Genomic DNA, 230,686 nt, shown 5'->3' with positions numbered 1-230,686 from the left:
CTTCGGAGACCTGGCCGACGTCAGTATAACCATCGCTAGGTTGCGAGTGTTTTACCTCGCCAGTTGACCTGCTTTCGCGTCGATGCAGTCGCAGCGATCCGACCTGACTCTGCAACTCCTGCACATCATCAAGCGAGATTACCCGCAAGATCGCCTCAGGCTCTTTCCCCGAAGCCGTCTCGATTCTCACTTCGGCTACTTTAAAGATGCGATGTAGCACATTCTGCTTTAGATCGATATTCTGAATTCGCTGAACGGGAATTGTACGGTGCTTTCGAAATAGTATCCCTTCATCAACGATCAGGTCCTCACCTTGCAGGTGATACCGAATTGAAACAAATCTCAAAACTGAAAAAAAGATGTTGATCAAAACGATAAATGATGCAATCACAACGCCAAGCTTCATGCCTTGGAACGCTGCGTAGCCGCCAAAAAGCAAGGGTACAAGCACTGCTCGAAGATGTGCAAGCGAATCAAACAAAATCGACAGCGGATGCAGCCAACGTGGCGATGTGATCGGATCGGCTCGGTTCATCGGCACCGGCAGCGTCGATTGGTCGTTGATATTAGGATCAAACGGCATCGTTGAACTCCCGATCTTCAACTAGGGCGTCGCGAAGTCGTTCTGCGACAGCGCGGTTCAGTCCGCTCAGTTCCACCGATGCGTTCTCCGTTCCGGCAGTATGAATAATCAGATTTGCGACTTCAAAATTTCGCATCAGCGGGCCTTGGTGAACGTCCGCATGTTGCACTCGTGAACGAGGAATCGTAATTGCCTTGCGCCAAAACACACCCGATCGAACAGTCAATCCCTTGTCTGTCAGCAGCCAACCGGCTGCTTCATATTGCCAGCGTGGGAAGACATGTGCCAACCACGCGAGGCAGACCGATAGCACAATGATTACACCAAGAAGTATTCCCAACCCTAGCGGGACCAACGAACTTGCGTAGGCGATCAACCAAGCGACAACCCCGATCCCCGTAAGTACTAACCACACGATCCAACCGGTGATACGCTCAAGCTTGATAGAGTTCGGATCGCGCTTTTGATAGCCGTTCAAAACGCTTTCTGCGATTGAGCTGACTTTCGAAGCACTGCGGCTGGCGGGATCCGAATTCGATGTTGTTCCGTCGTTTGGTTCGTCATCACGCATCGCAGCTTGCGAAATTTCACTGGAAGTGGAACGATTTGGAAGGGAGTGTGGCGTGTGTTCTTCCATTGGATTCTCGATGATTGTCATGCCCCATGTTCGTTCTGTTCCAGTTAATCTTGGTGATTGTAACTGATAACATCAAGTGAATACGTAGCTTGCAAATTTCTTAACGCAGAGTGTGCTTTACTGCAGGATATTGACCAAGCGATACAAAAAATCCCACAATGTTGTATCATTGCGGCTCGTGATTGCGTTGTCTTGACGGAACCAATGGTCCCAACTGTATGAGTCTTTCTGAGCAGAAGCCTGTAAGAATTCGCGTCCACTTCGGCGGCCAACTGTGTGCTGACGTCGCAGTGAACCGACAGCTGCAAATCGGACGGCAGCGTGCTGGCGAGGCCTTGCCGTTCAACCACAGTGCTGATGAAGAGCGTTTGATTCTAGCGCCATTGGACAAGCTTACGATCTCGCGTGAGCACCTATTGATCACTTGTAACGAAACCGAGTCGGGCCCTAACGCGCGCGTGCGAATCAAAAATTTGAGTCGCTCGCAGATGGTGCACATATCAAACCAGCCATCGCTTCCACCGCTCAGCTCCATCGAAATCGACCTTCCGGCAAGCGTTCAGGTCGATGAGTACACGATCCAGCTGTCGGATGCGGACGACCAATCTGAACCGACCTCCCGTGAACTGCAGCAAGGTTTTAGTGCGAAGGACTTGCGACAAACATCGTTGTTGCAGTTTTCTTCCCTGCCGCAGCTCTCGTCAGATCAACTGCTCCATTGGCTGAACGAAACGATGCAAGTCTTGCGAAGTGCCGCTGGTAGAAGCGATTACTGGGAACAAGCCGTTGAAGCTGTCGGGCAGATCATTGGACTTGATACGATTGTTGCCTTACGCAGGCGTGGTTCCGAGTGGATTGTGGAAGCGGTGAACGAACGCGCAAGTCGTTTTCTGTCGACCGGTCAGAAGCAACCTAGCAAGCGTATCCTAGATCGCATGCTTCAGTCGAAAGAAACGATCCGTGAATTGCCAGAATCTACTGATTTGCGAGGAAGCTTGATCGGGATTGAAACCATCGTGGCCTCTCCAATTTTCGATTCCGACAATGAGATCATTGGCGCGATCGTGGGCACGCGTGAATCGCAACCGACGAAATCGGGGCCGCAAATCTCCGACCTGGAGGCGGCTATGGTGGAAGTCATCGCGGGAAGTACTGCGACGGGAATCGCTCGCGAACACGAGGCACGCAAGGCAATCGAAACGCGAATTCAATTCGAACAATTTTTTACACCGGAGCTTGTCCGGGAGCTTGAACGTAACCCATCAATGTTGGAGGGACAGCAAGCGGAGATTACGGTTCTATTTTGTGATGTTGTCCGCTTTAGTTCTATAAGCTCAGCCCTGGGCTCCCGAACAGGACTGCGATGGATCAGCGAAGTAATGGACTATCTGAGCGAGACGGTATTTCAACAACAAGGTGTTGTAGTCGACTACGTCGGTGACGAGATGATGGCTATGTGGGGCGCCCCGCAAACGCAAGTCGATCACGCGGCTCGCGCATGCCAGACTGCCGTCGATATCTTTGCTGTGCGCGCCGAAATCGATCAAAAATGGCTCGATATCACAGGCGAACCGATCGACTTTTGCATCGGAATTTGCTCCGGGTCGGCAACCGTCGGAAATACTGGTTCGCGTCGAAAGTTCAAATACGGCCCGCTTGGCAATACCGTAAACATAGCGAGCCGCCTTCAAGGTCTTGCTAAACACTTAAGTGTTTCTGTAGTGATCAGTGAAGCAACTGCGAATGCTATTAAGGGGACAGACCGACTCACACGTCCACTTGGTCGAGCCAAACTAGTCAATATCAATGATGCAGTTGGAACGTTCGAACTTTTTACGAACCCGGACGAAGCTCAGATCGAGTTGGCCCGCAATTTCGAGTCCGTCGTCGAATGCTTGAAAGGTCAGAAGATTGAGGAAGCATCAAGCTTATTGAGCGAACTTGCGGTCAAATACCCTGACGATGGGCCGGTGGGTAAAATGTTGGCTCAACTGCAGGCATTCGAGCCCAATCGGGATCACTTGTGGGGATTTGCTGCGAAAACGCCTGAGATATGAGCGTCAAAGATCGGGAACTCCAGACGCATTTCAAACACTTAGACCGGAGCGGGCAGGTCGCGTCTCGAGAAGGCGAAGATTGCTAAGGCATAGCAAACTAGTCCCAGCGTTAAAAGGATGGCGCTGAAACCCGCAGGACCGGGTATGAAGCCTAACCAATCTTTAGACTTGATGAAGAAAGCCGAGGGTTCAATATCTAAATGCGTCGTCGCATGCACGATCCAATCTGGTTGATACGCACTGAGGAAACTGAAGGGGATCAAAAACCGAGTCTTCAAAGTCGATTTTCCTAACACGAACAGCAGTGCTTGTAAAATATAGATACCAATGACAATCCCAATCGTCCTCCATCGATATTGGTCGATTGAACTTACTAGCACCGACAAAGCGAGCACAAAGAAGCCTAGCGCGAACAGGTTGAGCGTGGGGGCAATAAAATCTGCAACGTTAACAAGCTCCGTGAGTGGTGCCATTCTACGCACTGGTTCTGTTCCCCACAAACCAGATACGTCGATGCCGAAGATCTCGGTCGAATTGGGTTGCTCAACTACAACAGTCGAATTTGTGTGGATGCCAGCAAAAATGCCTAGGAACGCAGCCATGCACAAGATTGCGAGCCCCAGGACGCTAACAATTCCATGCGCCAAAATAAGGTTGCGGCGCTTAATCGGTTGCGACAGTAACATTTCTAACGAACCACGATTAAGTTCACCACTCACAACATCAGACCCGCGACTGATGGACCACGTTAAGATGCATAACATCAAAATCGGCTCGGCGAAAGAAAGTCCGATGACTCCCTCGTAAGTCAAAAATTGTTCGAGCGGCACGGGTGAAAATTTTTCGAAGATCCGAATCTGATCCAGTAGTGGCTGAAAGCCACTCAATTCAAACTGCGCGACGGTCCAAATCCTGACCCATGTAAACATGAGCAAAATGATCGACGAACAGAGCAGCAGCAACCAAGAGTCGCCGGCATATTTTCTTAACAGGATGTTGAACACGATGCGTAAACCGCTTGAAGTCCCAATGGGGCAATGTTAGAAAGTCGAAACTGGTACTGCTGAAGCAATCGAATCGCTGAATCTAGATCCAACTGATCGACATCTAACTCGAATTGATGCACACCGTTAGAGCTGGCTTGCATGGCTAGCCCTGCTGGCAGTGTGTAGTTCAGCGTGGCGGGTTCACCAGGATGGCTCGCACGGATTTGATAGACTTGGCCAAGCTTCTTTAAGTCGACTTCACGACGGACCTTGCCGCTGCGGACGATCGCGGCATGATCGCAGATCTGTTCGATCTCGTCCAAGATGTGCGACGAAAGCACGACGGTTGCACCTCGCTGATGCGACTCCTGAATCAACGTGAGAACTTCGCCGCGAACATTCGGATCAAGGTTCGCTGTCGGCTCATCTAACACAATCAACCGCGCGTCCGTCGAAAGCACACTCGCGATCGCCAGCTTTTGCCGCATACCGGTCGACATGAACGCCACGTAACGGCTCAGATCCAGGTCGAGGCGTTTTGCGATTTGATGAGCGCGTTGCAAGTTCCCATGTGGATGAACGCGGCAAAAGAAATCGAGCACCGCTTTGCCTCTCATCATGCGAAACAGTTTAGCTTCCGCAGGAAGATAGGTCGTCATGGCACGAATTGGCAGTGAATCGAGCTGAACGTCTTTGCCAAATATCGAAGCCTTGCCGCTTGATGCACGGATGTACCCGAGCAACGTCCGCAGTAACGTCGTCTTTCCGGCACCATTGGGACCAAGCAGTCCGAACACGATCCCAGCCGGCACTTTCAGTGAAAGTGCATCCAAAGCACAGTAACCTTTGTATCGCTTGGTAAGTTCACAAGCTTCAATAGCGATGTCGACGGTCAAGATCTGCTGGCCTAAGTCGTTGTATGAAGTACCGCATTTTAAACGGCGTCGGCTTGCACATTCTCGCAAGCACTACCGCCCTAAAGGCGGGACTACGAACAAAATGCAAATGTTTGTAGCACTATACCAACAAGACCAGTTTCACAATATTCCATTGACGCCCGTGACCCTTGCGGATAGCTCTGAAAACGCTCGAATAGAGGGAACTAACTTTTGAATTCAATTTTGCTGGCGATACGAGATGACGATTGAAAACTCTACTTTTGCAGAACATTTTGAAGAGATCGCGGACTGGTTGGAGATCCAAGGTGAAAATGCCTTCCGCATCCGAGCTTACCGCAACGCCGCACAAGCTATACGCGAACTGCCGTCGTCGCTAGCATCGATGATCAAAAAAGGAGAGGACGTCTCTGAGATCAAGGGCATCGGTTCCGCTGTCTCGGAGAAATCGAAAGAGTTGCTCGAAACAGGGAAGATCAAAGCTCTTGAAGAATTGCGGGCGAAATATCCCGCGACGCTGTTGCCGCTGCTGTCGGTTCCAAGTCTTGGTGCGAAGAAAGTGGGCATTTTATTCGAGCAACTAAAAATCGTCGACTTGGCGTCACTGAAGGCAGCGGCGGAAGCTGGCAAGCTGCAAGGGCTGAAGGGTTTTGGCGCCAAGACGGAACAAACGATCCTGCATGGTATTTCGATTGCCGAAGCCGCGGCCGAACGAATGCGAATCGACAAAGCGACAGAGCTAGTAAACGCTCTCCGCGACTATCTTTTGCAATGCAACGCGATTCAGAAGCTTGAGTTCGCGGGAAGTTTCCGCCGCGGACGCGAAACAGTCGGCGACATCGATATCTTGGCAGTTAGCGAGAACACGACGGACGCGATGGACTATCTGGCTGCCTTCAAAGACTTGACGGAAGTCTTGCAGCGGGGAGACACGAAGATGAGCGTACGGCTCAAGTCTTCTTTCCAAGCGGACTTGCGGATTGTGCCAGCCGAATCATGGGGAGCCGCTCTACAGTACTTTACGGGTTCCCAAAAACATAACATTCGCGTTCGCCAGATAGCGAAGGGCAAGGGCTACAAGCTGAATGAGTATGGACTGTTTCCTACCGAGATGCCTGACCAATCGGCACCCTGCGAAACAGAAGAAGCGATCTATCGTACACTTGGATTGCCATATATTGCTCCGGAGTTTCGCGAGGGCAGATTCGAATTCGACAGTGAGTTTGAAGATCGCTCGCAGCAAACAATCAAACTTGAGGATATCCGCTGCGACTTGCATATGCATACGACAGCGACTGATGGTACGGAGTCAATCGAGAGCATGGTGGCAGCGTCCAAGCGAAAAGGTTACACGCATATCGCCATAACCGATCATAGTAAACGCGTGTCGATGGCCAACGGCCTAACGGCGGAACGTGCGATTGCACAATGGAAGGAAATCGATGCGATCAACGCTGCCGATGACTCGGGATTTCGGATCTTCAAAGGGATCGAATGCGACATCTTGGAGGATGGAACGATGGATCTTCCGGATGATGTTCTGGCGCAAGCTGACTGGGTGTTGGCGAGTGTTCATTACGGGCAGAAGCAGAGCCGCGAAAAGATTACTGAACGCATTTTAAACGCCATTCAGAATCCTTACGTAAAGGCCATCGCACATCCGACTGGAAGATTGATTGGACGTCGCGATCCTTATGAAGTCGACTTGGATGCGGTGATTCAGGCGGCTGCGGAACATCGCAAAATCCTTGAGATCAACTCGAACCCCTATCGGCTGGACCTTTCCGACGTACATTCGATGTCCGCCAATGCGGCTGGCGTTCTGTTCACGATAAACACCGACGCGCACTCAATCGACAATTTGGAATTGATGCATTTCGGTATCCAACAAGCTCGGCGAGCAGGAATCGCCGCCAAGAGCGTAATCAATACCTGGTCGCTCGAAGAATTCGCGAAGTATATTCGGGTGTCGCTCTAGAGCTTCGAATCGTAAGGGCGGGATCGAGGTTTTCGTGATGGACGGACTGAAGGTCCATCTTACTTGTATTGTGGACGGACTACAAAGTCTTTTTATCACCAAATCTTTACTTAACCCCACGAGCTCGTCTCATGGGTGAATAAGGCTGGTAAGTTAGACACCGAAGCCCTGCCCATCCACCGAGTTTAACTTGTTCTCGCCGCTTGAAATGGCGAGCACTAGTTGAACTCGGGAGATTGAAGGCAGAAGAATAAATCGCTGCCTTCATTCTCCTGCCTTCATTCTCCTGCCTTCATTCTCCTGCCTTCATTCTCCTGCCTTCATTCTCCTGCCATCTTTCTTTTGCTTTCATTCTTCGCTGCATCTCGCGCTACGAAGTAGCGGCATTCTCTAGCCTGGGGTGGAGCTGGGGCACGAAGCGGAACCCCAACACGTCTTGGAATTGGCAGAAGAATGGGGGGCAGAAGAATGAATCGCTGTTTTCATTCTTTTGCCTTCATTCTTTTGCCATCTTTCTTTTGCCATCTTTCTTCGCTGCAACTCGAGCTACGAAGTAGCGGCATTCACCAGCCTGGGGTGGAGCTGAGGCACGAAGCGGAACCCCAGGTTACCAGACACCGGAACTCTTGAGCTGCGAAGCTGCGCCATTTATTAATGCAAATTAAAAAGCGAAACAGGTAAGTTCGTTCTGGTTCGCGTTTAACGTACCACGTTACTGATCGTAAGCGCAAACTAACTGCCCGCAAAGCAACTAGCGGCGGCTCTTTGGCCGCGAGACCATGCACGACCACTTCGTTCGGCTTCGTTACGCATACTCGCTGGCCGGCCAGCACTCTTGCCAAAGTACTTTTTGAAATTCCACACCAGATCGCACCACATCGATGACTCAATACCAAGCCGCTGCAAGATAGGCTTGAGCCCATCAGGAACCGAACCTCGCTTATCGGGCCGCCCCTGACGCCCTGTCCAGTCAAGCAGCGATAAGTAATCCGCCAGGGACATCGGCAAGAAGCCTTTGTCACTCGCCCTCACTCCAGACTTGTTTGCATAGATTCCCGACGCCTTACGTTCATCGACACTAAAGACCGCCAACCATGCATCACGCAGAATACGCCCCCCATTCTTTTTCCTAAGCGGTCTTGGTTCGAGAAACGAAACCAACCACGAGCGATGGACCGATTGAGTGGCTGTTGCTGACCAGCTTGCCCATCTCGACGCGAGAGGAAGTCGAACTAGTCATTGAGTACTACCTACAACGTTGGATGATCGAATTGTTTTTCAAAGTGCTCAAGAGTGGCTGCAAGATTGAGTCACGACGTTTTGAGCACATGGATCGGTTCTTACCAGCGTTAGCGTTGTACTTGATCGTGGCATGGCGCAGTCTTTATGTGTGTCGGATGAGCCGCACGCATGCCGAGAAGCCTTGTTCGCATTTGTATACCGAAGCGGAATGGAAGAGCGTTTGGCAAGTGGTCAAACGGAAGCCACTCCCGAAGAAGCCACCGTCGTTACTTGAGATGACGCAGTTGGTCGCGCAGCTTGGCGGATATGTAAATCGCAAGAACGCCGGTCCGCCTGGTCCACAGACAGTATGGCTTGGCCTTCAAGCGATGTACCTAATCGCCAATTGCTGGCAAACCTTCGGCCCCGGAGCTACTGAAACTTGTGTGTAACAACGAGGGCCGCGGCGGACGATTCCCCATTGTCAAGCCGCTCGGCTCCGCGGCTCCGTGTGCAACGCTTGGTTCTGCCACGTCTTTCTACATTGTATCAGTTTTTATGGATCGCCGTTCTTATCCGATGACGCCCCCAATTCGCCCTCATACGGCACCATGCGTATTGTTTTCTCCGCAGCAGCAGCGAGCATGCCACCAAACGAAGATCCGGCGATGGCAAAACCAATCTCTCGATGAAATATGGCGATCAGCAAGCCAACGCCTACGGCGATCAGAGCCAAACAGCCGTCAGCGAGGTTTAGATTAGGTTGGCCACAAATGGTGCCAAGGATTGCGAAGGGAATCCCCATAAGCGCCCAAAGCGACCAAGTAAAGGCGAGCCCAACGATCACCGTGATCGCGATGATCGGAGCAACGACCGCCGGTTTGATCAAGTAGGCTTGCGTCACAAAGTTGGAACCTTCATTGGCAGAACGTCGGCGTTCACCGAGTGGCACAGTGAACGCTAACAAGTTGAAAAAGTTAATGGGTGCCACTTCGGTGCAACGCTTTGTTCGTCAGTCAGATCTATTTATTGGCGTGGTGTGTTCTTGGACTCGATTCGGTCTTCGAAATGTTGCGGCATGCCTGTTACAATATTCACCCCATTCCAAGCACCGCTAGTACTACAGAAAAAGTAAATTGTTTCTTTCGTCTTCACCTCAGCCATGTCATCGATAATCAGAACCGATTCTGGAGTTTCAGAGTCTGGCAATTCAAGTTTGTGCCACTTGGCAGTAGATGCATTAAAGACTAACACCTCTTTCGAAGTTTTACACAACACAAGATTCCTCGAAGTATAGACATTGATTGAGTTCTGCTCATGAGGTTGCAGCTCGGTTTTTTTACCATAACCGACAACTCTGCTAAACGCGTAGATTCTTTTTTCGGACTCAGGAACGACAACTAGCACGTTGTCACCCACAATTCTTTGAACTCCATTGGAATCTTGAGCGCAAAGAAAACTGCAACTTAAAAGTAAACTTGCGAGGGCAAACGATTGTAGAAACTTGAACATTTAAAACTCCATTCTATTACTGACGAACTATCGCGATCAGCCCGTCGCGGCGAAAGATTTTCCATTGTCAAAACGCTCGGCTCCGCGACTGGGGTGCATCGCATGGTTCGTTGCGAGCATCGACTAACAACCAAACTTCTGTATAAACTCTCGCTTGCCGATGCGATTGAACTCAAGAAGTGTTTCTGTCTTCTGTGTATGCAATCGAAACCACACGTCACGTAGCTTCCCAACCGGACAAACAATAACTTTGCTTTCTTTCAATGTTGCGTGATCAGGCATGCCGACAGCGTGGATGCGAAGGACGGCAACCTCAGTTTCCTCGCCGGTTAGTGATCCCACAAGTTTATCCGACTCCTTAAGCGAACGTATCTCGGTAACCGTTGCTACAAATGCGACTCGAAACCACACTGAATCATTAGTTTCAACAAATGATGCCTGAACTCGCCGCATATGGGCACGAACACTTGATGAGTCCTTGTCGTCTGTAGGTAACTCATGGGTTTGCTCCGGCGTTCGCATCGTCTCCTGCGATAACGAAATGTTCGCAAAGCAGAACATGATGAGAAGCAAGCCTGCTTGTTTAGCGTAATGCACCAAGAGTAGATCTCCTACTTTCGCAACGAACGCTGGCGATCACCCAGTCGCCTCCAAAAAACTATGACTCAAATTCGCGGCCGACCGGCGACTTGGGTGGATCGCTTTGTTCTGTGCCGGGTGCTGCGAGAACGGCGTCCAAGGCGACAGTCAGTGGGACATTGTATCTATCGGTGATCACTGCCGAACGTGATGATGATCTGGGTTTAATTGTAATCAATTTGTCGCAAACATCAATTGATCCACAGAGTGGATACACATCATTCGCGGACAGTAGTTTCGTGAGCATAGTACGCCCGCGTTGTCCGACTCGTTTGTCAGTGTAGGACACAAATGCAATGGACTGTTCTTGCATTGGTCGAATTTGGAACGACACGTCGACCCGATATGATGAAGTCTCCTTTGTTTTCACGATGATTTCTAGTCTGGAGCGGCATCGCTTTAGGTCTGCAGCGACATTCTCCAGCGTATCGGTGTTGCCGTCAAAAACACGTATCGCGGAAGACGTCAGATCGACAATCAGGTCATGTTTTGAATCGTCGTCGAATGAGCCCCAATCGTCCAGCGATAATCCAACATCAACGTATCGAATTCGTGCGTCGATGTTCAGTGTTGACGGTTCGGCATTCCCGGTTGGCAAAGTTGGTGTAAGTATCACGTAGAGGTGATCGAAGCCAGGGAGGGTGAATTCACGTTCGCGAAGTTTGCAAGCAAAACGATCGCCAATTGCGCCAAACGATCGGAATGGAATCGGGTACAAATTGCCGAGCGAATCATGGCGGACGTTGCCGTATTCGGTACGCCCCGGATTCTCGTAGTACCGGATGTCAGCAATCAGTTTCGGTTTTGCGTTCATACGAGAAAGTTGAGGCACAGAACGCCCGCGTTCACCGAGACGCGGAAGTAAACCTAAATTTTCAAAACCGGCTATTTACGCGTCTTCGGGGCAACGCTTTGTTATCACTTGTCAGTGTTCACCCAGTAATCGGGATTGTAAATAGTCTCCATGGCCAAGTCCTCCGCAATATGTGGAAGATCTGGCAAGTCATGCGATCGAAACAATCCCGTGAATTTAACTGGACCATGGCGAGCAGGAAGGGCCCGACCATCAAAGAACACGTAGCGTTCACCCAACTTTATTGAGGTTTGTATAGGAGCGACTAATTCTATCCAGTCATTGGGCGTTGCGAGGACAACGTTTTCCGCGATGCTACCGTCTTGTGCAATGACTTTTTGTGTGCGCGGCGTTCCTCGTTTCGCGATTCTAGCAATTGATCCCCGTATTTTGGTGGCGATTGCAAACTTGAACGCTCGAGAACAATATGCGCAAGTCCATAACCATCCTGTTCCGCCAACTGGATGTGTTGTTAGGTTATGCCATGGTGCATCGACAACTCCGATTCGGCAGTGGCAATACCACGATTGATCAGGATCGCCAGCAACTAGCCAAAGGTATCTAGAAAAGAGTGCCAAATTCCACTCCATCTGAGTGATAACGACAGCGGTAACGGGGCCGCCGCAAAAAAACTATGATTTCAAATCCCGCGTCACCGGCGGCTCCCGTTCACCGCATTGTTCTGCCCCGATTGGTGCATCACGCATCCACGCGCATGGCAATTGTATCTGGATTCTCGTCCAGGGTGAAGAACCACCAGTGGTGTTCAGGCGGTTCTGGCAGTGTGTTATTTAGTAGTTCGATGAACGCCTCGCCAAGTCGTGCGACAGGCTCGCATGGAACAATATCATGGCCTCGCGTAAATATCCGTTGATCGTCAAGAATCTGCCAGGATTCAATTTCACGGGCGGGGATATCGCCGCCAGAGCGAATCGCGTTGACGGCAGTTCGGCACAATCCAATCACAGTATCACTCTGAGATTGTGACCAGTCGTCGTCCGCGTAATGCGACAGATCAGAGATGGCAGCACTCACACGCCAGTTCTGGATCGCGTCGGAGAGCCATGGGTCGGTTCCCGACGCCAATCGCTCGGTTGCAGCATCGATCAGGAACTTGAGGAACACCGATGATGGAACGTCGTACGCCCAAAAGCCGCTATCGCGAAAGTTGATGTATAGCGATCTCGACATGGTGAGTTAGGGGCAGAACGGCAGCGTTCACCGAGTGGCACGAGGGAACGCCTATAAGTTCAAAAACGCAACGAGTGCCACTGCGGTGCAACGCATTGTTATACTATTACAAATTTAATCGGAAGGTTGACTTAAGTACAGGCTACACCGTTGGCAATTTGAGTCTTCGATCAAGTGTCCACCATACCCGGTTCTGTATTCGTAGATTGGCGGTCGGCAATCATCTGAGTACTGTGTGCCATTCCGCATTAACACTACGGATGAAAGTTTGCGGAAGTGCATTGACGTGATGTGATCTTCAAACGCATCATGGTCAAAGGACGCTTCAAAAAGTAAGAGCTCAGACGAATCTTTTTCGTGTTCCGCAAGCTCGTACTTGGCGATAGGCACAACAAACGAAGAAGCCTCGTCGAAAGCAAATCTTACAGCATCGACGTTTGATGAGTTACCGATCCAATCAACGCCAATTTCGAAGGAGTCATCCCGTTGGTAAATTGTGACTGATGCAATTCTAGGAGTTTGTAGTGTAAACCAACCTGCCTCAGATATATACGCTCGCATTCGAGCTAGCATCTCTTGGTCTGCACTAGAGCCACCGCCCCAGGACAACACCGAGATAGTCTGTGACTTCAAGCGACTTAAGCGAAACTGGGAGTACGCAAATGTTGCGGCAGTCAAAAAACATATCGCAACGCCAACTACCCAAACTGTCAACCGGAAGAATCTCGTCATTCAAAACTGTATGATTGAAAAGGATTACGGTACGGATCACCGAGTCGGCGCGATGAACTCTCCATTGGCAAAACGCACCGCTCGCCGCCTTCGGTGCATCCTGGTGTTATCCGCCATTGTCTGGCAGTTCGTCGAGTGACTTCCGCGGCCAATCGAGTTCTTTCGCCCATTGTTCCGCATCGTCAAACGATTCGAATCGTGGATATGCATGTTCGATGAGATATGCAACAAACGCATAATCCTCGACGGAATCGTCATTCATTTCGATCATTATACCGCAGTATGGATTCCACCAGCAACCATCGTAGCCAAGCGGATGAGACTCGGATCTCACCAAGAATGGAAACCGTTCTGGGGTTGCACGCTTTAGCACTGCCATGTCGACGCCATCGTATTGTTCTGCCAACCGACCAAGTTGGCGGGCGGAGAAGTCTTCATGGGCGTACGAAGTGAAGCGGCGTTCTGCCATAGGCACTCTTAAGCGGATAACGGCGGCGATCACCCAGTCGCCGCCAAAACACTATGATTCAAATTCACGGCCGACCGGCGACTTGGGTGCATCGCTTGGTTCGGTGCCGTCATGACGTTGCGTACCAGGCATCGATGATACGCTGTGCGAGTTCGGAGAGTTGGTTTTTCGATTCTTTGGGCGATTGATTGAAGTCTACCAGAATGCAAGGTTCTGGAAAATGTTCATTGTAGAACCCACGGCCGTATCGAGGATTCTGCATGTCGGCACGATGACGAAGTTGTGCCGCCGAAAACGACTTGGCGTCAAGCGCGATCCAAAGGGTAATTTGAGCCGCAGGAATTTGTGTTAGCGCCGGAATGTCATCAGTTGGTTCTGTGTCCAGCGAAGCCAAATAGGCTGCACCGATTCCCGGCGCGCGGAGTCGAAAATGTTTTTTGGCGCGACGAACTATGTCGGCAGTTGAGCCGATGAGAGCAACGAATATTGGCTGAGGCATGCTCATCGGAATGTTACCGAACGGCAGGGTTCAGCGAGCCCGAGCGATTGACTCGGGCGCAAGTCAAAACAGCTGATCGAGGGCTGCGTCTGCAACCCTTTGTTATGCATCTTTGTCTGGTAAGGCGTCTCGCAAGGAGTGTACGGATTTGTTTGAGCGCAAGCACGCTACGACACTTGGAAGGGGATCTGCGAATATTGTGGTCAACGTTTCTTCCCCAGGCAACCGTGTATCGAACGCCAATGTGACATTGGGTGGGTCAAAGCCTGTCCTTATTCCGTCTCGATTACCGCGTGGATCAATGGCGTACCAGCCATAGGTATTCAAGTGCACAAAATTGAATCCATGTAAGCAGAATCGAATCCCCGCATCGTCAAGTAAAATTCGTTGATATCCGAAGCCAGCCGGGATTCCATTGGCACGAAGCATCGCCGCTAACAAATGTGACTTTGCGTAACATATACCTGTGCGACTTTTCAGAGTTTCGGAAGCAGTACAAGAAACGCATCGAGCGTTTATGTCAAAACTGTGCTGAATCTCATCTCGCACCCAATAAAAACATCGAGATGCAGTTTCAAGCGGGGCTTGCGGATTCGCCAGCGATTTTGCAACGGCCTGAATCTGCAGATCGCTCCAGTCTATTAGGTCTGAACTTTGGAGGTACTCGTGCATCAATTTTCCAATGCATAACGCCACCGATCACCCAGTTCGCGGAGTGAACTCTTCCACTGAAAAAACACCCATTCGCGAACTTGGGGGCATCGGATTGTTCTGCGCTATTTCGGCCGGATTACATCGCTTCAGGTGCGTTTGATCGACCTCGGTACGACGAGTTCTTTGACGTTTACTTGGCTTCCGACGATCGAGGTATTGTACTCCTGCATTAGCTTCCATTGAAGGTACAACGTCTCCAGGAATTCAAGATAGTGCAGTTTGACGCCTCTTATGATTGGAATGTTGGTTTCATAGTCCTCGTTTTCGGAGAACAAGAAATGCGTCAAGTAAAGGGTGTCATTATGAGGTACGAGATACGATGAAATATCGTCCGTTGTCGGCCCCCAGTCAAAACATCTCCTTGAGCGATCATTATTGAAAAAGTAGAGGTGGGCTTCAACCAAATTCATTCCATCGATTTCGGGAACGGGTTGAAGCCAGTGAGTCGATTCGGCGTAACGGTTAACGGCGTACTCCATCGCACAGGTAAATTCGGGTACATAGACGATATTGTCGCGCGTTGTAAGCGTTCGATCGCCGGCAATGATGTCGACGGTCAGCGCCGACGACGTTGGATGATCCTCGTACGTCCTAGTCACGAAGGCGAGTCGCGTTTTGTCTCCGATTGTATGCATGAATCTTGAATAGCAGAACGCTGGCCGTCACCGGGCCGCCGGAGAAACGCTCTCCATTGGCAAACCGCGCCGTCGGCGGCTCCGCGTGCACGGCATTGTTAGTTGGCGTTTTCGTTGGGTTCAGCTACGTAGTGCTTGATCCCACGATCGTTGGCCCAAGGTTCCCAACGGGCGTCATCCGAGATTTCACCGTAGCATTCAGTCTTTGTATTGTACCCGAAACAATAGCCCTGGAAGTCGTCTCCAAGCAGCAAGATTCCACTGTGTTCATCACGATGACCGTATATTTCGCCAGGGTCAATTGGGCCTGAGTAGATGTTTGGCCCAGCGTCGGTTTCGCCCCATCCGACAGCCGATAAGTATTCGAAGTAATCATCGCGCAATCGAGGGTACTGACGTCGGAGTTCCGTAATCGCATCGAAAGTCAGTGGTGTGGGTATTTGTGGTCGATGAGAAAGGAGACACTGCGAGTTCTGAGCCAAATAACGACCGCCGTCACAGGGCGGCGAGAGTAAAACTAACCATCAGGAAACGCCCTGACGCCGCTCCGGTGCACGGCATAGTTATCACGTGATTCATTTTCCGTTGACGTTGCGATGTATTCGTCGATTGTACATCCATCGGATGAAGTGGGTCAAACAAAATGACTCCACAATGGGCACAGCGATGAATCCAATTAAGTCGTCATATTGTCCGAGCAATGGAATCTTGTCGATTACCTCGCGACAGAAGAAGTAGGGTGCGAGCAGAACAGTCGCAACGCGTCCAGCAAACCGCCAGAACGGTGATGGTTGCGTTCCCTCCCAGCCTGCATTTGCGAAGCCGATAATAAACAAGACTACGTTTACGAAAGCAAGCAGTCCAAGAAGAATAAAGAACGTTTTTAGAAACGGAAATTGTGAGGCAACAGATTCGCTTTCCGAGATGGCAGGTTTCCGAAATGGATTTGGTTTTGTCATACAGCAAGCGTGATAACGCCACGATTCACCGATATCGCGGCAAGTAAACTCACCACCAGGAAACGGCCGACCCGCGACTTCGGTGCAATCGCTTGTTCGTCCGTATTTGCATTGCCTGCCCGCGTCACCCGGATTCTTTACTTTCGAGTGTTTCAACTTCATCGCGCCAGTTTAAGTTTAGTCTGACGCTACGATCTTATCACGATTGGGAGGAGTCAGCAATTCAACAATGTGACCATCGAGATCTTTGACAACGGCTCGGCGTCCCCATTCGCTGTCAGCGACAGACGAGACCAATTCAGCACCGATCCCTAGAAGCATCGGGACAATGGCATCGACATCATTCACGGAAAAGCCAATCCTTGTTCCAATTGTAGGCGGGTGTTTTCCAAGTGGGTAAATCTCGAAGACGAAACCGTTTACACAGGACGCGTAATGTTCCGGTCCAGTTCCGTGGCGGTGTTTTGTAAACAGCAGTCCCAGCGCCGAATAAAAGTTGGACGCCCGATCGATGTCCGGAGATCGCAAGACGGTCAAGTTTAGATGTGGTGGTGCTGCAAACATGTTTAAGGACGAACGACAGCGATAACCGAGTGCGAGCGAAAGACTCTGCCATCAGAAAGCGGCCTTTCGAGCACTGCAGGGCAGCGCATTGTTATGCGGTCTTGGTTTTCGAGGCCACTGGAATGTCAGGTGCGGACGCCACGCCAAGCGATGAAAAAATGCCGGTCGTAATCGTCGCACAGCCAGCAAGGAAGCATGCCCATGAATATCCTATTCCTGCATCTCGATGAACTGGCGGTTCACCATGATATAGGTAAGACAATACCAGTGGCCCAAGAACCATGACGGCTCCGACAATGATCAAGCACAAGGCAACAGATGATCTCATTCCAATATCCTGCAAGGGATTTCACTTAAACACGGATTCGACAGCATTCGTCTGCTACTCGTCCTCGGTCGCGTAGCGATCTCTGATCGTCAATGTGTCGCCAACAGCGACATTCTCAAGTAATGACGTGGCAACTTGAATTGCATCTTCTGGAGAGATAGTCAATATCTCGGCGTGAACTTCACAGCGCTTCTGTCTATTGTCCGGGTCTTCCGAATACCGGATGAACGGCCAACATGCCAGAACTCGTGAGCTCTCAAAACCCTCCTGCGCAAACCGTGACTCGAAATTGGCTGCTGCCTTTTCGGGGTCGGAAGGGACAAGGCAGTAGAGTTCGAGGACTCTCGTCAACCGAAGGAATTCGTCTATGGTCATGTTCGTCACAGTCTTTACCGCATAACGGCGGCGTTCACCGAGCACGACCCGGTAACGCTACCTAGTTCAAAAACACACCGTGTCGTGCTTCGGTGCAACGCATTGATACTCATCATGGCCTCCTTGGGTGAGGCAGTTTTTCCATTACAGTCGGAGCTGTAAAACGTTCGTCAATGGAGCTTACACTCCAAAGCGAAATCTATCGCTGGCTAAAACTGTTTCACCCTCAACCCAAGAAGACACGCACGATGAAATTCTATCAAAATCAGCATCAATTCTACTGCGGAATCGACCTACACGCCAACAGTATGTACGCCTGCGTCGTCGATTCCCAAGGAGAAAAACGACTCCACGCCAACTTCCATACCCGCGATACCGCCACCTTCCTCGAAAAACTACTGCCCTTTCGCTCCAACCTCGTCATCGGATGCGAATCGACCTTCAACTGGTACTGGCTCTGCGACCTGTGCGAAGCTCAACGCATCCATTTTGTACTGGGCCACGCCCTCTATCTACGCGCTATCCATGCCGGCAAAGTCAAAAACGATGCGATCGATTCCGAAAAACTCGCCTACCTGCTTCGCGGTGGAAACTTTGCCGTCGCCTACGCTTATCCCGCCGCCTGGCGCAGCACTCGTGATCTGCTGCGGCGACGCATGCATCTGGTACGCCGCCGAGGCGAAACGCTCACGCACTTAACCCACCTGCATCATCAAGCCAACTTGCCACCGACCAAAAAGCTCCAGTATGCAAGTAACCGCGCCGGAGTCTCCGATGCCTTCACCGATCCCTCACTGCACTTCTCCGTCGAAACCGACCTAGGACTGCTTCACGACTACGATCAACACATCAAACGCCTGGAAGTCTTCCTCGAGCGGTCTGCCAAAGTTCACGACCCTAACAACTTCTTCTTGCTACAAACGATCCCCGGCGTTGGACGCATTATCGCGATGACGATCCTCTACGAGATCCACAACATCCGACGCTTTGGTGAAGTCGGAAAGTTCCTCTCCTATGCTCGGCTGGTTCGCGGTCAGCATACTTCAGCAGGCAAGAACTACGGTTCGCCCGGTCGCAAGATTGGCAACGCATATCTCAAATGGGCGTTCAGCGAAATCGTACCACTGATCAAACGCCAGTCGCCAGAAGTGAAAGCCTTCTGCCAGCGAATCGAACGCAAGCACGGAGTGGCTCGAGCCAACTCGATCTTGGCCGTCAAGCTTGGTCGGGCCGTCTACTTTATGCTTAGACGTCGTCAAGTCTTCGACCTCAACCGCTTACTCAGCTAAAAATCAACGAAGCAGCTTTGTTTTACACACCACCTTAATTATAGGAACCTAACACACAAGAGAACTCGCTTCGCCAAGCTAGCCAGGCCGGCGAACTAAGCCACTAGGAAACAGAGCCGTTTTAAGAGAGCTGCGAAAGAACCCGTCGTTGTAGGCAGAGGCTCCCTGAGGAGCCGCCTGACCTGAAAGGCTTTCCTCGGACGCATGTTTCGAGCTTACGCGCATTGATTGGAGGCTTGGCGAAGCGTTTTGCTTACAGAAAAGAACCAACCAGTAGAACCATCCAGAAGACCAGGAGTACTCCACCGAACTGAGGCAAATGTTGCACCTGAGCGACTAGCTGAACCCGAACTGGAACCGCGTCTGCATGACTCGTAAAGAGCGCGCGTGGCCGGAAAGCCAACCCTATTGAATAGCAGCGAGCAGGTCAGAATGAGTTTCTATGCGGTCGGTCAATTGAAATGTGGTAAGCTCCTCGGAGCAGCCGCAGACCGACACCGAGCAATGCTTCATGGCGTTGTTTGGCAGAGCACCGGTAGATGTTTGAACGCAACCGCCTTGCTGGGAAGCACGTGGTCCGACTCGCACCGGCGAGCGGGGCAGTTCAGCGACAAGGAAACGCGCAAGACAACCGCTAGCATCAGCTCGGTCCGCGAGTGGCCTCCCCCCAGGAAAAGCCAAGCCAGTACCGTAGCCAAAGGAGTCGGGTGAGAGAGTGCAAGCTCCGAGCTCGACAAAAGGGAACAAGAACAACCGTTTCGATCTGAGTGATAGAAAATTCGGAATTGATTCGAGTTGGTCCGTTCCCTTCCGCCTTCGCCCTTCACCAACGCAACTGTGAGTGAAGGGCGAAGGCGAAAGGGAACTCACGAAACCAAGCTACAAAAAAATGGCAAACTTTTACCGTGTCTACCCGTACGTACTACTTGACTTCAAAGGCCATGTAGATGTTCGTCGGGTTTGTGGCGGCGAATACGTCTCCACCGCCATTGACTCGTTGTTCGACCAGCGTCACGAACCGCGTCCGGGTTCTTCAGTTTCAGCGTTTGCAGATGCTTGGATTGCCTGAACACGTTTCCAAACGTTGTCATTCATCATATGTTTCCACACGCCAATCATCATCTTCTTGAATCTCGGATCTGATGCGGACATTTCTTCGACGCGGTCGATGTAGTCTTCCCCGTGTTTGCCCAGAATGTGTTCGATTGGTCCAGCGGCAATGTGTCCAAGTTCGTCGTCGGTTTTCGCGTGGCGGATCGCAGCCGTGATGAACGACCATTGATGTTGGGCGGTGGAAGTGAAATTCATCATCACGACACGCTGCCCCATGTCGGAGTCGTCGTTTGCTTCGCCACGAAGTTCAGCGAGCCACGCGCAAGCGAAGGCATCCCAATCAGCAGCGGTCAAAGTGTTCCATCGTTGATCAATTGGCATAGCGTCTCTTGATAGCTCTTCCCGACGAACGGCGGCCATCACCCGGCACGCGCTTTGTTGTTACACACAAGTTTATAAGCTATATTTTGTTCTATTCGGCTTGGCGAGGTCAAGCTGATTCTTTTGGGATGTTTTTAAACAGGGATGGGAATGTGACGCTAATTGACAGGGAGGTCAATGATCATGAGGAGTCAGTGGGTCATGGACGAAATTCAAGACGTCGAACTATTCGATAAACGACTCGAACAACGCTTCCAAAAACTGCTCGATAGCCTCTCGCAAGCTTCTACTGCAAGCATTCCTGCGGCTTGCAACGACCGCGCCGAAATGGTCGCCGCCTATCGCTTCTTCGATAATGACAAAGTCACTTTTGAAAGTGTCATCGCACCGCACATCGAAAGCACCTACCGCCGAGTCAAACTCCAAAAAGTCGCTTTGCTCATCCAAGACACGACCGAACTGGACCTGACGCGCCCCCACTCGGAAGTCGAAGGGGCCGGCCCACTGCAAAACGGAAATCGTTGCGGAGCGTTGTTGCACTTGCTGCATGCCTTCACAACCGACGGCACACCGCTAGGAACCGTATCGGCCGAAGCTTGGTCGCGCGAACCCAGAGCAGACCAACCGGCCAAGCGTGGCTCAAGCGAAAAACGAATCCAGATCAAGAATAAACCCTTCGAAGAGAAAGAGACTTACCGCTGGCTCACCACAGCCAAACATTGCGCCGAAGTCAAATCGCACTTACCCCAAACACAACTCGTCATGCTGGCTGATCGCGAGAGCGACATTACCGAAGTCATCGATTTGTGCCGATCACAAAGTGACTTTGAGTGGGTGATCCGCAGCGATGGCGACCGCATTTTGAACAAGGAAAACAAATCGAATCCATCGATTCCTGTGCGTGAAGCATTGCGTCAAAGCAAACCATTGTTTACTCGTGAGCTTGACATCCGCGCCCGGGAATCTTGGGGCAGTGCAACCCTCAAGCACCATCCAAGTCGGGCCGACCGGCGTGATCGAAGTGTTTTGGTAAGTGTGCACAGCGGTGAGATCACACTGAACGATCCACGTGTAGGCAAACGCGAAGGTGTTTCAGTCCGAGCGGTCTTGGTTCGAGAAACGAAACCAACCACGAGCGATGAACCGATTGAGTGGCTGTTGCTGACCAGCTTGCCAATCTCGACGCGAGAGGAAGTCGAACTAGTCATTGAGTACTACCTACAACGTTGGATGATCGAATTGTTTTTCAAAGTGCTCAAGAGTGGCTGCAAGATTGAGTCACGACGTTTTGAGCACATGGATCGGTTCTTACCAGCGTTAGCGTTGTACTTGATCGTGGCATGGCGCAGTCTTTATGTGTGTCGGATGAGCCGCACGCATGCCGAGAAGCCATGTTCGCATTTGTATACCGAAGCGGAATGGAAGAGCGTTTGGCAAGTGGTCAAACGGAAGCCACTCCCGAAGAAGCCACCGTCGTTACTTGAGATGACGCAGTTGGTCGCGCAGCTTGGCGGATATGTAAATCGCAAGAACGCCGGTCCGCCTGGTCCACAGACAGTATGGCTTGGCCTTCAAGCGATGTACCTCATCGCCACTTGCTGGCAAACCTTCGGCCCCGGAGCTACTGAAACTTGTGTGTAACAACGAGGGCACGCGCGAGTAAGGCCACCATGTCAAAAACGGCCGATCGCGTGCTCGGCGTGCATGGCTTTGTTATTTGGCTGGATCGGCTCACCATTCCCGCCATTGTTCAGTCACATCATCGTCCGATTCCAATCCAGCATCCTTTGCCGCAGTTAGAATCAGTGCGCATAAATCCTCGCGCTGATCAGTCTCGATCAGACATCCGTCACAGGATTCATTTAGTGTATTCAATTGCTCAACGGTGTACTGTATCAATCGAAGGATTTCGGATTGGTCGCCATTCGAGATCCCACTTACCGTTCTCAAATACGCATCGACGATTTCGGCGCATCTATCAACATCCGACCGAGTGTAACCGCAATCATGATTGGATTCAGGCTCGTCTTCATCGGGTTCCATGAAGTCAATCATGCCAGCCAGCAAGCGGCTTCGTATCTCAAGAAGTGTTTTGTCCGACATGTCTTTGCCAAATAACGTTTCACATCACCCAGTTGGCCAAAGTAAACGTGACGTTGAAAAGGCACCCGATGGACAACTTGGGTGCATGGGTTTGTTCGTCGATTGTGTTCTAGTCGACCTCGCAATTGTAGTCAACGCAGGTACAGTATGAACAGTTCCCCAAACACTTCGACATACGGTTGATTCTGTTCTCGGAGAAGGGTACGCGCGCCACGAAACTCGATTACCTTCGCGACTGTCAATTCAACCATACCCTCTTTAATCGGCGGCGAAAAAACTACGCTGTCCTCTTTGATTTGCCATTTACCTTGGTGGCGAGAAACTGGGCCCGCGCAACCATGGTGTGTCGCAATGAAGTCTCCGCTTTCGTCCAAATACAAATCTAAGTTGTCCCCCATTCCATCACCTTCATAGTAATGCTTAGCCAAGTCTGGCATCGAATACCGGCTATGTTCTTTTTCCTCACTCGCGTTTATTTGTGCGGCAACATTATTTGTCTTGGCGGAAGGGCTGCATCCCATGGCAAATGCAATACACAGGCAAAACATTGACTTTCGCATCGTCACGATCCTTCTTTCGGCGAACGTCAGACATCACGGGGCACGGAGAGTTGACTATCCATTGCGGAAAACGCCGCAAGCCGTGCTCCCGTGCATGTCATTGTTACCCGCCGCTTGCTGCGTCAACGAGTTCTAAGTCATTGTCGTCTATGACGCCATCGCCGTTGATGTCTTCGCTAGCAATCCTATACCCAGGACGAATCGCATGTTGCCGGTCGATCGTGCCATCGTCCAGTTGCACGCCGTACAGCAGCCATGTCCCGTTCGGGACACTTGATTGAATCAGTTTGTGTTCCGCCTCGGTGAGCGTGCGGCGGCTTCGCAGTTGCACGAGGTTAGGAAAGTGACGAAGTAGGCGAAGATGTTCGTCGTTGAATCCGGAAATTGGAAGAGAAATATAGTGAACGTCAGCTGGCACTCGCACAGGGAGCAGTGCACCGCAGAGTCCAGTCCCAGCAAACGGATCGCGTCCCTGGGTTTCTATTCTCGCGTCCTCAAAACGTTGGAGTACATTTCGGGTATCAATCAGGAAAGGAGGTGATCCAAGAATGATCACCATCATGAGAGTGACGTTTGACATTGAGCATTCCTTTGCAGTGATTCAGTCGGGTAACGACTAAATTCAGCGGGCGACGGCCAATAGACTTTGCCTATCGAAAAACCTTTGCCCGTCGCTCCGTTGCAATTTTTGGTTATTCGCCGCGATTGACATCAGAAGTTAGTCGAGCCAAAACGAAATACCACCAACACGAAGATGCAATGTATGCAAGCCAGTATAGCGGAACCGACGATGCATTGGCGTGTGCCAATTCGATAGAGCAAGCCAACAAGCGCACCAGCTAACGGGTATTGAACTACTGCGGTCACCAGCGCGAGAATCGAAATTGAATCGGTCATTAGCGTAGATAGCATCTGGATCGGAAAAAGTATTTTCGCAAGAGCATAGTTGCCGTGCCCCGCGCCAGCCGAGATCATCGCAAGCCACAGGGCAAACGGCGCACACACGACGCCGCCAACGGAACCTAACAGCGGTCCAATTCTGCGAGTTCGCGAGCCAGTCTTCGCTTCATTGAGAGTTGGCGTCGCGTAGGGATTCATGCATCGGCTCTTCAATCGAATAACGACCCGCATCACGGGGTGGCGGGAGTTGACATTGATTTCAAAAATCCGCTAGCCACCGCCACTCCCGTGCATTCGATGGTTCGTCGGACTTGACGTTCAGTAGATGCAAGACCCAGCCATTTCGATTCTCCCGTCGTGACAAAGTGGGCAACACGAATCCGGCGTCAGTGCTTGTTCGATCTTCCCATCAGCATCGCAATTTGGGCATGTCAACATGTCGTAATCGAGGAGCGAGACGCCATCCCATTCTTCTTGCGCCGGCGGCCTACGATTTCGAACGCTGGACTTCATTCCTGTTGGCTCGCTTCGTTCGCCATCGACCGTCATCAGTTCAAGTACTTCGCCGTCCTTCGCGCCCCAGTTGGAGCATCCGCCGCCCAAAACGTACAGAGCACCACAGTCAGTGCAAACAACGAATTGTCCACCCGCATGATGTGACCATCCCGAGTGAAATTCAAAATCGCAGATCGAGCATTGGTATTGCTTGCCTAGCATCTAGTTCCATTGGAATTCAGAGTGCGGTGTCTGTCCGACGAACGACACCGTTCACCTAGCCGCCGGTGAAAAGCATCCATTTCAAAAACGCACGTTCGGCGGCTTAGGTGCAACGGTTGGTTCTGCGTCTCTCGAGTGTTGTTCCGCAAGACGCCACATTTTTTCATTTGACTCTAGGAATCCAACGTTGTCGATCGCGGCGTAGTCACTGTATTTCAAGCGTACGTATTCAGGTTGTTCGCCATCCGTGGCAAAATAAATCTGCACAACGTTATCTTCTATTTCAACGCGACGACCAGCGACAACGCAATCAAAGATGCGGTCTTCTCCAACGCTACGGGTATCGAGCCAACGAAGCACATGTGCTCCTAGCGGGTAAGTTTCATCGTCATCATACTCCTGCGATGTTACGCGATGAAGTACGACGACTTTTACTCCTCCGTCGAAAAAGCCAATTGCGTTAATGACTGGGTAGCCATGTGACCGCCCTCCAAGTCGAATCCTGCTGCTGATGTCACGTTTTGCCGTGAGTCTCCATGCCGTTGAGCGAACGACTGCAAATGCTATCGCCGCCACGAGCATAAAACCAAGCAGTGCTTTGAGACTATAGTTCATTGAATCGCAGAACGGTTGCCATCACCGGGCACGGAGAGTGATGTATCCATTTGTGAAAACTCGCAAGCCGTGCTCCGTGTGAATGGCTTGGTTATCCGCCGTATTGTGTCGGTGCCGCAATCTAATTCTCCTGTTGGCCTGTTGGAATACGAACACATTCACGTAGGTATTGTGAAGTGTTGTCGGAAATCCAAATACGACCGTGTTCAATCCATGCAGAGCAATGCGAGGTCGCGGCGATCCAGCTCCTAAATGCAGGATACATGGCGCCCCATTGATGATCGGGAATCATTACTTGCTTAAAAGTGCGGCCGTCTTGCGTGCGGTACTCGCAGTCGCCCTCATGCAACCCCGGTGACGTAATTCCACAATCCTTGTAGCAGAACAGCAGAAACTCGTTGGCAAGGAGTTTCCATCCGTCGGGCGGTTGATGTTGAATAAGGACCGAGTGTGCCATGCTTTTGTCGGATAACGCTACCGATCAGCCGGCGGCGACGACGGTTGATCATCCACTTCAAAACGCCCAACTTCGCCGCTCGGTTGCATCGGATTGTTACCCGTCCGCTCCGAGTTGTTTGCATGGTAAGCGATGAATGATCTTACCATTTCATTGGGCTCTGCGCCGACCCAAACCGTCCGAAAACTGCCGCCGTCGGCTCGAGTGACAGGGGAACTGGTTGTTCCAGGGACAGGATCAAACGACCAGTCAAACTTGATCATTGATCGCAGTTTATCAATGTACTCCCTGTTCGATATGGGATTGCCATCGCTATCTGAGCGTGAAAAGAGCATAGGTTGCCCATCATCGATTACCGTAGCAAGATCGTCCCAATCTGATGGCCATCTGCCATCGTTTTTATCCATGTAGGTCGTCAAAAGCGTACCCGTGTCCCATGCTGCGTAGGCTTCAGGAATTTCGCGGATTGTTCTCATGAGCGAAATGGTAAACCAACCAATCGCAACGATAAGCGTGAAACCGAATATTTGGACGAGCCTACGTTTAGTGACGGCTTTCACGTACATGCTTCGATCGGGTAACGGTTCGATTCAGCCAGCCCGAGCAGTTGACTCAACGCAAGTCAAAACGGCTGATCGAGGGCTTGGTTGCAATCGTTTGTTCGTCGATTTTTCTCGCTAGTTCTCTTGGACGTCATTTGACTCAACGTCGCGAGCTGCTTCAAGTATGGTTGATTCTGGGTTGGCAAGAAAGCGTACAGCCCGAGTGTTACGGAAGTCTGCGATTACGCATTCTAGTATGGGACGCATTAATCGCGCCGATTCTGCAGAACCAAGCATGTAGTTCTCGTCTTCTGCAAGGCGAACGAATTCAGCAAGCAGATCTAGCGGCATTTCAACAGAAGAAAATCGAAACTCAATGTTTTTCACATAGGAGCGTGAATCATCTAAATGCCAGATTCTTAAATCGGAGTTCCATGTATCGATCGAAGAAACGTATTCCTCGCATGGCCCCCACGAGCGATCTAATGGCAACAATGCTCGAAGCCTAGTCAAGGCTGCCGTTGACGGCTGTTGTAACCAAACATCAGCCTCGGAATGCTCGGACCTTCGATGATCTAGAAGCTTCGCGTACGCATCCTCAGCGATTGCTGGCAGTAGTTCAAGTTTGTAGTGAAAGACAGCCATAATTTTTCGACGAACGTCAGACATCACCGAGGACGCGCGAAAGTCTCACCTTTGCCAAACCGCGCGGCTCGCGTCCTTCGGTGCATGGCATTGTTCTGCATTACTCGTCGTGTCGTCAAGTCGCAAGTGCGACAGTTCAAGATATGCGTCAAGCGGACTGTTTACGAGACAGCTATCGAGTGATGTCGGAGGTACAAGCATTTCCTCGGTGCAGCCCCAACTCGCGAGTTGGCTGATCGCCGATGAAACATTGTTAACGAACAGACGCTGGAGACGAGTAGTTTGGTCCTGCATGGCATAGTCGTAGTCGTAACCAAACGACTCCTCGGTATAGCGTTCGCGGTGCGTGATCAAACGAAGTTCGTAGCCATCGGTATGTGGTATGACATGTGCATAGCGGCGCATGGCAGCGTTCGCAAATGGGATAGATGCTGCCAATTCAATACCGTTGGCAAGTTTTTCCTGTGGTGTCGGCTCAGGTGCAGGATTTTCCATGCGCCATAACCCGACCGCACGTTCTACATCGAATCTTGCTGACGTCAAAAAGGCATGCGCCTCATCGCGACAGATTCCTGTTCGCGTGGCTACATCTTCAGTAAGTGAGCGGACAACAATGTCATGGGCCCTGCGAATGTCGCCATCCGATGCGGCGATCGCATCTCGACACAACGATACCGGTGCAGGCAACTTCTGTCGGAGCTTGGAAACAAGTTGTGTCAATGAATCGGTCAACGTTGTCCTTACTGCAGAACGACCGGGTTCAGCGAGCCCGAGCAGTTGACTCAACACAAGTCAAAACGGCTGATCGAGGGCTTCGTCTGCAACCCATTGTTCTGCCATATTTTAGGTGTGTATGCAAGTCATTAGGTTACATCCCAACGTTCGTGATATGCCTGTGCGAGCGACGGATTGATCATCCATTTGGGCAAAATAAATACAGGCTGCATTGATTGGCGTGATGATTCCAGAGTGATCTTGGTCGCAACTCCACATTTGGAGAGATGTTGAGCAACCCATTCAAGTTCCCGCCGCACACCAGAAAATAGACAATGCGGTAATGCCGGTACCATAGTGAGTGCTTGTTTGCTCGTGATAGCAAATGCATTCTTGAGCTTGGCCAATGTGTGCTTGTGTTCTTGATCGGAGGTCAACCAAAGGCACCAACAGCCATCGCGCGCGGTTAGTTCCATTTCATAGTCGTAAACTTCTCTATCAAGATCACAGCCAGATCCAAATTCTCGGATTTCACCAGAATCACGATTGAAGAATATTGGCCCTTGTCCAACCCATTGATCTTTAAAGTCCCTCGTTCGTTGAAATCGTTCGTTGTTGTAGAAAAATATCCATCCCCAAGGCTTTTCGATGGTTGCTTCATCGAAGATTGCGGGCGTTTCCTCCGGAGAAAGTCCTGCCTTTCGATGCAGTAAGCTCTCGTAGATCAGTGCCTTTGCGTCGTTTTGTGAAATGGCCATGTTTCTTTGAGCGTTGGTAGCTCTTTGGCAGAACGCCCGCGTTCACCGAGACGCGGAGATACGCCTAAATTCTCAAAATCAGCAAATTACGCGTCTTCGGTGCAACGCGTTGTTATCCCGGTCACTGGTTCAGCGATTGTCAAGAAGTCCGGATTGATAATTCTTCTTGTTTACTTCTCTGATCGCTTTTCTAAAGATAATCGCAACCATCTATTCGCGGAATTCGCTATTCATTCGATTTTGGTAATGGTTTTTGCAAAATTCGCATTGCGATCAATGGCGACGCGAAAAAGAGAAGTAGCGAAAAGAACATCAAGTATTGACCATTCGGAGAAAGCGACTTCGGCTCAGATGCAAAGTTCGTTGCGACGCAAAGGTTTATGCAGCTAGTTACTATAACCAGCAATAATCGCCATCCTTTGGAAACTGCAATTCTTGCGCTGTCCTTCCAGTTTCGGAGAGCGAATATGATCCAATTGACTCGAAACACGCCAAATACACGGAATTTTCGGTAGTCATATGCGATCCACAAGAGCATTGCAATCGTGACCGTTATACTCGCAATGACCGCATTCATTTTCTTCACGGGATAACGACGCCGTTCACCCAGCCCGCGCGATGAACGTATCCAATTCAAAAGCACCCGATCGCGGGCTTGGGTGCAACGGTTTGTTATTTTGCGGTTACTGAGTTGCCGTCAGTGATTGTGATAGCAACGGAATTGGAGATTTGGGTACCGCGCCATATTGGCGTAATTCCTGCAAATCGGGATCGTTTCGCGAGAAAGTCATACCAGTCAGTCTCGCGATCAACATGATATTCGAATTTGACAGAATAGTCACCGCTCGGCAACAAAATGTTCCATAATGCCTCGGCGGACGGTTCAGGATTAATCGAAGCGTAGAGATCGAATGCAATTCTAAATTTTGGTGCAAGTACGAAATCATCCAGCGGTGCAGATACGAGGAAGCGCGTTCCCCATTCGGCAGCGAGGTTGCCTGCAAGATCGAAGAAGCGCAGTCCACAAACGTGCGGATACTGGAGTAGGTGCCGAGCGTCAGCGCCATAGTATGCGACGCGAAAGACAGCCGGGCGCGAAATCGCGTCGATTAGCTCTAAGTCGATCTGCACAGCGAGTTCACAGTGTTGAGCAAAATAACGCCAGGGTTCAGCGAGCCCGAGCAGTTGACTCAATGTTGGTCAAAACGGCTGATCGAGGGCTTCGTCTGCAACCCATTGTTATCGCTGGGATTTGGAACGATTTCAGGTAGGTAAACGGCGGCAACCACCGCCAACGCCGTTGCGGAAAGCCAGAGCACTCCTCCAACCCAAGCAGCAGTAGCGATTGAAGAAGTGTAAGCGCATGCCACGAACACGGCAAGCAAGATCACGTAAGGGCACGTAAACGCGAGCGTTCGAGCAAAGGTCGATCTCCACCGAATCTCCAGCAAAGCAAGCGGCGGGCCACAAAGCGTGAGCCCGATAAACATTGCAATCCCGCCCAAACCCCAATTGAAATAGTCGAACCGATAGGCAACGTGTCCATTCTTATCGATGTAGAGTTCGTCCTTCAACTCGCGATTGTGGAAGTCAATAAATGCGTCGCGGTGCTTCCAGTTGTCAATGCAGGACTGGTGGCATGCATTATCGTCAAGATGCGCAAATCGAAGGTCCTCAATTCCCCACATCGTCATCGCGAAAATGTTCTGGGATGCGTCATCGATAGGCTTCCCGCAAAGTGAGCATGGCATGCCGTCGTAGGTTAGTGCCATAGCGTTGCCTCAAAGCGATAACGTTTGCCATCAGCGGGCACGGAGGGTTGAGTTTCCATCGCCAAAAACCTCGCAAGCCGTGCTCCGTTGCATGGCTTGGTTACCCGCCGCTTTCAGTTTTCGCAGCGACCTCGGATACTGTTTTACCGAATGAGTGTAGCCGCTTCTGCAGTTCGAGGGCAATGCATCCCGCTCCTTTTCCGTATCCAGGATTGGCTGAAGCAGTGTCTTGCCCACCCGTTGCATCGTCCCATTGATGCACGTCTACGACATGTTCGCCAGACGGGTCACAATCAATGTCAAATTCCATGAATCGACCAGTGTGAGTGAGTATGCATCCAGCAATCGGATTGGTCCCTTGCTCTGCCGTTGTTGCGTGCAACATTACGGAGCGCTGAGGGTCGACGCCCTTGGTATCGAGTAGTCCGTATAGTGCAGACGGAAAAAAAGAGTCGCGATCGCGAAACTTGATCGTTAGTTCCACCATCGCATCCGCGACGCGATCGTTTTGAGACGTGACTTCGTTGTTGGGTTTCATTTCAGTCGGGTAACGGCAGCGTTGACCGGGCCGCCGCCAATCAACATTGACTTCAGGAACGACGCGATCGGCGGCTCCGCGTCCAACGCTTTGTTAGCATCAATTCCGTGTCGGTCGGTTTACTTTTCGATCCAGCAACTTCTCTACGTTTATCGTGTCAAATGCATCGAATGGCAAAATCGCATCGTCCCATTTCACGATAGAAGCCTCACCGTCCTTTGCACGTTTTGCCGATAAAAGTAGGTTGTTTAGGCCCCGCTTTGCATAGTTTCCATTGATAGTCACCCCTACAAGCTTCTCGCAGAGATCTTCGCATTCCGTGTAGTGCCCTGATTCATACGCATACATCGCCGCAGTATATCCTCTATGCTCGGAGTTGCCACCATGCCCCCATTCGGTATTGGCATCGAACGCTATGGCATCCTTGACCGCCTTCGCCGCCCTTACTGGTTCGTCTGTCAATTGATAGAAATATGCTAGATCGAGAAAGTGGAAATAACTCGGGTTTTTGTTCACCCAGTCAACAATAAACTGGTCAGCATTCGTCACTTGACCAAGGGAATCGTCAAGCAACGCATTGACGAGCACCGCCCACCAATCATCCGGCAGTTGTACCAACATCGTACGGCACGCCCTTCGCGCAGCTTCGATTTGATCGAAGCGAAGATACATTTGAATCTTTTCTTGGTGGGCCGCAGGGTTTTCAGGCGTGGCGGAGATTTGGCGGTCATATCCTTCGGCGACCATCCTCATGAGTTCGTCCGCCCCGAGACGTCTTGTTGTGGATAATGAAACCGTCGTCAGGTCCCTTTCTCGAGACCCTTCGCTGTAGAATTGGAGTTTCCAAACGTTTAACGTTGCCTCTGATGCGGATTCATCTAGCGAAAGACTATACCCGAAGTGGTGAAAGCCGCCGCCCATTTCAATATGCGCTGATGTTGCGTTAACAGAACCTCTCCCGCGCCCTATTGCATTCAATTCGTTTGGAAACCAAGCACTCGTCAGGTGGTCGGGAAACAGTTTTTGATCTGATTGGCAGTACAATGCAAGACGTTCAGCAACGGGCTCGTAAACACTCGGCTGTCGCATCGCTGATTCCATCCGCTTGATTTGGACAACGCCGAGAATGACGTGACCGATTGGAGACAGAAGCACGATGGTTACGAACGCGGCAAGCCCGAGAGCAACCGCGATATGTTTGACGGCTTTCTTCATGATGCTAACGACGCCGTTCACCCAGCCCGCGCGATGAAGGTATCCATTTCAAAAGCACCCGATCGCGGGCTTGGGTGCAACGGTTGGTTCGTCCACATTTTAGCAGCTGGGCGATTGTCAGTGCAAGAATTCCTTTTTTACGACTGTAGCACTACTAAGGCTTGTCTCGTTTGGAAAGTAGTGGTTTACCAACAGCACTAAGTCTTCCCGACGATGGTCGAAAAAGGCTCGAACGCGGTCCTTATCCAGCACGAAAGTAGCATTGTTGCAACGAAAATCGAGCAAAACGATAAGTCCCGTCGGCAGGAATCGAATTCTAGTCACATCAAGTGGAGCGCAACGTTTGAAGCCAAACCAGTACGTGCTTGGATCGAGGAATAGGCCTTGAACGTGCAAGTAGTCCGTTTGGTTCAGAGTGAATTCGTCCGAAACAATCTCATCACCTGTAGCCTTCTCATATCGGACTAGTTGAAAAGTCGCCTCTGTTGCCGAAGTGAGTGCTTCGACAATCGGGTTTTCGAGAATGTCAACAATGGACTCATCCATGTCACTGGCGATCAGGTGGACGAACGATGGCGATGACCGCGGTCGCCGGGAGCGATCATGTGTTGGGAAAACGGCGGGGCGGCGACTCCGGACAATCGCGTGGTTCTTCAATTACGTTGAATTCTCGCGAAGCCACAAGTGTATCGCATCGCCAGCACGCGTTCAAACTCATTTTCCAAGTTGCGACACAGCAGACTCCGCACCGCGTTTCCTCATCGTTCCATCGTCAATGGATTTTGTAGTCAGCGATGCCACTGCAGCCGCAAACCCGCCGTCAGCCTCTTCGCGAAATGTAACGCGCACCAATGGCAACACACTTTGTGAAGAATCATCGAAGTGTTACGCTTGCAAGCAATCTCTTCTTCAACGTTCAAATGTCAAGCGAGCTCGAATGGCTACGTTGGTCCATTGAACACATTCAATCGAAGCACTCACCGAAGCTTCTTTTCTCATCGAAGGCGTTGGCGTTCATCCCACAGCCATCGAAGAATTTACATTTAGATGAAGAAATCCATTGCCGCGAAGAACGTCCCCGATGACCGAGCGGGGGCAAGTAAGTTTTCCATCAGGAAGCGGCCGATCCCCCGCTTCGGTCCATCGGATTGATACTCATCATGGCCTCCTTGGGTGAGGCAGTTTTTCCATTACAGTCGGAGCTGTAAAACATTCGTCAATGGAGCTTACACTCCAAAGCGAAATCTATCGCTGGCTAAAACTGTTTCACCCTCAACCCAAGAAGACACGCACGATGAAATTCTATCAAAATCAGCATCAATTCTACTGCGGAATCGACCTACACGCCAACAGTATGTACGCCTGCGTCGTCGATTCCCAAGGAGAAAAACGACTCCACGCCAACTTCCATACCCGCGATACCGCCACCTTCCTCGAAAAACTACTGCCCTTTCGCTCCAACCTCGTCATCGGATGCGAATCGACCTTCAACTGGTACTGGCTCTGCGACCTGTGCGAAGCTCAACGCATCCATTTTGTACTGGGCCACGCCCTCTATCTACGCGCTATCCATGCCGGCAAAGTCAAAAACGATGCGATCGATTCCGAAAAACTCGCCTACCTGCTTCGCGGTGGAAACTTTGCCGTCGCCTACGCTTATCCCGCCGCCTGGCGCAGCACTCGCGATCTGCTGCGGCGACGCATGCATCTGGTACGCCGCCGAGGCGAAACGCTCACGCACTTAACCCACCTGCATCATCAAGCCAACTTGCCACCGACCAAAAAGCTCCAGTATGCAAGTAACCGCGCCGGAGTCGCCGATGCCTTCACCGATCCCTCACTGCACTTCTCCGTCGAAACCGACCTAGGACTGCTTCACGACTACGATCAACACATCAAACGCCTGGAAGTCTTCCTCGAGCGGTCTGCCAAAGTTCACGACCCTAACAACTTCTTCTTGCTACAAACAATCCCCGGCGTTGGACGCATTATCGCCATGACGATCCTCTACGAGATCCACAACATCCGACGCTTTGGTGAAGTCGGTCAATTCCTCTCCTATGCTCGACTGGTTCGCGGTCAGCATACTTCGGCAGGCAAGAACTACGGTTCGCCCGGTCGCAAGATTGGCAACGCGTATCTCAAATGGGCGTTCAGCGAAATTGTACCGCTGATCAAACGCCAGTCGCCAGAAGTGAAAGCTTTCTGCCAGCGAATCGAACGCAAGCACGGAGTGGCTCGAGCCAACTCGATCTTGGCCGTCAAGCTTGGTCGGGCCGTCTACTTTATGCTTAGACGTCGTCAAGTCTTCGACCTCAACCGCTTACTCAGCTAAAAATCAACGAAGCAGCTTTGTTTTACACACCACCTTAATTATAGGAACCTAACACACAAGAGAACTCGCTTCGCCAAGCTAGCCAGGCCGGCGAACTAAGCCACTAGGAAACAGAGCCGTTTTAAGAGAGCTGCGAAAGAACCCGTCGTTGTAGGCAGAGGCTCCCTGAGGAGCCGCCTGACCTGAAAGGCTTTCCTCGGACGCATGTTTCGAGCTTACGCGCATTGATTGGAGGCTTGGCGAAGCGTTTTGCTTACAGAAGAGAACCAACCAGTAGAACCATCCAGAAGACTAGGAGTACTCCACCGAACTGAGGCAAACGTTGCACCTGAGCGACTAGCTGAACCCGAACTGGAACCGCGTCTGCATGATCTTCGCGATTGTGCAGCCGGAAAGCCAACCCTATTGAATAGCAGCGAGCAGGTCAGAATGAGTTTCTATGCGGTCGGTCAATTGAAATGTGGTAAGCTCCTCGGAGCAGCCGCAGACCGACACCGAGCAATGCTTCACGGCGTTGTTTGGCAGAGCACCGGTAGATGTTTGAACGCAACCGCCTTGCTGGGAAGCACGTGGTCCGACTCGCTCCGGCGAGCGGGGCAATTCAGCGACAAGGAAACGCGCAAGACAACCGCTAGCATCAGCTCGGCCCGCGAGCGGACTCCCCCCAGGAAAAGCCAAGCCAGTACCGTAGCCAAAGGAGTCGGGTGAGAGAGTGCAAGCTCCGAGCTCGACAAAAGGGAACAAGAACAACCGTTTCGATCTGAGTGATAGAAAATTCGGAATTGATTCGAGTTGGTCCGTTCCCTTTCGCCTTCGCCCTTCACCAACGCAACTGTGAGTGAAGGGCGAAGGCGAAAGGGAACTCACGAAACCAAGCTACAAAAAAATGGCAAACTTTTACCGTGTCTACCCGTACGTACTACTTGACTTCAAAGGCCATGTAGATGTTCGTCCACATTTCATGACAGCGAGTGCATGTTTTTCCAGTCAAGCATCCAGCCGGAGCCCGTGAAACGCATTTGCACCCACCACCAAAACCCCATTTGAGCATACCGACCATTCTCGGTCCACAGTTCGAAAAAGGCGAGCTTCCCGTCGTTTGACCATGCAGGCGTCGAGAATGTAAAGATTTCGGAATAACGTGGATTTTCTCGAAGCGGTTTGAAAGATTGGTAATCAACGAAGGCGTCATCGAGACAATCTATCCACGGTGCAACGTCGGTAATGCCCGTAAGCCGTGATGGTTCGTGCTGTTGATGAGCGTCGAAATAAGCATGTAGCAACGATTCATCGACGTCGTGACCTTCTGATCTTAGATATCGAATCGCCGAGTCAGGTTCAAACTCGTCGTCATGTCGCGTTTCATTCCAAGTCGCATACGACAACGGGCGTGAATCTGGTGTGCCACCAACATTATCGACTGCAGCAGCGATCAACATTTCGACGACAGGCCGATTCACTCGCGCAAATGCCTTCTGTGGACGAACGACCCCGTTCACCGGGCCGCGGCAAACGTCGTTGATGTGAGAATCCGCTCGGCCCGCGGCTCCGGTGCAACGGATGGTTATGTCTGAATTCCAGCAGTTGCCAAGTATCTGCGAACCACGTCATCCAATTCCGCCCCGTGCTTCCGGCTTTCCATTCCGTAGTAGCCGGAGTCATTTGTCCCATCATCATTGTCCTCAAGTATGCGGCATTCAATGGGCTCCGGAAATCCGATCTGCTTTCTGAGATCGTCGAAGCGATGCAGCAACTCCGCTGCTTGACGATGTCCACGTCGGTATTCCTCAATCATTGCTTCTTGCTTCAGACTGGGAATTTGCATCGAGATATTTTCGCTCAGACCAATATCCTTACACATGCGCGCAAACACAGTATCGACACGCTGCCAGTGCATGTCTGGATTGCCCACAGCTTCGATGATCGCGTCAGACTCAATCCCAAGGTTCAACAGGGCCTCAGCCCAAGCTGCCAAGTCTGCACCATCCAGATATCGACGATGCGCAGCTTCAAGGACATCGCCAGTCAGCTTTTCCGGCGTAATGGGAATCGTTCTCATGGTGAGGCATAACGACCGCGATAACCGAGTCGCGGCGATTGATTTTCCATTGTCAAAAACGGCGACTCCGCGACTTTGGTTCATCGCATGGTTCGCCGTCCTGTTTACGCAGCATAGCACGTTCGTTCCGGGAAGTCTCCAGTTTGCGAGTGACGCTGGAACACGCGCCGAATGCGGGATAGGTAGAAATCTTTCTTCGGTTCGTATTCAACGTCTATGTGTATCAGCTCAACTTCACCAGTCGGTTTCGTAACGGCGACACTGCCGACGATGCATTCGGACGGCCCAAACTCGTAAATGCTCAATGTTGCATCATCGTCCGTCCGTTGGAGTTGTATGTAGATTGCCATCGGAATCAGAACCAGTGCTTCTGCATGTTACGGAGAAGGTTAGCATCAATCGAAAATCCAGATGCACAGCCAACGACGGAGTCGATCCCGCAGTAGGGGCGGTTCTTGTTGAATCTGAGTCGCCGTCGTCAACCCACTCAGCGATCTGAGAAGGCGGAAAAATACGGCAACAGTAGAAACAGCCACAAAGATTGCTCCGCATGATTTCGTCGCGGTGCCGTATCGAGTGACGATGGGCGTCTATGTGAGCGGTATCACTCATGGGTTCTTTGGTCGGCGAACGTCCGCGATGACCGAGGCCGCGTAAGTTGACTCAACGCAAGTCATTAACGGCCGCTCGCGGCCTTCGCGTCCATCGCTTTGTTCGTCGATTGTACAAGTTCAGGTCAAACGCTTGTTGCTTCAGGTTGCTTTTTCTTTGGACTGTATCCAAAAATTGCTGCCCCTAATCCAGCCAAAATCCACCCACCGATTGTAATGCCGTATCCAACGAGGACAGGACGGTCAGGGATATTGCCAGAAGCCAATGATATCAGAATTAGATAAAGACCGCTCAGAAAAAGTAGCGTTCCTAACAGCTTCGTGATTGCAAGTATTGCTAGACGTAGCATTTGTTAATTGCGATGGCTTGGAGGTTGAATGGGCGCTGCTATTCGAAAGCTGTTGATCGTAAGTGGGGCCAATGGAGGTTGTCGCTTCATCTTCTTCCCGACGAACGACCGCGTTGACCGGGCCGCGGCAGGAAAAGTTTCCATTTCAAAGCCGCCCGATCCGCGGCTCCGTGTCCAACGCTTTGTTCGTCGGCTCTTATTTGTGCTCTAACTATAGCGCGTTAGGTCTACTCCCGTTTAATTGATGTTCGTCGAGCGCATCGGACCAAATGATCGAAGCATTTTCAGCGAAGTAACGGCGCAATATATCAAGAATTGACTTGTTGTTCACGTCATTTTCGCGAATCGCATTGATCAAAGTCATCGCGTCGCTTGAAGACAATGCCGAACATCTGCCTTCTGTTTCGCAACAACCATACCCATCGAAAGAGATACGCCGCAGAGTAACACATTCGTCGGCTAGTTCATCGAAATCCGCAAACACAGTGCCACGCGGGGTTTCCAGGTTGAGGCTGAAGTCACATGGCCGCGTATTGGTCTCCCATTTATGCAGTGCGATCTCAATCGGCATTGGTTAGGTGCCCTTTCGAAGCGCTCACTGTGGCTGACGAACGTTACGCATCACCGGGTACGGAGCGAGACGTGTTGTGTTTACAGAAAAACCGGCATCCGTACTCCGGTGCATGCGATGGTTATTTGTTGCCTGAACCATTCGTCGGACAAGCGGCCGGCAAGCCGTCAGCATAACGGGTATGGAATCGGCCGGCAAGTTTTCGGTTGTCGCGTCAGCCTGTGATCGAAGGAACCAGGTTACGAACACCCTTTCCGACCGTGGCGACAGCGCCAGGTGAGCCAATGAAAACAAACCGTCCGTGTTCGAGCGTTGGAAGACCGTGGAAGCAACTTGGAGATCGGGACGTTCCAGTCAATCGCAAATCGACAAATCGAGCGGTTTAATTGACGAGCATTGAATGGTTGTGAACGACGAACCAATTCGAGCGCAAGTACAAATAACGGCACGATTCACCGATGTCGCGGCAAGTAAACTCACCATCAGGAAACGGCCGATCCGCGACTTCGGTGGAATCGATTGTTCTGCTGCTTCTTGGCATCGCAATGAAGTTTTTCCGGATACTTCGGGGCATGATTGACCCCAAGCCTATGAGCATTCTAACCGAAAATCAAGGTGGAGAATCGATTGGAAAAGTATGAAACACCAATACCTCTTTGTCGATCAGTGCTTGCACGCAGTATTTGCGACTGTCGTGGTCGTCCTCATACGTCGAATCGTCGACCTCACTGGTTTCCTCGACGCGGATAGCGTTCCATCCACTCTCAGCAATTAACGAGCGCGCAACCTTTTCGGCAAGTGCAAGATCGCCGCGATCAATCCAGCAGGACACATACGCACCGCCATATTTTCCATGATCGGTATGTTGCGGTAACGTCGTTGCGAGGATTGTAAGTAGGTGCATTTTGTTTTCGCAACAGAACGTTGCGGATCACCCGGTCGGCGCGAGAAATCTTTCATTGTCAAAACGCCCGACTCGCCGACTCGGGTGCATCCGATGGTTCGCCGCTTTAGTCTGGTGGTGGATGATTCGTTGCGTCAACACGGACATTCGGCAAAAGTTCCCTTAATTTAGCAAGCCGTTCGGCGCTGATATTGGTGTAGTCGAGATGTAGATGGCGTAGCTTGGGGAGTTCAGCCAAAGGTGAAAAGTCAAGTTGATCGTCGATTTCGATGATAATATTGAGTCCCCGAAGGTCGCGTAAGTCCGTTATGGGAGACAAGTCCTTCACCTCCATATTGTCGAGTGTCACAGTTTTGACTGTGTCAAAAAAGTCGATACCCAGAGCGTCGACAATCCATTGAGGAGCGGGAAGGGAATCGCTGTCAGCCCATTGACGAGTGACCTGATTGTAGTAACTCGAGACGCTCATAGTCACATGGCCGTTCTGGGAAGCTACCCAATCGCGTCCGCGTTTCTGCTCGATTGCACGCCGAATTGGAAGAGCCATGAGCAATGCAATCACAGCCGTCGCGATCAAAAGCGTTCGTAACGAGAAGCGTTTCATTGTCGAGTGAGGTTCCTTTTGTCCATCAGTCGGCGAACGGCCAGCCATCACCGAGCACGAGTAGGAAAGCAACCACTGCCAAACCGCATTTTCGAGTGCTTCGTGTGCATGGCTTTGTTACCCGATTGCTTCACTTTGCCGTTGGGGGACATCTGCATACAACAGCGCTTCGCGAACCATTTTAGCAACTGCTTCGGCATCCGTGGTCTTGCGGACGATCCATTTCGAAGTCGGCCTATCGCGGTCAATCTCACGCGTTTCGACCCGAAAAGTGTATTCACCAGAAGTCTCATTTGCGACTACGACGTCTACAAACGCGAAAGGCTGTGTTCGGTCCATATAGGACACAGCATCATGCGTTCCGAAGTTCATCGTACTATGCGAGGTTCCAACATAAACGGTTGACTCGGTAGACCCGTGAAGCGTGGCAAGCAATTCGCGAATCATTCGATACTTTCCTAAAAGGCTTCCTGGAGCGTCATCGTCCGGGAGTGCTGCAAAACGATCGAACAAAGCGTCGTAAGTCTCCCATTGGTTGGTCAGACCTTGAATCGGCATTTGTTTTCTCGGGTAACGACCGCGTTGACCGGGCCGCGGCAATTAAAGTTTCCATTGCAAAACCGCCCGATCCGCGGCTCCGTGTCCAACGCTTTGTTCTGCATCTTTTTGTTGCGGCTACATTCGTCGCAGTAGTTTGCGGTACCCTTCGAACTCGTTTTTCCAATCAGCGTAGCATCCAAGCAAGTTACACTTCGGGCATCGGCAACCAATATAGAGCCACCGGACGTCATCCGAAAGTGAATCATCAGAGTTTCTGTATCGATGAACGCCAACAACAAGTTGAAATTTGTCTTCACGCATTTGCATTCGTGTTGGTCAGGTTCGGCTTCAGCGACGTAGTCCGCACTGTCGCCCATCAAATGTTCGTTTTTGCATTGCGTGCAAATGCGAACCGCGACGCCTTGATCCTCGTCGGTATACAGCTCGAAAACGTCAGAGCCGCATTTGCATTTGACGTTAGTAAAGTTGTCGATCGGGTATTCGTTCTCTGCGCTGTACCGAGCCAGTTCCTCGCGAAGGGCAGCGTGATCGTCCCCATACCAGTTGCTACGACGTTTCGTGAGAGCCATAGATTCTCTGATGCAGAACGTAGAAATTCAGCGGGCGACGGCCACTAGACTTTGCCTATCGGAAAACCGTTGCCCGTCGCTCCGTTGCAATTTTTTGTTATCCGTCTAGTCGCGCGATAAAGTCATCGGCGGCGTCACCGATATCAGGACCGTGCGGACTTGCAAAGTAGATTTCGTCCATAGCTACGAACGGCTCGACAAGGGGTTTCCGAGTAACAAGATGCCACTTGTTCAGAATTGCATTCGTGTCTGCATCATACTCGGTAACCAACTTCGGGTCGCCACCGGGAAATTCAAGTTCCTCCAAAATTCGATGTCGTTCCCAATAGGCTCTTGGATACGGCAAGCCAAAAAGTGACATCGCGTCGCGAAGTGCTTTGGCGCAATCAGGGAAACCAAGCAATTCGAGGCCGTCGACTGCTTCGGGTGCGAGATTGCCGGTTGAGTTGCGGAAAAATTGCCGAAACCTACCGTTGCAAACTTGCCCATCGCATTGCAATGCAGCAAGAACCAGCAGTTCCTCGCGCGGCACCGTATGGATAAAAGACTCGTAATCATCGACCGTCTCGAAGCCTTGAATCGAATCATAAAGTGGGGCGAGTCTTTCAAGCGCCTTCGAGCCAGGATATGTTTTCATTCGCGAGTGGTCGAGTTTGAGGCTGTCGATTGGGAACGGCGACACTTCAGTCGGATAACGATTGCATTGACCGAAGGGCGAGAGGTAATCTCAACACAAGTCAGGGCCGGATGATCGAGCCCTTCGTGTCCAATGCTTGGTTCTCAAATTGTTTGAGGGTTTACAGTGATCGACATTCGATCCCTGTCTTGATTCTGTATCGTCATTCTACGACCTCTGATGTCACGCTGCAATCATTGCAAGCGCTCCTGGTATGTAATGTTTATGCAGTCTATCGCAAGGCTTGCATCAGATCCGTTTCAGCATGTCGTCATCGATCACTGGAGACCGCATGGTTTACGGTTTTATGTTCGGATCTGCAGGCCGTCTGCATGCTGGATTTGAATTTGAGAACGGCGGCGTTGACCGGGCCGCCGCCAATCAACATTGACTTCAAAATCGACGCGATCGGCGGCTCCGCGTCCAACGCTTGGTTATCCCCATTTTATTTCGTGAAACGCCATCGTCCCAAACGTATTGAAATCCATCGCGTAGCTCCACATGGCAAAGCGCATCATGTCGCTGCGGCGGTAGGTTTTTCCAAATCCGTTATCGAGTATTTCATCCCATGTACGACCGTCAGCGTGCTGAGCAAACAACATCGCATTACGTTCAGCAACCAACTTATCGTCTTCGAGCGGCGTTTGGTAAATGATTTCGTGGAGAGTGCCCGCCCAGTCAGTGAGGATGATGTTTCCTTCGGGAATCTCGTATTGACGCTGGACAACGCCTTCGGCCTTTTCGTGTGGACGTTCCCAAACGAGCGTTCCGAACGAAGTTAAATTCGCTATTGGAGTTTCAAGTTGCAGTCGTGGAATCGCCATTGAATCGAAAGTGCGGCTGTGGGTGAATCTGTGGGATAACGGTGGCGATTACCCAGCGGCGGGAGTGATGTTACCATTTCAAAAAACCGAGCCACCGCCGCTTGGGTGCATCGCTTGGTTCTGTCGATTCTTCCGGGATGCCCCAGTACTTGGGCTGAGTATCACGCGGAATTCTATCTCCATCGACCGTGAAGTACCACTCATTGAAAAGCGTACTGCACATTCCTATTGGCAGAATCCAAGCGACGATTCTCCCATCGATTTCTACGCGACCATCATCATCGCATGGAAAATGAATATCGGTGCTTCCACAGATTATACATTTCGATAGAGCAGTTCGTAGCTTTCGCCACCTGATGCGTTCTTTGGCCTTTTCAATTGCGCTCTCCCTGAATCCGATCCGTTTGAATGGACGGCCCGGAATCTGACCAATCTCCTCACTGTTCTCGTGAAACTGGTAACGCCACGAGGTTGGTTCGTGCAATTCGCTTAGTTCGCTATCCAATTCCTGTAGTGTTTCGACCCACTCGCCATCAGTTACAGCGTTGCAACCGCCACACCAGCAAGGACGCGACAATAAATCGACGTGCGACCCGTCGGGTAGCTCGTAGTAGTTGCCGCGCGTACCAGCGTATTTCGTGTCTGGCATATCGCCAGGGTATTTGACTTCGAAAAAACCAGGCATTGAGTTAGCAAACGATTCTTCGACAGAACGGTTGAAATCACGGGGCGACGGCCAAAAGACTCTGCTTCAAGAAAGACACGGCCCGTCGCTCCCGTGCATTTCTTGGTTCGTCGCTCGTGTTGCGGAAAAAAACCTGCGCCACAAACGTTCCACGGCCCATGCTACAACGCCTGAAAGAATTATCGTCGGCATTATGATGTAAGGTTGCGAAATGATTATGGCATATAAACGGGCAATTGCATCGAGTGGCGTTCCTTCCAAAGGTATAAGGAGGCCAGAAAGGCATCGAAAGAACGAGTAGGTCTGGGAGGTCACAAGTGACGTGCCAAATGCGATGCCGCCAATCGTACGGCTGATAGTAGCGGAACGCTTTGAGATGTTGGAGTCAAGCCAAAAAGATCCAAGCCACGCGGCGAAACCTGAAACGGCAAGGAGTAGGCATGCTTCGACCACCAATCCGATTGGGGATCTTGAATACTGGGAAAAAGCTTTCGATGGTCCTCCGAGATTGAAAACCACCACGCTTGCGTATACCAAGTACGCAGTAATCGCAAAGTAAGCGAGATTCGTTCTAACTCGAGGCTGCTGGATTACCGTTGAAACGGCATACGGATTCATTGTGGGCGTGCCCTTGTCGACGAACGCCAATGTTGACCGAGCCCCCGCCATCACGGCTTCCATTTTGAAACGGACCGTCGGGGGCTTCGGTCCAACATTTTGTTATTTGGCTCGCTCCAGTTGGTTACCAAAACAGAACGAATTTCCCATCCATTCCATCGTGATGCTTTTTGGTTCGCCCACACGTTGTCAGCATTGGTGCCATCGTACCGTATTCAACGTCGTCGGAATACCATTGGTCGCACAAAGGGCACTTCCAGCAAACATGACAAGTTGCACCTTCTTCTCCACCCTCGTCCCGCATTGTTGCGGCAATAAACTGAACGTCAAATTGTCCCTCATTGCTAAGCGGTTTCCAACCGATAGATCTCGCATCGACGATGATTCGACGCACTAGTTTTGGCGTAATGGAGCGGACGTCATATTCGTTAGACGAGTTCGCGAGGTTTAGATACGGGTCGCAACAGGGGATCTCGACGGCAAGCCGCGATCCATTGTCGTCTGGTTGCACTACAAGCGTCACACGTTCGGTCTTGTGCTGCGACCGTGACGAGACTGTCCAGCGAAACGACGTACCGTCAACGACGATTGCATTACTATTACGACTCGACAGTGTCATTGATGAGTGTTGACCTTTGCCAAATAACGGTAGCAATCAGCGGGCCGCAACATTCACAGTTTGAATAAGGACAGTTTCATGGAATCACAAGAAAAGGTTGATGCGGCTCCGTCTGCATTGCGTTGTTCTATCGCTCCTCACGTCCCAAATTTGCCACCGGAGGCAATCGAGTTTGCCGAAGCGGTTGGGCAGTTGTGCGAGAAGTACAACATTGCGAAGGTCGATATGAAGGTCGAAGTTGACCGATTCACGCGAGAACACGAATACCGCGAAGACATTGTTAGTGACATGACCATCAATGTGTCAACGATTGATCGACGTGGGCGACCGCGAAAGAAGATTTACGTTCAAGCTCAGTTGTATGTAACGGTTCCGATCACATGGGAACCGGACAGTACGAATTGAGTCGATAGAACGACCAAATTCACGCGGTTGCGGCCGAGTGACTTACCATCAGGCAACGCGCGACCCGCAACTCGCGTGCAATTTTTTGTTATCGGACATTTGGCACTATGTATCGACGTTCATACGTTCGTCGAAGTACGGTTCGCCGCATGATACGCCAAAGTCAATCCAGATTCCAGCGCCGGAGTGAAATAACCGGTTGTCATAGTCAGTCAAGGAAGCAGGTTCATCGAGCATCAGATGATAGAACGCATTCGCAATTTCAGCACGCAATTCGAGCGACGGTTCGTCATCGCTGCTGAACATCAACGAAGTGCGTCCATAGTGGTCAGAGCAGTCAAAGGGAACGGCAATATTGTTAGCGTTGTGGACAACGGCGATGAACGAAACATCAAAGCATGACTTCTCCATTCGTTCATCTTCAGCGACGTTTGCGGTATTGAAGATATACATTAGACGGCCAAGAAACCAAGCAGCGTTCTCATCGTCACGAACAAGCGCAGGCAGTTTGAGATTTTGATCGCGGGCCCAATCAAGCAAGTTGAATTGAGCGGAAAAGCTCGTGCCAGCTAGTTTTGTTAGAGCAGGGACGAAAGATACATTGTTGAAGCGCACGGGTGATCCAAGGACGTCAATCAATTCGCCGTGTCGAATATCAAGCGGATGTGATGTCATGCAGCTTCGGTCCGATAACGTCAGCCGTAACCGAGCGGCGACGAAAGAGTTTCCACTTAAATACCGCCCGACTTCGCCGCTTCGGTTCACGGCTTTGTTATCGCAATATTCAGTTAGTTTTGTTCTGCGTATGCGTCACAGGCGTCATCAATTTCATTGCCAGGTGTATTCATTAGGTCCGGTAATACGCGGATTGGACAGAAAGCTCTATTCAACGACTGTCCGAATTCCACATGCAAAGCTCTCCAATCAGATATTCGCTCGACTGCGACGGCGATTGTATCGCTTCCGTTGGTCGCAGTAACAAATCTGATCTCGTGATCCGGCAGCAAATCGTCAATCGCATTGATGGTTGCATGACGTGAATCAAATTCATTCGATGGATCAATCTCGATTGCCTTTTCGCCCAAACAAACTCGCACCAAGTAACCATGGTCGTTGTCCGCATCCTCGGTAGTCGCGTTAAGCTCTGCAACGCCAATGTGATCACGAATGGCGTCAACAATTGCATCTTCTTCATCGCCCCAGTCGATCCAGACAACGTTGTCTTGGTCGTCAAAGATCTGAGATGGGTCACCAGTGAGTATCTGTAAATAAAACGAGTGATTCATTTTTTGCGTGCGATAACGGCGGCGATCACGAAGTCGCCGCGAAAAAACAATGATTTTAACTCACGGCCGACCGGCGACTTGCGTGCATCGCTTTGTTATCCGATGTCCTGTTGCGGTCAATTCGTGAGTAAGTGGGAGTATACATCTATTTGTGAACCAAAGCCATCGAGGTCGAACTTGGAATGGTCAAATCGATCTCGCATGAATGACAAGAGCACATTTCCATCTGAGCGCTCCTGATCCAGAATGCTTCGTATTTCCGCGACTGAAACTCCACACGCGGTCGCGAGGTATTCCATAAACGAGTGCGCGAGCAGCGTATAGGGCGAGTCCGAATCCATTGGCGAAACATGAATGACAGGCGAGTCATCGCGAACAATTCCGTCACGTTTAAGGATGGCATAGTGGACACCATCCACTCCCATAGCGCCGAATACAACCGCGGATTTTGGTGTCGAGGAATACCCAAAATCTTCCGAAGGAGGAAAGACCGGATTCTCATCTCCCATAGCCGTAAGCCGATCACGGTCGCTGGCACGCTCCAAAGCGTTCACGAAGGTTTGAAAATCGGTCATCAGTATGGACGCATTCTGAGTCGGATAACGGTACGGATCACGCGGCCGCGGCTTTGTTGTTACACACAAGTTTAAAGGCTATATTTTGTTCTATTCGGCTTGGCGAGGTCAAGCTGATTATTTTGGGATGTTTTCAAACAGGGATGGGAATGTGACGCTAATTGACAGGGAGGTCAATGATCATGAGAAGTCAGTGGGTCATGGACGAAATACAAGACGTCGAACTATTCGATAAACGACTCGAACAACGCTTCCAAAAACTGCTCGATAGCCTTTCGCAAGCTTCTACTGCAAGCATTCCTGCGGCTTGCAACGACCGCGCCGAAATGGTCGCCGCCTATCGCTTCTTCGATAATGACAAAGTCACTTTTGAAAGTGTCATCGCACCGCACATCGAAAGCACCTACCGCCGAGTCAAACTCCAAAAAGTCGCTTTGCTCATCCAAGACACGACCGAACTGGACCTGACGCGCCCCCACTCGGAAGTCGAAGGGGCCGGCCCACTGCAAAACGGAAATCGTTGCGGAGCGTTGCTGCACTTGCTGCATGCCTTCACAACCGACGGCACACCGCTAGGAACCGTATCGGCCGAAGCTTGGTCGCGCGAACCCCGAGCAGACCAACCGGCCAAGCGTGGCTCAAGCGAAAAACGAATCCAGATCAAGAATAAACCCTTCGAAGAGAAAGAAACCTACCGCTGGCTCACCACAGCCAAACATTGCGCCGAAGTCAAATCGCACTTACCCAAAACACAACTCGTCATGCTGGCTGATCGCGAGAGCGACATTACCGAAGTCATCGATTTGTGCCGATCACAAAGCGACTTTGAGTGGGTGATCCGCAGCGATGGCGACCGCATTTTGAACAAGGAAAACAAATCGAATCCATCGATTCCTGTGCGTGAAGCATTGCGTCAAAGCAAACCATTGTTTACTCGTGAGCTTGACATCCGCGCCCGGGAATCTTGGGGCAGTGCAACCCTCAAGCACCATCCAAGTCGGGCCGACCGGCGTGATCGAAGTGTTTTGGTAAGTGTGCACAGCGGTGAGATCACACTGAACGATCCACGTGTAGGCAAACGCGAAGGTGTTTCAGTCCGAGCGGTCTTGGTTCGAGAAACGAAACCAACCACGAGCGATGAACCGATTGAGTGGCTGTTGCTGACCAGCTTGCCCATCTCGACGCGAGAGGAGGTCGAACTAGTCATTGAGTACTACCTACAACGTTGGATGATCGAATTGTTTTTCAAAGTGCTCAAGAGTGGCTGCAAGATTGAGTCACGACGTTTTGAGCACATGGATCGGTTCTTACCAGCGTTAGCGTTGTACTTGATCGTGGCATGGCGCAGTCTTTATGTGTGTCGGATGAGCCGCACGCATGCCGAGAAGCCTTGTTCGCATTTGTATACCGAAGCGGAATGGAAGAGCGTTTGGCAAGTGGTCAAACGGAAGCCACTCCCGAAGAAGCCACCGTCGTTACTTGAGATGACGCAGTTGGTCGCGCAGCTTGGCGGATATGTAAATCGCAAGAACGCCGGTCCGCCTGGTCCACAGACAGTATGGCTTGGCCTTCAAGCGATGTACCTAATCGCCACTTGCTGGCAAACCTTCGGCCCCGGAGCTACTGAAACTTGTGTGTAACAACGAGGGCCGCGGCGAGCGATCAACCACTTCAAAAATCACGACTCCGCGGCTCGTCGTGCATCCGATGGTTACCCCCTAACATGCGTTTTCTCTCCATCCGTGCTACGTAGAAATTGCAGCGTAGACTACGAAAAGACAGATGGCAATTCCCGGAAACTGCATTGCGAGCAGGATTTGACCGACTCTTCGATCCAACGAATGCCATATAGTAGTGATTGTTCCCAGGAGTGTTGACACGGCCAAGACCGAAAAGTATCTCGACCACACGAATGCGATGACAATCAAGGGAAGTGCGCCGCCCTCTTTGACTGTAATCGGCTGAGTAAAGGCAAATATGATTGCCGCAACGATCAACGAATATGAAATTGCCGTGCAGTAAAGTGCAACAAGTAAAGCACGAGTATCCACTTGCGATGACAGCAGCAAATGCATGACGATGAACGCTGCGAGGACGAGCGTTCCCGCCAAGATTGATTCGCCCGTGGATCCGAACAACAGGCAAAGCGCCAGGACTGCAGCCACGATCGAGGTCCATACCAGCAATGTCCGGAGCGTGAACCTAGGCGTCAATGTCCACCTTGTGTAACGTTGTATTCAGTGGGGTAACGGCACCGTTCACCGGGCCGCGGCGAACGAGATTGATTTCGATACCCGCGCGGCCCGCGGCTCCGTGTGCAACGGTTTGTTCTGCGACATCTCCGCGCGGTTAGCAGAGCATGCCATCGTTTCCGGGTCGCCAGATTCTACCTTCTGTGTCACTGACATCATACACGGCGATGCCATGTTTCTCAGCGAGTGACATCACCGCATTGTAAGCTGATTCAGCAATAGACCATGCGAAGCACGCGTAGATGTTTGTCCTGTTGATTCCGTAATCAGTCAAATGCGGATCATCGACGTCTTGGTCGGCGTTCGAATACGGACCGTTCATCGCAGGAAACGTTTTCAGCATTTCTTCGAGCCACGATCGCAGTTTTGGCGTGGAAAACTCAGACCGAGTTGGATCGAAGAGTTCATTTTCCTCGTTGTGCGAATCGTACCACGCGAGAAACGCCTCACGATCCGTTGGCGCTGCGGCTGGATCAAACACCATGAGATCGTAACTCAACGTTCAAGTCTCCATTCGATACTGTCGCATAACGGCTGCGGTAACCGGGCCGCCGCCAAAAAACTATGATTTCAAATCCCGCGTGATCGGCGGCTCCGGTTCACCGCTTTGTTCCGCATGCATTCGCGATAATCCGACGGCTAAAGCAAACTCATGAAACGTCGGATGAGTTTCAACCCATTCATGGCGAATGTCATGGCCGTTTCCGATCCAACGCAAGTACATCACCCGCGGCGGTTCATCGTCATTGTAGTAAAGGACGATTGGCGAATCTGAGCCCATTCCGAAGTCCGCAATGATCAATGCCTTGTCGTAGTCGATCTGTTTCGGATTGGTCACTCCCGTTTCCCAGAAACGATTTCCGCCACGCACCTCGTCTCCAATTGTGTGAAATGGCGGCGGCATCAGCACGATCAGATCATCTCGGGAAGACAGTTTCTGTGCGGCTTCTTTGCCGAGTATCGGTTTAAATTCCTGCAGGTTTGGGTTGCCGGTTGGCCACGCGCCCGAATTGACCATCTCGGTCAGGAGCGTGGGAAGCGGCAATGTTCGAGTGTCAGTCATTGTCATGCAGAACGTCACCGATCACGGGGCGGCGACGAAAGATTGTCCATTGTAAATCCGCCCGACTTCGCCGCTCCCGTGCATCGGATTGTTCGTCGCGTTTTTGTCGGTTGGCTGTAGTTCATTCAATCACCGTTCGTCACGATCTGTCATTCATCGAGTGTATCGCAACGTTCCCATGTGCCATCATTGTACACGATCAGTGAATGTTCTTCCTCTTGACCATCGGGACCAATTATTGAAACATCGTACCAGACGCATCCGTATTCATCGATACGCGAAATACTGACGACTGGCGATTGTTCGATAATCCGTTCAATGCTGTCAGCCGTCCATCCCGCCATCTCCGTAGTCTCTGCGAGTTCTCGTTCGCGTTGTTGCAGGTCATTTTGCGGAACACTTAGGATCCGAATGCGGTCACCGATTCTGAGCGTCTTTGGATCGGGCATGTGCGATGTCAGAATTCTGATTTGAGCGACGAACGTCCGCGATAACCGAGTCGCGGGAGTTGATTGTCAATTCCGAAACCGCGCGGCTCCGCGACTTCGGTTGATCGCATTGTTATGTCGCGTCATTTGCGCGAACCGATCATCAATCTCAAATGTCGTATAATTCTAACGGAGGTATGCCAATGGACCAAGAATTAATTAAGCAATTTGGCGGTGAGGCGATTCAAGGACTCGCCAAAAATGCGAACGTGCGATGGTTTGTAGATGCGAACGTGTTGATTCGAGGGATAGTATCCGATTTGTTTGACAATCCATCAAATGTATATGTTCACGAGAAAGTTTGCAGAGAAGTGCGAAAGCGCCCGGAAGCGAAACGTGGCAACAATTTCGTCAATGAGGTCGAGGAGATCGGGAATCTAGTCAAGACTGATTGGTTCACCGGTGAAATTTCCGGAAGCGTGCGATTCCTGAACAAATGCGCAATGGAGTTAGCACCATCAATTCGCGCCAATGTGCAGTATTTTATCGACAAAGAAGGTCTCGATAGCGATTCAGCCGAAACCAGAGCAATTGAAGATGCTGCACTGAAAGGATGGTTCTTTGAATGCAGTATGAAGGAGAGCGCGGTTGAAGCAGGGCTAATTTCCGATGAAGACGCGAAGATTGATAAGCGAACTCGCAAGTCCTGGTTTGAATACCCCAGAAAACGCAGAAAAAAGATAGCCGCAGGCGACTACAAATACACCGACGAGCATTTGATTGCCACGTCAATTGCATACAGTGTGCTAATGAAGGAAAAAGTTTGCGTTCTATCAGTTGATAAGGATCTGGCTGCGATCATGAAGCAAACGGCAGATAATTGGTTGTGGTCTGCATCAGCGATGGATTGTGAATTATCTCGCGGCGAGTTGGTTTTTGAAGAAGTGGTGGCGGTTTGGGAGCAAAGATGCCAAGATTTGGACAGGCATCGTCAATCATGTCACGCGAAGACAGCAATGCGAATATTGGAGGACGGTGTTGAGGACCCGGCTGTATTGTACGAGCCAATTGAGAATGAAGTGATTTTGTGTCGTCCGGACGATGGTCATTTGGGGAATTTCGCGTTCAGCCAAAAGATGGTCGACTACGCGAGTGACATTGACGTTCTGTTGTCGCGCTGCAAGTTGATTCGCAATGGATTTTGGGTCCCTCGATTCACCTAGCGACATAACGTCCGCCGTCACCGGGCGGCGAGAGTAAAACTAACCATCAGAAAATGCGCCGACGCCGCTCCGGTGCACGGCAAGGTTATCCGCCGTCACAGGTTAATGTCTGAAGGACGCAGATTCCGGGGGTCCGGCAGTGTAAGGGTGTCACCAGATCCGGTATAGTCCGAAACCTCAACACCAGCCAGCACACCACCCCGTGTGAATACAAAAATCCCCATTTCGTTTCCGTCGGCATCATCCCACATGAAGTCGGCCACGATGGAGATCCCAGGTTCGGCGGATCGCGGGTAGCCATCAACGTGCAAGTCAAATGATGCACATCCGCATGGGCAAACGCTTGAAACAACCGCGTTTGAGAGTTGTTCGATCAACGCGTTGGTGCCATATTGACCGTTCTCAAGCAGCCAGGCAGTAAGTTCACGTTCGTGTGCGGTAAGTGGGCGAGGGACCGTCAAGTTTGTAGAGGGTGTTTATAGCGAGTGATTTTAGTCGGATAACGACTGGGTTCAGCGAGCCCGAGCAGTTGACTCAACGCAAGTCAAAACGGCTGATCGAGGGCTTCGTCTGCAACCCATTGTTATCGCAAATCAGGCATCCTTATCATCGCCTGCGTTCGCTAGATGCTGACAGAACTCTGCTACTAACGGTGGCTCCATATCGGGAAACATCACCCCATCAATTTCGCTGAGCTCTGACACAAATTTGACGAACGGTGAAAAATCACGTTTACGATCTAGGATATGACCGGTGGAAACGAGTATCTGTGGTTGAATAAACGGCACTCGCGTCTCCCACTCTCGTTTGACCGACTGCACCCGTCCAATAGTCGCCCTGCAATCAAAGCGTGAGTCTCCTTCAACCGAGAGTATCACATCTGTGCCCTCTTGCAATGACGCAAGATCCCAAGAGTTGAGATCATCAGTTTCACGGATCTCAAAAATGAGTCCAAAGCCCGATGGCAAATGATTCCAATACTCACCAGGAAAGATCGATGCCCACTTTGCACCTGCTTGCACCAAAGCCGATAGATCTTTGCGTGCCGGTACGTAGCTCAAACCAAAATCCATTCTGAAGTTGGTAAGATCGCTGGCGACGAATCGTGAGAAAGATGGTGGTGGCGTCAATGCAATGAAGTCAAAAGGCCATTCATCGTCAAAAGTCATTTCAATGGCATAGCCATTTTTGGCAGCCGAAAACGCTCGACCATCAGGCGAGTTAAACGACTGACACGAAAAAGCAACGATCAATTTGGGCACTCCGATTCAAATGCGATAACGACGGCGGTAACCGAGCCGCCGCCAATAAACTATGATTTCAAAACCCGCGTTTTCGGCGGCTTCGGTTCACCGATTTGCTATCTGGCGATTGTGCGCTGTTCGCGACGCCTGCTCGATCATACACGAGGTAGTTTTTGTCGTCATCCCATATGCTGATAACGTTTTCGACGCTGTATTCCATGTTGACCGGTTGAATTGGGGTAATTGACGTCCAGTACACTCCTGCCGTTTTAAGAATGCCATCGCGATATGCCTGAATTCTTTTTTGGGAGTCGTTCATGCAGTCATCGAACGCAGTCACCAGGGGTTCGGCTGCACGCGATCCGTCTCGGTCGATACTGAAGCACAGGTCAACATCGTTCAGTGCGTAACTGTCATCGTCGTCGAACGTCAAAACCATTCTGGCGTTCCGAGCTTTCGCTTGAAGCAAGTAGTCGTACAGCTGGGATGAATCCATAGGCAAGTGAAATAAAGCGGCGAAATGATTAGCCAGATAACGACCGCGATCACCCCGTCGCGGCGAAAGATTTTCAATTGTCAAAACGCTCGGCTCCGCGACTGGGGTGCATCGCTTGGTTCGTCGGTCATTCTTGGTGTGGTAACCATATTTAGTGTACCACAATGCAGCGTCTACAATCAAATCGGAAAGTCTATTGTGTCGATGCGACGGCAGCAGAACGTTTAATCTTGCGAAGCTTGAGTGTCGCCCATATCCATACTGCGCATGCCACTATCGCTACCGGAATTGATATTGATCCAATGGAAAGAGATGTCGAAATGTCGCCCCCCAATTGACTCGGATCTACGTTTTCCGACTTCGCTAACGCGTCAAAGGAACGCATTATTCCAATCACTGTCAGTACCACTCCGCTGACGATCGCTAGCGGTGCGATCAAGCCACTCGCGAATCGGATCCGACGTAGCAATAAGCCACGATCCAAGTCGTGATGAGCGTTAGCGGTTGGTGAAGAGTATGGATTCGAGTGCATCGTTTCAGCCCGACGAACGGTACCCGTCACCGGGGACGGCGAGTTGATTAACCATTTGTAACGATGATTTGCCGTCCTCCGGTGCACGGGATGGTTATCGGCGTCCGGTTGTCGGGAGCGGCGAACGATTCGCCAACCCGAGAACGGTGAACCCAGATTGTAGCACGCCGGAGACAGACCGAGCAAGAATCGACCGCGTGAAATTCGCCAGCTTGGGTGACCGAGCACGGATTCGACCGCACAAGCTCAGCCCGGGATTCGTCGGAGTCAGAATCGGCGGCAGAGTAGACGTCACATCAAATCGACTGCGATCACGTTGACGCCGCGAGCAGCGTATGCATGTCATCGTTGGTATCGACCGCGCAAATGTTGACGTCGCGATCGTTGTCGAGCACTCAGGAAAACTGCCATTCGACCGCGCACCTGACAGCGTCGCTATCGACCGCGCAAGTGCTTTAGACCCGATAACGGCCAGCCATCACCGAGCACGAGTAGGAAAGCAACCACTGCCAAACCGCATTTTCGAGTGCTTCGTGTGCATGGCTTTGTTACCCGATTGCTTCACTTTGCCGTTGGGGGACATCTGCATACAACAGCGCTTCGCGAACCATTTTAGCAACTGCTTCGGCATCCGTGGTCTTGCGGACGATCCATTTCGAAGTCGGCCTATCGCGGTCAATCTCACGCGTTTCGACCCGAAAAGTGTATTCACCAGAAGTCTCATTTGCGACTACGACGTCTACAAACGCGAAAGGCTGTGTTCGGTCCATATAGGACACAGCATCATGCGTTCCGAAGTTCATCGTACTATGCGAGGTTCCAACATAAACGGTTGACTCGGTAGACCCGTGAAGCGTGGCAAGCAATTCGCGAATCATTCGATACTTTCCTAAAAGGCTTCCTGGAGCGTCATCGTCCGGGAGTGCTGCAAAACGATCGAACAAAGCGTCGTAAGTCTCCCATTGGTTGGTCAGACCTTGAATCGGCATTTGTTTTCTCGGGTAACGACCGCGTTGACCGGGCCGCGGCAAGTAAAGTTGCCATTTCAAAGCCGCCCGATCCGCGGCTCCGTGTCCAACGCTTTGTTATGCCACCTGCGTAATCATGCTCGCGACTCACTTGCCGCCTGATTAGCGTTCCAGTGAACGAACCAATATGAGACACAATCGCAGCCCGATGGTTCGAATGTGGGGTTGGGTGTCGAGTCCGTAAAATCGACAAACCATTGTTGCCCGCACCGTGGGCAAGACCAATGAAGTTTCAGCGTAAATGAATGTCCGCCATGTTTCGACCAATCCCACACTTCACCATGTACGGTACCCACTGTTTCTGCAACAACGCGGACCTCCGCGTCTGATCTTCCCCGAAGTGAAGGGGCGATGCAATAAAGCTCGTTTTCGGTGAGACCGTAGGCGATCAGCTTACCTTTGCGGCTGAGGTATCGCACGTCGACTGTATTCGTTTCGAGTTCAGACATTTGGCATAACGCCACCGATAACCCAGCGGCGGCAAAAAAAGTTGATGTTCAGGAAACGCCTTATCCGCCGCTTGGGTTCATCGGATTGTTCGTCGATTTTAGGTCTTCTGTGTCCGGAAGTCACCAAGGAATCGGCGTGGCCTCGTTAATCGTAGGGCATTCGTTCAAACAACCAGAATGTGCCCACACAGCGTACATGATTATTGCACGTTCTCCAAATCGCGGTCCGAGATGAATGGTGGGATGGATTGAGGCCGCCACCCGTTCTGACGCCGACGTATCAAAGCCGCATAAAGGGCAACGCGTAACGGGACGATGACACTTATCTGCAAATTCTCTAGGATCTTCGGAAATCGTAATTCGAACGATGGGCAGCTTCTGATCATTCGCGATAATCGCGTCAATAGTTGCGGCGTGCCAAGTAAGCATCTCCCGATGTGGCATGGACGACCAAGCTCGATCCCACTCCGAGCGATTCTCTTGCATTTCTTCCATCATTCGCAGTGGCGTCGCGTCATTGGATGCGTCGACGAACGTTACGGATCACGGGGACCGAGAGGTTGCCCCCGACTTCAGGACTGACTGCGCCGAGGTCTCCCGTGCATCCGATGGTTCGCCGGTTCTGTGCATCATCCCTAGACCTAGCGGAACAAAAAGGGAAAGACTAACGCCCATGCCGACCATGAATAGGTGCATCCCAAGTTCGGATGCGAATGCTTCCGAGCGGAAAAAGGCTAGCGACAGCACGAGCGAAAAAGGAATGAGCATCGCGGGCAAGAATCTGCGAATGTTACGAGGCGAAATCGATTTCGACCCATGTGAATTGCATATGGCCACAGTCGCTGATTTGTAAACAGGTAGTCCGAAGACCGCCAATCCGACCAAGTAAGCGGCAAGGAAAACGAGCGTCCAATAGCCGCCGTTGGTTGCGGTGAGAACGCCACCACCGACAAGGAAGATGACGGTAAAAAACACGCCGAGGCCGAGGAACAGCATTCCGCGGTTTTTGTCAGTAATCATCATGCGATTGTCCAGTCAGCTGGAAACGGAATGTAACGCGACATCTGTGGTACACAGGCGAACGCTGGCGATCACGCAGTCGCCGCCAAAAAACTATGACTCAAATTCGCGGCCGACCGGCGACTTGCGTGCATCGCTTTGTTCGGCAACGGTGTTCATTATTGACTGGAGTCGAAGCAGGACGGAACGTTGGAGCAGCACCGGGTAGAGATGAACTATCACGCCCGGCAGCAGGATCCAAAGTGCGCCCCATGGTTGTCCGACGATAATTGCTAAGACGCCCAACATCATGTGGATGGCAAAGCAGACACCGTGTGCTCCAGCCCGCCGCGCGCTGCCAGTACCCGGAGCGGTAAGCGGTTCCGTGTAATGGCGGATCCCCACGAGGGGTAGACGTGGCGACGATTCCACCCTGACCGCTCGAGTAGCCACGCGAAGATACCGACGCCGAGAAGACGATGGATTACGCGTTCATCCACGGATACGCGAAAACAGCTATGACGCAGGTGTCGCAGAACGGGCAAGGCCACCCCAGGCGTGAGTGCGAACGTCCAAATGGTCACTATCAGTGCAAAGACCGGATGGCTCGGACCGATGTCACCGTCGAACCAGAACACCGTCAGCACCCCGGCCCCGATCGACATCCCGATCCAGTACGCCACGCGCACATCCCGGTCGTGCTGCAGGACGTTGACCAGGTCTATAGATCTTGTTTTCTTAGACGGGTCAGTGCTCACCCGATGCTCCTGTAGCCGAACAAGAAGTATAAAGTCCCCTGCATATAATTTCGCAGGAGTCTGTATATCGTGCACGCATCGGCTCGCAAAGTCAACTAGTCGCTGCATTTCTGCAACCTAATGAGGAAATCTCCCAGAATATGCAGCCCCCTTGAAAAGTGATATGCTGCCACGATATGCAGGGCACTGTGTTTTCCAGAATATGCAGGGCACTGCCTTTGCCGGAATATACAGAATGATGAGCCCGCCAATGCACTCTAAAAGTCCAATTTGCTATGACTGACAAACAACCGCACTCCGCGTCCTCTTACGTCCCATTCAACGAACTCTCCAAGACGCCGCCGCTGGTTGCCGAGGGTGTCAAATCCAATCTGCTCGAACAGTCCAAAGCGAAAATGCGAGTGCTGCATATCGCCAAACGCACCGAACAAGCTTACCTGAATTGGATCTACCGCTATCTCGTCTTCGCCAAAGATAAGTACGGTTCTTGGACTCATCCATCACTGCTTGGAAACGATGACATCAATGAATTCTTGACCAATCTGGCCGTCGAACGCAATGTTGCCGCCAGTACGCAAAATCAAGCCTTTTCCGCAATCCTTTTCTTGTACACAAAAGTTCTCAAAATGGACGTCAAGATCGATGCGGTTCGTGCAAAACGGCCGAGCAAACTGCCAGTTGTCTTGTCGATTCAAGAAGTCCAAGCCATCTTAAACGAGATGCTTCCCGGCCCATTTCACTTGATGGCCTGCCTCATGTACGGTTCTGGCTTGCGGGTCATGGAAGCCTGTCGACTGCGAATGAAGGACATCGATTTTGATCGCAGCCAAATTGTGGTGCGCGAAGGAAAAGGTGCAAAGGATCGTTACGTGCCGATGCCAGAACGGCTGCGCGATCCGCTGCAACGGCAAATGCGGCGAGTTCAGTCGCAACACGAAATCGACGTGCAATCGGGTGCAGGTTGGGCATGGCTTCCCTATGCATTGGCAGTAAAACACCCGAGTCTTGGTCGAACGCTCGGATGGCAGTATTTGTTCCCATCACCGAAGTTGAGCCGTGATACTTACCCACGCGAAGTGCTTGAAGATAAAGATGGAGGCAGAAAAGTCGAGGGCGATTTAACACAGATCCGCCGTCATCACATCCACGAATCGTCAGTCCAACAAGCGGTAATGCAGGCGGTGCGTCGACTGGGGATGAAGAAAAAGGTAACTTGCCACGCATTGCGCCATAGCTTTGCGACGCATTTATTGGAATCAGGTAAGGATATTCGTACGATCCAAGAGTTGCTGGGGCACGTGGATGTTTCTACAACGATGATCTACACGCACGTGAGTAATGTCGGAGCTAGCGGGGTTCAAAGTCCGCTAGATCGCTTGAATTGAACACGTCACGTTGCGGTCAGTCTGGACTTCGTTCCCCTGGGTGACGTCCTAATTATATTGGGCTGGAAGTTTGAGTCGCAATCAGTGGTAATGGATTTTTCTAAAAGTTTGGCAAAATCGAGAGTGGATTTTGGTTAGGGTGAGGCTGAGTCAAGCTTTTTGGAGGGGAGGCTTGGAGGGGTTGTCCTGCCTGGTGAGTTTTTGAGGAGACGCGATCAGGTGCAACCGTGTTCTAGGCGAACGCAGCTACTGGGGGCGGGGGCTCGAGTGCAAACGAATTCTAGCTGGCTTCGACTGGAAAACGGGGAGGTGTTGGGAAGTTTTGCTGTTACGCCACGAGCACTGCTGGACAAGCCAGCAGTGGCACCCGTTTTCAGGAAGCTGCCTGTTAAAGAAAACGCACCGAGGTTCACCCGCGTTCTAGGCGAACGCAGCTACGGGGGAGGTGTTGGGTAGCTTTGCTGTTTCGCTACGAGCACTGCTGGACGAGCCAGCAGTGGCACCCGGTTTCAGGATGCTGCCTGTTAAAGAAAACGCACCGAGGTTCACCCGCGTTCTAGGCGAACGCAGCTACGGGGAAGGTGTTGGGAAGCTTTGCTGTTACGCCACGAGCACTGCTGGGCAAGCCAGCAGTGGCACCCGTTTTCAGGATGCTGCCTGTTAAAGAAAACGCACCGAGGTTCACCCGCGTTCTAGGCGAACGCAGCTACGGAAGATCAGCAAACGAGCCAGCGACAAGGGATTCTTGCCGATGAGTGTAGCGGCTTATGCCGAAGTGTTGGACTGAACCACTCGGCTGATTCGCGAGGACAAACGCGGAGCGACACCCGAGAGTGCTGCACCAATTTTCAAACGATCGGGAATCAGCCAAAAAGTGTGGGTGGAGCTGGTGCGGGATATTGGAAAGATGTTTTGCACAGTCGCAGGTCAACCGCACGTGATCGATACAACGCAAAGCCGTCACGGCCGCCAGTGTTACAAAACTCGAGCTCGCACGCGAGCGTTGCTGCCGAGCTGAAGCAGTTCGTTGCAGTACTTGAGGATTTATAGGGGATTAAAAAGGCTGGAAGTCAAACCTGCCTTGGCAATGAGTTACTCTGGCGTAGCAATGGAGGCGAGCGACATGACGCGAGTTTCAACGGGGCTTTGGCCTTTGCCCAGCGGTTTGGCGTTGAAAATCGCATGGAGAACAAGCTCGATCGCTTGATGGATCACAGGCAAAGGCTCTCGGTTTCCTAATGCGATCAACGCGGTTATGGCAGCGGCCAGGACACAACCTGCGCCGTGCGTGTGTACCGTGTCAAAGCGATTTACATTGATGGCGACGTTCTTGCTCTGATCGCCAAAGATGTGCTGCGATGTCCCTTGATGCTCTCCCATCTTCACGAGAACATATCGAGCGCCCATGAGGTGCAAATCATGGATCGCTTGAGCAACGGCACTTTCGTCAACGAGTTCAATCCCGGTCAACTGCGTTAGCTCGTAGCGATTTGGGGTGACCATGTACGCGTACTTTAACAGACCCTTGTACGCTTCAACGGCATCGTCTTCAACAAGCAACTGGCCATGCTTGCTGACCATGACAGGGTCGACAATTAAGGGAAATTCGAAAGTAGCGGCTCGCTGGGCGACGGCATTGATGATGGCAGCGTTCCCTAACGCGCCGGTTTTTGCAACGACAACCGGCAAGTCTTCAACGATCGCGTTAATTTGATCGATCACCAGTTGCGGATCGAGCATCTCGATTCGCTGTACTTGTTGCGTATTCTGGATCGTAAGTAGCGTAACAGCACTAGCACCGTACACACCTAGTTGTTGGAAAGTCTTCAAGTCAGCTTGGAGACCAGCACCACCGCTTGGATCCGAGCCTGCGATGGTCATCGCGATGGCGTTTGGCTGGAATACAAACGCAGAATCTCGACTAACGACGTTCATAAAGTAATTTCTAATATAGCGAGAAACTTTGCTCGAGCATCGCTCAAGCAAGAAATCTCCACGACCGCGAAAATTGTATACATAGCAAAGGGGCACCGCGTTCGTCAACTACATCCGAAAGAGACGTGAGAATCGACTCGCTGTGGTGTGCGGAATTGACGCCTTTCTAACACATGAAAGACTCTAAGAAGCGACTTTCGTTATCACCGATTACTATAAAAGACGTCGCGGAACACCGCAGATTCGTTCCGTTGTAAAATTCTAACTCGACCGAGCATGATCGCTCTAATTGAAAAGGTAGCTCGAGTTCGCGCTTGCGATTACCGTCAACGATGAGCACGCCAACCTGAATGCGCCCGATCCAGTTCCGATCAACTTCAGAAATTTCTGCACCGTGCATTACCACTGTTAGTCCAAGAGCGTAACCCGAGGATTTCTCAGTTAATAACCGGACATTTGCGGCGGAAAAATCGATTTCTAGCCGCTGGTTCGTCAGTGTGACCTTTCCGACTTCTGAATCATAAAATTGGAAAGCAAAAGTCATTTTAAGTAGGCCAGTAAGTCTTTGGCGAGATCGTTTCAGACTAGCGGTAGAGGGGGACCGAGTTGGCACTGCCGACGCCTTGAAACGGCTGCGGAAGTGCACTCGAATAATTTACGCCAGCAGACTCCTGGTTTTGAACATCTGACGCGTCTGCGACCACCGCAGCACCAGCATCGGCTGCACTCGTACCGCCTTCAAGCTGACGATGATACCATGAACCCGCCCCTTCGTTGCTCGCAGTTCGCACTGGTGCAGCGGATTGTTGTGGGCGGCCGATCGAGAGGCTGACCGGATCAGGTCGAGAGGCACTCGGTACGGTTCGGACATTCGACGCTTGTGTCATCGCTGCACTTTGAAGATCCGCGTTTCCGACTGCAAATCGCCCTTGCGGGACATTCGCGGAAGCTTGACGCACTCCAGCGTCGTTGCTGACAAGTGCGACTGATGCACCGTTGTTGCCAGTACCGTTGGCTGCAATCGCTTCTCGGGTCATGCCAAGTCGTTCGGCAGAGTAAGCGACCACGTCGCCGCCACCGTCACCGACCCAGCGATTCCAAGCGGTTTGAAGCTTTCCAACTTTCGAATAACCGTAATGCCGTTCGACAGCTCCCACCCAGTCATCGTTCTGCATACCGCTCTCAAGGAACTTGATGAACGTCTTCGGCCCGCCTTGAGCAATCAAGAACGCTGAAACGCTGTAGCCCTGAGCGTACAACGGCATAATGTCGGCTGGATATTCCTTCAGAGTGAACATCGTAGCGAAAGGAAGCCCTCTTCCTTGCGACAGAAACTGAATGAGAAAATGGTCATGCTTGGTACGCTCTTCCATATGCTCCACGGTGGTACTCGCACCTTCATCAGCCCATCGCGGCACAGGTTTGCCGAACTGTGAAAGATGTGAGGCTAGGACGGTGTGGGTTACTTCGTGCGGAATAACACTGTCAAGAATCCGAGTCATGCTGCCTTGCACGTTCATATGAAGGCCTTGAATCGAGTTCGACGTGAGAGTGAACGTGGTTGCTCCACCCGCGCCTAAGTTTTCGCCAGCAGTGACGACGATCGGACATTTTTCGGGCCAATTGTTCAGCGGCTGGCCTAACCAATGGTTGGCTAGATCATATCGGCACGCTTCTGCAACTTCTGCAACCTTGTTCGCTGACGCTTGATCGCTGGCATATACGAGGAAGTTTTGCGTCGAGGCTACGGCGCGTGCCGAACCAAGCATTCGCCCCCGAGGCGTTTGAGCTTCGACTGAGGTCGCTGGCAAAAGCAACATCGCTACTAACAGCAGCAGTCCGGACCGAGCTTCCATGCTGATCATTCCGCGTTTCAAAGTTTGGTATTTCTGCCAATCGCGTTCTTGCGATTCGCAGAGGCAAGTTCGCTTGAGCGTTCCCTGTTTTGGGAGCGTTAAGCTTCGCACGCGGCATCCTGTCCAGCGGCGAGGTGGGGAGTCTAGGTGAGAGCGCGGACACTGACCTAGATCAATCTTTAATCATTCTTGGCAAGTTTTCAGGGTTTTCTCCGCATTGATAGCTAACGAAAAAATGGAAGTCGTTTCCCTGCAAGACTTTAACGAGCATAGGCGTTATGATGCCATTTCATCCTTGACCCGTGTCGCTCAACTTCAGTTTTCGCCCAACTTCCAAAAGGGGTAATCCATGTCACTACGAAATGGAATCGGCTGTCTCCTCGCTCTATATATTGCAACGCACACCGCGCAGCCTCTGGATGCTCAAGACCTTATGAAACAAGCACAAAAAGTAATTGCAGAGTACGAAAGTGAAGTTGTTCCGATCGAAAAGCAAGCAAACCTCGCTTGGTGGACGGCGAACACGACCGGAACCGATGAAGCTTTCGCTGCCAAAGAAGCGATCCAGAACCAGTTGGATCGAATGCTATCAAACAAAGACCGCTTTAAAATCTTGAAGGAACTAGATGACGCGAAGCTTTCAGATCCCCTGATTGCTCGACAGATTCGTCTGATGTATTTGATCCACCTCGAGAAGCAAGTCGATTCCGAATTGCTGACGAAGATGGTTGGCAAAGCGAACGCGATCGAAAAGTCGTTCAATGTTTATCGGGCTACTGTCGACGGAACCGCATTGAGCGACAGTGAAGTGCGGAAGATCTTGTCGGAGAGCAAAGACAGTGATTACCGTCGCCGCGTTTGGTTAGCCAGCAAAGCTGTAGGGGGAGTGGTTGCAACTGATCTTCGTGAATTGGTGCTGCTGCGGAACGAGGCAGCTCGAAAGCTGGGCTTCGCAAACTATCAAGCGATGATGTTGTACATCAATGAGCAAACGCCTGAACAAATTCTGAAGATCTTTGACGAGCTGGATGAGCTAACGGCCGAGCCGTATGCGGCTGTAAAGTCGGAAATCGACGAAGCCTTGAGCAAGAACTACTCAGTTCCAACCGCCGAGCTATTTCCATGGCATTACCAGGATCCGTTCTTCCAAGAGCCGCCGTCGATCTACGAAATTAGTCTGGATGCACCGTTTGTTAAGGCCGACATCCAGAAAGTTTGTCGTGACTTTTATCGAGGAATTGGTTTGCCGATCGATGATGTGCTAGCGCGTAGCGATCTTTACGAAAAGAATGGCAAGAGTCCGCATGCGTTCTGCACTGACATTGACCGCAAAGGCGATGTCCGAGTGCTGGCCAATATTGTGCCGAACGAATACTGGATGAGCACGATGTTACATGAGCTGGGCCATGCGGTTTACAGCAGCAAGAACATTCCGGCGGAGCTGCCTTATCTGGTCCGTACCGATGCTCACATCTTGACGACCGAAGGCGTTGCGATGATGTTCGAACGTTTCGCTGGCAGCAGCCAATGGTTGGCGGCGATGGGCATTGAAGTCGCCAATCCGGCCGAATTCGATCGTGTTGCTCAGATGACACGTCGCAACAAGCTTTTGATCTTCTCGCGCTGGTGCCAAGTCATGTTCCGATTCGAGAAATCGATGTACGAGAATCCTGATCAGGATTTGAACCAACTGTGGTGGGACTTGGTCAGCAAATACCAAGGGCTGAAGCAACCTCAAGACCGATCCGCGCCCGACTATGCCAGCAAGATCCACGTTGTATCGGCGCCAGTTTACTACCACAACTACTTGTTAGGCGAACTCTTTGCTTGTCAATTACACGCAAAGATTGCTAAAGACGTGCTCGACAGCGATAAGCCCTCGACGGCAGTTTACTGGGAGAACGAAAAGGTTGGCGAGTATATGCGTCAGAAGGTCTTTTCGCTCGGCAGAACTTTACCGTGGTCCGAGATGGTGGAAAAGTCGACCGGTGCACCGCTAGGCAGCGAAGCCTTCGCAGCCGAGTTTACTGGGACACCGGCGAGCGACTATTGAACTTGCATGGCAGGGAACATGTCACGCATCATTTGGATCGCAGCAGGTCCGACCAGTACGACGAACACGCCGGGGAAAATAAATAGCACCAGTGGGAAAATCAGTTTCACCGCCGTTTTGGCTGCTTTTTCCTCGGCAATTTGCTGACGACGAATACGCATCGAATCGCTTTGCACGCGGAGAGCCTGACCAACGCTTGAACCAAACTTGTCCGCTTGAATCAGCAGCGACGCCAGGCTGCGCAAGTCATCCACACCCGTCCTTATGCCGAGGTCTTGCAAGACAACGGCGCGCTGGCGGCCCATTTGAAGCTGCATGTTGCTGATTGCAAATTCATCGGCAATGATTCGATAGGAACCGCGAAGTTCGTCGGCGACTTTACGCATCGCTTGGTCAAGACCAAGTCCAGATTCAACGCAGACCACCATCAAGTCCAAGGCGTCTGGCAAACCATAGAAGATCGCTTTCTTACGTACTGATCGCAAATAGTTGAGCACGAGCTCCGGCAGGTAAAATCCAATACCACCGCCCAGGATCGCTTTGAAAGCTGCACCGGTTGACATTCCATTTAGGAACAACCCAATACCACCGCTAATCACAAGGAAGAACAGCGCCGAAAGTAACTTAATCGACAAGAATACGTTGAGAGTCGATTCGGAACGGAAGCCAGCTTCTGCCAAACGTTGCTTTAGTTTGTTAGTCTCCAGCTCCGACTTTGGCGTAAGAGCCTTTGAAAGCTGCGGAGCTGCTTTATTCAGAGCTTTCGAGATTGCTTCCGAAGCGTTGCTTTCCTGTTTAAGGCCACCGCTGGAGCCTTTTTTCTGCATGTCTGACAACAGGTCTAACCGGCCTTCGGTCTTGGATCGTTTATCTTGACGTGTGTCTAAAAGTAACCACGCCACAGCGAAAACGCCCGCCGCGATCGAGATGGCAAATAGAATGACGAAGTTGATTTCTGCTAGGAAGTACATGGATAATTGCCTAAACCTTGATATCAACAATCTTACGAATGACGTACGCACCAATCAGCTGCATCACGATCGCACCGGCGACCATTTTCTTGCCGATATCTTCGCTGAAAAGACTCATGACGTACTCTCGATTCAAGAAGTATGTCGATACAAAAAGTCCCGGCGGAAGCATGAACAACACGATCCCGGACAGTCGGCCTTCACCAGTCAACGCATTGATTTGTCCAGCGAGTTTGAACCGTTCGCGAATCAGCTTGGAAATCTTTTCGAGAATTTCCACCAAGTCACCACCGGTTTGACGCTGAAGAACGATCGAGGTAACCATGAATCGCAAGTCCATGTTAGGAATGCGAACGGTCATGTTCTTTAAAGCTTCATCAAGCTGAATGCCGAGGTTCTGTTCTTCAAAGCAACGTCCGAATTCGCTGCTGATCGGGTCTGGCATTTCGGTAGCGATCAATCCAAAACCGGCACCTAACGAGTGACCGCTGCGGAGCGATCTTCCCAACAGGTCGAGTGCTTCGGGAAGCTGTTTAACAAATTTGTTGATCCGGCGTTTTCGTCGGAACGACAAGAATGACTTTGCGCAAATGATGGGCAAAATGAACAAGAAGGGGACAATAAAGATAGATAGACCCGCGACGATCGCCAGTGCGGAAAGTCCAATGGATGTACCGCCGACGATCATCAAAAATTGCGAAAGCTTGATTTTCAGTGCGGCTTGATCGAGCGAACGCTGCAGATTCAAGTGGCGGTTTACAAAGTCTTCGATCATCTCCTGCGTTTCGCCCAACGGCGATGACATCAGCATGGATGCATCTTTGATCGCTTTGTCACTGTTGCCTTTTCTGTTGTTTGTAAGGGCAGACAGTCGATCTTCTACAGCGGCTTCCGGTTGTCGCGCAAATACCATGAACCCGGTCGCTAAAATCGCTGCAGCGGCGGCACCGATTGCTAAGCTAAATAATATTACTGGAGTCATTTGAGCAACTTTTTCTGGGAGAAAACTATCGGAGAAAGCCTAGCCCACAGATAAGCTAGAGGGCCTGTCCTAGCGAAAGTTTTCCGGAAATAGCGATTGTAACGATTACTCGTTTAAAGCCGCTCAACCGACTTCGTGTACTTAACCGCGGGCTGTAGAAAGCTGCCGCGGTTATTCATACTGCATCAAGATCGCTTACTTTGAAGTCACCACCAAGCGTGACTTGGTGGATTGATGATCCAACCGCTGTGATTGGATCATCGTTCGACTGGGTCAAGCCCAGTCGTGACGCAAGTGCAGTGATGCGTTAGACTGGTTATGATCCCGTTTCGACCGAGGCGAGCTCGGTAGGGTTGCGTGGTGCGTAAGTCGATGAGCGGTTTGTTGCTATGGTTCTTCTTACCATACCGCTCATCCAACAGAACCGCGCGTCTTCAATATGCAAGTGTCGACCTGACACGGCATAGTCGTAGAGTCAGAAAACGTTAGGCACGCATCATAATACGTTGCCGGAACGCACTAGCTGGCAAGCGGACACCGACTTGTTCGAGTCTTGTCATAAAGCTTGGACGAACTCCGGTGCTTTCAAAGTACCCAACCGCTTTACCCGTTTCGTCAACTCCGTCCTGTACGAAGCGGTAAATGTCCTGCATCACGACCGTATCCTGTTCCATACCGACGATTTCGGTGATGTGCGTCACCTTACGCGGCCCACCCTGCAAGCGGTTCGCTTGGATAATCAAGTCGACAGCGCCGGCGAGCTGTTGACGGATCGCTTTGATCGGCAACTCGAATCCGGCCATCATTACGAGCGTTTCTAGACGAGCCACTCCGTCACGCGGGCTGTTAGCGTGGATCGTCGTCAAAGATCCGTCGTGGCCCGTATTCATTGCTTGCAACATATCCAGCGTTTCACCGCCACGACACTCACCGATGATGATACGCTCAGGACGCATACGCAGCGCGTTCTTTACGAGGTCGGTTGCGGTAATTTGACCGCTTCCTTCTATGTTCGCCGGGCGCGTTTCCAGTCGCACAACGTGATCCTGTTGCAACTGCAATTCGGCGGCATCTTCAATCGTGACAATACGCTGATCGTTCGGAATAAAGCTGCTGAGCGTATTTAGCAGCGTCGTCTTTCCGGAACCGGTACCGCCGCAAATGATCATGTTCAAGCGAGCTTTGATCGCTCCTTCTAACAACATAACCATTTCAGGTGTGAACGCTCCATAGTTCAGCAGATCTTCGAGCTTGAGTGGATTCGAGCCGAATCGGCGAATGGAAACGGCAGCTCCGTCTAGAGCGAGCGGTGGAATAATCGCGTTAACGCGCGAGCCATCTTCCAATCGAGCGTCAACCATCGGGCAGGTTTCGTCGACGCGCCGTCCGACTTTAGACACAATACGGTCGATAATCTGCATCAGGTGAGCGTTATCGCGGAATTCTACTTCCGTCTTTTCCAAACGCCCGCGACGTTCCACGAAGATCTTCTTGGGGCCGTTGATCAAAATATCGCTGATCGAAGAGTCCTTCAGGAGGAATTCAAGCGGTCCCAAGCCGAACGTTTCATCGAGTACTTCTTCGACAATCCGCTCACGTTCGTTGCGGTTCAGCAACGTCGCTTCTGTTTCGCACAGGTGTTCAACCACCATGCGGATTTCTTTGCGAAGCGTCTCGCCTTTCAACTCCCCGATGCGATTCAAATCAAGTTTGTCGACCAAACGCGAATGGATGCGTCGCTTGATGTTCTCGAATTCTTCTTGCTTCGATGCGTCCGTTGGTCGGGAAGAATTCAAAGTTTTCATAGATCAGCCTCAACCGAGTCAAATGCAGAATACTGGTGACGTGAAGTCTGGGACCTGCGTACGTCGAAGTGCCGGTCCTTAGGAGTAACCTCCAGTTGTTGCATTCAGCAGTCACAGCCGACTTGCCGCTAAGCCAACAAGATCTGCTCCCGCAGCTGGTCAGCGTCGTCCACAATCGCGTTCGCACCACAGCGCAACAACTCTTCCTTAGATCGGAAGCCCCATGTCACACCTATTGCGAAACACCCGGCATTTGACGCGGTGTGCATGTCTGTATTCGTATCACCGATATAAGCGACACGATCGTTATCGAGCCCCCAACTGGACGTGATCTCGAAAACCGCGGCGGGGTCAGGTTTCTTTGGAACCGAAGCTCGCTGCCCAAAAACCGGCGAGAATGTCGTCGTCCCAAAATAATGATCGACGAGACGCTTAGTAAAGAGGTCTGGCTTGTTCGAAAGGATGGCCAATTTCAAGTTCGTTTGCTTCAACTCATTGATCAGCTCTACGATACCTGCGTAAGGCCGCGTTTCGACCGTACTAGCAACGTCGTAGAATTTAAAGAAGCGCTCCATGCACTCATCCAATTCCGCTTCGTCACCCTTTCCTTGACCTTGCAGGGCTCGTTCAAAGAGTACGCGCACGCCATCGCCGACTAAAGTCGAGTAGCGATCGATGGTATATGTTTCATACCCCATCGAAGCGAGCACTTCATTCGCGGCGTTGCCAATATCGGCCAAGGAATCGATCAAGGTGCCATCCAAGTCGAAAATCGCTCCGTCAAATCGCATGCATCTAGCTTTCAGTATTTTTCGTTGTTGAAGAATAAGAATTTAGTTGTGAAGAGCATCCTAACTGGACTCTAGCTGGGCTAAGACCAACGGAAAAGGAATGTTCTGGCAACAGCCAAACGCCTCGTTTCTCGTAAGCCGTTTTCGTATTAGATGTGGCGTGCTGATCCCGCACAGAAACTTTGCGACGCGCCGCTGGTCTTCGAACAGCTCTGGATATTTCGTTTGTAAGGGAGCCAAAAGCGATCGGACCGACGAACCTAAGTTGCTCGTATCGCAAGTTGCAAGCGACATATCGAATGGATCTTTGCTGCAAGCGCTGCATTTTTTGCAACGCCGTTGCGACTTGTCGGCGAAATGCTTTGCTAGACTTAACGCTTGGCATTCGGTGGACGCAGCAAGCTCGATCAGTTGTTCGACGCGTTCAACCGCCGCCTTCTCTAACGCTTCCAGTCGAACACGGATTTGTCTTGCCACAATCTTTGGTTTATCGATCGGCTTCAACTTTCGATACCCATGCATTAAACCGCTCGGCTTGAGCTCGATCCAACCGTGTTCCGCAAAGTACTCTAGCATGGCGGCAATGCGAGCCCGTGACTCATTCAATCGCCGCGCCGCGACGGGCATATTGATCTCGGTCCAGATTTTCTTGCGTACCGACATACTGAGCACATCATTGACGAACTTCCGCCGCTCGCCCTCAAACTTCGTCAAGATCCATGTCGGCGTTTTGATCGGCTTGAATTGGTACGCATCGTAGCGTGGTCCGATCGATTCAAGATAGCCGTCCAGTTCCAGATACGTCAGCATCGTTCGGACAACTAGATCGCGGATGTCAAACTCATAAGCGGTAGAATAGTGACTGATGAAGAATTCTTCGGACTGCCCGGCAATGAAGCTTACAAATTGATCGATCGATTCGGCGGAAGGCGTATCGCCGTGGGCAAAATTTTCTACAACGGTTCGATCGCTAGCGCAGACGAACGTATGACACAAAGCGGACTTGCCATCGCGACCAGCGCGGCCGATCTCCTGAGCATAGTTCTCAAGTCCATTGGAAATGTTATAGTGAATCACCGTGCGAATGTTGGACTTGTCGATTCCCATCCCAAACGCAATCGTTGCCACAACGATCATGTCATCGGAACTCATAAAGTCATCTTGCACCTTTTTGCGTTCCGTGTCATCCATGCCCGCATGATAGCTGCATGCGCTCAGCCCAGCTTCCACCAGCATCGCAGCGACTGACTCGGCCGTCTTCTGAAGTGTGGTGTAAACAATAGTTGAACCGGGGTTGGCCTTTAGAATCTCAATCAACCGCGCTGCGCGTCGACTCGGTTGAATCGATTCGAATCGAAGCTCAAGATTTTGCCGATGAAACGGAGTCCGAATCTGATTCTCTTCTGCGATTCCGAAACCATTCCTTATATCTGTGGCAACCTGCTTTGTCGCTGTGGCGGTAAGCGCGAGCACGACCGGTATATTGAATTGCGTGACGGCGTCGGTAAGTCGCAGATAGTCAGGACGAAAATTGTGGCCCCACTGACTGATGCAATGAGCTTCATCAATAGCCAGCAGATCGATTGGCACCGTTCGCATCGACTCACGAAAGCGTTCATTGAAAAAGCGTTCCGGTGCGATGTACAGCATCTTTGCTTCGCCGCTACGCAGCTTGGCGATTGTCTCCTGATAACCGCTTGCATCCAAAGTGCTGTCGATCCGAACGGCCGAAATGCCTTTGCCATTCAGCGTTTCAACTTGTTCGCGAATCAGGGCCAGTAGCGGCGACACGACAATCGTCAGGTTCTCAAGCAAGAGGGCCGGGAGTTGGTAGCAAAGCGACTTTCCACCACCCGTGGGAAAGATCGCCAAAGTGCTTTGGCGTGCGATGATACGCGTGATGACTTCCAGTTGACCGGGCCGGAATTGGCTCAGTCCGAAGCGATCTTGCAGAATTTGATGCGCTTCTTCAGACATTACTATTAGCCAGCTTTACCTTCGTTTTGCCTCTGGGTCTCTACTCTAGATTGCCAAGTTTGCCGCATCGCCTCTAGCTTAACAAGTCCACTACGCAAGGTTGATGCAAGTTGAGTTGTGCTCGTATTGAGGCCGCTTCGTCATCTTTCTATACTCCGCGCGGGCTGCTATCGGCAAATTGCGCCAGCATTCTAGCAAATGTGACGCAATTTCCTAAAGTCAACGACCTGGACGCAAACAACCAACGCCAAAACTTCGGTGCATCGCCAAACTTCAGAAACGAAAATCTGCCCACTGCCGGGTGCAATTGCGCGCGCATTTGCCGCCGTCTGTGTCTGGATGTGCATACCTGGGCGTTTTGTTTTTTTGGCGGTCTTTTTCTCAAACGTTATCACATCAGCATCCTGTTTCGCAGCCGAACTTGCCGTCCCCTCGATCGACGCCCGGCACCTGGTTCGCGTCCAGGCTGACGAAGCGATTACGACGCAAAGTGGCGCTTACAATGTTCACCAGTTGTTTGGCCACTGCCGACTGCAGCAAGGTGACCTGCGAGCGACGGCGACGCAGATCAATTTGTGGATCGATCGTAACGCCGAGTTTGGCACGGAGAGGCCAGTCAAAGTTCTCGTCGAAATGAAAGGCTTGGTCGATATCCAATGGAGCGCCAAAGACCGACTGCAAGACGCGCACTGGGTTGGTAGGCTGTACAGCTATTTCGCTATCGATATCCGCGCTGATGCTCGCAAGCAAGATGCGGTCCCAACTCCGGTATTCCCATGGGACGCAGAGCCGCCGATACAGACCATCTATCAGATACCGAGCGATTCGTATAATCCGAGCGTTCAACAGGCTCAATTCGCTATCGGTGAACAACCACCAATTGGTGCCGAGGGCAGCTTTACGGCCGGGGGATCGCCTGTTGGTGGAATTGTTATCGACGCGCAAGGGAATATCATCGAAACAGTTCCGGCAACACCCGTCCCCCGAGAACAAAAGGCGTTTCAACTGCCAAGCTTGCCGGATCCAAATGCTGGAGTGCTTCCGAATCCCGGCTCGATTCCTCAGACAATGGGGCCTGCGATCGGCGCGAACCCGACGATACTTCCCAATCCAACAACAGGTACGTTGCAAGTCGGCGGAGCGGCCCCTTCGAAGATCGGTGCCGACAACTTCCAGTTTTCCGGTCGCGGGCAAGGTGCGGCGAATGTTGAATTCGTAAACGATCCCTTGCGAGGCGAGACAATCGTCGTCATGTCGCGTGGCGTACGATTGCGGTTCGGTAATGCAGCGTACCAAAGTAACGGAGCGCCGATGGACTTGGGAACGGTCCTCTTGGAAGCTGACCGAGCCGTGATCTGGACCGGCGATTACCAGCGGCTGATTTCAGGTAGCGTTGAAGGAATGCCGATCGAAGTTTACTTGGATGGCAACGTGATTTTTCAACAAGGCCAGCGGAAAGTCTACGCTGATCGCATGTACTACAACGCGCAGGCAGAAATCGGCACGATCTTGGGTGCAGAGATCCTGACGCCTGTTCCTCAGTATGAAGGCATTTTGCGATTGAAAGCGGACGTCGTTCAGCAGCGTTCGCGCCAGAACTTCATCGCCTATGACGCCGCCATAACCAGCTCCCGGCTCGGAGTACCCCGCTACTGGCTGCAGTCGGATCGGATCGAACTGCAAGATGAGCGAGCGGCAAACGATCCAAATCAATATCAGAATACACAGCGGACAGGCACGACGAACATGGAAGCGTCTGCCAGGAATAACTTTGTGTACCTCGATCGAATCCCAGTTGCATACTGGCCGGTTTTTAACTCCAACGTCGACTCGCCAAGCTTTTTCTTGCGTAGTATCAAGATTAAGAATGATCAGATCTTTGGCCAGCAAGTCTACGTCGATACCGATTTCTACCAATTGCTTGGCATCAATGGTCCAGACGGAACAGACTGGCGACTTTCCACCGACTATCTTTCTAAACGCGGATTTGCACTCGGAACCACATTCCAATACAACGTGCCGAGCTTCATTTTCGATGGCCCAACAACTGGAATGCTGGATGTCTGGGGCCTGCAGGATGACGGGCAGGACTTGCTGGGTAACGACCGCGTATGGTTAACGCCTGAAGAGACCACGCGCGGACGGGCGTTGTTGCGGCATCGCCAGCTGCTCAGCCGCGACTTGGAGTTTCGCGCAGAAGTCGGGTATATATCCGATCGGAACTTCTTAGAACAATTTTTTGAACGCGAGTGGGATCAGGAGAAGGATCAAACAACGACTCTTAGGTTGCGTCGCTATATGGATAACCAGATGTTGGATATCTGGGGCCAAGTGCGCTTGAATGATTTCTTTACCGAGACCGAGTGGTTACCGCGACTAGATTACTTCATGCTTGGTCAACCGCTGTTTGACCGCTTTACGTATTACTCGAATTCGCACGTTGGTTATGCTAAGCTCAGGACAGCATCGACACCGACCGATCCCCAAGATTTTGCTAAATTTCAGTTGCAGCCATGGGAAGTTGAAAGCGAAGGAATCCGTGCTGGAACTCGGCAGGAACTCGCACTGCCGCTAAATGCTGGACCTTTCAAATTCGTGCCATTCGTAAGTGGTGAAGTGATCACGTACGGCGAAGATTTGACGGGGAACTCGCTTACGCGACTTACAGGTCAGACGGGCGTGCGTGCTACGTTGCCGATGTGGCGGACCTATGATAACGTCCAGAGTCGCATTTTTAATGTGAACGGGATCGCTCATAAGATGAATTGGAATACGGAATTCTTCTACGCAGACACCTCACAGAATTTAGATCAGATCCCGCTTTATGATCCGCTGGACGACAACGCTCAGGAGCATTTTCGTCGCAGGTTGGTCTTTAATACCTTCGCTGGCGCTTTGCCGCCGGAATTCGATTCGCGCAGTTATGCGGTTCGCCAAGGTTTACAGCGGTATGTGACTGCGGCTAGCCAAGATGTGGTCGAAGATCAAATGCAGTTCCGTGTCGGCCTCGATCAACGTTGGCAGACAAAACGTGGTTTGCCTGGACGCGAGCGGATAACCGATCTGTTCGAGTTTGACGTGGCGGGGATTTTGTTTCCAAAGGCCGAACGTGACAATTTTGGCGAAACAGCTGGAGCGCTCAACTACGATAGCCGTTTGCATCTGGGTGATCGCGTCACTTTGCTAAGCGATGGTTATGCTGACTTGTTCGACGATGGACTCAAAATTGTAAGTGCAGGTGCGATGATCACTCGGCCTGGTCATGGCGACTGGTATGTGGGGTTAACGCGATTAACCGGTCCTATCGATTCGACGATTTTGCACAGCAACGTAAATTACCGCTTGAATGAGAAGTTCATTGTTACCGGTGGTACGACGTTTGACTTCGGCGAAGTCGGTAACGTCGGTCAGTCGCTCAGTATCACTCGCATCGGCGAATCGTTCTTGGCCCAAGTCGGCATTAGTGTGGATAGTGGTCGCGACAACGCTCAACTCAACTTCAATTTTGAGCCGCGATTTCTATCAATTCGCGGACTTGGTGCGGTCGGCGGCAAACTTGTACCGCCCGCAGGCTTGTATGGCTTAGAATAGAGCAGCGTGCGAATGTGGGCGGCTCTATCAAACAAGCTTGGTCCCGCGCGCCGACAACCACCACTGCTGCAGTACTGGGAATTGAGAAGAATCGTGATCACCGCTACAGTTTCTTGGCCGAGCCATTAGAATTACGGCAGACGGCCTGACAAGTTATCCCTCCCAAATTCCTCTTCGCACCTGAATCCCATGAATAAAGATAGTTTTGGCGACCGTGCCGACGCACTCGAGAACGCGTTTTTTGCTGATGTTGACGCAAAATTGCTTGAGCAAATGCGAAATTCGCTCGAAAAAGACAAATCCTCTGACGAGCTTGCCAGTCTTTCCGGTCTGCAGGATCCTTCGGTCTTGAAGTCGCTGGTCGACGCGGGAGTTACAGGTCGCTCGATTACAGCACTGCGAATCTTCCCACTGGTTGCCGTGGCTTGGGCAGACCATGTGATCCAAGAGAACGAACGGGAGAAGATTCTTTTGGCCGCTTCCAAACAAGGGCTTCCGCCGACATCGCCTGCAGGTGAACTGTTGAACCGCTGGCTTGCCAATAAGCCAGACGCGTCCGTTTTTGAAGCTTGGGAAGCGTACGCCAGATCGCTGGTTGCGAAACTAGGTGCCAGTGATTCCGAATCGCTTCGGCAATCGATCGAGCAGGAAGTCAAAGAGGTCGCTCAAGCGGCTGGTGGCATGTTGGGCTGGGCGGCCGTATCGCCGGGCGAAAGTGCTGTGATGAAACGCATCTCGAACGCATTGAAGGCAAACGATTGAGCAACCGCACCCCCGAGAATCCGTCTGTGTCCGAAACATCAGAACCGAAAGCGTCGTCCGAGCAACCCATTGTTGTCTGGCATAGCGCATCGGTTTCGCAAGCCGACCGTGAAAAGCTGTTCGGTCATCGCGGCGGGGTAATTTGGTTCACGGGATTGAGCGGATCGGGAAAAAGCACGATCGCAAATCGAGTCGATCAGATGCTGCATCAGATGCAGATCCACACATCCGTCTTGGATGGCGACAATATACGGCATGGACTTTGTGCAACGCCAGCAATTTTGTCGCAGGAGTACAGCCAAGCTTTCGCAGATCGTTTCGGTCTAGGTTTTCCGCAAGAAGACCGCCAAGAGAATATAAGACGTGTTGGTGCTGTTTGCGAACTGATGGCGTCGGCTGGACTGATTGTATTGACGGCGTTTGTTTCACCTTATTTGGCGGATCGGAAACGCGTACGGAAGCATGTCGAATCGCAGCTTGGAGCCGGCCGCTTCTTTGAAGTGTTCGTCGACGTTCCCCTCGATGTTTGCGAAACGCGAGATCCAAAGGGACTTTACAAAAAAGCTCGGGCTGGTGAGATCAAGAACTTCACGGGGATAAGCGACCCGTATGAGCCACCAGATGCGCCCGAGCTGATATTGCGCAACAGCGATTCTTCGATCGACGTAGCGGCTCTTCAAGTTATCGATGCGTTGGTCCACCACGGTTGGATTACCAAACAGTCTTAAGAAGTTAATTGATTTTTTCACAGCGGCCCACAATCGCTCAACAAAACCAGAACGAGAGTAAGTAATGTCAGACGATGTTTGGCCAATAGGTGTTTTCACAAGCCTCGATGCAGGACTGGGAGTTCAATTCCCCGTAGTCATCGAACTTGGGATACCAACAATTCAGCTCCATGCTCCGGCCCGCGTGAATCGAACGCCTGATGCCGCGATGGAGTTTATGGACAAACTGGAAGAGCACAAGATTCACTTAACGTGCGTCTTCGGTGGCTTTGATGGTGAAAGCTACGCCGACATCCCAACGGTAGAACAAACGGTCGGTTTAGTTCCGGAAGCCACGCGCGCATCGCGCTTGAAGGAAATGTTAGAAATTTCCGACTTCACTTGCTTGTTAGGCTGCGAAGCAATTGGACTTCATATCGGATTTGTACCGCACGAGAAGTCCAGCCAAAGCTATCGCGACTTGATTACGGTCACACGTCAATTGTGCGACCACGCTCGATCCAACGTACAGTCAGTGCATTTGGAGACAGGTCAGGAGTCAGCGGACGCATTGTTGAAGTTTATCGAAGATGTTGAACGTACGAATTTGTTTATCAACTTTGATCCGGCAAATATGATTCTCTACGGCACCGGAAATCCAATCGAAGCCTTACAAAAGGTTGGCAAGTACGTGCGTTCGGTCCATTGCAAGGACGGCAAATGGAGCGATCAACCTGGTGTTACCTGGGGCCAAGAGACGAAACTGGGAGATGGCGACGTCGGTATCGAAACGTATCTGCGAACGCTGAAAGAGATCGGCTATAACGGTCCGCTGACAATCGAACGCGAAATACCTCAAGACGCGGAGCGACAAAAGGCGGAAATCCAACATGCTCGCGATCTCTTAGTAGCCACCCGAGAGCTAGTGCTAAAGAGCTAAATGGTAACCGTGTAAGGATTCCCGACATAAGCCTTCGCGTCTCTCCTCTTCGAAGCGCGAGAAAGCTTCCTCGCGCACCCGCCAGTGACGGAGCTTGGAGAAATACGCAACGACCTGGCAATTTTGGAGTAGCTGCGGACACATCGCTACGAAAACCTGCCTTGTGTTCGTCGTGCAAGACTGTGCGAAAATGGCGTGCGTTCCGGCACGTGTCACACGTCAGCCCACTTCAGAGTTTTTCGTATCAAAATCCGTAACCTATTAGTGCATAGCGGTTTGCGTACTTTATTTTGAAGCGAGAAAGCTTCACGGCCCGTGCGTTGCTTATCGAAGAGTGCGGCACGTATTGTCTCTCCGCTCTTCCTGTTTCTCGCCTTCGCTTTATCGAAATTCATATGGTGACGCAAACCATTCCTACCGACGAACTTGTTAACACGTCCGAGAAGAATCGGAGCGTCGATCTGTTGTTGGTCGATGACGAGGACGATTTCCGAGACTCGGCCGCCGATTACTTTCGTCGACGAGGACATAACGTTACCGCCGTTGACTCTGGACGGCTTGCGCTTGAAGCGATCGCAAAACGCCAGTTCGACGTTGCTGTGATTGACGTGCATATGCCGTCGATGGATGGCGTTGAACTGCTGACGCGGATTCGTGAACTGGGCGACGATTTGCGCGTCCTGATGTTAACCGGCGGAGCGACTGTGCCGACGGCAGTAGCATCGATGAAGGCCGGAGCTGCGGATTACGTTACCAAACCGATTCGGCTAGCTGATCTTGAAGCGTTGATCTGCAAGGCAGCCCATACGACGATGCTTACGCGGGAGAACGCACGGTTGCGCGAAGCGTTGACGCGTGCGCGTCCTAAGGCTGAAATGTTGGGCTCGTCTCCCGAAATCTACGAAGTACGACGCTTAATCGATCGCGTCGCCACGAGCGACAAACCAGTTTTGATCGAAGGTGAAAGTGGAACCGGAAAAGAATTAGTCGCTCGGGCGATTCACGCTGGCAGCGCACTTGCGGACCGTCCACTCGTAGTCATCAACTGTGCGGCTTTGCCAGAGCCGCTGTTGGAAAGCGAATTGTTTGGGCATGAAAAAGGTGCCTTTACGGGTGCGACGCAGAGTAAACCGGGGCTATTTGAAGTTGCAGACCGAGGAGCACTCTTCATTGATGAGTTTGGTGAGCTCGCGCCGTCTCTGCAAGCCAAGTTGCTGCGTGTGATCGAAGATGGAATGCTGCGCCGCGTGGGAAGCGTGAAAGAACGGCGTGTGAACGTTCGGTTGATAGCCGCAACCAATCGAGATCTTGAAAAAGAAGTTCAGGAAGGACGCTTTCGCGAAGACCTTTACTACAGAATTAATGTACTGAAAATCTGGATTCCACCGTTGCGAAATCGACAAAGCGACATACCACTTCTTGCTCATCACTTTGCTCCCGCTCCCTGGCGTTTCGCCAATGGCGTGATGGAAGCGTTGCAACGCTATGATTGGCCAGGTAACATTCGACAACTCGTTAATGCGCTCGAACGAGGTAAGCTACTAGCAGGTAGCGATCACATGATTGAGCTTGAGAACCTACCGCCGGAAATTCTTCGTTCGACCGTCTCGGGTTACGTCGGCCAAAGTCCAACGCGAACACGTATTGAACTAGAGAATATGGATCTTGAATCGCTTAACCGACGCTATGTCGAGGAAACGCTAGCACGCGTCAACGGGAACAAAGCAGAAGCCGCTCGGCTCTTGGGCATCCACCGTAGGTCTCTTTACCGGTTGCTTGAAAAATACGGTTTCAAAGCACCACCCGCACACTGATCACGTTGTCCGGCAATCGTTTGCAGCCTAGTCGCAACGCGCGGCTAAACGCCGCGCGTCGTTTTCTCGGTAGCAAGTTGCCAGCTAAAAGCTACTTGCGTTCAACTTCAAACGCAGTCTCGTTAGTCTGTCCGCCGAAGTCCGATGTGATAACTCCTTCAAACTTTTCGCCATTCTTGCGAAGACTGTACGCGAACGTCATTGGATTTCCATCGCGCTCGAACTCGACATCAAACTCAAGCACGTTGGACTTCACAGTTACGTTTTTCACTGGGTTTTCGCCGAAAAACTGACTGTTGTAAGTGCCCTTATAGCTCTCGCCCTCTTTTTGAAGACTTAGCGTCGATTCGGAAGTACTGCCATCCCGTCGAGCGACTTTAAATATCCATTCACCAGTGAAATCGGTCTGTTCCGATTTGCGTTCTGCTTGCCAGCGGTTATCGCGTTGGTTCCCGCCAAACGAAGTCATCGTCCAACCGCGAATGCTATCGCCATCGATAATACCGGCCATCGTAGTGGGCATTTCCGTATCCCGAAAACGCGTCACAGTCTCGAACGAAAGCTTGTTGCCTTCGAGCATGACGTTGGAGATCTCTGAGACCGTCGGTGCATCGTCGCCTCGTTGAGTCGAAATTGAGCCACTATAGTTTGGCTCGCTGCCTTGAATGGTCAAAGTTGAGACAGAAGAATTGTTACCACCGCGACGCTCCCATGTCCAAACGCCTGTTGGGTCGGTTTTGGCTGTCGCATCAAAGTTGGGAAATGGATCTTGGACTTGTGGTTCGATCGCTGCGGCTTCGGCTACCATGTCGTTTTCGGGGGACACGACGCCTGGGTAGTCTCGCCAAACCCATCGTAACATCTGCGGCAGCATCGCTCCGCCGTGATCGTCGGAATGTCCGCCTTCACCGAGAACGAAGGCCATGTCATAGCCCTTCTTTTCCAGCGCAGCCTTCATCTTCTGATTCTGCAAGTACCAATCGCGATCGGTGTTCTGTGGGCTCCGATTGTCATTGACACCGTCTTGCAGGAAGATTCGAATCGGCTTCGGGTCGCTTTCAAGAATCAAGTCTGGATAAACGTGACCGCCGTGAATATCAGTAAAGCTGCCGATCATGCTGATCACGTTGCGAAACTGGTCAGGACGATGCCAAGCCACGGTAAATGCGCAAATCGCTCCGCTGCTGCTCCCGCCAATCGCTCTAGCGGCAGGGTCTTTTGATAAATTGTACTTCTTGCCGACCTCAGGCAGCATCTCATCGACGATGAAGCGAGCATAGGTATCGTCGAGTACATCGTATTCGCGATCCCGATTATTCGGATTTCCTGTACCGATGTCGTCAGGGAACCCATCACCTCGTTGCCCCGGAGTGATAAATATTCCGATCGTTACCGGTATCTGTTTTTTCTCAATCAAATTTTCAAGTACGTTTTGAACTCGCAGCACTCCGTTTGGATTCGTTGCGCGGGCACCATCTTGAAAGACAAGCACTGCGGCTGGTTCGTCTGCCTTGTACTGCGGCGGTACATAGACCCAGTATTTGCGAACCGTGTCTTTGATAATGTCGCTCTTGAAGAGGAAAGGCCCTTCAAGCTTGCCCTTTAAATCTCCTTCGATCTTCGAATCGACGCCCAGCGGATAACTTACCTGCGGTCTGGGTTGAAGCGTTTTCGAATCTTGCGCGAGCAAATTTACATTTGTAAAAGCAAGTATGCCAAGAAAATAGGCGAGAGGATAAAGTCGACGCATTTTATATGGGCCCCTGTGAAAAACGTATGTTCGTTTAGATGACGACTATGTTCAATCGTAACAGATTGCGAATCGGCCGCGGCGCCGCTACCGTCACAGAAATAAGCATTATTCAATCCAGCGACGAAAACAAGTCCGGTAACTTGCCAGCCGCAATAGTGTGTACAATGGTCGATGCGAGCGATCGTTTCGAATGTTTGCGTACCTGCCAAAGTTGAACTACATACAGCCCCGTGGAGATCGACAGAAATGAAGTTGTTGTATCGAAGTCTGCACATGTTTGCGCTCTCGACCGCACTGATTCTTCTGCTTGGAGATCTGTTGCTGGCACAAGAAAAAGTCAATCGTCGAATGTACGGGACGATCCCGTCGGTTAGCCTCATTGTGCTAGATGAAGTTTCGAACGACTTGAAATTAGATGCTGACACCAAAGAAAAAGTCGCCCAGCTTGAGAAAAAGATGAACGAAGAGCGGACCGCGATCTTAGAGAACTTTCAGGGTGACTTCGAGCAACTAGCAACGGATATCACCAAGCTTTATGAATCGTCCCATGCCTCCTTGCTCGACGCATTGACCGAACAGCAAAAGAAGCGGATGCGAGAGATCTATCTCCAAGTTAACAGCAGTTCGTTAATATTGGATGAGTCCGTCGTCACAGAACTCAAGATTACGCCCGAACAGAACAAGCAACTTGAGCAAGCCGCCGATGACGCTCGTGCGGACTTGTTTGATGCTATCGAGGGTTTTCAGTCATTGCCGCTGAAGCAAAAAATCAAAACGGCAGAGGAATTGGTATCCGATCGTGAGGGTTGGGCAATGGAAGTCTTAACTGAAGAACAGAAAACGGCCTTCGAGAAGTTGAAAGGCGAGAAAATCGAAATCGACCTCAGCAAGATTGAAATCTTCGGTGCAGATTGAAACCATGTCTTGTGGGCGGACATGATGGTAAAAGCTTATTAGCGAACAACTTTTTGATGATGGCGACTTGAAATACCATGCGAATATTCTTTGCTCTTTTGTTTGGCCTTGTTCTTTGTGGCACAACCACGCTAGCACAGGAGAATTCTAACGCCCCAAATAACCTTGCGATTCCAGAAACTGATGAAGGCCTTCCTGGCACGGGCCCGATTCGGCGTTACGATTGGTTTAAAGACCTGTGGAATCAAAGGCGCACTACGTGGCAGCAAACCGCTGAATTTGATCAGCATGCCGTCGTGTTTCTTGGCGACTCAATAACGCAAGGATGGGGAGAAAACTTTGACAATGTGTTCAAAAATGTGAAATTTGCAAACCGCGGAATCAGCGGCGATACGACTCGCGGAATGTTGATCCGCCTGGAGCAAGATGTGCTCGCGCTTGACCCGAAAGCTGTTGTGCTATTAATGGGCACGAACGATCTGGAAGAAGGAGCCGATCCCGAATCGGTGCGAGATAATATTGGTCTTATCATTGCTGCTCTGGAAAAGCATAACAAAGCAATGCCAATAATCATATGCAATGTGTTTCCAAGCTCCGCTCAGAAGAAACGCCCTGCTGATAAAATTAAACGCATCAACGAATTGGTAACCGACGCTGTGGGCGGGAACGGACAAGTCACCGTCTTGGATACTTGGACTTTGTTTGCCGACAAGAACGGGGATGCCAAAATCGAGGAGTTTCCCGACTTGCTCCATCCGAATTCTGCCGGCTATCAGAAATGGGCTGGGGCGTTGGTTCCTGTTTTTGAAACATTGGGACTGACTGAACCACCTCAGGATGATTTCAGAATCGAGGAAGGTTTTACAAGTCTCTTCAACGGTGCGGACCTGACAGGCTGGGGATATCGCCCCACTTCAGCAGAACAATTGCGATCGAGAGATGGTTGGAAAGGACGCCCAGAGTGGCCCATCATTACGGAGCCGATCGACTTTACAAACACAGCAACCAGCCCAGACGGACGGTACATTGCAAAGAATGGTCGATTGGTTGTCACGACGCCCGCCGAAGGTAGAAAGATTCAGCAAATCTATACTACGAACGATATTAAAGGCGATTTCATCCTCAAGCTCCAATTCCGGGCAACACCAAATGCCGACAGCGGCGTATTTCTCCGTGGTCCACAACTGCAGTGTCGCGACTATTTGTTAGCTGGCCCATATTCAGAACTTCAACATTACAAAGCATTGGACTGGAATGATTTGACCGTCGAAGTAAAGGGCGGATTTGCCCTCTGCTCGTGTAATGACGAAGTGATCGAGCCTGCTTTTGCGGTGCCCGCCGTCGGGCCGATCGGTTTCGAAGGCGATCGTGGTCAAGTTGAATATCGACGGATTCGAATCAAACTGACGACCAGTCCAACAGAATAGAATTTTACTATCCCCTAACCTCTCAATTAAACAATCACAATGAAAAGACTTCTAATCGGGACTATTTGGACGGTATTCCTTTTTTGCAGCCAACTTACCGCGCAGGAGTCTTCCGTTGGCGAATTTATACAACATGGCGACATCGGTGGACCCGCAATCGCCGGGGCTGCGATGTTCGATGAAAAACAGCAAACGTACGAACTGCATGGTGCAGGTACAAATATGTGGGCAGAAACCGATGAATTTCATTTCGTCTGGAAGAAGATGACAGGCGATTTCATTTTGCGAGCAAATGCAAACTTCATCGATGAAGAAGCCGACCCTAATCGTGACCCGCATCGGAAAATTGGCTGTATCGTGCGGTCGACGCTTGAGGAAGACTCGCCGTACGTTGACATCGCTATCCATGGAGACGGCTCGTTGACGTCGATGCAGTTTCGTCGGACCAAGGGCGGAATCACCGAACAAATTCAATCAGAAAACAATCTTCCCGACGTAATCCAACTATCCCGAACTGGAAACAATTACACCGCCGCAGTTGCAAATAAAGGCAACCCACTGAGCTCGAGCGGCTCCGAGCCCAACGCGTCTTTGGATTTGAGCTTAGATCTTGGCGACGAAGTTTATGTTGGTCTGTTTATTTGCTCGCACAACCCAAGCGTGCTGGAAAAGGCGGTTTTCAGCAACGTTCGAATTTCGGTTCCGGCCGCCGCTGACTTTCGCCCCTATCGCGACTACATTGGCAGCCGTCTTGAATTGCTGGATGTTGAAACGGGGCATCGGCAAGTGTTAGCTACTGCGAGCGATTCGATTCAAGCTCCAAATTGGACCGTCGATGGAAAGCAACTTATCTACAATCGAAACGGCAAGCTGTACACGTTCAACCTCCAGAATAAATCTGCGAAGGAACTAAATACTGGGGAAGTCGTCAACAACAACAATGACCATGTGCTGAGTTTTGACGGCAAGCAACTTGGAATCAGCAGCAGCACCGGGCCTGACCGTAAATCAACGATATTCACGCTACCGGTAACCGGAGGCACCCCCAAGCAAGTGACATCTTCCGCAGATCATTCTTACCTGCACAGTTGGACGCCTGATGGACAATCTTTAATTTTTACGGGCCAACGCAATGGCGAGTTTGATATCTTTCAAGTTCCGGTTACGGGCGGCAAAGAAACGAATCTGACTGCGACAGCTGGACTTGACGACGGCGCGGAGATTACGCCAGATGGAAAGGCGATCTACTTTAATTCATCGCGAACTGGCAAGATGCAGATCTGGAAGATGAACGCTGACGGCACTGAACAAACGCAAGTGACTGACGACGAGTATAACAATTGGTTTCCACATTTTTCACCTGACGGGAAATCGTTTGTGTATATCGCTTTCCCAGCAGACATCGATCCGAACGACCATCCATTTTACAAGCATGTAACAATACGTCATATGCCGATCGAAGGTGGACCGGCCAAGGTACTTGCTTACGTTTATGGCGGTCAAGGTACAATGAATGTCCCTTCTTGGTCACCGGACGGAAAGCAAATTGCATTTGTGTCGAACTCCGCTGGCCTTTCCGATAGCCAGTAGCGCTGCTAGTCATCTCTGAGGACGAATATGTTCAATCGAAATTTGATTCATGCGATCGTATTTGGCACCTTGGTGTTATCTCACGGCCTTCCGAACGATTCTTACGCGCAAGACGCAGACCTACCAGCGAGATTGCCTCGCGAGGTCTGGGTTGGCACTGTCGCTCAGGAAGGTTTGCGATTTTCATCCGCCAAAGAGATGATCGATGCAGTCCTTGCTCGAGCTGAAACGCTAGTAGGGAAGAATCCTGACGTTATCTGTCTGCCTGAAACTTTCGCATCCACTTCGATTTCGATGCAGGAGCCAAGCTTCTCTGCGAAGACAGAAGAGGTTCATAGAGAGTCGCTGGCAGCGTGTGTCCAGTTCGCTCGCAAGCACCGCTGCTACCTTATCTGCCCCACATTTTCCGCCGACAATGGAAAGCTCTACAATTCCGCTTTCGTGATCGATCGATCTGGCGAAGTCGTTGGCGAATATCGCAAGATTCATCCGACCACCGGCGAAATGAATGATGGCGTGCTGCCAGGGTCGGTGGAGCCGGCTGTGATTGAAACCGACTTTGGCAAAATTGGCATTCAAATATGTTATGACGTTGAATGGAATGACGGCTGGAAGAAGCTGATGGACGCTGGCGTCGATCTCGTCTTCTGGCCTTCTGCCTTTGCCGGTGGCCGATCAATACAAGGCAAGGCTTGGTCACACCGCTATCCCGTGATAACCAGTACGAATAAGAGCCGCTCCATGATCTGCGATTGGACCGGAGAAGTTCTTGCAGGTACGAATCACTGGGAACCCGCAGTTTGCGTTCCTATCAATTTGGAACGAGCCTTCCTCCACACTTGGCCCTCGGTGCAAAAGTTTGCCGATATCGAGGCAAAGTATGGCCGTAAGATTGCAATTACCACATTAGCAGAAGAAGAATGGAGCATCTTGGAGAGCCGCTCCGCCGACATAAAGGTTGCCGATGTGATGCGCGAATTTGGGCTCGAGACACGCACCGATCAACTGAATGCTTCCGAGCAGCGGCTGAAAGAGGTCCGCGCAGAAATCAGTGAGTAGTTCGACCTTCTAGTCGTCAGCGAATGGATCGGCAGGTGTTTCTAACGCATAACGTTCGCGGCGCGATAGATAAAAACGATAGCTCTTCAGAAAGATCTGAACGAACAACGCCAACATCAGCGGAGCTGTATAGCAAAATATTGAAAACATCAACTGTGAGAATCGCGACGAACTCCCTTTACTGAGATCGGTAACTCCGGTCCATATCGAAACTTCTCGAGCAATTTCAGGCGTTCGCAATCCAAGTGTTATGGTCGTGGTGGCGATCGCAAACACGCACATCAACATGAAAATGGTTCGCAACGAGAACTGAAAACGCCGTCGCTGCTCTTCTGCAAAAGGGGAAATTGTTGATTTGCGAGACTTCATAGATCAGTTAGCTTTGTCGATTACGAACTCAAACTAGTTACAGTAGCATCCTGATTCTAGCAGCCAGCGCGAGCGATGACCATCATTGTTTTCCCAGCAAGCTTTGTTCAGTTATTTTTCATTCGCATTCAGCCGATTTCGGACATTCCTATGCAAATTCGCTTAATCCTACTCGCGATCTCGGTGAGTTTATCGAGTGCTTTTCAAGTGAAAGCCGAAACCGATGCCAACCTTTCCCAAGGCATTGCGAGCGGCTACACCCGAGATGAAGGTATCGAAAGCGACTCTCGCGTAGTCTTCGCAGAAAATTTCGAGAATACCGCAATCACCGAGCTTGGCCGGCGATGGGAAACCGTCCGCGACCCAGAAATTATGCATTTCAGTGACGACGTTCCTTCGTCCAGTGGAGGTCGCCATTCGATGCTTTTCTCACAGCGAGCAGAACTTGGCACCGGAGCAGACCTTTATCGTCGGCTCGATCAAGGCTATGAGAAAATTCACGCCAGATATTACGTCAAGTTTGCCGAAGACTGCGAAGAGGTGCATCATTTTGGCACATGTGTCGGCGGGAATAATCCTTCCACGGCGTGGCCGACGGTTAAGGCTGGTTTTCCAACGCAAGGCGACCGCTCTTTCTGGGTTGGGATCGAACCTTTCGGTGCAGCATGGCGTTGGGACTATTACACTTACTGGCACGAAATGCGAGGCAGTCCCCCGCGCGGTCAGACTTGGGGCAATTCATTTATTCAACGCGATGACTTGAAGGTTGGTCGCGGGCAATGGATTTGCATTGAACAGATGATCCGCATGAACGATGTAGGCAGCTCGAATGGTGAAATGGCTCTATGGATCGACGGCCAGCAAGTCAGCCATCTTGGAGCGGGATTTCCAAAAGGCAAATGGATGTACGACAAATTCTACCCGGGAGAAGGTGGTCGGTCGCTACGCTGGAATTCGCAATCTGAATCGGCCGATGCAACTGTCATTGACGTCGGCGGAGAACCCTTCGAAGGATTCCAGTTCCGCACGTCCAGCGAGCTGAACGTGAACTTTGTGTGGCTTTATTTATACCTTACCAAGGGAACCGAAGGTCACGAGAACCGCGTGTGGTTCGACGATGTCGTCGTGGCTACGGAATATATTGGCCCTATCAATGGAAAATAGTCGCTTTGGAAAATATCGATGAGCGGATTTTCCAGGTAGAATGGGCGCATCCCGCCCCCTTCCCTACCGCCTTGGCCAATTGTAAGCAATGATCTCACGACGCTTGCTTGTACGACTGCACCTGTCCCTAATATTGATTCCACTAGCAGTTCAAACTTCTACTGCTGATGACTCGCTCGGACAAAAAGCTCGCTCACTCCTGTCCAATCGATGTTTCGCGTGCCATGGTCCCGACGAACAGCAACGATCTGGAGGCTTTCGTTTTGACGACACGAATTCCGCTTTTGCCTCTGCTGATTCGGGGAAAGTACCAATTGTTGCCCATGAGCCAGACAAGAGCGAAATGCTTGTCCGAATCGAGGCAACGGATGCTGGACTCCGAATGCCACCACCTGAGTTCGGTGCAGCGCTGTCTGCTGAAGAGCAAGCACTGCTGAAGGAGTGGGTCTTAGAAGGCGCGGTCATGCCCAAACATTGGTCCTTTGTTGCGCCCGTGCGACCAGAAGCCCCGCTTCCATCTCAGATTAATTTTGAATCAACCAGTGTCTCAACGTGGCTGCAGCATCCTATCGATCTCTTCGTCCTACAGAAACTCGTTGAGCGTGGGCTTAAGCCTTCGGAGCGGTCGAGTCGCGCGGAATTGCTGCGGCGGGTGACTCTCGACCTTACGGGACTCCCTCCAACGCCAGATGAAGTGCATGCCTTCGAGCTTGATACATCCCATGATGCGTATGAACGTCAAGTCGATCGTTTGCTGGCGTCACCTGCTTACGGTGAGCACTGGGCGCGGAAATGGCTCGATTTAGCTCGGTACGCGGATTCCGCTGGCTATGCCGACGACCCTTCGCGAACAATTTGGGCCTACCGCGACTGGGTTGTTCAAGCCCTAAACAACAATATGCCCATCGATCAGTTCACAGTTGACCAACTCGCCGGAGACTTGCTACCAAATCCAACCGAATCGCAGCTGGTTGCTACCGCCTTTCATCGCAACACGTTAACCAATAACGAAGGCGGAACCAACGACGAAGAGTTCCGGAATGTCGCAATCGTGGATCGGGTCAACACAACCATGGCCGTCTGGATGGGGGTAACGTTCACTTGCGCCCAATGCCACACTCATAAATATGATCCATTCACGCAGGATGAGTATTTTAAGCTGTTCGCAATCTTCAACCAGTCGCAAGATGCTGACCGAACTGACGAAGCGCCAGTCCTCGAAATCTATACTCCTGCGCAACGTGACGGGAAACGCAAGCTTTCGTTGCGATTGGAAGAGCTCAGCCAGCAAGACGCTGACGAAGAGCTTCGTACATCTTTGAAAGCTCAATTGGATGCGATATTACCACTTACCACTGTTCCAGTAATGCGAGAAGTACTTGCAGAACAATCGCGAAGTACTTTTGTACAGCTACGTGGCAATTACAAGTCGCTTGGAAATCCCGTTGAACCCGGTTTTCCAGCGGCATTCCACGAACCGTCGCGACGTTTAACATCTGAAAACGCCGCCGATACGTTCACGCGACTCGATTTAGCGAACTGGATTGTTGACGATTGCAATCCTTTGACAGCTCGCGTATGGGTCAACCGACTCTGGGAATCGCTCTTCGGAATTGGCATTGTGAGGACTAGCGAAGAGTTTGGATCGCAGGGTGATGCTCCAACGCATCCAGAACTACTTGACTGGCTCGCGGTAGAGTTTCTCGAATCAGGATGGGACAATAAATGGATGCTGCGTACAATCGTTACCAGCGAGACGTACCAACAATCCTCGAAGGTTACGCCGGAACAACTGGAGCTCGACGGGGAGAACATTTGGTTAAGCAGGGGCCCTCGCGTTCGCCTTTCCGCGGAAATGGTACGCGATCAAGCGCTCGCCGCCGCAGGGCTGCTGTCCACAAAGCTAGGCGGGCCACCAGTGCGACCTCCGCAGCCAAACCTCGGGCTCAAAGCCGCGTTTGGCAGCGACACCGATTGGACGACGAGCGACGGGGAAGACCGTTATCGGCGCGGACTCTATACAACTTGGCGACGCTCGAATCCCTATCCATCCATGGCCACGTTTGATGCGCCAAGCCGCGAAGTTTGCACGCTCCGCCGCGATAGCACCAATACGCCGTTGCAAGCCTTGGTGACGCTAAACGACCCCGTGTTTGTGGAAGCTGCGCAGGCACTTTCTCGCCGTTGCCTTGAGGTAGCCCGCCACGAATCAAGCGACACGGCGGGACTACAGCATGCTTTCATGCAAGCAACATCGCGCTCAGCGGGGCAAGAAGAAGTCGATTCATTGCAAAGACTGCTAGTTCGTGCGCGAGAGGTCTATCGAAATGACCTAAAGGCGGCTCAACTGCTTGCAACTGACCCGCTTGGGCCTCTGCCAGAGACGACTGATCCGGCCGAAGCAGCGGCGTGGACCGCCGTTTGCAACGTGATTTTGAATTTAGACGAAGTATTGATGAAGCGGTAAGGGCCGATATGAACCCGTTCATGGAAAACATACATCAAAGCACGCGGCGATACTTCTTGCGCGATAGTGCGTTAGGTATCGGAGCGTTAGCCTTGGGTGGACTCCTTGGTCGAGACACCTCCGCTGGTGACTCGCAAGGCCACGGATCACACCAACCACATTTTACACCGAGAGCCAAGCGAGTCATCTACCTGCATATGACAGGCTCTCCGCCCAATCTCGATATGTTCGACTACAAACCCGAACTCGTGCGGCGCAGTGGCGAAGATTGTCCAGAATCGTTTTTGAAGGGGCGCGAGTTCGCATTTACCTCCGGAGTGCCCAAACTTTTGGGCACACCTCAATCGTTTGCCCAGTACGGCCAATCGGGAACGTGGCTTTCCGCCGCTGTTCCGAATATGCAACGAGTGGTTGATGATGTTTGCCTCGTCCACTCCATATACACCGACCAGTTCAATCATGCTCCCGCCGAACTGTTGATTCATACTGGCTCCCCAAGGTCTGGTCGTCCGTCGGTTGGCTCTTGGGTAACCTACGGGTTAGGCTCCGAGAACGATAACTTACCAGCATTTGTGGTGCTGATCTCCAGTGGAGTCCAACCCAACGGCGGCAAGAGTTCGTTCGGCAGTGGTTTTTTGCCAAGCGTTTTCCAGGGGATCCAGTGCCGCTCCAAGGGTGATCCGGTTTTGTTCGCCTCGAATCCACCTGGCATGGACGCGGCCATGCGTCGACTTACGCTTGACACTTTATCCGAGCTTAACCAGCTTCAAGCCAAACAGATGGGGCATCCCGAGACGCAGACGCGGATCTCCCAGTATGAGCTGGCTTTTCGTATGCAAACCAGTGTTCCAGAAGTGATGGACATTACTCGTGAAACTCAGACGACGTTGGACGCCTACGGTGCTGTGCCCGGCGAAAACAGTCTCGCGAACAATTGCTTACTTGCGAGACGTCTAGTGGAGTCAGGCGTTCGGTTTGTGCAGCTTTTCGATTGGGGCTGGGACTTTCACGGTACCAATCCTGCAGAAGACATCGGTGCTGGATTAACAAAGAAATGTGCGACGATGGACAAACCCGTCAGCGCCTTGATCGAGGATTTGAAACAGCGAGGCTTATTGGAAGATACGCTCGTTGTCTGGGGTGGCGAGTTCGGCAGAACTCCTTTTCGTGAAGGCCGTACCGCTGCGAGCGATGTTCTCGGGCGCGATCATTACCCAGACTGTTTTACCATGTGGATGGCTGGCGGAGGCGTCAAATCTGGATTCAACCACGGAAGCACTGACGAGTTAGGTTTTTCGGTAACAGAGAACCCAGTTCATGTGCATGACTTACAAGCGACCATCTTGCACTTGCTCGGCTTTGATCACACCCGCCTCACCTACCGATTCCAAGGCCGCGACTACCGACTCACCGACGTCCATGGAAATGTCGTACAGGCACTGCTAAGCTGAATTGCAACAACCGGAATCACGTGAATTCGATCCCGTCGCGTAACGCTGACTTACATTAATTTTATGCCATCCACAAACGAATTGAAGTCAAACGGCCAGGAAGCATCGCTAATCAACCGAACCAAATAGAAGCGTTGGTGGTGCTCGATCGCAATCGTTCTTACGCGCACACGGCGATAGCCTGTCATTCGTTCATGTTCGAAATCGTATTCGCTTGTATATTCTGCCGAGGGGCATCCCGATAAGTTCGATTGTGAAGGCAGATCTGTAATCTTAAAAGCTTTAAGTAACCCTCTTGAAATTTGCAGGTCGCGTCTAATGATCCTTAAGGCCTTCGTAAACTGAAGCTCTAGAGAGACTGCATTGGGTCGATTGAATGCTATCTTCATTAGCTCGTGAGCTAGATCAAGTTGATCTGGATGACTTGCCAAATATATTTGCACGCAAATATTAGAAGAGTTCTTTGGGGATATCGCAACAAATGGTAAGTCAAGAGCCTTAAGAATTGCAGCGTTCGATTCCTCGCTATCCACGTCTAAAAGTTGCCCGTTTTGTATTTCTCCCATACTTTCCAACTGACAGAAATCCCAGCCTTCCGGGCAGCGAAACGCTATTCCTAAGCGGCGATTTAAATATAAATCATCGTGCCGTCCAGCAGCTGAAGAACTAGCGAGCGCAAGCTTTGCGAGAATAGTGCCAAAGATTGTTAAGAATTCTCTTCGACCTATTCCCATTGTTTTTCCAATCGCAAACTAAGCAAAACATCGCGGCTGCAGGCCGAGTCAAACAATGAACTTCGTCACTGTCCTCAGGCAGTTATTTATTCTGTTCCTAATCAAGCCGACTTTCATTCGCTACGATACATGGCTTTTGTTCTGAAATCAAACGCGACGATCTTATCGCCGCATGTGGTTAAATCCCTCGATCATCGGCCGCATGAAAACAGGCAAGATTGCAAAAGGCCTCGCGCGAGACGCCGGATTACTATTGGAGCCGAATAAGAACAAAGATAGCGTATCACGCGCGGACGGCCTTTGAAATGAAGGTTCTGCATAGAACGCGAGTGCTTGGTAGATCACGCCAAAAGCGTCACAAATTAGCCAGTAAAAATGTATGATTCTGCCTGCTTGTAGCGAGCAAACGGGCAGATTCTAATGTTCTTGAAGGTTGACGAGTTGCTCGCTTGACTGAGTTCTCATTCATCGCGGCATACCAAATAGCTTTAACCGCCGCCTCCGCATTTAGCCTTCGGCATGCGTATCGAAAACTGTTTCCATTTATTTTTCCATAGGACCACACATGAAAACGTTACAAGCCGCTGCATCGCGACTACTCGCGATGCTTGCGTTAACAACACTCGTATTTGCGGGAAGCCAAACGGCTCAAGCTGACAACGAAGCATCCGCCTCTAGCAAGATTTACGAACTACGTTTCTACGTCGCCGCACCGGGCAAACTGGCTGCACTCAACGCCCGCTTCCGCGATCATACGGTCAAGCTTTTTGAAAAGCATGGCATGGAAAACATTATCTACTGGACAGTTTCCGAAGGCGACAAAATCGATGGAGATAAAGCTGAAAACTTGTTGATCTATATCGTTGCTCACAAAGATCAAGCCTCCAAGGACGCGTCGTGGAAAGCCTTCGGAGCTGACCCGGAATGGCAGGCCGCTCGCGATAAATCCGAAGTCGATGGCAAACTGTTGGCAGAACCACCACGAGTCATCTTCATGACTGAAACAGAATTCTCTAACATGGACTGGCCAGCCAATCACGACTCCGATGCACCTGCCAAGCTATACGAATTGCGACATTATAACGATGGACCAGATCGCGTGCCGTTCACCGTCGATCGATTCGCTTCGGGTGAAGTTCAGCTTTTCAAAGACGCAGGCATGGAAACAGTCAAATTCTGGAAAGCTTCCGACGATAGCGCCTTCATCTATTTGTTGGCTCACAAGGATCGCGAAACTTCGAAGGAATCATGGACTGCATTCTTTAAGACCTTCCGCGGTTTTATGGATAATTACAATGCGACCAAAGGGGGCCCTCCGCAGACAGCTAAACCAGGCAATGGATACGAGGTGCGCTTTCTGGTGCCAACCGATTACTCGCCTCGCAAGTAACATTGAATCCCTCGGAACGAGGGGAGCTTAGTACCTGGTTACCAGGCTCCGCCTGGTAACCAGTGCACTGCAGGCTCTGCCTGCGGATTTCAATCGCTTAATCAACCTGCAGAAGAGAGGCGGAGCCTCCAAGGCAGTGCGTTCCCAGGCAGAGCCTGGGAACGAGAGGACCGATTCCTGGTTACCTGGCTCCGCCTGGTAACCCAGTGCACTGCAGGCTCCGCCTGCGGATTTCAATCGCTTAATCAACCTGCAGAAGAGAGGCGGAGCCTCCAAGGCAGTGCGTTCCCAGGCAGAGCCTGGGAACGAGACGAACGATTCCTGGTTACCTGGCTCCGCCTGGTAACCCAATGCACTGCAGGCTCTGCCTGCGGATTTCAATAGCTTAACCAACCTGCAAAAGAGAGGCAGAGCCTCCAAGGCAGTGCGTTCCCTGACAGAGCCTGGGAACGAGAGGACCGATTCCTGGTTACCTGGCTCCGCCTGGTAACCCAGTGCACTGCAGGCTCTGCCGGCGGATTTCAATCGTTTAACCAACCTGCAAAAGAGAGGCAGAGCCTCCAAGGCAGCGCGTTCCCAGGCAGAGCCTGGGAACGAGGGACATTATGAAAATTGAACCTAACAAATTTGTCGACATTGAAACGCCAACAGGGCCGATGCGGACGCATTTGTTCCGTCCTCTGAGCCCACACCCGGTTCCGGCGGTGATGCTGTACTCCGAGATCTATCAGATGACCGGCCCGATCGCTCGTACAGCAGCGTATCTTGCAGGCCAAGGCTACTTGGTCGCGGTGCCTGAGGTCTACCACGAGTATGCCGAGCCAAGCGAAGCGTTCGCGTACGACCAGGAAGGGACTGACCGCGGCAACCGACTTAAGACGACCAAGCCTGTCTCCCAATACGATGATGATGCGAAGGCCTTAATCGCTCACCTTAAGAATTCACACGCTTGTACCGGAGCGATTGCCGCAATGGGCATTTGCTTAGGTGGTCATCTCGCTTTTCGGGCTGCGATGAATCCCGAGGTTAGTGCCGGGATTTGCTTCTACGCGACCGATATACACAAGCGCAGCCTGGGCGCGGGCATGTCGGACAATTCGCTGGATCGCATGGCAGAAATTCAAGGCGAAATGCTAATGATATGGGGCAGGCAAGATCCTCATATACCGACAGAAGGCAGGCGGCTGATATATGACGCCATGACAGCCGCCAATGTTAACTTTACTTGGCATGAGTTCAACGGCGAGCATGCGTTTATGCGTGACGAAGGTCCAAGGTACAATCCTGCAATCGCGCATCTTGCATACACCATGGTCTTTGACCTGCTTTCGCGAACTCTCAAGCGTTAGATTGCATGTGGATAGCTCTCTCGCAATAGCTCCTCACGATCATGATTGCTTAAGCTGGCCAAAAGCGTCTGTTGCTTTTCTTTTTTCCAGAACGCGGCCATCGTTTTATGTGCCGCAATTCGACCCGCGTCAATCAGATCGTCGGGATTATCGAAATCGAACCAAGGCACATGTCCGACATCTGGACGGATAACTATATCCGCGTTACCACGTATATGCCGACGCAGTAATTGTTCCCCAATGTCTTGCATGCGCATCATGACATCAAGCGCCGTGTTGCATTCATGAATCGCCGTACGCTCCTTGCCCACATCAACCCCGATTGTCAAATCACTAGCGTACGACCGAGCTATTGTATTGGGAAGCGAATCAAAGACACCGATATCGCATAACAACATTTTACCCCAATGTACCGGCGGAAAGATGCCCGGGATAGCAGACGATGCAAGTACAGCTTCTCGCAGTGATCCCTTTTCTAGCACAATTCGATGTCCACTTAACAGATCCGCGCACACGATACTTAGCGGCGTTGGAAGATCCTGCAAATCAATATCCGGCAACAGATACTCGATGACTTCCCAAATCCCAACCCGAGGCATCAGGGCTGGGGCCGTAACGGCTCGGTTAAAACGTCGATGTGCAGAAACAAATTGACGGATCCTGCTATACCAAGCAAAAAATCCAACCTCTTCATCCACGGACTTCGACTTTTGGTCACCAAATAACAAGTGTTGCTTGGCTTGGAAGGTCGGCGAATTCAGGAGTTCAATCGCTCTGGTCTGCACGAGCCGAATATTTGGTTCGAGTGCACACATAGCACCAACCAAACTGCCCATACTAACCCCAACGATTCGCTCGGTTCGAACACCTGATTCGCCGATCACTTCCATGGCTCCCAAATGAGCAAGTCCTCGCGCGCCACCGCCACCGAGTGCAATTACGGCCGACCGTGGCTGTCTTCGCTCTACGATTGCGCGAGAATCATCGCACACGTTTCTATTTTGCCAGATCATCGCAGCACCTCTCATTTGTATGGCATCATAATTTTCGAAACACTAACACCACTCAGTTCGTCCCATCCAGACTCGGCAATTTTTGCACCTAACTCGGTCAAGCTTCGGAAATCGCGATCAGAGATTGCTTCGCCGTCAATCTTTCGACGAAGATCGCGACAAGCTACATCGGCGGCGGCAATTGTAATTGGATCTTTCGATCGCGCCGCATAGAGACTCGTGACAAGAATCACAACGGCGTTCTGTAGAGTCGTTGAGAGCTCTGACATTCGGCATTGTCGATCTGCAAGCTTAAGTTGATGCTTTCGCATCGTGCCGCTAATCGTAAGGCCCGATCCACTGAGCAGCCTTTGAGCATAACGCACATGCGCACGTAAAACAGGCGGCATTGATCCAGTTTTGCTCCATTTCGTACCACGCAGAGACCTGCCCAGGAACCACTTCGCATAATTCGCCATTGGCTTACGTAACGCCCAAAGATGCATGGGATTAACCAAGTTGGGTTGACGGACACCTAGATCGTGCAGCGTTCGACCAATCGATTCGAAGTACTCTTGGCCATGGTGCTTCACAAGCGATTTGAAAAACGCCATCCCCAGCATTTCTCCTTCGCCTTCATAAATGCAAGGGGCCAGGAACTCATGCACATTGTCTCCGAATAAGTGACCATGCAGAAACGATCTGCCGCCAAGAGTCTTCATAAATAGCTCAATTGCAGCTTCCTTTTGTGCTTCGCTGCCAAAGATTTTTGCAATAATGCATTCCATTTCCCCTCGATAGCCTTCGTCGATAAGACTCGCGCACCATTGCGTTAATGCGTCGCATGCAACGATCAACCCAGCCATGCGGCCCACACGTCGTCGTACAAGCTCTCGTTTACTGATTGCTTGACCATATGTCTCGCGGTAGGCAGCCCAAGGTAGCATCTCGGCCAGCATCCAGCGCATGGTGCCAGCTGCATTCGCGCACAGCGAGATCCGGCCAAGGTTTAATCCGTGGTAAGCAATGGTAAGGCCGTCGCCGCGTACCGGATTCAGTAGATTGGCGGCGGGAACTCGAAAATTCTTAAATACCAGACCATTGTTATGAGCCCGACGAAGAGCATAAATACCGTAGCGATTCACCTTGAAAGTCTCGTCTTCATGCTCTGGCAAATCGACGATCAATACGCTCGGCTTGTGGTCGATCTTACAAACAAGCCCGATGGTTCGTCCAGGAATCGCATTGGTGATGAATAGCTTTTCACCGTTAATTAGGTAGTAATCACCATCGCGGACGGCGGTCGTCTTTAAAGCGGTAAGATCACTGCCAGCGCCGGGCTCTGTCAGCGCAAAGGCCGAAAGTCGCGATCCATCGCCCAGCCCAGGCAGGAATCGTCGTTTTTGCTCATCGGTGCCAAACGCTCGTACTGGATCGACCGCGCCGATGCATCCGTGGACCGAAGCGAGTCCGGCAACCGTTGGCTCGATCATGGCCATTCGTGTGATCATCTTGGCAAATTGCCGCATGGTCGCACCGCTGCCGCCATACTCTTTGCCGACTAACAGCCCCCAGTACCCAGCGACACCAAGCTCCGAAAGAACTTGGTCGGATATCTTTCCATTACTGTTCAACAACGTGTTGTCGGCCAAATGTCGCCTTACGACGGCGAGCGAACTTTCAACGACTCGCGTTACCTCTTGATCATTCACCAATTCGTGACTGCCGAACAAGTCCGTTTCGACCGTTCGGTCCCAGACGGCTCGGTGAATCGGGCTGTTAATTGTCTTATAGCGAGCTTCAAAGAGATCCTCAACTTGATCATCGGCCGTATCTAGAACCCCCGTACGCTTTGCTTCTTCATCCGACGCCCCACCAAGCCGCAGAGCGACTTCAGCGAACGACTCTTTCGCCGCAGTCACACCGCTAGACTTCGAGTCCGCTTTCACGGCAACTTTCGCAGTTCCGCCGACATAAACATTTGCATCATCACTGTTGGACGCAGGACTTGCATGATTGATATCAAGGCTCATGATCTCTTCCTCCAGGACTTGGATGTTAGGACAAAGTCAATACGATTTTCCGTCTGCTGTTGTTTCGGTCGCTCGTCGAGCGGCCAGCCGAAAGATGTTCTTAGTGTTGAATTAACTGCGAAGCTGCCGTGGCGATCGGATTCGAGTCGAAAAAGCGTGCGTTTCCATCGGCCATAGTATCTAACAGCGCAGGAGCGGCGAATCGCTTTCCAAACTGTGATTCTAAATGACGAAGATTGCTTTTTAGCACATGTGGGCAAATCGAATCGATGACGTGCAGCGGGCCACCGCGATGAGGCGCAAACCCTGTTCCCAGCACCATGGCCAGATCAGCTGCCCACTTGTGCTCGACAACATGTTCTTGCATACATCGCATCGTCTCGACCAACATTGGGTAAATCAGCCGCCTCTGTATTGCCGTTAGGCCGTCAACTCGAAGCTCGGGTAAGACAAATCTTTGGCCACTTGCCACGGTATGATAAAAGCTTGTCGCCTTTCGACGTTTCTCATTGCGATACGTATAGAACCCTTTGTCAGCTTTCTTCCCGATCTCTCCGCGTTTGACCATATCGCCGAGAAAATCTACAACCGGCTCTAGCCCAACAAGGATCGTTCCTAGAGAACCTGCTACATGAAATGCGACATCAATTCCGACTTGGTCAAGCAACTCAAGCGGGCCCATCGGCATACCAAAATGTCGAATCTCTCGATCAATCGTTTCGATATCATACCCTTCGCAAACCATCATCGCCGCCTCGCCCAAGTAAGGGAACAGCACGCGATTGACGAGAAAGCCAGGTGAATCGGTAGTCACAATGGGCGTCTTCCCCAACGCACGAGTAAACGTAGCAAGTCGCGCCACTGTGCGATCGTCAGTCGAATTTGTCTTGACGATCTCTACCAACTCCATGCGATGGACAGGGTTGAAAAAGTGCAGGCCAGCCACGCGACTTGCATTCATCGTCGCATTGGCCATTTTGGTAACAGAAAGCGATGAAGTGTTGCTCGCCAGTATCGTGCTTTTGTAAACGAACCGATCAAGCGACTGGAAGAGTTTGCACTTCACATCTTCTCGTTCAACCACTGCTTCAATAATCAGATCAGCGTCCATCAGATCGTCGTCTTCGCAAGTAATGTTGATTCGACTTCGAACATCAGAGCGTTCTTCAACTGACCATTTTTTGTGGACTGCAAGATCGTCGATCAGACCTTCAATACGGCGTCGACCTGCTTCTGCGGCCTCTGCATTGACTTCTTTTAACACGACAGTGAACCCGCGATAAGCAGCCAATTGACCGATGCCTGCTCCCATCGCACCTGCACCGATGATCCCAACTTTAGCAATTGGGGATTCATGAACCACAGCCATCGCGCTTGACGTCCATGTTTTAATCTGACGCGCCCTCTCCCTTGCAAAAAATATATCGAGCAAGTTGCGGCACGTCGGTGTCAACAACAGTGATGTAAATTCGTTTCGTTCCTGCGCGAGTCCAGCATTACGATCTCGCAATCCTGCTCTAATCGCAGTTAGCGCAGACCGAAGAGCAGGATAGTGAACTTGCTTTCTTTCGATACTGCGTGCGGCAAGTCGGAGAACTAGGCGACGACCAAGATATGTTTTATCAAGTAGCTTGGTCCAGAGCTTCGAGCGACCATTGCTGTTGGACTGCTTATCATTTCCGAGGATTTCGTCGACGAACTCGGCCACGGCGACATCCCCGTGTTGTGGTTCTGCAACTCTATCGACGAGACCAATTCTTCCCGCTTTCTTCGCATCGATCAGTTCACCTTTCATAATCATCGATAGTGCGGTCGATAATCCGATGCGTCTTGGCAGCCGTTGTGTACCGCCCCAGCCTGGTATAATTCCGAGCTTGATTTCAGGTAGGCCCAGTTGAGTTGAACTACTATTTCGTGCGATTCGATAGCGACATGCAAGCGCGAGTTCTAACCCGCCGCCAAGGCAGACCCCGTCAATCATCGCAATCGTTGGGATTTTGAGACCTTCGATACGATTGAAAAGTGCTTGGCCAGCATCTACTAGCTCACCAGCTCGTTTGACGGAAGTTACGTTTGCCAACACGTGAACATCGGCGCCAGCCAAGAACCCGCTCTCCTTGCCGCTTCGCAATATAAACAGACTGACGTCTTGGGATCTTTCGATCGATCCTACTATAGTGCTCAGTTCTTCCATGACCGACTCGGTCAACACATTCAGCGGCTTGTTGGGCACGTCCAGCCAAGCAGTTACGACACCTCGGTCATCCTGGTCGATTCGAAAGTTAGTGTATATTCCCAGTTTCATGATCGCACCTGTATTTCTCGAAACAGTGATTTAACTAAGATCAGTCTCCACCATCATCGCAACGCCTTGCCCGCCTCCGACGCAAAGTGTTGCCAGGCCTCGTCGCTTGCCAGCCGCACGCAGCGACCTTAGCAACGTCAAAACTAGCCGCGTTCCAGTTGTGCCAACGGGATGTCCGAGCGCTATTGCACCACCATGCACGTTCAATCGTTCCATAGGCAACTGGCCGATCGCTTCATCCAGTCCCAATTCTTTTTGCGCGAAAGACTTGGACTCAAACGCGGCCAGACACGCGAGCACCTGCGCCGCGAACGCTTCATTTATTTCAATTAAATCGAAATCGCTAAGTCGCAACCCCGTCTCCTTCAATAGTTTCGCAGTGGCATAGACGGGCCCAAGTCCCATCCGCTCCGGCGCACATCCTGCCACTGCGTACGCTGTGACGTATCCAATAGGAACGCTGGCGAATTTCTTTGCCTTGCCTGCGTCAACCAATACCATGGCTGCAGCCCCATCGGTCAACGGACAGCTATTCCCCGCCGTAACGGTCCCCCCCATATCAAAGATTGGCCGCAGTTTGGCGAGTTGCTCCAACGACTGCTTGTCCCTAGGGCCATTATCTTTAGAGATCACGTTCGCACTTGTACCGGCTACTTCAGCGATCTCGCCGGAGAAGAAACAGGATTCTCGTGAAAGCGACGCTTTGCGGTGACTCTCAAGTGCAAAAGCGTCCTGCGCTCCGCGGCTCAACGCGAATTCTTTCGCGAGTACTTCCGCCGTCTGGCCCATGTTTAATCCAGAAACAGGGTCAGTCAGCCCCAGTTCGATTCCCACCACCGGCTTGAAGTGCTTGGGTCGGAACGTTGCGAAGGCAGCGAGTTTGCTCAGCATCGTTTTGGAGCGAGCGACACGGCTCCAGATTTTTGCGGCCTCGTTCGAAACGAGCAGAGGGATGTTCGACATCGATTCGGTCCCACCAGCCACGACAACTTCGCTTTCCCCCTGCGCGAGCCTGTGCCATGCCGAGATGATCGATTCCATCCCTGACGCGCAGTTGCGATTGACTGTGTGAGCGACACGATCAACGGGTACGCCCGCCTTCAATGCGATTACACGCGCTATGTTCGCCGAATCGGCTGGCCCAGAGACGTTACCAATAATGACTTCGTCAATGTCTGCCACTGTCAGTCCGCTACGCTTGATCGCCTCGACGACGGCGATGCGTCCGAGTTCTGCGGCGGGTATATCCTGCATTTCAGTGAAAGCTTTGCAGAATGGTGTCCGCACCGCAGACAATATTGCTAAAGGATTCATGGCTTTCATGATCTGTTCTCCTCCATTACCGGACCAGTTGGATCCAGAGTAGGTGCTTTTTCCCGAAGCTCACGGTGGATAACTTTGCCGAGAAAGTTGCGAGGCAAATCGCCCACGCATTGCTCATAGATACGAGGTCGTTTGTACTTCGCCAGTCGAACATCGCAATGTTCACGAAGCGAAAGTTCATCCCAAGACTTACCTGGCTTTAGAACAATGAACGCCTTTACAACTTCGCCTCGATTCCGATCGGCAAAACCCACCACGGCGGCGTCTTGGACGTCGCTGTGTTCACGAAGCGCTGCCTCGATCTCACTGGGATAGACGTTGAAGCCCGATGTAATGATTAAGTCTTTTTTGCGGCCAACGATTCGGTAGAACCCGTCTGGGTCCTTGATAGCCAAATCTCCCGTGTGCAACCATTTGTCCCGGATCGCTTGTGCAGTCGCGACGTCATCGTTCCAGTAGCCCAGCATCACTTGCGGTCCACGCACAAGAAGCTCTCCAACGTGGCCGTCGTCCATGTCAGTCTGTCCGGTTTCGGCGTCGACGATTCGGCAATCTGTTTCGGGTAAAGGCAAACCGATAACTCCGTATTTAGGCTCGCCGAATAAATCGCCGACATGCGTTACTGGAGACGCTTCGGAAAGACCGAATCCTTCCACGACGAGCGCTTCGCTTCGTTCTGCGAATTCACCCGCAATATCCTTGTCTAGCGGCGCTCCACCCGAAATGACCCAGTGAATGGAAGTCATGTCGACGGGATATTTCCTCAACCGATCATTCAATGCGGCTAGCATTGCAGGCACGGCGTGAAACACGGTTGGCCGATGGTCTTCAATCAGTTGCAAGACTTGTTGGGCATTGAAACGATGATGCAAGATGAGAGTCGCTCCCATCATCGATCCGCCCATCACCATCGCTGACATACCATAGCTGTGGAAGAACGGCAGCACGGCCAGCATTTTCTCGACACCGTAGGAACGTCGCGTCCATTCGAACTGCTGCCACGCGTTGGCCACCATGTTTTGATGGCTCAGCGTTACGGCCTTCGGAGTTCCAGTAGTCCCTCCAGTGGGTAGTATATATGCGGCATCGTGAACAGGATCGATGTCGACGCTCGTCGGTGCGTCGATGGTTCTCGCCATTAAGTCCCAGAACCAATGGCAGTGCTGATTTGTAGTTAACCACCAGTGACCAGTATGGCTATGGCGTTTCCAAAGGTAGCCCAATTGTTGTAGGGCTGGTAAGTGCTGACGGATAGACACGAGTAACGTTTGAATCGGAGTGGCTACATCTCCGTTCACAGTGGCTGGGATCAGATGTGAGAGAAGATCCAGGCACACAACGAATTTGCAGTCGGTAGCGCGGAAAAGCCGATCCGCTTCTGCAGCCACGACCATTGGATTAACGGCTACAACGATGCCACCACAGCGCCACACAGCGTTCGCTGCAATAATGTACTCAGGCACGTTTGGTAACAGTATCGCAACGCGGTCCCCCTTCCGCACGCCCATCTTTTGTAACATCGCGGTGCACCGGATGACATCGCGTTGGAGTTCGGCATAAGTCCATCGATAGTCCCCGTATCGAAGGGCATCTCGGTCAGGGAGTACCTTGGCAGTGTGCTCGAGTACCGCGTACGCAGCGAGCCCCGCGTAGTGTTTGAGTCCCTCCGGTGCCGGCTTAGATTGAGGCAGAACTAAAGAAGGATGATCAGCTAAACCGAAATCAAACTTACCATTTGCAAGGCGTCCCATTGGAGTGTCTCCCCAGAAATCGCTGGTGAACGCTTCCCTACAGCTCGCGAGACTGGCCGGCGGCGAGTCGATCGCTCCTTGTCAGTTTGCTGGCAAGACTGTGCGGGTGAGTTTGGACGCAGTAGCCCAAACACTCCGACAGCCGTCTTTTGGCTGCCGGCTCGTTTCAGCCGATTTCATGTGGAAAGTTGCAAGACAAGGACACTGCCAAACACTAAGTTCAGCAGGTCAGAACCACAAGGGAACGCAAACCGAGCCGTATTCGCCCCCTCAGGGCTCACACTCCATTATACGTTCGGTTTCCGGTAAGGAGTTCAGATTCTCCTAAATTTTCTTTAAAGACCTTTTATACGCCATTGCGGCCATTCTAGGTTTTCTTGGCCCGAGAGATCCAGACCGACGCTGTGGCGTGCCGCAGCACATAGCGCGAGACGCTCCCCATCAAGAATCGGCCCAGCAATCCGCGGCCAGTGTCCCCCACCAGAACGATATCGGACTCCTTGGACTTGGCGAATTCGACGATGCCTTCGCCAGCGTTCAACGCTTCAATTACGTGCAATTCGATATTGCTCGACATGGTGCTGACCGCATCCGACTCTGATTGCAGTGCGGACATTGCCCAACGCTTAGTCTCCTCCGAGTCAAACTGTACTGGGACTTCGGTAAAGCTGACAGGTTGGGTGACGATGGTAAGTAGGTCGAACTTCGTATGCGATTTCCAGTCAAACACGCCGAGCGCTTCAATCCCTCTCTTACAAGGTTCCGACCCATCATATGCAATGGTAACGCGAAGATCACCTTGCTCGCGTTTTTCAATCCCAGTCGTTCGAATGACAAGCACCGAACATTCAGCGTGCGTGGCTACAAATTCGCTCGTGCTACCAAGTAGCATCCTTTCGATCGTTGGACTTCCCGTTGCTCCAACAACGATCAGGTCTGCTTGCAACTCCTTGGCTGTGTCTACAATCTTCATGCCCGCATGACCGTCGGCCACGATATGCCGAACCGTCGCATTGGCGCCTTCGAACATACGCTTGACGGCGAGAAAGGCATCTGCCATCTTCTTCTTTTCTTGCTCTAGAAACTCCTCCATCCAGTTCAGAACTTTGGCGGTCCCATGCATTTGCGGCTTGTAGATGACAGTTATGACTGACAATTCAAGCGGTTCGGAATGAGGCAGATGCGCGAGCAGCCAAGCTGAGTATTCAGCCTGTTTAGTTCCGTCAACAGCAAGTAAGACCTTCATATGGATACTCTCAGGATAAAATTCTGGTTGGGCAAGTTATATTGAAGTGCTAGAAATATCCTAGCAATCTTCCTGCAATTGCAGCGCTCAAAACAAGCGCGATGATGCAGATCAAAATTTTCCAGGCGATGTCGCCTTGGCTAGTGAGTCGTGGAATATGGTACATCTAAATTCTCCTACGCAAAAAACGTTAGTTTTTCCAATTTTTCGTTCTGGCGATCCAAATCGAACAGGGTGCATGGTGCAGCAAGTATCTTGACGTGCTACCCAAGAAAAACCGGGAAATTGCGGACCTACCGGTATTACCCATAAACAACAAATCCGTTTCTTTCATTTCATCTGGAAGCAAAAATGCGCTTCCCACATGAATCGCTTCGCGCACCGAATGCATGACATGGCACTTGCAGGGCAGGGATTTGGCAAGTTTCGACAGCTTCTCTTCAGCCTCGCTTAGCATTTGAACGTCGTAGACAATTTCGTCCGGCAACATGGAAGGCCGCTCTAGCATCCGCGAAATGTGGATCGAAGCCGACTCCGGCCAGTCTAGAGCAACCATTTGTTCCAGCGCTACTTTCGCATTTTCCGACTCGTCATACGCCAACAAGATTCGGTATGGGTGGTACGCCGCGTCAAACGGCCGATCGTTTGTGCGTGGCCGGACAATGAGCACGGGGCATTTCGCATGGCTCGCTACGTAATCCGCATTGCTTCCTAGCATCACGCGAAACACTGCCGAATGCCCGCGAGCTCCCATTACGATCAAGTCTGCATCCACCTGCTCCGCATGATCCATAATTAAACGACTCGGGTGTCCGATCGCCATCTGATGCTCTGACGGAAACCCGGCGGAATCTAAAATCTGCTTCACTTCGGAATAGTTTCTTCCGGCCGCTTCTCTCTCAAGTTCACCAAACTGATAATCAGTTTCACCGGCGATCGTATCGTAGTAAGGATTAATCAACGCCGTGAGCACCACGACACTTGGCTTGTCGCGAAAAGGAAGCTGCGTCATAAAGCGAGCGCCAGCTAGCGACTCTTCCGATCCATCGATTGCTAGAATGACTTTCATGAGGAGGCCTTCAATACGTACGAATAAACAAGCAATTACTCGCGAGCGAAAATCGCGTTAGCGCCATCCGACGACTCGATGGCCCTATACAATCATCCTTCTTAGTAGGCAAGCGATGTGCCAACGTCCTTCGCAATCTAAACTACGTGAATTCCTAACGAAAACCATTGAAAGTGCTAGGTTTTCAAGTGATGCAACCACACTTGTCCAATTCACCGCTGCCTAGCTGGAACTTGCCAAAGTGCGATTCCGCAATCCGCCCACCGCACGTTGGGGCGTATACGCACACAATCACCATTGTTGCACGGTGAAGTAGTACTCTCAAGGAAGCGGCGAAGCAGAAAAAACGACTCGACAACCGCATTTTCGCAGCGAATAGCGACTGCGAGTAGAAGCGCGAAGTCTAGTGACTTGAAACATGACGCGGCATAGCTATTGCTTCATTCTCTTTTGCTTCGACGCAATAGCAGGAGACTTTTCTGCTGTTTATTTGTTCTTCATGCAAGGGATTTATGATGCGAACTTTATATGCACTAGTCATCGTTGCCGCCGGAAGCCTGGGCGCGTTAGTTCTTCACGCTGATGATGATGCGAACAAATCAACACCAACCACGTCCGTAGCGCAGACCGTAGAAGAGCCTTCGATTACGGCTGACAAACCGATGAGCTTTTGGATGGCAAAGAAACTGGACCACTCCAAATCGCTCCTCGAAGCGTTAACCAAAGGCGATTTTGACAGACTGGCCGCTGACGCTCAGCAAATGCGTTTACTCGGAAAACTCGAAGGATTTGTACGTCGCAAAAACGAAGACTATAGAGGACAATTGAACAGCTTCGATCTAGCGAATCAAGAATTGATTCGTCAAGCGAAAAGACGAAACGCTGAAGGTGCCGCCCTAGCCTTTAACCAACTGACGTCGTCCTGCGTGTCGTGCCACGTAATGCTTCGTGAAGAACCTTAAGAAGAACTGGTTTCGATAGCAGAGTGCGGGCGCAGGACCCTCAGCACACGAACTTCCACCGTGGACTGAACTGTTTGGCTCAAAAAAATGCGATTCGGTTGGTTCCGAATCGCATTTCTTGCTTTGCTGTTTCGCTCGAGCACAGATTAGTAGCGGATGCCACCGATCCCAGGGCTTACGATGCCACCGACTCCTAGAGCGTTGCCCACGCCAACTCCTACGCCAGTTCGACCAACTCCGAAACCGCCCGTGTTACCCCGGAAGTTTGAGCCGTAGCCATTGTAGCCGTAGTTTCCGTAATTACCGTAATTCCCCTGATAATTCGCTCCGCTCCAACCCGTGTTTCCGTAACCAGAGTTCGAATAGTTCGATGGTGCATAACTGAGATTACCTCCACCACCACAGCAGCATGAATTTTTCGCTGCCCTTCTGTTGTGGCGGTGTCCCGCATCAGCTGTACTTACGAGAAAACTACTTGCTAGAAAACCTGACGCTAAGCCGACTGTGAGTAGGGCTCTTCGCATTGATGTGTTCCTTGAGAAAATTGGAGAGGTATAAAACTATTCGGAACTTAAGATTCGTAGTTCGCTCCGAATACGCCTAGTACCCAGTTAACAAACGATGTGCCAACGGTACAGTTAACGGCCTTCAAAGAGGTCTCGGCTTCTACAGGTTTGTTAGGCTAGCAAAGCGAAACACAAGCTATTAACGGCGTAAAGTTGCCTCGCTATTCAGAAAAGAAAATGCCCTTGCGATTCAGCCTTGCCTAACGCACGTCGAAGAGGCAAAACTGTTGCACTGCAAAACCACAAACTGATAGTTATGCGCTCACAATCAACCGCCAGTGGAACACGCCACTAATCTACGGGGTTCTTCGGTTCAGAGGGCTCAAGTTCGAGGGAAGGCATAGACTCTAGAGTGCTCCAACCGTACCCAGAATTCGGCTTCGGAAGTTCTGTCGCAATCTTCTCATTCGTGTGCAAAAATGCCTTTGCGAGAAAATGAGCAGTAATTGGAGCGGTGATGAACAGGAAAAACGTAATTAAAATTTCTTGAACGGAAACGGTCCCTTCGACACCAAGTAGTTGGATCATGGACGCTATGAGGCAACCTCCCACACCTAATGTGGTCGCCTTTGAGGGAGCGTGCAATCTTGCCATCAGGTCGGGCAGCTTTAAAAGTCCCAGCGAGCCTACGAAAACGAAAATCGCACCGACGACGATATGAAATGCGACAAGTGCTTCAACGATTGGATTCATGGCCTAATTTTCTGAACAGTATTTTATTTTGCTGCTGTGAATATTACTGCTACGAGCGTCCGTCTATTCAATAATGTCGCCGCGAAGGATAAACCTGCAGTAAGCAACGGTTGAGATAAAGCTGAACATTGCCAGTAAAAGCGCAGATTCAAAATAGAGTGTCGTGTTCTGGTAAATACCGTATAAGATGATCACCGCGATTGTGTTAATTACCATCGTGTCACCTGCAAGTACGCGATCAAGCGCGGTTGGCCCAAATGCCAGTCGCCACAGATTCATAACGAGTGCAGCGGAAACAGCAGCAAAACCGAATATCAATGCATATTCTATCATGGGAATATCGCCTTCAATCGTTTTTCATAGCGATGCTTAATTTGTTTGACTAGTGCATCTGCGTTATCTAAATCCAGGCAGTGGATCAGCAACGACTTGCCGTCAGCGGACAGATCACTACTTACCGTACCTGGTGTTAGGGTAATCGTGGCAGCGAGCGCTGTTATTGCTTCCGGCGTCCGAAGTTCTAAAGGCATACTAACCCAACCACTACGAAGCTGAGCGGCGGGCTTGAACAATATCAGGTAGGCAACGTGCATGTTAGCCACCACGACATCCCACATTAAAACCAAAATGAAAATGATGACTTTGTGAGGATTGCGAATTGTTGGTCGCTGCGGCCAAAAGTGACTGGTGTAGATCGGAATCGTTAGCCCTAGGAGCAGTGCTGCAAACAAATTGGCGGGCGACACACTGTTCTCAAGGGCAATCCAGAGAAGTATCAACACGGCTGTCAGTAGTGGATGTGGTAGCCACCTCTCCGAGAATGTACGTGTTTGCACACTAGTCCGATCGATTGTTTGGGCCATCTAACTACCCTCCTTTACCAACACGGCATCAATGTAACCGGGCACGTCTTGGTATTGCGCCACCGTCAATTCTAAATATCCAACGATCGTGCCAGCGAACACTGTTAGCAGAAGAATGAGAAATACGAAGGAACAGATAGCAATGGTGGGCATTATAAAATCAATGCTCAGGTCCGAAATTTGATTCTCATGTTTATTCGATTCGCCCCCGTCCTCTTGTTGACTACCTGACTTCCAGAAGATCAAACTTCCACTCCGTGAAAATCCGACGATCATAATTAAGCTGGAAAAAAGAATCACAGTCCAAATTACAGTGCCGGCCGCATGCTGAGCAGTTGCCTGGAGGATCAAAAGCTTACCGACGAATCCAGAAAGCGGTGGCAGCCCTACAAGCGCAACCGCAACGACGAAAAACAAAGCCCCGATAAAGCCCTGCTGAGCCAGTTTCGTTCCCACGACAAATGCGTCACCTTCACCAGGGCGGCGAGCTATCACCAAGTCAACGATCATGAAAGCCGCCGCAACCGTTAGCGTAGAGTGCAACAAATAGTAGAGCCCAGCCGCACGGGTTGCCGGGGAAGGATCTGCTATCGTAAGCAATAACAAGCCCATCGACGCGAGTGCTGCAAAACTCGTTTGCTGACCAAGGCTCTTAGCACCTAGCACGCCAAGACTTCCCAATATTAAGGTTATGAGTGCGGCAAAAAGCAAGCAGTCTAAAGCAACAGATCCAAACTGAGTTTCTTGAAAGACCGGTGCGGCCAGATTAAACACTCGGATAAAAGCATACACGCCCACTTTCGTCAAAATTGCAAAAAGAGCAGCGATCGGCCCTGCAGTGTTCGCGTAAGTTCCGGGCAACCAGAATTGCAGTGGAAAAAGTGCGCTCTTAAGACCAAAGACGATCAATAGCAGAACAATTCCGACGTTAAACAAGGCTTGATTACTGCTCGGAATCTCGCTGGCCTTCACGTAGAGGTCAGCCAAGTTTAAGGTCCCTGCCACGCTATAAATCAGTGCCAGCCCCATTAGGAAGATTGTAGAACCAACTAAGTTAACTACTACATACTGGACTCCTGCGCGAATCCTTGCCGCGCCGCCTCCATGGACCATCAACCCGTAGGACGCAATCAAAAGAACTTCAAAAAACACAAATAAATTGAAGAGGTCGCCGGTAAGGAACGCGCCGTTTAGACCCATAAGTTGAAATTGAACCAGAGGATGAAAGTGCTGCCCACGCCTATCCCATCCACCGATCGAGTAGAGCAGTACAAGCAACCCAATGCTGGCCGTCAGCACTAACATGATGGCTGCAAGGCGGTCCAAGACTAATACAATTCCATAAGGTGCAGCCCAATTGCCCAACTCATAAGTCCGTACTACTCCGTCGCTTGCCATGGTTAGCTGCAGCAGTCCGATGAATAACAATATGACTGCCGATCCAATCGAAAACGTACGTGCAAGTACGATATCGTGGCGCACGGCAAGAGCCAGCAACGGCGCAACGACTGCAGGAAAGAGGATCGGCAAAATCACCCAATGATTCATCGACGATCCTTTGCAACTACGTGCTCTGGACCAAAGAGATCGACGTGATCGCTGCCACTTTCAAAGTAACTTCGTATGGCCATGACCAGGATAATAGCCGTCATTCCGAAGGAGATTACGATGGCTGTAAGTACTAAAGCTTGGGGCAACGGATCGGCATAATCGCCAAGTGGATCGACGATAATATCTGGTCGGTTGGTCGTAAGTCGGCCGGTAGAAAAGATAAAGAAATTGGTTGCATACGTGAGCAAAGTTAATCCCAGAACAACGGAAAAGGTCCGAGTTCGCAAGATTAGGTATATTCCCGCGGCCGTCATCATAGCAACTGCCGATGCGATTAAAAATTCCATTGCTGTTTGCCTAAAACGATATTAAATTCACCAACTAGTGTTCTGGTCTACCTAAGTTCAACGTAACGCTGCCTTGCGCCTCACGATACTCCGCCTTGCGCATCACTCCTAGGTGATGAACTGCTATCGGCCAGAGGTGAATTCCAACTTGGCCGAACTTCATTGTCATACGGTGCAAGCGACGGATCATAATCCATCGGTTCTTCATTGATTTTCCCACTGCCTGTCATGCGTCCTAGATTTGAAAAGTTTGCTAGAGCGAGCATGACGCCACCGACGACCGTTAAAAAAACTCCCAAATCAAAAGCCATCGCGCTCGCAAGTTCGACATCCCCCAAGACGGGAATATGTACGTGATTGTGACCGCTGGTAAGGAATGGAAGCCCAACAACCATCGAGCCAATTCCCGTCGCCGCGGCAATGAGAGCGCCACCACCGATTAATGCATGAAAGTCAAAACGAACTTGTTTGTCGGCCCACCCAAAACCGCTTGCCATGTACTGCATAATCAAAGCGATCGATACGACAAGTGCTGCGATGAATCCGCCGCCAGGCAAATTGTGTCCACGCAAGAAAATGAAGAGAGAGACCATAAACGCCAGCGGCAACATCATTCGAGTAGCCACTACCATCATTAAGGGATGTCGATTGGGAGAAACGCGAATCCCAGAAGTCCACTCCGACAGTCTCCGCCGAATGGGCCCGTGACACATACCGTCCAGCATTGCATGAATTGCCATAGCTGCAATTCCTATAACCATAATTTCGCCAAAGGTATCAAACCCGCGAAAGTCCACCAAAATTACGTTGACAACGTTCGCTCCACCGCCGCCAGGAATCGATTGTTCGACGTAATACTTGGATATAGTAGAGAAATCGTGACTCATCATCGCCCAACATAAAGCTCCGACGCCCCCACCAACGGCAACGGCAAGCAGTCCATCTCGTAAATGAATTATTTTGCTCGACTCAGTGATCGACTCTTTCGGAAGAAAATGAAGCGCAAGTAGCATCAGGATCAGCGTTACTACCTCAACCGATATTTGCGTGAGAGCCAAATCAGGTGCGGACAGGTAAATAAATGCCATGGAACTCATCAAGCCTATCACGTTGACTGTAATTAAGGCGACAAGCCTGCTTCCATGCTTTAGGACCATTACAACACAGGCCCCCATCACCAAAACCCAGCCGACTACCATAACCGCGTTCAGCATCAAAGGTGGACGCGTGCCAAAATCGTAAGGCGACACGAAGAACACTGTGGCACCAACCAACGCAGTAGTCAAAGTCAGAATGAACAAGCTGCGTTGCAGCGAACCGTTATGTAAAACAGCAGTAATATTTCCGGCAAGCTGTGCTGCGAATGCCATTGTCGTATCAAACACTCGCTTCGCCTCAATTACCGCCGTTCGATCCCACACCCATCTGGCAGGCCGATAAGCGAGTAGCACAACACACCCTACCGCAAGAGCAATGAGCGACATATACAATGCCGGCGTCCATCCATGCCATAACGAAAGATAGAACTTCGGAACTTCAGTTTGTAGCACAGAGCGGCTGGCAATACGAACGGTCGCTCCAGCCCAAGTCTCAGGAAATAGACCAATCAAGACGGCTAGTACGACCAGCAATGCAGGAGGAAGCCACAACCCCTTTGGCGGATCGTGGGGAGTTTGCGGATAGTCGTCGCGACGCTTCCCAAAATTCACGAAGAATATGTATCGCAGCGAATACGCAATGGAAAACGTCGCCGCTATCGTTGCTAATATCGGGAACACCCAATTGTTATTCATCCACGCTGTATGGCTAACCTCTTCTAACATCATCTCCTTGGACAGAAAACCATTGAGCGGCGCGATCCCTGCCATCGAGATTGCGGCTATGATTCCCGTAGTCGCCGTGATCGGCATCAGACCGGAAAGACCACCCAAGCGACGGATATCTCGGCTACCCACCTCGTGATCTACGATTCCCGCGTTCATGAACAACGCCGCTTTGAATGTCGCATGATTGATTATGTGAAAAACACAGGCGACAACGGCCATGGGCGTATTGAAACCAAGCAGCATCGTCATCAAGCCGAGATGACTGATCGTCGAGTACGCCAGAATGCTCTTGAGATCGTCTCGGTAAAGCGAAACAACAGCAGCAAACAGCATCGTGACCATGCCTGTCGTCGCTACGATATAAAACCATTCATCCGTACCGGAAAGAATTGGCCACAACCGGGCCATCAAGAAGACTCCCGCTTTCACCATCGTCGCAGAATGTAGATAGGCAGAAACCGGAGTCGGTGCTGCCATGGCGTGTGGCAACCAAAAGTGAAATGGGAACTGCGCACTTTTAGTAAAACACCCGCCTAAAATTAACAAGAGGATTGGCAAGTAGTAATTTGATTGGCGGACGATGTCTCCTCGACCAAGGAGTTCGGTTAGTTCGAAAGTGCCGGCGACATTGCCTAACAACAGAAGCCCAGCTAACAAAGACAGCCCCCCCGCTGCAGTGACGGTCAGCGCCATCCGCGCTCCTTGACGTCCTTCAGGCTTGGTGTTGCTAAAGCCAATTAGCAGAAACGATGATAGGCTCGTGAGCTCCCAAAATACAAGAAGCAACAAAACGTTACTGGAGAGCACAACGCCGACCATCGCGCCTTGAAACAGCAAAAGGTACGCAAAGAATTGCCCCATGGCGTCTTTCCGCGATAAATAATATCGTGCATAAATGATCACTAACAAACCGATGCTCAAGATCATCGCCGCGAACAGAAGCCCCAGCCCATCGACGAAAAAACTCGCATTCAGTCCAGCTTGCGGTAGCCAACTCCAACTAGCCTGGACGACTTCGTTACGACTGACGGCCGGAATGTGAGTCAGCAAGAGTGCAAGCGACAGCATCGTTACTGAACCGGCCGAAACCGCTGCCGCTGTACGACTCGAACGGATCATCAGCGCAGGCAAAACCGCTCCCAAGAATGGCAACAGTACGATCAAAACGAGATTCATCAACGCTCCCAAATGTAGCTTTTCAAACCAGTCAGTCCATGGCCTCGCGACGTAAGAGTCTAACGCAAAGCGGCTCCGTTTCCGACCGCAATCAGGTCACAATTCTGCGACAGGTTGTCCTACGCTTATTCATTCCTAAATGCATACGCAACAGACGTGGACGTCGCTGGTCGCGGTTGCGAATAGGGTGCCACGGCAGACTTGTTGTGGACGGGTGCCACTTCTGCCTTGCTGAAAAGGGTGCCACTGCTGGCTTGTCCAGCAGTGCTCGTGGCGAAACAGCAAACCTACCCAATGTGCCCCTGGCTTCTGTCGAAGCCAGCCACGATGCACGTGCATCTCCCTCGTAGCTGCGTTCGCCAAGAACGCGGGGGAAGTTGGGTACGTCAACCATTGCGCAACCGGCTCCTAGGCGAAGCCAGCTACGATGCGCTTGAATGATGCGCATGCATCCTCCCTCGTAGCTGCGTTCGCCAAGAACGCGGGGGAAGTTGGGTACGTCAACCATTGCGCAACCGGCTTCTAGGCGAAGCCAGCTACGATGCGCTTGAATGATGCGCATGCATCCTCCCTCGTAGCTGCGTTCGCCAAGAACGCGGGGGAAGTTGGGTACGTCAACCATTGCGCAACCGGCTTCTAGGCGAAGCCAGCTACGATGCGCTTGAATGATGCGCATGCATCCTCCCTCGTAGCTGCGTTCGCCAAGAACGCGGGGGAAGTTGGGTACGTCAACCATTGCGCAACCGGCTTCTAGGCGAAGCCAGCTACGATGCGCTTGTAACCGGTTGTTGCTGCCAAAGATCAAGCAACACAACCAAATGTTCGGCCGATTCGATCATCTCATCCAAGCATGCAAACTCAAGCACACTGTGAATGTTATGCTGCCCACAGCTTAGATTCGGCGTCGGCAGGCCGCGTTCAGAAAGCTGCGAACCATCAGTCCCACCGCGTACAATTGTCCTCCGGCACGGACGCCCCAAGTGTTCAAAAGCCCGCTCAGCCAACTCCACTGCGAGCGGCATCTTTGCCAAAAAATCAGCCATGTTACGGTACTGACGTTTGATCGTAAGCTCGACCGAAAGTCCAGCAAAAGTCGTCTCAACGAGCCTCGCCGTCAGTCGAAGCATCTCGGCATACTTTTCTAATTGTGCCGAGTCGAAATCGCGCAGGAGAATCTGGAGGGTAGCTTCGCCGACTCCAGCCTTCAGATCATAGGGATGCATAAATCCGCTCCGATCGTCGGTCGACTCCGGAGACAGATGATCTCGGGGCAGCATCGTCACGAACTCCGAAGCTGCACGAAGCGCATTAACCATACGATCTTTTGCAATCGCCGGATGAATGTTCTTGCCGACGAACTTTAAGATTGCCAGATCCGCGGAGAAAGTCTCGTGATCAATTTCACCCGCGCCGCCGCCATCGAGAGTATAGGCGACGGTCGCATTGGCTTTCGCAAGATCAACGTGCTGGGTCCCATTGCCGATTTCTTCGTCGCACGTAAAAAGCAACCGAAGCTCTCCATGTGGCAATTGTGGGTTTTCGAGTAGGTGTTGAGCTACTTCCATAATGACAGCCACGCCTGCTTTGTCATCACCGCCAAGCAGAGTCGTACCATCGGTTGTGATGAGCGTCTTGCCAACCAGCTCTGCAAGCGCCGGACAATGTTCCGCCGAGATAACTTGGCCAGAATCACCTAACACGATATCGCCACCCGAGTAGCTCTCTATGACTTGTGGCCGCACATGAATCGCAGGCGCTTCGGGGGACGTGTCCAAATGTGAATTCAGCATTACAACCGGTGATGGAGTCGACGATTTGGAGGGAATCGTACCCCACACGAGTCCGTGTTCGTCCTGGCGAACATCAGACACACCCATTCCGATCAACTCGTCGCGCAAGAGTTTCCCCAAAACTAATTGTTCGGAACTGCTTGGGTAACTCTCGGAATATTGATTCGCAGGCGTACCAATTTTTACATAGCGGAGAAATCGATCCAGCAGACGCTGACTGTTAAATTGGGGCACTGAAGAGTTCCTTAAGAAATTGCCGCTCGCCTAAATCGCTTCTCGATAGATATCACGAACTTGCTCCAAAGAGTACAGCACCGGATTGTGCTGCAAAGTCCACTGGGGCATTGCGTCGTTGGCAAGCGAGTCGATCGCAGCGTTGGGAATGTCCATTTCGCCGAGTCGCGTCTTCAAACCAGAAAGCTTCAACGTCGCAGTAAACCAGCTAGCAAGACGCTCGGCCGCCGTTCCGCTGTGATTTCGGACAAGATCGTCGCTTAATAGCTCGCGATACAATTGCTCTAGCGCATCAGACTTGCCGTTCCATCGAATAATGTGCGGCATCATTAAACCGACCGCTTGACCGTGGGGAATATCAAATTGTGAAGTGAGTGGGTTGGCGAGGGCGTGTGCAGCTCCCAGCATCGACGACTCGATAGCCATCCCCGACAAATACGCTCCCATTTGCATGTCAGAACGCAGCGCAAGATCGTCAGGAGACTCAAAGACCTTCGGCAACGCAGTCGACATCAATCGCCAAGCCTGACGAGCAAATGCAACTGAGATGGCAGTGCGTGATTTGGTGACATAGGACTCGAGCGCATGTGTTAGAGCGTCGATCCCAGTCAGCGCCGTGAGGGCCGGCGGCTGAGTCGCAGTTAAGCATGGGTCCAGAATCGCAACGGCAGGTAACGCGCGACGATCGCCGCAAGCCATCTTAACATGCGTCTGAGCGTCACTGATGAGCGCAAATGATTGAGCTTCACTTCCTGTACCAGCAGTTGTTGGGACTGCGATCATGGGGAGCAGGTCGCGCGTAGCCTTACCGACGCCCCAGTAGTCCTTTAGACTTCCGCCGCAACTGTACAGAAAGTTGAGGCCCTTGGCACAATCCATCGATGAACCGCCACCCAAGCCGACGAGCAAATCAGGCTTGAACTGCTGAGCGATGGCGAGGGCGGCTTCGACGTCGGACGTCGTTGGATTTGGATGGAGGTCATGGAAAGCGATCGATTCTAGTCCCGCGTCAGCGATCGATTGTTGTCCGCGGCCAAAATGCCCGGCGTCGACAACTCCACGATCACTAACAATCAATGCACGAGTCGCGCCGAGTTCGCGTGCGACACTGCCTAACCGATCAATCGAACCTTGGCCAAAAATGAGCCGCGTCCGGTGCTGAAACTCAAAATGCTGCATTCGAAATAGCTCGGTAAATCGGACTTGGGTTGAACAATCGTCAAAGCGAACGCGTTCAAATCGCCAGAAGCAGTCGGCTTGGCGCTTCCAAGTACGCTATAACATCATTGAGGAAACGAGCGGCAGTCGCGCCGTCAACCAAGCGATGATCGTACGCCAACGACAGTGGCATCATCAATCGGGCTTCGATCTTGTCGTTCTCCATAACGACCGGCAGCTTGCGACTGCGGCCGACGAGCAAGATGGCTACTTCCGGTACGTTTACGATCGGCGTGGAGTAAGTGCCACCGATTGCGCCTAAGTTACTGATTGTAAAAGTCCCACCGCGTAGGTCCTTGACGGCGAAATCGTTGTCACGGACGCGATCGGCCATGGTTCCCAGTTCGGCTGCAACGTCTGGGATCGACATGCGATCGACGTTCTTGAGATTCGGAACGACCAGTCCGCGCGGCGTATCGACGGCGATACCAATATTTACATAATCCTTGTAAATGATCTGCTCGTTTTCCATATCCAACATGCCATTGAGCGCCGGGTGGTGTCGCAGTGCGGTCGCCACGGCCTTGATCAAGAACGGCATCGTCGTCAGCTTGATTCCGCGCGATGCGTAGTCATCTTTGCTGGTCTGTCGGAAAGCTTCAAGTTCGGTAATGTCGGCATCGTCAAAGTTAACGACACGAGGCACAGTCGACCACGACTTATGCATCTGATTGGCAATTGTCTTGCGAATCTTCGACATCTTTTCGACGCGTATTGGACCGTAGTCGTCATCCGCCTTTGTGCCGGGCAAATCTTGAGCAGCCTTGCTGGCCGGTTTTGTAGCTGTAGCCGCTGCGGTTGAAGTCGATGGTTCTTGAATCGAAGGCGACGACGGCGAAGAACTTTGCTGTCCCAGTCGTTTTACAACGGCCAGAACATCGTCGCGAGTAATTCGGCCATGATCACCAGTACCAGTAACCTTGGCCAAATCGACACCAACTTCGCGAGCGAATCGGCGAATCGCTGGCCCCGCGGCATAATTGTCGCCTAGGTCGGAAGAGTCATCCACCGCGGAGCTTGTCGCTGGTGCTTTCGCGGGAGCTTGCGGAGCGGGTTGAGGCGCTGCAGCTTGCGTTGGCGCTGGCTTGGGTGCCTGAGGCTTCGGTTGTTCTGCCACGGGTTCGGGTGCAGGCTTCGGTGCAGGCTCAGGTTCTTTTGTTGGTTCCGGCGCTGGCTCCGCTTTGGGTTCCGGCTTAGACTCCGCAGCCGGCTTCTCTGGTGCTGGTTCTTGTTTTGGCGATTCTGCGGCAGCGCCCGATTCCAAAACGGCGATCACTTGGCCAACCGATACGGTGTCCCCTTCCTTGATCTGCAGCTTGACTAACTTCCCAGCCGCCGGGCTCGGAACAGTCACAGTCGCCTTGTCCGTTTCGAGCTCCATCAACCCTTGATCTTTAGTGATGGTATCCCCTTCACTTACAAAGACTTCGAGCACATCCGCGGAGTCGATTCCGTCGCCAAGAGAAGGTAGTTTGATTTCGGTTGGCATATTTCGTTTTCTAAACGTTCGCAATTGTCGGCAAGCGACAGAGATGAAAAAGTAAGTTCTTGGTGCTTCGGCTTCCGGAAGTCGAAGCGGTTGATGTCCAGCTTAAATCGTTCGGCCCGCCGATGCTGGCACGAACGATTGGTCACGAAAGTTACGCGTACAGCGGGTTAATCTTTTCAGGATCGAAACCTAGCTCTTGGATAACAGCCGAGAGCTCGGTCGCTTCGATGACATTTTGTGCCACCAAGCGATACATGGTCGCGATGACAATCGAAACCGCGTCGACTTCGAAGTGACGGCGGAGAGCTTCGCGAGTCTCGCTGCGTCCCATGCCGTCGGTTCCCAGCACAAAGAAGTCGCCTGGAATGTAGCGAATCAACTGTTCTGGCACCGCGCGGACGTAGTCGCTTGCAGCAATAAACGGCCCTTGCACACCATCCAACGCATGCTCGATGTAGCTACGCTTCGGCGGTTGTTCTGGGTGCAGCATATTCCAACGTTCGCATGTCTGTGCATCGCGTCGCAGTTGGTTGTAGCTCGTTACGCTCCAAACATCGGATGCAATATTGTACTTCTCTGCCAAGATGACTTGGGCTTCCAAAGCTGAACGCAAGATTGCTCCCGAGCCGAACAGCTGCACTCTAGCTCGCGCATTTTCGACTTCGCGAGAACGGAAGCGATAGATGCCTTTGATGATCCCATCTTCGACGCCCTCGGGCATTCCCGGCATTTCGTAGTTTTCATTCTCGACGGTAATGTAGTAGATCGCCGTCTCGCCTTCCTGATACAGCTTCTTCATACCGTCCATCACAATCACAGTCGTCTCGTAGGCAAACGCTGGATCGTAAGCACGCACATATGGGAAAGCGATCGCGTTCAGAATGCTGTGTCCATCCTGATGCTGCAGGCCTTCGCCGTTCAGCGTTGTCCGTCCAGCCGTACCGCCGATCAAGAAACCTTTGGCTCGCATATCCATAGCGGCCCAAATCAGGTCACCGATGCGCTGAAAACCGAACATCGAATAGTAGATAAAGAACGGAATCATGTTCACGCCATGGCATGAATAAGCCGTCCCGGCCGCATTGAAGCTGGACATCGATCCCGCTTCCGTGATGCCTTCTTCGAGCAACTGCCCGTCCTTCGCTTCTTTGTAGTAGGAAAGGATGTTGGAATCGACAGGTTCGTATAACTGGCCGGCGTGGGCATAGATCCCGATATCCGCAAACAAGCCTTCCATACCGAATGTTCGCGATTCGTCAGGCACGATCGGCACAATGTATTTGCCAATCTTCTTGTCTTTGCACAAACGCGTCAGCAATCGCACGAAACCCATCGTCGTGCTCATCTCTTTGCCTTCGCCCGATCCCTCAGTGAATCGCTTGTAGTCGGCCAACGTCGGAACTTCCATGGTAGGATGTTGCGTTGGGCGGCTGGGAACTGGTCCCCCGAGTGCATTGCGGCGTTCTTTGACGTAGCGGATCTCATTGCTGGTCTCGGGTGGCTTGTAGAATGGCGTCTTCACCACTTCTTCGTCGCTGATTGGAATTCCAAAGCGAGATCGGAACTCCAGCAATTCCTCTTCGTTCATCTTCTTGGTGTTGTGAGCGACCATGCGTCCCTCACCAGCTTCACCCAGTCCATAGCCCTTGATCGTTTTGGCCAGAATTACGGTTGGACGATCGGTCGATTCTACGGCTAACTTGTAAGCAGCGTAGACCTTTTCCGGATCGTGACCGCCTCGCTTCATCTTCTCAAGCCGTTCGTCGCTGTAGTTTTCGACCAACTTGAGCAACTCTGGATACTTGCCAAAGAAGTGTTCGCGAATGTACTTTCCGTCCATACCGGTATACTTTTGGTACTGGCCGTCGACGACTTCGGTCATGCGTTTGATCAGCAAGCCTGATTCATCTTTTTCGATCAGCGGATCCCAATCGCTGCCCCAGACAACTTTGAGAACGTTCCAACCAGCGCCTCGGAAGATCGCCTCGAGTTCTTGGATGATCTTGCCGTTGCCGCGAACCGGACCGTCCAAACGCTGCAGGTTACAGTTTACAACGAAGATCAAATTGTTCAGTTTTTCGCGGGAAGCCAACGTGATCGCGCCCAACGTCTCGGGCTCGTCGCATTCGCCGTCGCCTAGAAAAGCCCAGACTTTTTGGCCTGAAGTGTCCTTGATTCCGCGGTCTTTCAAGTACTCGTTAAATCGAGCTTGGTAGATGGCCATAATCGGGGCCAATCCCATCGAAACCGTCGGATACTCCCAAAAGTGCGGCATCAGCCAGGGATGCGGATAGCTTGACAAACCGCCGCCTGGGGCGAGTTCGCGACGGAAATTCGTGAGGTTTTCTTCCGTCAAGCGTCCTTCAATAAATGCGCGTGAATACGCACCGGGCGAAGCATGCCCTTGGAAGTAAATCGAATCGCCGGCGTAGCCATCTTCGCCGCGGCCTTTGAAAAAGTGGTTGAACCCCACTTCGTACAAGGTCGCGCTACTGGCATACGAACTGATATGTCCGCCGATCCCATCGCTGCGTTTATTGCCGCCAACGACCATCGCCATCGCATTCCAGCGAATAATGCTCTTGATACGTCGTTCGAGTTCGCGGTTTCCGGGGTATTTCGGCTGCTTGCTAGGTGGAATCGAGTTGATATAGGGCGTATTAGTCTCGATCGGTAAATCGACACCTTCGCGACGGGCGCGTGCTTGCAGAGCGCTAATTAGCTGCTGAGCTCGCTCTGCCCCTTTGCTTTTGAGAACATAATCCAAAGAGCCGAGCCATTCCGCAGTTTCGGCTGGATCTGCATCGATCGGTGTGTCAATTTGTCCTGCGGCTGCTAAGACTTCCGGTGCTGCTTCGCCCAAGGTTTTTGCGTCAGCCATGCGTAAGAATTTGCTTTCGTGGTTGTGGAACGAGGGTCATCTATCCGCACCGAAAGGGAGCCTCGCTGTCTATCCTCACAGAACCGGCTTCAGGTGCGTTTCGATTGTGGCGAAAAACTACCATTTCAGCAAGCCGCAGTCGCACGACTTGCCCCGTTTGCGTAGCTCGCTAGCTACAAAACGTAATTTTGGATGGGTCGTGCGACAATTCGCAAGCACCCATGGTGGGTTTCCGGCAACCTTATAGCCTTTGGGGTTGTGTACGTCGACTCGGAAAGCCACCATTATTTGGCTGCGATGTCCGACATCGGCGAATGGCGTTTTTCTGCAAAATCCCTGCTGGCAATCAAACAACCATCGTTTCTCCTTACTTTCGTCGCTTTCTTTATGCCTGATTCATCATCTGTACCGCTCGAAATCTCGCCAACCGAAACTCGCGATCGGCTCGCAGATGTGGATAGTCAGTACGTTTTGCTCGATTGCCGCGAACCCAATGAATACGAAACGGCTGCAATTCCAGGTTCAGTCCTGGTTCCGATGAGCCAGTGGGAAAATTTTGAGAATGTTCGCTCGCACTTTGAAGGCAAGCACATCGTCGTCCACTGTCACCACGGCGGTCGTTCATTGCGAGTCGCCAATTGGCTCCGACAGAACGGTTTTCCCAACGCACAAAGTATGGCTGGCGGCATAGAACTTTGGAGCCAGCAGATTGATCCGTCCATTCCTCGCTACTAGGCAAGCTTTCAAGCCATAATTTAGATATGAAACTTCAACAACCGATGCTTAAAGAACTGCAGGCCTACCTCCAACGCGTAAGTGAGGCTGCACCGCCTGCCTCCAAGCGACGCGAGATTCTGGACAATGCTGTCGCCCCGATTTATTTTGCGATTTTGGAATACGGTGCAGCTGACTTGCTGTATGTCTGCACCCACAATTCGCGACGCAGCCAATTTAGCCAGTTGTGGAGCGACGTAGCGGCGTGGCATGTTGGACTTTCGAACATCCGGTCTCACTCGTGTGGCACGGAAGCAACCGCTTGCAATGAGCGAACCATTGCAGCGTTAAAGCGTTGCGGATTCGACGTCCGAAGCGATGGTGCACCGACCAATCCAGTCTACGAAATCGATTGGGGCTCTGACCGCCCTTCTACGAAACTGTTTTCGAAGGCGTTTGGACACACGCAGTTGCCGGCCAAGAATTTTATCGCGTTTATGACTTGCGATCATGCCGACGAAAATTGCCCGCATATTCCCGGCGCGATGACTCGGGTACCACTGAATTATGTCGACCCAAAAGTTGCCGATGACACTTCTGAAGAAGCGTTGCGATATGACGAGCGATGTTTTCAGATCGCTTGCGATCTGGTGTACCTGATGACTCGCGTCGCTGAAAAAATCGCTGCGCGTTAGAGCGTTGACGCAACTGGCTTTTATGCGCGGCTAGCCCATATTCGCTTAAGTCGTCTTCCGTAGCTGCGTTCGCCAAGAACGCGGGGGAAGTTGGGTGAGGTTTCTATTGCGCCTCCGGCTTCTAGGCGAAGCCAGCTACGTTGCGCTTGGATGATGCGCTTGCAATCTCTTCCGTAGCTGCGTTCGCCAAGAACGCGGGGGAAGTTGGGTGCGGCCCCTGTTACGCAACCGGCTTCTAGGCGAAGCCAGCTACGATGCGATCGGATGATGCGCGTGCATTCTCTTCCGTAGCTGGATTCGCCAAGAACGCGGGGGAAGATGGGTGCGGCCCCTGTTACGCAACCGGCTTCTAGGCGAAGCCAGCTACGATGCGCTTGTAGCTACGATGCGATTGAGAAGCCAGCGACGGAACTCAGGGCTAAACTTCGTCGCTTTCACACATCAATACGTGCAAAGGCTCATCGGCACTTACCATCGGAGTTTCACTGATCACGTGCGTGCTGCGCAAATGAAATTGAAAATCCTGACCAGCCGTTACACTTGGGATCGACAAGTACGAAGGTCCTGGCACTTGGCTCTTGATGTTGCCGCCGATCATGTTGGTAATCTCAGCCAATACATCTTGGAGATCTGTCGGCGTAACGTCGTCATGCTTAATCTGCAGCATATTGACGGCAGCTTCACGGACAAAATTCACCGAAGTTTGAATTAAGACCGCACCTTGCCAAGCTCCGCTGATTTGCACACAACCTGTCATGCGCTGGCCATCAGCAACTTGTTTGTCGCTTGCATCAAGGATCGCATCCAATTCCACCATTTGGTTAAGAACGGATTGAGTGATCGTCAAAATTTCTTCGTCGTTTGGAACCATGGTCATAACCTCTCTTCAATGAAACGTTCAGTAAAACAATCTTATATTCGTCGCAAATTATTCGGGCTTGTAGCAGACAGCTTTACCGACCTGCACACGTTGATAAGGGACGTTTAAATTCATCGTCGTTTCTGCACCGCCTAGGAACAGAAACCCATCAGGACGAAGTACCTTATGGACTCTCGTTAGAATGTCACGTTTGGTCTCAGGTGCAAAGTAGATTAGAACGTTTCTTAAGAAAACGATGTCCATTTGCGGCATATGCGGAAACGGCTCAACAAGATTGACGACGCGGAAGTCAACCATGCGACGTAGTTCGTCTTTGATCTTCCAGTTCAAACCATGCTTTTCGAAGTTCTTCAGTAGCATTGGCAAAGGAAGACCTCTGTTCACTTCGGTTTGGTTAAAGACACCTTCACGAGCTTTATCCAGAATTTGAGTCGACAGATCGGTCGCCATCAAGCGAACTTTCCACCCCGATAGGTTGGGGAAGTGCTCACGGATAATCATCGCAATCGTATAAACTTCTTGTCCGCTAGAACAAGCGTTTGACCAGATATTGATTGTGCGATCCGTTGCATGCTTGACCATCAGGTCAGGCAATATTTCTTGCCGAAGAGCATCGAACGGATGCAAGTCTCGGAAGAAACTCGTCTCGTTCGTCGTCATTGCTTCGATAACGGTTTGAGTCAGCTTTTGCGAGCCTGGTCGTTGTAGAGCAACCACGAGCGCATCTAATGATTCAAATCCGTTGTCACGTGCGACGGGATTCAACCTTGATTCGACCAAATACATTTTGGCAGGCTCAAGGACAATTGCGGATTTGGATCGCACCAAATTGCATATATATTGAAAGGACCCAGCATTAATCGTTGCGGTCATCTTATCGGGCTCCAAAGCTAGGGACAGCGGAGGGGACGCGGCCTACAGTACATTCACGTGTAATTTCTTCAGCGATACGGTTGAGAGGTAAAACCTTGTCAGCTTCACCTGCATTCACAACAGCACTAGGCATTCCCCAAACGACTGAGGTTGCTTCGTCTTGAGCAATCGTTCTTCCACCAATCGAGCGAATATCGCGGCAACCGCGAGCTCCGTCTTGACCCATTCCGGTAAGCACCACGGCCAGGACATTGCCACCGTAGACGGATGCGACAGATCGGAACAGCACGTCCACTGCGGGACGGCACGAATTTTCGGGGGTACCTTGGTCCAATGCCGTGCGCACTTGAGTTCCTTCGCGTCGCAGAGTCATGTGGTAGTCGCCTGGTGCCAGCCATACTCCGCCCGCCGCGACATGCTCTCCTGCTTTCGCTTCGCAAACCTTAAGGGGAGAAAGTTGGTTCAAGCGTTCGGCTAAGTGTTTCGTGAAAATCGGCGGCATGTGCTGCACGATAAAAACAGGCACCGGAAGTGAAGCTGGCAGATTGGGGATGACAGCTTGAAGTGCGTTGGGGCCGCCGGTCGATACTCCGATCGCAACCGCGTCGATGCGTTGCTTGCGTACATTTGTAAAATCGAGCTTCGGGGCGACTCCGCTTCTCGCGACCACCGGTCTAGGTGGCAAAGCAGTGGGAGCGACGGTCGTTGCCCAGGGACAAAAGACTTTGATTTTCGGACAAAGCTCGGCTTTTACCGTTTGTATTGCAGCTGTAACACTCCCGACGTTCGCCGGTTTTGTGACATAGTCGTTGGCTCCCTTGGACAAAGCGTCTAGCGTAGCCTCGGCACCACGTTGTGTTAGGGTGCTGAACATAATCACTGGTAATTTTGGATACAGCTTTCGCAGTTCTACCAGCGTGGTAATGCCGTCCATCTCGGGCATTTCCATATCCAACGTTATTACGTCGGGGTTAAGTTGCGGAATTTTCGCCAGCGCGATCTTTCCGTTGGCTGCTGTTCCTGCAACTTCGATGGCAGGGTCTGATGACAGCGCATCCGTTAGCAGTCGCCGGATGACTGTAGAGTCATCGACGATCAGGACTCGAATTTTCTTGATCATTCTAAACTCCAACACCTAAGATTTGGAGCTTATCCATGATTGCGGCTTTGTCGAAGGGCTTCATCACGTATTCATTGACACCAGCGATAAAGGCCATTGCCATCCGTTCCATTTCGGTTTCGGTGGTGACCATCATCATCGGTAGATTTTTGTACTCGGGATTGGCTCGAACCGCTTTGATGAATTCGAGTCCATTCATCTCAGGCATGTTCCAGTCGACCAAAACGATATCGGGAGCACCTAGCTCCTCCAACGCTTTCAAGCCTTCAAGGCCATTCCCTGCTTCGGAAACTTCGAAGCCGAGCTGCTTCATGATGTCGCCGATGATCCGGCGAATAGCTCGAGAGTCGTCAATTACTAGAACTCGCATGGCCTATCCCTTGCTCTTGTGAAATTATCTGTACTGGCTCAAAGGTTGAGCCCACGTTATTGTTAGGTAATGAAATTTTACGTCGGCTTGGCTTCTGTCACCGATGCATGATCGGTAAGAGAAGGCAAGTCGAACAAGTCCCGCCGCGTAGGATCACGCGGCGGGACAATGTCAACTTTGCTGCTTAACTAGACGGATTGGAATCCGCTAGCGAAATTGTTTGAACCTGATACAGGACTGATCGAAGCGGCACTTCGCATTGCGCGATTGGTGCGAGTGTCAACTTCATCGCGTTGGTACTTGAACTGTCCTACCAATTGTTGCAATTCGGCAGCCATGCGGCTCAGTTCGCTAGCAGCTTGCTGAGTGTTTCCAGCTCCCTGTGTAGTGCTTTGAGCAGCAGTTGCAACAGCGGTGATGTTCTCGGCAATCTCGCTTGATCCCTTCGACGCTTCACCAACGTTACGACCCATCTCATTGGCCGTCGCAGTCTGTTCTTCAACAGCACTGGCGATGGTGTTGGAGATATCGTTGATCTGATTGATAACGTCGCTGATTTGACGGATCGCTTCGACAGCACCTTGAGTATCAGTTTGGATCGTTTCGATCTTCATGCTGATATCTTCAGTTGCCTTGGCGGTTTCTTTGGCAAGCTCTTTAACTTCGTTAGCAACCACAGCGAAACCTTTACCAGCTTCGCCGGCACGAGCCGCTTCGATGGTAGCGTTCAGTGCTAATAGGTTGGTTTGCTCAGCAATCGAAGTGATGACCTTCACAACTTTGCCGATTTCAGCCGAGCTCTCGCCCAGTTTAGCAACGGTCATATTGGTGTTGTTGGCAACCGAAACCGCTTGTTGCGATACGCGAGCTGCTTCCGAAGCATTCTTCGCAATTTCGCGGATCGCCGCATTCATTTCTTCCACGCCTGTTGCGACGGTCGAAACGTTTTGGCTCACTTGCTCGGACGCTGCGGACACAACATTTGCTTGCGACGAAGTTTCTTCTGCATTGGAGCTCATCTGAGTGCTCACTGCGGATAGTTCTTCGGATGCACCAGCCAAGGCAGTTGCGTTTTCAGCAATCGATTCTACGCTGCGGCGAAGGTTCGCAAAGAATCTTCCAAGGCCAGCACCCATTTGACCGATTGAATCGTCACCACTAACGGTGATGTCTTGCGTCAAGTCGCCACTGGCTGCGGCGCTAACTACTTCAAGAATTTGATTGACGCTCTCTTGCAAATGAATAGCGTTTGATTTTTGAAGGGTGATGTCCGATGCGTATTTGACAACCTTGAATGGCTTGCCATCTGGACCCAAGATTGGGTTGTACGAAGCTTGAATCCAGATCTTCTTACCGTTCTTTCCAAAACGTAGGTACTCTCCAGCGTTAAAGTTTCCACGAGCCAAGTTTGGCCAAAATTCGCGGTATTCGGCACTGGTACGGTAGGCATCATCGACAAACATGCTGTGATGACGACCTTTGATATCTGCTAATGAATAGCCAACGGTGCTCAGGAAGTTTTCGTTCGCATTCAAGATGGTTCCATCTAAAGAGAACTCAATGACTGCTTGAGAACGATTTACTGCAGCGATTTGACCAGCGTGATCTGACGCTAACAGTTTTGCTTCAGTAATATCGCTCGCGTACTTGACAACTTTGAACGGCTTGCCATCTGGACCTAAAATTGGGTTGTACGAAGCTTGAATCCAGACTTCTTTGTTGTTCTTGCCAAAACGTTGGAATTCACCGGAGAAGAATCGTCCTTCACGCAATCCTGCCCAAAACCCGCGATAGTCTTGACTTTCGCGATACTCTTTGGATGCAAACATGCTGTGGTGATTGCCTTTGATTTCGTCCAGCGTGTATCCAACGACACTGAGGAAATTTTCGTTGGCTGTCAAGATCTTCCCATCCAAGTCAAATTCAATCACGGCCTGGGAGCGACCAATAGCATTCAACTGGCCTCTGTAGTCCGCGTTGGTAACCTCTTGCGCTGCAATCCCGCGTCGTAGCCACGCAGAAAATACACCGATGGAAGCAAGCACAAGAAAGCCGACAGTGAAAAGCGTAATCGATCGTGCCCGGACAGTCGAAGATGCCAATTCTTGATCTTCTTTTTCAATCACTTTGTTTCGATCGACGACTTTTCCGATCGCGTCAAAATGCGATTCAAAACTCGACGAAAGGTCTTTCGACAACAAGCGGTCCACGAGTTCAATGTTAGAAGCGCGAACTGCTGGTAGATACTTTTCTTCGACTACTTCGAAAAACTTACGCGCTGACTTCTGTGAGTTAACCAATAGCTCGTCGCGAAGCACATTGTCTTGAATGGAGTTAGCCCAAACGTCAAGTCGCGTGTCGTATTCGCTCTTGAGTCGTTGAAAACGCTCTTCAAGTTGATCGATTTGCTCGGCGCTAGTTGCGTCCTTCATTTCCCTCGCAACCAAATAAGACTCAATGATGAAAGCTGGTGGCGGCAGAATATCGGCCATCAAGTCTTTATCGGCAGCGATTTTGTTGTAGTGCGGACCATCAATTTTGACTTGATTCAAAGTCGTAAATGCGATTAGTCCAAACAGCAGTAAACCGCAAGCAAACACGCCTGCTAGTAACGTCAGTTTGCCTTTCATTGAAAGATCGCGAAATTTTGACATAGTTGTCCTCGTAGCGGAAAGAAAAAGGGTGATCGGTTGAGTTTAAATAGGTGTTAGGCGGCAGCAGTAATGTTGACGGCCTGGGATGTGTTCAGTACCAAGAGTAGCTCATTTTCCAGCTTGTACGCTCCTTCGACTAGTTCGCGCGCCGCTCCCTGAAGCGTTTCTGGCGGTGTTTCAAAGTCGCTTTGCGTGACTTCGATAACATCACCAATCTGGTCCACCAGCAAGCTGACGGCACCTTCGTCGCTCCTTACAACGACATTCATCGGAAGCTTGCCTGACGCAAGGTCGGGCAAGCCCATTCGCTTGCGCATGTCGATCGCCGTGACGATTTGACCGCGAAGATTGATCAATCCACTAACGCATTTTGGCGTTAGGGGAACTCGAGTCATCTCCTGGTAGCGGATGACTTCTTGGACGCTCTGAGCGTCTACGCCGAACAGGTGATTGTCGAGGTAGAAGGTGCAGAGTTGTCTGGTTGCTGTATTTTTTTGCATGGCGGGGTTCTTTGTGGGTGGTGTGCGTTTATTCAAAAACTTGTGGCAGCGATTGACGAATAACGTTCGGTAGATCTAACAGTCCGGTGACGTGATTTTGGATCACTGCGGCGCCCAGCAGGCCGGCTCGTTGGGTTGGCTGAGTGGCCTCAATCGCCGTTTCGACGATGTCAACGATGCGGTCAACAACCAAACCAACACTGCGGTTGTTTTCGGTGTATACGACAACCTCTAGCAGGTGATCGTCAGCATTCTCAGTCGATCCATACACACCCATCGAATTTGCGAGGCGAATAAGCGGCAATATTTCGCCACGGTACTGCACGACCTCTTGTTGGTCGGCCGTCTCGATAATCGACTTTTCAATCTTCTCCAGCCTCGTGACTTGGGAAAGTGGAATGGCGTAACGATGCGAATCACCAATTCCCAACACGAGCAACGTCTGACTGTTGCTGATTCGCGTTTGTGTGCGATCCGTTGTGTCAGTAAGCGCTCGATCGCGATTCTGCGATATCACGTGAGCACGATGCGCCAATCCAAGAACATCCAAGATCAACGCAACTTTGCCGTCGCCCATGATGGTTGTACCGGAGTACACAGGTACGCCCTTGAGCTGCTTACTTAGCGGCTTCACTACGATTTCTTCAGTGTCATTGATCCGGTCAACGACCAGTCCAAACTGGCGATCGTCAGCTCTCAGGACAACGATATTTAACGAGTCGAGCAGGCTTGGGTCTTGCGATACTTCGATTTGAAGTTCTTTGCGAAGATAAACCAGCGGTAGCAGTCGTCCGCGTAAACGGTAAACTGGAGCTCCTTGGATCCACTCGATATTCGCAGTCGCTTGCTCGCCATCCAAGCGAACCAGTTCAAGAAGATTGACCTGAGGTATCGCATAACGATTGCCGTCATTGGTCACGATCAAGGCTGGAATAATTGCCAAGGTTAACGGAATCTTGATCTTGATGGTCGTTCCAAAGCCTGGCTTGGTCTGAAGATCAACTGTCCCGCCAATTTTTTCGATGTTTGTTTTTACAACATCCATACCAACGCCTCGACCGGAGACATTGGACACCTTCTCTGCCGTGGAAAAACCTGGCAAAAAGATCAAATTCCCGACATCACGATCGCTCAACTTCGTAACTTGGTCCTGCGAAATAAGACCACGCTCGACTGCCTTGGCGCGGATACGTTCTAAGTTTAGCCCCGCACCGTCATCGCAAATCTCGATATTGACTTGTCCGCCTTCATGATAGGCTCGCAAGGTCAAGCAACCTTCAGCAGGCTTGCCGTTCTTGACGCGCACATCAGCTTTTTCGATACCGTGATCCACAGTGTTGCGAACCAAGTGCGTCAACGGATCTTTGATCGCTTCAATAATGGTTTTATCGAGTTCGGTTTCTTTGCCTTCCATCTCGATGCGAACTTGTTTGTCGCAAATGACCGCAAGGTCTCGTACCAATCTCGGGAATTTGCCCCAGACGTTACCAATTGGTTGCATTCGAGTCTTCATGACCCCTTCTTGCAGTTCAGTCGTGATCAAATTCAATCGTTGACTGGTTGCTTGAAGTTCGCTATCAGCTTGACCGTTGGTGTACTGCAGGATTTGGTTGCGAGCTAGAACGAGTTCGCCAACACAAGTCATTAACTTGTCCAAGAGCGATACGTCAACGCGAATAGTGCTATCTGCAGCGCTTGACTCGCCACTGCTTGACTTATTCGAAGCATTGTCAGAATTCGGTGCACGTTCCGCACTTAAGCTTTTCTGCTCCAATACTTCGCTCGATTGAACCGCTGGCGCAATCTCCATGCGAGGTAGAGGAATTTGAGACGATTCGACAACCGCGGCTACGGGCGATGCATCTTCGATTGAAGCGGAATCTTGAGCTACCGTGTCTTCGGGTGGAGCAGCGGAAGTCTTGCTACTCTTGGCACGCGGCGATGACTTCGCTGGTTTTGCGTTTGACTTGCGGCGTGAAGTTTTCTTCTTGTCGCCTGCCTGCTCTGCAGTTCGAGCGTCTAAAAGTGCAGACAGCTTATTAACTAGAACGTCATGCTCGACGCTCCCCTCTTGGCCGCTCGACTCTATCTCGCTCAGGATGTTCCGCACCATATCGATCATTTCGAACAGCGATCCGCTAATCTGTTCGTCGAGTGCGATTTGACCGGCTCTCACGCTGCCGAGCAAATTCTCAGCGGAATGTGTTAGGTTTTCGAGCTTGACGAAGCCTAGAAAACCGCTTGTACCTTTGATCGTGTGAATGTTGCGAAAGACGCTATTCATAATATTCTCAGAAGAGTCAGACTTCTCGAGAACCATTAAGTCGCGTTCAAGCTGCTCCAGGTTGTCATAACATTCAACAAGGAATTCTCTTTTCGCATCGGGAGACAATCCGCCAGACGTTGAATCAACCGGTTCCGTTAATGGCAGACCTGCGGCTGGAATCGTTCCAACAGGCTCACCATTCAGAATCCGCTCAAGGGCTTGAACATGATCGCTAACGTCTTCGTCGTTGGACGAATCGATTTCATCTAACAGACTTTTGAGACGATCGGTCGCTTTTAACAGTGTGTTAACGACTTCGGAAGTCGGCTTAAGCTCTTTATTACGAAGCTTATTCAGCACTTCTTCTTCACGGTGCGCCAACGATTGAAGCACTTCTAAACCGAGAAAACCAGCAGCACCCTTGATCGAATGCACTGCGCGAAAAACCGTATTGACTAAAGCAACGTCCATGTCGTCGCCTTGAAATTCAAGCGTTAGCAGTTGATTTTCAACATCAGATAGGTGCTCTTGAGATTCGACTACGAATTCCTTGAGCAACTCGGCATCATCAAAACTCATCACGATAGCCCTGACTACTTAATTGACCTGTATCACCACAAGACTTGCTCGCAGACATCCTGCGCGAATCACAAATCAAGCGGCTGTCGACTAAACGCAGATGAGCAACAGCGTCACTGCCATTTCACTCAGTAGCGAATAGTCATGTCGAAATGTGCTTTAGACGACGTTGAATGGGTGCAAGGTGTGCGGCAACATCGGTAAAATCGACGGGGAAACTTAGTATGTGGTTAACGGTTGGGCAAGGAAGTACTACTACGTAAGTTGTAAGTTGCACACTCACTGCATGCCGTCGGTAACCCGAATAATGATTTTGTGTGTTATGACGACTACAACACTTGGCGTTTTTTGATGCGGGGCGTTTGCGATGGTTGCCATATTGTCTGCGAGCGATCCGCTACCTGGTTACCAGGCTCTGCCTGGTAACCGGTTGTACAGCAGGCTCTGCCTGCGCTTCTTCGAATCCAACGAACTCGCTGAAGAGAGGCAGAGCCTCCAAGGCAATGTGTTCCCAGGCGGAGCCTGGGAACAAGTTCGTTACTGGTTACCAGGCTCTGCCTGGTAACCGGCTGTACAGCAGGCTCTGCCTGCGCTTCTTCGAACTCAAAGAACTCGTGAAAGAGAGGCAGAGCCTCCAAGGCAGTGTGTTCCCAGGCGGAGCCTGGGAACAAGTTCGTAATGTAACTGCCCACTAGGCTCTGCCCGGTAACAAACGTTACAAAGCAAAATATCAAAAAAATTTAAAGCTCGGCTTTAACCAAATGCTAGTGTTCATATGTTCGACCGTTTTTGTTGACTTAGTTGTTGCTCGGCATGAGTCGTAAGAACGAAAGAACAATGGACTATTTTGCAAGCGAAGCCACCGATCTTTGGCCGTTAAATCAGGCCAAACATTTAGAAATTACACAGAGGGAATACTATGAAGGTTCTGTTAGTTGACGACTCAGGGATCATGCGCAAGATTGTATCCCGTGCCTTGCATAGCCTATGGATTCAAGAAGTCGTTGAAGCGGCTGATGGAATTGAAGCGTTGAAGGAGTTTGGCGACGGCAAAGGATTCGATCTGGTCCTGACCGACTGGAACATGCCGAACATGAATGGACTGGAGCTAGTTCAAGCGATCCGATCCGCTGGTCATACCCTTCCAATCATGATGATCACCACTGAAACTGAAAAGGCTCAGGTTATCAAAGCGATTCAAGCGGGTGTCAACGACTATTTGGTCAAGCCGTTCGATCAGGACATGCTGACTGCTAAACTTGAACGAGTCCTTCCTAACACACAGTCGGCTTAGTGTCGAACGTTTGCGAGTCATGTTCAGCACTGTAGCTGAACTACGTCGAGCGGCAATATTTGGGTCTCTCTCCAGCTTAAATGTTTCCCGGCGAAGAGAAAATCCTTACTGTAGTCCGCGAGCCTTAGCAAAGAGGTTGGGTTAAATGAGTTTATGCGTCGATTTCGAAACGTCAGTACTTGATGCGGTTGATGAGTCAGCTCGTGAAGTCTTTGACATGATGGCCAACGTTCCGCTGCTACCCAAAGTCGGTTGCAGCGAAAACGAAGCGTATGATTCCGAACACGCCAACACGCCTGCCATGACGGTCGTGCTTGGTTGGACCGGAGACCTGCAAGGTTCCATCAGTCTCAGCTTGAGCGAAGAAGCGGCAATCTTCTGGACGAATAGCCTCGTAAGCCCACCTTCAACCTCCGTTGACCAAAACGTAATCGACGCCGTCGGCGAGCTTGGCAACATGGTCGTCGGCGGAGCAAAGCGGCGAATGTCGGCCCATCAAATGTCGATGTCTCTGCCAAGCGTCTTCCGGACCGGCCAATGCAGTTTGGTATTTCCATCCCGTACAATACCGCTGCGTGCTTACTACGAATTTGCTGGCCATCACGTGACTGTGATTGTAGCGCTTAACAAATCGACCAAAAAACGATAGTTCACCCCGTAAGCCCGAACGGTCTGGAACCGTCAACGGCCAGCGGTCTTACTTCTAAAGTCTCTGCTAGATCGATATTACTGTCGCGTCAAAATTGCCTCTGCTTTACAATAGAGGTTTTGCGATAGTTTGCAGCCACAGGAAAGAAAACTTTACTGCGTCCGGCTGCAGTGCATTATCAACATCGATCTTGAAATCTTTTAGAGCCATGAATCTTTCGAACAATAGCTCAGCAATTCGGTTTTGTGGTGGGCTGCTCGCAATCGCTTGCCTGCTCGGCACCGGCTGTCGCCAGGAAAAAGACGACGCATCAAAACTGTCGCAAGCCGCCATGAAGCTAGATGTCGATGCGGACGGCGACGAGCTGGCGCCAGCGAATGGCCTTAGCGCTCCACCGCCCGCCAACAGGCCAGCGGTTGTAAAAGAGTCAATCTCGGACACGACTCCCAGCACTCCCGTTCCAACAGCCGCTTCCAGTCAGCCACCAGTCGAGATTCGTTCTCCGGCACAAGGCAGCTTGACAGACAAAGGCATCGACGAATCCGTTGTTGAATCGGTTAACACAGAAGAAATTGTATCTTACCGAGGCCTGACTTACCCAGCCGCGTCGCAAGTCAGTTCGATCGAACCACAGCAATGGATCACGTATCTTGCAAAGGTCGACAAAGGCCTGCAAGCTCTCTTATTGGATCAACAAGTCAATGCGATTGAACGCAGTGAATTTCTTAACGAAGCGAAGCGACTGAGCGAGCTAAAGCTACAAGCGTCCGAACAGCTGATCGATTCTGCGGAAACGAACTTTCAGCGCGAATTAGGTGTTCTTGGCAAAATGGAATCGCTTTCTCAATTGTCGGGGCTGGGTGATCGCACTCGAGCATACGAACTGCAAGAATTTGCGAAAATGAATTCTAACTTCGACTCGCCCGAAGTTGCTCGCCAAGCGGCTCTGGTGCAGCTCGGTTTTGCTCTCAACGATCTAAACAATGGCGGAGGCGATCCACAAGAAATCGAGAATGGCATCGACACTGTCCTCGCCGACAAAACCAAACTGCGGCTGCCTGATTTTAAGATGCTGCAACAAGCGATCGCTGTGCTCGGCCGCCGTGATATGCTTGAGCTTGCAGACCGCGTTAAGCAAAAAACGATCACTGCCTTTCAAGATCATTCCGATTTGGGTATCGCCCAAGCAGTCTGGCAGATGAAGGCGGCTGAGACACCGGAACTTCAAGATGTTCGAGCAGTGCTGCTGCTTGAATCGCCGCCCATGTCCCAAGTCTCCAATGCAATTGATGCATTTCTGACCGCTTTGCCCAGCGAGTGGTCACTGAAGGCTTTGGTTGATGAAATTCCTAACTTGGAGTACGAAGGCAAGTTCGAAACTGCCGGCGTTGTCGCGGCCGCGGTCAGTGAAAGACTGGACAGATTTCAAACGGCCGAGTTGTTGCAACAAGCCAATGCAGCAATAGATGCTTTCAAACAACGTACCGCTCTGATCGGGCAAACGCTGGCACTTTCCGAACTGGTCGATGCAAACGGCAAGAGCTTTTCGCTACAAGACTATCGCGGCAAAGTTGTGCTACTCGACTTCTGGGCCAGTTGGTGCGCTACCTGCCGAGCGGAATTTCCTGAACTTATCAAACTGCACGACCAGTTTCAGCCTCAAGGCTTTGAGATCGTTGGCGTAAATGTCGATGAAAGCGAGCGGAACATGACTATGTTAACCGAGACACTGCAGCTCCCTTGGACAAATGTCCGCAGTTCCAATCCAGCAACACCTGGGATGAATTCATTGGCTGCACAGCAAGTAGGGTTGCGTGCCACGCCGCTCACAATTCTACTGGATCAGCAAGGCAAAGTTGTAGCAACCAACGTTCATGGGCAACAACTTGCAAAGATGGTTTCGCAACTTTTGGGGCAAGAAAACTAGTTCGCTATGTCAGTGGCCAATCAACCGAATATTGAATCGATCGAGCTTGAGGGCTTGTGCGAGAAAATCGCAACAGCAGCAAAGATCGCTTCGAAGAAACTCCCACTCGTCAGCTCGGAAGCCAAAACCGACTATCTTACCCATGTCGCCGGCGAACTCATGAAGTCGAGCGAGCGAATCATCCTGGCTAACCAGCGGGACTTGGATAACGCTCAACTGTATGGTCTGACCAACGCAGAGATCGATCGACTGCGACTCGATGAGAAACGGGTTGCCGAGATTGCAACCGCATTGCTCCAAGTTGCACATCTGCCTGATCCGATCGGAGAAACAATCGAAACATTCCAGCGACCCATCGGCATTACAATCAGTAAGGTCCGAGTCCCGCTTGGTGTTGTGTTCTTTATCTACGAATCGCGTCCGAACGTCACGGCAGACGCCGCCGCAATCTGCCTCAAGAGCGGTAACGCAGTGATCCTGCGCGGTGGCAAAGAAGCGCTCTACAGCAGCCGTGAAATCGTTTCCATCATGCAAGAACATTTGGAAGCGTTTGGTTTACCCGCCGAAGCAATCCAGCTCGTACCGGTTACCAGTCGCGAAGCCGTCGGAAAGTTCCTCGCGATGAGCGATCGCATAGACGTCGCCATCCCTCGCGGAGGCAAAGGACTGATTGAACGGGTTATGTCGGAAGCGAAGATGCCCGTGATCAAACATTACGACGGCGTCTGCCACGTTTATGTCGACGCCTCCGCAGATCTCAAAATGGCACTCAATATTATCGAGAACTCGAAATGCCAGAGGATGGGCGTCTGCAACGCTATGGAATCGCTCTTGGTTCACGAAGACGTCGCTGCCGAACTGCTGCCACAGCTTCGAACACGGCTTGAGAAATACAAAATTGCGTATCGCTCGGACGAAGCTGCCCGCAAACTGATAGCCGAGGCAAGCTTGGCAACTGAGGCAGATTGGGGAACGGAGTATTTGGGGCCTACGATGTCGCTCAAGATCGTGGCAGACATTGATGAAGCGATGGAGCGAATTGAAAAATATGGCTCACATCACAGCGATTGTATTGTCAGCAACAACTACCAGAACATTGAAAGATTCGTGGCGACAATCGATTCCGCCGCGGTCATGGTGAACGCTTCAACTCGTTTCAACGATGGCGGTCAGTTCGGTTTCGGAGCTGAGATAGGCATCAGCACCGACAAGTTTCACGCGCGGGGGCCATGCGGGCTGCGTGAACTTACCAGCTACAAATATATTGTCCGCGGCGACGGTCAGATTCGCGAATAAATTTCTGTTGGAATGTTGATATTCTCATTTTGTCAAAAAATTCCGGATTTCGTTGAAGTTTCAATCTGGCAGACAATTCATTTGATCTGCTATCTCTCCCACTAGATCTTGCTCACGGAGCGGATCGTCCGTCTCTGGATCGGTATAAACTTAGGAGAGTAGCTGAATGAGTATACGTCTTACATTGGCAGCATTACTTTGCGCGGTAGGCGTTCACGCCAGTCTTCCAGCAACCGCAACGGCTCAGGTGCCAGCGGCACTCAAGTTCTTGAAGGCCGGTACAGCGCAGACGGGCGGTCAGAACCTTGAACTAAAGGCTGAACATGGCCCGTGGTTGATCTACGCTGCTTCCCTGGAAGGCCCTGATTCGAAGATGCGAGCAGTTAAGCTTGCTGCGGAATTGCGTGAGGATCATGGTCTGGCTGCCTACATCATGCCAAAGACTTTCGATTTCTCGGGTGTTGTCACTGGCTCAGGTTTTGATAAACGAGGCGGTGAGAAAAGGATGAAGCTGATTGACAATCGCGTAATCGAATGTTATACAGTTTTGGTTGGCGACTATTCGACGGTTGACGGCAGCGATGCTCGAGCGGCACTCAAGAAGATTAGAACGATCAAGCCTAACACGTCGCTAGTAGAAGAGAATGAGCTTGACAATGCTGATGCAACGCCTGGCGAAAAAGTCGTTGATTATCGCAGCAAAATGAATGATGGTACTGCTCAGCAGGATGATAAGACGGCGGGACCGCTCGCTTATGCATTTTTCACTCGCAATCCACTGCTTCCAGAAGAGTTTTACAACGCTCCGGAACTTGAAGACTTTGTCGTCAAGCTTAACAAGAACGCCGAGCATTCGATTCTCAAATGCAAAGGCCGATACACAGTCCGCGTTGCTCACTTTAATGGCGATCGCAAGACGATGCTCGGGTCTCAGACACTTAGCGAATCCGAATACAATAAGGTAAGCGGCGGAGCACTTGAGCTAGCAGCTACTCAAGCGAACCTGTTGACGAAGCTCTTGCGTAAAGCGGGCTATGATGCTTACGAATACCACGACCGCACATCCAGCAGCGTCTGCGTCGGTAGTTTCGACAGCCTGGGCGCAGTCGATCCGAGTGGTGACTTTGTTTACTCCGCAGAGATTCGACTTATTGTGCAAGACTTTGGTGGCGCGAAAGACTACCGACCAAGCCAGTATGGGCCACTGCCTGTTGTGAAGACTTTGCTCGATGTCGTCAGCTATAAGAAATACCCAGAACTAACAGTTGGTACTGAGGCAGAGAAAATGGCGAAAGTCAAAGAGTATTCGATTCCCTTCGACACTGCTCCTAAGCCAATTTACGTTCCAAAGCCAGCAGCTAACAAGATTTATAGCAAAGCTTTGTTAGGCCAACGATAGTTGTCCGATCGCATCGTCCAAGCGCATCGTAGCTGGCTTCGCCTAGAAGCCAGTGGCACATTGGTAAGCTTTGCCGTTTCGCCACGAGCACTGCTGGACAAGCCAGCAGTGGCACCCTGTTCAGGAAACGGCCAAGGTCCTTTTCAGAAACCGCACTTAACTTCACCCGCGTTCTGGCGAACGCAGCTACGGGAAGAAGAACAAACGCATCTCGAATGCGCATCTTTCAGGCGCATCGTAGCTGGCTTCGCCTAGAAGCCGGTGGTGTGTTGGGAAGGTTTGCTGTTACGCCACGAGCACTGCTGGACAAGCCAGCAGTGGCACCCGTTTCAGGAAACGGCCAAGGTCCTTTTCAGAAACCGCACCTAACTTCACCCGCGTTCAGCCGATCTAGCTGTCTTCGTGAGCTGAACCTTCAACGGGCTCAAGTTGTAACAGTCGCAGAAGGGCAGCTCGCAGCTCACGGACCTTTAATGGCATCGCAATAATCTCGCGGTGCGGCCCCTTCTTCGCTTGAGCTATAATGTGTTGCTGTCGTTCATCGGCTAGCAATAACATGGGCATGTCTTTCGTATGATTCAGCTCGCCCAAGTGATTGTAAAAATCAACCGCATCATTCCCCAAGTTAATTGCGCTAACCAAAACACAATCCGCTGGCAGTTCGTCACCGTCGCTGAAACGCGACATCGCACGCTGTGGGTCACCAAAGACAAGCACACGGTATCCACGCGATTTGAGCTTCTCACGCAACAAGTTTTGCATCTCGACTCGCGTTTCGACAATCATGATCGTCTTGCCGTCTCCTTCGCGAACAGCTTCCATCTCCGCCGCTGTAGCAGCCTGAAGTTGTTCGACACTCGCCTCGCCGCCAGCCTCGATCAATTCCATTGCCTTTTCTACGTCACGCAACATGGCTGCCGGAGTTTGGTAGCGTTTCTCCGGATCAAACTCGAGCGCTTTCGAGGTGATCATCATTACCGACTGTGGCAGGTCGGGCACAACGGATCCGATGGGAGGGATTTCGCGAAGTCGGCTAACATTCAATCGCGCCATTCGATCTCGAGTTTCGGTCAGAGGAGCAATGCCTGACAAAATGTTGTACATGATCGCTCCGACGAAGAAGAGATCGCTGCGAGGATCTCCCTTCTTGACGCCTGTACCTCGTTCGAGCGCGGCGTAGTCAATCGCCCGCGCACTGGGGCAGTCGGCGATCGCTTCGTTGCTGGACGTATCGGCCATGGCAGCAAGTCCAAAGTCCACCAGCTTGCAACGACCCGTAAAGTTCACTAGCACGTTGGAGAGCTTCAAATCGCGGTGCGTCACACCCTGTGACAGTGCAAAGTCAAGGCCCATGCAAATATCACGCATGACCTTCAAGCCCTCCAGCGGTTCAAACTTGCCGCGGATCTTCAAGATCTGCCGTAGTGTTTCTCCTTCAACAAACTCCATAACAAGATATGGGGTACGAGGATCATTCTCGATTTCAAAAATGGAGACAATATTGGGATGCCGTAACTTTAGGCCCATGCGGCCTTCTCGCAAAAACTGCTCGATTTGCTTAATCTCGTTGCGATGCCGACGCCGCAACACTTTGACGGCCACAACGCGACCAGTTTTGATGTTTACCGCACGAAACACTCGAGCAAACGTACCAGCCCCAATAAGATAAAGAACTTTGTACGGACCGTAAAAGTAACCAAGACGCTCACCGGTCAAAGCACGGTCGAGCTGAAAGTTGGTCACGAGCTCTTTGCGGAGGACTAACGACTTGAATTCCTCAAGTTCGTCGTCGACATTGCGTCGCATCTCTGACCAAGCTTGTTCGATACGTTGCTGCTCGACCAAGTTCAAGTCGACAAGTCGCTGGGCTAAGCTTTGGGCAGTAAATTCCATCGGTCTCGAAGAGGGCTGGAGTCACGGTGGCAAACTGGGATTGTTGCAAAAAAACTTCAACAAACTGCCATACTCAAGTGTATTGTATCGCGGTCAAAATGACCGAAATGACTATACTATCTTATTCAAAACTTTTCGAATTTGCACCCGAAAGTTGCCGGTTGGTGCAGGTCGTCCTTCTAATTCAGGCGTTTTCGGGCCGCTAACGAAAAAGCCGACCAAGCCGTGGAGGTTCAATCCAGCTTGGTCGGCTCAAATTAATGTCTCGCTATACTTCGCAGAAAGAGTGGCGACTCGACCTGGAAAGCTTGTGGCGAACATCGAACAAACACCATTTTAATTACGTCCTGCAATTTCCAAATAGTCGAGTCTCTCCGAAACCCGATCCAGCATCCACGGAAGACGCTGCTGCGTGAGATCCGCTGCCTCTGATTAGAACATGTCGTCTTCGCTAGGCGGATTGTTGTCGTCTTCAAAGTTGAAGGTTTTCAGTTGGTCGCGATACGAATCACGTTCACGGCGGGTCGCTTCCAAGTCGAACACGAGATACTTCATATCCAACCGCAGTTGGCCAAGAGCCTCTTGGACAAGCTGCAGGATTTTGCGACGGCGATTAGTGCTGTCCACAACGCGTTGGAACGATGGCAGCAAAGTGACTCGTTGTGCTGCAGGAAGTGCATCAATTGCCTTTTGGAGATCCGCCAATTCGACTGGTGTTTCGTTTGCGAAGGCTTCGTTGGTCTTTGCTGCGGCGCTCATAGGTTCTTCTCCAGTAGACGTTTTCGATGCTTGGTGGTGATGAGCTTTTTCATCAACTTAGATAGCACTAGTCTAAATGCATCTGCAGTGCCAATGCTCGGTGGCACAGCTAACAATCGTACCTAAGTAGCGTAAAGTCAAGCAGTTAGAGTTCTCAACGCAATCGCTACAGATTTTCTGGCCGTTTCATCTTGTTGAAAAAACGCAACGTGATCGCTGTTGATCCAAGTGCGTAACTTCTGTTATTTAAGGACGTTGCGTCTCAAAAAGCGGCGTTTTAGTCAATGATGCAACAACGCCTCATCGAACTTAAAAAAAAGACTCCAATTTCCGTTTAAGCCGATTGGACTCGTTTTGCCGGCTTGCGAGACACTTCGACAATTCGCATTTCCCTCCCTGACACTCTGAAATCTGGTTCTCAGCTCAAAAAATTCGCTTCAAGAATTCCTTTAAGGCATATTCTGGCATGTCGTCACGGCTTACCTCAGCATCAAATGTTGCCAAAATGCAACACGAGAGTTGGCGTGTCACATTCGCCGGACGACTGTTCTGCTTTTGCATCACGTTTGTGATCTTCGGTATATCCAATTCGGCTTTCGGTCAGGTTCGGGACGGATTCGAAAACGGAACTCCGCGGCTGCAGCTTTGGCAAACAGACGCTGACGCCGAGATAACGAGCCAGGAAATGACAACCGTGATGCCCTACACCGGTATTTCCAGTGAGGCAGTCGAAGTCAACTCGGGCAGTGGCAGTTACATTCGCTTGATCTATCCGATCCAACCCGCTGCTTTGATCCCGGAGCTTTCCAGCGACGCATACCTGCGAGCGGCCTCCAGCGGGCTTCGTATCGGCTTCCGAATCATCCTTCCCCGCTCCGTTCATCCAGCAACCGGGCAAGCGGCAACGCTCGTCGTACTAGGGGAAGCGAACGAGGGGCGAGGGCGCTGGTCGCGAATCCAGATTACGAACATCCTATCCGAGTACGAAAAACAGTTGCGTGTTCTTAGCAGCAACCTCGGCTATCGCCCGGATGCATCCAATGCCTATGTCGACGCGGTTGTCTTTGACGTCTACAACGGCCCGGGCTCAACCCGCTTCCAAATCGACGACCTTGCAGTCGACAATATTGTCAGCCCTGCCGTTAATGTCGACACTGATATTTCCGGCAGCCCGACTTTAATTGTCGATGCAGCACCTTCGGAACTGGACCTGCAAACTCAACTGTATCGAATGCAGAGATCGCTGCCGCGTTGGATTCAATATCGCGGTGAAGGCCCCGAGTGGCTTTCGACTTTGGGCTTCAATGGTATTCTCGTCGATGATGAATACTCGCCCGATCTCCTTGAGCTCGCTTCCAACGCGAGGTTAACGACTATCGTGCCGCCTCCCTCGAACCCGGTTCTCGCGCAAGACCTGTTGAAAGAACGCTCGATCGTAAGCTGGTATCTTTCGGCCGCATCGGATTTCTCCGATCTCGAACGTGTAAAGAAACTATCGGTTGATTCGAGCCGATTGCCCTCCCAGCTCAATCGGCCTCGGTTTGTCGAAGCCATGGAATCGCATGCAATCTACAGCCGCATGGCCGAAGTAGTTGCACTGCCCATTCCACTTCCTACAACGATCAACTCCCGCGATGAAGCGGACCGGATACTCTCAAGCCAACTGGCACAGGTGACCGGTCGATCGTTGCCCATCGCGTCATTGGTACATGAAGCTCCAAGTTCGTGGCTTGTTCAATCAGCGGTTGCTCGCCACGTAATCGGGCGAATGACCAACAATTATGCCGCCGCCAACGCCAGCACAGACCTGCTCCAAGCGAGACTGAGCGTCGTCCGCGCAGTCAGCGTGGGCATGAAAGGCGTACTTTATCGCTCAACCACGCCGCTTGATACCGGTCGCGAACAAGAACTCGCTCGAGCTCGCTCCATGCAAGCTATCAACGCAGAACTGGAGATGATTTTGCCGTGGATTGAGAGCGGTCAATCTCCGCAACCCATCAGTAATCTTAGCAACGGATTGTACAAGGGCACATCAATTTCCACCGATCGTTCGTCCTTGATCATTCTCTCAACCAACGGTCCATACGATCAAATAGCCGCCGTCAGTCCTCAGGATACTTCCGTTTCATTCATTCTCCCTAGAAAAAACACGAGTGAGCGAGCTTACCGCATTTCGCACGGTGCAATTGAATCTTTGCCTCTCTCCCCGCGCCCCGAAGGCTGGGGAATTCAAATGCGCGAGCCATCGGTCGTAGAATATATCGTCGTCGCCAGCGACGGATCTGTCGTGCAGTATCTGCAAGCGGCAGCAGCGCGGTACGCAAGCCAAGTCGTGGACAATCGTCTGGAAACGGCGTCGCAACAGCTAGTTCTGGCTCAGCGTGTCTTCCACAACGAAGGCATAAACCCGAGCGACCCACGCTGGCTTTCACTACAACGCGCTGAAGCAGCCATGCGGGCCGCAGCAACCTACCAGTCACGTGGCAACATCGCAGGTGCCATTCAGCAAACGGAGCTAGCACTGAACCTAAGCATTGCTGAAGTAAGAAGTAGCTGGCTACGTGCCTTGGCCGAGTTCGACGACCCACGTTCGACGGTGTTCCTCTGCAGCGCACTCAGCCTGCCGGAACACTGGCAGATCAACAGCCTAACACAGGGACGGAGTTGGGAACAACACGCTATGCCGGTCGGCACCATGGCCGATTTGCCGACCATGGTCGCTGCGGGTTGGACCCATGACGTTCGACACACCGAACGCGTAAAACACAAATTTGAAATTGTCGAAGGAGCGGGAGAAGATGCGAGCGCCGCCCTGGTCGTTTCCGCGCACAGCATTGGTGGCGAAATCCTTCCCGGAGGTTTTGCCGGCTCGACCATGCTCGTCCGCAGCCCAGAGGTCAGTGTGCCGGATGGTCGGCTAGCCAGAATAGCTGGCCGGGTAAAAATTGATCGAGCCAGCAATGAACCATTGGCCGGAGTGCTCTTCTACGATTCAGGCTCAGTCGGCGGTTCCGCCTTAGGGCAACCGATTTCCGCTTCGCCAGCCAACATCGGAAAATGGCAATCCTTTGAACTTTATCGATTGGTCGTTCCAGGTCGACCGCTGCAGCTTTACATAGAAATTCGCGGAGATGTGGCCGCTACGATCGACAATATTACAATTGATTCAATTGTCGTGTCACCGACTTCAAACTACGAGACGATGCCGGTCAGCCAGCGTCCATGACGAACGGTTCGAGTCTAAGCGGATTGTTGCCGCTTGAGGTACTCGAGGTAGTCGCCCACGTTTGCAAAGACCGAGCCGTCGAAATCGACGCTCTCGTATCCAATTGGAGGTGCGAGCGAGTAGATCTGTTGCGTCGACGCAGCAACACCAGCAGACGTTGGTAGATCCGCTGCGACAGGCGTTACTTGCAGCTTTAACAACCCTTTGCTCTCGGGATTCGCTGCCAATTCTCCTTCACCTCCAGAGCCCGGACCGCCACCGCTGCCCGATCCCGAACTGCTACCGATGCCTTTGCGATGATTGCGATTGATATAGTTGATAATCACCAAAATATCCAAAGGCGTTAGACTCCGATCGCCGTTCGTATCGACGAACTGATAACTTCCCGCTGGCGGTGGTCCGTGCAGGCGACCAATACCTTTGGAGTTCAACGCGTTGATAACCGCCAGTGCATCCAGCGTGTCAATGCGGCCATCGTCGTTGACATCCAACGGCTGAGACTGGTTTTGGAAAGGCGGAGGAGCTTGCAGCACGTCAATTGAGAGCGCGGTTTCAATCGAATCGCCACCTTGAACCGACGTCGCAGTCAATTGGATATCCAATCGATTTCCTTCGTGCGTATCTAAATAAGCACCACTTTGCAGACGCAGGTTATTTGCAGCGTCTATCGTAAACCTTGGGTCGGATACCTCCCACTCGAATTGCTCGTTCGCGTCTTCATCGATCACACGCAAACTCCCAAAGCGATGGCCTCGCCTAAACTCTTCGACTTGCAAGCTGCCCGTAAATTGCACAGCTGTCGAGGGGTCGTTCTGGTCGCTAACAACCAACTCGTGCGAAACCGTTAGTTCGCGAGCGTTGTTGGGTTCGCCTTCAAGCGTCACATGGACTGTGTATCGATTTCGGGCCTCAAAATTAAAGGCGTAGTTGGGCAGCAACCGAATTTCGCCTTCGTTTTCGCCCAGTTCAATGAACGTCAAGATCTCACTGGGTGACAGTTGAAAAACAGGCGTGCCTCCGTCGATGTCATCGATGCGGTAGGTCCCGACCAACGCACCTGGCTCGTTTTCAGGAACTGCCGCAACGAAGTTTACGTGCAACGCTGTTGGTCGATCATCGACTCCCGCGACATGCAGTTCCACAGTCAGCGGTTCCGACCAATCCTGGCCGTCATACGCATGAATCACAATTAAATCGGTGCCAAAAAAATCAGCCTGCGGAATATAGGTCCCGCCAGCATTCGTCGACCACGATAATTCGCCGGAGGAAGGGGGTTGGGTCAGGAAGTAGAAAACTTGATCGTCATCCGAACCCACCGCAAAACTGCGCAGCGTGGCCACACTTACATCAATCGTAGCGTCTTCTATGCCATGCAACGCGACGAGTTCGCTTTGCCAAAGTGGAGCTACATTATCGGGTCGCGCTGTAACCGCCAATTCGAGCTCGAGCAGTTCGTCGTGATCAGAAAACTCGACTTCGAGATTTGCACCGCTCTGGCCCAAGACAGAAAACTGAAGTTGTCCTAGCGGAAGGTCTGTAAATGAAGCGACGCCACCCTCGCCGGAAATAGCGAACGGCTCTTGATCGCCAAACTCACCGTCATTGTTAAAGTCAGCGAAAACCACACGATTGACGGCGACCACATCGTCCGTGCTCTCGAACGATGCCGAGCCATTTACATCTTCAAAAATGAGAATGTTCAGCCCAGCGAGCAGACGGCGATCTTCCAGACTGTCTATACGTAACGGCCGCAGACGTCGACGTCGCTTTCGATTCGATGTTCCAGAAAGATAACGTTTCGCCATTCGACGATTCAACCAATACAAATGACGGGAGAGGAAACGTAATGAATTCGCGTCGGATACCAAATTTGGTCAAACAAAGCTGAGGCAACTGGCGCGGATGGCAAATAATTGTGCTGCCGATCTGAAAGTCCAAATGCTCCAGACCGCTCAGAATCGGGCAACAAGGTTCTAGCTTAAGCCAAATCATATCGCTCGGGTACTCAATATAACAGACAATTGACTCGAATTTTTGCCAGCGATCAGTATTTTTGGGATCCGCGTTCAGCACTTTTTTCAGCGAAAGTTTCCCCTGTGAGACGAGTTTCCATAGTTCGATTGCGATTTGCAGGGCTGATAGCTCTTTTGCAATCTGACATTGAAGCTAAAAATAGCACTGTGAAAGTTTGCTCCTGTTCGTTGGTCAAAGACTCCACGTTCGGTGCAACTGCAAAAACTGCTGAGACAGTTAGTTTGAAATACCTCCTTCGTTGGTAGAAGAACCGTCTGCCTGGGTTACAAGTATCGGAATGGATATCATCCTCTGTGACTGAAAGCCAGAATTCAAACGCTCGCGAAGATGATCTCGTGCATGTCCTGGGCTACATGCATTTTTCTTCAGGCCGTACAGATCCTAAAATGCTCGCAGCCATGAACCGCTTGTACGGTATGGCATTAAAGTCCGGCTCGAGCACCAATCGCCCTTTCGCGGGAATGCCCGCTTGGCTGACGATACAGCAATGGTTGCAGGATCGGCTGACGCTCCTGGGCGAAACTCAGCCTGCCTTTTTGGAAAACGACCAAGCCTCCAACGTGCTGGAATTGGTTTGGATGGACCTCCTGCCAAGCTTTCTCGATTTTCACCGAGACTTACTCTTCCACCAAGAGCCTGAAGGTCTCTTCAACGGCCTGTTTCTGGGAAAGGCCATCGAGACGATCCTCGCAATTGGCGGTCCGTGGGATGAACGCGGCCGAATTATCCCCGAAGCCATTCGTCGGCTCAATTCCTACGTCGGCTACCGCCCCGTCGCTGTTCTCGAGACCGGACAACTTGAGCCTTATCAAAATGAATGGGTCTGCCCGATTCCGTTGCAGATTCGGGGCGTCGGAGTAGCCGAGGGCCCTTACGAAGCGATCGTGGCTCGCACGTTGAGCGTGATCGAAAAAACAGATCCGGATATTCTTCGAGCCGCCGGTTTCGAATATGAAATGCTCGACGAGCTCGCCTTTGATCCCCGAGCGTATGATTTTGATCATCCGATCAACAAGCGTCCAAACTACCAATTCGGCACCTGGGATTTCCGTTCAGCCGACGAGCACGGATATTATCGCCGCTTTGTAATTCAGCAAGTAACGCTCGATGCACTCCTTGCCCGAGTGGACTCGGAGAAAGACATTCCACGCGAAGAACTTCTCGACGAAGCGGCTACAGTGTTAGCCGGTACAATCTTGATGGCGTCAGGACTGACAAGCTGGGGCCCAGCCGCTTATGATTCCACCGTGACGCTCGTTTCGCTGCTCGCTCCAATCGCCAGTTATCGCGATCGATTTTACTCAGACCAGCTTTCTAAGCTGGACGGCCCGCATGCAACGCGGCTAAAAGCAGAAGAGGCACGCAGGCGGCAACCTTATGGCGGAGCCCGTCAGCACCTGAATTCCTACATGGCTCGCTCTCGTGCATGCCAGCTAGAGCACGTTCAACTCGCTCGACTGTTCGCCAGAATGGGCAGCGCAGATAGTGCCCGCACGGAAACGGACTTCGTCCCAGTTCCATCCGCTCGTTTGGCTTGCCGCATCGACTGCCTGCTAATGAATGGCAAACAGTTGTTACGTGAAGGCAACATGACAGCCGCAGTCAAGCTGCCGGAAGACATAATCGACTTGCTGCATCGCGCCATTGAATGCGGGGCGTTCGTTGACCCGTGGAATGTCCTTGGGTTTGGAGGAAACTTCCCTTATTTCCCAAGCTCCGAAGCGGCATGCGACGATCATCGAATTCGCGAGCTTAACGAATTGCTCGAGCGTATCTCCGCGTTTTTCTCGCGACTGTGGCGAGAGGCGTCGGCTGCGGACAACCAAGAAGTCGCAGAAAAAATCCGCCTCAGCTTCCTTGACCTAGCCAATTGGTGGCATCAATTTGCTACGCACGAATTGTCGGATGTCAACGGCATCAATTTGCTCGACAGCTACCAAAGCGCTGAACTGGTCGCTCGGGCCCTTCGCTTGTGGCACGCCGGCGGCGCCTCCGCTGGCGACGTCCGCTTTTGGGCTGAACACGCCGAACTGTTCGATTCGCCTCGAGCGTATTCGCTTGTCATAGAAGCGCTGCTGGAACGACACGACTACGTCGCTTCCCTAGCCTTGCTGGTCCATTGGCTGGGTGAAGCCAAAAAGACCGGCCTGCGTAGCGGCGAGACTGAATTCGCAGACTTGGCTCAGCACTGGTTCTACCAGATGAATCGGCATTTTTCGAACCAAGTGCCACTTGAGCCCAAACGATTGGGACCGATCGAAGACGACATCGAGTCGGCAGATAGCGATGACGATGAACAAGTCACACAGTCTACCACTAAACAACAGCCAAACCCTGTTGTCGTCGAAGCGCAACTGCAATGCTGGGTGCTGACCAAACGATTTTTTGATTTTGTTGAAGCGAACGCTGAAGAACTTTGGCAGGCTCCAACCTTTCAGCTCGACAATCTGAAAAAGCCTTCTGGCGAAAATCCCGAAGCATCGATCACCAATGAAGACAAAAACAATTGGATGGATCCGAGCGACGACACACCAAGCGGACTAGATACTTTCGAGGCGGCTTACGAAGGCGTTGTTTTCGAAGACAGTACCGACGATGGCGTAGATGGACCAGTTTTTGAAGAGGAAAGCGATTCGCAAGATGAACTGATAGCGGAATCGCGACGCTTGGGCGAGCATCTCGGCTTTCTGGTAGCCATCGCTAAGATGCTGAAGCACGCGGCACTTCAAACTTGCCTAGACCGTCGCAACGTCGGTGATGACAAAGCACAGGTTGACGGGCGAATTGAATCGTTCAAACAATGGTGCATTCAAGCGGGCCAGCATCTGCGCGGATCTTTGGAATTGCTAGAGCAAATCAAACGCTGCCACTTGGCTCGCGGCGGTGCCGACCAAGATTCGATGTCGCGTTACGATCGCAAACGCCTGATCAAAGAATCGTTGTTGGAACGCACAATTCAGGCTTCTGTTGAGATCGCCGATTCGCGCCGCATGCTGCTCGCCGCAATTTTTGCAATCAATTCCAATCGAGTTGACGCGCAAGATGTCTCGATCGAAGACCTCAGCGGGAACGACTTAGATATCGTTGAGCTCTTCTCAAGCTTGCTTGCGGGCAATCGAGCCGCCGTCGACGATCGCTTCAGCACCTTTCTAACCGCGCTCCGACAAGAGAAATTGCTGTACGTTCCCATGGCCCGCGGCGGCGAACCGATAGAAATTTTCCATGTGCGTCTGCGACGACGATCGTTATCGCATCTGCTAATGTGGCTTCCACGCCAAGGTTTCTTCTTGGCGGCATGTCGCCTGATCGAAACCGCTCGGAACATGGAGCACCACAATCCTGTCGGTCCTGGGGCCGTAACCGAATTTGATGAACTGTTCCAAATTGCGTTCATTTCTATGGCACGTGGCGTCGTTAGAAACGCTTACAGTTTCCGACCTAACAACGGCGTGCTTCCCGAGATGGAACTGGAGCATATCGTCGAAAATTCGATCATCGAGCCAGCGATACCGCGTCTATTAGGCTTGATTGAACGCCTTACGGAAGTCCTCCTGCACAGTTGGTTGATGCACTCGCGAACATTGCGGCTTAGCGTACTTGAATTAATCGATTCGGCGACGGCTTGGTCAGAGTTGACGGACTTTGTAAAAACGTACGGGCGAGGAATTTTTACGCAAGGATTTTTGAAGTTAGCGAACGTTCGAGCGATCTTACATCAGGGAGCCGAACCATGGTTGCGACAAGCACTTGAATCGAATGAGACATCGCCTATCAGCCCAATCCTAGACGCAATTCACGACGGTAAGCTTACCATCGAGAACGCGACGAAATGGATCTCGTTGATTCTGGAATCGATCCTCGACCACTACGCCGAATACCGCGACTACAACAGCACGACCACTCAGTCTGATCGTGGCGAGATGATTTATATGCTGTTGGATTTCTTGCGATTGCGGGTCCGGTATGACCGCGTATCGTGGAATTTGCGGCCAGTTTTCTTGGCTCACGAAGTCCTGGTGCGCCATGGCTGTCAACAGACTGCGCAGCAGTGGCGTCGCGCGTTGGCTGAGCGAGTTAGCCGGGAAGCGAATCAGTATCAATCCGAATTAACGCGGTTGCAAGAATTGTATGCCATGCAAATGCCAACGGTGGCAGACCGTTTGGGAGAACGATTTTTGAAGCCCATGAGCATTGGTCGGATGCGAGCTTTGGTTAGGCCTGCGATGAAACAATTGCAGCGGGGCGTTCGAACCGTGTCGTCTTCGTTTGAATTGTTGCTACAAGAAGCTCATTTGATGATGCGTGAACCTTCGGGAGTCGGGTTCGAAGTCCCTGAGTGGTTGCTGGCGTTGCATGAAGAAGTCGATCAAGTCGTCGAAAACCGCTGGTCGCGTACCAAGGATTTAGCCTTCGAACGGGCCGTACCATTCATATTCTTGCGAGCTTCGGAAATTGAAGCCCAGTTCGACGCCTTTGCAAAGCAATCCCGCACCCGCAATTTGCCTTGAGTAGTCTAAAATTGCCCGGATCTGTTCCTGAACAGGGTGCCACTGCTGGCTTCGTAAAAAGGGTACCACTTCTGGCTGCCTAAAACGGGTGCCAATGCTGGCTTGTCCAGCAGTGCTCGTGGCGTCACAGCGAATCTTCCCAACACGTCACCGGCTTCTAGACGAAGCCAGCTACGATGCGCTTGAACGAAGCGCTTGCAACCTCTTCCCGTAGCTGCGTTCGCCTAGAACGCGGGGGGAAGTTCGGTGCGGTTTCTGACAAGGATTTAGGCGTGTTTCCTAAAAAGGGTGCCACTGCTGGCTTGTCCAGCAGTGCTCGTGGCGTCACAGCGAATCGTCCCAACACGTCCCCGGCTTCTAGGCGAAGCCAGCTACGATGCGCTTGAACGAAGCGATTGGACGAGGCACTCGACCATTCACCTTACCACTAATTACTCTCTTCGGCAGCATGGGGATCGTGGGAACATATGGCTATGATACTTGCACCAATGATCATTAAACCCAACGAAGCAGTGTGCAAGAGCCAAGCACTGTCGTTGTGCATGATCGAGCGAATGGTTCCTAGAGAAACGGTCACCAAAGCACCATAAAAAATGCTTTCAGCAATATTCCGAGCAGCAGGAAAACGAGCAGACCTGGCTGCTAGAAGTCCAAACACGGCTGCGAATGGGACGATAACGGGAAAAAGATCAGCCAAGCATTCAAGGTATTCTAAATACATCGTTGCAAACTGCCTCCTTGCAGGTCGCTAGTTGTCGGCCAAACGCCTCGGTCTGAGGCGTACATAAACGAACTATATATTTGACTAGCATCCTTGCCGGTCAATTTTGCGTCAGCATTCATGCTCACGCAGTCGAATTGCCTCAGTGACAAATCATTTGTCAGGTTGGCCGTTCTATTTTTTGGGCGGATTGATCGTTGATTCAATCAACGAATCGATCTCTGGCGAATAGTGAGTCGCAGTGCGAATTACTTTTCCTTCACCATCAATCACAATCGTAACCGGCAACGAGAAGACTCCCAAGCCAACAGCCATTTTGCTGTCGAAAGCACCTTCATCATGAATGTGCGACCATGGAAAATCGTTTCCTTTTTGCTGCAGGAACTTTCGTGCAAGAGCAGCATCAGTGTCAAGGTTGATGCCCACGATTCCAAGTTTTGCCTTCGCATATTTTGCTTGCAGACGTCGCAGTTCCGCCATATCCTTCTTGCAGGGTTCACACCACGTCGCCCAATAGTGCAGAATGTATGGCTGGCCACGCATCTTCTTCGAATCAAAATCACCACCGGCCAGCGTCTTTCCAGTGAAATCCAGCGTTCGGCCTTCGAGATTCAAACGTGCAATTGCACCAGCAGCTTTCTCGCCACTTGCCAAATTCCCATATTGCTCCGCGGTTAGTTTGTACCACTTTTGCGCTTCCTCAAGGTTCAAGGCAAGTTCGGCATTCAAACCAAGTTGAATCATCGCTTCCGCAGTATCATCAGCTCCAGGATACTTTGTCACATAGCCTTCGAGCTGATCTAAGTAGCCTTCCTGGATAGACGCAAAGTTGGCAGTTGAACCGTTCGCAACTTGCGTTGCATATTCCGTTTGGATGATGCGATAGTCGACGTACGACTTTGCCGATTCATCAAGGTCTGCGATCGAGGTGCTGAACTGCTTCATACGCTCGATTCCATTCTCGTATTCACCCGCTTGCACTGCTGCGCTGACGGTATCGGCGAATTGGCGAACCCAGGTTTCTTTGTCGCCGGGGTTTCGTGACTCTTCAACTAGTCCGGCAATCACGTCGGCTCGCTGCGCATTCAGTTCGCTCTTGTCGCCGTTCGCTTGCGCTAGTTGCTTTTCTAGATCTTCAAGTTCCTTCAATAGCCGCTGCGAGGTCGCGCTCAATCCTAAATCGCCGCCGCTGCCAAGCATCCGATTGGCTGTCTCGGGGTTGAAGAACAAACCGGCAGCGGTTAAGACCGTACCGTCGCCGACCAGCCGCGGGACATCGGTCGCTCGCCATTGATTTGTTTCAAGTTGAATTAGGGAACCGATTAGAACTTGTTCAGATTGATTCTTCGTTTCAACGATAGCCATGACGTTCTCGTAGGCGAAAATATCATTCAAAGACCCATCAGTTCCAGCTGGCACAACTCCAGGTTTGTCAGCTCCGAAGTTCATCCAACGAGCAGACGCGTCGATTGCTTTTTGCGATTTTACAAACTTGTCGAACTCTTCTACTGCAAGTGCGACACGTTTGCTCAGTTCTGCAGACTTTTCTTTTCCTAGCCCCAGGGTCTGAATTTCTTCTGGCGTCATGAGGATGCGTGCGAAGCGGTCGGAATTTGATTCGCGGATAGCCGCGACAACTTCCATTGTGACTTCTTCGGCCGAGATTTGCTTCCAACTTTCGATTTGCCCGTCCTCGTTGGTATCGAGCCCCCAGCGAGTGCCGGAAGTACCGAACCAGCGGCACTGGTCCACTTTGCCGTTATAATCGCTATCGAGATCCCGATAGACCTCGACTCCATTGTTAAAGTACGACCACAGATCGATAGCACCATCGCCGTTGGTGTCTGCGAACCATCGCAGGGTTTGGCCGTTGGGGCCGATGATGAAAAGTCCCGGCGATCCGTTTCGCCTATCCCGCTGGCTTGTGCACGCTTCGATTTCGGCTGCGGTGACTTTTTCGTAGGCAACATCTTTTTGCCGCGGTGCGAATTTTAGTCCTTCGACCACTTGGGGACCGGGAGCAGCGTTGGCTAAGCTGGCAAATCCGAAAATTGCAAAAGATGCAGCAATAGATCGTTTAAATAAGTTGACTCGCAAGTGAAAACTCATGCGAACTTAAGCTCCGTGGGAAGTGGTGTTTTGACATTTTCAACTGCCGCCGATGGCAGTTGACAAGACACTTTGGATCGATACCATGTTGAGTCTAACGGAAAGCGAGCTTTCGTTCCTAGGTCATCTCGACACGAGTTGCGGTGAAAGGTAATTAGTGGCTTCCGGTAGTGACGAATGCGCGCGTAGCTCAGCTGGTTAGAGCGCGTCGCTGATAACGACGAGGTCCCTGGTTCGAGTCCAGGCGTGCGCACTCCTACTTTGTAATTGTTCTAGCCGGTTTCGCAACCGTTTGGAATTGGAAGCTCCCATAACTTTGGCGGCGTCTATTTGCGAAATCAGAACCGAAATTTCGCTAACAAAGTAGAAACCTACCTTTGCGTGATCGATAGAGTTTGATATCTTCTTGAACTCTTCGAACCCAAAGGCATCCCACATGCAGTGTGCGGTTGAAATGGTTTGAATAGCGAATCAAACGGGGGTGTAGCTCAGTTGGGAGAGCATCTGCCTTGCACGCAGAGGGTCGCAGGTTCAAGTCCTGTCATCTCCACTTTTTGAAACCGCAGGAACTTTTTGAGCTCGACAAGAGCTTCAAACAGTCCCTGCGGTTTTTTCGTTTTGATCATCAATCGCTTAGCGACCTGCATGACTTTTCCGATGTAGCGGCAGACACTTACGTCCAAGTCAAGGATTGAAACGCAGAGCCGCAGAGAGCACAGAGGTAATGCTTGGCAACCCACGCACTGCGGCCCTTGCGTTTTAAGATCTCTTTGGAATTCTAAGATCCGACTTCGACGGCTTACTGGTAGCAATCAAACGCATGTTTTATTCCGAGCGTAACTCTGAATCTCATCTGGCCTTGCCTAGGTCAAGACTTCAATGACATTTCTTTACATGGGGGCAGACCGTGGGGGTATTTGACAAGAGTTCGCCTCTTTTTCTAGCGGTGCTGTCGACATTGAGAACGAAGTCGGACTGATAGCGTCGCAAGTAAACAACATTTCGCTCGCGACAACTGTTCTTCAATCCAGCGTCGTGGAATGTGACTTGAGTATCGACTATGCTAAACATAGCTGGATAAACCAAGGCGCGTGGAAGCTGAATATCCTTGGCATGCTTCATAGATCCGTCGCGGTTCGATCCTAGGGTAATCGTCAAACTCCTACGAAGTACCTTGCCTGTTGTGCCTCGAAGAGCACAAAAGCATGTTTCAAATTTGCACACGTGTTCTTTAAGCAGTATCGGGGGCGGTCAGATGTGGCAGTTCGTAACGGGTTACCATCGTCTTAAAGCTCTTCTCTTTTGTTGGTGCTTTTTCTGCGCACCTATTTGTATATGCGATTTAATTGCTCAGTCCTCTGTTACCGATGCTAAGAAAGCAGTGATTAGGAGCTATGACGTTTCGGATATCACCATTTACTACACAATACCGATGTCATCGTATGGCATCCTCAAGAATGATTCACCGCCCGATGAGAGAGTCTCCGAAGCAAAGATTCTAGAGAATGCGAGGACTAGAATTCCTGAGTTCACCTCATATTTTGACGCTTACTACAAATTATTTGGCCATAGCGAATTCCCCTATAACTTCATACTCAAGTCCATCTCGGTCATAAAACACGATAAATGGAGGTACGAAGTGGTGTTCTACTTGTGGTACGAAAATGCCACTTTTTTAAGGCCACCTGATGAGCTTGGAATGATTTTTGAACTTGATGGTAGTTTCATTGAACCGTCGATTTACATGGGCAATACTTTTTGGGGCAATGCCTACGAGACGATGGATGCTCCGCGTTCTATGTTGGTACGCTATGGTGTTAGAAATGCGTTGACTCTCACAAAGAAGAACGCTGAAGACTCCAGGAGTTCCGATGTTGATTTTGAGACGGTGCGAAGCCAGCTCGAAAAATCTCTCAGGGAACTCAAAAACGAACAGGATGAGAATCAAATCGAATATTACTTCGTTAAGGTCGAGAAAGTGCAGTTTGGAAAATATGGGGATTTCTACGTGATGATTTTTACATCGAATCAAAACGGGCCCCTGAATGAATCGGAACGCCGCGAGTTTCTAGAATCACTGCCCTCCAACTATGATAAGCATTTTTTGTTTGTCGGTCCTGTCGGCACCGTAGACCTAGAGACCGTATACGAGTTGGTTGAGTAGTTCTAACTATATGTCAGGTAGTGCCAAATTGGACGATTCTTCGCCACACGGTGCAGATCATGCCGATGTTCCAATACAGCTCGACTTTGTTTCGAGTAGTGCGGTCCAAATTGAAAACCAAGTCGGACTATTAGCAACGCTCGCATAAAAATCGCTCCTCGACTCAGCGTCGTGGAATGTGACTTGAGTATCGACTATGCTAAATAGAACCAGGCAATACAAAACTCACCAAAGTCAGTCTAAAACTACTATTGCCTGACGGCTGAAATCACTGTTCTCAACCTCAAGTCTTTTGTGCTCGTGCCATGCGTAAATTCAAGTTTACCATCTTGGGTTTTCTCATCGCGACAACGATCGCCGCGCTAATTACACACGTGGGAATTCAGTCTCAGACTCGCACGCCTCGCCCTTATTTAACGGCGGAACAAATCAAACGAGGTTGCACTGGAGGTGAAGTTTGGGTAACAGAAGTCGATCCTGATATACCAGGACCATATCGCTATGCGGGTGATGATTGGACCGCTTCCTTACCAATGCAAACTTCTCCGGGATCTGACGTCAGAATGCGCACAAAGGCTGGAAACCAGCTTCGAAATATTGAATATCCTGGACGGATGGGTATAGCACATATCGTCATTTTCCTTGAGAACACCGAAGATAAACCAACCTACATGATACTTAGCAGGGCAGTGATTTCGGTAGAATCAAGCCATATCGTCCTGGAAGAGTAGTTCTTAGCAGTAACTGAATCCATCTAGGGGTTAAGCTAGGTTGCGACTCTCGGAACGCATTTTCCGAGAAAGCGTACTTTGCGAAAGTGTTGGTTAGGTTCGACCTCTATCCTCGTTTATCAAAGGTTCCTGACGGAGTCATGCGCTCAACGCCTAGGCTTTGTTGGCAGAAGAATGAAGGCAGAAGAATTAATTTCTCAGAAAACTCTAACGCCGTCAAACTTGTGGCGTTAGCACGCGTTCTCGGTCCAATCAATCCGTTGACTTTGTAATAACATAGCGGTGACTGCTCGATTCACATGTACGCGCCAAAACCCATTACAATTGCTGCCTTCATTCTTCTGCCTTCCTCTGTCCAAGTTTCGTTCTAGAAAAACTCGTCTCCAATAGCTTAAGCGGCTTCGTCCAGCCCAGATTCCTTGGTCGTGCGTACGACATGAAGAAATGCGAACAGCCCTACTGAGGCCATCCCGAAGCCGAGAAAAGCGTACAAGTAGTTGCTTTCGCGATACCCCAACACTCCGCAGACCAAAAACATAACCATGGAAACAAGGTGAAGCGGCAAGCTCGTTTTACTAACGCTAAAGTCGTGAAATCGCTTGCAGACCGCCGGTGCGAACCGAAGCGCTATGGCCCCACAAATGGCTCCGACGACAACGTAAAATACTAACTCAAGAGGCTGAAGGAACATGGCTTTCTCCCTGGATGTAGAATTTACCGTAACCGGCAGTTGCGAACTGCACTGCCAAAAACCGGAGTGGACATCAGCGTGTGACGTTCGCTTACCATGTACCTAAGCGAGAAGCTGATACCAGTGTTACAATCTTCGTAAAACAAATTGGTTCGACGTCGCAGCCAATTAGTATTCTGACATAGGCCCATAATTTGACTGAGATGGGATCAGCCGAGTTGCAGGTTGCGTTGGTCAAGACAGTAGACTACCGCAAAAGAAACACGAATCTCGGGAACCTTGCTACCTGCCGCAGAACCTGCAGTGCAACGCGTAGCGCCCGGTACGTGATGCATCGCGAAGCGTCAGCACATTGCCGCATCGAGAGCAAAACTCTTCTTCGCCTTCCGTATTGTGAAGTGGTTTGGCGGCACATACTACGCATAGCTCTGTGGTTGGAAGAGCCGCAATCCTCTCTCTCGCAATCGGTTTCTTACAGCTGCGACATTTTTTGGTACCGCCCCATGCAGCATCATCATCTTCGAGCTCTTGTTCTGCCTTTGCAACGTCAATACGCAGACTCCCAGCACTTTGGCAGGTCGGGCAGGCAAGAGCAGCGAAAAGATCGTCGAACATCGCTTGGACCAACGGATTGGACGGATCTCCAACCTTCAGTAGATGTCCCGCAGATTGCAGCAGTCGCAGACGTACTTGCGCGTCCGCGATTGCTCCAAATAGGCATTTCACGCAACTTATTTTTTGGATCCCAATCATTCAGTCCCACATCAGATTTTGTCTATAATACTTTCTGCAGTGTCATCGGCTCACTAAGCGATCTGACCTGTCCCGCCCCTTCGCCTCAGCAGATTGAAATTCTGGAACTGATTCTATGAAGCTTTTATCTAACGTTTTCGCGTATTCCGTTTCCAACGCAATACCAATCTGCCCGCTGATCAAACTTGTTGTTCTTTACGTCAGTTTGATTGCAACGACAAGCCTGCTTGCTGACGATGTCTCTTTTGAAGAACATATCCAACCGATTCTGACACAAAAGTGCGCGGGGTGCCACAATTCGCAGGAAGCCGAAAGCGGCTTTGCTGCTGATAGCTTTGCCGCGATCGTGCGAGGTTCAGAGAACGGGAAAGTCATCGATGCGAGTTCTCTCGCAGATAGCAAACTGTTGAGAGTCATCCAAGGTGCAGATGCGCCCAAAATGCCGCCTGAAGAGGAACCACAGCTCACGCCCGAGGAGATTGCTTCTATTCAGTCGTGGATTCTGAAGGGGGCTCTCTCAACGACCGCTCCGAAATCGTTTCGAGAACGAGTGGAATCACTAAAGTCGAAGGAGCAATCGAATTCAGACCAGACACTTACGGCCGTCGAAATTTACGCAGCGGACCGAGAATATCGCGTAAGCGGCAGTGAAGGGCTTTTAGTCGTTGAAGACTTGGGCTCCAAGCAAGTTGTAGCCAAGCTCGATTCGATTGTAGGTCGCGTTACCAGTATTCGCCACTCTGCTCCAAACAATATGTTAGTTGTTGGTTCTGGGTATGCCGGAATTGGCGGCCAACTGACATTGATCGACGCGACAACTTTCGAAGTGACTCTACAAAAAGATGTGAGCGAGGATACGATCTACGCAGCCACCATGACTGGGGACGGAAAACTGGTCGCAACCGCTGGATATGATCGCATCATTCGCCTTTGGGACCGGGAAAAGGCAGAGCTTTTCGGCCAACTCACCGGTCACAACGGCGCCGTCTACGACCTAGACTTCGACCACAGTGGAACGCTTCTATGCAGCGCTTCAGCCGATGAAACAGTAAAGCTATGGCACGTGCCAACCCAGCAACGCTTAGACACATTCGGACAATGCGAAGACCAACAAAACGCATGCCGTTTCAACAGCGATTCAACTCGAGTGGTCGCTGCTGGAGCCGACCGTCGCATCCGCGCTTGGAAAATCATTGCTCGTGATCAACCTTCTGTTAACCCAATGCTCTCGTCAACATTTGCACATGAGACGGACGTCCTTAGGATTGCTTATAGCCCGGATGGCAAAGTTCTCGCGAGTGTGGGCCGTGATCGAAAAGTGAAGCTGTGGGACGCAGATCGACTTGAACCGCTTCAGGATCTCGGCATTGTGGAAGAACTTCCAATCGATTTGAACTGGGCAAGCTCGGGAAATGAAGTTTATGTTACCTGTTTCGACGGCCAGCAAAAAACATTAAAGCTTGCCACGTCCCACTCTACAAAGATGAGCTCAAGAACAATTTCCGCCGATCAACCATCACGTGCAACATCTAAAATCGACGTCACACATACTGCAGCTTATACCGACCAAGCGGGCAACGATGGCCCGATGAGCGCCCAAAAGATCACTCTTCCATCGTTAGTAACAGGAAAGATTGAACTCGATGTTTCAGATTCATCAAGCTCGGATTCCGACTATTATCGCTTCCAATCAAATGCAGGCGATCAGTGGGTGTTCTCCATCGTTGCTCAAACCAACGGTTCATCACTCGACAGTCGGATTGACATTCTAAGTCACGACGGCGAACCCCTCGTACGCACCCGCTTACAAGCAGTCCGAGAGACTTACTTTACGTTCCGTGCGAAAAATTCGACTCAGTCAGACGACTACAGGTTACACAGATGGGAAGACATGGAACTGAACGAGCTGATCTACGCAAATGGCGAAGTTAACAAACTATGGTTGTACCCGAGAGGTCCAGACTCCGGTTTCTTGGTCTACCCTGGCGAAGGACACCGACACGCGTATTTTGACACAACTCCGTTAACGCATGCGTTGAATGAACCAGCGTATATTGTCCAAGAGCTTGCGGACAACGAAGAACCCATTGCAAACGGATTGCCTGTTTTTCCGATCTATTACCAGAATGATGATGACGCCGATCGGCGAAACGGCAAAGACAGCCAGATCTACTTCGAGGCCCCCAGCGACGGTGAGTATCTTATTCGCGTTCGCGACTCGCGAGGTCTTCAAGGTCCCGATTTCAATTATCAACTCGAAATCCGCCACCCAAAACCAGACTTCACACTTACAGCCGCGGCGCTAGGCCCAGAACTTATTATTGGTAGCGGCTGCGAAATTCAAATCAAAGCAGATCGCATCGATCTTTTTTCAGACCGCATCGACTTAACGCTTGACGGATTGCCCGACGGCTTTCAATCAAGCCAACCATTGTTCATTGAAGCCTCTCAGAACATCGCGATTGCCACGATCTACGCACCTGCCGACTTGAAAGACTTCCCGCAAAGCATTTCTATCCGCGTATCGGGTACCAGCACGATCGGGGCAGAGGCTCGAACATTTATCGTACCAGACCCAGTCGAGCTAAAGGTTGTAGCAAAGCAAGGCCTGCTTCCCCGTCTTGTTGCGGCAGGACAAAATCAAGATGCGCCGTCATTGACGGAGCTCGTGATACGTCCAGGCGAAACGATCTCGGCAAATCTTGTCTTAGAGGGAGGCGTTAATGCAGAAGAGATGTCGTTTGGCATTGAAGATTCCAACCGAAACTTTCCACATGGTATTATTATCAGCAACATCGGGCTCAACGGGTTGTTAATCCCGGCTGGACAAACGCAGCGTGAATTTTTTATTACCGCCGCGCCATGGCTGCAAACTCAGACGCGTCCCATTCATCTTCGCAGCAAATCTTCAGGAAACCCAACAACCCAGCCAATTCTTTTACACGTCGTCGAATAACAACGTGGTGGTCAGACCATAGCTTTCATCCCGCGAGCTCTCTCGAGAAGCTCGAGCAATTGCTCAGGCTGGATCGGTTTTGTTGCGCATTCATCCATGCCGCTCGCAAAGCAACGTTCGCGTACTTCGGGGAGCGCATGGGCAGTCATCGCGATTACAGGCGTGCGCGTGTCCGTTTCGCGTCGACGCAATTCTTGAACCGCTGCAAATCCGTCCATTTCTGGCATTTCAAGATCCATCAGTATCACTGCGAAATCGTTGTTTTCCAGAATCCTAAGTGCTTCAAGTCCGTTGTCCGCTGTAGTTACACTGTGCCCAAAGATTTCCAACAATCCCCGCGCAACTTCCTGATTAACAGGAGAATCGTCCACAACCAATATTTTCAGCCCATGATCTTCGATCAGCTGGTCTTGAATGGCATCTTCCACGCTGCGCGATTCGAAATCAGCAGTCCGTGCAAGGAGATCGATCAGCTCGTCAGCCGTGACAGGTTTTGCAAGGTAGTGAGCGTTGGCAACTGAATACGCGGTTCTAGGTTCAACGACGTTTGGTGGAACCAGCAAATAGAGTTGAGCGTTTTTGAATGCTTGCACGTCTTGGGACAGCAGTATTTCGACGTCCGCCAGAGATGCTGGTTCGCAATCGTAGACTATTTGCAAAGCTGGTGCATTGAGCGCCCGTTGATTCAACCGTCGCGCTGACCGAAGAAACTCAGTCTTCGACATCTTCACGCTGTCAGCTCCCGAAGCCTTGAAGTAATCTGCATAGCAGAGAAAACTAGCTTCCGAATCGCTGACAAAAAGTACTTCGCTGCCATCTAATTTCGGTAGCTCTATTTGGCCGTCTTCATAAACTTCTTGCAATGGAATGGTAAAGTGAAATTTGCTTCCCTCGGCTAATTCACTTTCAACCCAAATCTTGCCATTCATCAGTTGCACGAGTTGCGCGGAAATTGTCAATCCGAGTCCAGTTCCCCCGTATCTTCGCGTCGTGGAACTATCACTTTGCTCGAACGACTCAAAGATAACTTGTTGCTTTTCCTTGGCAATCCCGGGGCCAGTGTCGCTGACCGTAAACTTCAGCATTCGGTGACCGACTGAGTTCAGGAACGGACGACACGACACAACAACTTCGCCAGAATCGGTGAACTTTATCGCGTTACCGACCAAATTTAGTAGAATCTGTCGCAGTCGGCTTGAGTCGCCGATGATTCGTCGAGGCATATCGAAGGTAACATTGCAGATCAAGTCGACATGTTTCTCAGCGGCTTGAACCCCCATCAGTCGCACAACTGATGTGACAATCTCGGTCAATGAGAACTCTACTTCTTCAAGTCCCATTTTGCCGGCTTCGATCTTTGAAAGGTCGAGGATATCGTTGAGTAAGTTCAACAACGAATTGCCCGATTGGCGGACAGTGTTCAGGCAGCTACGTTGCTTATCATTCAGTTCGGTGCGCAATGCGAGTTCGGTCATACCGAGGATACCGTTCATAGGTGTCCGTATTTCATGACTCATTGTGGCAAGAAATCTGCTCTTGGCATCGTTTGCAGCTTCCGCAGCTTCTTTTGCAATACTCAACTCGTTTCGAGCATCGACCAGCTGTTGCGTATTCAGTTTTAACTTGGCGTAAGACTCGGCCAACTCTTCCGCCTGAAGTCGGACCGACGCCGTACGTTCTTCCACTTGTTGCTCCAGAGTTGCGTTAAGGATTTCCAGGTTTTGAAATCCTTCTGCATTCTCAAGCGCAGCTCCCGCGATCGTGGCCACGAAGTTTGCTAAACGTTCCTCTTCGCGACCAAAGAAATTTCGAATGTTATCGTGTGTTACGTACAAACAAGCAGTAAAGCGGTCACGTACTTTGATCGGAACGTACAAACTTGATCTCTCAATCATACGTGTGCTCGTTCCTTCGTTGGCCGGAACTAGCTCCGTAACCGCATGTGCTTGGCCTGCGGTTAGTGCGATTTCTACAGACCCTTTGCAATGCGCCGTCGGGCCTTCAAAGCGAGTTTTATCGACCGCGGGCGAGGAGAGTTCAAGATTTATCAGATAATGGTTTTCGCAACGCAAGAGCTTCGTCGCGGCGACTTCAACTTCTTGGAAAATGCGATCGACTGTTAGGGCAGATGCTATGCAACGACCGATCTCGAGCACGGTATCGAATCGATCAACCAACGACAGTGAAGCTTCACGTTTGTCGCGTTGGCCATACAATTTCCGGCCGTCTGCCGTGTCAATTTTACTGAACATTTGACGGGCTTCCATTGCATCGCGCTGCGCCTGTTTCCAGCTTAATGCCGTCCCCACACGACTCCTGCTCCACAGCGTTTCGGCATATTCAATCCGCGACTCCGTCAGTTCCGCCGCTTGCAAGCTCGCTTCGAAGTAACGCAGCGCCTTCCGCTCTTTGCCCCGCGCGGCAGCCACAATTGCCAGCTCTCGTAGAGCTCGCGGAAGATCGTTTTTGCAAACACGCGATAGACGGACAGAGCGCCTTGCTTGCCGCTGCGCGAGATTCAGGTACCGTTGCCGCTTGGCATTTTCAAACTCCGAGCACTTGAAAGCTAACTTGCGGTACGTGGTAGCCAGCCATGCAGCGGAAGGAATGGTGTAAGCGTTGATGATGCCCGTAAACGAAAGTACGCTTGACGCCTTCTCAAGGCAAACGGCAGCTTCCTCCAACCGGTTGCGAAACAACAACGACAGTCCTTTCGCAAACTCGACTTGCGACTCGCCCTGGACGTCTTGTCTCTCTCGGGTTAGTTCAGCCTCGAGCTTTTCAGCATCAACGTCCCCTTGCGACGCTCGCGCCCAGACATCGAAGATGATTCCTGACGCTTGTTCATCGCCAGAAGAAATGCCAGAATCGTAATTCTTTCTACAATGTTTGACGGATTCATCGACTTCCCCTAAATGGTACAAAGCCGCGGCAACTTGGTATCTCGCAATATGAACCTGCCAGTAATCGCCCGTTTGCTCTAACAAACGTATGGCTTCAAGTCCACGATCAACACAGTCACGATAGCGAGATGCATAGTAAAGCACGCAACTGTAAAAGCTGAGCGTCTGGCCTTCCCCCCACACATCTTTGAAATCTCGGCGGAGCTGTAGTGATCGTTCTGAGTATCGTATGGCCCTACCAAACAACGGAATGAGTGATATCACCGGCGCATGTTCAGAGTACGCTGTCGCCATCTCGGGCGAAGGTGGAAATTTCTCGGTGAGGTTTAGTCCACGAAAATGCGATACGAGGCATTCGATCTTTGAACGGCAAAACCAACAGCCATGCGTTAGTTTGCTAAAGAGTTGCATCGCCAGCGTCTCTGATGGCGTCGGGCTTCGTTTGAACCTGCCTACAAATAAGCTGGGTAATATCGAATGCATTACCTGCCATACCATGGCCCAGACCAAGGCGACGACAAAAATCAACGGATTGCTCGGAATATAATATCCCAACAATCGTAACGTTTTCTCGAAGGACAACGTTGCGTCTTCGATTTCACCACGTTTAAACAGTAGCTCCGCAATTTTGCTTTCGAGTTTCGCCTTTGTGAAGTCGTCCGACGCTAAGGGTATCGCTTCCGCGAAGTACTCAGCGGCTTCAGCATATTTACCCCGGAGCATCAGAGTTTCGGCAAGCCCTTCAATAACCTCAAACTTCACCGGTTCATCGCTAGTCGCAACGGAACCATACGCGATCCGGTAGTTTTGTTCCGCGACGTCCAGCGCGAATTGACTTCGCGCACTACGTGCGGCCGCAATTGCAAAAGGCAATGCTACCGTCCAGCAAGCGGCTTGACTCAAGTAGTATGCAATTTGCGCGTTCGACTCTGGGCGGTGCAGCTGAAGGTAATTGGCAATATCGAGATTGATCTGCGTCAGCTCATTTTCGCTGAGCTCATCTCTTAAAACCTCTCGCAACTGCTCATGCACAAACGAAAAGGTTTCGCCGTTGTTACGCGTCCATATCAGACTTCGCTTTTCCGCTTGCCGAACAGACTCCAGCGCATCCGCATGCTCGAAACCAGCTAGCCCTGCCAGCAAGTCCAGCTCAAACGTTTTTCCGATCATTGCGCCCAGGGTCAGCAGTTTTCGGACTTCGACGGGTAGATAGGCTACGCGTCTTGCAAGTAATGTTACTGCTTCGCTAGAGGACTGGAGATCAGTAAGCGCTGCAGCATCAACCCGCCAACCATACGTGTCGGGTACAACTGCTCCAGATTCCACGAGACCACGCACAACTGCTGACGCCATACATGGATTACCAGCCGATAATTGCGATACTACCTGAAGCGTTTCCTTCGGAAGCTGTCCGGCCATCGATTGTGCGAGGTCGACAATCTGATCTTCGGAAAAAGAGTGCAGGACAATTCGCCGATTGGGCTTTATAGTCGCCGTAAGACGTTCAACCGACACTTCATCTTCAGATCGATACGCTAGAAGCAGTGCGACATAGCTGTTTGCTTCGCGAAACCGCGAACAGATCGCGTCCAGTAGCTTCAAAGCGACAGGCGCCGTCCAATGTAGATCGTCAACGACAATGACAGCCGGGTACTCCGGAGAACCCAGCGAATGCAAGAAGGTAGCCAGCGCTGCAATGGTCCGATTCTCTCCAAACTCATCAGGTGCCCTAACCACCGGTTCCGCTAAAGCAAGAACATCCGCTAGCCCTGGATACAGGTCGCTCAGTACGTGAGTAAGCGCGCCCAGCTCTCTATCGGCTCGCAGACCAACTTCTTTGTCTTGAGCTGCAAAAGAGCAGAACTGCCGAACGATGCCATCCATGAACGAAAATGGTCCTTGCGAATCGTGACCAACAGACGTCCCATGGAAAACACGAAAATTCTCAACGCTCGCCAATGCCTCAAACTCTTTGATCAAGCGACTTTTGCCTGTCCCGGCTTCGCCGCCCACGCACATTACAGGCCCTAAGCCGTTCTTACATTCCGCTAATGTCGCAGCAAACTGGGAGAATTCATTCTCGCGAACAATAACGCTTGGCTCAACCAAATTGTGCCGACAATCAACTGTCCCTAAGATGACATTGTCGGCTCGATGATTCTCATATCCAGCAAGTATCTGCTTCAAGTCATGAACTACAGCAGATGCTAATTGATAGCGGTCCCGCGCATCTTTGCGCAATAGGCGGTGGATAAGTTCGTTAAGGGTCAACGAAATATCAGGCCTGCATGAACGCATATCAGGAAGCGAACACGTAAGCTGCTTGAAGAGTAAATCCCCCATCGTCTGTGCTTCGAAGGGAGCACGCGCCGCCAAACAAGCGAACAGAATGGCACCAGCCGAATAGATATCACTTGCATTGGTCTCTTCGATATCGATCGACCCAGTCTGCTCGGGTGCAGAATATCTCGCGATCTCCAAGACACGCTCGCAATCTTCTTCTGGAATCAGCTTGCTTTCAAGAATATCATTGCAAACGATTTGAGCGCGCAACAATCCACCATTCAGTCCTTCCTTGATGAAGATGTTTCCAGGGTGGAGCGATCGGTGGCGCAAGCGGTGGGTGTGCAAAACCGACAGTGCGCCGAAGACATCAATGGCTATTTGTATAGCATCTTTCGTAGAGACACGACCTTGCTGAATATATGTATGTAGCGATGACTCTGGAGATCGATAGGCAAACGCAGCATAGACAAAATCCGCATTCGTGCCAAACGTCCGAATTGAAAGAAGTGATTCAACAGACTCAGGTACGCGAACTGCCGCTTCCTGCTCTATAACTCGAATCGCAGCTCGGTTAATTGACGCTGAACGGATGGCAATTACTTTAAGCGGCTCTTTTAAAACTGGATCATAGGCAAAGAACGCCGCACCATTAGTCGTTAGCTCTTGGATCTGAATACCGTGAAAAATGGTCTGTAGCTCATTTTCACAATTTTGCAGCCATGGCTGACTCCGTGGCTCGAACTCACGCTTTGGTGGTGTCATATTGTGCTCTAAAGCATTGCCAATGATACAAATGATCAGTCTTCAATATCAGACATACAGGGTTACAAAATATAGGATACAGGTTGGCTTAATCATTGACTCAGCCTCCTACGTGCGTCGCAAATGCATGTCTTTTCGGAAAATCTAATTCCGATTACCCAGTTAGAACGGGGTATAGTGTTATCCACATCCATGTTGCACTAATAAGAAATTGCTTTGAGACACTAGAGCGCCAAAATTCAACCAGAGCAGATCAACGTAAATCTTATTGAATGCTCTTTATCAACACTTGGCTTTCTAGAATCCGGAGCGATCAATGCCAGACGCAAATATTACACACTTGCAACACCAGCAGATAATAGATCAATTTTTTGACGTGAAGGTCGCGAGCTTTACAAAAGAACTTGCAAAACTAGAACAGGAAATTCCTAGCGACGCCGCACCTCAAAACGGCGACGAATTTCATATCAAGGTCGCTGAACTTTTTCAACGTTCTCAGGATGACTGCCGTGAGCTACAAGCCGCTATAGAAGATTGTCCTGAATCGCTACAAGCTGCGAGGAAACGATTCCTATCTGAAACGGATGCATGGTTCAAACAGAGCTGGATAGCAGAACGGGCTCGCACCAAACCGAGCGGATTTCCTGGCGACTACTTGATGCTGATCAAGCTATACGAGCAACAAACGCCTGCGCTCGGGCTTGGCGGCTATATCGACCTGTGCATTATGAACGTGGCACTCGCTCGCGCAGTTCGTGGACGCCTTTTGGCTGCTCGTGAATTCGTGCTCAAAGAACTCGAAAACCGTCGTGGCACCGTTAAAATCCTCGACATTGCAAGTGGCCCATGCCGTGAATTCCTTGATTTTCCTGCACAACCAGAAGGTCGGAACGTCGCCATAACCGCGATGGACAGCGACCCAGCAGCATTGGAATATGTTGGCTCCGTCGTTGCCAAACAACTCGACGAAACCGTTACATTGAACCCAGTACGATATAATGCTCTGCGTACACGTTCTGCGGAAACCACGGTCGAGCTATTCGGCAAATTTGACATTCTTTACAGCGTCGGGCTGTGCGATTATCTCACCGACGACCATCTCATTTCAATGTTCAGTGCATGGCATAACACCCTAAGCGATGGTGGTGTTATGTATATCGCATTTAAAGATACCAGAGAATACGACGAAACCCCGTATCAATGGCACCTTGACTGGCATTTCTATCAGCGTACTCATGAAGATGTATTGCGTCTTTATGAAGCTGCTGGGTTTGACCTGTCCAAAATGAATATTACCCGTGATCCAACCGGAATCATTATAAACTATGTCGCTCGACATGATGTCGCAACGCATGCGCGTATCGACGCGATGCATCCATCGCTCAAGAAACCGCGACGCAATTTAGTACGCGAGAACTCAGAGTCTAAAGTCTCGGAATAATTATACTTTTTCAGAACCCCGTTACGCGGTTTAAGCTGACTGCTCATCGCAACATGAGACAATCGCATAAAGGGTATCCGTTAAGTATATAAGAATTCTTCGTCGTCACCACCAAGCTCGCCTTGGTGGGACGGCTGGTTATAATCCCGTTTCGACCGAGGCAAGCTCGGTCGGGTGCTTAATAACAAAATGAACAGATGTTTTACACAATCGTCGAAGACATCATCGGAGGCGTATCAAAGTTCATAATTGGACACCGCGCATTGCCGACTTCAGCGTTTTCTGCAACGTCACATTTTCCATTTTTAATTTCGATAATTTGTTGCTCGACGGCGATGAATGCTTCCACCACATCGGGATCAAACTGCTTGCCCCGTTCGCTCAAGATTATTTCTCGCGCGTGTTCATGCGTAAATGCATCTTTATAAACTCGCTTCGTCGTAAGTGCATCGTACACGTCTGCAAGTGAAACGATTCGTGCGCAAAGTGGTATCTCCTCGCCAGACAGTCCATCAGGATAGCCACTACCGTCATATCGCTCGTGATGCGATCCAGCAATATCGCGTGCCAGCTGAAGATACTGTGCATTCGGGTCAGCTTCGAGAGTTGCGGCCAGCGTATCCCTTCCAATCGCCGCATGTGTCTTCATGATTTCAAACTCTTCTTTAGTGAGTTTGCCCGGCTTCAGTAACACTGCGTCGGGAATTCCGACCTTTCCGATATCGTGCAGTGGACTTGTCAAATACAGAGCCCGTATGAAATCGCCGTCGATTTCATCACGGTACTTTTCCGTCTTCGATAGTTGGTAAGCTAACACCCAGCAATAGTCGCGGATGCGTTCCAAGTGTGCTCCGGTATCCGTGTCGCGGGATTCAGCAAGCTTGGCAAGTGAGAATACCAATAAATGCTTTTTCTCAAGCGATATCAGTCGTTCGGCAACCTTGAGTCGCACAAGCAGTTCGTCTGCACTGCACGGCTTGCTCAAAAAATCGTCTGCGCCGGCTTCCAAACCCGCAACGACATTTGCATTCCGCTCCATCGTCGTCAGCAAAATGAAGTAGATGTAGTTGCTAAGTCTGCGCTTGCGTATGCGACGACAAAGTTCGGTACCATCCATGTTGGGCATCTGCCAGTCCGATAGTACGATGCGGACATTGCTATTGGCAATAATTTCCAATGCTTCATCGCCGTCGCTGGCCGTGAGAACATGGTAGCCCATCTCAAGCAAGACAGCTTGCAAAAACTCCCGACAAACCATGTCGTCGTCGACGACCAAAATTGTCGTTAAGTTATTCTCCTCAAAGCGTTCCATCTTGGGATCTCTTCTGTAGGGAAGCTGTGGCGGAACGAAACTCTTGATAGGACGTTCGAAGCTCAGTAATGAGCGACAGCAGCTTCGTCTCACTTTCGTCTTGGGCGACGGATTCGATCTGTTCGGTTATTTGTGCTATGGAAACTGCTGACACGGTTTTTGCGCTGCCCTTAAGCCGATGCGCAAGCTTCGAAGCATCGTGGTAAGCTCGGCCGCCGACCGCATTCACCAACGCAGTTACGTCAAGTTCAGCCTGCTCTAAAAATCGGGCAAGGATTTTTTGTGCGAGATCGACTCGTCCCATGCACCGGTTCACTAGCTGATCAAAATCTAAACTTGTCGGCTTCTCCGAACTCAATTTGTCGGACTGCACAGTTGTCACCTTAAAGGCTCACATGCGGAAGGTCAAAGGCTGAAAGCTTTCAACACGCCGTCGAAAGGTGAGGAAGATTAGGACAGAACAATTGCCAAGTCAAAAGATTGCACTGCTAATGCATCAAACCGAACAAAATTTTTCGCGAAATGTAAGTTCGAGTCGACTTGCGTACAGTAAAAGTGTGCAAAACTTAAGGCTTTCCCTAATGCACTTTTGAACACTACGGGCGAATCAACCGCACTTTGTGATTGTTGCTATCGCCCACGAAAACCCGCCCGCTAGCGTCCACAAACACACCATGCGGACGATCCAATTCGCATTTTCTGGCTTCCCCCTCCGGGCCATCACCTCGCTTTCCGTCGCCTAGGACGGTGTCTACGATGCGGTCGCCCGCCCGATAGACCCGGATCGTATGACTCTCGGTATCTGCAAAATAGATGTCCCCATTGGTCGCATAAGCCACGCCTTTCGGACCACTTAGAAGTGCATGTTTTGCATCTTCGCCGTCGCCTTGATAGCCAGCACGTCCGCTACCGGCAAGATGATGAATCGTTTCACTCTGCAGATCAATCTCGAAGATTGAATTCCCCTCCCTCAACGCCAACGCTAAGTTATGCTTCCCGTCAAAATCGAGCGCCCGAGGTCCATTTAAGTCAACGCTTATTATTGTCGCGCCGTCCACCGTCGGCCCTTGCTGGCCCGTACCCGCAAACGTAGCGATCTTCCCTGTGGTCAAATCGACATTGCGAATACGATGATTGCCAATATCACAAATGTATAGCTGCTGTCGACTATCCAGTGCAATCGAATGGGGACGGTTCAATTGTGCATCCGTCGCTGCTCCGCCATCGCCATCAAACCCGGCAACTCCACTACCAGCAACAAGACTGATCGTTTTCGTCCTTGCATCCACACGGCGTACCACATGGTTCATCATCTCGACGAAGTACATATTGCCTTCAGCATCGAAACGGACTTCATACGGCTCGTTCAAATCTGCTTTGAGTGCTGGACCGTCGTTGCCGGAGTAGCCTTTTCTCCCAGTTCCCGCTGCCGTGCTGATCTTGCCACTTATCAGGTCTAACCGACGAATCACATGCGATCCGACTTCACAAAAGTAAAGATCACCGTCGGGACCAATCACGAGGCCGAATGGTTGGTCGATCTGCGCTAAGACACCTCGATCGCCGTCCCCGCCATACCCAGCGACACCGGTCCCGGCAATGGTCACCGTCTCTTGTGCATCCACTGATCCGAGAGATATGACCAGGACGAGAATCACCGCGTGGTAAAGATTTGCCCAGCGTTTCGAAGTGATCAGCACCATTATTTTTTGACCTTAGTATGTACCGAACGAGCGGGAACGCACTGCTCCATTACTCAGGATTTGCAGCCGGCAGTAGCTTACTCTTTGGCCATTTCGACCTGGCTCGGGTGCATCAAATAGGCCATCAAGTCCCGCAATTGGTCGTCGGTCAAGTTATCAAGCAAGCCGTCGGGCATCGGTGAAAGACTTGTCGTCTTGATCTCGGCAATATCTTCCGTCGGCAGCGTTAGCAACTCCGTCTGAGTCTGCAATCGCAACGTTTTGTCGTCTTTTGAAACGATCAAACCATTCAATATGTTTTCTTCAGTCGTTAACAGAATCGACATCCGATAATCCTTACTTACGACTGCGCTAGGGTCGACGATGTTCTCTAGCAAGTAATCGAGATTGTTGCGATTTGAACCAGTCAAGTCAGGTCCAATCATTTCCCCTTGCCCATATAGTCGATGGCACTTTGCACAGCTTTTTGAGAAGAGCAACCTTCCTCGAGCTTTATCTGCGGACACAATCGATTCGCTGGTCAGCGTCTCTTTGAGCTGACTGATGCGTGCCGCTTTGTCACCTGGCGTGTCTCGCAAGTCACCCCAAACTTTGGTAAGGCGTTCAAAAACAGCCGGATTCTCCAAAGACTTGATCTGACGAACGTCAAACGCAGACACATCAGCAGCCGAAATATGCCCCTCTTCCAGAGCAGCGATAAGTGCCGATGCGAAACTTGCACGTGAAGAAAGTAACGAGATAATCTGCGGCCGATCGGGAGCGCGGAAGTGGTAATAATACTTGACTAGCATCTTCCCGACTTCGTCACTGTTGAAGGTTGATAATCCTTTGGCAGCCACCAAATTCAACCGTGCGTCCCCCAACACGCCAATGCACACATCATGCAGATCTTCGGCGCGGCTGCTGACCATCGATTCCAAAGCTGATCGTCGCAGATTCAACTCTGCCTTAGGATCTAGCACGATCGCTCTAACATCTTCCATCGCACGACCATCGCCAAAGACAACCGAAATTTGTCGAGCAGACTGAGGTAACTTCGTATCTGATTTCCCGGCACACCACTCTGAGAACTTGCTCCAGCTTGGTGGCGGAGCGACTTTCCGCCGTCCGCGCAAGCCGTCCTCCATTCCTGCCAATACATTGCTAGCCATTTCGACATTTTCTCGTGACATCACTGCGTTGAGTACTGTGTCGACAGGCGCTGGTCGCTCTTCGACATCTTCGGTTAATCTCCGCACGATAAATTGCTGCGTTTTGGGCCATTTGCATTGAGTCGCGAGTTCCGCCAGAGTTGGGGCTAGCGATTGGTCTGCAGCCACTGGTATCAAGCCATACCATACCAACAACGGCAAGTTATGATCGTCTGCGTCTTCAGCACGTTGAACCAGCCGCAGCGCAAGCTGCGTTCGCTGCTCGAGCGGAACCCGTTGCAATGTCGAAGCAAGCGTTAGTCGAACAAGCCCACTCTGGTCTTTATCCGCTAACGTTTCAAACAACGGCAGCAAGTCTTTCGATTCCGATAGAACTCGTTCGCGAGTACTTTTGTCGATGTTCCTTGGTCCGTAACAATCGTCGATCGGCCAGGTTTCCGTCAAGATACGTATCGCATTGCAGCGGACATACTCGCTCTTGTGGTGCATCAAGCCTTTCAAAGCGTCGCGTCCAATCAAATCGGTAACATGCAAGGTCATCAACGCTCGGTACTCGTGCGCTTCATCTCCACTGTTTAGCAGCTTTTCAAGTTCGCTCCGACAGTCGTCTGATACCGTTCCCGATTCCGACCGTTCGTCAAGAATCAATCGCGATTGGCGTACATACCATTCATTCTTGTGAGTGTGCAGCTTTGCCAGTTCAACGTCGCTCTTGGATCGCAGATCCTCGCCCGCCGCCAGTCCCGAAACCGCTTCGCCATAAGAAACGCGGTAGACGCGTCCACTAGTCCGGTGGACTCCGTCATGCTCATGACATTCCCCCGTATCGCTCCAGTCAAACACATAGACTGCGCCTTCGGGACCGTAACTCAATTCCATGCCTCGAAAGAAAGGATCCTTGCTGAACAGGATATCTTCGCCATGTTTGCCAACGTAGCCGCTACCGTGGCGCTCAAGAATTTCTTGATTTGCACGGCGTCCGTGAAAATTGAAAGTGAACAACTTATCGCGGTACTGATCTGGCCAATTATCGCCTAGATAAATGTTGGTCCCGATATGAGCATGACCGCCGCCGTAGTCGTTAGCAGCTCCATCGCGCGATTGATTCCAGCTTTTGCCTGTGTCAAAGTGCCAGTGGTCGGCATGCATATCAATCAGTTCGTAAGTCTTCGTATTCGGATCAAGCGTAAACGGGCGTACAAAGTGCGCTCCTGGGATCAAGTGCCATAGGTGACCATTAACCGTATTAACGAAGAAACACTCGCCGACGGAATTCCAATCGTGCCCCCACGGATTTGTCGTACCATGCGCAAGGACATCGATTTGTTTGGTAACTGGGTGATATCGCCAAATACCGCCTTCAACTGCGACTCGTCCTGCGTCGGGAGTTCCTGGCAAACCGATGCGCCCGGGGCAGGAGCCGCCGCAACGTCCGTAGAGCCAACCGTCAGGCCCCCACCTCAAGCCATTCGCAAAGTTATGGTAGTTCTCGCTTGCGATTTCAAAACCATCCAGCACAACTTCAGGAGCGCCGTCCGGGACATCGTTGCGGTCTCGGTCAGGAATGAAGAGTAGGGCGGGTGGACACATCACCCACACTCCGCCGTGCCCAACTTCAACGCTCGTTAGCATCTGCAACTGATCGGAAAAAACAGTTCGCTTGTCGGCCACACCGTCGCGATCCGTATCTTCCAGAATCGTGACTCGGTCTCGCAGCGATAAATCGAACCGCTGAGATTGATCAGCATAAGTATAGTTTTCCGCGATCCAGATTCTGCCACGACTGTCCCAAGTCATGTCGATCGGATTCTGGACATCTGGCTCAGATGAGAAAACTGATACTTCGAAGCCAGCCGGCATAACAAACTTTTGCGCCGCTTCCTTGGCAGGCATCGGCATTGCGTTGGGATCGGCGTCGTTGTTGTAGAGCTCCGGGAAATCATCAGCTTGCACAATTTCTGAAACGACGAAATTGCAGATCGCACATCCAAAAACTATCAGGTTTGCAACAAGCAAATGTTTGCGAAGATTCGGTAGGACGTTCATGGGCAGAGAATCAGCTAGGCGGGAAGAAACAATGTTCGACAATGCTGGCGACGCATTCCGAATCACTATTCTAGCAACTTCCCTAACCGTTCGCAGTTCCGACAGACAAAAAGAGGCTGTCTCGCGGTGACGAATCTGACTATGCCGCTTCTGAAGACGCAGCGGCGTCCAGATGAGAGCGCCGACGAAAACGCGGCTCAATTACGTCGCTCGCCAAACCGAGCTTTTCAAGGAGCTTGATTTCGTAGTAGCTGATGTCGACTTCCCACCAACGATGCTGCACAGAAGCACTCGAAGGATCTTCGTGATGATTGTTGTGCCAGCCTTCGCCAACCGTGATGAGCGCGACAAACCAGTTGTTACGGCTTTTCTCACCTGTTTTGTAATTCTGATAGCCGAACATATGGCTGAGCGAGTTGACGGACCACGTTATGTGCCAGACCGCAACAATTCGGACATAAACGCCCCAGACGACTAAGCTCATTCCGAGCTGTGTTGCTGCAGCCAAGTCCATGAACAACAGCGACGGTAAAAACCCGAGCAAGAAGAACACTGGGATCTGCATTAGCACGATGCCGAAGTGCAACAACTGATTCTTTTCCAGTCGCATGTAAAACGGATCGCGAAGCAGGTCGCGAGCGAATTTCTCCAGCCCCACAATTCCATGCGTTTCGCGGTTGGTATACAACAGCCAACCCATGTGTGACCACAGGAAGCTTACGATCGGCGAGTGTGGATCAGGCCGTTCGTCGGAATGAACGTGGTGCATGCGATGGACGCAGACCCAGCGAGCCGGTGCGTCTTCCATGCAGCAGATGCCCAAAACCGCGATGGTGTGTTCAACCCATTTCGGGCACTTAAAGCTGCGGTGCGTCAGCAACCGGTGATATCCGATCGTGACGCCTTGACCAAACACGTGAATGCCCGCGAGCATCACGAAAACACCCGTCCAGCTGAAAAAGTATGGGACGAAGGCCAGCAGAGCCAGCGCGTGGACGATGCCAATGACGACTGCGTAGGTGACGTTGAATTTGTATGGAAGAACCGCTGGAGGTATGTTGGCTTCTTGCATCGCCGATTCAAAATTCCTTGAAGATAGTTGCCGTACTTTGGGCATCCGGCGAAACGGTCCGCGATTGGAAATTCCTTTACCCGAAGCGGACAGCATTCTCGCCATGCATTGCTAGATGCCCTCTGTTTTATCCTCAAATTCTAATCCATACAGATATAGATGTTCAGTTTTCCCAAAACATCTTTCGCTAGCACGCTGAAACTTGCATTATCCACAAGTTTTATCAGCGATTCCGGCATTGCAATGCGACAATACGTCAAACCACCACAACGTCCGGCGGCGGTGGTCTGAAGCGAACAGTTCTTATTTTAGCAGCCCGCGAGAACGTAAAATCGACAGACAAATTAGAAAGTCACCTGCACGGAAATTTACACGGAAGTTGAGAAGCTGGTATTTGGCGGATGACGAAGCTAAGCGACAAGCGAACGGACAATAGTTGCTGCCAAATTAGTTGCACCAAGCCGCTGCCCCGACTCTACTTGGTGATAGGGTTCCGCTGCCGTGCCCCAACACGGATCGACTTGACTAGCGGAACAGAGAGTGTTTCCAAACCGACGATCGGCGCAAATCTACTCTATTTAAAGCTGGGATGTTCTAATCCCCAACGGAAGTTTAAGTAGTCTATGAATTCAAGGCTCTAGCCCTCAATGAAATGAAGACATATATCCAGCGGACAGGCACCACCGCTTTGACTGATTCCGAACTACTGATACTCGACATGGCAGCCACACATGGTGGCTCCCGCAGAATGTTCCACCCAGACGTATTCACTCAACAATTCAATTATCCATCCCACAATCTCACTTCCATTCAGTTGACAGAAGTATTGGATTGTTTCGAACGTAATGGTTTAATCACCGGCCAAGAATACATCGATTCTAAGGGCCGGCCAGATAAAGAAGTCTTGATAACTGCGAAGGGAGGGGGGCTTTGGGAGACGGAGCGAAAACCGGATTGGTCTCGTTACTTAGATTGTAGATACCAAGGTAGGGCTGATAGTGAGAAGTTTCGAGTTTCGATTTATGGGCATTCGCCCGAAATTTGTCGCGACTACTTCGATACTGCTCGTGATTGCGGCATCATTGACTATAGGGGAAGACGAACAAAGTCCGGGGTTGGCTGCAGACAGCTTGTTTGGTGGCGTCCAGCACAGAAAGTATTTATGATCTCTGCGTGGCTTGAAACTTGGAACTGCAACGGTGATTGGGCAACCTTGGAAAGTAAGCGGAGCTGGTGGTTCTCACCGGATGAAATTTCGAAATTTTGGGGATGGCCGACTGCCCCGATGCCCGCTGAAATCACGCAAAACCGGACCTAGCCTTTCTTTGGCTATCCTCGCTTCTTCAGTCAAGCTTACATCTTATTGTTTATTCGCATGCGATACAAATTGGTATATTGACACTAACTTTCAGAGCAACCATTGAAATCATGTCAAACGAAAAACCATGGCCACGATTCTCACTGTTATCGCTGCTCAGTGGTATGTCATTCATTGCTTTCATTCTTGCGTCCTTCTCTCGTGGTAACTACCTATTCGGCACGGGAGCAGGATTCGGTTATGCTGTGATCGCTTCGATGATCGTATGGCTCATTGTGCGAGCCATAAGCGAAGTTCCCGTGCCCAGAGCTCGCCTTGTATTTCTCGTGCTATTCTCGATTCCGGTCTGCCTCGCTTTTGCGTTCCCAACCTATGTCAACTCTGATCTCCAGGGCTTCATAGACAATGAATCCGACGACCGCGATGCACACAACGAACTTCGCACTGTGTTTTCGGATGACCGAGCATTTGACGATCTTTCAGTCGCAACCTTTCATGGTAAAGCAGTAAGCGTCGAAGTTTCTGGAACCGTCCCAAATAAGACCGAACTAGATCGTGTTCAACAGCTTGTTTTTGAACGTTGCAGTTTTGTCAAAAGATGCTCAATACATTGGAGAATTTGCGTACGTTCGGAGTCCACAACGTACGTTGCCCAAAGCAGCGGCGAATTCACGCCCGAGTGATCATGTATTAATAGACAGGTCGAAAGCTATAAGAACCGCTACAATTGCCAGTATTGTTCCATGGATCCGAGAAGTCATATCGACTGCATAAAGTTTCCCCTGACAATGCCCGCGCTCGCGAACGATGGACATTAAAACGAGAAAAGCAATATGCCGAATCGGAATAAACCGCAAACGAATGATGACGCCCAGGTAGTGATCAACGCCGACGTGGTTCAGGCAAAGTATTTTGCGGTGATCGATGCGAAGGGTCGAACACGAGCGTCGATGGGACTCGGAGGTGCCAACGATGATGCCACACAGATCAGAATTTACGGTGACGATGGCGAGCCGCGCATAACTTTGCAGGTATGTCGGGATGAATCAGTTGTGTCTATCGAACAATCCAATGCGATTCCAGGCATATCCCTCGTCGTTTCAAGTCGCTCAAACGGAATCGGAATCTCTGATTCGCAGGGTAGACCGATATACCAATGCGGTCTATATCATGATCCTAGCTATGCAGCTCGCGATGGAAAACCGAGTATAATTCTTCGCGATTTCAATACCGGTGATGGGTGGCAGATCATTGTTGGACATTCGGAAGAGTAAGAAGGATATCCATGAAGTGCACGAGCTCACGCGGCTTTGAGCTGAATTACACGGCTAACGGCGATAGCTTCTGCACTCAGGCTCAAGCCGTGTTTAGATGTTAGCTGCAAGCGTACTCGTGTTTCACTTCAGCTTTCGCTTGTATGCTCTCGGAGCTTGTTACAACGACTTCTTTCGCTGGATTTTAGGTCAACCCAGTTAGCACGCCGTCTTTGCAGAAGTCGGCGTTGCCGAACGAGTCTACGGGGAAACCCATCGCAGCGGACAACGTCATTAGAAGTCGATTGTGAGGCACTTCGCCAAAATCCAACGCTCGCCCTGTCTTAAAGTCCAAACCACCACCGACCAAAACAAACGGAATGTTGTCGCGTGTATGGGAATTGCCTTTGCCCAGCTCGTTGGTCCAGACGATGGTTGTGTTATCCAATAACGAACCACTACCATCTGGCTCCGGCGTTTCCGCTAATCGCTTCGCCAAGTACGCCACTTGCTCACAATACCATGTATTGATCCGAATCAATTTCTCATAAGCCGACTCGTTTGAATCAGGTTCATGCGACAATTCATGATGGCCTTCATCAATGTCAAGCCATCGCATCTTTGGCTGCCCGACGCTATTGGTAATCTGGAATGAACCGATGCGGGCGAAATCCGCAGCAAAGCTATTAACCATCAAATCCATTTGCATCTTGGTTATCAGCGGCATGTTATCGTTGACTTCGTCCACGTTCGGCGGCAACTGTGGCACGATATGGCCAACGTCTTTTTGTTTCGAAGCCAGTTCCAACTGCAGCTCTTGCTCTAGTTCACGTACCATTTGAACATGATCCTGCAAGATGCGACGATCACCGGAACTCATGAGCTGCTCTACCTTACGGAAATCGGCAGACAAGTCGTCAACCACACTTGCAAGCATCGCTCTGTTCTTCGTTTGTCCGTACAGTTTATCAAACATCTGATACGGATTATCGATTGGTGCCACTGGCTGGTTAGGTCCTGAGTAGGACATGCGAGTCCAAGTGTCAGCACGCTCTGGCACCATGACGCCCATTTCGATCGAGCCGAATCGCGTCTGCGTTTGCGGATTCTCCTGTAACTTGTTCTTAAGATATTGGTCCAAGGAGATTCCTTGAGACCAACCTGCAGGAGTATCCGAGCCGCCTTGAATGTCCCCAGGAAAAAGCTCGATACCAGTCAGCAAGCAACCGATACCTCGCATGTGACCATCGCCGTCGCCCTGAATCCGGTTGCACATGCCGTGCAAAGTCAGCGTCTTGTCCTTGAATTCATTCAAAGGTTGCAAGATTCGCTTCAGCTCAAACGTTTCGCTGTTCGGATCGGACCAAAAGTGGTCGGGGATTACGCCGTTTGGACTGAACACAAACACCAGTCGCTTTTTGCGTTGCGGTGTCTCACCGCCAAAGCTGAGCGATGGCAATCCTAACAAAAAGTTGGCAGCAGCAGCGCTGACACCGGTTCGGAGCAAAAATTCGCGGCGGGATGGAAGGCTTAACATAGCACTAAGTATCCTGTCCATTGATAAAGGTGGGGTGGGTGGCGTGGATCAACGCGATCTCTACGATCAATTCGCGGACGTTGAAGTTGGAGGACCGAAATCGCTCTTCAAGCCGCTGCAACGTCTCGGGACCAAACGCAGCGACAGGTTGCTTAACAAAATGTTGAAAGGCTCGTTCGACAAACGCTCGCTGAGCATCCTCGCCGTTGGCAAGATACTCGGCCAACGATTTTGCACCGTTCAACTCAATTTCAACTCCATCTGAATCTAGATATCGACCAGACACATCCAGCGACTTGTCTTTTTCCATGTCGCGGAATTTTCCGACCGCATCGTAGTTTTCCAACACGAATCCTACTTGATTGATGCGTGCATGGCAAGTTTGGCACCCTTCCGATCCAGTCTGCAACGCCACACGTTCGCGAGTTGTTAGATCTGGATGCAAGTCAGGGCTCAACGGCGAAAACGCTTCCGTCGGTGTCTTTAATACGCGGCCAAGCAGATTTCGCGTCAGAAAGACTCCGCGATGAATTGGCGATGTCGACTGAAAATATGCTAAACCACTCATCAAATATGGATGCGTCAGGACCCCAAACCGGCGATCAGGATCTGGCACGGTTTTCCGCAGACCATCACCTTCTTCCGCCGCCGCCCAACTTTCGCCATAAAATTCTGCGATGCGCGGAGTCGTATAGCTCCAATCGCTCAGGAAAAACTTCCGGTAATCGCTGTCTTCACTCCAAACGATTTCGTCCAAAAAAGCATCTAAGGATGATCGCAAATCCGCAGCCAGGGCCTCGTCGAACCCGCCGTAGATCTCGGGGTCTTTCGTGATGTCCGTGATTTTGCTCAGGTTCAACCATTCATACAGCATCTCGCGAATCTTGCCCTGAGAGCGATAGTCTTCGATCATTCGGTATGCGGCGGTACGCACGGCACTCTCGTCGGCTAACTCACCTTTAGCAGCTTGCTCAATTAACCAATCGTCGCTGGGCAGCGAATCGTACAACGTCAATGCCAGGCGGTTCGCCGCGATCTGAGAGACACTCGCTTGCTCACTTGCGGCAGGATACAAAAACCAAGGCGACTTCAATGCGACTAACGTTACTAACTTGATCGCCTCGCCGTCATCTTCGGTCGTTGCAAGATACTTGTCGACGTACTCGGAACGCAGATCGCCACGCGTCGAATTTCTAAAGGCAATGCCAACCATCTCCGTCAGGAAGTTCGCCAGCTTTTCACGATCACTGCCTTCTTCTTTTTTGTGCTCGCGCAGATACTCAGGCCAAAGATCATCGACAACCGTCTGCCCAAACTCAAGTGCAGCTGTGGTTGTTGCCTCATCCCATTGTCGGCTAACGGCGATGCCTCGGTCATAGCCATAGCTGCGGTCGTCCGGCGGCAAAATCGCTTGCAACGCAAACGCCGCTGGCGTCCACTCTGCACGCAGATTTCTCGTCGGAATCAATTGCTCGACGCCGTTGGGTGGCACCCACGAGAGTGAAAAGTTGGCGGGCGGCTGCTCCGTCTTTCGCTCACGTTGCGTGAAATTAATTTGGATCGGATAGACGCGTCCGGCTGTCAAATTGATCGATTGTCGGAATTCGGTCTTATCTCCCGACTGGACGTGGTTATCGATGAAAACACGTTCCGACTTCCCAAGATCCATTTTGAAAGAGCAAGTGCTGCGGACGACTATCTCGTATCGGCCGGTAACATTGGCGATCAGACCGCCGCTCCAATGAATGTAAAATTCTTTAGCTTCAATGCCTTCGCCAGGACTCTCGTGCCCCCAGTCAAAATTCAATACGGAATCATTTCGCTCAGTCTTCTTTTTATCTTCCTTCCAACGCGATCCATCAAAGTAGATCCCTTTTAGACCATGCTCGTCACTGACATGCGGAGTCGAACCAAAATGGCTGTATAAATCGCTCAAGCTCTGACGCAACTGGTTGCCAGTTAGCCGAGACAACGAGATCTGCGGCGGTCGGTTGCGCAACTGAGCGGCTTTGGAATAAAAAGCGAAATGCATGTAAGCAGCGACCGCTTCCGCGTCTTCGCCAACACACGACTCGGGATCATCTTCTGGCATCGTCGTCGCGACGACCGTCGACAGCTCGCCGACCGAAGAATCGCCAACCAAGGCAGAATCGTAGACCCCAGCAACACCTTCTCCGCTAATGCCGTGACAGTCGACACACTTACTTTCGAAGATCGCTTTACCACGTTCTCGCATCTGCTCTGCGGTAAGCGGCGATTCCGCAGTCTGTTCGGCGACCGCCGAGCTCGACGCACACGCCAGCCAGATTAGACCATATGACAGGAATTGGATTAGGTTACGCATAGTTCTGACAGAAGCCTGAATCGCTTTCTCTCTTTATTATATGCCAGTCGATCGTCGACCCAGCGGCATAATTGGCGGGAATGCAGTCCGAATAGTAGCTCAGCAATTATTACACCGAGACGTCGAAGGGGACAGCAATGGGGCTTTCGCTAGTTCGAGTCGCAGCTCCGAAAGCCAGGTGGGGAGCATAGGTTTCTATGCCAGCTTAATTATAGCAACCTTACTTCATGAGTCACCCTCTATTCATCCGGACGTGACGAGAAATCCTCGAATCTGACCTTAGACTAATGCTGTTTCTGAGGATCGGCCCTGCGGTTTGCCACTGCCAATCGGCACAGAACTGTCCGATTTAGCGATCTACGCGGCGAACGTCATAGCTGCGACTTCTGGTCACGCAGAGCCAAGTAAGAAGGCGTGCTGATCATGTACATCATGGGACGGCGAAAAATCGATAGCTCCGCCTTTTGTGCCAGGGCACTGCCAGAAAGTCCAGCAGCGCTACTCAACGTTGGCGGATTCATGATGGTGACCAAGATGCTGAGCAAAGCCACATCTGGGAATCAGTGTAACCTATTTGTTAAGAGCTTCGGCCTTTGCTTGCCTGCGTTTACGTGATCTGCGAATCGCGAAGCCTGCCAGTGGCAGCCCGACTAACGCCATGCTTGCTGGCTCTGGAACTGCGGTTACTTGCATTACAAATCGACCGCCGTCCCCCCACGAACTTCCGGGGCTTGATAGCGTAAAGACCGCTTGGTATTTCGATCCTCCTGCAACGCTATCATCCACGGTAAAGATCGGCGTAAAGTCAATCGAGTCGCCCGCTCCCAGGTTGAACGATTGGCCAGCCGCGTCCATCAGCACGTTTCCAGATGCATCCCTAATGCTCAAACCGCTTGAAATCGACTCAAGATTGAGAAAGACATCTTCGCTGCCCAACAAACCATTGAACCTTCCGCTCGAGGAATTAAACATGAAATTCTCAGGCGTTCCATCGGCAAAACCATCGAGTGAATTCACGGTTCGAAATCGAAGATTGTTAAACGGCAGCGAGTTGGTTAGCCCCGTTCGAAACATCCCATCAAAATCACCAGTACCTGGCATCATCCAGACATCGTTTACAGCTGGTGATTCAGGCAGAATGTTGCTCGTGCCAAACGTGCCGTTAAAATCATTCACTAAAGTTGCCGCGCCATTGTTGGCGCCCGTGTAAGAATAGGTGCCCTTTGAGTGATAGTGATTGGACGCCGGACTCGACTCATTCCAGTGTGCATACAACATGGTCATCCTATTGTAATTAGGATTATCAAGTCCATCGTAAGTACCGCCGATCATCGCCGGTCGTGAATCTCGACCGATAATGTAGTTCACCACTTCGCCGAACGCCGTCGTTGCGACACCCGCAACACCAACGACTGCCAAACAGGCCAATCGTACAAATCTTAATAACATTGCATTACCTTCTATATGAATTTCAAAAAGTTCGTCAATTCTCGTGAACAGACGATGCCGATATTTCACATGCATCATCTCAATACGCTGCCAGAACGAGATAGGCGCAGCACTCCACAGTCAGCCAATCAAGCCCGGAAAAAACAACCAGCAAGCGTTAACCGCTCAGCTTGACCAGAGAACCGTCCCAACCAATCGCTTGGCTTGAGGAACGGCATAGCCCGTCTTCATATCAAACACAAAGCGGAGGAGCTAATGATCGAGAAGGCGGCGCTCGGGGCTGAGCCCAACACCGACTCTTGCCGGAGCAGATCGAGTCGACGGTTATCAGTCCAGCGATGATCGATAGCGACTCCCACAGCAGTCTTTGCAACGCTTGTAGATCGCCCTGGGCAGCAAGAGTAGACTGGCAGACGAGACATTGGCTGCTGTCGTGCGATTTCCCACCGGGCGACGCATGAACGACAACTTCCCCTTCAGAAAAGCAGTCCGCAGCCTTGAGAACATTTGGCTGCAGGCCGCACGCGTGATCGCAATTGCAAGTGTGAACATTGGTCGCATCAAGCGTCCGATGCGAGTGCGTAACGCAGCACGCAATATGTAGCGTCGTCGCCAGTTGCGAAACTGGCAAAAGACTACATAACAGTAAAATTTGCAGCGGTCGGACCACGCGAAACATAACAAGTTTCGTGATAAATGTTGCGAAATCGTCCGACCAAGAACTAGATGCACATTGTGTGCATCTAGGGTTTTTATGTCAAGCGTCCGACGTTCATCGACGTGCTAATTTTTGACCACCCCTTAAAGCACGCGCCCGGGTTTGCTGGTCAAATTTTAATTTCGGTGCCGTCAGCCAATTGGAGTCCGGTGGCCTCGAAGTACTTGCGCTTGAGCGTTGCAAATCCATGTGCGGCGTCATCCGAGGTTTGGCTAAAACAAGAGGTCAACGTCCCTGCCACTTCACCACCGCTCAAAATTTCGCACGGTACAGCGAGTTCCGTTTTACCTGACAAACTAACCGGGAACAGCTTCTTCTGCACCTGCCCCAAGGCATCGAGTCGCGCGATCGTCTCCTGCCCTAGATAACAACCCTTCTTGAAGGAGATTGTCTGCGTCTGTCGATCCACCTCTTGCGGTAGATTTGTTTCGTTAAAATCGATTCCGAACCAAGGAAAGCGAGACTGAGAGGCAAGTCGTTTGACTTCGTCCTCGGAATCAACAACTTGTAATTCTGGCAAGATTCGCTCTGGCTGACAAGCAACCAAAGCATACTCCGGCGGCAACATAAAACTGCGCACGATAACCGACGACACTTGGCCATCGTCTAAAAGTTGCCAACTAACCAAAGGCTGCAAGTCACTTGCGACTTCCGGCAACTGAACTCCCAGGACTTGCGAAAGCTTTACAGCATCAGCCTTTAAATATCCCCAAACGAAATCGGCGGACGCGTCGGACAAGTCGACTCGTTCGCTAATGATGTAGCGGTCTAGATGTTGAATCAGTCGCTCGGCCTGCCCTCCTTGAGGGGCCAAAAAATAGTAATCGTTCTCATTGTGCAGCACGATACCATGTGAAAACGTTTTACCTTTGCTATCGGTAATAAACGTCTCGCACCAGTCCCCATCTTGCAGTTGCCGTATTTCGTTTGTCGTAAAGTTGTGCAACCATTTCAGTCGGTCACGACCGGAGATGCGCAATAATGTGGGTTTGAAGTTGAGTGCTTGCATACGTCCTGTTTAGTTATCGATCAAAGATTGCACAATAGTGTCGTTTCCAACCATTTGTTCCAATTCGCAATCTCATTATCTGTAAATGGATAGTCTGCAACAGAGCTGATTGACAACTGTTCATTGTGACTTAGGTCGATTAAAGTCGCAGACCAGATTCCTGAGCCGTCGACGCGTAGTCGCAGTTGCAATGGCTCTTTGCGTTCAATTTTGGGAAAGGCTTGGGTAATGTTCGCAGCGGCTAACCAATTCCATTTCGAATCACTCCTGGAACTCTCTACGAATTGGAGAAAGAGATCTTCCGAAGTTGGTCTATCCACCCTCAGCGTACGAGAGCTGGTCGTTGGGATCGATGTGAATCGCGGCAGGAAGACACGCGGAGCATCTTTCAGAAGCTTACCAGACCGCAACGCAATGCCCAGGTCAAACGGAGTTGCGCCGCTTGCGTGATAGCCATCAGGAATCCCCGGCGGGATAAGATAGCTGGCTTGCATCGCCGCGCCGCGGGCAACGTCGGCCTGGGTAGCAACCAGCTCTGGAATATTCTTGCCAAACGCCTGTTGTCGAAGTGCGCTCAAGTGTTTGGACTGCAGTGCCGTGCCGATCAAGATAACTTCGTCGATCTCGTCGATGCTGATCTGCGATTGTTGCAACGCAGAAGTGACGAAGCCTTCAAAGGCTTTATACTCCGTTGCACACATCGTCAAAAGTTGCTGCTGAGTTATCACCCACTCGAACTGATGGCCGCTGAGTTTGACGCGGGCAATTGCACGCGGCGTCGTAAACAAACTCTCCAGAGTTCGTTCAACCACCCGTTGCACCTTAGCAGCAGTCCTTATGTCTTCGCGAACGGTTACGCCCAACGTAGACTGAATTCGATGCAAGAAATACTCGGCCAATCGCGATTGCCAGCGCAAAAGGCTCATCTGTGTATCACCGTAGGTCGCCACTGTTTTTACAAGCTTGCCTTCACATCGCACAACCGCAGCCTCGGCGGCGCTTCCGGTTAAAGTCAGGACAAGTTGATGCGTAACCGGCTTATCGTGTCGTCGCACTTCGTCACCAGCTGCATTCTTCGTCGGCAATGCGAACGCTAGTGACGCGGCCAAGTGCTTGTCCAACAATTGAAGGACTTCAATCCCAGCAATTTTGCAAGCAGTCGCCAACGAGACACGCCGCAGTTGGTCGAAACACGAAGGGATCGTAACTACCGCGTGTGAAACATCGCGTGCAGTCGGTGTCGCTTGATTTACAACGTGCCGAATGAGAGCGGCCAAAATTACTTCAGGCGGACATCCTCGCCCACCAAAGTCGCGATCGACACGTTGAACACCTAGCCATCGCTGCAGAGTATGAAAGGCGTGCTCGGGCTGGGCAATCCGCGCTTCCACCGCTTTTCGACCGATAAGCAACTGATTCTTGTGACTCCAAATTACATTGGGCACATCAAAGTAAGTTTCATCAAGCTGGATTGGTACGGCGCGCAAACTGGCGTCAACAAAGCAAGCTTGCGATGTCTTCATCCCAAGATCGATTCCGATCGCATTAAATTCGCGTCGCATCGTCGAACGATGGGCGAAACCACGGGTAGGATGATCGCGAAGCACGCGGCCAATCTCACGCGTCACCGAAATAGTTGCGTGACTCTTCTCAAGCGACGACGAACGGAGGTTGCTCTGATCCAGATAGTTCAGCACGTGAGCAGCCGAATCAAAACGTTCATCCGGATTCTTGGCAACCAGCCGTTGAAACAGGGCATCCAGTCGCAAGTCAACATCGCCGCGCACTTCGTACAGTACCGGTGGCGTCTCTTGCAGATGCGACAGAGCAATCCGCACAGGCTCCCCCGTGAACATCGCTTCCCCTGTCAAGATATAAAACAGCGTCGCGCCCAAAGAGTACAAGTCGGCGCGGTGGTCGATCTTCGCCGAATGCTGAATCTGCTCCGGCGACATATACTCAACCGTTCCCATCAAATTGCGACGTTGGTCAGCAATTGACTCCGAGCTTTCGCCAGTCAGTCGAACCAACCCAAAGTCGAGAATCTTAACCTGCCCGCTCGCAGTCATCATAATGTTACTGGGCTTGATATCGCGGTGGATCATGCCGCGACTGTGCGCATATTCAAGCGCCTTGGCTACCTGGTAGATGACATCGACCGTTTGCTCGACTGAAAGCGGGCCTTGAGAATCGACTAAGCCAGACAAGGACTGCCCTTCAATCAGTTCCATCACCAAGTAGTAAATCGAGTTTGATTGGCCAGCGTCAAACGCCGTGACGATGTTCGGATGGAGCAGCTTGCCGAGTGATTTTACTTCCAAGAAGAATCGGTCGACCAGTTCCGGATTGGTCGCGAAATCGGCAGGCAATATCTTGAGAGCGACGGTCCGATCCATCATGCGGTGGCGTGCGCGAAAAACCTGCCCCATTCCGCCGCGGCCAATCAAGCCTTCAACGAGGTATTCCCCCAGCACCAGCGGTTTTGTGGGTTGGGTTGCGTTATTTTCCGACCAAGAATCGACATCAAAATCGGTGTGACTGTGAAGAGCGGCATCATCACCCGGTCCCAGGTGTGCCAAAATGTCATGAGTCAGTGCAAGAGTTTGAGCATCGCGGCGCAGCGGCTGCGCGCCAGTTCCATGGTCTGCGCCTAAGGCGGATTTTGAGCCGTCATCAGATTGTGAGGGAACAGAACTGGACATCAAAATCGGAGAAGAAATGCAGTGACAGAAACCACCTCCATATATTGTAGCTAGTTTTCGCACGATGGCACGAAAAGCAAAAAGAATGGATTCCTTCGCCACCCTCACGGGACGCACTGCGGACAACCGAGGCCTGCGAAACGATACGCTCCGTTGCAAATCTGGAAAATGTGGCAAATGAGAAATTGCGGGCCACAGCTGGATTGTCTAGAGTAAAGATTCCTCTTAGTAACCGTTTTTGCTTTAGATTCAGAACTCATCCTTTGCCCCGACGTTTGCCTCGTCCCCGACGTTAGACCGGAAGTTCGCATTCGGGCGTCAGAAAGTCTTTAGGTGATGCGTGTCGCGCGTTCTCAACGCCAACCCAGATTCGGATGCACTTTCGACCGAAGTTTTAATCGTCGAGCTTTACCGCGACATACGCAACTTGGCGAATAGCAAGCTACGCAATGAGCGGTCCGATCACACTTTACAAACGACGGCCCTGGTAAACGAAGCTTATCTGCGTCTGCAGAGCCGGCATGGCTGGATCAATCAGCAACAGTTTTTGGCGGTTGCCGCTGACACAATGCGGAACGTTCTGACAGACCACGCGCGACGGAAGCTTACAAAGCGTCGCGGCGGAGACCTTAAGAAGCAACCCCTTGTATTGGGGGATATTTCTCTGCCGATGCCGCCCGAAGATTTTCTCCTCTTGGACGAAGCTGTCGAAAGCCTCAAGAATGTTTGTCCGGATGCCGCTGAACTGTGTCGTTTACGTTTTTATTTGCGGATGACACAGACCGAGGCAGCAGCGTCGCTCCAAATTTCGAAATCGACGGCGGAACGGCGATGGGCGTTTGCCAAAGCTTATTTATACTCCCGTATGTCTCCCGACACTTCGAAAACGTTTGCAGATTAGCCCCGAAGGCGACTCGAAGAATGTAGAACCGGGCTCAGGAAGCCCGACTGGGTCCGCTGCCTTGCGGTACTTTTGGTTGAAACACCTTCAGGCCTTCCGTGACGGACACATTTCGCATCCTTGCGATCTGCCGCAGCCAGCGAAAATCAAAAGTTCCGTCGAAGCAGACGTGTTTTTTGAAGAAATTCGTGAATTTTCGTAAAAGTGTGAAGCAAAATCTGATCAAGAATCGCCTAACAGTAGGCGGAAGACGTTCGCGAAACCACTTGAGCCTGGGGCGGTTCCTGTAAACAATTCAGAATGCCTTTGTCGTCATCAACAGATTTCTGAAGTTTTCACCCAACCGAACGCTGCCTTCGATTTTCCGACTTCCAAACAATTGAAGTTGAGTTTCGTTAGGCTGACCATCATTTAGCGACTAAGGAGTGCGCATTCAGCAGAAAAGGACATGGGAGAATTGTGCATTCCAATCGATGAAATTTTTGAAACAGCAGCGGGGATCGATACCCCAGAAGCGCGTGACAGCTTTCTAGTAAAAGCCTGCGGCGGAGATTCCCGACTAGTGGAACAGTTGCAGACGCTATTACAACAGCGTGGAAAGGCGGATAAGTTTTTTCGCCAGATCGGTTTTGACGAACCTCCAACATCGGCCAGTTATGAAAAAAATTCCAAGCGCCGCCTTGTGTCCGACTTCGAGCTGTTCGAGTGCGTCGGCAAAGGGGGAATGGGAGCAGTCTACCGCGCGATCAATGTTAACACGGGCGTCAAGGTTGCTCTCAAGATCCCGCAAATTCCGTTAATCGGAAATCCCACACTGATTCGGATGTTCATAAGGGAAGCACGCACGGCCAGGTCGCTGAAACATCCAAATCTCGCTCCGATCGTAGACTCTGGTTATGCAAACACTGTTTGCTACATTGCCTCAAAATGGATCGAGGACGGAGACTTAGCGACATGGCTAAAGAGTAAGCCCGGACCGCGAAATCCACACTCCGTCTTAAAATTCCTTATCCCGCTAGCAAATGCTATCAGCTATTGCCACGAGCGGAACATCGTGCACTTGGATCTTAAGCCGGCGAATGTTCTGCTCGAGCGTAAGCCATTGCAGCCAACGTCTGGACAGCGGAATACTCAGGTGCTTGCTAGCGTCGACGATCATGAATTTGATTTAGATGCGATGTCGCCTTGCTTGGCTGATTTTGGTATTGCAACCTCGACCGATGCAAACACATCATCAGATTCCTTTAAAGATTTCGTCCAAGGCACACCTGTTTACATGTCTCCAGAACAAATGCTTGGTCAGCGAGATCTGGTTGGCTGCCGTACCGACGTATATGGCATGGGGTTGATCTTGTATGAACTCCTCTATGGAAAAGCGCTCTACTCTGATTGTACAAAAGATGTGATCCTGAACGCTCTAAAGACGAACGATTTTATTCCAATGCCTGATTCGGTTTCCGTTCCGACCGGCATAAGAAATATTTGTCAAAAGTGCCTTCGCAATCTTCCGAAGGATCGATATGCAGACGTAAAAACTCTGGAGGCAGATATGCGAGCCTTTCTGGACGGTCGTCCACTGACAGCAAAATCACTTTGGTTCCAGCGTTTAGTTGCACGCGTACGATCCCTGCGCAGAAAACCAAAAAGCAGTCCGGTCATTGTCAGTGCAAAAAATAGCTAACAGCCGCAGCGTCCGAGACCGCATGCAAAAAGATTTTGGCAAGAGAATGGGACAGGATTTCATTCTTCTGCCTTCATTCTTCTGCCAACTGCACACGTCCGGGCGAACCATTTACCCAAATTTAACTCGAGCTTGGATAGCATGCGAGGATGGCAAACTTCGACCACTCGAGACTGCCGAGGATCGCGAAATCCTGGTTTGGCTAGCACCCTGAAAAATCGATCTTGATCTGGACTGCCCACTTGCGCTAAACTCCCCCGCTTACCGGCTTGTAGATTTAACCAAGCACTTACGCAACCAATGAAACCAGACGAAAGTTCGTTTGCTTTCTAGTTGAGTCGGCTGGATGCGACTCAGGTTTGTTAGTCGGGCAATCGCCCACCCTTGGCTCAAATGGTTTACGGAGGAACCGAAGAGATGCGTTGCAAACGAATTCTGCTGTCACTCGCGATCGCCGCAACTATTGGCGGTTACACATGTTACCCTTCGCAAGTCCATGCGCAAGGAAAGGTTCAGGCTAAACCTGTTTCATCGCAGCGCGCTGCCTTGCCAACAAATGTCGCTGAGCAAGAAAACGCCGCGGAATTACCCGTCGCAACCATCAATGGTTCCCCCATCACCCGAGATGAACTGGCGGCTCTTTGTCTTCCACGCTACGGCGCGCAAGTCATCGATAACATTGTCAATAAACACCTGATCCTGCAAGCTTGCCAATCCCAAAATATCCGGATCAGCCAAAAAGATGTCGACGATGAAATTTCTCGGATCGCCGGAAAATTCAAACTCTCGCCGAACATGTACCTGAAACTAATCGCAGAAGAACGCGACATTACGCCGGAGCAATACTCGGCCGACATCGTCTGGCCTATGTTGGCGTTACGCCAACTTGCCCGCGACAAAGTCACCGTTGACCCAAACCAGATTACGCGGGAAATTGAAAGTCAGTTCGGCCGTAAAGTTCAGGTGCGGATGATCGTCGTCAAAGATAAAAATAAAGCTGCCGACATCCACAAACAAGCGATCGCGAACCCTGAATCTTTTAAAGCACTCGCTAAACAACATTCGGAAGATCCAGCGAGCGCCAGCGTCGAAGGCCTGTTGCCCCCCATCCGCAATACGGACTCCAATGATACGCTCGAGAAGGTTGCGTTTGCACTCAAGCCAAACCAAGTATCAGATCAATTCACAATCGGCGACATGACTGTCATGCTGCAGTGCGTGCGATTTATTGAAGCTTCGATCTTGACCCAAGATCAAATGCAATACCATGAAGCTCAGATCCGTAGCGAACTTGAAGATCTACAACTGCGCGAGATTGCCGACAGCATGTTTGGCAATCTTCGCGAACAAGCGAATGTTCGTATCGTTTTCAATGACTCCGCACTGTCAGCCCAATATCCTGGTGTTGCTGCGATCTTGAACGGCCAGCCAATTCCACTGAAGGTGCTGGAAGATGAATGTATCAAACGATTTGGGCCTTCAGTACTCGAAGTCGAGATTAATCGACGTATCCTTCTTGAAGCGCTCACTACCAACAAAGTCAATGTGACCAACGAAGATTTGATGGCAGAAGTCGCTCGAGCTGCAGACTACTACGGATTCCTTACCGAGAAGGGTGAGCCCGACGTTAACACTTGGTTGACCAAAGTGATGGCGGAAACAAGCGTAACGCAGGAAACGTACCTTCAAGACGCCGTTTGGCCCAGTGTGGCTCTTAAAAAACTAGTTGCTGACAAAGTAACGGTTACGGAAGAAGATCTGAAGGCCGGCTATGAACGCGACTACGGTCCTCGTGCTGAAGTCCTGGCGATCGTCTGCTCCAATCAACGTACCGCTCAAGAAGTATGGCAGCTTGCTCGCGATAACCCGACGGAACAGTTCTTTGGTGAACTGGCCGCTCAATACAGCGTCGAACCGACGTCGCGTAGCAACCTTGGTAAGATCCCGCCTATCCGTCGGGAAAGTGGTCAGTCGACCTTGGAACAGGCCGCGTTCAAACTGCAAGTCGGCGAGTTGTCGGGAATCGTTGAAGTCAACGGACAATACATTATACTCAAAGGCCAAGGTCGGACTCAACCTGTTGTTACGGATCCTGCTCGCGTCGAAAATGAATTGCGGAAGGATATTCTTGAAAGCAATATGCGTGTGGCGATGAACCAGCATATGAACCATTTGGTTGCTTCTGCGTCGATCGACAATTTCTTGGTCCCCAAAGCTCAACTGGGCGCTGCTGCCACTAAAGCTTCACTTCAACAGCTAAATATCCCTCGTTAGTCCAACGGCGTTAGAATATTGCGAAAAGCTACGTTTTTGACGTAGCTTTTTTGCTGCGCCAATGCCTTCTGGCATGCTGCACCATTCGGTTTGCGGTCTTGATGAAAGCTGAACTGTTTTTTGCAGGGTGACCAGACGTGTCACCGACCTTTCGATAATGATTCTGACAATCACGCGTCAGACATGAAAGGGAAAGCAAAATGGATATCAGCGATTCAAATCTAAAATTGACCGTTCAAGAGCGACGGCAGTTGATGCAAACGCTCCGCCGGGCGATGCTAGACAGCGATCAATGGGTCGTAAAGTTCGCGTACGTGGACAAAGTTGGAGTGCGGACGATTCGTGTTGTCAGCCCTATTCGGGTATGCGGTCAAGATCGGTTCTTGGGACTGTGCCTTTGCCGCGAAGAACCACGACAATTCTACTTTGATCGCTGCAGTGACGTTACGTTAGTACCGGCTTGCGAAGTGCTCATGCCAATGCAGCTTGAGACTGTTGCGTAGTTGTATCGCATCGAACAAACGCATTGTTCAAACGCATCGACCAAGCGCATCGTAACTGGCTTCCCCTAGAAGCCGGGGATGTGTTGGGAGAGCTTTGCCGTTTCGCCACGAGCACTGCTGGGCAAGCCAGCAGTGGCACCCGTTTTCAGGAAACCAGCAGTGACACCCGTTTAAGCAAGCTCGCCTTCTTCAGGAATTTCACCCAGCTTCACCCGCGTTCTTGGCGAACGCAGCTCCGGGAAGAGGTATCAATAGCACCGCCGTCTACTAGCTAGATTCACCAAAGGCCGTGGCCACGATCGACCGAGTTCCGCCGCGGTTGCGAAACTCGCATAAGTAGATGCCTTGCCACGTACCCAGTGCGAGCCGTCCATCGCTAATCGGGATACTCAGCGAGCAACCAAACAAAGACGATTTAACATGCGCGGGCATGTCGTCGGGGCCTTCGATCGTGTGCAGAAGTTTCTGACCTTCCGGGACGATCGAATTGAGCATCGTCTCCATATCGACGCGTACGTCGGGATCAGCATTCTCGTTGACCGATAACGCTGCCGATGTATGCTGCAAGAATAGGTTCAGCATCCCCACCCGCATGTTTCGCAGTTCATCGAGTTCCGACAAAATGGAATTGGTCACTAAATGACAGCCACGCGCGTATGGCTTGAGGCGAATGGTTTTTTGAAGCCAGTTCATAGATGTTCAATGTGCTGAAGGGAAAATGGAAGATGTAGTGCTGTACACTTGGTAAACTGTCTGACAGCACGTCAAAATAAATCGCAAATTTTTTCGCAACGCTCTAAAGGTTGAAATACCAAACTGTACGGGTTGCTAGCAAATCGAACACCGGGCGTGCTTAGCGGAATCTGCGATTCCCTAACGGAAAAGGATTCGCGGTTATATGGAAGGAAAGGCCCCCTAAACTGCCAGCTTAGGAATACTGAGTACACGTACTTTCCGCAACGTTGAAGCTTGACTCTGAGCTAAGCTGTAGGGCGCAATAGTCGCCACCGGAACAACAGGGACAGTTTAGCTGATTGAACGCGACGGTTGTAAACCCCTCCCGTGACCTCTATTACGTCTTGGACGTCCTAAGCTTCATGGAATTTTCTTGACATTGGTTCTCATCCGCGAATAATCCTACCAAATCGATTCCGTGAACTAAGCTTTGTCGCCTAACCGCACTTAGCACAAAACGCCGCGGTCCGAACACAGAACACACTAAAACTCGCTGCACAAAAGCAGCGTTTCAACTGAACCAAACCCACTGACAATTCGTCACGATAAGTGACACGCACAACATTCGTTAGGAGTAATTATAGAATGGCAAATATTTGTAAGAACGTTTTCGAAGCGATCCTGAAATATGGTCACGACGAAGACTTCATCCCGCTTGAAGACGAGCAGTTCATGCCGACCGACGCCCCCGCTGGTTCGCCTGAAAAGATCGACGTTCTCCGTCGTCGCGTCGAGCGTGGACAACCTTTGTGGCACGGTGATGACCGCGTCGATTACAGCGGTCTGACCGGTGCAATCCGACCACGCGAATAAGCGTATTGCTCCTCGCCGAATGCAAATTAAAAGCCCTGTTCCGACAGGGCTTTTTTCATGCGCCGTGCCGATTTCCATACGGCGGGAGCAACGGGCAAGGGAAGCTCATAAGGCTTTAATAGATGGTTCACTCCACCGGCCCAACGGTAATCGCCAGCGCCCAATTACCTTGCGAAGGCGCAGCCACAACTGTGTCCTTCCGCGGTTCAAGCGAAATAAGGTCCGCAGTTTTGCCGCTATCGATGTCGATCCATTGTCCCGCAAGCTGGCTGTTTGCGGCAGAAAGGTCGATCGTGACAGAGCCTCCCGCGGGTAGATAGAGCGCGTAAGCAACACCTGCGTCGGCGGCCAAGTACGCTTCATTAGGTTCGCGGTCTGAAAAAAGTTCCATAGCGGGCGACACCGTCCACAGCGGAATTCGTTTTTCAAGTTCCCGAGCGGATCGGATACACGCCACAGCTCGATCGTTCAAACCAAGCCCTGAATCAGGACGGTGAAATCGCATCGACGCCGCCCCAGCCAAAAGATGCCGCCAAAAACGTTCTACTCCGTCTTGATCGGTGTGCCCAAATTTGTTTCCGTCAGCACCGTACGTCTTGGTCGTATTCATCGGGCGCGGCTGCGAAGACAGGTACCGCCGAACGGACAAAAAATTATCCCAATGCTTGTCACCTTGGTTGTGATTGTTCTGCGATACATCCACGAATCCGAATAAATCGGGATGATCGAAAGTCTGCTTGTGTTGCTCACTTTTTAGATCCCAATCGTCCCACATTTCTGTCAGCATCACAGCCGTACCTTTTTCGGCCGCACGAGTTCGAATGAACTCGGCCCAGTAACGACTCCATCTTACATCTCCGCTAGTTTCATTGTCGATACAATATAACACATGCGAGTACTTGAGCGACGCTTCGAGCATTCGAGAAACGAACCGTTGCTGAAACTGTAGGACAACCTGATTGTTCTTTTGCTCGGGAGTAGTAAAGAAAAATGGTTGTTTGTTTGCGGCAGGGTGGTCAAGATACTCCGGCGCAAAACCTGACTCTTCGAAGGTGTAGTTTACGTTATTGGCCGGATTGTATGGATGAATCGCCCAACGTTTATTGCCACCTTGATCAACGTAGTCGAACCGATCCCAAACTTCGATCTGTACAAATATCTGACGCTTGGCCGTTTCGTTCAACATGCGTTCGAACCGCTTCCAGTATTCGTCGTTCCACTCGTTAAGGTCGTATTTGCCTGAATCTAATTTCCGAAATGCGTAAACTTCGAAACCCAAATCTTTCCGGTCGCTCATAGTGTTACGGATTACATTTCCACCTGCTTTTTTCAATCGATCTAGTTGTTGAAAAAGGTCAGCTTCCGACCATTGGAAGAGATTGTCATCGTCGCTGCCACCCAACAGGAGGATTGGTTCACCGTTGAAGCTCCAATACCACGGATTGTTATTCCAAGGGACGAGCCCTGGCGATTCGCCAAACGCAGGCACACTTGTGGTGAACACAAAGGCAAATAGCAAAATTGATTTGGCAAAGCATTTGCTCATTTTCGTTTTTCCGAATCGCTCGAGGGAGATGAACCGAGTCCAGCATTATAACGTTTGATGTGATCCTTGTTGGTGTCCGGTTCTCATCGTAGCTGGCTTCGCCAAGAAGCCGGTTGCGTATTGGATAGTTTTGCTTTTACGCCACGAGCACTGCTGGACATGCCAGCAGTGGCACCCTGTTCAGGAAACGAAGCCAGTTCAGATAGCTCAATCGCCTGAGGAAACGCACTCAACTTCACCCGCGTTCTTGGCGAACGCAGCTACGGGAGAGGTTGCGAACGAAGCTACGCAATACTCCGGAATGCCTGGGAAAAATTTGCATATCAGCTTAGACTGTGCGGTTGGCAGTTTTCGTTTTCCACAAACAGGCGTTCAATGGCTCGGGATCAAATCTATTCGCTACCGCGGCAGCACGTTGGCGATTTTACATTCGACAGTACAGTTGCCGAAGTCTTCCCAGATATGATCGCCAGGTCCGTGCCCGGCTATGCTTCGATCATGTCGATGACCGAACAACTCGCCGCTCGCTTTATCCAAACGCATTCCAATGTTTATGACCTCGGATGCTCGCTCGGTACCGCATCGTTTTTAATGCAGCATCATGCCCCCGCGTCGGCAACGATCCATGCGATCGACAATTCGGCTGCGATGCTCGAAAAGCTACAAGAATCACTGAACCAAACGGCGAAGGATAACCGTGATCATGACCGCTGCCCAATCGTAGCCTACCAAGCTGATATCCAGCATGCAAAGATTACCAACGCTTCCTTCGTCGTACTCAACTGGACGCTGCAGTTTATCCCGGGCAGTGAGCGCACGGATTTGTTGTGTGCCATCTTCCAAGGCTTGAATCCAGGCGGAGCTTTGTTGCTCTCCGAAAAGATCTGTTTTGAAGAGCCTGGGCAACAAACGCTCTTGACCGACTTGCATCATGATTTTAAACGAGCTCATGGTTACAGCGAACTTGAAATTGCCCAAAAGCGAACGGCACTTGAAAATCGAATGGTGCCAGAAACTCTAAGCACGCATGTCAGCCGCCTCGAATCTGTCGGATTTTCGATCGTCGCACCATGGTTCCAATGCTTCAATTTCGCTTCGATCCTGGCCGTGAAAGCAGAGTCGCCGAAATGAAGCCACTGGATCGAGAACCACTTTACAAACTATTGCGCGAATTTGAGCTGTCCGAATGGGTAACGCAAATTCAATCGATATCAGAGCAACGTTTTACGGCAGCGCATCACGGCCTGCTGCCACAATGGATCGACGCCTGGTCCAAACTGCCCGACGTTCCCGACGCACAGTTTGTCGATATGCCGAACGGTGTAAAAGTCGCCGGTAGCTTGAGAACCGATCAACTCGATGAGCTTAAGAAGACCCTGATGAATTTCCACCCCTGGCGAAAGGGTCCCTTTGAGCTCTTCGGACTTAACATCGACACGGAATGGAGATCGGATTGGAAGTGGTCTCGCATTTGCGACGCTGTTCAACTTGCTGGCAAGCGAATTTTAGATGTGGGAGCGGGCAACGGCTATTACGGTTGGCGTATGCTCGCTGCTGGAGCCACTTTCGTGTTAGGCTGCGACCCGCTTGTCCTTTATAACATGCAGTTCGAAGTCTTTCGAAAATACTACCCCGGCGCCGAGCGTCATTTCGTCGTCCCTTTGGCTGACACCGATCTTCCTGACAAGAGTCACGCGTTTGATGTTACTTTTTCCATGGGCGTCCTCTACCATCGGACCAGTCCGATTGATCACCTGCGAACGCTGCATGGTACGCTGGCCCCAGGCGGAAAGCTTGTCCTCGAAACACTGATCGTGGAAGACTCTCAGGCTTCGGCGTTGGTCCCCGAAGATCGTTATGCCAAAATGCGAAACGTGTGGTTCATACCTTCGATTCCGATGATGGTACGCTGGTTAGAACGCACTGGATTTCGAAACATTCAAGTGATCGATGTCAGTGCCACTACGATCGAAGAGCAACGCAGTACTCCGTGGATGACATACGAATCATTAAGCAGTTTCCTGGATCCGGCGGACGCGAGCAAAACGATCGAAGGCTACCCAGCTCCAGTGCGGGCTATTGTAATTGCTGACAGAGGTTGATGTGTGAGTAGCACTAGTTCTGGCAGACAACTGCTTTCTTACCTAAACCAACGTCTGCCGCCAATACTTTTGGTACTTGCAATCGCAACTTTCATTTTGGGGATTGCTCGAGCGTTTGAATCTCGCGAGATGATAAGCAGCATACCGCGCCAACTCGCTTCCATTCTCTATTTTCATATCGTTTCTTTCGCTTTGCTGTGGGCCATCTGGCGTCGACCGATGTCGATACAACGCCTGGTCTTGCTGAGCATCGTTGTCGTTAGCGATTTTGTTGCTTGGACATTGGTTTCAATGTTTGACGGCCGAGCGTTTGATACAAGTTTCTATCAGCCAATCGTTCTAAACCTAGCCGTGCATCGGTCTATGTTTTTGAGCGTTGGGGCCATTTTGCTGATTTTAGCGACGCGTGTACAGAATGTCGCTATTGTTCACGAGTCGACTTCGGAGTCAGCGTGGAGTTGGAGGATGCTTGCGATGCGCTTTTCGATTCTTGACATGCTGCTAATAATAACTCTGATCGCAACAGTCCATTTCGCTTGGCAGAACCTCCCATTCCTCGCTGCCAATGGCGACGTTGCAATGGAAGTGAATTTCGCGCAAACGGCTTACACTGGAATTGCAAGTGCGCTGCGCACGTTCGTTGCATGGCTGGTTGTCGCGATGATGTTGCACGGAAGCAAACTATCGACAACGCGAATTGTAGTCGCAGGTGTGCTTCTTCAATGCATCGCAATCGGTTTAGCCGACCTGGAACGCGAATTGAAACCACTTCTGCTCGACTATTGGACGAATTCGCTAGGGCTTATGCACGAGCTATCATCGCCGGCCGACCGGTTTGGAGAAGGTCGCGACGTTACTCTCTACTCAATTTTCTCCAGCACTCTAGTTCTTCTGACTGCACTACTGGTACGATACTTTGGTTACCATTTTGCCTTTTCAGAACGTCCGAGATGAATCAACTACCAAAAATTGCTGTGACTATGGGCGACCCGTCTGGAGTGGGCCCGGAAGTCTGCCTTGCACTGCTTGCCAACGAATCGCTCCGATCTATTTGCCGTCCGCTTATTTTCGGCACGCACGGCGTACTGAAGGCTTGCGCTGAAAATTTGCACAAGCCATTGAACGCGCCCGTCATATCGCTTGAACAACTAGTGAATGAAAAGTTTGCAACAGCCGCAATTGTCGATATTCAAACGATCCGGCTGGAAGACTTCGAGCCTACGAAGGTTAGTGCCGCAACGGGTGAAGCGAGTTATCAGTATATCCAACGTGCTATTGATGCCTCGTTGGCGGGGCACGTTGACGCTGTCACCACCGCACCAATCAACAAAGAAGCCATCCATGCAGCCGGTCATTACTACCCTGGCCACACAGAAATGTTTGCAGATCGCTGCAACGCCGAGCGATCTTGCATGATGCAATACTCGACTGCAATAACTTGTTCTTTTGTAACGACGCATTGTGGTTATGCCGATGTTCCGAAGCTCATGACCACGCAGCGCATCAGCGACGTGATCGATTTGACCGTGGAAGCTCTACGACGGCTGCGGAATCGCGAGCCTAAAATCGTCGTCTGCGGCTTGAATCCTCACGCGGGAGAACATGGACTTTTTGGGGATCGTGAAGAAGAACGCGTCATTGTCCCCGCCATCGAGGCAGCTCGGTTGCGAGGCATTCAGATCGAAGGTCCGTTGCCACCTGACACTGCGTTCTTGCCATGGAAACGCGAAACGACCGACGCGTTCATTTGCATGTACCATGACCAAGGTCACATCCCAGTTAAAGCCCTAGCATTTGACTCCGCGGTAAATACAACGTTAGGATTATCGATCATTCGCACCAGCGTCGATCACGGAACTGCCTGCGACATCGCTTGGCAGGGACGCGCCAATCCTAGCAGTATGTTTGAGGCGATCAAAGTCGCGGCGCTGCTCGCATCCAAGTCACGTTAGGTCGCTCCGATCGGCTGAAAATCCAATCAACCTCATTCCGCACCAAACGCGGTTCACATCGTACTGAATAGCTCGTCTGACAAGAAAGACAGCGAAGTGCCTGAAGTTTTGGGATTTGTTGGCAACTTGATGCAGTCGCAACGGTCATCTTCTGCTAAATTTTGGCCACGCAGTATCGTTTCCGTGCGATGGTTGATTAAAAGGAGTATGCATGTCTGATTCAACAACGCCGCCTCGCCCAGCCAAGAGTTGGTACGATTATTATCACCAAACACCGCTCTATCTGCGGATCTTGATTGCGTTGATATTTGGAGTTATTGTCGGCGTTGTATTTCAGGAAAATGCTGTTTGGCTGAAAGTCTTCAGCCAGATTATTTTGCGACTCCTTGGTGCACTCGCTCCGCCGCTGATCTTCATCGCGGTCATTCACGTGCTGATGACTTCGCATATCCCAGGCAAGAAAGCAGGGCGGCTCTTCTTCCTGCTAACGCTAAACACAGTGGTGGCAATCTTAATCGGCCTGACTGTTGCGAATTTAATTCAGCCAGGCAAGTGGAACAGTGCCGCCGCGGCAGTTGCTGCCAGCGAGGCTGAACAGGGCGATCCAGCCGAAATAGCCAAAAAGGCGACCACGCCAGCCGAGCTTCTGGTAAACAATATTCCACGAAGCGTCATTGGTCCCTTTGGCGACCAAGCGAATGTGATTGGCGTCATCATATTGGCCGTCGCATTCGGAATTGCCTTGCGGCGATCGAAAGACCTTGCTCTAGCACGATCGATTGTTGAAGTCGTCTACGAGGCGCTGGTTACAGTCCTGCATTGGATCATTGATGTTGTACCACTTGGTGTGTTTGCGATTGTTGCCAGCGTCATCGGCGAAGAGGGCTTTAAGCCGCTCATCAATCTCGGCGGCTTCATCATTACAGTCTTGGTTGCGTTGCTACTGCAATCCGTTTGGTATCTGACGCGTATCAAGCTGTTCTCGTGGGCAAGTCCGTTATATGTCTTACGAGGAATGCGAGACGCTCTGTTCATGGCGTTTTCCACCGATAGTTCGACAGCGACTATGCCGGTAACCTACGCGTGCTTGAAAGACAAAGTCGGAGTGCGTGAGCAATCGGCCAGCCTCGGAGGACTCGTTGGCGCGAACTTTAACAACGACGGCACTGCGCTTTATGAAGCCACCGCCGCATTGTTTGTCGCGCAGTTGGTTGGAAAAGATTTATCTACGTACGAGCAGTTGATTGTTGTACTTACGTCAATCATTGCATCCGTCGGAGCGGCTGGAATTCCCGAAGCAGGCCTGGTCACCATGACGGTCGTATTCACAGCGGTTGGACTGCCTTTGGAAAAAATCGGTATGCTGCTGGCCGTCGATTGGTTCTTGGACCGCTGCCGTACGACGATTAACGTGCTTGGTGACGTCAACGTGAGCTTAATGCTGGATGGCAAGACCAAGCAAACGGCCGAAGAACTCGCAGGGCACGAGCATACGCATATCTTACCGCACGAATTCAAAGATGATGCACCATAGAGATTGACCTGAGGTAACTTACGCAAATCAATTGTAGCGGTAGGACGCGAGCGCTCCGGTTCCGTGACACCGGACGGATTGCGCCGTTCCGCTAAAATTGGTAACTGGTTCGGGACAATTCCTTAGTGCTACCTACAATGGACGCTAACTCACGGCTGGATACGTGTTGCGAGCCACCAATGGATTCCGTTTGCATCTTTAACGCCGCATCGTTTGTCAGCATCGTCTTTCTGCACCGGAGCCTGAATACTTTTCGCTCCATATGCGATGGCGTGTTCGTAGACGGCGTCAACATCGGGCACATAGACATGCAAATGAGCAACGATCGCTGGCCAATTTTCGGCCGATTCGCCTAGCATGACAACGGTATCATCGATCCGAAACTCGCAGTGCATGACGCGACCATTTTCATCTGCAATTTTAGCGAGGATGACAGCTGCTAAAACTTCTTTTGCGAACTCTAGGGTGTGCTGTGCGTCGTCAACAACTAGATAAGGCGAAACAGAATTGTAGCCATCAGGCTTGAACGACATAACGGGCATCCTACGAATCGGAGTTTATCCAGAATAAATCGAAAAAGCTTTGGTGAAAAAAGATTAGTTTTGGCGGCTTGAGCTTGTGAAGCTCGCTTGATGCAATCACAACTATAGGTGAACAACACCATCCTATCAGGAAAATCTGTCTATGAAGTCGCTTAGCCACGGCCTTGCAATCGCATTTCTACTAGTTTCATGTACCAATGTATTTGGATGGGCAGAATCTGGACATGCGATCATTACGATCTTGGCCCATCGCTCGTTATCAGCAGAACAAAAGGCTGTCTTTGAGCGAATCATGGAAGCACATCCACGATTTGCAGAAGATTTTGCGGTTCCTGAAGAGCTTCCCAAAGGCATCGAGCGACGCAAGTGGCAGATTGGTCGCGTTGGCTATTGGCCCGATGTCGCTCGCAGCCAGGAGGAGTACGACCGTCCAACGTGGCACTACCAACTGGGAGCTGCGATGACGATGGGCGACGTTTCCAAGATCGAGGTGCCTGCAGACCCTTTGGAGTTGCCCGCGGATGCAACGATGGAAACCCAGGAGTTGTATGTGCTTCAAGCGCTCGAGCTCTGCACTAACACACTAAAGGACCAGAGCAAATCGGATGCGGAACGAGCGATAGCGCTCTGTTGGGTCGTTCACTTGATCGGTGACTTGCATCTTCCCTGTCACTCGGGCAGCCTGTATGCGGAGTCCGTCTTCACTGATCCAGATGGAGACCGTGGAGCGAACCGTATTGAGATCGGCGACCTGCGGTTGCACGGCCTTTGGGACCAACTGCTGGGCAATGACTACGAACGAGGCGACGTGAACCGGCGCTTATATGAGTTGACCAATGATAAAGCAATTGTTGAACGCGGCAAGCTTGCCACGCAGCAGCTCGATCCCAAAGTTTGGTTAGCGGAAAGCCGTTCCGTTGCACAGCAGTATTTGTACGTCGGCGAAGTTCAACAGGCGGTTCGTGCTGCGATAGAATCGAGGAAAACCCGGCTACCGAAGCTTCGCATTTCGGATGAATATGGTCAACAGGCCGGTCGTATCGCTCAGGTGCGAGCAGTGGAGGCCGCCGCGAGACTCGCCGACCTCTTGGAAAAAAGCCTCTAATCGTTTAACAGTCTCCGCGAGCGTATTCGACTCCGCTCAAGGGACAATCCATAAACCTCGATCCACAGTGGTCCAATTCGCGAGATTGGCTAAAATTCAGTCTGCAGTTACCACCTCACCCGTGGAGCATTGATTGGACACCCGCACCTTGATCGACAGCACCGTTTATGGATGAGATTCTCTTTTTCGACCGCTACAGTCAGAGCGTCCAGACGGAGAAAGTCTACGGCGATCAAGCTCTGCGTTGGACCTACGGAACAGCGGCCGGACGATTATCCTTGAGCTTGTTGGTTAAGCGAGCTATCTTCTCCAAGTGGTACGGCTGGCGAATGGACAAGCGAGCGTCAGCGGCAAAGATTGCCCCTTTCATCGAACATTACAATCTCAATGCTTCCGAGTTTGTGTTGGACGTCCGTGATTTTGCCAACTTCAACGAGTTCTTTTACCGTAAGTTGAAACCTGAAGCACGTCCAGTCGATCCTGATCCGTCCGTTGCTGTTTTTCCGGCCGATGGTCGGCACCTATGCATTCCAGATCTGTCCTCGACGGACGGGTTGTTTGTGAAGGGGATGATGTTCAGTCTCGCGGAACTGCTGGATGACCGCGAACTTGCCGATCGCTATGCTAGTGGCAGTCTTTTGTTATCGCGACTTTGCCCGGTCGACTATCATCGTTTCCATTTTCCTATGAGTGGAATCCCAGGCCGAACACGCCCGATCAAGGGTCCACTGTACTCGGTGAACCCTATCGCATTACGGCAAAACATTCGCATCCTTTCAACCAACAAGCGATGCATCACGGAGCTTCAAACGGAAGCGTTTGGGAAGGTGTTATTGATTGAAGTTGGCGCGACGTGTGTTGGTAGTATCGAACAGACGTTTGCGCCTGACGTAATGGTGAACAAAGGCGCTGAGAAAGGATATTTCCGATTTGGTGGATCATCAACAATCACCATCTTCGAACCCGATCGCATACAGTTCGACCATGATTTAATTAAAAACTCGCTTCAACATCGCGAAGTCTACGCCCGCATCGGAGACCGAATGGCAACAGTGCTGGACAGAAAATAGAGCCCCGGAGGTAATCTATGTCGAACTTCAAATGGGCCATGCGTCTACAGTTTCGCCGCCAATCATCTCATGGATTTTGAGCATGCCCCTCGGCTGCTTCAGTTGATCTCGACGCTGTTTTTGACTTCTTTTTTCTCGCTTTTCGCGGGCATTGGTCTGCTAAATTGCAACTTCCTAATGCACGCCGTAGTTCTGAACGATCTTTTTCGAGGCATTCTTGCGTCGGATCAGATATTGCTAAAAATTTAACATTGCGTATTGCAATCCAACCACCGTTCCGTTAATTTTTTAACCGTCGAGTTTCATAGGAAGTTGCGTAGGAGTTCGAAGTGAAGCAAGAGCTTTCAAAACGTGAGCGACAAATTCTTGATATCATCTATCGGTTAGGGGAAGCGACGGCGAACGATGTCGTCGCTAACATGCCGGATGATTTGGCAAATGCTACCGTTCGCACCATCCTGCGTATTTTAGAAGAGAAGAAAATGGTGAGCCATCGCGAAGAAGGCCGCCAATATATCTATAGGCCTTCGGTCCCGCATGCCAAAGCGGCTAAGTCCGCTCTGAATCGCGTTCTCCGGACGTTCTTTAGCGGTTCAGTTGAAGATGCGCTCGCAAGCCATTTGGCTGACCCGAAGACAAAGTTGACGGTGGCGGAACTCGAGCGGCTGCAAAAAGTCATCGAGCAACATAAAAATCATGTGGAGAAGAACCAATGAGCGTTATGACACAGGCCATTTTGTATTGGATGCAACTACAACAGTCTACCAATTTTGGCGTCTTCACTTTTTGCCAAGCCACGCTGCTGCTGGCAACTGCAATCGCTCTTGCGAAACTCCTGCCTTGGCTCAATGCGAGCCAGCGGTATCTATTACTTCGTATGGCATTAGTTTGCTCGCTTGCGTTGTTGCCGCTGGGCATTATTTCTTCACGATTCCCAGTTCCGGTATCGCCTGGCGTTGTGCATTCAACTACAGCAGAAGTTGTCGTACTTCCTGACAAGCCTATTGAAGTAGCGACGATCGACGCTTCGCGAGCATCGTTACCTATAAGCGGTTCTGATGCTTCGTGGAACATTGCTCAAATTGCAAAGGGTGATTTGACCAGTTCGTATCGCGACATCTCCGATGCAACCGATAGTCAGGAAACTGCTGTCGTTCCATCGAGGTTGTCTTCCCTTCCGTTGAAAACTATAAATGCGAAGGATGTTCGAAACTGGAGTTTCTGGCACCTTTGTGCAGCTATCTACGGCTGTGGCGTCGTTGTATCAATCGGTCAATTGACCAGAAATTGCTGGAAATCGCGGCAAATTCGACGGTGTCTTTTAGAACCCAACACTGCATTGCGTTTGCGTGCGGGATCAATCGCGCACGGACTTGGCTTGAAACGGCCCCCGCGTATTCTGCTGGGAACTACGAATTCGACTCCCTACGCATGCGGAGTTTTCGAGCCGACCATCGTCGTACCACGGGATATGCATGAGTGGACATTCGATGAACAAACCGCAGTATTAACCCACGAACTGGTGCATGTTAAACACCGCGATGCTATGTGGAATTTGCTTGCTGCTCTATTCTGTTCCGTGTACTGGCCGAATCCATTAGCTTGGTGTTTTAAGACCTATCTGTTCCGTCTACGCGAGATGGCTACCGATGAAGCGGTCGTCTATTCGGGAATGAACCCATCGCGGTACGTTACGGGAGTTGTTTCGGTCTTGAATCGTTTTGCGTCATCAACTTCACGCTTGCTAGATCCTACAGCAGTGTCGATGTCCGCCTACTCCGACTTGCGGCAACGTGTCGAGTTGGTACTTTCGATCAGCCCCATTGCACCTCGGCAAACTTCCTTCATTCGGCTATTGCTTCTTATGCTACTCGTGATCGCTTTGCCTGGCATTCGCCTGCAACTAGCAAATGCGCAGTCCGACATCGAAGATGCGCGTTCAAAGGAATCTAAAGCCGTTATAGAGCCGAATGAAGAAGTACGCAGCCTTGCTGCTGAGGCTGCTCCAGTCATCGGACCGAACGACAATGACCTCATGTATCGGATACTGAACGCACAAGTGACGCCGAGAGCACCGACTGGAAGCGATCATCGTTTGAATATAGAAGGGATCGTCCTGTCAAGTTCAGGCGAACCAGTCGCGGACGCCGTCGTGTTGTTACAGGAAGCAATACTTCCAGAGCGAGTGCCTGGAAGGTCACGTTATTATTACGAGAGCAACGAAATTGGTGAACGAAAAAGTGATCTGATTGCTAGGACAATCAGTTCTGCAGACGGAACATTCTCGTTTGAGAATGTCACTTCTCCTATGCGAAATCCGAAAAACATCAATTATTTTCGCGGCTCCGTCATTGCGGCACACCCGCAATTTGGCATCCAGTGGCTGCGAGTTCGACCGGGTATGGCCAAAGGCTTTTACGGACAAGAAGTAATCGCGCTTCAACTAGATGAAACAGTCGACATCCAAGGCACTTGCGAATTGGAAAACGGTGAACCACTCCCAAATGCAATTGCTGCAGTAGGCTCTTTTGTACCGCTGGAAGTTCCAGAAGCAGACCAATTTGAATCCACTTGCGAGCTTTGGAACGGGGAACTCTATCCTCTTGCACAATCCGATTCGACTGGCAAAGTCACTTTCAAAAACATTCCTCGGGGTGTTGGCGTGTACATTTACGGTGACACAGAAACGAGCTATGCAAAGCATCTATACGTCAGTTCCGGCAGCGATCCAGTTTTCGAGGACGTCGAGGTACGGGGTTTGAAGACGGTATCATCACCTTTTGGGCTGACTTTTGAGCCGTATAGGTATTTCAATGGAATCGTCCGCAATAGTAGTTCGGGAGAATCTGTCAGCGATGTCGAAGTCTCGGTCCCGAATCCTCGAATGAGCACTCTTACTGACAGTCGCGGTGCATTTTCATTGAAAATCCACCGGACAACTTTGCAAGGACAATCGAACATACCGCTCTATCTGAAAGCAGGCGGTAAAAGCAACCTGATATCCAGTTTTCTTGAAATCGACGTCAACGATGTGCTTTCGTCGGAAGATGTTGACATGGCATTTGAACTGAAGAAAGGCGTCATTGTACACGGCGTTGTACTTGATGAACTCGGCCAACCATGCCCAGGAGTTGATGTCACGACAATCACCAACGATATTCACTTGCAATATTCTACGACTACGAATGACAATGGCGTTTTCGATCTTTGTTTGCCTCCCGCAATTCATCGGCTACAGCTATGCTCCGATCAACTCGTCTACAATTTGCCGAGCGACGTCGAAGTTTCCAACGCGCGCGACCATCGAGCAGAACACTGGCCTAACTTTGAGATCGACCTTAGGAACGGCGAACCGCTTGACTTGGCGCCTATTCAAATTCAGCGGGCCGCTTTACGCCGATTCCGTGTCACCCTGCCTGATGGCTCACCGGTAGTGGGCGCTCGCGCCGTTCTCAAAGATCTCGAGTTTGGGCCAGACTTTCGGCTGTATGGCAACTCTCCATCCAACCGTATCGTGAAAGTCTCCGATGCCCAAACAACGGATCAGAATGGCAACGTCGAGCTCTTTCCGACGACGTCGCTCTCTGAGCACGCAACGGTCGATATACGGTATGTCGAAAACGAAAAAGCCTACATGGCCGTAATACCGTTGCAGCAAACAAGAATTGATCACCACTCAGTTAGCCTTGAGCAAGCCAAATTGCTTCGGGGTCGAATCCGCTTAAATGGCAAACCTTACAAAGGTGTGCTCGTGACCGTGGATTTGAAACCGAAATCCCAATCTATCTCAAACTCTCGCAGCGATTCAATCTGGGCTGTAACTAATGATGAAGGAATCTATTCAGCGGCCGTCGAGGGAGGGTATGAATTTCGGACGTTGATACAGCGTCTGCCAGGCAACGACAATGTTGGCCCTGGCGATATCGTTGGCGTCGAACAATCAGATGGCTCCATCTGGATGCAAGACATCGAACTTGAAAGGCACGAAGGCGAGATCGCTGGAAGGCTCTTAGACGCTGAACGTCAACCGCTCGAAGGCTTTAGTGTCGAGATTGAGTGGGACGAATCAAACAGTGTAGGTAACTGGATAAACCATCGAAGACAAAGTCAAATAAAGACCGATGCTGACGGACAATTCTACTTACGGCACGTTCGTCCTGGCACGCATCGAATAAAGATTCGCAATCCAGAACACCGCAACGTTGACGCGGAAATATATGCGACTACAGGTGAATTGCAAACTGAAATCGTTTTAGGCGGCACAGCTTCTGCAATTCCAAAAATCTTGAAGCCTAAATCGACTCGCCCCATTGAGTAAAACAAAATTCATTCTTCTTCGGTCCGATTCAAATTATTGCATAGGAATCAACTATGGAAGTGCTGTTTAAACTTCTGACGATTGCCACTTCCTTCGTAACGATAGCCGGACGAGTTGAAAACGAAAATGGCGATGCTATTGCCGACGCAGTCGTATGTGTTGCAGCGGCCGTACCGCTTTCTGGTCCATCGATGCGCTGTCCTTCGTGCTACCCCGATTGCGCAAAGAAAACACGAACGGATTCTAACGGACAATTCAAGATCGAGGGGCTGTCGAACGAACTAGCATTTCGATTGACTTGTGGTGCAACCGTCTATCAAGGAGTGGTGACGAAATACATCAACCCGACGGCTGGGTTGCCAGAAGAAATCGTACTCACGTCTCTAGAGGAGGCAGATTTCCTTATTCGCGGGCTGGTTATCGGTGATCGTGGAAATCCAGTTGCCGGCGCCGAAGTGGACGCTCAAATAGAAGGATTACCTAATGGAGTTTTTTCGTCCGACGTGAAGCATGTAACACCATTATCGATCTCAGATAAAAATGGTCGCTTCGAAGCTGCTGTCGACGACGTAGTCCATATGATTTACTTTGACGCTCAAGCTCCTGGGTATGCCCGTGCTCGATTCACATGGAGCCGATCCGATTTGTATGACAAGATCGTTCGCTTGGGCAAAGGTGCTAGCGTCAAAGGTAAACTAGTCGATTCTGGATTGCCGATGGCCGGTGTCCGTGTCGGGCTCGTGCAAACAAACCTGACGTTTCCCGCATTGGTTACGCCGGAGTCGGTCGTAACGGACGAAAATGGCGTCTTTCGATTCGATAACATGCCGCCAAGAGCAAAGTACGCAATTTACACGGAATTGGATCAACCAATAAAAAGAGCTTTACCAGTCTCCATCGTAGATTTGCCGAACGACGGTATGCTTTCAGATTTTGGCGAGTTAGAACTTAGCCCAGCGCACCGTTTTCGCGTATCGGTTGTCTCTGGCAATGCCCAGCCAATTCCTGCGAACAGTATTTTAAGCGTCTCACGAGATTCAGCATGGGAGGCCGCGCAATTTAAATTTGGAAACCAACTTACTTTCGGAACAACCATCAGCGGATCAACAAAAGAGATCTATCGAGTTTCGCTGCGGTTGAACAACTGGCAAGTGGCAAAGACGATTCCACCGATTGAAGTCGATCGCGACGGCTACTACAAAGTCTTTATCCAGCCCGACCGCGACACCGAATTCACTCTCTTGTTGGAACCAACTCAAAAAGCCAGCGACGGAGAATTGAATTAATCTCGACGTAACCTTTCTCGCGTCGAAGGATTTTTCTAACCATCTTAATCCCTCTCGGATCTCTCTTGCCGTAGGTGGGCTAAATCGTGTAGCTACTGAGGGCGAACTGTCCAGATGTTCGCGTTCGCGGTTTGTGGGTCTATTTATGAGCAGTCCAGATTCATCTCAGCTTCAAAGTTGGGTAGCGTCTCCATCCGATGCAATCAACGATTTAAAGTCGCTCTTCGATGCATTGCATGCAGACAATTTAGAAGAAGGCCTCGTCACCGAAGTCTTTGAGAACTGCGGGAGCCCTTCGCCGGATCAGTTGAACTTGCTCGTTTCACTGTTGAACAGTGACGAAAACGACCAAGCTTATTGGGCCTGTACGCTGCTTGGCCGCCTAAAAGACGCTGCGAACTCTGCGCAGAACAGCCTCGTAAACTTGGCGATCGATACGGGGCGAAACATGGCAGCGCGGCAGCGTGCCGTGCTGGCCTTACAAACTATTGGTCCACTCGATTCAAACACAATACGATCGCTGCAAAGTATGGATACGAGCAGCGATGCGCGGCTAAAAAGACTCGTAGAACAACTGCAGACGCAGGTTGCATAGCGAACGCAGCTTGCTGAAAAATTGAAACGCAAACACCAAAGCAAGGAGGCTTTTGGAGTGAAGCGGATACTACTTTTACCAATTCTACTGGCGTTTGCTAGCGCTTTCGCAAGCTACGTCGGCTGCGAGAATGCTCAGCAGATCCTGGATAAGGTGCCCGTCGACGAACTGATCTCCGCTGCGCAGTCACAGCCTGCCAATAACGCTCCCAATCCATCTACGCCATATCCGCAAGCATCTACGGTAAGCGTCCAGAATGTTCCAACGGCAGGCCCTGCCAACACTTCCGTCGGCGTCATTCGAGTCGCAAGTTTTAATGTTCAGGCATTCGGTCCTTCGAAAATGGACAACCCTTGGGTAATGGAGCGTTTAGCTGCAATCATTCGCAACTTCGACGTAGTCGCCATCCAAGAAATTCGCTCCAAAGACCAACAGTTGATGAACGTTTTGCTCAACTATGTTAACCAAAATGGCTCTAGATACAATTATTTGTTAGGCGAGAGACTAGGACGCACGGTCAGCAAAGAACAGTACGCGTACGTGTTCAACACAGCGACAATTTTCACATCTCCCGAAGAATCCTACACGGTTCGCGATGATGAAGATCTGCTTCATCGTGAACCGTTGGTAGCCCGCTTTGCGGTACGTGTGCCACCTGGCTATCAACCGTTCACCTTCACACTTGCAAATGTCCATACCGACCCAGACGAAGTCCCACAAGAAGTCGCTGTGCTGGGGCGTGTCTATCAAGCGATCGCTAACTTCGAAGCTAGCGTTAGAAGCGAAGATGATATCATCATGCTCGGGGACTTTAACGCCGACGCCAAGACGCTCGCCAATGCTGCAACGTACAATGAATTTACGCCAATCATCGTTTCCGAAGCGACCAACATCGCGCGTACTAAACAATATGATAACATTCTTCTGAACCCGAGAGCGTCTACGGAGTTCACCGGAAGAAGTGGCGTATTCGATCTTGAGAGCTACTTTGGCGTCACCCGTGAAGAGCTCAAAACAATCTCGGACCATTTGCCCGTCTGGGCTGAATTTTCCGCACTGGAAAGTAACGGCCGAACGATATCCGCTGCGAACGACCCTACGACGGTTACGCGATAACTCAAGCCTAGCGCTGGTACCGGTTCAAAGGCTTGGCGGCTTGCGACGGTCGGTATGGCATCCGCGATGGAACGCCATGACGATTGGGCGAATTCCACCGCCGCACTTCGTCTGGGATCAATAGATCATCACTATCATCTTCCAAAGGCATCGCCGGTTCGGACTTGCCTTCGACCTCTTCTGGTAGCTCTTCATATCGCAATTCATCACCGAAGATCTCTTCGTCCAATAAGCTATCAGAAGGCGAACGTCGCGGCGCAACCGGTTCACTTTGCGGAATGGGTTGCAAATTTTCAAGTTGCGGACGGATCAATTGCGGAACAGACTGCTCAGGTAGAATGCCTTGTTCTAACGGAACCGGCGAAAGAATCGGCCCGAGCGACTGCTGTGTGTTTGGCTGTAACATGTGCAGCGGTGCTGGCGCCTCTTGCATTGTCTGCATTGGTTGAATAGGCTGCATTGGCATTTGCTGACATTCGGCACATTCGCTCCCAATTCCATAGCCAGAAGGCGCACCGTAGAGCGTACTTCCGGTGAACTTCATGCTGTGGCGTAAATTCAGCGTGGGCATTGTGTTGACGACGCTGGGCGAATCGTATAGCTGTGCGCCGCCTTTCGAAAAGCTTGCCAGTGAATGAGCCCCGCCGTGACCGGACGCCTCAATCCGCGATTCCTTGCATGCGCTGTAACCGTCGCTGTAGCCGAATCCGAACATGCGGCCCAAGTAGTTTACCGGTTCGAACCGCACACTAGGCATTTGAGCGTGTGCGTAACCGCTAACAGCCGAAAGCGACACAAATAGAAAACTTCGGCAAATGATTCGATGAGACATCCGTGTCTATCCTTAGCTATGTTGGGCAATCCAGTCCGTCGTTTAACTTCGACACCGCAGCCGGATTGTAGCCAAACAAATCCGAACCAAAGTAAAAGTCAACGCGACCAGAACGATTGGAACGCTTGTGCTTAACGTGCATTCCTATTTTAGCGGTACGGCACAAGCCGTCCGGTGTTGCAGAACCGGAGGGCTTGTGCCCCTACCGCTAGACTAGTCTTGCTGAAGTTCTTTTTGCACTAAGGCTTAGTCGCCAAAGTCAAACGTCGATTGGACTTTGGGTTTAGCTCGCACAGGCATCGCGGGCAAGGCAGGTAGCTCGATGTTGTGCACGCTATGCAGCTCCCGCCGCAGCGCTTCGTAGAAAGCGGAACATAACTTCGGTGCAAAGGCATCGTCGGGCGTGTGAACAAACACATACGGCCGCAGTCCCTCAGCAACCCAGCGACCAATGCATGCGATCCAGGGCTGCCAATGCCGCAGTATATTCAATTCATCGGCGTCCTCGACTAGATCATGACCGATCAATCGCACCATCGGAGACGTCCCGGTAACGACCATCGTCTGTGGCGAATTCGGCTTGCGACCGCGGGAAATTCGTTCCGCTTCTGTTCGAGCCGGATGTGAATGTAGGTAAGTTGCGTCGAATAGGACACGGTCGATATTCCGCTCTCGCAACCGTTCTTCTAAACGCTTGCAATATGGGCTCTCGCCAAACCAATCGCTATGCCGTAGTTCAACAGCCCACGGAAACGCAGGAGTGAGTATCGCAAGAAATTCGTCGAGCAGTTGCCAGCGTGCGCTGTCAAACGTCGGCGAAAGCTGCAAAAAGATTGGGCCGAGCTTCTTTGCGGCAAGCAGCGGTTCCATCCGTGCAAGAAGATCGTCAAGCTCCACACGGGCATTTCGCAGTTCCAGTTCGTGGCTGATAAGACGTGGGACTTTGAAGCAGAACCGGAATCCTTCCGCCGCTTCAGCAGCCCATTTGCGAGCTAACTCGATCGAGGGCAACGAATAGAACGTCGAGTTACCCTCAACGGTGGGGAACGTTTCGCTATATACCGCAACAGCTTGATTTTGTTCGGCTGCTTTGGTGTAGACCGATCCGACCCAGCCGACCGAGCGCCAGACCGGGCAACCGATACGAACAGGAAAATTAGTCCAATCAGGTAATTTGTTTTGCTTGGGTAACATCTAAGTTCAATTCTAATTGTCCAGCGTTCCTAACCAGTTTATGCTCGTATTTGAACAAGTCGGCTCAAGAAAGCAGTTGCCGGACAAGCTTTCTCGACCTATGAATTACTACGCATCGCTCCGTACCAAGTTGTAGACTTGACCAGGACTGGAACATAAACGAGCAATCGATCGCCGTGCAGTAGGATAACTCTTACAAACGCTACGATCGAACCTGCATTAACTGTGTTTGTCAGGCAAGCGTCAACTGGGAAGTGCGAACGCGTCCTTTTCACCTCGGCGATAATTTAACAGGCGACATCAATGCCATTAAATCACAAAACAGCCCTCATGCGTCGCAGTGCATTATTTTTGCTCGTCGCGTCGACCTGCAATACGGCAAGCGCAGGTCCGTTGATCGACTGGCTACTAAATAACCGCTGGAAAGACACTCAGCCGGTTGCGTATGTTGCGCCAACGACATATCCAACTCCACTTGTGATGGCACCGAACAGCACAACAGCCGCGTACGCTGCAACCGGTTACAGTCCAGCCGCATATAATTCGGTTCCATTGTCGCCAGCGACCAATTACAACATCGCGCCGCCGACTTATAACGTTCCCACTAACAATGCAGGCCTTGGCTATGCGATCCCGCAGACAGTAGTTGCTGCAATGCCGACTGGTTCGTATCAAACGATGTTGAACCAAGTCCCTACGACTTACTATCGCCCCGTCACATCGCTTGATCCAAACACTGGCACCACGGTGACCAGCCTGCAACCGTGTACTTCTTACCAGCAGCAAGCGTTGCGGATTCCGCTGTTGATGCCTTCCACATACTATGCTGCTTATGGAAATTACGGCGCTGGGCTTCAGCAAGACCGTTACTCGAGCATTACTGGTTCAGGAGTGGCCTCCGCGGCGACCCAATCGGCGTTGTCGATTCCAAGTTCGATCAACCGAACTTCGCTCTCGCCCGTGAACCAAATCCCAACCAACGGTTACTCGGTCACTCCGCAGACTTACTTACAGCCGTCTACGCTGGCCTACCAAGCATTGCCGACCGCTTCGGCATTAGCCCCAGCAACTTTGCCACAGACGCAGCCGCTCAACCAGTTCGCGGTGAACAATCAGTATCCAACAACGACCGCCAACTATCAAACGTACGGTAATACAACTTCGTCGGTAGCTACTACGTCTGGCGTCAACAACACTAACGGTAGTTATGTCCAAGCGGATGGCAGCATCGTCACGCCGCTCGGACCACCGACCATGTCATCAAATCCGACGCAATCGTACGCATCCGAATCGCCTTCACCAACATCTTCGCAGCCGAACACGTCGTATTACAGTAGCCAACCGTATACGACTCAGATGCAAACATCACCAGCAACTCCTTCGTACACAACTCCGACTTATGCCGATCCCGCGTATGCATCGCAGTACGACCCGAATTGTCTTCCGGGGACTACGCAAAGTCAGCCGTTGGGCGCGAACGACGTCTTACCGCCTAATGAAGTCTACCCAAGTCAGCCAAGCCAAAACTTTAATAACTACCAGAACAATTCAAATCCAGCATTGTCCGATCCAGAATCGACAGTAACGCCGACCTATCCGCCGCTTTCCCGATCAAATCCACCGACGACTTCACAATTCGCTGTCGATACGGAAAAACTGGTGCCGATCGAACGTCCTAACGCGCAATTTACTCGGAGACTTTTGGAGCAAGAACAGCAAGTCGCTCAGTCAACGTTTCATGCTAGTCAACCTGCCAATGAAGAACGGCAGTTAATGAGTGCTCCCACGTTGCTGGAGCCTAACCTCAACCTGCCTTCGAGCACGGGCATTCGTCCGCCGGAAGGTTACCAGCCAAAACCATATTGGCGATCCGAGCAAAAATCGACGACGCCAAACGCGCTGCAGAAGTCGGAAGAACTGACGGCCGCGATGGCTGATAGCTCACTGGCCTTACGCACAGTGCCAATCGATCGAGAGCCTGCTGCTAACGTGCAACAGGCTGCTCATATCCAGTTCATTAACCAATCGAGCGCCAGTTCGACGCAGCCAAACACCGCCAGCGAACGAGCGGCAGCTGTGCTTCGTCCGAGCACTGCGCCGAGGGCGAACGAGTCGTTGAAACCTACGTCGAGCTCGTTCCGTCCTCAACGTCAGCATTCGCTAAATATTGACGACGGCTTCCGTCCGGTTAAGTAACCCAACGGGAATTTTCGTCTCGCCGCGATGTTGTTTAAAACTTGCTGGTAGGCTGGCCTTCAGTCGACGGCAGCCCTTGCTAAATATGCGATCCGCCGCCTGAAGGCGGTACTACGAACTTGACGGGCCGTACTGCGAAGTAAGATTCGTAGCGGCATTAGTCGTCAGCCGGTGAATCGCCGTCTTTGATTACGAACCTTGCTCGCAGCCGCGCGACTTCGTGCGCCAAGCCAGCCCCTTCAACGCTCCGCAGGACTTCGTCGAAATCTTTATAAGCCGCTGGCGCTTCGTCCTTGGGATAGAAGCGACAGTTAGTCAAGATATCGGCGTCCTCGAACGAAAGGTCGATCACCTTTTGGCTCAGCGAACGTTTGGCAGCTCGTCTGCCTAACACCCGCCCGGCCCCGTGATTCACAGTGAAGCAGCTTTCTTTGGCACCAGGCAAGGCTACCATCACCGCAGAACCAGCTTGCGGATTCCCCGGCAAAAGGATCGGATGCCCGGTCTGCGCGAATCGAGTCCCAGTCAGTTCACTATGCCCAGCCGGAAACGCTCGTGTGGCACCTTTGCGATGAACCCAAGCGTCCTCACCGTTAACGGTTTCCTTGCGGACGATATTATGCGAGATGAAATAGATCAATTCCCCTTTTGCACCCGGGATGATTTCTTGGAAGGCTTCTAGAACCATCGCGTTAATTAACAAGTGGTTGATCGTTGCAAAGTTCGCTCCCAACGACATATCATCCAAGTAATCGTTCGCTTCTTGAGTTCCGTTTTCTGCGTAGACCAACTCGCGATCACCGCCTGGTAAGGAGATCTTCTCGGCAGCAAACTTCTGCTGCAGCGTTCGAAACTGATGCATCGCCAAATTATGGCCAAACCCGCGTGACCCGCAGTGCGATAAAAACGCTACGTGATTGTGCTTCAGCCCAAAGACTTCTGCGATCGCTTTCCGAGCCGGGTCGGTAGAAACCTGTACGACTTCGCATTCACCGAAATGGTTTCCGCCACCATACGAGCCTAGCTGCTGAACTTTTGAGTTGAAGTCGCCGACGTTACCTTTTTCAAGGTGCCAATTCAGTCGCTCAACTAGCGCTTCGCTACTCTCGTGCGCACCCAAATGGTAAGCGTCTTCGCAAGCGTCGCTCCAGTTGGTCGATATACCGAGACCATCGAGCACCTTGTTGGTGGCCCCTTCGACGACCGCTTGCACTCCCAGCGACGTATCGATTTCGCGCCCTTTCTTGACGTTTCGCTGTCCTCGGCCCGCGCCCGTTGGCAACCGATCACAGATCGCATTGATGATCGCTCGGCGAACCGTGCGGTCAGCGATTTCGTCAGCAGGTATATCTGTCTGCAGCAAGCTCATAGAACACTTGATGTCGACACCAACAGGCCCGGGATACACGTGAGTGGGGGAAACCATCACGCAACCGACCGGAGCACCATAGCCGCAATGCGCGTCGGGGTTCAGAACAAGGTCCGTTACTCCAGGTGCCAAGCGCGAATTGATCGCTTGCTGGATACATTTTGCATCGAATGTTTTGCGGATTGCTTCCGTGCCAAAGACGCGGATCGGGGCCGTATCGGCACCCGTTTCGAGATACGCGGTTGTCTGCGTCTTGTCGAAAAACTTCATGTAGAAAAACTCTGGGGTTGTAGGGTCTATCTCTAAAGGTGTCAGGACTCAATTGTGCGAAGCACCCGACGGGCCGTTCCAGCAATTGAGTCCTGACACCTTTAGCGACCGACGAAGATCAGCACTAGCAAAGAGTACCGACTGTCAGTTACTCTTTACCAGCAAAAGACGGTAAGGGAATCGGTCATTATCGCCAAGGACCGTTATTTTAGTAGAATTGAAAGGGCTCTGCAGGGCCGCTAAGGTTCGCGGAGACGTTCAGATATAGGCTACTTCCGATGGAAAATCCTCGAGCAAATGGAAATCGCATCCGCGTCGGTGCCGTTTCGTACTTGAATAGCAAGCCGCTCGTCTACCAGTTGGACGCGGCGATTGCGAAGTTTGCAACGCTGAGCTACGCGGTGCCGAGCAAATTGGCCGACGATCTTACCAAGGGCAGATTGGATGTTGGACTGATCCCAGCGATTGAATATTTTAGACATCCAGAACGTGTGCTCGTATCGGACGCTTGTATCGCCTGTCGAGGTCCGGTGTGGAGCGTACAAGTTCTCTTTCGCAAAGCTCCTCACGAAGTTAGGACGCTCGCTATTGATGAAGGCTCCCGGACAAGTGTCGCGTTAACGCAGATCTTGCTAGCAGAACGTTGCGGTGTCACACCGGAAACAATGCTGCTGCCGCTGAGCGCCAACATAGCAGCGACTACGGCAGATGCGGTTTTGGTTATTGGCGATCGTGCTATGCACTTAAACTCTGTAGCTGACCAGTTCGTCGATCGTTGGGATCTCGGTCAAGCGTGGCTCGAACACACAGGCTTGCCATTTGTATTCGCCGCTTGGGTCGCGCAGCCAGAATACGATTATGCTGAACTCGCACGAGCCCTCTCCCGGCAACGGGACGCAGGGCTTTCCAATGTAGACTCAATTGCGAAACAATATGCGCCGGAGTACGGTTTGACGGAAAAGCAAGTTGTTTCATACTTAACAGAAAATTTGCGATTTAAGCTTGGCATAGATGAGCGGCAAGCGCTGAAATGTTTCCGTGAGAAAGCAATCAAGCTAGGCATCGCTCCGGTTCAATGCGAAGACAATTCAAGTAGAGAGGTTACATGCACATGACAATTCAACCAATCTTAGACAGAGTTATAGATGGCCAGCGGCTGAGCAACGCCGATGCTCTCACACTCCTGCAGTCGCACGAACTGTCGGCGATCGGACGCGCGGCTGATGCCGTTTCGCGCCGGATGCACCCCGAGCCTTATCGGACGTACAATATCGACCGTAACATCAATTACACCAATATTTGTACTGCTGTCTGTGACTTCTGTGCGTTTTATCGTAGTCCGAAGAGCGATGAAGGCTATGTGTTGACTCGAGAGGAGTTGCTGGCAAAAGTCGCCGAAGCTCGGCAGTTGGGCGCGAATCAGATCTTGCTGCAAGGTGGTTTGCATCCACACTTCAAGCTTGATTGGTACGAGGAAATGCTACGCGATATCAAGCGAGACTTTCCCGATGTCAACATCCACGGCTTTAGTCCCCCAGAGCTTCATCATTTCACGAAGGTCAACCAGCTCGACATTCGCGATGTATTGCTGCGACTGCGAGAAGCGGGTTTGGGAAGTATACCAGGCGGTGGAGCCGAGATTTTGGTAGATCGCGTTCGTAAGGAAATTACACGCGGAAAGGTCTTGAGCGACGACTGGTTAAACGTGATGCGAGTTTGGCATCAGTTGGGTGGCAAGAGTTCGGCGACAATGATGTTTGGGCATGTTGAGACTTTGGCTGAACGCGTTGAGCATCTCGACAGGATTCGCCAAATACAAGACGAAACACAAGGGTTTACGGCGTTCATTTGTTGGACATTCCAGCCTGACCACACTGAACTTTCGCATATCGAACCGACGGGCTCGTTTGAATACCTCAAGACGCAAGCGGTCGCGAGATTGTATTTGGACAACGTGCCCAATATTCAATCATCCTGGGTCACTCAAGGTCTGAAGATCGGTCAGCTAGCGCTTGGATTTGGAGCCAATGACATGGGCTCGCTGATGCTAGAAGAAAACGTCGTGGCCGAGACTGGGACCGTTCATTATCTGACTTTGGACGAAATCCGGCATGCGATTTCAGATGCTGGCTATGAACCACGTCAGCGAAATGTATTCTACGAATTGATGAGTCCAGAGTGGGAAGCGGCGGCGATTGAGGCGAACCGTGACTATGTTCCAGAAGCCCTGCGAGCGAAAGCGAAGCTACCGGTTCTTGCGGCGGCCGACTAGCGAAATCCTACGGGACGACGGGACTGAGCCGCTTTCCCGCGTTGCGACAATCTAGAAGTAAACGTATAACTGTGAGCGGCGTGAATGGGATCGGAAGAAGTCCGCTGCTGAATGGCTGCACGAGCGTAAACTACTTCACTTCAACGACTTAAGCACGACCGTACCCCTTTCTCGTCCCAACGCAAGTCGACTTCTCCCGCAGCCTTCGAAGGTCAGTAAACCGTGCCTCACGCCCACATTGGCCCAATCGCAATTCATTATCCAGAGGCGGTTGAGACGAATGAAATGCTGCAAGAACGATTTCCCGATTGGGATATTCCGTTGATTGAAGAGAAGACGGGTATTCGCTGTCGCCACATCGCAGCCGAGGGCGAGACGGCGGCAGATTTAGCCGTGAAGGCTTCCGAAAAGCTATTTCGCGATTTTTCGATCGATCCAAAGTCGATCGATTATGTGATGCTCTGCACCCAGACGCCAGATTATCCTTTGCCGACCACGGCTTGTCTGTTACAAGATCGGCTCGGCTTGCGAACGACATGTGGAGCGATCGATTTTAATCTTGGCTGTTCCGGATTCGTGTATGGTCTTTCTCTCGCCGAAGGACTGATCGGAACTGGTCAGGCAAAGCGGATTTTGCTGATCACTTCGGAAACTTACAGCAAGTATATTGACCGCGACGACCGTTCCCTGCGAACCATTTTTGGTGACGCGGCAGCTGCAACACTCATTTACGCTGGAGAAGAACGCTCGCTATCGGGCTTCAATTTCGGCACGGACGGCTCCGGTGCAGATACGCTGATTGTAGGAGACGGCGGTGCGCGAAGTTCGGCTGACGCCATCAAGCCTCGGCATCGCAAACGCTGGAAGAGTCGGCTATACATGGACGGCCCCAGCTTGATCACATTCACAGTAACGGCGATACCTGAGCTAGTTCGGCAAATGCTCCGAGACTCGTCGCTCGAGATGGAGCAGATCGATACCTTGCTGATGCACCAAGCGACTCGCAAAATGCTTGAACAACTCCAACTGGCGTTGAAGGTCGACGAAAAGAAGCTGCCCATCCGGATGGAAGACTGCGGTAATACCGTATCGTCGACGCTGCCGATCTTGATTGACGACTTGCGATCAGAAGGAACGCTACGGCCTGATAAGCTTTCGGTGTTAGTCGGATTCGGAGTCGGTTGGTCATGGGCTGGGTGTCTTTGGAAAGACACATTGGCACCTTGGAACCGCCAGTACTAGCTTTGTCTCATTCAAGAAACGTTCAACATGGATTTTCTCCAGTTAACCGGCAAGTCAATTGTCGTCTTTGGCGTCGCAAACAAGAAAAGCGTTGCCTACGCCGTCGCCAAAGTGCTTGAAGAAGCTGGCGCGGAAGTGATCTATGTGGTCAGGTCTCCGTCGCGAGCTGAAATGACAAGCAAGCTGCTTAGCGGCCGCAAAGTTTTTGTCTGCGATGTAGAAGACCAACAGCAAATCGACCAGCTGGCCGAACAAATGGCAGCGCAAGAGCTCAAGTTAGACGGCATCGTTCACTCGATCGCTTTTGCCGACTATAGTGACGGTATTAAGCCATTCCATGAGACGACGCGTAAACAATTTTTGCAGGCAGTGGACATTTCCTGCTTTTCGTTGATCGCGATTTCCAATGCGTTGCGACCGTTCCTGAATCCGGATGCATCGGTGGTCACCATCAGTATTTCGACCACGCGAATGGCGAGTGAAAGCTACGGCTTTATGGCTCCGGTGAAAGCGGCGTTGGATTCTTCGTTGGCTTTTTTAGCGAAATCTTTTTCTCGGTTTTCGCAAGTTCGTTTCAACGCTGTGGGGGCTGGATTGCTAAAGACCAGCGCCTCGGCGGGTATTCCTGGTTATGTCGATGCCTACTTGTATGCGGAGAAAGCTATCCTACGCAAAAAAGCATTAGAGACGGCCGAGGCGGCGAACGTCGTGGCATTCTTGCTGAGCTCTCGTTCTAGTGGCATAACGGCTCAGACAATTGTCGTGGATGCTGGCATGTCGACCAATTATTTTGATCAAGAGATCCTTCGCTCTGTCGCTCAGTCGTAGCTTGCTTTTCAGGGATCTGTTCGTAGTACCGCCTTCAGGCGGAGGCACGCGCAACCAAGCGCATCGTAGCTGGCTTCGCCAGAAGCCGGGGACGTGTTGGAACGTTAATCGCGGAGCGATGGCATATTCTAGCCTGGGGTGAAGCGAAACGAGCTGAAGGCGAGATTCGCGGAACCCCAGGTTTCCTGCCACAACGATTCCTGAGTCGCGGAGCGACGGCATGAGAGTCTCGACAGATCCAACCATCTGCCGTCGCTCCGCGACTCAAATGCACCTTTTGCATCCAAACCTGGGACTCACGTCCCAGGCTGTCGTATGCCATTGCTCCGCAATTCATCTGTTGGGAAGTTTTACCGTTTCGCCACGAGCACTGCTGGGCAAGCCAGCAGTGGCACCCTTTTCAGGAATCGCATCCAAACTTTTCGGAAAACACATCCGGACTTTTCAGGACTCACAACTAGATTTTTCAGAAACCGTACCTAGATTCGACCGCGTTCTTGGCGAACGCAGCTACGGGGATTATGCAAACAGGGGCGTCCGACGGCGCCTACGATTGAGGCTCGATGTCTTTGAGGGATCGGCCTAGGCGTTTGCGGTTGGATGCGGAGTTCGTCGGCTTGTTGGCCAGACGTTGTGTGCCTGCGGAATTGGCTCCGCTAGGACTGTTTTGCAACAGCGCGGCTACACTTGGGTGAAGATCGGAGCGGTCGTCTGGCGAACCGATCGTTTCGATCGCGTCGCTGACGCCCAGAAGTACCGATTGCTTGACGCCGTCGCGTACCCATTGGAAAAAATTAAAATTCTGCATCTCGCCCTCGTGGCTATATCGTGGGAAATTGTTGTTCGTAATTCACAATCGCGAATCTGTGCGTATCATCTAGGCCCTACACCAGGGTCCATGAGGCCGGGCAGATCCCGTTCGTGGACTTTAGCAACCCTCTTGTTTAAACGTCTAGCCAGATTTTTAGGAACTCGCAGCGATGGAAGCTGGAATTGTTGGACTACCCAACGTCGGAAAAAGCACACTTTTCAATGCCCTTACCGGAACTGGAACGGCTCAAGCAGCTAACTATCCATTCTGTACCATCGAACCTAATGAGGGCATCGTCAGCATTCCAGACGGTCGACTGGCGCGAATCACCGCATTGATCACTCCCAAAAAGACGATCCCAGCAATCCTCAAGCTGGTAGATATCGCCGGCATCGTCAAAGGTGCGAGCGAAGGGCAAGGGCTGGGCAACAAATTTCTCACGCATATTCGAGAAGTTGACGCAATATTACAAGTCGTCCGGTGCTTTTCCGATCCAGACGTAATCCATGTGGCTGGCCAAGTCGATCCGGTGTCGGATATGCAGACAATCGAAATGGAATTGCTGCTATCGGACATCCAAACGTTGGAAATGGCGCTGCCCAAAGCAGAAAGAGCGGCCAAATCTGGCGACAAAGAAGCAAAAGCGCGGGCGACAGCGATTCAGGAATGCTTGGCACACCTCGCTTTGGACAGACCACTTCGGTCGCTGGAATTATCGGAAGCAAGCAGCAAAGCGATCTCGAGTTTCGGACTTATCAGTGCCAAACCGATCCTTTATGTCGCCAACGTAGATGAAGACAATTTGATGGGCGAAGGCGAGATGGTAAAGGCTGTCCGAGCGCAGGCTGAGTCTGCAAATGCCGATGTGGTCGTAGTTTGCGCAAAATTGGAGTCGGAATTAGCGGAAATGGGCGAAGGCCCCGATCGCGACGAAATGCTGGCCGCCGTTGGCCTTGCCGAACCGGCGTTGGCTGTCGTAGCACGCCAGACCTACCACACGCTGGGCCTGCAAAGCTACTTTACCGCTGGCGAGAAGGAAGTGCGAGCTTGGACGGTGCCGATCGGCGCAACGGCGCCGCAGGCCGCTGGCGTGATTCATACCGATTTTGAACGTGGCTTTATTCGAGCCGAAGTTTACTCGCTGGAAGACTTGGAAACCTACAAGTCGGAGAAGGAAATCCGAGCGGCTGGAAAAATGCGGGTGGAAGGGAAAACGTACGTGATGCAAGACGGCGATATCTGCCACTTTTTGTTTAATGTCTGAGAAAAAACGTGCAACCTTCGCTTTTCAATTTATGCTAGAAGACTTCAGTTTGCGTTGCACTAGAGGCCATCGAAGCCCTGCAATCGCGCTGTTTGCAGCATGCATCGTCTTTTGGCTAACAATCCCGCTAGTAAAGCTATGAAACACACTCGTCTGCTTGGTTTGGTTATGATGTCCGTCGTTGCACTCTCGCATTCAAGTGCGATGGGGCAAGATGAACCCATTGCAGAAGCGATCGCTGAAACAGTCGCTGTTGAAGGCACCGAGGTTGAAAAAGTAGACCCAAAAGTGCGTCCCTTAACCGTATCAGTCGAATTGCTGAACGGGAATCGTATCGCTGGAACGCTGGTTGATACCACGCAAATTTCAATGAAGACGTCGTTTGGTGAAGCAGGCATTCCGCTTTCTGAAGTTGCCGGACTACGGTTGGCTTCAGGTGAAGATGTCAGTACGACTGTCGTGATGCTCAACGGCGATTCAATCACCGGCGCAACCGATATCAAGCAACTGACGGTCGATACCGATTGGGGATCCGCTAGAATCAACGGTTCTGCGATTCAGTCGTTGCTGTTCGTGCCAAACGTTCAGTGGGATTCGACCAGCAATATCAGCGGGCGTCGTTGGTCGCTGATCGACACGCCAAAGACGAACGCACCTGTCGCCGCTCCGAATCAGCCTAGCCGTCCAGGCACACCGGTTCCACAAGGCTTCGCACCGCAACAAATTCGCAACGGCGTGATTGTTCAATAGAGTTCCCAGGCTTTCTCCTCCAAGCCGACTCAGTTGACAAAATATTAGCCTTGGCTACAATTCGACGACGTGCAGCGATCGGTTCTCGACGCTGGAAATACGTTTGATTGTAGCGCGTTTGAATGCATCTCTTCTGCCGATATCGCTTGGTGACGGTCGCAACTTTGTTGTTGATTGGTTTTATCGGCATTGTATCTATCGGCTGCGAACGCGACGCCCTCTCTGCTCGACTGCATCGGACGCGGGACAAGGACGCCAAAATCGAAGTGATCGCGACCGTTGGGATGGTAGCGGATCTGGTACGCAACGTCGGCGGCGATCATGTCAACGTATCACAACTGATGGGTGCCGGAATCGATCCCCATTTGTACCAAGCCACTCGGGACGATGTAGCGATCATCATGTCAGGCGATATGGTCTTTTATTCCGGCCTCATGCTCGAGGGTCGAATGACCTATGTGCTCGACAAGCTTAGCGAGCGGTCGCCAGTCATCGCGATTACCGAAAAACTTGCCCCCGAGAGTCTTCTTTCGCCTGACGGTTTTGATGGTCACTTCGATCCGCATGTATGGATGGACGTTTCGGCATGGAGTCGGTGTGTTACGAAGATCGAGGAAGCGTTATCCGAATATGACCCTGACCATGCGGACTACTTCCGCGCACAAGCAACTGCTTATCGCGAGCGGTTGGACAAGCTACATGCGTACGGCGGCGAATCATTTAAATCGATACCGGAAGACCGTCGCGTGCTGCTGACTTCGCATGATGCGTTCAATTATTTAGGACGAGCCTATGGAGTGGAAGTTCTTGGCGTGCAAGGGCTTTCAACCGAATCGGAAGCCGGCCTACAACAGATCAACGCCTTAGTCGATTTGCTCGTATCCCGTAAAGTCAGCGCGGTATTTGTGGAAAGCAGCGTGTCGCAAAAGAACATTATGGCGCTGATCGACGGTGCTCGATCTCGTGGCCATACCGTCCGAGTGGGCGGAGAACTCTACTCGGACGCCATGGGGCCAGTTGGGACATACGAGGGAACGTATGAAGGCATGCTGGACCATAACATCACATTGATCACGCGAGCTCTTGGCGGCACCGCACCGAGCTTAGGCTTGAACGGCAAACTTAGTCCACCGCACGATGAACCTTAGCGATTGATTGGCTTCGAGAATGTCGAACTTGCACACCAGTAACACAGCAACACCGCTCTCTGTCTACGATTTGACGGTCGCTTACCATCGTAAGCCGGTCATTTGGGATGTCGAATTCGATATTCCGCCTGGGTCTTTAGTCGGAGTTGTTGGGCCTAACGGAGCAGGCAAGAGCACGTTGCTCAAGGCGGTTATGGATTTGATCCCTCGCGCGTCCGGGCGCGTGCAAGTGTTTGGTGAGAGCTATCGTGATAATCACCATCGTGTCGGTTATGTTCCGCAGCGAGAAAGTGTCGACTGGGACTTCCCGGTCGATGCGCTGGACGTGGTGACGATGGGTCTCTATCGCAAGATCGGTTGGTGCTTGCCCGTCCGCAAGAAGCACCGCGAGGCAGCGATGGAGGCACTCGATCGCGTTGGGATTGCTGAACTTGCCAAACGACAGATCAGCCAACTTTCCGGCGGCCAGCAACAACGGACCTTCCTAGCGCGTGCACTGGTTCAAGACGCAGATCTCTATCTGATGGACGAACCCTTTGCCGCAGTCGATGCAGCGACTGAAATTGCCATCGTAGATATCTTGCGACGTATGCAAGCGGATGGAAAGACAGCGTTGGTCATCCATCACGATCTGCAAACAGTGCCCGCGTACTTTGACTACGTAATACTTCTGAACATGCGAATCGTCGCACATGGTCCGACCGATCAAGTATTTACTCAGGAGAATTTACAGAAGACATACGGCGGACGGCTAACCTTGCTTGAAGAAGCAGGTGAAGCGATGAAACGTCACGAGAGGTCTCTATGACCGGATTCAATTCGCTGTGGATGCTGGCGGAAAATTCACTGACCGATCGTTCCGTCGATTGGCCCACCTGGCAAGAATGGCAGCGCGTGCTGCTGCTGCAAGACTACAATACGCGAGTCGTGGTTTTCGGCACCGCAATCTTGGGATTAGCCGCTGGGCTCGTGGGCAGTTTCACGTTACTCCGTCGACGAGCCTTGATGGGTGACGCTTTGGCGCATGCCACGTTGCCTGGAATTTGTGCGGCGTTCATGCTTGTGACGTTGCTAGGTGGCAATGGCAAGTCACTAGCATTTCTGCTGATGGGTGCTGGGGCCAGCGGGATTGCGGGTGTGGTCACCATTCTATACCTCCGAAAGTATACACGCTTAAAAGAGGATGCCTCGCTGGGGATTGTGCTGAGCGTTTTCTTCGGCGCGGGTACCGCGTTGCTCGGAATCGTCCAGCAGATGGAGACCGGACATGCAGCGGGACTAGAAGCGTTTATCTACGGGAAGACGGCTTCGATGATTGCGAGCGATGCCGAACTGATTATGTATTCAGCGATCGCATGTATCGTCGTCAGCCTTTGCCTTTTCAAGGAACTTAAGCTGCTTTGTTTTGACGACGCGTTCGCCGGAGCTCGGGGATATCCCGTTGTCATGCTCGATGTCATTTTAATGGCGATGGTCGTTGTAGTTACTATCGTGGGACTGCAGGCGGTGGGGTTGGTCCTGATCATCGCTTTGCTCGTAATTCCCGCTGCCTCGGCACGATTTTGGACCGACCAAATGAAACGCTTGGCAATCTGGTCCGCAGCTCTCGGCGCCGTCAGTTGCCTGATCGGAGCGTCACTGAGTGCAGTTTTGCCGCGGTTGCCAAGCGGCGCGATGATCGTGCTTGCTTCGGCAACGATCTTTGTCATCAGTATGTTCACAGGCACGCAGCGAGGCATCATCGCCAAACTACGACGTCGCTGGCTTCTTAACCAAAGGATGGATCAGCGTCATCTTCTGAGAGCAATGTTCGAAATCGTCGAATCAAAACGAAAGGACAGCCCTAGGCTTTCGTCGACAAACGGCACCGACTCAGTATCGATTGATGAACTGATGAATGCGCGAAGCTGGTCAAAAACCCGCTTGCAACGAGCGATCAAGCGAGACTCGCGCGAAGGCTACATCGAACGCGTCCCCTCTGAAGGATTTCGACTTACACGCAACGGAACCACCGAAGCGGCGCGTCTGGTTCGAGAACATCGGTTGTGGGAATTGTATCTGATTGCGCACGCAGATATCGCTCCCGGCCGCGTGGATCGTGACGCCGACAAGATCGAACATGTACTAGGCCCTGAGATGATCGCTGAACTGGAAGCGTTGCTCGCTGGCCAACATGGCCTGGACAGCGACGTGCCACCTGATCCTCATTCAGGGCTGAATTCAATTAGCGATAATCCAAAAGCGGGGGGAAAACGCTGATGAATTTTATATGGCTGTGGGAGCTAGATGGCTGGATTATCGTCGCCGGTATCCTTTGCTCGGTGGCAGCGTCTTTGTTAGGCACGTTCCTCGTCTTGCGTCGGATGAGCTTGCTCGGTGACGCAATCAGCCACGCGGTTCTCCCCGGTTTGGCGGCGGCTTTTTTAATTTCTGGCTCGCGAAACAGCATTGCAATGTTCATCGGCGCTGTAATCGTTGGCGTTCTGACAGCTCTCGCCACCCAGTGGATTCGCAACTACGGAAACGTCGATGAAGGCGCTTCGATGGGCGTTGTTTTTACATCGCTCTTTGCGCTTGGGCTGCTGATGATCGTTCAGGCAGCAGATCATGTCGACTTGGATCCGAGCTGCGTGTTGTATGGCGCAATCGAGTTTACGCCGCTGGATCAGTGGAATCTGTTCGGTTTCTATGTGCCGCGGGTTGTCGTGATTCTAAGTGTGGTCTGTTTGTTAAATTTGCTTTTTGTAGTCGGATTTTACAAAGAGTTGAAGTTGAGCTCGTTTGATCCGGCACTTGCGACAACTTCTGGATTTAATTCGTCAGTAATTCACTATGCCTTGATGACCATGATTGCCATCACTACAGTCGCCAGCTTTGAGAGCGTAGGTAATATTTTGGTGATTGCGATGATGATTGTTCCCGCCGCAGCAGCGTTGATCTTGAGCGAACGGCTGTGGGTGGTGCTCGTCATCAGTGTCGTTATCGCAATCGTTGCGTCCATCATGGGACATCTGTCTGCTGTAGTAGTGCCAGCTTGGTTTGGTTACCGAAGCACTCGGACAGCGAGCATGATGGCGGTTAGCGTTGGCGTAATCTTTTTATTCGTATCACTCTTCGCACCGAAAAATGGCTTGGTAATTCGCCATATTCGCAATCGAGCTCTATCCATTCGAATTCTGATGGAAGACATCGTCGCAGCAATTTATCGCGACACTGAACGGGGCGGAAAAGGACTTTCCATCCCACAGTTGCAAGAGTTTCTCATGTCGTCACGCTGGTCGCTAATGTTGGCAACTTGGAAACAGCGACGAGCTGGCAATATTGCTATTTCAGACGGCTACGTCAGTTTGACTGACAAGGGAACCTCGTTGGCCAAACAGCTCGTCCGCTCGCATCGTCTATGGGAACATTATTTGGCAGATCAAGCGAGCGTCCCGGCCGGGCGGACACATGCCAAAGCGGAACGGCTCGAACATTTCACCGATTCGAGCCTTCGAGCTCGCTTGGAAGCAGAAAGTAATTCGCCCAAAACCGATCCGCACGGGCGCGAGATCCCGGGCGACTGAGTTATGTGCGGGTGTCGCGAAATAATCGCGTTAGGAAACTGCGGCGGCTTCCGCTTTTGCTTCAGCTTCGGCTGCAGCGTTGTCGGCGGCGATTTGAGCCGGAGTGCGACGACGGCGGCGAGTCTTAAGATTCGCCCATTCCTTTGTTAGGGTCTCGAAAACTTCCGCTGATTCGTAGCGAACGATATTTTTGCCTTCAGGAATCGGTCCAATCAGTCCGCGAAAGACTGGCATTCCACGCAGATCGAGGTCGGTGCTGCTGTCTTCGATTCCAATTTGCGAGTGGGTAGCTATCAGCGGTTCAGCCGAGTGGAAGTCGCGAATTCGAAGAGTTCCATTTTCTGCGCGGGTAACAATGCGGAAAATTTCTTTTTTAGCCATACAAAAACCTCGGTTGCTAGGGAGCGACGACGAACGCGGTGGGCTTGAGATGACCTTACTTGGGAGCGGTTCTCCAGCCCGATGCAGTTTGATTCGATGCCCATCGACGGTTAAAGGCAGACGGGTGGAACAATTTGCTATCGAGTATTTTCGACGCAAATGCAGGCAAAACTTTGCAATTATCTTTGCTAGCACTACATGACACGCGACCCGCGTCGTCCTTACTACCGGACTAGTCTCCGCGAGCTGGAAAAATCGTAGGATTGTCGGCACAGCATGGCCGAACGAAACTGGTAGTGATGAAAATGGTGCTGTTTGCGGGAAAAAACGTAGCGTCAGGACTTGCGACGAGTGTTCCGGGCGAATAAAACCTTGCTCATCTCTGGAGGATAGCCGAATGGTTAGGAACCTGATTCGAAATCAGGCGCCGGGTAACCGGTTGAGGGTTCGAATCCCTTGTCCTCCGCTTGACTGCATCGTCATCTTTAGCCGCGTTTTCGCTTCTGCAAACGCGGCTTTTTTTTTCAGTTCGAGCTGCCTGGTGGCGGAAATGTGCTGACATCCGCTCCTAAGCTGTAATGTTAGCACGTGAATACTGAACGGCTAAAATCAACGAGTGAGCATGAACCCGTATGAATCAACTGATGGGTTGTCTCCGCCGCGACGCACTTGGTGGCGATTCACTTTGCTCCTTGTCCCCTTTCTCGCCGTGGCAATCGTTGCTGTCATCTCTCACCTCTGCTTCTATTTCGGATTCGATGACCTTGCGCTTATTTTGCAGATTTGCGAGTACGGGATCTGTATCGGAACAAGCTACGAAGTCGCAAAGGAACTTGCCGGCAACAACCGAATCCTTGTGAGCGTAATTACAATTTGTGAGATCCTCGCCGTCCAAACTATATACTCGCTTGTTGTTTACCTGGTCGTTCCACCAGAATCCGTTGTCGTCGCCGTTGTCAGCCGCTTGTCTGGCTAAGTTTTATTGATCCTTTGTATAACCGTGCGCAACGCCAGCAGAGACAGGTGAGGCTTCAGACCGTTGCTCACGCTGCCTCGTGATGGGAACACGTTCCTGCTTTAGATACAGAATGCTTGGCCTGCGGGGCACAAAGGGGACGGGGGTAAATTGAAAGTGGTTGCTACAAGCACTATTATCGCGAAATGAACCTCTGTCTGAAGACGAACTCAAGGCAATCCGGACAAGCGTTATCGAAGTCGATTATTAGCCGACAAAGAATGGTCTGAAGAGCTGGCAGAAACGCACGGGGTTTGGTGTATACTGCATCCTATCGGCCGTCCACGCAAGAAAAACGCGACACCACTTGAAAATCACCCCCGTCCCCTTTTCCTTGTCCTGGCA

At 51.2% G+C, this 230,686-nt stretch carries 205 protein-coding genes and 3 tRNA genes (1 of these 208 cut by a window edge); 80 read left to right on the top strand and 128 right to left on the bottom strand.

Annotated features, from left to right (window positions below; translation table 11 throughout):
- Together SH451x_RS08255 and SH451x_RS08250 are read right to left on the bottom strand one after the other, a co-directional pair.
- A protein-coding gene (locus SH451x_RS08255; RefSeq protein WP_479361973.1) for a PH domain-containing protein crosses the window boundary here: on the bottom strand, positions 1–583 show its beginning. Its footprint begins 1,028 nt before the window's first position; 583 of the gene's 1,611 nt are visible here — the first part of the coding sequence; its start codon is at positions 581–583; its stop codon lies beyond the left edge, outside the window.
- A complete protein-coding gene (locus tag SH451x_RS08250; protein WP_479361972.1) occupies positions 573–1,220 on the bottom strand; it encodes a PH domain-containing protein in 648 nt (215 codons plus the stop codon). The genes SH451x_RS08255 and SH451x_RS08250 overlap by 11 nt, the downstream gene beginning before the upstream one ends.
- A gap of 218 nt (positions 1,221–1,438) precedes the next feature.
- Here SH451x_RS08250 and SH451x_RS08245 point away from each other — a divergent pair, with 218 nt between their 5' ends.
- Positions 1,439–3,277: an adenylate/guanylate cyclase domain-containing protein gene (locus SH451x_RS08245; protein WP_479361971.1), complete on the top strand. Its 1,839-nt coding sequence runs from the start codon at positions 1,439–1,441 to the stop codon at positions 3,275–3,277.
- A gap of 38 nt (positions 3,278–3,315) precedes the next feature.
- Here the strand turns inward: SH451x_RS08245 and SH451x_RS08240 are convergent, their stop codons facing one another.
- Positions 3,316–4,281 carry an ABC transporter permease subunit gene (locus SH451x_RS08240; protein ID WP_479361970.1) on the bottom strand — a complete coding sequence of 322 codons (966 nt, stop codon included), beginning with the start codon at positions 4,279–4,281 and terminating at the stop codon, positions 3,316–3,318.
- Positions 4,263–5,228 (bottom strand): ABC transporter ATP-binding protein, encoded by a 966-nt coding sequence (locus SH451x_RS08235; RefSeq protein ID WP_479361969.1) that lies wholly within the window; start codon positions 5,226–5,228, stop codon positions 4,263–4,265. Before SH451x_RS08235 ends, SH451x_RS08240 begins: the two co-directional genes overlap by 19 nt.
- A 172-nt stretch (positions 5,229–5,400) precedes the next feature.
- Between SH451x_RS08235 and polX the strand changes: the two genes are divergently transcribed.
- Entirely contained in the window at positions 5,401–7,137 is a 1,737-nt protein-coding gene (gene polX, locus SH451x_RS08230) for a DNA polymerase/3'-5' exonuclease PolX (RefSeq protein ID WP_479361968.1), read from the top strand.
- 732 nt (positions 7,138–7,869) lie between these two features.
- Here the strand turns inward: polX and SH451x_RS08225 are convergent.
- Positions 7,870–8,229: a hypothetical protein gene (locus SH451x_RS08225; RefSeq protein ID WP_479361967.1), complete on the bottom strand. Its 360-nt coding sequence runs from the start codon at positions 8,227–8,229 to the stop codon at positions 7,870–7,872.
- 47 nt (positions 8,230–8,276) lie between these two features.
- Between SH451x_RS08225 and SH451x_RS08220 the strand changes: the two genes are divergently transcribed.
- On the top strand, positions 8,277–8,810 hold the full coding sequence (locus tag SH451x_RS08220) for an IS4 family transposase (protein ID WP_479361966.1): 534 nt from the start codon (positions 8,277–8,279) through the stop codon (positions 8,808–8,810).
- Between the two features lie 104 nt (positions 8,811–8,914).
- Here SH451x_RS08220 and SH451x_RS08215 read toward each other — a convergent pair whose 3' ends face one another.
- The 4 genes from SH451x_RS08215 to SH451x_RS08200 form a co-directional block, all read right to left on the bottom strand.
- Positions 8,915–9,349 carry a hypothetical protein gene (locus tag SH451x_RS08215; RefSeq protein WP_479361965.1) on the bottom strand — a complete coding sequence of 145 codons (435 nt, stop codon included), beginning with the start codon at positions 9,347–9,349 and terminating at the stop codon, positions 8,915–8,917.
- Between the two features lie 35 nt (positions 9,350–9,384).
- Positions 9,385–9,870, bottom strand: coding sequence for a hypothetical protein (locus tag SH451x_RS08210; RefSeq protein ID WP_479361964.1), 486 nt, complete (start codon positions 9,868–9,870; stop codon positions 9,385–9,387).
- 123 nt (positions 9,871–9,993) lie between these two features.
- Positions 9,994–10,467 (bottom strand): hypothetical protein, encoded by a 474-nt coding sequence (locus SH451x_RS08205; RefSeq protein ID WP_479361963.1) that lies wholly within the window; start codon positions 10,465–10,467, stop codon positions 9,994–9,996.
- Between the two features lie 61 nt (positions 10,468–10,528).
- Positions 10,529–11,323, bottom strand: a complete 795-nt coding sequence (locus SH451x_RS08200; RefSeq protein WP_479361962.1) for a hypothetical protein — start codon at positions 11,321–11,323, stop codon at positions 10,529–10,531.
- Between the two features lie 466 nt (positions 11,324–11,789).
- Here SH451x_RS08200 and SH451x_RS08195 point away from each other — a divergent pair, with 466 nt between their 5' ends.
- Positions 11,790–11,927 (top strand): hypothetical protein, encoded by a 138-nt coding sequence (locus tag SH451x_RS08195; RefSeq protein ID WP_479361961.1) that lies wholly within the window; start codon positions 11,790–11,792, stop codon positions 11,925–11,927.
- A 134-nt stretch (positions 11,928–12,061) separates the two neighbouring features.
- Here SH451x_RS08195 and SH451x_RS08190 read toward each other — a convergent pair whose 3' ends face one another.
- From SH451x_RS08190 to SH451x_RS08140, 11 genes are all read right to left on the bottom strand, one after another.
- Entirely contained in the window at positions 12,062–12,553 is a 492-nt protein-coding gene (locus tag SH451x_RS08190; RefSeq protein WP_479361960.1) for a hypothetical protein, read from the bottom strand.
- 114 nt (positions 12,554–12,667) lie between these two features.
- Positions 12,668–13,285, bottom strand: a complete 618-nt coding sequence (locus SH451x_RS08185; protein WP_479361959.1) for a hypothetical protein — start codon at positions 13,283–13,285, stop codon at positions 12,668–12,670.
- A gap of 106 nt (positions 13,286–13,391) precedes the next feature.
- Positions 13,392–13,754, bottom strand: a complete 363-nt coding sequence (locus tag SH451x_RS08180; RefSeq protein ID WP_479361958.1) for a hypothetical protein — start codon at positions 13,752–13,754, stop codon at positions 13,392–13,394.
- Between the two features lie 109 nt (positions 13,755–13,863).
- Entirely contained in the window at positions 13,864–14,259 is a 396-nt protein-coding gene (locus tag SH451x_RS08175) for a hypothetical protein (RefSeq protein ID WP_479361957.1), read from the bottom strand.
- A gap of 96 nt (positions 14,260–14,355) precedes the next feature.
- On the bottom strand, positions 14,356–14,925 hold the full coding sequence (locus tag SH451x_RS08170) for a transglutaminase-like domain-containing protein (RefSeq protein WP_479361956.1): 570 nt from the start codon (positions 14,923–14,925) through the stop codon (positions 14,356–14,358).
- 128 nt (positions 14,926–15,053) lie between these two features.
- On the bottom strand, positions 15,054–15,602 hold the full coding sequence (locus SH451x_RS08165; RefSeq protein WP_479361955.1) for a hypothetical protein: 549 nt from the start codon (positions 15,600–15,602) through the stop codon (positions 15,054–15,056).
- 98 nt (positions 15,603–15,700) lie between these two features.
- Positions 15,701–16,084: a hypothetical protein gene (locus tag SH451x_RS08160; RefSeq protein WP_479361954.1), complete on the bottom strand. Its 384-nt coding sequence runs from the start codon at positions 16,082–16,084 to the stop codon at positions 15,701–15,703.
- A gap of 93 nt (positions 16,085–16,177) precedes the next feature.
- Complete coding sequence (locus SH451x_RS08155) at positions 16,178–16,723, bottom strand: hypothetical protein (protein ID WP_479361953.1); 546 nt, start codon at positions 16,721–16,723, stop codon at positions 16,178–16,180.
- A gap of 15 nt (positions 16,724–16,738) precedes the next feature.
- The gene (locus SH451x_RS08150; RefSeq protein ID WP_479361952.1) at positions 16,739–17,125 is read right to left on the bottom strand and encodes a VOC family protein; all 387 of its coding nucleotides are present in this window, start codon (positions 17,123–17,125) and stop codon (positions 16,739–16,741) included.
- 91 nt (positions 17,126–17,216) lie between these two features.
- Entirely contained in the window at positions 17,217–17,453 is a 237-nt protein-coding gene (locus tag SH451x_RS08145; protein ID WP_479361951.1) for a hypothetical protein, read from the bottom strand.
- 54 nt (positions 17,454–17,507) lie between these two features.
- A complete protein-coding gene (locus SH451x_RS08140; RefSeq protein ID WP_479361950.1) occupies positions 17,508–17,828 on the bottom strand; it encodes a hypothetical protein in 321 nt (106 codons plus the stop codon).
- Between the two features lie 173 nt (positions 17,829–18,001).
- Between SH451x_RS08140 and SH451x_RS08135 the strand changes: the two genes are divergently transcribed.
- Positions 18,002–19,117, top strand: a complete 1,116-nt coding sequence (locus SH451x_RS08135; protein ID WP_479361949.1) for an IS110 family RNA-guided transposase — start codon at positions 18,002–18,004, stop codon at positions 19,115–19,117.
- Positions 19,118–19,549: 432 nt separating this feature from the next.
- Positions 19,550–19,828 carry a hypothetical protein gene (locus SH451x_RS08130; RefSeq protein WP_479361948.1) on the top strand — a complete coding sequence of 93 codons (279 nt, stop codon included), beginning with the start codon at positions 19,550–19,552 and terminating at the stop codon, positions 19,826–19,828.
- Between the two features lie 300 nt (positions 19,829–20,128).
- On the opposite strand, the gene SH451x_RS08125 is transcribed toward SH451x_RS08130, so the two are convergent.
- On the bottom strand, positions 20,129–20,551 hold the full coding sequence (locus SH451x_RS08125; RefSeq protein WP_479361947.1) for a DUF6869 domain-containing protein: 423 nt from the start codon (positions 20,549–20,551) through the stop codon (positions 20,129–20,131).
- 183 nt (positions 20,552–20,734) lie between these two features.
- On the opposite strand from SH451x_RS08125, the gene SH451x_RS08120 reads away from it, so the two are divergent.
- Complete coding sequence (locus tag SH451x_RS08120; protein WP_479361946.1) at positions 20,735–22,192, top strand: IS4 family transposase; 1,458 nt, start codon at positions 20,735–20,737, stop codon at positions 22,190–22,192.
- A 90-nt stretch (positions 22,193–22,282) separates the two neighbouring features.
- Here the strand turns inward: SH451x_RS08120 and SH451x_RS08115 are convergent, their stop codons facing one another.
- The 16 genes from SH451x_RS08115 to SH451x_RS08040 all read right to left on the bottom strand — a co-directional run bounded on the left by SH451x_RS08115 (position 22,283) and on the right by SH451x_RS08040 (position 32,633).
- Positions 22,283–22,654 (bottom strand): hypothetical protein, encoded by a 372-nt coding sequence (locus SH451x_RS08115; protein WP_479361945.1) that lies wholly within the window; start codon positions 22,652–22,654, stop codon positions 22,283–22,285.
- Positions 22,655–22,785: 131 nt separating this feature from the next.
- Positions 22,786–23,214, bottom strand: coding sequence for a hypothetical protein (locus SH451x_RS08110; RefSeq protein ID WP_479361944.1), 429 nt, complete (start codon positions 23,212–23,214; stop codon positions 22,786–22,788).
- 103 nt (positions 23,215–23,317) lie between these two features.
- The gene (locus SH451x_RS08105; RefSeq protein ID WP_479361943.1) at positions 23,318–23,794 is read right to left on the bottom strand and encodes a hypothetical protein; all 477 of its coding nucleotides are present in this window, start codon (positions 23,792–23,794) and stop codon (positions 23,318–23,320) included.
- A gap of 131 nt (positions 23,795–23,925) precedes the next feature.
- Positions 23,926–24,312, bottom strand: a complete 387-nt coding sequence (locus SH451x_RS08100; protein ID WP_479361942.1) for a hypothetical protein — start codon at positions 24,310–24,312, stop codon at positions 23,926–23,928.
- A gap of 120 nt (positions 24,313–24,432) precedes the next feature.
- Positions 24,433–24,831, bottom strand: coding sequence for a hypothetical protein (locus SH451x_RS08095; RefSeq protein WP_479361941.1), 399 nt, complete (start codon positions 24,829–24,831; stop codon positions 24,433–24,435).
- 81 nt (positions 24,832–24,912) lie between these two features.
- The gene (locus SH451x_RS08090; protein WP_479361940.1) at positions 24,913–25,446 is read right to left on the bottom strand and encodes a hypothetical protein; all 534 of its coding nucleotides are present in this window, start codon (positions 25,444–25,446) and stop codon (positions 24,913–24,915) included.
- A gap of 121 nt (positions 25,447–25,567) precedes the next feature.
- A complete protein-coding gene (locus tag SH451x_RS08085) occupies positions 25,568–25,903 on the bottom strand; it encodes a hypothetical protein (protein WP_479361939.1) in 336 nt (111 codons plus the stop codon).
- A 17-nt stretch (positions 25,904–25,920) separates the two neighbouring features.
- Positions 25,921–26,379, bottom strand: coding sequence for a hypothetical protein (locus SH451x_RS08080; RefSeq protein WP_479361938.1), 459 nt, complete (start codon positions 26,377–26,379; stop codon positions 25,921–25,923).
- A 201-nt stretch (positions 26,380–26,580) separates the two neighbouring features.
- Positions 26,581–27,090, bottom strand: a complete 510-nt coding sequence (locus SH451x_RS08075) for a hypothetical protein (protein WP_479361937.1) — start codon at positions 27,088–27,090, stop codon at positions 26,581–26,583.
- A 45-nt stretch (positions 27,091–27,135) separates the two neighbouring features.
- The gene (locus SH451x_RS08070; protein ID WP_479361936.1) at positions 27,136–27,822 is read right to left on the bottom strand and encodes a hypothetical protein; all 687 of its coding nucleotides are present in this window, start codon (positions 27,820–27,822) and stop codon (positions 27,136–27,138) included.
- 131 nt (positions 27,823–27,953) lie between these two features.
- Positions 27,954–28,562, bottom strand: a complete 609-nt coding sequence (locus tag SH451x_RS08065) for a YrhB domain-containing protein (RefSeq protein WP_479361935.1) — start codon at positions 28,560–28,562, stop codon at positions 27,954–27,956.
- A 672-nt stretch (positions 28,563–29,234) separates the two neighbouring features.
- The gene (locus SH451x_RS08060) at positions 29,235–29,756 is read right to left on the bottom strand and encodes a hypothetical protein (protein WP_479361934.1); all 522 of its coding nucleotides are present in this window, start codon (positions 29,754–29,756) and stop codon (positions 29,235–29,237) included.
- Positions 29,753–30,334: a hypothetical protein gene (locus tag SH451x_RS08055; protein ID WP_479361933.1), complete on the bottom strand. Its 582-nt coding sequence runs from the start codon at positions 30,332–30,334 to the stop codon at positions 29,753–29,755. Before SH451x_RS08055 ends, SH451x_RS08060 begins: the two co-directional genes overlap by 4 nt.
- A gap of 100 nt (positions 30,335–30,434) precedes the next feature.
- Positions 30,435–30,872, bottom strand: a complete 438-nt coding sequence (locus SH451x_RS08050) for a hypothetical protein (RefSeq protein WP_479361932.1) — start codon at positions 30,870–30,872, stop codon at positions 30,435–30,437.
- A gap of 99 nt (positions 30,873–30,971) precedes the next feature.
- A complete protein-coding gene (locus tag SH451x_RS08045; RefSeq protein ID WP_479361931.1) occupies positions 30,972–32,087 on the bottom strand; it encodes a tetratricopeptide repeat protein in 1,116 nt (371 codons plus the stop codon).
- Positions 32,088–32,204: 117 nt separating this feature from the next.
- Positions 32,205–32,633: a hypothetical protein gene (locus SH451x_RS08040; protein WP_479361930.1), complete on the bottom strand. Its 429-nt coding sequence runs from the start codon at positions 32,631–32,633 to the stop codon at positions 32,205–32,207.
- A 26-nt stretch (positions 32,634–32,659) separates the two neighbouring features.
- Here SH451x_RS08040 and SH451x_RS08035 point away from each other — a divergent pair, with 26 nt between their 5' ends.
- The 3 genes from SH451x_RS08035 to SH451x_RS08025 all read left to right on the top strand — a co-directional run bounded on the left by SH451x_RS08035 (position 32,660) and on the right by SH451x_RS08025 (position 35,130).
- Positions 32,660–32,875: a hypothetical protein gene (locus SH451x_RS08035; RefSeq protein WP_479361929.1), complete on the top strand. Its 216-nt coding sequence runs from the start codon at positions 32,660–32,662 to the stop codon at positions 32,873–32,875.
- A 431-nt stretch (positions 32,876–33,306) separates the two neighbouring features.
- Positions 33,307–34,422, top strand: a complete 1,116-nt coding sequence (locus tag SH451x_RS08030; protein WP_479361928.1) for an IS110 family RNA-guided transposase — start codon at positions 33,307–33,309, stop codon at positions 34,420–34,422.
- Between the two features lie 429 nt (positions 34,423–34,851).
- A complete protein-coding gene (locus tag SH451x_RS08025; protein ID WP_479361067.1) occupies positions 34,852–35,130 on the top strand; it encodes a hypothetical protein in 279 nt (92 codons plus the stop codon).
- A gap of 251 nt (positions 35,131–35,381) precedes the next feature.
- On the opposite strand, the gene SH451x_RS08020 is transcribed toward SH451x_RS08025, so the two are convergent.
- From SH451x_RS08020 to SH451x_RS07975, 10 genes are all read right to left on the bottom strand, one after another.
- Positions 35,382–35,882: a hypothetical protein gene (locus tag SH451x_RS08020; RefSeq protein ID WP_479361927.1), complete on the bottom strand. Its 501-nt coding sequence runs from the start codon at positions 35,880–35,882 to the stop codon at positions 35,382–35,384.
- Between the two features lie 104 nt (positions 35,883–35,986).
- Positions 35,987–36,565, bottom strand: coding sequence for a hypothetical protein (locus SH451x_RS08015; protein WP_479361926.1), 579 nt, complete (start codon positions 36,563–36,565; stop codon positions 35,987–35,989).
- A gap of 20 nt (positions 36,566–36,585) precedes the next feature.
- On the bottom strand, positions 36,586–36,831 hold the full coding sequence (locus SH451x_RS08010; protein WP_479361925.1) for a hypothetical protein: 246 nt from the start codon (positions 36,829–36,831) through the stop codon (positions 36,586–36,588).
- 386 nt (positions 36,832–37,217) lie between these two features.
- Positions 37,218–37,442: a hypothetical protein gene (locus SH451x_RS08005; RefSeq protein WP_479361924.1), complete on the bottom strand. Its 225-nt coding sequence runs from the start codon at positions 37,440–37,442 to the stop codon at positions 37,218–37,220.
- A gap of 211 nt (positions 37,443–37,653) precedes the next feature.
- A complete protein-coding gene (locus SH451x_RS08000) occupies positions 37,654–38,013 on the bottom strand; it encodes a hypothetical protein (protein WP_479361923.1) in 360 nt (119 codons plus the stop codon).
- Between the two features lie 610 nt (positions 38,014–38,623).
- Positions 38,624–38,917, bottom strand: coding sequence for a hypothetical protein (locus tag SH451x_RS07995; RefSeq protein WP_479361922.1), 294 nt, complete (start codon positions 38,915–38,917; stop codon positions 38,624–38,626).
- Between the two features lie 106 nt (positions 38,918–39,023).
- Positions 39,024–39,521 carry a hypothetical protein gene (locus SH451x_RS07990; RefSeq protein ID WP_479361921.1) on the bottom strand — a complete coding sequence of 166 codons (498 nt, stop codon included), beginning with the start codon at positions 39,519–39,521 and terminating at the stop codon, positions 39,024–39,026.
- Positions 39,522–39,638: 117 nt separating this feature from the next.
- Positions 39,639–40,079, bottom strand: a complete 441-nt coding sequence (locus SH451x_RS07985) for a hypothetical protein (protein WP_479361901.1) — start codon at positions 40,077–40,079, stop codon at positions 39,639–39,641.
- A complete protein-coding gene (locus SH451x_RS07980) occupies positions 40,061–40,651 on the bottom strand; it encodes a hypothetical protein (protein WP_479361920.1) in 591 nt (196 codons plus the stop codon). The genes SH451x_RS07985 and SH451x_RS07980 overlap by 19 nt, the downstream gene beginning before the upstream one ends.
- A gap of 97 nt (positions 40,652–40,748) precedes the next feature.
- A complete protein-coding gene (locus SH451x_RS07975) occupies positions 40,749–41,288 on the bottom strand; it encodes a DMP19 family protein (protein WP_479361919.1) in 540 nt (179 codons plus the stop codon).
- Positions 41,289–41,592: 304 nt separating this feature from the next.
- Here SH451x_RS07975 and SH451x_RS07970 point away from each other — a divergent pair, with 304 nt between their 5' ends.
- Positions 41,593–41,718, top strand: coding sequence for a hypothetical protein (locus SH451x_RS07970; protein WP_479361918.1), 126 nt, complete (start codon positions 41,593–41,595; stop codon positions 41,716–41,718).
- A gap of 43 nt (positions 41,719–41,761) precedes the next feature.
- Here the strand turns inward: SH451x_RS07970 and SH451x_RS07965 are convergent, their stop codons facing one another.
- From SH451x_RS07965 to SH451x_RS07955, 3 genes are all read right to left on the bottom strand, one after another.
- On the bottom strand, positions 41,762–42,151 hold the full coding sequence (locus SH451x_RS07965) for a hypothetical protein (protein WP_479361917.1): 390 nt from the start codon (positions 42,149–42,151) through the stop codon (positions 41,762–41,764).
- 70 nt (positions 42,152–42,221) lie between these two features.
- Positions 42,222–42,836, bottom strand: coding sequence for a hypothetical protein (locus SH451x_RS07960; protein WP_479361916.1), 615 nt, complete (start codon positions 42,834–42,836; stop codon positions 42,222–42,224).
- A 742-nt stretch (positions 42,837–43,578) separates the two neighbouring features.
- Complete coding sequence (locus SH451x_RS07955) at positions 43,579–44,073, bottom strand: hypothetical protein (protein ID WP_479361915.1); 495 nt, start codon at positions 44,071–44,073, stop codon at positions 43,579–43,581.
- 78 nt (positions 44,074–44,151) lie between these two features.
- On the opposite strand from SH451x_RS07955, the gene SH451x_RS07950 reads away from it, so the two are divergent.
- Positions 44,152–44,478, top strand: a complete 327-nt coding sequence (locus tag SH451x_RS07950) for a hypothetical protein (protein ID WP_479361914.1) — start codon at positions 44,152–44,154, stop codon at positions 44,476–44,478.
- A gap of 105 nt (positions 44,479–44,583) precedes the next feature.
- Here SH451x_RS07950 and SH451x_RS07945 read toward each other — a convergent pair whose 3' ends face one another.
- The 3 genes from SH451x_RS07945 to SH451x_RS07935 form a co-directional block, all read right to left on the bottom strand.
- Positions 44,584–45,153, bottom strand: coding sequence for a hypothetical protein (locus SH451x_RS07945; protein ID WP_479361913.1), 570 nt, complete (start codon positions 45,151–45,153; stop codon positions 44,584–44,586).
- A gap of 113 nt (positions 45,154–45,266) precedes the next feature.
- Positions 45,267–45,764, bottom strand: a complete 498-nt coding sequence (locus SH451x_RS07940; protein ID WP_479361912.1) for a hypothetical protein — start codon at positions 45,762–45,764, stop codon at positions 45,267–45,269.
- 116 nt (positions 45,765–45,880) lie between these two features.
- The gene (locus tag SH451x_RS07935) at positions 45,881–46,339 is read right to left on the bottom strand and encodes a hypothetical protein (RefSeq protein ID WP_479361911.1); all 459 of its coding nucleotides are present in this window, start codon (positions 46,337–46,339) and stop codon (positions 45,881–45,883) included.
- A 182-nt stretch (positions 46,340–46,521) separates the two neighbouring features.
- Here SH451x_RS07935 and SH451x_RS07930 point away from each other — a divergent pair, with 182 nt between their 5' ends.
- Entirely contained in the window at positions 46,522–47,979 is a 1,458-nt protein-coding gene (locus SH451x_RS07930) for an IS4 family transposase (RefSeq protein ID WP_479361910.1), read from the top strand.
- A gap of 105 nt (positions 47,980–48,084) precedes the next feature.
- Here SH451x_RS07930 and SH451x_RS07925 read toward each other — a convergent pair whose 3' ends face one another.
- The 4 genes from SH451x_RS07925 to SH451x_RS07910 form a co-directional block, all read right to left on the bottom strand.
- Positions 48,085–48,504, bottom strand: a complete 420-nt coding sequence (locus tag SH451x_RS07925) for a hypothetical protein (protein ID WP_479361909.1) — start codon at positions 48,502–48,504, stop codon at positions 48,085–48,087.
- Positions 48,505–48,688: 184 nt separating this feature from the next.
- Positions 48,689–49,090: a hypothetical protein gene (locus SH451x_RS07920; RefSeq protein WP_479361908.1), complete on the bottom strand. Its 402-nt coding sequence runs from the start codon at positions 49,088–49,090 to the stop codon at positions 48,689–48,691.
- Positions 49,091–49,153: 63 nt separating this feature from the next.
- Positions 49,154–49,654, bottom strand: coding sequence for a hypothetical protein (locus tag SH451x_RS07915; RefSeq protein WP_479361907.1), 501 nt, complete (start codon positions 49,652–49,654; stop codon positions 49,154–49,156).
- A 149-nt stretch (positions 49,655–49,803) separates the two neighbouring features.
- Positions 49,804–50,103 carry a hypothetical protein gene (locus SH451x_RS07910; RefSeq protein WP_479361906.1) on the bottom strand — a complete coding sequence of 100 codons (300 nt, stop codon included), beginning with the start codon at positions 50,101–50,103 and terminating at the stop codon, positions 49,804–49,806.
- 182 nt (positions 50,104–50,285) lie between these two features.
- Between SH451x_RS07910 and SH451x_RS07905 the strand changes: the two genes are divergently transcribed.
- Positions 50,286–51,305: a hypothetical protein gene (locus SH451x_RS07905; RefSeq protein WP_479361905.1), complete on the top strand. Its 1,020-nt coding sequence runs from the start codon at positions 50,286–50,288 to the stop codon at positions 51,303–51,305.
- A gap of 95 nt (positions 51,306–51,400) precedes the next feature.
- Here SH451x_RS07905 and SH451x_RS07900 read toward each other — a convergent pair whose 3' ends face one another.
- The 9 genes from SH451x_RS07900 to SH451x_RS07860 all read right to left on the bottom strand — a co-directional run bounded on the left by SH451x_RS07900 (position 51,401) and on the right by SH451x_RS07860 (position 56,485).
- Positions 51,401–51,766 (bottom strand): hypothetical protein, encoded by a 366-nt coding sequence (locus tag SH451x_RS07900; protein ID WP_479361904.1) that lies wholly within the window; start codon positions 51,764–51,766, stop codon positions 51,401–51,403.
- A 132-nt stretch (positions 51,767–51,898) separates the two neighbouring features.
- A complete protein-coding gene (locus SH451x_RS07895; protein ID WP_479361903.1) occupies positions 51,899–52,567 on the bottom strand; it encodes a hypothetical protein in 669 nt (222 codons plus the stop codon).
- 58 nt (positions 52,568–52,625) lie between these two features.
- The gene (locus SH451x_RS07890; protein WP_479361902.1) at positions 52,626–53,045 is read right to left on the bottom strand and encodes a hypothetical protein; all 420 of its coding nucleotides are present in this window, start codon (positions 53,043–53,045) and stop codon (positions 52,626–52,628) included.
- Positions 53,046–53,238: 193 nt separating this feature from the next.
- On the bottom strand, positions 53,239–53,577 hold the full coding sequence (locus SH451x_RS07885) for a MotA/TolQ/ExbB proton channel family protein (protein ID WP_390620582.1): 339 nt from the start codon (positions 53,575–53,577) through the stop codon (positions 53,239–53,241).
- Between the two features lie 548 nt (positions 53,578–54,125).
- Complete coding sequence (locus SH451x_RS07880) at positions 54,126–54,566, bottom strand: hypothetical protein (protein ID WP_479361901.1); 441 nt, start codon at positions 54,564–54,566, stop codon at positions 54,126–54,128.
- A 113-nt stretch (positions 54,567–54,679) separates the two neighbouring features.
- Positions 54,680–55,054, bottom strand: coding sequence for a hypothetical protein (locus SH451x_RS07875; RefSeq protein WP_479361900.1), 375 nt, complete (start codon positions 55,052–55,054; stop codon positions 54,680–54,682).
- Positions 55,055–55,174: 120 nt separating this feature from the next.
- Positions 55,175–55,552: a hypothetical protein gene (locus SH451x_RS07870; protein WP_479361899.1), complete on the bottom strand. Its 378-nt coding sequence runs from the start codon at positions 55,550–55,552 to the stop codon at positions 55,175–55,177.
- A gap of 45 nt (positions 55,553–55,597) precedes the next feature.
- A complete protein-coding gene (locus SH451x_RS07865; protein ID WP_479361898.1) occupies positions 55,598–56,077 on the bottom strand; it encodes a hypothetical protein in 480 nt (159 codons plus the stop codon).
- Positions 56,078–56,167: 90 nt separating this feature from the next.
- Positions 56,168–56,485 (bottom strand): glycosyl-4,4'-diaponeurosporenoate acyltransferase CrtO family protein, encoded by a 318-nt coding sequence (locus SH451x_RS07860; protein ID WP_479361897.1) that lies wholly within the window; start codon positions 56,483–56,485, stop codon positions 56,168–56,170.
- 601 nt (positions 56,486–57,086) lie between these two features.
- On the opposite strand from SH451x_RS07860, the gene SH451x_RS07855 reads away from it, so the two are divergent.
- Positions 57,087–58,196, top strand: coding sequence for an integron integrase (locus SH451x_RS07855; protein ID WP_479361896.1), 1,110 nt, complete (start codon positions 57,087–57,089; stop codon positions 58,194–58,196).
- Between the two features lie 1,092 nt (positions 58,197–59,288).
- Here the strand turns inward: SH451x_RS07855 and thiD are convergent.
- The 3 genes from thiD to SH451x_RS07840 form a co-directional block, all read right to left on the bottom strand.
- On the bottom strand, positions 59,289–60,131 hold the full coding sequence (gene thiD / locus SH451x_RS07850; RefSeq protein WP_479361895.1) for a bifunctional hydroxymethylpyrimidine kinase/phosphomethylpyrimidine kinase: 843 nt from the start codon (positions 60,129–60,131) through the stop codon (positions 59,289–59,291).
- Positions 60,132–60,297: 166 nt separating this feature from the next.
- Positions 60,298–60,675, bottom strand: coding sequence for a hypothetical protein (locus tag SH451x_RS07845; RefSeq protein ID WP_479361894.1), 378 nt, complete (start codon positions 60,673–60,675; stop codon positions 60,298–60,300).
- Positions 60,676–60,715: 40 nt separating this feature from the next.
- A complete protein-coding gene (locus SH451x_RS07840; RefSeq protein ID WP_479361893.1) occupies positions 60,716–61,987 on the bottom strand; it encodes a gluzincin family metallopeptidase in 1,272 nt (423 codons plus the stop codon).
- Positions 61,988–62,336: 349 nt separating this feature from the next.
- Between SH451x_RS07840 and SH451x_RS07835 the strand changes: the two genes are divergently transcribed.
- Positions 62,337–64,040, top strand: coding sequence for a M2 family metallopeptidase (locus SH451x_RS07835; protein ID WP_479361892.1), 1,704 nt, complete (start codon positions 62,337–62,339; stop codon positions 64,038–64,040).
- On the opposite strand, the gene SH451x_RS07830 is transcribed toward SH451x_RS07835, so the two are convergent.
- The 5 genes from SH451x_RS07830 to SH451x_RS07810 all read right to left on the bottom strand — a co-directional run bounded on the left by SH451x_RS07830 (position 64,034) and on the right by SH451x_RS07810 (position 70,566).
- Positions 64,034–65,011: a type II secretion system F family protein gene (locus SH451x_RS07830; RefSeq protein WP_479361891.1), complete on the bottom strand. Its 978-nt coding sequence runs from the start codon at positions 65,009–65,011 to the stop codon at positions 64,034–64,036. The two genes, SH451x_RS07835 and SH451x_RS07830, sit on opposite strands and share 7 nt — an antisense overlap.
- 10 nt (positions 65,012–65,021) lie before the next feature.
- Entirely contained in the window at positions 65,022–65,993 is a 972-nt protein-coding gene (locus SH451x_RS07825; protein ID WP_479361890.1) for a type II secretion system F family protein, read from the bottom strand.
- 485 nt (positions 65,994–66,478) lie between these two features.
- Entirely contained in the window at positions 66,479–67,798 is a 1,320-nt protein-coding gene (locus tag SH451x_RS07820; RefSeq protein ID WP_479361889.1) for a TadA family conjugal transfer-associated ATPase, read from the bottom strand.
- Positions 67,799–67,926: 128 nt separating this feature from the next.
- Positions 67,927–68,589 (bottom strand): HAD family hydrolase, encoded by a 663-nt coding sequence (locus SH451x_RS07815; RefSeq protein ID WP_479361888.1) that lies wholly within the window; start codon positions 68,587–68,589, stop codon positions 67,927–67,929.
- A gap of 60 nt (positions 68,590–68,649) precedes the next feature.
- Positions 68,650–70,566: a RecQ family ATP-dependent DNA helicase gene (locus SH451x_RS07810; RefSeq protein ID WP_479361887.1), complete on the bottom strand. Its 1,917-nt coding sequence runs from the start codon at positions 70,564–70,566 to the stop codon at positions 68,650–68,652.
- A gap of 258 nt (positions 70,567–70,824) precedes the next feature.
- On the opposite strand from SH451x_RS07810, the gene SH451x_RS07805 reads away from it, so the two are divergent.
- From SH451x_RS07805 to SH451x_RS07785, 5 genes are all read left to right on the top strand, one after another.
- The gene (locus SH451x_RS07805) at positions 70,825–74,157 is read left to right on the top strand and encodes an LPS-assembly protein LptD (RefSeq protein WP_479361886.1); all 3,333 of its coding nucleotides are present in this window, start codon (positions 70,825–70,827) and stop codon (positions 74,155–74,157) included.
- Between the two features lie 189 nt (positions 74,158–74,346).
- Complete coding sequence (locus tag SH451x_RS07800; protein ID WP_479361885.1) at positions 74,347–74,919, top strand: hypothetical protein; 573 nt, start codon at positions 74,347–74,349, stop codon at positions 74,917–74,919.
- A 26-nt stretch (positions 74,920–74,945) separates the two neighbouring features.
- Entirely contained in the window at positions 74,946–75,647 is a 702-nt protein-coding gene (gene cysC, locus SH451x_RS07795; RefSeq protein ID WP_479361884.1) for an adenylyl-sulfate kinase, read from the top strand.
- A gap of 64 nt (positions 75,648–75,711) precedes the next feature.
- The gene (locus tag SH451x_RS07790) at positions 75,712–76,566 is read left to right on the top strand and encodes a sugar phosphate isomerase/epimerase family protein (RefSeq protein ID WP_479361883.1); all 855 of its coding nucleotides are present in this window, start codon (positions 75,712–75,714) and stop codon (positions 76,564–76,566) included.
- Between the two features lie 395 nt (positions 76,567–76,961).
- Complete coding sequence (locus SH451x_RS07785; RefSeq protein ID WP_479361882.1) at positions 76,962–78,380, top strand: sigma-54-dependent transcriptional regulator; 1,419 nt, start codon at positions 76,962–76,964, stop codon at positions 78,378–78,380.
- A 91-nt stretch (positions 78,381–78,471) separates the two neighbouring features.
- On the opposite strand, the gene SH451x_RS07780 is transcribed toward SH451x_RS07785, so the two are convergent.
- Complete coding sequence (locus SH451x_RS07780) at positions 78,472–80,130, bottom strand: alpha/beta hydrolase (protein WP_479361881.1); 1,659 nt, start codon at positions 80,128–80,130, stop codon at positions 78,472–78,474.
- A gap of 249 nt (positions 80,131–80,379) precedes the next feature.
- Between SH451x_RS07780 and SH451x_RS07775 the strand changes: the two genes are divergently transcribed.
- The 4 genes from SH451x_RS07775 (at position 80,380) to SH451x_RS07760 (ending at position 85,124) form a co-directional block, all read left to right on the top strand.
- Positions 80,380–81,048 carry a hypothetical protein gene (locus SH451x_RS07775; RefSeq protein WP_479361880.1) on the top strand — a complete coding sequence of 223 codons (669 nt, stop codon included), beginning with the start codon at positions 80,380–80,382 and terminating at the stop codon, positions 81,046–81,048.
- A 77-nt stretch (positions 81,049–81,125) separates the two neighbouring features.
- Positions 81,126–82,475 (top strand): GDSL-type esterase/lipase family protein, encoded by a 1,350-nt coding sequence (locus SH451x_RS07770; RefSeq protein ID WP_479361879.1) that lies wholly within the window; start codon positions 81,126–81,128, stop codon positions 82,473–82,475.
- A 39-nt stretch (positions 82,476–82,514) separates the two neighbouring features.
- Positions 82,515–84,065, top strand: a complete 1,551-nt coding sequence (locus SH451x_RS07765) for a TolB family protein (protein ID WP_479361878.1) — start codon at positions 82,515–82,517, stop codon at positions 84,063–84,065.
- Between the two features lie 27 nt (positions 84,066–84,092).
- A complete protein-coding gene (locus SH451x_RS07760) occupies positions 84,093–85,124 on the top strand; it encodes a carbon-nitrogen hydrolase family protein (protein WP_479361877.1) in 1,032 nt (343 codons plus the stop codon).
- A gap of 9 nt (positions 85,125–85,133) precedes the next feature.
- Here the strand turns inward: SH451x_RS07760 and SH451x_RS07755 are convergent, their stop codons facing one another.
- On the bottom strand, positions 85,134–85,493 hold the full coding sequence (locus SH451x_RS07755; protein WP_479361876.1) for a hypothetical protein: 360 nt from the start codon (positions 85,491–85,493) through the stop codon (positions 85,134–85,136).
- Between the two features lie 150 nt (positions 85,494–85,643).
- Here SH451x_RS07755 and SH451x_RS07750 point away from each other — a divergent pair, with 150 nt between their 5' ends.
- From SH451x_RS07750 to SH451x_RS07740, 3 genes are all read left to right on the top strand, one after another.
- Positions 85,644–86,657 carry a polysaccharide lyase gene (locus tag SH451x_RS07750; RefSeq protein ID WP_479361875.1) on the top strand — a complete coding sequence of 338 codons (1,014 nt, stop codon included), beginning with the start codon at positions 85,644–85,646 and terminating at the stop codon, positions 86,655–86,657.
- Positions 86,658–86,745: 88 nt separating this feature from the next.
- The gene (locus SH451x_RS07745) at positions 86,746–89,124 is read left to right on the top strand and encodes a PSD1 and planctomycete cytochrome C domain-containing protein (protein WP_479361874.1); all 2,379 of its coding nucleotides are present in this window, start codon (positions 86,746–86,748) and stop codon (positions 89,122–89,124) included.
- Between the two features lie 20 nt (positions 89,125–89,144).
- Positions 89,145–90,575 (top strand): DUF1501 domain-containing protein, encoded by a 1,431-nt coding sequence (locus tag SH451x_RS07740; protein WP_479361873.1) that lies wholly within the window; start codon positions 89,145–89,147, stop codon positions 90,573–90,575.
- 50 nt (positions 90,576–90,625) lie between these two features.
- Here SH451x_RS07740 and SH451x_RS07735 read toward each other — a convergent pair whose 3' ends face one another.
- Entirely contained in the window at positions 90,626–91,309 is a 684-nt protein-coding gene (locus tag SH451x_RS07735) for a hypothetical protein (protein ID WP_479361872.1), read from the bottom strand.
- A gap of 565 nt (positions 91,310–91,874) precedes the next feature.
- Here SH451x_RS07735 and SH451x_RS07730 point away from each other — a divergent pair.
- Both SH451x_RS07730 and SH451x_RS07725 read left to right on the top strand, forming a co-directional pair.
- The gene (locus tag SH451x_RS07730) at positions 91,875–92,699 is read left to right on the top strand and encodes an NIPSNAP family protein (RefSeq protein WP_479361871.1); all 825 of its coding nucleotides are present in this window, start codon (positions 91,875–91,877) and stop codon (positions 92,697–92,699) included.
- Positions 92,700–93,304: 605 nt separating this feature from the next.
- The gene (locus tag SH451x_RS07725; protein ID WP_479361870.1) at positions 93,305–94,048 is read left to right on the top strand and encodes a dienelactone hydrolase family protein; all 744 of its coding nucleotides are present in this window, start codon (positions 93,305–93,307) and stop codon (positions 94,046–94,048) included.
- Here the strand turns inward: SH451x_RS07725 and SH451x_RS07720 are convergent.
- The 7 genes from SH451x_RS07720 to SH451x_RS07690 all read right to left on the bottom strand — a co-directional run bounded on the left by SH451x_RS07720 (position 94,045) and on the right by SH451x_RS07690 (position 104,767).
- On the bottom strand, positions 94,045–95,061 hold the full coding sequence (locus SH451x_RS07720) for a patatin-like phospholipase family protein (protein WP_479361869.1): 1,017 nt from the start codon (positions 95,059–95,061) through the stop codon (positions 94,045–94,047). The two genes, SH451x_RS07725 and SH451x_RS07720, sit on opposite strands and share 4 nt — an antisense overlap.
- 11 nt (positions 95,062–95,072) lie before the next feature.
- Positions 95,073–97,073, bottom strand: a complete 2,001-nt coding sequence (locus SH451x_RS07715; RefSeq protein WP_479361868.1) for an acyl-CoA dehydrogenase family protein — start codon at positions 97,071–97,073, stop codon at positions 95,073–95,075.
- A gap of 100 nt (positions 97,074–97,173) precedes the next feature.
- Positions 97,174–99,378: a 3-hydroxyacyl-CoA dehydrogenase NAD-binding domain-containing protein gene (locus SH451x_RS07710; protein WP_479361867.1), complete on the bottom strand. Its 2,205-nt coding sequence runs from the start codon at positions 99,376–99,378 to the stop codon at positions 97,174–97,176.
- 30 nt (positions 99,379–99,408) lie between these two features.
- Positions 99,409–100,701 (bottom strand): thiolase family protein, encoded by a 1,293-nt coding sequence (locus SH451x_RS07705; RefSeq protein WP_479361866.1) that lies wholly within the window; start codon positions 100,699–100,701, stop codon positions 99,409–99,411.
- The gene (locus SH451x_RS07700) at positions 100,698–102,452 is read right to left on the bottom strand and encodes an AMP-binding protein (protein ID WP_479361865.1); all 1,755 of its coding nucleotides are present in this window, start codon (positions 102,450–102,452) and stop codon (positions 100,698–100,700) included. Before SH451x_RS07700 ends, SH451x_RS07705 begins: the two co-directional genes overlap by 4 nt.
- Positions 102,453–102,819: 367 nt before the next feature.
- A complete protein-coding gene (locus SH451x_RS07695) occupies positions 102,820–103,698 on the bottom strand; it encodes a universal stress protein (RefSeq protein WP_479361864.1) in 879 nt (292 codons plus the stop codon).
- A gap of 190 nt (positions 103,699–103,888) precedes the next feature.
- A complete protein-coding gene (locus SH451x_RS07690) occupies positions 103,889–104,767 on the bottom strand; it encodes a universal stress protein (RefSeq protein ID WP_479361863.1) in 879 nt (292 codons plus the stop codon).
- A gap of 512 nt (positions 104,768–105,279) precedes the next feature.
- Here SH451x_RS07690 and SH451x_RS07685 point away from each other — a divergent pair.
- Entirely contained in the window at positions 105,280–105,729 is a 450-nt protein-coding gene (locus SH451x_RS07685) for a hypothetical protein (protein WP_479361862.1), read from the top strand.
- 146 nt (positions 105,730–105,875) lie between these two features.
- Here the strand turns inward: SH451x_RS07685 and SH451x_RS07680 are convergent, their stop codons facing one another.
- The 11 genes from SH451x_RS07680 to aceE form a co-directional block, all read right to left on the bottom strand.
- Complete coding sequence (locus tag SH451x_RS07680; RefSeq protein ID WP_479361861.1) at positions 105,876–106,253, bottom strand: hypothetical protein; 378 nt, start codon at positions 106,251–106,253, stop codon at positions 105,876–105,878.
- A 333-nt stretch (positions 106,254–106,586) separates the two neighbouring features.
- The gene (locus SH451x_RS07675; RefSeq protein WP_479361860.1) at positions 106,587–106,988 is read right to left on the bottom strand and encodes a Na+/H+ antiporter subunit G; all 402 of its coding nucleotides are present in this window, start codon (positions 106,986–106,988) and stop codon (positions 106,587–106,589) included.
- Between the two features lie 63 nt (positions 106,989–107,051).
- The gene (locus SH451x_RS07670) at positions 107,052–107,321 is read right to left on the bottom strand and encodes a K+/H+ antiporter subunit F (RefSeq protein WP_479361859.1); all 270 of its coding nucleotides are present in this window, start codon (positions 107,319–107,321) and stop codon (positions 107,052–107,054) included.
- Positions 107,318–107,851, bottom strand: coding sequence for a Na+/H+ antiporter subunit E (locus SH451x_RS07665; RefSeq protein WP_479361858.1), 534 nt, complete (start codon positions 107,849–107,851; stop codon positions 107,318–107,320). The genes SH451x_RS07670 and SH451x_RS07665 overlap by 4 nt, the downstream gene beginning before the upstream one ends.
- Positions 107,852–109,399 (bottom strand): monovalent cation/H+ antiporter subunit D, encoded by a 1,548-nt coding sequence (locus tag SH451x_RS07660; RefSeq protein WP_479361857.1) that lies wholly within the window; start codon positions 109,397–109,399, stop codon positions 107,852–107,854. It abuts the gene before it with no gap.
- Entirely contained in the window at positions 109,396–109,749 is a 354-nt protein-coding gene (locus SH451x_RS07655) for a Na+/H+ antiporter subunit C (protein WP_479361856.1), read from the bottom strand. Before SH451x_RS07655 ends, SH451x_RS07660 begins: the two co-directional genes overlap by 4 nt.
- An 80-nt stretch (positions 109,750–109,829) precedes the next feature.
- Complete coding sequence (locus tag SH451x_RS07650) at positions 109,830–112,751, bottom strand: monovalent cation/H+ antiporter subunit A (RefSeq protein ID WP_479361855.1); 2,922 nt, start codon at positions 112,749–112,751, stop codon at positions 109,830–109,832.
- 764 nt (positions 112,752–113,515) lie between these two features.
- On the bottom strand, positions 113,516–114,775 hold the full coding sequence (gene pepT / locus SH451x_RS07645) for a peptidase T (protein ID WP_479361854.1): 1,260 nt from the start codon (positions 114,773–114,775) through the stop codon (positions 113,516–113,518).
- Between the two features lie 30 nt (positions 114,776–114,805).
- Positions 114,806–115,954 carry an iron-containing alcohol dehydrogenase gene (locus SH451x_RS07640; RefSeq protein ID WP_479361853.1) on the bottom strand — a complete coding sequence of 383 codons (1,149 nt, stop codon included), beginning with the start codon at positions 115,952–115,954 and terminating at the stop codon, positions 114,806–114,808.
- A 55-nt stretch (positions 115,955–116,009) separates the two neighbouring features.
- Complete coding sequence (locus tag SH451x_RS07635; protein WP_479361852.1) at positions 116,010–117,482, bottom strand: 2-oxo acid dehydrogenase subunit E2; 1,473 nt, start codon at positions 117,480–117,482, stop codon at positions 116,010–116,012.
- A 151-nt stretch (positions 117,483–117,633) separates the two neighbouring features.
- Positions 117,634–120,363, bottom strand: coding sequence for a pyruvate dehydrogenase (acetyl-transferring), homodimeric type (gene aceE, locus SH451x_RS07630; RefSeq protein WP_479361851.1), 2,730 nt, complete (start codon positions 120,361–120,363; stop codon positions 117,634–117,636).
- Between the two features lie 192 nt (positions 120,364–120,555).
- Between aceE and SH451x_RS07625 the strand changes: the two genes are divergently transcribed.
- A complete protein-coding gene (locus SH451x_RS07625; RefSeq protein ID WP_479361850.1) occupies positions 120,556–121,098 on the top strand; it encodes a rhodanese-like domain-containing protein in 543 nt (180 codons plus the stop codon).
- A gap of 26 nt (positions 121,099–121,124) precedes the next feature.
- On the top strand, positions 121,125–121,772 hold the full coding sequence (locus SH451x_RS07620) for a low molecular weight phosphatase family protein (protein WP_479361849.1): 648 nt from the start codon (positions 121,125–121,127) through the stop codon (positions 121,770–121,772).
- 418 nt (positions 121,773–122,190) lie between these two features.
- Here SH451x_RS07620 and SH451x_RS07615 read toward each other — a convergent pair whose 3' ends face one another.
- The 7 genes from SH451x_RS07615 to SH451x_RS07585 form a co-directional block, all read right to left on the bottom strand.
- Positions 122,191–122,643 (bottom strand): chemotaxis protein CheX, encoded by a 453-nt coding sequence (locus SH451x_RS07615; RefSeq protein WP_479361848.1) that lies wholly within the window; start codon positions 122,641–122,643, stop codon positions 122,191–122,193.
- Positions 122,644–122,700: 57 nt separating this feature from the next.
- Positions 122,701–123,525, bottom strand: a complete 825-nt coding sequence (locus SH451x_RS07610) for a CheR family methyltransferase (RefSeq protein WP_479361847.1) — start codon at positions 123,523–123,525, stop codon at positions 122,701–122,703.
- A gap of 1 nt (position 123,526) precedes the next feature.
- Positions 123,527–124,645 (bottom strand): protein-glutamate methylesterase/protein-glutamine glutaminase, encoded by a 1,119-nt coding sequence (locus SH451x_RS07605; protein ID WP_479361846.1) that lies wholly within the window; start codon positions 124,643–124,645, stop codon positions 123,527–123,529.
- A gap of 1 nt (position 124,646) precedes the next feature.
- A complete protein-coding gene (locus SH451x_RS07600) occupies positions 124,647–125,015 on the bottom strand; it encodes a response regulator (RefSeq protein ID WP_479361845.1) in 369 nt (122 codons plus the stop codon).
- A gap of 188 nt (positions 125,016–125,203) precedes the next feature.
- Positions 125,204–127,669 carry a methyl-accepting chemotaxis protein gene (locus SH451x_RS07595; RefSeq protein ID WP_479361844.1) on the bottom strand — a complete coding sequence of 822 codons (2,466 nt, stop codon included), beginning with the start codon at positions 127,667–127,669 and terminating at the stop codon, positions 125,204–125,206.
- A gap of 53 nt (positions 127,670–127,722) precedes the next feature.
- Complete coding sequence (locus SH451x_RS07590; protein WP_479361843.1) at positions 127,723–128,169, bottom strand: chemotaxis protein CheW; 447 nt, start codon at positions 128,167–128,169, stop codon at positions 127,723–127,725.
- A gap of 28 nt (positions 128,170–128,197) precedes the next feature.
- A complete protein-coding gene (locus SH451x_RS07585) occupies positions 128,198–131,014 on the bottom strand; it encodes a chemotaxis protein CheA (RefSeq protein WP_479361842.1) in 2,817 nt (938 codons plus the stop codon).
- 919 nt (positions 131,015–131,933) lie between these two features.
- On the opposite strand from SH451x_RS07585, the gene SH451x_RS07580 reads away from it, so the two are divergent.
- From SH451x_RS07580 to SH451x_RS07560, 5 genes are all read left to right on the top strand, one after another.
- Positions 131,934–132,308, top strand: a complete 375-nt coding sequence (locus SH451x_RS07580) for a response regulator (RefSeq protein ID WP_479361841.1) — start codon at positions 131,934–131,936, stop codon at positions 132,306–132,308.
- A 145-nt stretch (positions 132,309–132,453) separates the two neighbouring features.
- Positions 132,454–132,957 (top strand): chemotaxis protein CheX, encoded by a 504-nt coding sequence (locus SH451x_RS07575; protein ID WP_479361840.1) that lies wholly within the window; start codon positions 132,454–132,456, stop codon positions 132,955–132,957.
- Between the two features lie 208 nt (positions 132,958–133,165).
- On the top strand, positions 133,166–134,884 hold the full coding sequence (locus SH451x_RS07570) for a TlpA family protein disulfide reductase (RefSeq protein WP_479361839.1): 1,719 nt from the start codon (positions 133,166–133,168) through the stop codon (positions 134,882–134,884).
- 6 nt (positions 134,885–134,890) lie between these two features.
- Positions 134,891–136,180 carry a glutamate-5-semialdehyde dehydrogenase gene (locus SH451x_RS07565; RefSeq protein WP_479361838.1) on the top strand — a complete coding sequence of 430 codons (1,290 nt, stop codon included), beginning with the start codon at positions 134,891–134,893 and terminating at the stop codon, positions 136,178–136,180.
- A gap of 166 nt (positions 136,181–136,346) precedes the next feature.
- Positions 136,347–137,579: a hypothetical protein gene (locus tag SH451x_RS07560; protein ID WP_479361837.1), complete on the top strand. Its 1,233-nt coding sequence runs from the start codon at positions 136,347–136,349 to the stop codon at positions 137,577–137,579.
- A 390-nt stretch (positions 137,580–137,969) separates the two neighbouring features.
- Here SH451x_RS07560 and SH451x_RS07555 read toward each other — a convergent pair whose 3' ends face one another.
- Both SH451x_RS07555 and SH451x_RS07550 read right to left on the bottom strand, forming a co-directional pair.
- Positions 137,970–139,472, bottom strand: coding sequence for a protein kinase domain-containing protein (locus SH451x_RS07555; RefSeq protein WP_479361836.1), 1,503 nt, complete (start codon positions 139,470–139,472; stop codon positions 137,970–137,972).
- Between the two features lie 432 nt (positions 139,473–139,904).
- A complete protein-coding gene (locus tag SH451x_RS07550; RefSeq protein WP_479361835.1) occupies positions 139,905–140,231 on the bottom strand; it encodes a transcriptional regulator in 327 nt (108 codons plus the stop codon).
- A gap of 466 nt (positions 140,232–140,697) precedes the next feature.
- Here SH451x_RS07550 and SH451x_RS07545 point away from each other — a divergent pair, with 466 nt between their 5' ends.
- Positions 140,698–143,457, top strand: a complete 2,760-nt coding sequence (locus tag SH451x_RS07545; RefSeq protein WP_479361834.1) for a hypothetical protein — start codon at positions 140,698–140,700, stop codon at positions 143,455–143,457.
- A gap of 14 nt (positions 143,458–143,471) precedes the next feature.
- On the opposite strand, the gene SH451x_RS07540 is transcribed toward SH451x_RS07545, so the two are convergent.
- The gene (locus SH451x_RS07540; RefSeq protein ID WP_479361833.1) at positions 143,472–145,262 is read right to left on the bottom strand and encodes a dockerin type I domain-containing protein; all 1,791 of its coding nucleotides are present in this window, start codon (positions 145,260–145,262) and stop codon (positions 143,472–143,474) included.
- A gap of 522 nt (positions 145,263–145,784) precedes the next feature.
- On the opposite strand from SH451x_RS07540, the gene SH451x_RS07535 reads away from it, so the two are divergent.
- On the top strand, positions 145,785–149,999 hold the full coding sequence (locus tag SH451x_RS07535; RefSeq protein ID WP_479361832.1) for a hypothetical protein: 4,215 nt from the start codon (positions 145,785–145,787) through the stop codon (positions 149,997–149,999).
- Positions 150,000–150,426: 427 nt separating this feature from the next.
- Here the strand turns inward: SH451x_RS07535 and SH451x_RS07530 are convergent, their stop codons facing one another.
- Positions 150,427–150,720, bottom strand: coding sequence for a hypothetical protein (locus tag SH451x_RS07530; protein ID WP_479361831.1), 294 nt, complete (start codon positions 150,718–150,720; stop codon positions 150,427–150,429).
- 174 nt (positions 150,721–150,894) lie between these two features.
- Entirely contained in the window at positions 150,895–152,829 is a 1,935-nt protein-coding gene (locus SH451x_RS07525; protein ID WP_479361830.1) for a TlpA disulfide reductase family protein, read from the bottom strand.
- Positions 152,830–153,008: 179 nt separating this feature from the next.
- Here SH451x_RS07525 and SH451x_RS07520 point away from each other — a divergent pair.
- From SH451x_RS07520 to SH451x_RS07505, 4 genes are all read left to right on the top strand, one after another.
- A tRNA-Ile gene (locus tag SH451x_RS07520) sits at positions 153,009–153,082 on the top strand.
- Between the two features lie 224 nt (positions 153,083–153,306).
- Positions 153,307–153,379, top strand: a tRNA-Ala gene (locus tag SH451x_RS07515).
- Positions 153,380–154,261: 882 nt separating this feature from the next.
- A complete protein-coding gene (locus SH451x_RS07510; RefSeq protein ID WP_479361829.1) occupies positions 154,262–154,993 on the top strand; it encodes a hypothetical protein in 732 nt (243 codons plus the stop codon).
- A 305-nt stretch (positions 154,994–155,298) separates the two neighbouring features.
- Positions 155,299–155,724 (top strand): hypothetical protein, encoded by a 426-nt coding sequence (locus SH451x_RS07505; RefSeq protein WP_479361828.1) that lies wholly within the window; start codon positions 155,299–155,301, stop codon positions 155,722–155,724.
- Positions 155,725–156,115: 391 nt separating this feature from the next.
- Here SH451x_RS07505 and SH451x_RS07500 read toward each other — a convergent pair whose 3' ends face one another.
- Positions 156,116–156,415 (bottom strand): hypothetical protein, encoded by a 300-nt coding sequence (locus SH451x_RS07500; protein WP_479361827.1) that lies wholly within the window; start codon positions 156,413–156,415, stop codon positions 156,116–156,118.
- 282 nt (positions 156,416–156,697) lie between these two features.
- Positions 156,698–157,141 carry a TraR/DksA C4-type zinc finger protein gene (locus tag SH451x_RS07495; protein ID WP_479361826.1) on the bottom strand — a complete coding sequence of 148 codons (444 nt, stop codon included), beginning with the start codon at positions 157,139–157,141 and terminating at the stop codon, positions 156,698–156,700.
- 142 nt (positions 157,142–157,283) lie between these two features.
- Between SH451x_RS07495 and SH451x_RS07490 the strand changes: the two genes are divergently transcribed.
- A complete protein-coding gene (locus SH451x_RS07490; RefSeq protein ID WP_479361825.1) occupies positions 157,284–160,124 on the top strand; it encodes a WD40 repeat domain-containing protein in 2,841 nt (946 codons plus the stop codon).
- 11 nt (positions 160,125–160,135) lie between these two features.
- On the opposite strand, the gene SH451x_RS07485 is transcribed toward SH451x_RS07490, so the two are convergent.
- Positions 160,136–166,075 carry an ATP-binding protein gene (locus SH451x_RS07485; protein ID WP_479361824.1) on the bottom strand — a complete coding sequence of 1,980 codons (5,940 nt, stop codon included), beginning with the start codon at positions 166,073–166,075 and terminating at the stop codon, positions 160,136–160,138.
- A 316-nt stretch (positions 166,076–166,391) separates the two neighbouring features.
- On the opposite strand from SH451x_RS07485, the gene SH451x_RS07480 reads away from it, so the two are divergent.
- On the top strand, positions 166,392–167,516 hold the full coding sequence (locus tag SH451x_RS07480) for a class I SAM-dependent methyltransferase (protein WP_479361823.1): 1,125 nt from the start codon (positions 166,392–166,394) through the stop codon (positions 167,514–167,516).
- Between the two features lie 202 nt (positions 167,517–167,718).
- Here SH451x_RS07480 and SH451x_RS07475 read toward each other — a convergent pair whose 3' ends face one another.
- From SH451x_RS07475 to SH451x_RS07455, 5 genes are all read right to left on the bottom strand, one after another.
- The gene (locus tag SH451x_RS07475; RefSeq protein WP_479361822.1) at positions 167,719–168,828 is read right to left on the bottom strand and encodes an HD-GYP domain-containing protein; all 1,110 of its coding nucleotides are present in this window, start codon (positions 168,826–168,828) and stop codon (positions 167,719–167,721) included.
- Positions 168,815–169,201 (bottom strand): Hpt domain-containing protein, encoded by a 387-nt coding sequence (locus SH451x_RS07470; RefSeq protein WP_479361821.1) that lies wholly within the window; start codon positions 169,199–169,201, stop codon positions 168,815–168,817. Before SH451x_RS07470 ends, SH451x_RS07475 begins: the two co-directional genes overlap by 14 nt.
- A 223-nt stretch (positions 169,202–169,424) precedes the next feature.
- Positions 169,425–170,531, bottom strand: coding sequence for an NHL repeat-containing protein (locus tag SH451x_RS07465; protein ID WP_479361820.1), 1,107 nt, complete (start codon positions 170,529–170,531; stop codon positions 169,425–169,427).
- Between the two features lie 77 nt (positions 170,532–170,608).
- Positions 170,609–173,728 (bottom strand): PVC-type heme-binding CxxCH protein, encoded by a 3,120-nt coding sequence (locus SH451x_RS07460; RefSeq protein ID WP_479361819.1) that lies wholly within the window; start codon positions 173,726–173,728, stop codon positions 170,609–170,611.
- Positions 173,729–173,867: 139 nt separating this feature from the next.
- A complete protein-coding gene (locus SH451x_RS07455) occupies positions 173,868–174,800 on the bottom strand; it encodes an acyl-CoA desaturase (protein WP_479361818.1) in 933 nt (310 codons plus the stop codon).
- Positions 174,801–175,452: 652 nt separating this feature from the next.
- On the opposite strand from SH451x_RS07455, the gene SH451x_RS07450 reads away from it, so the two are divergent.
- The 3 genes from SH451x_RS07450 (at position 175,453) to SH451x_RS07440 (ending at position 177,392) form a co-directional block, all read left to right on the top strand.
- The gene (locus SH451x_RS07450) at positions 175,453–176,118 is read left to right on the top strand and encodes a hypothetical protein (protein ID WP_479361817.1); all 666 of its coding nucleotides are present in this window, start codon (positions 175,453–175,455) and stop codon (positions 176,116–176,118) included.
- Positions 176,119–176,228: 110 nt separating this feature from the next.
- Positions 176,229–176,801, top strand: a complete 573-nt coding sequence (locus tag SH451x_RS07445) for a hypothetical protein (protein ID WP_479361816.1) — start codon at positions 176,229–176,231, stop codon at positions 176,799–176,801.
- Between the two features lie 150 nt (positions 176,802–176,951).
- Positions 176,952–177,392 (top strand): hypothetical protein, encoded by a 441-nt coding sequence (locus tag SH451x_RS07440; protein WP_479361815.1) that lies wholly within the window; start codon positions 176,952–176,954, stop codon positions 177,390–177,392.
- Positions 177,393–177,576: 184 nt separating this feature from the next.
- Here SH451x_RS07440 and SH451x_RS07435 read toward each other — a convergent pair whose 3' ends face one another.
- The 3 genes from SH451x_RS07435 to SH451x_RS07425 all read right to left on the bottom strand — a co-directional run bounded on the left by SH451x_RS07435 (position 177,577) and on the right by SH451x_RS07425 (position 182,701).
- A complete protein-coding gene (locus SH451x_RS07435; protein ID WP_479361814.1) occupies positions 177,577–178,908 on the bottom strand; it encodes a DUF1552 domain-containing protein in 1,332 nt (443 codons plus the stop codon).
- Between the two features lie 4 nt (positions 178,909–178,912).
- Entirely contained in the window at positions 178,913–181,252 is a 2,340-nt protein-coding gene (locus SH451x_RS07430) for a DUF1588 domain-containing protein (RefSeq protein ID WP_479361813.1), read from the bottom strand.
- Positions 181,253–181,822: 570 nt separating this feature from the next.
- Positions 181,823–182,701 (bottom strand): all3515 family Zur-repressed PEP-CTERM protein, encoded by an 879-nt coding sequence (locus tag SH451x_RS07425; RefSeq protein ID WP_479361812.1) that lies wholly within the window; start codon positions 182,699–182,701, stop codon positions 181,823–181,825.
- A gap of 457 nt (positions 182,702–183,158) precedes the next feature.
- Between SH451x_RS07425 and SH451x_RS07420 the strand changes: the two genes are divergently transcribed.
- Positions 183,159–183,305: a hypothetical protein gene (locus SH451x_RS07420; protein ID WP_479361811.1), complete on the top strand. Its 147-nt coding sequence runs from the start codon at positions 183,159–183,161 to the stop codon at positions 183,303–183,305.
- A gap of 223 nt (positions 183,306–183,528) precedes the next feature.
- Here the strand turns inward: SH451x_RS07420 and ygfZ are convergent, their stop codons facing one another.
- Entirely contained in the window at positions 183,529–184,428 is a 900-nt protein-coding gene (gene ygfZ / locus SH451x_RS07415; RefSeq protein ID WP_479361810.1) for a CAF17-like 4Fe-4S cluster assembly/insertion protein YgfZ, read from the bottom strand.
- Positions 184,429–184,448: 20 nt separating this feature from the next.
- Positions 184,449–187,130, bottom strand: coding sequence for a protein kinase domain-containing protein (locus tag SH451x_RS07410; protein WP_479361809.1), 2,682 nt, complete (start codon positions 187,128–187,130; stop codon positions 184,449–184,451).
- 340 nt (positions 187,131–187,470) lie between these two features.
- Between SH451x_RS07410 and SH451x_RS07405 the strand changes: the two genes are divergently transcribed.
- From SH451x_RS07405 to SH451x_RS07390, 4 genes are all read left to right on the top strand, one after another.
- Positions 187,471–188,031 (top strand): ECF-type sigma factor, encoded by a 561-nt coding sequence (locus SH451x_RS07405; protein ID WP_479361808.1) that lies wholly within the window; start codon positions 187,471–187,473, stop codon positions 188,029–188,031.
- Between the two features lie 448 nt (positions 188,032–188,479).
- Complete coding sequence (locus tag SH451x_RS07400) at positions 188,480–189,712, top strand: serine/threonine-protein kinase (protein ID WP_479361807.1); 1,233 nt, start codon at positions 188,480–188,482, stop codon at positions 189,710–189,712.
- A 417-nt stretch (positions 189,713–190,129) separates the two neighbouring features.
- Positions 190,130–191,986: a peptidylprolyl isomerase gene (locus SH451x_RS07395; RefSeq protein ID WP_479361806.1), complete on the top strand. Its 1,857-nt coding sequence runs from the start codon at positions 190,130–190,132 to the stop codon at positions 191,984–191,986.
- A gap of 200 nt (positions 191,987–192,186) precedes the next feature.
- Positions 192,187–192,489, top strand: a complete 303-nt coding sequence (locus SH451x_RS07390) for a hypothetical protein (protein ID WP_479361805.1) — start codon at positions 192,187–192,189, stop codon at positions 192,487–192,489.
- A 267-nt stretch (positions 192,490–192,756) separates the two neighbouring features.
- Here SH451x_RS07390 and SH451x_RS07385 read toward each other — a convergent pair whose 3' ends face one another.
- Positions 192,757–193,182: a secondary thiamine-phosphate synthase enzyme YjbQ gene (locus tag SH451x_RS07385; protein WP_479361804.1), complete on the bottom strand. Its 426-nt coding sequence runs from the start codon at positions 193,180–193,182 to the stop codon at positions 192,757–192,759.
- A 627-nt stretch (positions 193,183–193,809) separates the two neighbouring features.
- On the opposite strand from SH451x_RS07385, the gene SH451x_RS07380 reads away from it, so the two are divergent.
- The gene (locus SH451x_RS07380) at positions 193,810–194,037 is read left to right on the top strand and encodes a hypothetical protein (protein ID WP_479361803.1); all 228 of its coding nucleotides are present in this window, start codon (positions 193,810–193,812) and stop codon (positions 194,035–194,037) included.
- 127 nt (positions 194,038–194,164) lie between these two features.
- Here the strand turns inward: SH451x_RS07380 and SH451x_RS07375 are convergent, their stop codons facing one another.
- A complete protein-coding gene (locus SH451x_RS07375) occupies positions 194,165–195,583 on the bottom strand; it encodes a DUF6298 domain-containing protein (protein WP_479361802.1) in 1,419 nt (472 codons plus the stop codon).
- 375 nt (positions 195,584–195,958) lie between these two features.
- On the opposite strand from SH451x_RS07375, the gene cmoA reads away from it, so the two are divergent.
- From cmoA to SH451x_RS07350, 5 genes are all read left to right on the top strand, one after another.
- Complete coding sequence (gene cmoA, locus SH451x_RS07370; protein WP_479361801.1) at positions 195,959–196,714, top strand: carboxy-S-adenosyl-L-methionine synthase CmoA; 756 nt, start codon at positions 195,959–195,961, stop codon at positions 196,712–196,714.
- Positions 196,711–197,685 carry a tRNA 5-methoxyuridine(34)/uridine 5-oxyacetic acid(34) synthase CmoB gene (gene cmoB, locus SH451x_RS07365; protein ID WP_479361800.1) on the top strand — a complete coding sequence of 325 codons (975 nt, stop codon included), beginning with the start codon at positions 196,711–196,713 and terminating at the stop codon, positions 197,683–197,685. The genes cmoA and cmoB overlap by 4 nt, the downstream gene beginning before the upstream one ends.
- Positions 197,686–197,688: 3 nt before the next feature.
- The gene (locus tag SH451x_RS07360) at positions 197,689–198,639 is read left to right on the top strand and encodes a hypothetical protein (RefSeq protein ID WP_479361799.1); all 951 of its coding nucleotides are present in this window, start codon (positions 197,689–197,691) and stop codon (positions 198,637–198,639) included.
- A complete protein-coding gene (pdxA, locus tag SH451x_RS07355; protein WP_479361798.1) occupies positions 198,636–199,637 on the top strand; it encodes a 4-hydroxythreonine-4-phosphate dehydrogenase PdxA in 1,002 nt (333 codons plus the stop codon). The genes SH451x_RS07360 and pdxA overlap by 4 nt, the downstream gene beginning before the upstream one ends.
- A 211-nt stretch (positions 199,638–199,848) precedes the next feature.
- Complete coding sequence (locus SH451x_RS07350) at positions 199,849–201,171, top strand: dicarboxylate/amino acid:cation symporter (protein ID WP_479361797.1); 1,323 nt, start codon at positions 199,849–199,851, stop codon at positions 201,169–201,171.
- Positions 201,172–201,320: 149 nt separating this feature from the next.
- Here the strand turns inward: SH451x_RS07350 and SH451x_RS07345 are convergent, their stop codons facing one another.
- The gene (locus SH451x_RS07345) at positions 201,321–201,704 is read right to left on the bottom strand and encodes a VOC family protein (protein WP_479361796.1); all 384 of its coding nucleotides are present in this window, start codon (positions 201,702–201,704) and stop codon (positions 201,321–201,323) included.
- Between the two features lie 151 nt (positions 201,705–201,855).
- Between SH451x_RS07345 and SH451x_RS07340 the strand changes: the two genes are divergently transcribed.
- The 7 genes from SH451x_RS07340 (at position 201,856) to SH451x_RS07310 (ending at position 211,203) form a co-directional block, all read left to right on the top strand.
- Positions 201,856–202,818: a S1/P1 nuclease gene (locus SH451x_RS07340; RefSeq protein ID WP_479361795.1), complete on the top strand. Its 963-nt coding sequence runs from the start codon at positions 201,856–201,858 to the stop codon at positions 202,816–202,818.
- A 167-nt stretch (positions 202,819–202,985) separates the two neighbouring features.
- Positions 202,986–203,888, top strand: coding sequence for an archaetidylserine decarboxylase (gene asd, locus SH451x_RS07335; RefSeq protein WP_479361794.1), 903 nt, complete (start codon positions 202,986–202,988; stop codon positions 203,886–203,888).
- Between the two features lie 329 nt (positions 203,889–204,217).
- Positions 204,218–204,604, top strand: a complete 387-nt coding sequence (locus SH451x_RS07330; protein ID WP_479361793.1) for a BlaI/MecI/CopY family transcriptional regulator — start codon at positions 204,218–204,220, stop codon at positions 204,602–204,604.
- On the top strand, positions 204,601–208,206 hold the full coding sequence (locus SH451x_RS07325) for a M56 family metallopeptidase (RefSeq protein WP_479361792.1): 3,606 nt from the start codon (positions 204,601–204,603) through the stop codon (positions 208,204–208,206). The genes SH451x_RS07330 and SH451x_RS07325 overlap by 4 nt, the downstream gene beginning before the upstream one ends.
- A gap of 53 nt (positions 208,207–208,259) precedes the next feature.
- The gene (locus tag SH451x_RS07320) at positions 208,260–209,492 is read left to right on the top strand and encodes a carboxypeptidase-like regulatory domain-containing protein (RefSeq protein ID WP_479361791.1); all 1,233 of its coding nucleotides are present in this window, start codon (positions 208,260–208,262) and stop codon (positions 209,490–209,492) included.
- A 145-nt stretch (positions 209,493–209,637) separates the two neighbouring features.
- Entirely contained in the window at positions 209,638–210,087 is a 450-nt protein-coding gene (locus SH451x_RS07315; RefSeq protein WP_479361790.1) for a hypothetical protein, read from the top strand.
- A 57-nt stretch (positions 210,088–210,144) separates the two neighbouring features.
- A complete protein-coding gene (locus SH451x_RS07310) occupies positions 210,145–211,203 on the top strand; it encodes an endonuclease/exonuclease/phosphatase family protein (protein WP_479361789.1) in 1,059 nt (352 codons plus the stop codon).
- A gap of 7 nt (positions 211,204–211,210) precedes the next feature.
- Here the strand turns inward: SH451x_RS07310 and SH451x_RS07305 are convergent, their stop codons facing one another.
- Together SH451x_RS07305 and SH451x_RS07300 are read right to left on the bottom strand one after the other, a co-directional pair.
- Positions 211,211–212,035: a hypothetical protein gene (locus SH451x_RS07305; protein WP_479361788.1), complete on the bottom strand. Its 825-nt coding sequence runs from the start codon at positions 212,033–212,035 to the stop codon at positions 211,211–211,213.
- Between the two features lie 246 nt (positions 212,036–212,281).
- Positions 212,282–213,229 carry a DUF72 domain-containing protein gene (locus tag SH451x_RS07300; RefSeq protein ID WP_479361787.1) on the bottom strand — a complete coding sequence of 316 codons (948 nt, stop codon included), beginning with the start codon at positions 213,227–213,229 and terminating at the stop codon, positions 212,282–212,284.
- A 303-nt stretch (positions 213,230–213,532) separates the two neighbouring features.
- Here SH451x_RS07300 and SH451x_RS07295 point away from each other — a divergent pair, with 303 nt between their 5' ends.
- Positions 213,533–215,425, top strand: a complete 1,893-nt coding sequence (locus tag SH451x_RS07295) for a hypothetical protein (RefSeq protein ID WP_479361786.1) — start codon at positions 213,533–213,535, stop codon at positions 215,423–215,425.
- Between the two features lie 157 nt (positions 215,426–215,582).
- Here the strand turns inward: SH451x_RS07295 and SH451x_RS07290 are convergent, their stop codons facing one another.
- Complete coding sequence (locus tag SH451x_RS07290; protein WP_479361785.1) at positions 215,583–217,064, bottom strand: RtcB family protein; 1,482 nt, start codon at positions 217,062–217,064, stop codon at positions 215,583–215,585.
- A gap of 278 nt (positions 217,065–217,342) precedes the next feature.
- On the opposite strand from SH451x_RS07290, the gene SH451x_RS07285 reads away from it, so the two are divergent.
- The 4 genes from SH451x_RS07285 (at position 217,343) to SH451x_RS07270 (ending at position 221,406) form a co-directional block, all read left to right on the top strand.
- Positions 217,343–218,179: a menaquinone biosynthetic enzyme MqnA/MqnD family protein gene (locus SH451x_RS07285; RefSeq protein ID WP_479361784.1), complete on the top strand. Its 837-nt coding sequence runs from the start codon at positions 217,343–217,345 to the stop codon at positions 218,177–218,179.
- Entirely contained in the window at positions 218,176–219,336 is a 1,161-nt protein-coding gene (mqnC, locus tag SH451x_RS07280; protein WP_479361783.1) for a cyclic dehypoxanthinyl futalosine synthase, read from the top strand. The genes SH451x_RS07285 and mqnC overlap by 4 nt, the downstream gene beginning before the upstream one ends.
- A gap of 222 nt (positions 219,337–219,558) precedes the next feature.
- On the top strand, positions 219,559–220,578 hold the full coding sequence (locus tag SH451x_RS07275) for a 3-oxoacyl-ACP synthase III family protein (protein WP_479361782.1): 1,020 nt from the start codon (positions 219,559–219,561) through the stop codon (positions 220,576–220,578).
- A 27-nt stretch (positions 220,579–220,605) separates the two neighbouring features.
- Entirely contained in the window at positions 220,606–221,406 is an 801-nt protein-coding gene (locus tag SH451x_RS07270; protein WP_479361781.1) for an enoyl-ACP reductase FabI, read from the top strand.
- Between the two features lie 547 nt (positions 221,407–221,953).
- Here SH451x_RS07270 and SH451x_RS07265 read toward each other — a convergent pair.
- Complete coding sequence (locus SH451x_RS07265) at positions 221,954–222,214, bottom strand: hypothetical protein (RefSeq protein WP_479361780.1); 261 nt, start codon at positions 222,212–222,214, stop codon at positions 221,954–221,956.
- Between the two features lie 172 nt (positions 222,215–222,386).
- Here SH451x_RS07265 and ychF point away from each other — a divergent pair, with 172 nt between their 5' ends.
- From ychF to SH451x_RS07235, 6 genes are all read left to right on the top strand, one after another.
- The gene (gene ychF, locus SH451x_RS07260) at positions 222,387–223,481 is read left to right on the top strand and encodes a redox-regulated ATPase YchF (protein ID WP_479361779.1); all 1,095 of its coding nucleotides are present in this window, start codon (positions 222,387–222,389) and stop codon (positions 223,479–223,481) included.
- A 138-nt stretch (positions 223,482–223,619) separates the two neighbouring features.
- Positions 223,620–224,231 (top strand): hypothetical protein, encoded by a 612-nt coding sequence (locus tag SH451x_RS07255; RefSeq protein ID WP_479361778.1) that lies wholly within the window; start codon positions 223,620–223,622, stop codon positions 224,229–224,231.
- 122 nt (positions 224,232–224,353) lie between these two features.
- Positions 224,354–225,379: a metal ABC transporter solute-binding protein, Zn/Mn family gene (locus SH451x_RS07250; protein ID WP_479361777.1), complete on the top strand. Its 1,026-nt coding sequence runs from the start codon at positions 224,354–224,356 to the stop codon at positions 225,377–225,379.
- A gap of 19 nt (positions 225,380–225,398) precedes the next feature.
- Complete coding sequence (locus SH451x_RS07245; protein ID WP_479361776.1) at positions 225,399–226,187, top strand: metal ABC transporter ATP-binding protein; 789 nt, start codon at positions 225,399–225,401, stop codon at positions 226,185–226,187.
- Complete coding sequence (locus SH451x_RS07240; protein ID WP_479361775.1) at positions 226,184–227,638, top strand: metal ABC transporter permease; 1,455 nt, start codon at positions 226,184–226,186, stop codon at positions 227,636–227,638. The genes SH451x_RS07245 and SH451x_RS07240 overlap by 4 nt, the downstream gene beginning before the upstream one ends.
- Complete coding sequence (locus tag SH451x_RS07235; RefSeq protein ID WP_479361774.1) at positions 227,638–228,945, top strand: metal ABC transporter permease; 1,308 nt, start codon at positions 227,638–227,640, stop codon at positions 228,943–228,945. Before SH451x_RS07240 ends, SH451x_RS07235 begins: the two co-directional genes overlap by 1 nt.
- A gap of 30 nt (positions 228,946–228,975) precedes the next feature.
- On the opposite strand, the gene SH451x_RS07230 is transcribed toward SH451x_RS07235, so the two are convergent.
- The gene (locus SH451x_RS07230) at positions 228,976–229,326 is read right to left on the bottom strand and encodes a hypothetical protein (protein ID WP_479361773.1); all 351 of its coding nucleotides are present in this window, start codon (positions 229,324–229,326) and stop codon (positions 228,976–228,978) included.
- A 384-nt stretch (positions 229,327–229,710) separates the two neighbouring features.
- Here SH451x_RS07230 and SH451x_RS07225 point away from each other — a divergent pair.
- A tRNA-Ser gene (locus tag SH451x_RS07225) sits at positions 229,711–229,792 on the top strand.
- 156 nt (positions 229,793–229,948) lie between these two features.
- Positions 229,949–230,302 carry a hypothetical protein gene (locus SH451x_RS07220; protein ID WP_479361772.1) on the top strand — a complete coding sequence of 118 codons (354 nt, stop codon included), beginning with the start codon at positions 229,949–229,951 and terminating at the stop codon, positions 230,300–230,302.
- Positions 230,303–230,686: the final 384 nt, after the last annotated feature.

Source organism: Njordella aestuarii (assembly GCF_056494165.1).
This window is presented reverse-complemented; position numbering and strand designations above follow the sequence as displayed.

Coding starts and splice junctions, on each gene's coding strand:
- SH451x_RS07720 (WP_479361869.1), bottom strand. CDS start 95,061: ATGATCTGGCAAAATAGAAACGTGTGCGATGATTCTCGCGCAATCGTA.
- SH451x_RS07475 (WP_479361822.1), bottom strand. CDS start 168,828: ATGGAACGCTTTGAGGAGAATAACTTAACGACAATTTTGGTCGTCGAC.
- SH451x_RS07665 (WP_479361858.1), bottom strand. CDS start 107,851: ATGGCCCAAACAATCGATCGGACTAGTGTGCAAACACGTACATTCTCG.
- SH451x_RS07570 (WP_479361839.1), top strand. CDS start 133,166: ATGAATCTTTCGAACAATAGCTCAGCAATTCGGTTTTGTGGTGGGCTG.
- SH451x_RS07870 (WP_479361899.1), bottom strand. CDS start 55,552: ATGATGGAAGAAATGCAAGAGAATCGCTCGGAGTGGGATCGAGCTTGG.
- SH451x_RS08090 (WP_479361940.1), bottom strand. CDS start 25,446: ATGAACTATAGTCTCAAAGCACTGCTTGGTTTTATGCTCGTGGCGGCG.
- SH451x_RS08100 (WP_479361942.1), bottom strand. CDS start 24,312: ATGAATCCCTACGCGACGCCAACTCTCAATGAAGCGAAGACTGGCTCG.
- SH451x_RS07995 (WP_479361922.1), bottom strand. CDS start 38,917: ATGCACCTACTTACAATCCTCGCAACGACGTTACCGCAACATACCGAT.
- SH451x_RS07875 (WP_479361900.1), bottom strand. CDS start 55,054: ATGTCTGAACTCGAAACGAATACAGTCGACGTGCGATACCTCAGCCGC.
- SH451x_RS07295 (WP_479361786.1), top strand. CDS start 213,533: ATGCCATTAAATCACAAAACAGCCCTCATGCGTCGCAGTGCATTATTT.
- SH451x_RS07700 (WP_479361865.1), bottom strand. CDS start 102,452: ATGGGACGCCTTGCAAATGGTAAGTTTGATTTCGGTTTAGCTGATCAT.
- SH451x_RS07985 (WP_479361901.1), bottom strand. CDS start 40,079: ATGCCGATTCAAGGTCTGACCAACCAATGGGAGACTTACGACGCTTTG.
- SH451x_RS07490 (WP_479361825.1), top strand. CDS start 157,284: ATGAAGCTTTTATCTAACGTTTTCGCGTATTCCGTTTCCAACGCAATA.
- SH451x_RS07315 (WP_479361790.1), top strand. CDS start 209,638: ATGAGCAGTCCAGATTCATCTCAGCTTCAAAGTTGGGTAGCGTCTCCA.
- SH451x_RS07970 (WP_479361918.1), top strand. CDS start 41,593: ATGTCGTCATCGATCACTGGAGACCGCATGGTTTACGGTTTTATGTTC.
- SH451x_RS07620 (WP_479361849.1), top strand. CDS start 121,125: ATGAAACTTCAACAACCGATGCTTAAAGAACTGCAGGCCTACCTCCAA.
- cmoB (WP_479361800.1), top strand. CDS start 196,711: ATGAAGCCACTGGATCGAGAACCACTTTACAAACTATTGCGCGAATTT.
- SH451x_RS07540 (WP_479361833.1), bottom strand. CDS start 145,262: ATGGCGAAACGTTATCTTTCTGGAACATCGAATCGAAAGCGACGTCGA.
- SH451x_RS07940 (WP_479361912.1), bottom strand. CDS start 45,764: ATGAATCACTCGTTTTATTTACAGATACTCACTGGTGACCCATCTCAG.
- SH451x_RS07730 (WP_479361871.1), top strand. CDS start 91,875: ATGAAAACGTTACAAGCCGCTGCATCGCGACTACTCGCGATGCTTGCG.
- SH451x_RS08055 (WP_479361933.1), bottom strand. CDS start 30,334: ATGGCACTAACCTACGACGGCATGCCATGCTCACTTTGCGGGAAGCCT.
- SH451x_RS07820 (WP_479361889.1), bottom strand. CDS start 67,798: ATGAAAACTTTGAATTCTTCCCGACCAACGGACGCATCGAAGCAAGAA.
- SH451x_RS08185 (WP_479361959.1), bottom strand. CDS start 13,285: ATGACGAGATTCTTCCGGTTGACAGTTTGGGTAGTTGGCGTTGCGATA.
- SH451x_RS07340 (WP_479361795.1), top strand. CDS start 201,856: ATGAAGTCGCTTAGCCACGGCCTTGCAATCGCATTTCTACTAGTTTCA.
- SH451x_RS07285 (WP_479361784.1), top strand. CDS start 217,343: ATGGAAAATCCTCGAGCAAATGGAAATCGCATCCGCGTCGGTGCCGTT.
- mqnC (WP_479361783.1), top strand. CDS start 218,176: ATGACAATTCAACCAATCTTAGACAGAGTTATAGATGGCCAGCGGCTG.
- SH451x_RS07965 (WP_479361917.1), bottom strand. CDS start 42,151: ATGGCGATTCCACGACTGCAACTTGAAACTCCAATAGCGAATTTAACT.
- SH451x_RS08095 (WP_479361941.1), bottom strand. CDS start 24,831: ATGCTAGGCAAGCAATACCAATGCTCGATCTGCGATTTTGAATTTCAC.
- SH451x_RS08200 (WP_479361962.1), bottom strand. CDS start 11,323: ATGAACGCAAAACCGAAACTGATTGCTGACATCCGGTACTACGAGAAT.
- SH451x_RS07450 (WP_479361817.1), top strand. CDS start 175,453: ATGAAGACATATATCCAGCGGACAGGCACCACCGCTTTGACTGATTCC.
- SH451x_RS07800 (WP_479361885.1), top strand. CDS start 74,347: ATGAATAAAGATAGTTTTGGCGACCGTGCCGACGCACTCGAGAACGCG.
- SH451x_RS07955 (WP_479361915.1), bottom strand. CDS start 44,073: ATGACACTGTCGAGTCGTAATAGTAATGCAATCGTCGTTGACGGTACG.
- SH451x_RS07320 (WP_479361791.1), top strand. CDS start 208,260: ATGGAAGTGCTGTTTAAACTTCTGACGATTGCCACTTCCTTCGTAACG.
- SH451x_RS07230 (WP_479361773.1), bottom strand. CDS start 229,326: ATGGCTAAAAAAGAAATTTTCCGCATTGTTACCCGCGCAGAAAATGGA.
- SH451x_RS07775 (WP_479361880.1), top strand. CDS start 80,380: ATGAAGTTGTTGTATCGAAGTCTGCACATGTTTGCGCTCTCGACCGCA.
- SH451x_RS07980 (WP_479361920.1), bottom strand. CDS start 40,651: ATGGCTCTCACGAAACGTCGTAGCAACTGGTATGGGGACGATCACGCT.
- pdxA (WP_479361798.1), top strand. CDS start 198,636: ATGAATCAACTACCAAAAATTGCTGTGACTATGGGCGACCCGTCTGGA.
- SH451x_RS07680 (WP_479361861.1), bottom strand. CDS start 106,253: ATGCGAAGAGCCCTACTCACAGTCGGCTTAGCGTCAGGTTTTCTAGCA.
- SH451x_RS08040 (WP_479361930.1), bottom strand. CDS start 32,633: ATGGATGAGTCCATTGTTGACATTCTCGAAAACCCGATTGTCGAAGCA.
- SH451x_RS07425 (WP_479361812.1), bottom strand. CDS start 182,701: ATGTTATTAAGATTTGTACGATTGGCCTGTTTGGCAGTCGTTGGTGTT.
- SH451x_RS07350 (WP_479361797.1), top strand. CDS start 199,849: ATGTCTGATTCAACAACGCCGCCTCGCCCAGCCAAGAGTTGGTACGAT.
- SH451x_RS08125 (WP_479361947.1), bottom strand. CDS start 20,551: ATGCCAATTGATCAACGATGGAACACTTTGACCGCTGCTGATTGGGAT.
- SH451x_RS07380 (WP_479361803.1), top strand. CDS start 193,810: ATGGCAAATATTTGTAAGAACGTTTTCGAAGCGATCCTGAAATATGGT.
- SH451x_RS08150 (WP_479361952.1), bottom strand. CDS start 17,125: ATGTTTGCAGCACCACCACATCTAAACTTGACCGTCTTGCGATCTCCG.
- SH451x_RS07250 (WP_479361777.1), top strand. CDS start 224,354: ATGCATCTCTTCTGCCGATATCGCTTGGTGACGGTCGCAACTTTGTTG.
- SH451x_RS07510 (WP_479361829.1), top strand. CDS start 154,262: ATGTCATCGTATGGCATCCTCAAGAATGATTCACCGCCCGATGAGAGA.
- SH451x_RS07650 (WP_479361855.1), bottom strand. CDS start 112,751: ATGAATCTCGTTTTGATCGTACTGTTGCCATTCTTGGGAGCGGTTTTG.
- SH451x_RS07220 (WP_479361772.1), top strand. CDS start 229,949: ATGAACCCGTATGAATCAACTGATGGGTTGTCTCCGCCGCGACGCACT.
- SH451x_RS07690 (WP_479361863.1), bottom strand. CDS start 104,767: ATGAAAGTCATTCTAGCAATCGATGGATCGGAAGAGTCGCTAGCTGGC.
- SH451x_RS08120 (WP_479361946.1), top strand. CDS start 20,735: ATGAGGAGTCAGTGGGTCATGGACGAAATTCAAGACGTCGAACTATTC.
- SH451x_RS07545 (WP_479361834.1), top strand. CDS start 140,698: ATGTCGTCACGGCTTACCTCAGCATCAAATGTTGCCAAAATGCAACAC.
- SH451x_RS07780 (WP_479361881.1), bottom strand. CDS start 80,130: ATGCGTCGACTTTATCCTCTCGCCTATTTTCTTGGCATACTTGCTTTT.
- SH451x_RS07565 (WP_479361838.1), top strand. CDS start 134,891: ATGTCAGTGGCCAATCAACCGAATATTGAATCGATCGAGCTTGAGGGC.
- SH451x_RS07890 (WP_479361902.1), bottom strand. CDS start 53,045: ATGGATTCATCCCAGCTGTACGACTACTTGCTTCAAGCGAAAGCTCGG.
- SH451x_RS07815 (WP_479361888.1), bottom strand. CDS start 68,589: ATGCGATTTGACGGAGCGATTTTCGACTTGGATGGCACCTTGATCGAT.
- SH451x_RS07670 (WP_479361859.1), bottom strand. CDS start 107,321: ATGATAGAATATGCATTGATATTCGGTTTTGCTGCTGTTTCCGCTGCA.
- SH451x_RS07825 (WP_479361890.1), bottom strand. CDS start 65,993: ATGACTCCAGTAATATTATTTAGCTTAGCAATCGGTGCCGCCGCTGCA.
- SH451x_RS07810 (WP_479361887.1), bottom strand. CDS start 70,566: ATGTCTGAAGAAGCGCATCAAATTCTGCAAGATCGCTTCGGACTGAGC.
- asd (WP_479361794.1), top strand. CDS start 202,986: ATGGATGAGATTCTCTTTTTCGACCGCTACAGTCAGAGCGTCCAGACG.
- SH451x_RS07790 (WP_479361883.1), top strand. CDS start 75,712: ATGTCAGACGATGTTTGGCCAATAGGTGTTTTCACAAGCCTCGATGCA.
- SH451x_RS08005 (WP_479361924.1), bottom strand. CDS start 37,442: ATGCTACGTCTAGCAATACTTGCAATCACGAAGCTGTTAGGAACGCTA.
- SH451x_RS07430 (WP_479361813.1), bottom strand. CDS start 181,252: ATGCGTAACCTAATCCAATTCCTGTCATATGGTCTAATCTGGCTGGCG.
- SH451x_RS08015 (WP_479361926.1), bottom strand. CDS start 36,565: ATGAACCAAAGTCGCGGAGTCGCCGTTTTTGACAATGGAAAATCAATC.
- SH451x_RS07640 (WP_479361853.1), bottom strand. CDS start 115,954: ATGCAGCATTTTGAGTTTCAGCACCGGACGCGGCTCATTTTTGGCCAA.
- SH451x_RS07695 (WP_479361864.1), bottom strand. CDS start 103,698: ATGAAGGTCTTACTTGCTGTTGACGGAACTAAACAGGCTGAATACTCA.
- cmoA (WP_479361801.1), top strand. CDS start 195,959: ATGGCTCGGGATCAAATCTATTCGCTACCGCGGCAGCACGTTGGCGAT.
- SH451x_RS08175 (WP_479361957.1), bottom strand. CDS start 14,259: ATGAGCATGCCTCAGCCAATATTCGTTGCTCTCATCGGCTCAACTGCC.
- SH451x_RS08000 (WP_479361923.1), bottom strand. CDS start 38,013: ATGCCGATTGAGATCGCACTGCATAAATGGGAGACCAATACGCGGCCA.
- SH451x_RS07485 (WP_479361824.1), bottom strand. CDS start 166,075: ATGACACCACCAAAGCGTGAGTTCGAGCCACGGAGTCAGCCATGGCTG.
- SH451x_RS07765 (WP_479361878.1), top strand. CDS start 82,515: ATGAAAAGACTTCTAATCGGGACTATTTGGACGGTATTCCTTTTTTGC.
- SH451x_RS08170 (WP_479361956.1), bottom strand. CDS start 14,925: ATGCACGAGTACCTCCAAAGTTCAGACCTAATAGACTGGAGCGATCTG.
- SH451x_RS07625 (WP_479361850.1), top strand. CDS start 120,556: ATGGGTCGTGCGACAATTCGCAAGCACCCATGGTGGGTTTCCGGCAAC.
- SH451x_RS07885 (WP_390620582.1), bottom strand. CDS start 53,577: ATGCACTCGAATCCATACTCTTCACCAACCGCTAACGCTCATCACGAC.
- SH451x_RS07960 (WP_479361916.1), bottom strand. CDS start 42,836: ATGCCTGGTTTTTTCGAAGTCAAATACCCTGGCGATATGCCAGACACG.
- SH451x_RS07235 (WP_479361774.1), top strand. CDS start 227,638: ATGAATTTTATATGGCTGTGGGAGCTAGATGGCTGGATTATCGTCGCC.
- SH451x_RS07760 (WP_479361877.1), top strand. CDS start 84,093: ATGTTCAATCGAAATTTGATTCATGCGATCGTATTTGGCACCTTGGTG.
- SH451x_RS07755 (WP_479361876.1), bottom strand. CDS start 85,493: ATGAAGTCTCGCAAATCAACAATTTCCCCTTTTGCAGAAGAGCAGCGA.
- SH451x_RS07930 (WP_479361910.1), top strand. CDS start 46,522: ATGAGAAGTCAGTGGGTCATGGACGAAATACAAGACGTCGAACTATTC.
- SH451x_RS07865 (WP_479361898.1), bottom strand. CDS start 56,077: ATGATGATTACTGACAAAAACCGCGGAATGCTGTTCCTCGGCCTCGGC.
- polX (WP_479361968.1), top strand. CDS start 5,401: ATGACGATTGAAAACTCTACTTTTGCAGAACATTTTGAAGAGATCGCG.
- SH451x_RS07845 (WP_479361894.1), bottom strand. CDS start 60,675: ATGACTTTTGCTTTCCAATTTTATGATTCAGAAGTCGGAAAGGTCACA.
- SH451x_RS08250 (WP_479361972.1), bottom strand. CDS start 1,220: ATGGAAGAACACACGCCACACTCCCTTCCAAATCGTTCCACTTCCAGT.
- SH451x_RS07420 (WP_479361811.1), top strand. CDS start 183,159: ATGAACGACAACTTCCCCTTCAGAAAAGCAGTCCGCAGCCTTGAGAAC.
- SH451x_RS07990 (WP_479361921.1), bottom strand. CDS start 39,521: ATGAAACGCTTCTCGTTACGAACGCTTTTGATCGCGACGGCTGTGATT.
- SH451x_RS07750 (WP_479361875.1), top strand. CDS start 85,644: ATGCAAATTCGCTTAATCCTACTCGCGATCTCGGTGAGTTTATCGAGT.
- SH451x_RS07950 (WP_479361914.1), top strand. CDS start 44,152: ATGGAATCACAAGAAAAGGTTGATGCGGCTCCGTCTGCATTGCGTTGT.
- SH451x_RS07635 (WP_479361852.1), bottom strand. CDS start 117,482: ATGCCAACCGAAATCAAACTACCTTCTCTTGGCGACGGAATCGACTCC.
- SH451x_RS08195 (WP_479361961.1), top strand. CDS start 11,790: ATGCGCAAGTCCATAACCATCCTGTTCCGCCAACTGGATGTGTTGTTA.
- SH451x_RS07580 (WP_479361841.1), top strand. CDS start 131,934: ATGAAGGTTCTGTTAGTTGACGACTCAGGGATCATGCGCAAGATTGTA.
- ychF (WP_479361779.1), top strand. CDS start 222,387: ATGGAAGCTGGAATTGTTGGACTACCCAACGTCGGAAAAAGCACACTT.
- SH451x_RS07675 (WP_479361860.1), bottom strand. CDS start 106,988: ATGAATCCAATCGTTGAAGCACTTGTCGCATTTCATATCGTCGTCGGT.
- SH451x_RS08145 (WP_479361951.1), bottom strand. CDS start 17,453: ATGAGATCATCTGTTGCCTTGTGCTTGATCATTGTCGGAGCCGTCATG.
- SH451x_RS07460 (WP_479361819.1), bottom strand. CDS start 173,728: ATGAACGTCCTACCGAATCTTCGCAAACATTTGCTTGTTGCAAACCTG.
- SH451x_RS07410 (WP_479361809.1), bottom strand. CDS start 187,130: ATGTCCAGTTCTGTTCCCTCACAATCTGATGACGGCTCAAAATCCGCC.
- SH451x_RS07440 (WP_479361815.1), top strand. CDS start 176,952: ATGCCGAATCGGAATAAACCGCAAACGAATGATGACGCCCAGGTAGTG.
- SH451x_RS08085 (WP_479361939.1), bottom strand. CDS start 25,903: ATGGCACACTCGGTCCTTATTCAACATCAACCGCCCGACGGATGGAAA.
- SH451x_RS07375 (WP_479361802.1), bottom strand. CDS start 195,583: ATGAGCAAATGCTTTGCCAAATCAATTTTGCTATTTGCCTTTGTGTTC.
- SH451x_RS07270 (WP_479361781.1), top strand. CDS start 220,606: ATGGATTTTCTCCAGTTAACCGGCAAGTCAATTGTCGTCTTTGGCGTC.
- SH451x_RS07290 (WP_479361785.1), bottom strand. CDS start 217,064: ATGAAGTTTTTCGACAAGACGCAGACAACCGCGTATCTCGAAACGGGT.
- SH451x_RS07595 (WP_479361844.1), bottom strand. CDS start 127,669: ATGTCAAAATTTCGCGATCTTTCAATGAAAGGCAAACTGACGTTACTA.
- SH451x_RS07830 (WP_479361891.1), bottom strand. CDS start 65,011: ATGTACTTCCTAGCAGAAATCAACTTCGTCATTCTATTTGCCATCTCG.
- SH451x_RS07575 (WP_479361840.1), top strand. CDS start 132,454: ATGAGTTTATGCGTCGATTTCGAAACGTCAGTACTTGATGCGGTTGAT.
- SH451x_RS07400 (WP_479361807.1), top strand. CDS start 188,480: ATGGGAGAATTGTGCATTCCAATCGATGAAATTTTTGAAACAGCAGCG.
- SH451x_RS07745 (WP_479361874.1), top strand. CDS start 86,746: ATGATCTCACGACGCTTGCTTGTACGACTGCACCTGTCCCTAATATTG.
- SH451x_RS07525 (WP_479361830.1), bottom strand. CDS start 152,829: ATGAGTTTTCACTTGCGAGTCAACTTATTTAAACGATCTATTGCTGCA.
- SH451x_RS07585 (WP_479361842.1), bottom strand. CDS start 131,014: ATGAGTTTTGATGATGCCGAGTTGCTCAAGGAATTCGTAGTCGAATCT.
- SH451x_RS07935 (WP_479361911.1), bottom strand. CDS start 46,339: ATGACCGATTTTCAAACCTTCGTGAACGCTTTGGAGCGTGCCAGCGAC.
- SH451x_RS07610 (WP_479361847.1), bottom strand. CDS start 123,525: ATGACCGCAACGATTAATGCTGGGTCCTTTCAATATATATGCAATTTG.
- ygfZ (WP_479361810.1), bottom strand. CDS start 184,428: ATGCAAGCACTCAACTTCAAACCCACATTATTGCGCATCTCCGGTCGT.
- SH451x_RS07910 (WP_479361906.1), bottom strand. CDS start 50,103: ATGCCCGATCCAAAGACGCTCAGAATCGGTGACCGCATTCGGATCCTA.
- SH451x_RS07560 (WP_479361837.1), top strand. CDS start 136,347: ATGAGTATACGTCTTACATTGGCAGCATTACTTTGCGCGGTAGGCGTT.
- SH451x_RS07770 (WP_479361879.1), top strand. CDS start 81,126: ATGCGAATATTCTTTGCTCTTTTGTTTGGCCTTGTTCTTTGTGGCACA.
- SH451x_RS08075 (WP_479361937.1), bottom strand. CDS start 27,090: ATGGCTGTCTTTCACTACAAACTTGAACTACTGCCAGCAATCGCTGAG.
- SH451x_RS07255 (WP_479361778.1), top strand. CDS start 223,620: ATGAAACACACTCGTCTGCTTGGTTTGGTTATGATGTCCGTCGTTGCA.
- SH451x_RS08155 (WP_479361953.1), bottom strand. CDS start 16,723: ATGAAGTTGAAACACTCGAAAGTAAAGAATCCGGGTGACGCGGGCAGG.
- SH451x_RS07725 (WP_479361870.1), top strand. CDS start 93,305: ATGAAAATTGAACCTAACAAATTTGTCGACATTGAAACGCCAACAGGG.
- SH451x_RS08245 (WP_479361971.1), top strand. CDS start 1,439: ATGAGTCTTTCTGAGCAGAAGCCTGTAAGAATTCGCGTCCACTTCGGC.
- SH451x_RS07435 (WP_479361814.1), bottom strand. CDS start 178,908: ATGTTAAGCCTTCCATCCCGCCGCGAATTTTTGCTCCGAACCGGTGTC.
- SH451x_RS07465 (WP_479361820.1), bottom strand. CDS start 170,531: ATGGTGCTGATCACTTCGAAACGCTGGGCAAATCTTTACCACGCGGTG.
- SH451x_RS07840 (WP_479361893.1), bottom strand. CDS start 61,987: ATGGAAGCTCGGTCCGGACTGCTGCTGTTAGTAGCGATGTTGCTTTTG.
- SH451x_RS07390 (WP_479361805.1), top strand. CDS start 192,187: ATGGATATCAGCGATTCAAATCTAAAATTGACCGTTCAAGAGCGACGG.
- SH451x_RS07660 (WP_479361857.1), bottom strand. CDS start 109,399: ATGAATCATTGGGTGATTTTGCCGATCCTCTTTCCTGCAGTCGTTGCG.
- SH451x_RS07240 (WP_479361775.1), top strand. CDS start 226,184: ATGACCGGATTCAATTCGCTGTGGATGCTGGCGGAAAATTCACTGACC.
- SH451x_RS08030 (WP_479361928.1), top strand. CDS start 33,307: ATGGAGCTTACACTCCAAAGCGAAATCTATCGCTGGCTAAAACTGTTT.
- SH451x_RS07705 (WP_479361866.1), bottom strand. CDS start 100,701: ATGAAAGCCATGAATCCTTTAGCAATATTGTCTGCGGTGCGGACACCA.
- SH451x_RS07445 (WP_479361816.1), top strand. CDS start 176,229: ATGTCAAACGAAAAACCATGGCCACGATTCTCACTGTTATCGCTGCTC.
- SH451x_RS07685 (WP_479361862.1), top strand. CDS start 105,280: ATGATGCGAACTTTATATGCACTAGTCATCGTTGCCGCCGGAAGCCTG.
- SH451x_RS07975 (WP_479361919.1), bottom strand. CDS start 41,288: ATGAAAACATATCCTGGCTCGAAGGCGCTTGAAAGACTCGCCCCACTT.
- SH451x_RS07600 (WP_479361845.1), bottom strand. CDS start 125,015: ATGCGAGTTCTAGTAATTGACGACTCTCGAGCTATTCGCCGGATCATC.
- SH451x_RS07735 (WP_479361872.1), bottom strand. CDS start 91,309: ATGGGAATAGGTCGAAGAGAATTCTTAACAATCTTTGGCACTATTCTC.
- SH451x_RS08130 (WP_479361948.1), top strand. CDS start 19,550: ATGAGTTTCTATGCGGTCGGTCAATTGAAATGTGGTAAGCTCCTCGGA.
- SH451x_RS07615 (WP_479361848.1), bottom strand. CDS start 122,643: ATGGTTCCAAACGACGAAGAAATTTTGACGATCACTCAATCCGTTCTT.
- SH451x_RS07715 (WP_479361868.1), bottom strand. CDS start 97,073: ATGAGCCTTGATATCAATCATGCAAGTCCTGCGTCCAACAGTGATGAT.
- SH451x_RS08045 (WP_479361931.1), bottom strand. CDS start 32,087: ATGAAGAAAGCCGTCAAACATATCGCGGTTGCTCTCGGGCTTGCCGCG.
- SH451x_RS08210 (WP_479361964.1), bottom strand. CDS start 9,870: ATGTTCAAGTTTCTACAATCGTTTGCCCTCGCAAGTTTACTTTTAAGT.
- SH451x_RS07245 (WP_479361776.1), top strand. CDS start 225,399: ATGTCGAACTTGCACACCAGTAACACAGCAACACCGCTCTCTGTCTAC.
- SH451x_RS07395 (WP_479361806.1), top strand. CDS start 190,130: ATGCGTTGCAAACGAATTCTGCTGTCACTCGCGATCGCCGCAACTATT.
- SH451x_RS08140 (WP_479361950.1), bottom strand. CDS start 17,828: ATGACCATAGACGAATTCCTTCGGTTGACGAGAGTCCTCGAACTCTAC.
- SH451x_RS07300 (WP_479361787.1), bottom strand. CDS start 213,229: ATGTTACCCAAGCAAAACAAATTACCTGATTGGACTAATTTTCCTGTT.
- SH451x_RS07480 (WP_479361823.1), top strand. CDS start 166,392: ATGCCAGACGCAAATATTACACACTTGCAACACCAGCAGATAATAGAT.
- SH451x_RS07555 (WP_479361836.1), bottom strand. CDS start 139,472: ATGGAATTTACTGCCCAAAGCTTAGCCCAGCGACTTGTCGACTTGAAC.
- SH451x_RS07550 (WP_479361835.1), bottom strand. CDS start 140,231: ATGAGCGCCGCAGCAAAGACCAACGAAGCCTTCGCAAACGAAACACCA.
- SH451x_RS07855 (WP_479361896.1), top strand. CDS start 57,087: ATGACTGACAAACAACCGCACTCCGCGTCCTCTTACGTCCCATTCAAC.
- SH451x_RS07385 (WP_479361804.1), bottom strand. CDS start 193,182: ATGAACTGGCTTCAAAAAACCATTCGCCTCAAGCCATACGCGCGTGGC.
- SH451x_RS07605 (WP_479361846.1), bottom strand. CDS start 124,645: ATGATCAAGAAAATTCGAGTCCTGATCGTCGATGACTCTACAGTCATC.
- SH451x_RS07325 (WP_479361792.1), top strand. CDS start 204,601: ATGAGCGTTATGACACAGGCCATTTTGTATTGGATGCAACTACAACAG.
- SH451x_RS08035 (WP_479361929.1), top strand. CDS start 32,660: ATGGCGATGACCGCGGTCGCCGGGAGCGATCATGTGTTGGGAAAACGG.
- SH451x_RS07455 (WP_479361818.1), bottom strand. CDS start 174,800: ATGCAAGAAGCCAACATACCTCCAGCGGTTCTTCCATACAAATTCAAC.
- SH451x_RS07265 (WP_479361780.1), bottom strand. CDS start 222,214: ATGCAGAATTTTAATTTTTTCCAATGGGTACGCGACGGCGTCAAGCAA.
- SH451x_RS08010 (WP_479361925.1), bottom strand. CDS start 36,831: ATGGCAATCTACATACAACTCCAACGGACGGACGATGATGCAACATTG.
- SH451x_RS07915 (WP_479361907.1), bottom strand. CDS start 49,654: ATGACTGACACTCGAACATTGCCGCTTCCCACGCTCCTGACCGAGATG.
- SH451x_RS08105 (WP_479361943.1), bottom strand. CDS start 23,794: ATGTCAAACGTCACTCTCATGATGGTGATCATTCTTGGATCACCTCCT.
- SH451x_RS07710 (WP_479361867.1), bottom strand. CDS start 99,378: ATGAAACTGGGAATATACACTAACTTTCGAATCGACCAGGATGACCGA.
- SH451x_RS08115 (WP_479361945.1), bottom strand. CDS start 22,654: ATGTCGGACAAAACACTTCTTGAGATACGAAGCCGCTTGCTGGCTGGC.
- SH451x_RS08165 (WP_479361955.1), bottom strand. CDS start 15,602: ATGCATACAATCGGAGACAAAACGCGACTCGCCTTCGTGACTAGGACG.
- SH451x_RS07880 (WP_479361901.1), bottom strand. CDS start 54,566: ATGCCGATTCAAGGTCTGACCAACCAATGGGAGACTTACGACGCTTTG.
- SH451x_RS08065 (WP_479361935.1), bottom strand. CDS start 28,562: ATGGCCATTTCACAAAACGACGCAAAGGCACTGATCTACGAGAGCTTA.
- SH451x_RS08080 (WP_479361938.1), bottom strand. CDS start 26,379: ATGAGAACAATCCGCGAAATTCCTGAAGCCTACGCAGCATGGGACACG.
- SH451x_RS08050 (WP_479361932.1), bottom strand. CDS start 30,872: ATGAAACCCAACAACGAAGTCACGTCTCAAAACGATCGCGTCGCGGAT.
- SH451x_RS07835 (WP_479361892.1), top strand. CDS start 62,337: ATGTCACTACGAAATGGAATCGGCTGTCTCCTCGCTCTATATATTGCA.
- SH451x_RS08190 (WP_479361960.1), bottom strand. CDS start 12,553: ATGTCGAGATCGCTATACATCAACTTTCGCGATAGCGGCTTTTGGGCG.
- SH451x_RS08110 (WP_479361944.1), bottom strand. CDS start 23,214: ATGCGAAAGTCAATGTTTTGCCTGTGTATTGCATTTGCCATGGGATGC.
- SH451x_RS07905 (WP_479361905.1), top strand. CDS start 50,286: ATGGACCAAGAATTAATTAAGCAATTTGGCGGTGAGGCGATTCAAGGA.
- SH451x_RS07305 (WP_479361788.1), bottom strand. CDS start 212,035: ATGTCTCATCGAATCATTTGCCGAAGTTTTCTATTTGTGTCGCTTTCG.
- SH451x_RS07740 (WP_479361873.1), top strand. CDS start 89,145: ATGGAAAACATACATCAAAGCACGCGGCGATACTTCTTGCGCGATAGT.
- SH451x_RS08135 (WP_479361949.1), top strand. CDS start 18,002: ATGGAGCTTACACTCCAAAGCGAAATCTATCGCTGGCTAAAACTGTTT.
- SH451x_RS07785 (WP_479361882.1), top strand. CDS start 76,962: ATGGTGACGCAAACCATTCCTACCGACGAACTTGTTAACACGTCCGAG.
- SH451x_RS08180 (WP_479361958.1), bottom strand. CDS start 13,754: ATGGCAGAACGCCGCTTCACTTCGTACGCCCATGAAGACTTCTCCGCC.
- SH451x_RS07530 (WP_479361831.1), bottom strand. CDS start 150,720: ATGTATTTAGAATACCTTGAATGCTTGGCTGATCTTTTTCCCGTTATC.
- thiD (WP_479361895.1), bottom strand. CDS start 60,131: ATGAACGTCGTTAGTCGAGATTCTGCGTTTGTATTCCAGCCAAACGCC.
- SH451x_RS07505 (WP_479361828.1), top strand. CDS start 155,299: ATGCGTAAATTCAAGTTTACCATCTTGGGTTTTCTCATCGCGACAACG.
- aceE (WP_479361851.1), bottom strand. CDS start 120,363: ATGGCTGACGCAAAAACCTTGGGCGAAGCAGCACCGGAAGTCTTAGCA.
- SH451x_RS07500 (WP_479361827.1), bottom strand. CDS start 156,415: ATGTTCCTTCAGCCTCTTGAGTTAGTATTTTACGTTGTCGTCGGAGCC.
- SH451x_RS07945 (WP_479361913.1), bottom strand. CDS start 45,153: ATGACATCACATCCGCTTGATATTCGACACGGCGAATTGATTGACGTC.
- SH451x_RS08025 (WP_479361067.1), top strand. CDS start 34,852: ATGAGTTTCTATGCGGTCGGTCAATTGAAATGTGGTAAGCTCCTCGGA.
- SH451x_RS07590 (WP_479361843.1), bottom strand. CDS start 128,169: ATGCAAAAAAATACAGCAACCAGACAACTCTGCACCTTCTACCTCGAC.
- SH451x_RS07655 (WP_479361856.1), bottom strand. CDS start 109,749: ATGGAATTTTTAATCGCATCGGCAGTTGCTATGATGACGGCCGCGGGA.
- SH451x_RS07345 (WP_479361796.1), bottom strand. CDS start 201,704: ATGTCGTTCAAGCCTGATGGCTACAATTCTGTTTCGCCTTATCTAGTT.